We start from the raw sequence: 229851 nt of genomic DNA on the forward strand, positions 1-229851 counted from the left end.
GCCGATCGCGTCCGGCCGGCGGATCCGCGCGGTCCTCGCCGAGCTGGGCCGCCCGCACCGCGGCACCGCGGTCCTCGCGCTCGCCGTGCTGGTGGCCGGGGCCGCGGCGAGCCTGCTGGCCGCACCGCTGCTGGGCGAGATCGTCGACCGGGTCGCCGACGCCGGCGGGTCCGGCGGCGCGGCCACGATCCTGCCGCCGGTCCTCGGACTGGCCGCGATCGCCGTCGTCCAGGGTGTGCTGGCCGCGCTCGGGGTGGCGCTGGCCGCCCGGTTCTGCGAGACGCTGCTCGCCGGTCTGCGCGAACGGTTCGTCGACCGCGCCCTGCACCTGCCGCAGGCCCGGGTGGAGGCGGCCGGTTCGGGCGACCTGACCTCCCGGGTGACCGACGACGTCCAGGTGGTCGGCGAGGCCGTCCGCGAGGCCGTCCCGGCGCTCGCCCGCGCCGCGCTGCTCGTCGCGCTCACCCTGGTCGCGCTCGCCGTCCTGGACTGGCGGTTCCTGCTCGCCGCGCTGCTCGCCGTCCCGGTGCAGGTGTGGACCGCGCGGTCGTTCCTGGGCCGCTCCACGCCGGTCTACACCGCGCAGCGGATCGCCGGTGGCGCCCAGCAGCAGATGCTGCTCGACACCGCGGCCGGGCTGCCCACGGTGCGCGCGTTCCGGCTGCACGAGCGGCACGCCGGCGCGGTCGCCGAGCGGGCCGCCGAGGTGGCCCGGCTGGTGGTCACCGTCGTCCGGATGCACACCCGGCTGTTCGCCCGGCTCAACCTGGCCGAGTACATCGGGCTGGCCGCGGTGCTGGTCACCGGGTTCTGGCTGGTGTCGACCGGCGGCGCGACGATCGGCACGGCCAGCGCCGCGGCGCTGTACTTCGTCAACCTGTTCACCCCGATCAACATCGTGCTGTTCCAGCTGGACGCGGCGCAGACCGCGATGGCCGGGCTGCGCCGGATCGTCGGCGTCGCCGACCTGGACCGGCCCGCCGACCCTGCGACGCCGGCCGTCCCGCAGGGCGCCGGGCTGCGGGTCCGCGGGCTCACCCACCACTACGTCGACGGTCATCCGGTGCTCGCCGGCGTCGATCTCGACGTCGCGCCCGGCGAGCGGGTGGCGCTGGTCGGGGCCAGCGGTGCCGGCAAGTCGACGCTGGCCGGGATCGTCGCCGGGGTGCACTCCCCCGCCGCGGGCACCGTCGAGATCGGCGGCGTCCGGCTCACCGACATCGCGCCGGACCGGCGGCGGGACGCCGTCGTGCTGGTCACCCAGGAGTCGCACGTGTTCGCCGGGACCCTGGCCGACGACCTGCGCCTGGTCCGGCCGGACGCCGGGGAGGCCGAGCTGCTCGACGCGCTCGACCGGGTCGGCGCCGGCGCCTGGGCCCGCGCGCTGCCGGACGGCCTGGACACCGTCGTCGGCGACGGCGGCCACCGGCTGCCGGTGGTCGCCGCCCAGCAGCTGGCGCTGGCCCGCGTCGTGCTCGCCGGTCCGCGGCTGCTGGTGCTCGACGAGGCCACCGCCGAGGCGGGCAGCGCCGGCGCCCGGGTGCTCGAGGACTCGGCCGAGGCGGCGCTGGCCGGCCGGACCGGGCTGGTCGTCGCGCACCGGCTCAGCCAGGCCGCCGCCGCCGACCGGGTCGTCGTGCTCGACGACGGCCGGGTCGTCGAGCAGGGCCCGCACGACGAGCTGGTCGCCGCGGGCGGCCGCTACGCCCGGCTGTGGGACGCCTGGTCCGGCGCCCGCGGCCGGGACGGCGGCGCCCCGGGCGGCCCCGCACAGACGTGATCCGCACCGGGCGGATCTTCGGAAAGGACCGGTAATGCCCCGTTCACTGCTCCGCACGACCGCTGCCTGTGCGGTCCTGCTGCTCGCCCTCGCGGGCTGCTCGTCGGGCACCGAGGAGCAGCCCGCCGAGGCCGGCGGCACCCCGCCGTCCGGGTCCTTCCCGGTGACGCTGGAGCACGCCTTCGGTTCCACCACCATCGAGGAGCAGCCGCAGCGGGTGGTCACCGTCGGCTTCAACGACGCCGACTTCGCCCTCGCCGTCGGCGTGCAGCCGGTCGGGGTCCGGGAGAACCTCGGCGACTACGACTACGAGCAGCGCCCGTGGGCGCAGGAGGCGCTGTCCCGGGGTCCGGCACCGCAGCTGCTCTCCGGCACCGACATCCCGGTCGAGCAGGTCGCCGCGCTGCAGCCCGATCTGATCCTCGGCGTCTACTCGTTCATGGACCAGGCCACCTACGACGCCCTGTCGCAGATCGCGCCGACCGTCGCGCAGGGCACCGTGGACGGCACGAACCCGGCGACCTGGGACGAGCAGACCCGGATCACCGGGCAGGCCACCGGCCGCACCGCCGAGGCCGAGCAGGTCATCGCCGACACCCGGGCCCGGTTCGACGAGGCGATCCAGGCGAATCCCGAGTTCGCCGGCAAGACCCTCAAGCTGGGCTTCTACATCGAGGGCGCCCCGTACGACATGGGCACCGACGACCTGCGCGCCCAGCTGTTCCAGGGCCTCGGCTTCGACGTCCGGCCCGACTCGCAGACCCTCTCGCTGGAGGAGCAGGGCCTGCTCGACGCCGACGTGCTGACCGTGCTGGGCCGCTCGCGCGCCGAGTCCGAGGCCGACCCGGTGTTCCGGGCGATCCCGGCGGTCGAGCAGGGCCGGATCGTCTACCTCGGCGCGTTCGACACCGAGTTCGCCGCCGCGCTGGGCTACTCCAGCCCGCTGTCGCTGCCGTACGCCATCGACGACGTGTCACCGAAGCTGGCCGAGGCGCTCGCCGGCAACGCCCAGGGCGAGTGACCCGCCGCCGCGCCCGGCCGCACCGAGCGGCCGGGCGCGGCTCACGCATCCGGGCCCGCGATCCGGGTCATCCGGCAGCCGACCGGCGGACCGGCCGGGCCGCCCGGGAGCGCGCCGCCAGCGCCGCGGCCCCACCGGCCACCAGCACCGCCGCCAGCACCCCGCTCAGCGGCAGCAGCCACAGCACCAGCGTCCACGCCGTCGCACTCGGCGGCCCCGCGAGCAGCGACAACGCGGGCAGCAGCAGGATCCCGGCGCCGACCGCGAGCGCGGGCAGCGCCACCACCCGCCGGCGCCCGCCGAGCCGGGCGGCCCGCCGCCGGGCCCGCAGCACCGCTGTGCCCAGCAGTGCCGCGGCCAGGACCGTCAGCCCGAGCAGCGCCAGGTTCAGCGGCCGGTACGGGTCGTCGACCGGCACCCCGGGGGCACCGTCGGCGCGGGCCACGAGGTCCGCGGCCAGCGCGCCCGGGTTCCCGCCCGACGCGTCGGTCAGCACGAACGCCGCGGACCCGGCCGACGACAGCTCGATCGCGCTGGACCAGGTCGCGAGCGCGCCGCCGTGCAGCACCCGGGTGCGGCCGTCGTCGGCGGTCCGGACCGACCAGCCCAGCCCGTAGCGGCCGTCGGTTCCCGGGGACGGTGTGTGCGCCCCGCGCAGTGCCGCGGTGGACAGCAGCCGGGTGCCGTCCGCCGCCGCGCCGTCGCCGAGCTGGAACCGCACCCACCGGGTCAGGTCCGCCGCGGTGCTGACGACGCCGCCGTCCCCGGCGCAGAACGACGGGATCTCGGGCGCCGGGACCTGCACGCCGAGCGCGCCCACGTGCCCGCGGGCCAGTCCAGGGACCGCGGCGTCGCACCGGTCGGTCGCGACGGTCGAGTTCATCCCGAGCGGTGCCAGCACCGCGTCGTGCAGGTGATCGGCGAACGGCCGTCCGGTGACGACCTCGACCAGTCGTGCCGCCACCACGTAGTTGGCGTTCAGGTACTGGTGCACGGTGCCGGGATCGGCGGCCAGCGGGACCCGGGACAGGCGCTCGACCAGCGCGGCGGCCGAGGCGGCCGGGGGCAGCGCGAACTCGTCGACGTCCTGGTTGGACAGCCCGGAGGTGTGCGCGAGCAGGTCCCGCACGGTGACGTCCCCCGCGCGCGGGTCCGCGACGGTGAACCCCGGCAGCGCCGCGGCGACCGGCCCGTCCAGGTCGATCCGGCCCGCCTCGGCCAGCTGCAGCACCGCCACCGCGGTGAACGCCTTGCTCATCGACGCGATCCGGAACGGGGTGTCGGCGGTGACCGGGGCACCTTCCGAGGTCACGCCGTGCGGCACCGTCGTGACGGCACCCTCCCGGTCGACGAGCACGGCGACCGTCGCGGGCACGGCGAACCGCTCCGCGTACGCCTGCACCGCGGCCCGGGGCCCCGGACCGGCCGGCGCAGCAGCGGCCGGCAGCACAGCCACCGGAGACACCGGAGCCGCCGGAGCCGCTGCAGCCGCCGGAGCCAGGGCAACGGCGACGGCGGCGGCGACCAGGACGAGCGGCACGGCAGCGACACCGGCCGGGCGGCGGCCCGGGCGGCCTGCACGGCTCCGGCGGGTCGGGATGGTCATCGGTCTCCTCGGTGGGCGCACGTCGTCGGTGATCCAGTGGTGATCCACCCTCGCCCGGCGCGCGGCGCCCGGGTATCGGGGGCGTCCCCGGACCCGCCCCCGAGAGCACCCCTGAGCGAGCGACCGGGCGCAGACGGTCATGCGTCCGGCCATCGCTTGACGATGCGTCCCATTCGTTACCCGGATCGGATGGCAGACAGCTTTCGACGTGAATAGGGTCGGTCCGTTTGTCCATCCGAGGAGGTTCGACCCGATGAGCGACAGCCCGTCCGTCGAGACGGAGTCCGGATCCGGTGACGCGCGCCCGGACGAGCCGAGCGTCCGGCTCAACAAACCCGTGTTCTACGGTTCCGCGATCGGCGTGCTCGTCGTCGCGCTGTGGGCGATCCTGTTGCCGGACAACGCCGATGCCGTCATCGGCGCGCTGGTCGGGGTGATCGCGACCAGCTTCGGCTGGTTCTACATCCTGGTCGCCTCCGTGGTGCTGCTGTTCGTGCTGTTCCTCGCGCTCTCGCCGTACGGCTCGATCCGGCTCGGGCCGGACCATTCGAAACCGGACTATTCGAACCTCTCCTGGGCGGCGATGCTGTTCGCCGCCGGGATCGGCACCGACCTGATGTTCTTCTCGGTCGCCGAGCCGATCACGCAGTTCACCGCGCCGCCGGTCGGCGATCCCGAGACGATCGCCGCGGCCCGCGAGGCGACCGTGTGGACGCTGTTCCACTACGGCCTCACCGGCTGGGGCATGTACGCACTGATGGGCATCGCGCTGGCCTACTTCGCCTACCGGCGCGAGCTGCCGCTGTCCATTCGCTCGGCGCTCTACCCGCTGATCGGCAAGCGCGTCTTCGGCCGGGTCGGGCACGCGGTGGACCTGGCCGCCGTGCTCGGCACCATCTTCGGGATCGCCACGTCGCTGGGCATCGCCGTGGTGCTGCTCAACGTCGGGCTGAACGTGATGTTCGGCGTGCCGCAGGGGCTCGGCGCGCAGATCGCGCTCGTCGCGGTGGCCGTGGTGATCGCGACGATCTCCGCCGTGTCCGGCGTCGACCGGGGCATCAAGCGGCTCTCCGAGCTGAACGTGGCGGCCACGCTGCTGCTCGCCCTGTTCATCCTGGTCACCGGGAACACCTCGTTCCTGCTCAACGCGCTGGTCACCAACATCGGCGACTACCTGTCCAGCCTCCCGACCCTGACACTGGAGACCTTCGCCTTCGAGCAGGCCAACCCGGACGTCGCCGAGTGGCTCAACCTCTGGACGTTGTTCTTCTGGGCCTGGTGGATCGCCTGGGCGTCATTCGTCGGGCTCTTCCTGGCCCGCATCTCGCGCGGCCGCACGATCCGCCAGTTCGTCGTCGGCACCCTGGTGATCCCGTTCTTCTACATCCTGTTCTGGATCTCGATCTTCGGTAACGCCGCCCTGGAGAGCGTCCGGGGTGGTAACACCGAGCTGGCCGACGCGGCGGTGAACGCCCCCGAGACCGGCTTCTACATGCTGCTCGAGCAGTACCCGTGGTTCCCGTTCCTGGCCGGCCTGGCGACCCTGACCGGGCTGCTGTTCTACGTGACGTCGGCCGACTCCGGCGCGCTGGTCATGGCGAACCTGACCTCGTACCGCAAGACCCCGCGGGACGACGGGACGCCCGCGAACCGGATCTTCTGGGCCGCCGCGACCGGGCTGCTGACGCTCGGCATGCTGTTCGTGGGTGGGATTCCCACGCTGCAGAACGCGACGGTGATCATGGGCCTGCCGTTCGCGTTCGTCATCGTGCTGGTGATGTTCGGTCTGTACAAGGCGCTGCGCCTGGAGCGCTACCGGTCGCAGAGCAGGCAGTCCAGCCTCCCGGCGCTGCTGTCCGGCCGGAGCAGGCCGATCGGAGCGGCCGACACCGACCCCGCTGGCCGGGACTGGCGGGTCCGGCTGCGCCGCACGATGGGGCACGCCGACAGCCAGGGCGCCGACCTGTTCCTGTCCGGGACCGCCACCTCGGTCCTGGAGGAGGTCGCCGCCGAGCTGCGCGGCCAGGGGGTGCCGACCACCGTCCAGCGCTGCTCGGACGAGGACGCCCCGGAGATCGAGCCGGGTGAGGACCGCCCGGACGGCATGCAGCCCCTCGAGCTCGTCGCCGACCTGCACGAGAGCCTGCCGTTCGTCTACCGGCTGGTCCCGCGGATCACCGGCCTGCCCCGCTACGAGCTCGATCCCGGCGCCGCGGACGGGGCCGATCCGGCCGAGCGGGCGGCCTGGACCGACCACCACCGGGTCGAGGTACACCTGCACGGCGGCGGCCAGGGCTACAACGTCATGGGCTACAGCTACGGGCAGCTCGTCGACGACCTGCTCGACCAGTACGAGCAGCACCTGGAGCTGCTGCGGCTGGAGCGGGAGTCCGCTCCGTAACCGTGCTGGCCGCCGCCCCCGTGCCGGTCAGGCCGGGGGCGGCGGCGTCCCGTCCGGGTACGCGGTGAACGACCGCTCGCCGTGCACGGCCAGCTCGGCGAGCACCGCCGCCGGGTCACCGGCCTCGATCAGCTCCACCAGGTACCGGTGCCGGGCGGCGTGCTCGACCAGCGTCTCGAAGTAGCGCTCCCGGGCGATCAGGTTGCGGGACATGCAGAGCAGGATCTGCTCCTGGACGGACCGGTAGATCGCGCTCAACCGCCGGTGCTCGGCGATGTCGACGATGGAGGCGTGCAGCGCGTAGGCGTGCTGCACCAGCGAGGCCCGGTCCTCGGTGCGCGCGTCGTGCTCCATCCCCGCCAGCGCCGCGTGCACGGGTTCGAGCACCCGCGGGTTGCGGACCGGCACCCCCTGCTCGATCGCCATCCGCTCCAGGCCGGAGCGCAGCGTCATGACCTCGTGCACGTCGCGCTCGTCCATCGTGGCGACGACCGCGCCGCGCCGGGGCCGGATCTCGATCAGGCCGTCGCCCTCCAGCAGGCGCAGCGCCTCGCGCAGCGGCGGGCGGCTGATCCCGAGCCGCTCGGTCAGCCGCTCCTCGATCAGCCGGGAGCCGGGCGCCAGCTCACCGGCCAGGATGTCGCGCCGGATCGCGTCCCTGGCGAGCGCCACCAGGCTCCGCTGCTCGACCCGCCCGGTCCCGGCGCCCCGGTCCGGCGCCGCCCCGGCGACGTCCTGATCCTGCACGACTGCCTCCTCCGCGGCGCGGATCCCGCGCCACAACTGTTGCCGCCTCGCTGAAGACTGTAGACAATAGTCGCTCCAGGCGCCGCGCGAGACTTGCCCCACATTACGGAATACTGTAGACAATAGTTCAGATCCGGTCACCGCACCGGCACGTTCCGGCCCCTCCGGCGGGCCGGCTCCGGCAGGCCACAGCGGCCGCCGCAGGGCCGTTCCGCCCGTCCCTCGCCCCCGAACCGACCGCACCGGACCGGACCCGCACCGGACCCGCACCGGACCGCGCGGCCGTCCCGCCCGCCGGGCACCCCTGCACGTCGACGAGGAACCGTCTCAACGAGGAGAGAGTTCATGAACCGACCGTGGAGATCCACCCGCCGATCCGCGCTGCTCACCGCAGCCGTCGGCGCGTCCGCCCTGCTCCTCACCGCCTGCGCGGGCGGCGGTGGCGGGACCGACGAGAACGGCGTCTACTCCCCCGGCGACTCGGTGACGATGCTCGTCCCGTTCGCCGCGGGCGGCGGGTCCGACCTGGCCGGCCGGGCGATCGCCGGCGGCCTCGAACCCATCACCGGCGCCACCATCACCGTCGACAACCTGGTCGGCGGGTCGGGCGCCGTCGGCTACGCCCAGCTGGTCGGCAGCCGGGGCGACGCCACCACACTGCTCGCCGCCGAGACCTCGCTGGTGACCCTGCCGATCGTGCAGGACGTCCCGTTCAGCTACCAGGACTTCACGCCGATCATGAAGGTCGGCGAGGACTACAACGTCATCACCGTGCGCGCCGACTCGCCGCACCAGACCTGCACCGACGTCGTCGAGGCCGCCGACGAGACCTCGATCGGCGTCGCCGGCACCTCCGGCCCCGAGTTCATCACCTGGCGGATGGTCGAGATGGAGACCGGCGCGAGCTTCGACCGGGTCAACTTCGAGTCCGGCGGCGAGGTGACCGCCGCGCTGCTCGGTGGGCACATCGACGCCGCCGGGATGAACCCCGGCGAGATCCTCGGCCAGCTGGAGTCCGGCGACGCGAGGGCGCTGTGCGTGCTCGCCCCGCAGCGCTACGAGTACGAGGCGCTCGCCGACATCCCGACCGGCGCCGAGCAGGGCATCCCGGTGGAGTTCGCGCAGTGGCGCGGCATCGTCGCGCCGGGCGACATCCCCGCCGAGGCGCGCGACTACTGGATCGACGCCGGCCGCGAGTTCGCCGAATCCGACGCCTACTCGACCTACGTCGCCGACAACCTGCTCCAGGCCTCGGCGTCCTACGGCGACGAGTTCGGCGCCTACCTCGACGAGTACCACGCCGACGTCGCGTCGGTCCTGGACAATGGCTGAGCAGGCGGTACAGCCGCGCCGCACCCGGCCGGCCCGCTCCGACGTCGTCGGGACGGCGCTGCTGGCCGCGATCGGTGCCGCCGCCACCGTGCTCGGTTACGGCTACGGCATGTTCGACGACGACGGGCACGTCGGAGCCGGCTTCCTGCCGACGGTGACCGGCGCCTTCATCCTCGTCGCCGCGCTCGCCGAGATCGCCCGGATGTACCTCGCGGCACCACCCGCAGGCACCGGGTCGCTGCTCGAGGGCGTCGACCGGATCGAGGAGCGGGCCGCACGGGCCACCGCCGCCGCGCACGAGGAGCAGCGGGACACCTTCGGCCGGACCGCGCGGCAGCGCGGCCGGGCGATCGTCACGGTGTTCGCGATCCTGCTCGGCGCGCTGCTGCTGGTACCGGTGATCGGCCTGCTGCTCGCGCTCGGCGCGATGGTCCTCGCCATCACGCTCGGCGTGGAGCGCAAGCCGGTCCTCCCGGCCGCGCTGACCACCGTCGGCGTCGTCGCGGCCGCCTACGTGATCTTCGTCGTGGCACTCGGCGTGCCCACCCCGACCGGCCTGCTCGGCCTGGTCTGAGGCCGCCGTGATCGAGAACCTGCAGTTGGGGCTGGAGACGGCGCTCTCCCCCACCAATCTGCTCTGGTGTTTCGTCGGCGTCCTCCTCGGCACCGTGATCGGGCTGCTGCCCGGTCTGGGGTCAGCGACCGGGGTCGCGATCCTGCTGCCGGTGACCCTGGCGATGGAGCCGATCACCGCGCTCACCATGCTCGCCGGGATCTACTACGGATCGCAGTACGGCGCGTCCACCAGCTCGATCCTGCTGGCCACGCCGGGCGACTCGTCGTCGGTGGTGCTCACCCTCGACGGCTACCGGATGGCCCGCAACGGGCGGGCCGGTGCGGCGCTGGCCATCTCCGCGATCTCCTCGTTCGTCGCCTCGATCATCACCCTGGTCGGGCTGCTCCTGCTCGCCCAGCCGATCGCGGCGTTCGCCCTCAACTTCGGGCCGCCGGAGAACCTCGCGATCATCGTGCTCGGGCTCGCGACGATCGTGACCTTCGCCGGGGACAAGGTGCTGCGCGGCATCATCATGGCCGCCGTCGGGCTGCTGATCTCGATGGTCGGCATCGCCGCCGGGTTCCCGGTCGCCCGGTTCACCTTCGGCAGCGTCAACCTGCTGAGCGGCTTCGAGTTCGTCGCCGTCATGATCGGCCTGTTCGCGATCGGCGAGGTGCTGCACCAGATCCACCGCGGCGGTGAGGCGCCCATCCGGGCCCGCTTCCGCGACCTGCTGCTCACCCGCTCGGAGCTGCGCCGCTCGGTCGCGCCGACGCTGCGCGGCACCGCGACCGGCTTCGGTCTCGGCGTGCTGCCCGGGGCGGGCGCGACCCTGGCCAGCTTCATGGCCTACGGCCTGGAGGGCCGGGTCGGGCCGAACCGCCACAAGCTGGGCAGCGGCACGGTCGAGGGCGTCGCCGGCCCGGAGGCGTCGAACAACGCCGCCACCAACGCGAGCTTCATCCCCACCCTGTCCCTGGGCATCCCGGGCTCCGGGACGACCGCGATCCTGCTCGGCGCGTTCGTCATCTTCGGGCTGCAGCCGGGGCCACTGCTGTTCGAGCAGCATCCGGCGCTGGTGTGGGGCCTGCTGGTGTCGTTCTTCTTCGGCAACCTGCTGCTGCTGGTGCTCAACCTGCCGCTCGCCCCGGTGTTCGCGCAGGTGTTGCGGCTGCCCTACAGCTACCTCTACCCGCTGATCCTGTTCCTCGGGTTCGTCGGTGCGTTCGCGGTCGGCAACAACACCTTCACGCTGTGGGTGGTGCTCGTCGCCGGGATGCTCGGCTACCTGATGAAGCGGTTCGGGTTCCCGGTCGCGCCGCTGGTGCTCGGCCTGGTCCTCGGGCCGCTGCTGGAACGTGCACTGGACCAGACGTCGTCGATGAGCGACGGGAACCTGCTGGTCGTGTTCCAGCGGCCGATCTCGGCCGTCTTCGCGGTCGCGGCGATCCTCGCGTTCGTCGGACCGCCGCTGCTCAAGGAGATCTCCCGCCGCCGGGCCGCGGCGGCGAACCGCACCCCGGAGAGCGAGGACCTGAATGCCTGACCCGTCCGCCACGACCATCCGCGGTGCGGTGCTCGAACGGATCGGCGACACCGCCCCGTACGACCGCAGCCGGCCGGTGTCGATCGCCGAGCTGGAGCTCGCCCCGCCCGGCCCCGGGGAGCTCCTGGTCAGGATGGAGGCCGCCGGCCTGTGTCACTCCGATCTCTCCGTCGTCAACGGCAGCCGGGCCCGGCCGGTCCCGATGCTGCTCGGCCACGAGGCCGCGGGACGGATCGAGGCCGTCGGGCCCGGACCCGGCGACCTGGAGCCGGGGACCCGGGTGGTGATGACCTTCCTCCCGCGCTGCGGTGACTGCGCGGGCTGCCGGACCGGTGGCCGGTTGCCGTGCTCACCGGGCAGCGCCTCGAACACCGACGGCACCCTGCTCGGCGGCGGACGGCGGCTGCGCCGCGGCGGGGAGCCGGTGCACCACCACATGGGCGTCTCCGCCTTCGCCACGCACGCGGTGGTGGACCGCCGCTCCGTCGTCCCGGTCGACGACGACGTCCCCCCGCAGGTCGCCGCGCTGTTCGGCTGCGCGGTGCTGACCGGCGGCGGCGCCGTGGTCAACGCGGCCCGGCCCGGCCCCGGCGACGACGTCGTGGTGGTCGGGCTCGGCGGGGTCGGCCTGGCCGCCGTCCTGACCGCACTGGCGCTGGAGCACGGCCGGGTGATCGGGGTCGATCCGGTCCCCGGCAAGCGGGAGCTCGCCCGCTCGCTGGGGGCGGACGCGCTGTCCCCCGAGGAGGCGCTGGAGCGCGGCCTGACCGCACCCGTCGTCGTCGAGGCCGCCGGTTCGGCACCGGCCTTCGAGACCGCGGTCCGCCTCACCGGGCCCGGCGGCAGCACCGTGACGGTCGGGCTGCCCGCCCCGGACGCCGTCGCCACCATCGCCCCGCTCGGCCTGACTGCCCAGGCGCGCAGCATCGTCGGCTCCTACCTGGGGTCCGCCGTCCCCGCCCGCGACATCCCCCGGTTCGTCGAGCTGTGGCGCAGCGGCCGGCTGCCGGTGGAACGGCTGGTCTCGGACACGATCGGGCTCGACGACCTGAACCGGGCGATGGACAACCTGGCCGGCGGCACCGCGGTCCGCCAGATGATCGGTTTCGACGGGTGAGCACCCCCGGACACCCATCCGCAGACGACAACCCAGGAGGCACCGTGACCGCACGGGCAGAAGCCGAGGGCGCGCCGCAGGCGCGGGCGCTCGCCGACATGACCATCCTCGACCTCACCCAGGTGATGGCCGGGCCCTACTGCACGATGGTGCTCGCCGATCTCGGCGCGGACGTCATCAAGGTGGAGAACCCGGACTCCGGCGACCAGACCCGGCAGTCGTGGGGACGGCCGGAGGCCGGCCGGGACAGCCGCGGGTTCATGGCGCTCAACCGGAACAAGCGCAGCGTGACCGTCGATCTCAAGAGCCCGGAGGGGCTGGCCCGGCTGCACCGGCTCGTCCGGGACGCCGACGTCGTCGTGGAGAACTTCCGGCCGGGCGTCACCGCCCGGCTCGGCGTGGACTATCCGACGCTGTCCGCACTGAACCCGCAGCTGATCTACGCCAGCATCTCCGGCTTCGGGCAGGACGGTCCCTACTCGACCCGGCCCGGCTACGACCTGATCGCCCAGGCGATGGGCGGCGTCATGAGCATCACCGGCGAGCCCGGCGGACGGCCGGTCAAGTGCGGTCTCCCGCTCGGCGATCTGGGCGCCGGCCTGTTCACCGCGATCGGCATCCTCTCCGCCTGGAACTGGCGCCGGCGCACCGGCGAGGGCCAGTACCTGGAGACCTCGCTGTTCGAGTCGGTGCTCGCGCTGTCGGTGTGGGAGTCCGTCGAGTACTGGAGCACCGGGAAGGTGCCGGAGCCGCTCGGGTCGGCGCACCGGATGTCGGCGCCCTACCAGGCGCTCGCCACCCGGGACGGGCACATCACGGTCGGCGCCAACAACGAGCGGCTGTGGCGGCGGATGTGCAGCGCGCTCGGGATGGACGGGCTCGCCGACGATCCCCGCTTCGCCTCCAACATGGACCGGCTCGACCACATCCCGGAGCTGGTCGCGGTGCTCGAGGAGCGGCTCGCCGACGCCGACACCGACACCTGGGTCGAGACCCTGCTGGACGCGGGCGTGCCGGCCGGCCCGATCCAGGACTACCGGCAGATCCTGGACTCCGACCCGCACGTCCGGGCCCGCGGCATGGTCACCTCGTTCGAGCACCCGCTGGACGGCACGGTGCCGGTGATCGCCTCGCCGATCCGGCTGACGACGACACCGGCCACCGTGCACCGGCATCCCCCGATGCTCGGCGAGCACACCGATGAGGTGTTCGGATCATGAGCGAGGACCGGGTGACCCACCGCCGGGACGGCTCCGTGCTGTGGGTGGAGCTGTCCCACCCCGGCCGCCGCAACGCCCTGACCTGGCGGATGTACGACGAGCTGCAGCGGCTGAGCACCGCCGCGAACGACGATCCCGATCTGCGGGTCGTGGTGGTCCGCGGCGCGGGCGGGTCGTTCGCCGCGGGCACCGACATCGGGCAGTTCGCCGACTTCCGCGACGGCGACGACGGCATCGCCTACGAGCGCCGGATCGGTGCGGTGATCGACGCGCTGCTCGCCGTCCGGGTACCGGTCGTCGGCGTCGTCGAGGGCCCGGCGATCGGCGGCGGCCTGGCCATCGCCGCGAGCTGCGACGTCCTGGTCGCCACCGAGGACGCCCGGTTCGGCGTCCCGATCGCCCGCACCCTCGGCAACGTGATCACCCCGGCCACGGTGCACCGGCTGCGCGACCGGCTCGGCGCCGGCCGGACCACGGCGATGCTGCTGACCGCGACCCTGCTCTCCGCCGCGGACGCGGCCGCCGCCGGGTTCGTGCACGCCGTCGTCACCGCCGACGAGCTGGAGGAGAAGGTCGCCGACGTCGTCGGCCGGATCGCCGCGGGCGCCCCGCTGACCCTGGCCGCGCTCAAGGAGCTGGACCGGCGGGTCGGCGGCGCGGCCGGACTCGACCCGGCCGAGGACCTGCTGGCCCGGGTGTACGGCAGCGCGGACTTCCGGGAGGGGGTCACCGCGTTCGGCGAGCGCCGCAGCCCGCAGTGGCGCAACCGCTGATGCCGGTGGCCGGATCCGCCGATCCCGTGACGGCGCCCCGGGCGGGATCATCCCGGGGCGACGACCACCCCCTTACGGAGTGCCCCGTTCGGGCCAATCGGCTGCGTCGAGGGTCGGATCCGGCCACCCAGGGTCACAACTTGACGAACACATAAGGCGCCCGTCGCCCGGACGGCACCGTTCACCGTGCGAACCGACCACCGGAACGATCATCGCGGAGCGGCCCGGTACCCGGCGGTAGCCTCTCCCCCGATCGGCCACGGACGGACGGGCGGGTGAGTGGACCACGTGAGTTCCCACCAGGCGGCACCGCGGCACGCGGCCCGCCGCCGCTTCCCGTTCCGCTCCTGGCAGCTCGGCGCGCTGCCGGCGGCCGCGCTGGTCTTCGTGCTCGCGGTCGACGTGCTCGCCGCCGGCCTGCTCGTCGCCTCCGCGCTGCGGGCGTCCCTGCCGACCGGCGATCAGCTGCTGCTGGCCGCGCTGCTGACCCTGGTCCCGGTCGCGCACACCGAGCTCTCGCTGCACTCCGAACGGATCCGGCGCCGGGTCGCGCACAACCACCACGTCAACATGACCTCGGTCTGGACGTTCTCCGGCGCGCTGCTCCTGCCGCCGGTGCTCGCCACCGCCGTGGTCGTCGCCGTCCACACCCACCTTTACCTGCGGGTCGCCCGCGCCGCGGGCACACCGGCGCACCGGCACCTGTTCCAGGCCGCGACCGTGGTGCTGGCCGTGCTCGCGGTCGCCGCGGTGCGGTTCGCCGCCGGGGTCCTGCCGCCGCCCGGCGACGGACCGGGCGACGCGACCGTCGTCCTCGCCTCGCTGCTCGCCTACTCCGCGGTGACCACGCTGCTGCTCGCCTGCGCGGTCCGGCTGACCCGGCCGGGCACCCGGTTCCTGTCCGTGCTGCTCGGCGCGGAGTTCCTGCTCGAGTTCGCGACGCTGTCGCTCGGCGGGCTGGTCGCGGTGATCATCGCCAACACCTCGCCGTGGCTGGTGCTGCTCGCCGTGCTCCCGCTGCTCGTCCTGCAGCAGACCACCCTGGTCCGCCAGCTGGAGAACCAGGTCGACACCGACACCAAGACCGGGCTGCTCAATCCCGCCGCCTGGCGCTGGCGCGCCGAGCAGATGATCGAACGCTGCGCGCGCACCGACCGCGAGACCGCGGTCCTGCTGCTCGATCTCGACCACTTCAAGGCGGTCAACGACCGGCACGGCCATCTCGCCGGCGACGACGTGCTGCAGGCGGTCGCCGCCGTGCTCACCGCCGAGGTCCGCGACAACGACCTGGCGGGCCGGTTCGGCGGCGAGGAGTTCGTGGTCGCGCTCGGCGGCCTGCGGCCCGACGACGTCGTGTTCGGCCGGGCCCGCGAGGTCGCCGAGCGGATCCGGCGCAGCGTCCGGGCCCTGGAGGTCGACACCGCCACCGCGGGCCGGATCGGCGGGCTGTCGGTGTCGATCGGCGTCGCGACCTCCAGCGAGCACGGCGGCAAGCTCGACGCGCTGCTCGCCGCCGCCGACGCCGCCCTCTACGACGCCAAGCGCGGCGGCCGGGACCAGGTGCGGGTCCGGCATCCCGAGCCGGCCGGCCGGACCGGCACCGCGACGCCGCCGTTCGGCCTGCACTTCGGCACCGGCGGGGCCTGAGCCCGGCCGGCGGTCACGCCGCCAGGAGCAGCCGGGCCAGGTCCTTCCACTGGTCGAGCATCGCGTCCTCGCGCGGATCCCGCCGGTCGAAGGTGTAGGTCATCGACGTCCCGCGCATCGAGGTGAGCAGCAGGTCGCGCAGCTGCTTGAAGCGCGGCCGGGACGCCAGCTCGTCGCCGAACATCCGGGCCATCGACGCCCGGATCGCCGCCCCGAGCCGCTTCTCCTCCGGGCGCAGCACGTCGGCGATCTCGGAGTTCACCCGGGCCGCCGTCCACAGCTCGATCGACGCCCAGAAGTGCGGCTCGGAGAAGCTCTCCCAGAGCAGCTCGATCACCCGGTCGGCACGCTCGAACACGTCCGCCGGCGGGCTCTGCTCGACCACCCGGCGGACGCGTTCCTCGGTGTCGGCGACCCGCTTCACCGCGAGGTGCTGCGCCGCGGCGACCAGCAGCCGGTCCCGGGACGGGAAGTGGTGCAGCAGCCTCCCCCGGGACACCGCCGCCTCGGACTGGATGACCAGCGTCGTCGAGCCCGAGTAACCACCCTCGATCAGGCAGGCCACCGCGGCGTCCAGGATCCGGGCGCGGCTGTCCTGCGACCGCTGCGCCCGGGTCCTGGTGGTGGTGCTCCGTTCGGAGGTCATGGTGCAGCCTAGAGTCCCAGACCCCGGCCGATGACCTCCTTCATGATCTCGGTGGTGCCGCCGTAGATCCGGGTGATCCGCGCGTCGGCGTAGGCCTTCGCGATCGGGTACTCGGTCATGTAGCCATAGCCGCCGTGCAGCTGCAGGCACCGGTCGACGACCTTGCCCTGCAGCTCGGTGCACCAGTACTTCGCCTTGGACGCGTCGACCGCGGTCAGCTCGCCCGCGTTCAGCGCGCGCACGCAGTCGTCGACGTAGTGCTCGGCGATGTCGATCTCGGTGTCCAGCTCGGCGAGCACGAACTTCGAGTTCTGGAACGACCCGATCGGCGAGCCGAACGCCTTGCGCTCCTTGACGTAGCCGAGCGTCTGGGTCAGCGCCGTGCGGGCCGCGGCGACCGCCGCGATCGCGATCGACAGCCGCTCCTGGGGCAGGTTGCTGACCAGCTGGGTGAACCCCTGGCCCTCCTGGGGCCCGAGCAGGTTCGCCACCGGCACCCGCACGTCGGTGAACGACAGCTCGGCCGTGTCCTGCGCGTGCTGGCCCAGCTTGTCCAGGTTCCGGCCGCGCTCGAAGCCGGCCATGCCCCGCTCCAGCACGAGCAGGCTCATGCCCTTGTGCTTCTGCGACGGGTCGGTCTTCACCGCGACGACCATCAGATCGGCGTTGATCCCGTTCGTGATGAACGTCTTGGCCCCGTTGACGACGTAGTGGTCGCCGTCCCGGATCGCGGTCGTCGACATCGACGCCAGGTCCGAGCCGATGCCCGGCTCGGTCATCGCGATGCCGAGGATCTGCTCCCCGCTCACCACGCCCGGCAGCCAGCGCTGCTTCTGCTCCTCGGTGCAGTAGGCGAGCAGGTAGGGCAGCACGATGTCGTTGTGCAGGGTCAGGCCCAGCCCGGCCGCCGCGGCACCCGAGCGCATGAGCTCCTCGGCGATGACGGCGTTGAACCGGAAGTCCGGCACGCCGCCCCCGCCGTAGGTCTCGGGCACGTCGATGCCCAGGAAGCCGTTCGCCCCGGCCGTGGTGAACAGCTCGCGCGAGACGATGCCCTCGCGCTCCCAGCGCGTCTCGTGCGGGACGATCTCCTTCTCGACGAACGACCGGAACGCCTCCCGGAAGTCCTCGTGGTCGGACTCGTAGAGCGTGCGCCTCATCGCGCCTCCTAGCGGGGCTGCATCCGGATCGCGCCGTCGAGGCGGATCGTCTCACCGTTCAGCATCGGGTTCTCGACGATGTGCGCGGCCAGCTTGGCGTACTCGGCGGGCTGTCCCAGCCGGGACGGGTGCGGCACCTGCCTGCCCAGCGAGGTCTTGACGTCCTCGGGCAGCCCGGCGAGCAGCGGGGTCTCGAACAGGCCCGGCGCGATCGTGCACACCCGGATGCCGAGATCGGCGAGGTCCCGGGCGATCGGCAGGGTCATGCCGACGATGCCGCCCTTGGACGCCGAGTACGCGGCCTGCCCGATCTGCCCCTCGAACGCCGCCACCGAGGCGGTGTTGATCACGACGCCGCGGTCGCCGTCGACCGGCTCGGCCTTCGCGATCCGCTCGACGGCCAGCCGGATCACGTTGAAGGTGCCGATCAGGTTGACGTTGACGACCTTCGTGAACGCCGCGAGCGGGAACGCGCCCTTCTTGCCGAAGGTCTTCGCCGCGTCGCCGATCCCGGCGCAGTTGACGGCGATCCGCAGGGTGCCGAGCTCCTCCGCCACGTCCAGCGCGGCGCCGACCTGCTCCTCGCTGGTGACGTCCGCGGCGACGAACCGGACGGCGTCGCCCAGCTTGTCCGCGACCGCCTCGCCCTGCGACGACGGGAGGTCGATGATCACGACCTTGGCGCCGGCCTCCACGAACCGCTCCGTGGTGGCCAGGCCGAGCCCGGACGCGCCGCCGGTGACGACGGCCACCGCTCCGTTGATCTCCATGTGTGTCCTTCCGGTGTTGCTCTCGGGAGCGTTTCTACAGCAGCTCGAGGATGGTGGCGTTGGCCTGCCCGCCGCCCTCGCACATGGTCTGCAGTCCGTAGCGGATGCCGTTGTCCCGCATGTGGTGCACCAGGGTCGTCATGATCCGGGCACCGGACCCGCCGAGCGGGTGGCCGAGCGCGATCGCGCCGCCGAGCGGATTGGTGCGCCCGGCGACGCCCGCGTCGTCGGCGGCGATGTCGGCGAGCCAGGCCAGCGGGACCGGCGCGAACGCCTCGTTGATCTCGAAGGCGCCGATGTCGGACAGCGACAGCCCGGAGCGCTTCAGCGCCTTCTCGGTGGCCGGGATCGGCGCGGTCAGCATGATCACCGGATCGGCGCCGGCGAGCACGGCGGTGTGCACCCGGGCGATCGGGGTGAGGCCCAGCTCCTTCGCCTTCTCGCCGGTCGTCATCAGCAGGGCGGCGGAGCCGTCGGAGATCTGCGAGGAGTTGCCGGCGTGGATGACGCCGCCCTGGTCGGCGTCCTTGAAAACGGTCTTGAGCTGGCCCAGGCTCTCCAGCGTGCCGCCCCGGCGGATGCCCTCGTCGGCGGCCACCCCGGCGAGCGGGGCGATCTGGCCCTCGAACCGGCCCGCGTCCTGCGCCTCCGCGGCGCGGGCGTGCGAGAGCAGCGCGAACTCGTCGAGCCGGGTGCGGGAGAAGCCCCACTTCTCGGCGATCATCTCGGCGCCGACGCCCTGGTTCGGGAAGGCGCCGTAGCGCTCCATGAACGCCTCGCCGAACGGGTTCTGCTCCATCATGGCCGCGCCCATCGGGACCCGGGACATCGACTCGACGCCACCGGCGACGGCGACGTCGTACTGGCCCGCGATCAGCCCGGCCGCGGCGAAGTGCACCGCCTGCTGGCTGGACCCGCACTGCCGGTCGACGGTCACCCCGGTGACCGACTCGGGGAACCCGGCCGCCAGCGCGGCGCTGCGGCCGATGTCGAAGGTCTGCTCGCCGACCTGGGACACGCAGCCCCAGACGACGTCGTCGATCTGCGCCGGGTCGATCCCGGCCCGCTCGACCAGGCTGCGCAGGACGTGGGCGGAGAGATCGGTCGGGTGCACCCCGGCCAGCCCGCCCTTGCGCCGGCCCACCGGGCTCCGCACCGCTTCGACGATGACTGCATCTCGCACGTCCCACGCTCCTTCGGGTGGTGGATCCGGCGCCTCCCGGCGCCCCGGCCAGGACGCTAGCAGAAAACAGTCAGAGTTGACTGTGACGCTCGGTGCGACCCGCGTCACCCGCCGCCGGGCCTACGATCATCGTCGTGACCAGCACGTCCTCCGTCCTGACGACGGTCCTCGCGGACACCCCCGGGACCGCGCCGTACTGGCCGGTCCGGGTGGGGAGCCCCGGTGAGCGGCCCGGGCCCAGCCTGGCCGACCTGGCCGGCGCCGACCTGCTCGGCGAGGCGATCGCCGCGATGGACGCCGAGCTCGACGGCGGCGCCGCACTCGCCGCGCAGACCCTGCTGGCCCGGCTGGCCGGCCCGGCCGCCGGCGTCCCCGCGGAGCTGCTGTTCCGGTACGGCCGGGTCCCGGTGCCCGATCCGGCCCGGATGTGGTTCGTGACCGGAACCGGCGGCGCCCGGACGGCGCCGCAGCTGGTCCTGGATCCGGGCACCGTCGTGCTGGTGCTGCCCGATGATCCGCTGGCCGGCGCGGCCGGCACCGAGACGGTGCCGGACCGCGACCGGCTCCGCGCTCGGCTGGTGGAGTGGACCCACCACGCGTTCGGCCCGGTCGTCGAGACCGCGGTGGTGCTGTCCCGGCGCGGGCGGCGGGCGCTGTGGCAGGTGGTCGCCGACCGGCTGGGGAACGGCTTCCTGATGTCCGGGCGGGCGAGCGGGCAGCTCCCGGCGGCCCGCGCCGAGATCGAGACGACCCTCGGCGACACCGGGATCCGGCCGCTGCGGCTGCGGCCGGACTGGCTGGAGATCGAGCACGAGGGCACCGTCGAGCTGTTCCGCCGGCGTGCCGTGTGCTGCCTCTACTACAAGTCCCGGGTGCACGGCGAGGTGTACTGCGCGACCTGCCCGCTGCTGTCCCGGGAGGAGTCGATCGACCGGTTGCGGACCGCCGTCGCGGCCCGCGACCGGTGATCAGCCCAGCGCCGCGCTCAGCTCGCGCAGCAGCAGCTCGGCCCCGAGGTAGGTGCCGCCGTTGTAGACGGCGTTGGGCAGCGGGAGCACCCGGTTCGCCCGCACCGCGGGCAGCCGCTCCCAGAGCGGGTTCGCCATCAGGTTCTCGACGCTGCTGGGGCCGCCGGCCCGGTCCGGTACGACCAGCAGGTCACCGTCGGCGACCGGCAGTTCCTCGACGCCGAAGCTGATGTAGCCGTGCTCGGACGGCTCGCCGCGGCCGGCGCCGTCGCGCACGGTCAGTCCGGCCTCCGCGGCCACGCTCCCGCCGAAGGCACCGGAGCCGTCGATCCGGAACGCACCGTCGCCCTGCCCGCGCAGGAACGTCACCGACCGTCCGCGGGCGGCGTCCGGCACCGCGGCCAGCGCCGACCGGTACCGCTCCCGGACCTGCTCGGCCTCGGCCGCCCGATCGGCCGCGTCGACGGTCGCGTCGAAGGCCGCCTTCCAGGCCGCGTTCGACGCCCGCTCGACGACGACCGTCGGCGCGATCGCCGACAGCTCCCGCAGGTGCTCGGCGGCGGACCGCTCGACCAGGACGAGATCCGGGGCGAGCCCGACGATCGTCTCCAGGTTCGGGGCGTCGGCCAGCCCGACCGAGGTGATCCCGTCGATGTCGGTGCCGTCGGGGAGCTCGCCCGCGTAGGCGCCGAGCCACTCCTCGTGCCCCTCGTGCGCACCCACCGGGACCAGCCCGACCGAGGCGAGGTGCCCGGCCAGTGCCACCCCGAGGGTGACCAACCGCTGCGGGCGCACCGGCACCGTGACCGGCCCCTCCGCCGTCTCGACGACCCGGTCGGCGCCCGGGCCGCCCTGGTCGGTGCCGGTGCCGCAGGCGGACAGCAGCCCGGCGCCGGCGAGCACGGCGAGGAACTCCCGGCGGGTCGCCGCGGTCACCGGGGCGGGGGCAAGCGCACTGATCATGCCCGCAGCACATCAACCGGGCCGGGGCCCGGGCAAGGTAAGCCTCATCTCCCCCGCCCGGGCGGCGGGGTTCAGCGCAGCACGGCCCCGTGCCGGGCGCCGGCCTCGGCGACCGCGGCGTCCCGGGCCGCGTTGGCCTCCTCGCCGGTCAGCGTCCGGTCGTCGGCGCGCAGCCGCAGCGAGAACGCCAGCGACCGCTTGCCCTCGCCGACCTGGTCGCCGGTGTAGACGTCGAACAGCCGCACCGACTCCAGCAGCTCCCCCGCCCCGGCGGTGAGCGCCTCGGCGAGGTCCGCGGCCGGGACCGCCCGGTCGGCGACGAGCGCGACGTCCACCGCCACCGGCGGGAACGCCGACACCCGCGGCACCGGCAGGTCCTCCCGCAGCTCGATCGCGTCCAGGTCGATCTCGGCGGCCGCGGTGCGGGCCGGCAGCCCGAACGCCTCGACGACCTTCGGGTGCAGCTCGCCAGCGTACCCGACGACGGTCCCGGTGCCCGCGACGACCAGCTCCGCGCAGCGCCCGGGATGCCACGGCGCCCGCTCGGCGCGGCGCGGGCGCAGCTCCACCCCGGCGGCGGCGACGGTCAGCCGGGCCGCCTCGACGGCGTCCTCCCAGGTCGCCGGCCGGCCCGGGCCCCACCAGCCGCGCGGCTCCCGGTTCCCGGCGAGCACCACGCCGACGTGCACCGGCTGGGCGGGCAGCGCCGCCCGGATCGCCGCGTACTCCTCGTCCGAGGGGCGCCCGGTGACAGCCGGGTCCGGCATCGGGGGCGGGTTCTCCTGCGGCTGCACGACCTGCGCGATCGTGTACAGCGCCAGATCCTCGCTGCCGCGGGACCGGTTGCGCACCAGCATGTCCAGCAGCCCCGGCAGCAGCGTGGTGGCCAGCCGGGAGCGCTCGGCGTCGAGCGGGTTGGTCACCGCGACGGTGCGCCGGCGGTCGTCGTCCACGGGCAGCCCGAGATCGTTCCAGACGGTGTCGGAGACGAACGGGAACGGCAGCACCTCGACGTGGCCGGCCTCGGCCAGCGCCCGGGACACCGCGCGGCGCCGCAGCTGGGCGGGGGTGAGGCCGCGTCCGGCCGGTGCGGTGGGCAGCACCGAGGGGATCGTGTCGTAGCCCTCCAGCCGCAGCACCTCCTCGACCAGGTCGGCGGCCATCCGCAGGTCCGGACGCCAGGTCGGCGGGGTCGCCACGACCACACCCTGGCCGTCGTCGCCGGTGTCCAGCTCGACGGTGCAGCCGACCTGGGTCAGCCGCCGCACCGTCGCACCCCGCGGGTAGGCGACGCCGGCGACCCGGTCGGGGAGCGACAGCGGCATCCGGACCGACGGCACCGGCGGGATCCGGCCCTCGTCGGTGCGGCCCCCGGCGATCGTGCCGCCACCCAGCTCGACCAGCAGCTGCGCGGCCCGCTCGGCGGCGACCGGCGGCAGCGCCGGATCGACGACCCGTTCGAACCGCCGGGACGCCTCGCTGGGCAGCTTGTGCCGCCGCGCGGCGCGGGCGATCACCGGCGACGAGAAGTGCGCGGCCTCGATCAGCACGTCCACCCGGGGCGCGCTGCCGTCGGCGGCCGGCGGGAGGTCACCGGGCGCCGGGATCTCGGTCGACGCACCGCCCATCACCCCGGCCAGCCCGATCGGGCCGGAGTCGTCGGTGATCAGCAGGTCGTCGGGATCGAGGCTGCGGGTCTGCCCGTCGAGGGTCTCCAGCTTCTCCCCCGCCGCGGCCCGCCGGACCTCGATCGGGCCGGACATTCGGGACGCGTCGTAGCCGTGCAGCGGCTGGCCGAGATCGAGCATCACGTAGTTGGTGACGTCGACGATCAGCGAGATCGGCCGCATCCCGGCGGACAGCAGCGCCCGCTGCATCCACCAGGGGCTGGGCGCGGCCGGGTCGACGCCGTCCACCCGGCGCACGACGAACCGCGCGCAGCCCTCGGTGTCGGTGATCCGGACCGGCCAGGCGTCGCCGTCGGCGTCCGCGACGGTGACCCGGGTGGCCGGGTCGGTGTAGTCGAGGTCCAGCGAGGTGGCGAGCTCGCGGGCGAGCCCGCGCACGGCGAAGCAGTACCCGCGGTCCGGGGTGACGGCCAGCTCGACGACCGGCTCGGTCAGGCCGAGCACCTCGAGCGCGTCGGCGCCGGGCTCGGCGGTGCCGGGCGGCAGCACCAGGATGCCGGTGTGGTCGGCGCCGAGGCCGAGCTCCTTCGCCGAGGCGATCATGCCGTCGGAGGTGCGGCCGTAGGTCTCCCGCCGGGAGATCGCGAAGCCGCCGGGCAGCACCGCGCCCGGCTCGGTGACGACGACCAGGTCGCCGACCGCGAAGTTCTGCGCGCCGCAGATGACGTGGCGGTGCCGCGGCGTGCCGTCACCCTGGTCCTCGAAGTCGACCCGGCAGTACCGGATCGGCTTCTTGAACCCGGTGAGCTCCTCGATCCCGGCGACCCGCGCGACGGTCAGCGGGCCGGTGATCTCGGGCGCCGGGTGGATCTCCTCGACCTCCAGCCCGACCCGGACGAACGCCTCGCCGATGTCCTCGGGGCGCGCCGGAAGCGCCGCCGGGTCGATGTGCCGGGCGAGCCAGGACGCGGACACTCGCACTGCTCAGAACTCCTCGGTCGGAAGGATCGGTTTCAGATGCCGAACGCGGCCGAGAAGCGGACGTCGCCCTCGACCATGTCCCGCATGTCCGGGATCCCGTTGCGGAACATCAGGGTCCGCTCGATGCCCATGCCGAAGGCGAAGCCGGAGTACTCCTCCGGGTCGACGCCGCTCGCGCGCAGGACGTTCGGGTTCACCATCCCGCAGCCGCCCCACTCGACCCAGCCGGGCCCGCCCTTCTTCTGCGGGAACCACAGGTCCACCTCGGCGGACGGCTCGGTGAAGGGGAAGTACGAGGGACGCATCCGGGTGCCCGCCTCCGGGCCGAACATGGCCCGGGCGAACGCGTCCAGGGTGCCCCGCAGGTGCGCCATGGTCAGCCCGCGGTCCACGGCCAGGCCCTCGACCTGGTGGAACACCGGGGTGTGCGTGGCGTCCAGCTCGTCGGTGCGGAAGGTCCGGCCGGGGCAGGCGACGTACACCGGCAGCTCGCGGTCCAGCAGCGAGCGGACCTGCACCGGCGAGGTGTGCGTGCGCAGCACCATCCCGGAGTCCTGGCCGCGCTCGGCGTCGCCCAGGTAGAAGGTGTCCTGCATGGTGCGGGCCGGGTGGTCCTTGCCGAAGTTGAGCGCGTCGAAGTTCAGCCAGGACGCCTCGACCTCGGGGCCCTCGGCGATCTCCCAGCCCATCGCGACGAAGATGTCGGCAATCCGCTCGGACAGCTGGGTGATCGGGTGCCGGGCGCCGCGCGGGCGGCGGTCGGTGGGCAGCGTGACGTCGACGGTCTCCTCGCGCAGCACCCGGGCGTCGCGCTCGTCGAGCAGGGCGGCGCGGCGCTCGTCGAACGCGGCCTGGGCCTCCTGGCGGGCGGCGTTCACCCGCTTCCCGGCGTCGGCGCGCTCCGGGCCGGGCAGCTGCCCGAGCGACCGGCGGGCCATCGGGATCGGTGCCCGGTCCCCGAGGTGGGCCGGCTTGACGGCGGCCAGCGCCTCCAGGTCGGCGGCGGCGTCGAACGCGGTGCGCGCGGCCTCGACGGCGGCCTTCAGCACGTCCGGGTCCAGCGGGCTCTCGTTCACGGCGTCGTCACTCATGGTGTCCCGATCGTAGAGGGCGGCCACCACCCGGTTTCCCGCAGGTCGACGGGTCGCCGGGGGCTCGGGCCCGGACCGGCTCAGCCCCCGGCGACGCCGGTCGGCCGGTCCAGGGCGGGCGCGACACCGGCCCGGGCGCCGACCGTCGCGTACAGGCAGATCGCCGCGGCGGTGGCGAGATTCAGCGACTCGGCGCGGCCGTGGATCGGCACCCGGACGCGGTGGTCGGCGGCGGCCAACAGCTCGGGCCCGGCACCGTGCGCCTCGTTGCCGAGCACCCAGGCGACCGGGCCGGCGAGCAGCGGCGTCGTGGCCGGGTCGTGCAGGTCCAGCTCGCCGCGGCCGTCGGCCACCAGCGTGCTCAGGCCGGCGGCCCGGCAGGCGGCCAGCACCCCGGCGGCGTCCCGGTCACGGGCCAGCGGCAGGTGGAAGACGCTGCCGGTGGACGCCCGCACGGCCTTGCCGTTGTGCGGGTCGACGGTGTCGCCGGCCAGCAGCACGGCGTCGCAGCCGGCCGCGTCGGCGACCCGGATCACGGTGCCGACGTTGCCGGGATCGGAGATGCCCGCGCACACCGTGACGAATCCGGGGACGCCGGCGAGCGCCTCGGCGACCCCGACGTCGAGCAGGTCGCAGACCGCGACCAGGCCCTGCGGGGTGACCGTCTCGGACAGTCCGGCGGCGGCCCGGTCGGTGACCGGCAGGATGCGGACGCCGGCGTCCCGGGCGGCCGCGACCAGCTCCGGATGGCGCTCGGCGGCCCCGGCGGTGACGAACAGCTCGTGCACCGGACCGGCGGCCAGCGCCTCCCGGACGGACTGCACCCCTTCGACGAGGAAACGCCCGGCCCGGTCGCGCCCGGCGCGGCGCAGCAGCTTGCGGGCGGCTGCGACGCGCGGGGTGCGCTCGGTACCGGGCGTCGGGCCCTCACCGGAGCCGCTGTCGGTCACCTCAGGCCGCGGAGCCCTGCTCGGTGCCCGACGGCAGGTTCTCCTTGGCGATCTTGACCAGCGCGGCGAACGCGGCCGGGTCGCTCACGGCGATCTCGGCCAGGTTCTTGCGGTCGACCTCCACCCCGGCGGCCTTGAGGCCCTGCACGAAGCGGTTGTAGGTCATGTCGTTGGCGCGGGCCGCGGCGTTGATCCGGGTGATCCACAGCTGCCGGAAGTCGCCCTTGCGCGCGCGACGGTCCCGGTAGGCGTAGTTCATGGAGTGGAGCATCTGCTCCTTGGCCTTGCGGTACAGCCGCGACCGCTGCCCGCGGTAGCCGGCGGCCGACTCCAGCGTGGTGCGGCGCTTCTTCTGGGCGTTCACCGCGCGCTTCACGCGTGCCATGGGTATCTCCTGGGGTGGTGCGGCGACGTCCTGCGCGGGGCGCGGGTCGCCGGATTGAAGAAAGGGGGGCGGAAAGTCAGCGGCCGAGGAGCTTCTTGATGCGCTTCACGTCCGGCTTGGCGACGTCGACCACGCCCGACAGGTCACGCTTCTCCTTGCGGGACTTGACCTCCAGGCGGTGCCGCAGGCCGGCCTGCTGACGCTGCAGCTTGCCGGAGCCGGTGGTGCGGATCCGCTTCGCGGTCCCCTTGTGCGTCTTGTTCTTGGGCATGACGTATCCGTTCGGTGTCGGCCCCCGGCGGACCGGGGGTCGTTGCGGGTACTGCGTGTCCTCCCCGCCCGCGCACCGGGCGGGGAGACCCTCACGCCTCGGCCTCGGCCGGGGCGTCGGTGGTGGCGGTCGCCGCGGTCTTGCGCGGCGCCGGCTTCTTGGTCGGCGCCAGCACCATCGTCATGTTGCGGCCGTCCTGCTTCGGCGCGGCCTCGACGACGGCGATGTCGCCGATGTCCTCCGCCAGGCGCTGCAGCAGCCGGTAGCCCAGCTCGGGCCGGGACTGCTCGCGACCACGGAACATGATCGTGACCTTGACCTTGTTGCCGCCCTCGAGGAAGCGGCGGACGTGGCCACGCTTCGTCTCGTAGTCGTGCTTGTCGATCTTCGGCCGGAGCTTCTGCTCCTTGATCACGGTGAGCTGCTGGTTGCGCCGGGACTCCCGGGCCTTCTGCGCGCTCTCGTACTTGAACTTGCCGTAGTCCATGAGCTTGCAGACCGGCGGGCGGGCCTGACCGGCCACCTCGACCAGGTCGAGGTCGGCGTCCTGCGCCAGCCGGAGGGCGTCCTCGATGCGCACGATCCCGACCTGCTCACCGTTCGGGCCGACGAGACGGACCTCGGGCACGCGGATGCGGTCGTTGATGCGGGGCTCTGTGCTGATGGGGTCTCCTGAGTAACTCGCTGTGTCGCTACTACCTGCTGTTGCGCCGGCGACGACAAGCGAAGACCCGTTGATCGGCCGATGACACACACCTGTGCCACGAGGCCAGACCATGGACCCGGACACCGCTACGATCACGGCGTGGGTGGGAGCGGGGCTCCACTTGACGCCCGGAACACACGAATCAACGCGATCCCGGGTGGTCGCATTCCCGAGAGTAGCAGCCCGGTCCGGATCCGGTCGGGCGGGGCCCGCCGACGGGGAGGCGGTGACCGCACGGACGGTACCGCCGACCGTGTCGCGTCCGGGCCTGCCCGGTTCTTCCGCGGTCGTCTCGTACGGTCCGTCGTGGCCGGTCACGGCCGTCGACGGAGCTGCTGGAGGGAGGTGCGCGGTGCCCAGCCGACCCGCGCTGTCGGTGTGTGTCCCGGTCCACCAGGGCGCCCGGTACCTGGAACGGACCCTGCGCAGCGTGCTCGACCAGGACGCCGATCTCGAGGTGGTGGTCCGGGACAACGGCAGCACCGACGGGTCGGCGGAGATCGTGCGCGGTCTCGACGATCCGCGGATCCGGCTGGTCCGGGTCGAGGAGACGGTGCCGATGGCCGAGAACTGGGCCCGTACCGTGCAGCTGGCCCGGGCGGACCTGGTGAAGATCCTCTGCGCGGACGACCTGGTCGCCCCCGGCGCGCTGCGGGCGCAGATCGACGCGCTGGCCGCGGACCCGTCGCTGGCGCTGGTCGTCGGGCGCACCGACATGATCGACGCCGACGGCCGGACGCTGTTCCCGAACCGGCACGTCCCCCGGTCGCTGCTCGGCACCCGTCCGGCGGCGGAGGTGCTGCGGGCGGTCGTGCGGCACGGCGGCAACCCGATCGGCCCGTCCGCCGCGGTGACGTTCCGGCGGGCGCACTACGACGCCGTCGGCGGGGTGGACGGCCGCCTGCTGTTCACGATGGATCTCGACCTGTGGGTCCGGCTGCTGCGGCACGGCGGCCTGCACGGCTCCGCCGGCACCGCCGCATCGTTCCGGATCCACCCCGGCTCGGCGTCCGCGGCCGCGACCCGCGCGGAGTTCGCGGTGCAGCGGGCCTTCACCCGGCAGCTGATCCGGGAGGCCGAGCCGGTGATCCGCCGCCGGGACCGGGTGATCGGGGTGGCCGGCTGTTATGCGGCGCTCGTCCGCCGGTACGGGCTGTTCGTGCTGGGCAACCTGCGCCGCCGCGTCCCGGCCCGCGCCCGCCAGCACGCCTGACGAGCGGCGCGGGATGCGCCGGCACCCCGATCGGCACCGCCCGCATCCCCGCTCGGCACCGCCCGCATCCCCGCTCGGCACCGCCCGCATCCCCGCTCGGCACCGCCCGCATCCCCGCTCGGCACCGCCGGCAGCCCCGCTCGGCAACCCGGTTCGGCGACCCGGCCGGCAGGACCGGCTCAGCAGGCCCGGCTCGGAACCTCCGGCCGGGGCCGCTCAGCTCGCCGCGGAGGCCGCCCGTCGCCGGGACACCGCCGGCGCGGAGGACGCCGCGCCCTTGGTGCCCTTCGCGGCGGCCGCGGTGCGCCTGCGGGCCGGCTTGGCCGGCGTGGCGTCCGGGGTCACGAGATCGCGCAGGAACCGGCCGGTGTGGCTGTCCGGATGGGCCGCGACCTGCTCGGGCGTGCCCTGGGCGACCACCGTGCCACCGCCGGACCCGCCCTCCGGGCCCATGTCGATGATCCAGTCCGAGGTCTTGATGACGTCGAGGTTGTGCTCGATGACGATCACCGTGTTGCCCTTGTCGACCAGGCCCTGGATCACCGCGAGGAGCTTGCGGATGTCCTCGAAGTGCAGGCCGGTGGTCGGCTCGTCGAGGATGTAGACGGTCCGGCCGTTGCTGCGCTTCTGCAGCTCGCTGGCCAGCTTCACGCGCTGCGCCTCGCCGCCGGACAGGGTCGGGGCGGGCTGCCCGAGCCGGACGTAGCCGAGGCCGACGTCGACCAGGGTCCGCAGGTAGCGGGCGATCGAGGTGATCGGCTCGAAGAACTCGGCGGCCTCCTCGATCGGCATGTCGAGCACGTCGGCGACGGTCTTGCCCTTGTAGTGGACCTCGAGGGTCTCCCGGTTGTACCGGGCGCCCTTGCAGACCTCGCAGGGGACGTAGACGTCGGGCAGGAAGTTCATCTCGATCTTGATCGTGCCGTCGCCGGTGCACGCCTCGCAGCGGCCGCCCTTGACGTTGAACGAGAACCGGCCCTCGGCGTAGCCGCGGACCTTCGCCTCGGTGGTCGCGGCGAACAGCTTGCGGACCTTGTCCCACACGCCGGTGTAGGTGGCGGGATTGGAGCGCGGGGTCCGCCCGATCGGCGACTGGTCGACCCGCACCAGCTTGTCGAGCTCGTCGATCCCGTTGATCCGGGTGTGCCGGCCCGGGACCTGACGGGCGCCGTTCAGCCGGTTCGCCAGGACCGTCGCGAGGATGTCGTTGATCAGGGTGGACTTGCCGGAGCCGGACACCCCGGTGATCGACACCAGCCCGCCGAGCGGGATGTCGACGTCGATCCCGCGCAGGTTGTGCTCGCGCGCCCCGATGATCGACAGCTTGCGGGAGTGGTCGAGCTCGCGCCGCTGCGGCAGCGGGATCGACCGCCGGCCGGACAGGTAGGCGCCGGTCAGCGAGGTGTCGTGCGACTCGAGATCGGCGACCGGGCCGGAGTGCACGATGTACCCGCCGTGCTCGCCGGCGCCGGGGCCGATGTCGACCGCCCAGTCGCAGGCCCGGATGGTGTCCTCGTCGTGCTCGACGACGATCAGCGTGTTGCCCAGGTCGCGCAGCCGGGTCAGGGTGTCGATCAGCCGGCGGTTGTCCCGCTGGTGCAGCCCGATCGACGGCTCGTCGAGCACGTAGAGCACCCCGACCAGCCCGGACCCGATCTGGGTGGCCAGCCGGATCCGCTGCGCCTCCCCGCCGGAGAGCGTCCCGGCGGCGCGGTCCAGCGACAGGTACTCCAGACCGACGTCGAGCAGGAACCCGAGCCGGGCCTGAATCTCCTTGAGCACCGCGCCGGCGATCATCGCCTGGCGGTCGTCGAGAACCATGCCGTTGAGGAAGTCGGCGCACTCGGCGACCGACATGTTCGAGACCTGGGCGATGGACCGCTCCCCCAGGTCGCGGTGCGGCATCGTGACCGACAGGACCTCGGGCCGCAGCCGGGAGCCGCCGCAGGCCGGGCACGGGATGTCGCGCATGTAGCCCTCGTAGCGCTCGCGCTGCGACTCCGACTCGGTCTGCTCCAGACGCCGCTCCAGGAACGGCATGACGCCCTCGAAGTTGGCGTAGTACGAGCGCTCCCGGCCGTACCGGTTCCGGTACCGCACGTGCACCTGGTCGTCGCTGCCCTGCAGCACCGCCTTCTGCGCGGCGGCCGGCAGCTTGCGCCACGGCGTGTCCATCCGGAACCCGATCGCGGTCGACAGCCCGGACAGCAGCCGGCCGAAGTACTCGGCGTTGTGCCCGGCCGACCAGGGTGCGATCGCCCCGTCCTGCAGGGAACGGTCCGGATCCGGCACGACGAGCTCCGGATCGACCTCCTTCTTGATGCCGAGACCGGTGCAGGCCGGGCAGGCGCCGTAGGGCGAGTTGAAGGAGAAGGTGCGCGGCTCCAGGTCGTCGACCGCGATGGTGTGCCCGTTCGGGCAGGCCATCCGCTCGGAGAAGCGCCGCTCGCGGACCGGGTCGTCGGCCGGGAGATCGACGAAGTCGAGCACGACCAGGCCGTCGGCGAGGCGCAGCGCGGTCTCGACCGAGTCGGTGAGCCGCTGCTTGGCCGTCGCCTTGACCGAGAGCCGGTCGACGACCACCGAGATGTCGTGCTTCTCCTGCTTCTTCAGCTTCGGCGGGTCGGACAGCTGGTGCACCGTGCCGTCGACCAGCACCCGCGAGTAGCCCTGCGACTGCAGGGTGGAGAACAGGTCGACGAACTCGCCCTTGCGGGTCCGCACGACCGGCGCGAGCACCTGGAACCGGCTACCCTGCTCCATCTCCAGCACCTGGTCGACGATCTGCTGCGGGGTCTGCTTCTCGATCCGCTCGCCGCACTGCGGGCAGTGCGGGATGCCGGCACGGGCGTAGAGCAGACGCAGGTAGTCGTGGATCTCGGTGATCGTGCCGACGGTCGACCGCGGGTTGCGGTTGGTCGACTTCTGGTCGATCGACACCGCGGGCGAGAGCCCCTCGATGAAGTCGACATCGGGCTTGTCCATCTGGCCGAGGAACTGCCGCGCGTAGGCCGAGAGCGACTCGACGTACCGGCGCTGCCCCTCGGCGAAGATCGTGTCGAACGCCAGGCTGGACTTGCCGGAGCCGGACAGCCCGGTGAACACGATCATGCTGTCCCGGGGCAGGTCGATGTCGACGCCCTGCAGGTTGTGCTCGCGGGCGCCGCGGACGACCAGCCGTGGACCGCCGGGGACCGGCGACGCACCCGGGGACAGGGTGCCGCCGACGTCCGGGCGGTCGGTGCTGTGGTCGCTCACGATGCGCGCCTCCTGGCTGGCGAGGGTCGTCCCAGTTCCGGATCCGATGCTAGGCCGCACCCCTGACAGGAACGCGACGAGCGGGCCTCGCAGCGGCCGTCCCTCGGTGGATGCACGCCGCCACGCGCCGGTCGGTACACCGTGCACGATACTCGTACGCATGTTCGACCGGACGGGCGGGGGACGGCCCCCGGACGGCGTCGGGCGGGCCGCAGCAGGCACCGGCGGGTTCGCCCCACCGCGGCGGGCGGTACAGGCCGCTACCCTCGCGCCGTGGACGTCCTGGAGAACTACACCGGTCACACCGATCCCGGCGGCGCCGCGATCCGCCGCGACCTGGACCGGCTCAGCATCAGCAAGATCTCGGTCGGCGAGATGGACAACAACGCCTACCTGCTCGTCTGCAAGTCCTCGGGCGAGGCGCTGCTGGTCGACGCGGCGGCCGAGCCGAGCCGGATCGCCGACCTGATCGGCGCCACCGACGAGCGCCCCGACCTGCGGCACCTGGTGACCACGCACCGGCACCACGACCACTGGCAGGCACTCGGCGCGATCGCCGGCATGTTCGAGCCCCGGCTGATCGCACACCCGGAGGACGCGCCCGAGCTCCCCGCGCCGATGGACGAGCTGGTCGGACACGGCGACCGGATCGCCTTCGGCGAGATCGAGCTGGAGGTCATTCACCTGCGCGGGCACACCCCCGGCTCGATCGCGCTGCTCTACCGCGGCGACGACCGGCCGCACCTGTTCACCGGGGACAGCCTGTTCCCCGGCGGGCCGGGCAAGACCTGGTCGGCGGAGGACAACGTGCAGCTGCTCGCCGACCTGGAGGAGCGGGTCTTCGACGTGCTGCCCGACGAGACGTGGTTCTACCCGGGGCACGGGGACGACTCGACGATCGGCGAGCAGCGCCCGGGGCTGCCGGAGTGGAAGGCGCGCGGCTGGTAGCCGGCTCCCAGCACCGTCCGCGTTTCGGGGCCGCCTATGCCGTGTAGGCGGCCCCGAAGGCTGTCGTGAGCAGCACACCGGGGCCTTGACCAAAGGGAGGCCCGGCCCGTGCACCATCCTGCCCGCCATCCCCGCGCCCGCAGCACCGCGGCCACCTGGCCGAGCAACCGCGCCCGGCGCAACCGGCTCGCGCTCGCCGCCGCCGCGCCGAGTCCGGCCTGGTCTGCGCGGAGTGCCTGGCCGAGATCGACGGACCGAGGCGCGGCTGGCGGGTCTGCGAGGCTGCCTGGCCCGCCGCCGCACCGACGTCCTGTTCGCGATGCTCCGCGACCACGCGCTCTACGCCCCACCGACGGCCACCGAACCCGATCCGGCCCTCGCCGCGGCTTGACAACCACATAGAGACATCCCCCGGTCAGGTAACCCTCGAACGGGTGTGTTCGCGCCGGAATCGCAACTATGTTGTTCGCTCGTCGCTCCGGTGCGACCACCCGGCGCGCGGAGGATGCATTGCGTGCAGCAGAACTGTGCTGCAAATCACACTCAGCCGACCGTGTCGCCCCGCTGATGATCCTGGCGGCGACCGGGAGCCCACGGCCGCGGTATCACGACGTGTGCTGCGCTGGCCGTCCGATCGCGGACTCCAGGGCCTGCTCCTCGCTCGTCACAACCTCGACGCCGACAGCCAGCAGCCCCAGCTCCAGCCCCTCCCCGACGGTCGTCTCCGTCGTCCCGTCTCCTACTGCGCATTAGTCAGGTTGCGTGTATCCATCCCGGCACTATGCCGCTCCGTCCGATTGACCCCACACGGGCGACAGCATCCGCAGCGCAGGCGGGTCGTTCGGTTTACGGCGCGACCTGCAGCCTGGACAGGGGGCCCAGCGTCCGGCGTGACCATCTCGCCGTGGTTGACGTTCCTGATCATGGTCGCGGCCGTCGTACCCTTCGCCTGGTTCACGGTGCGGCCCTGGTCAACGTGTCCGTGCTTCCGGGGCGAGCGCACCCATCGGCACCCGCAGAACCGCCGCTTCGTCTGTCGCGGCACCGCCTGTGCCGACTGGGGAACCCTCGAACGGCCCGGCCGGCGGACGCTCCGCCGGCTCACCGGCGGCCGGGTGTTCCGCGAGCCGTTGGCCCGGCCGATCGAGGCCAGTCCTCCGCCGGGGACGCACCGCTGTCCGGCGGTGATCGTTGGCCACGCACCGGCCACGGTTCCGGCCGGCCGGAACGCCCGATCACCCAGCGGCGACGTACGGGGCGGGGATGAGCACCGCCCCGCCCAGGCCGACCGACGGAGTGATCGATATGCAGCCCGGACCGCCCCGCAGCAGCCGGCTCACTGGGTGAACCCACCCCCGCCCAGACCTCGCTCGGTGTGGTCGTGGGTGCTGCTGAGTGCGGCGATCGCGGTCGTCGTGACCGCCGTCGTCACGACGCTGACGATGATGCTCGTGCGGCCCGCGACCCCGGAGAACCCGGACCCGATGCAGGTCGCAGCTTTCACCCAGCACGTCGGCACTGACCTCTACGGGCGTGGCATCTGGACCGACGACGCCCTGCTGGAGATCGGCCTGACCGTGTGCGACATGAGCACCGAGGGGCTACCCGAGGCCCAGCAGATCGACCGGCTCCAGTCCCGATGGGGCGGCCTCGACGACTTCGAAACGATCACGCTCATGCACCACGCCAACCCTCGGCTCTGCCCCGGCACTGTGCCGTGACCACGCCGACGGACCGCTGTGCTGGACGGCCTGCGCCCGGTGCGCCGCCGGCGGGGTGCACCGGCGGATCACCCGGGACGCCGGGCTCCGGCTCGCCCGCAAGCACGCCGGAGCGGGCCAGGCGTAGCCACGTCAGCCGACGGCGCGCGCCGCCCGGTTCGCCCTGACCATGACGAGGACTCGGACGACGAGAACGACCAGGGTGAAGCCGGCGCCCACACCCGCCGTCACGATGCCGGTCGGCCACCCCGCCGGCGGCGCCGAGATCGGTAATGCGATGCACACTCCCACCAGCACGTAGCCAGGTCTGCCAGCAGTAATACCTGCCCCGCGCTGGATGCGCTCCGGCCGGCGGTCCGCACGGCCGCGCCCCGGCCACCGATGTCGGCCGTGGACCCGGGCGGCACGACCGGCCCGATGGCCCCGCAGATCGGCACACTCACCGATCCCGGTCACCCCCCCGGCCCCTGCATGGCGGTGCGCGCCTGCTCCACGGCGTCGACGATCCCCTGATAGCCGGTGCACCGGCAGATGTTCCCCGACATCTCGGCCCGGATGGTCTCCCGATCGGCGTCGGGCCGGGTGTCGAGGAGATGGCAGGCCGACATCAGCATGCCCGGGGTGCAGAACCCGCACTGCAGCCCATGGCAGGCGACGAACGCCTCCTGCACCGGGTGCAGCCCGCCGTCCGGGCCCTCCAGTCCCTCCACCGTGCTGACCGAGGCGCCGTCGACCTGCACGGCGAACATCAGGCAGGCGCGCACCGGCTCCCCGTCGACCAGGACGGTGCACGCGCCGCAGACACCGTGCTCGCACCCGAGATGGGTGCCGGTCAGACCGCACTGGTCGCGGAGGGTGTCGGCGAGCGTGCGCCGGGTCTCGACGTCGAGCTCGAACCGCTCGCCGTTCACGCTGACAGAGATCCTCATCGATGCTGCTCCCGGTCGGAGTCGAACTGTTCGAGGGCGCGGCGGGTCGTCTCCGCGGCGATCGCGCGGCGGAACTCGGCCGAGCCGTGCAGGTCGGCGGTCGGTTCGAGCTCGGCGGCCGCGATCCGCGCCACCTCGTCCGCGGGCCGCCGCTCGGCGAGCGCCCGTTCGGCGGTCGTGGCCCGCCGCGGGACCGACGCGACACCGCCGAAGGTGATCCGGGGCCCGCCCTCCACCTCGGTGACCACCGCGGTCACCAGGGCGAAGTCGCCGTGCCGGCGGGCGAACTCGGCGAAGCCCCATCGCCGCGGCCGCGGGAAGCGGACCGCGGTGATCATCTCGTCGTCGTCGAGCGAGGTCACCAGAGCACCGACGAACAACTCCTCGGCGTCGATCTCCCGTACCCCGCGCGATCCGGCGACGGTCACCGACGCACCGGTCGCGACGGCGACGACGGGCAGCTCGGCGGACGGGTCGGCGTGCGCGATGCTGCCCCCGGTCGTACCGCGGGACCGGATCGCCGTGTGCCCGATCCAGCGGGCGGCCTCGGCGAGCAGCGGGTGCTCGGTCTGCTCCAGCAGCCGGCTGTGCCGTACGACGGCACCGACCTCGACGGCGTCGCCGACCCGGCGGATCGAGGACAGACCGGGGACCCGGTTGACGTCGACGAGCACTGCCGGGCGGGCCAGTCGCAGTGCCAGCACCGGGACCAGGCTCTGCCCGCCGGCGAGGATCTTGCCGTCCCCCGCGGCCGCCCCGAGGACCTGCACGGTCTCCTCGACGCTGCTCGCACGGACGTAGTCGAACGCGGCGCACTTCATGTGCTCATCTCCCTCGGAACACCGGCGAGCGCTTCTCCGCGCGGGACAGCCGTCCCTCGGCGAAGTCCTCGCTGGCCCAGCAGGCCTCGAAGGCGGCGTCGAGCCCGGCGGCGGGCTCGCCGTCGAGCCCCGGCTCGAACACCTCGTTGAGCACCCGTTTCGAGTACCCGACGGTCAGCGGCGCCAGCTCGGCCATCCCGGCCGCCCAGCCGAGTGCGTCGTCGAGTCCCCCGGCGCGGTCGGCCAGGCCGCAGCCCAGCGCGGCATCGGCGTCGATCGTGTCGCAGGCCACCAGCATCCGGCGTGCGACCGGGTTGCCGGCGAGCAGCGCGAGCCGCCGGATCGTCCAGGGATCGACGGCGAGCCCGAGCCGGGCGGTGGGCAGCGCGAACCGCGCCGCGGGCCCGGCGACCCGGAGGTCGGCCGCGATCGCCAGCTGGGTGCCGGCCCCGATCGCCGCACCGTGCACGACCGCCACGACCGGTACCGGCGCGTCGGCCACCGCCCGCAGCATGCGCCGCAGCGCGGTGCGGAACGCCTCGGTGTGCACCTCGTCGAGGTCCGCGCCGGAGCAGAAGCTGCGGCCGTTGCCGGCCAGCACCACCGCCCGGGCGTCCCGCGCCGGGACCACGGCCTCGCGGATGCGGTCGCAGAGCTCGGCGGTCAGGGCGTTGTGCCGGTCCGGCCGGTCGAGCGTGAGCACCACCACCCGGTCGTGGTGGACGACCTCGATCATCGCTGGAGCTCCTTCCAGACCCGGGCCGGGCTGACCGGCAGCTCGTCGACGTCGATGCCGAGCGCGTCGCGCAGCGCCCCGGCCAGGACCGCGTTCGGGCCGAGCGTCCCGCCCTCCCCCACCCCGCGGACCCCCAGCGGGTTGGCCGCCGGCCGCGAGACGTGCCCGATGACCATGTCCGGCACCTCGGCGCTGGTCGGCATGAGGTAGTCGAGCAGGGTGCCGGTCGAGAGGTTCCCGGCGTCGTCGTAGACGAGGTGCTCGTAGAGCGCCCCGCCGATGCCCTGGGCGATCGAGCCGGCGATCTGCCCGTCGACGATCTGCGGGTGCATGGCGCGCCCGGCGTCCTCCACGCAGACGTAGGACAGGATCCGCAGCTCGCCGGTGGCCCGGTCGACCTCGATCGCGGCGAGCTGCGCCCCGGCCGCGAAGGCGCCGCGGATCGGGTCGTAGAAGGTCGTCGCGTCGAGCCCCGGCTCGATCCCCTCCGGCAGCCGGTTCGACTCCAGGTAGGCGACCCGCGCGACCTCGGCGATCGTGATCTGCGGCTTCGGGTCGCCGACGACGAAGATCTCGCCGTTCTCGATCCGCAGGTCCGCCTCGGCGGCCTCGATCAGCCCGGCGGCCAGCGCGAGGACCTTGCCGCGCAGCTCGGTCGCCGTGTTGTGCGCGGCTCCCCCGCCGATCACCGCCTGCCGTGAGGAGAACGCGCCGAACCCCCACAGCGACTCGTCGGTGTCGCCCATCCGGACGTCGACGTCGTCGTAGCGGACCCCGACGGCGTCGGCGACGATCTGCGCGATCGTGGTCTCCAGGCCCTGGCCCTGCGAGGTGACCCCGGACAGCACGGTGACCCGGCCGTCCGGGGCGACCCGCACGGTGCAGGCGTCGTGGCCGGTCCGGAACGGCATCCGGGGACCCGCGCTGGCGGCCCGGCCCAGCCCGGTGAGCTCGTTGTAGACGGCGACGCCGATCCCGATCGGGTGCCCGCCCTCGGTCCGCCGCCGGCGCTGCTCGGCCCGGACGGCGTCGTAGTCCAGCGCCTCGAGGGCGGAGTCCAGGCACTCGCCGTAGTGGCCGGAGTCGTCCACCAGCCGCGACGGCATCCGGTACGGGACGTCGTCGGGGGTGATCACGTTGCGCCGCCGGATCTCGATCGCGTCGATGCCCAGCTGCGCCGCGGCGGCGTCGAACATGGTCTCCATCGCGAACACGCTGGCCGGGCGCGCCACCCCCCGGTACGGCCCGGAGGGCGCGGTGTTCGTGGCCACCCCGCGCACCGTGGCGCGGTAGTTCTGCAGCTTGTACGGCCCGCTGAGCAGCCCGCCGGCCATCAGCGGCTCGATGCCGGCGGTCCACGGGTAGACCGAGTAGGCGCCGACGTTGCAGGTGACGTCCGCGTCGACGGCCAGCAGCGTGCCCTCGGCGTCGAACCCGGCCCGCATCCGGTAGCGGTGATCGCGGGCGTGGGTGGCGGCGAGCAGGTGCTCGGCCCGGTCCTCGACCCACTTGAGCGGGACGCCCGGCATCTCGCGCGCCATCAGGCACAGCGCGACGTCCTCCGGGTAGAGCACCGCCTTCACCCCGAACCCGCCCCCGACGTCGGGGGCGATCACCCGCACCCTGCCCTCGGGCAGCCCCATCAGCTCCGCGATCATGTTGCGGACGATGTGCGGGACCTGGGTGCCGTTCCAGAAGGTCAGCCTGCCGTCCCCGGCGTCCCAGACCGCGACCCCGGCCCGGCACTCCATCGGGTTGCCGGCGTGCCGGTTGGTGATCAGATCCCGTTCGACGACGTGCGCGGCACCGGCCAGCGCGTCGTCGACGTCGCCGGCGGCGAAGCTCCGTTCGAGCAGCACGTTGTCCGGCGCCTCGGTGTGCACCGGATCGGCCGGCGCCGCCCAGGCGCACACCGTCGGCGCCAGCGGCTCGTAGTCGACGGCGACCAGTTCCAGGCCGTCCTCGGCGAGGTACCGGTCGCCGGCGACGACGGCCGCCACCGCCTCGCCGGCGAACCGGACCTTCTCGTGCGCCAGCACCGGCTGGACGGTCTCGACGTAGGAGGGCAGCGCCGATCTCGCCCGCAGCCCGACGTGCGCGAAGTCGGCCCCGGTGAAGACGCGGTACCCGGCGTCGCGGGCGGCCGCGGTGTCGGATCCGGTGATCCGGGCGTGGCCGTAGGGGCTGCGCAGGAACGCCACGTGCCGCATCCGCGGCAGCTCGACGTCGGTCACGAACCGGCCGCGGCCGGTGATCAGCCGCTGGTCCTCCTTGCGCCGGACGTTGCGCCCCAGTGCGCCCGTCCCGCTGTCCTCACTCATCCGACACTCATCCGTCCTCCTCGCTGCAGCCTGCCGGAACCGGCTGGTCAGGGCATCGCGTAGCCGCCGTTGACGGACACCACCTGCCCGGTCGTCCAGGACGACAGCGGCGAGGCGAGCAGCAGCACCATCGGGGTGATGTCGTCCGGGTGGCCGAACCGGCGCAGCGGGTAGGCGGAGAGGATCTTCTTCATCGTCTCCGCCTCCGGGGTGCCGGCGTGCGCGTCGAAGTTGTCAGTGCGCACCAGCGCCAGCGACACCGCGTTCGCGCGGATCCGGTAGCGCGCCAGCTCCTTGGCCAGCGACCGGGTCAGGCCGACGGTGGTGGACCGCGCGGTGGCGGTCACCAGCAGCCCGGACTCGCCGACCCGGCCGGAGTCGCCCATCAGGTTCACGATCGACCCGCTCTCGCGCTCGGCCATCCGGGTGGCCACGGCGTGCGTGAGCTGCAGGGTGCCGGTGACCGTCACGTCGACCTGCGGCGCCCAGTCCTGCGGTGTCGACTCCAGGAAGCGCTGCTTGCGGGTCACCGCGGAGTTGTTGACCAGCACGCCGATCGGGCCGAGCTCGTCCTCGGTGCGCGCCACGATGGTCGCGACCGCGTCGGCGTCACGCAGGTCCCCGCCGACGGCGATCGCCCGGACACCGAGCCCGGCCGCCTCGGCCGCCGCCTTCTCCGCGCCCTCGCCCGAGGAGTTGTAGTGGAAGGCGACGTTCGCGCCCTCCCGTGCGAACCCAAGGCCCAGTGCCCGCCCGAGGCCCTGGCCCGCTCCGGTGACCAGGACGTTGGTCCCGGTGAGCTGAAGATCCATGACGTTCTCCTAGACGATCTGCTGGAAGGTGCGGTTGCCGAAGGCGGTGACGACCCGGCCGAACCGCAGCCCGGGGAAGTGGGCCCCGACGACGAGATCGGTGGAGTCCGCGACCTCGTCGGCGATGGCGTTGCGGACCGCGCCGGCGGCGACCGGGTCGACGTCGAAGACGGCCTCCCAGTCGCGTTCGTGCAGCTCGACCACCGAGTGCACGACGTCGCCGAGCAGCAGTGCGCGCTCGTCGCCGTCGGCCACGACGAACACGGTGGAGCCGGGGGTGTGCCCCGGGGCGTGCCGCGTACTGAACCCGGGCGCGAGCACGGTGTCGGCGTCGAAGGTCTCCAGCCGCCCGGTCAGCGGGGTCAGCTTGCGGACCGCTCCCGGCTCGGCGTCCGGGGAGTCGACGAAGTGCGCCCAGTCCGCAGCGTGCACCCGGTAGGTCGCGTTCGGGAAGACGACCTCGCCCTTCTTCGTCGCCCAGCCCACGTGGTCGAAGTGCAGGTGGGTGAACACGACGTCGGTGACGTCGGCGGGCGCGACGCCGTGGCCGCGCAGCGAGTCGAGGAAACCGCCACCGGCGTACCGGCCGTTGTCGATCGTGCCGACGCCGGCGTCGACCAGGATCGTCCGGTCGCCGGTGCGGACGAGGAACCCGCCGAGGTCGAGATGCAGGGTGCCGTGCTCGTCGAGCTGGTCGCCGTGGCAGGCCCAGGCGTCCGGGACACCGGGCCGGGTCAGCACCTCGTCGGCCCGCTCCCGCCCGGTCCCGTCGAACACCGGCAGGACGTCGATCGTGCCGACCCTCATGCCCGGTCACCACCCGGGTCGAGCAGGGTGCGGACCCCGCGACCGGCCGCGAGCTCGGCGAGGGCGTCGTCGACCGACTCCAGCGGGCCGTGCCCGGTGACCAGGCCGCGCAGGTCGAGCCGGCCGGTGCGGACCCAGTCGAAGAACGCCGGCATCTCGGTCGTCGCGTCGACCGAACCGGCGACGCAGCCGCGCAGGGTGCGGGCGAAGTGGAACAGCTCCAGAGCCGAGAACGAGACCATGTCGTCCTTCGCGCCGATCCCGACGACCGTGGCGCTCCCGCCCCGGCGGGTGAGCGACCACATGTCGCGGATCGTGCGGGAGGACCCCACGCAGTCGAAGGCGTGATCGGCGCCGCGGCCCCCGGTCAGCGCCCGGACCGCCTTCTTGGTCCCCTCGTCGGCGGCGACGAAGTGGGTCGCCCCGGCAGCGGTGGCGAGCTCGGCCTTGCCGGGATTGCGGTCCACGGCGACCACCGTCCCGGCACCGGCGAGCCGCGCACCCTGCAGCACCGACAATCCGACCCCGCCGAGGCCGATGACCAGCACCGACTCCCCCTGCCCGACGCGCGCGGTGTGGGTGACCGCGCCGACGCCGGTGGTGACCGCGCATCCGAGCAGGGCGGCGTCGACGGTGTCGATGTCGTCCGGCACCGGGACGACCGCGGCGCGGGGCAGCACGGTCTGCTCGGCGAACGAGCCGACCGTCAGGCCCGGATGGACCGGCAGGTCGTCCTCGGTCAGCGCGTAGGGCTCCGCGGCCCGCGACGAGCCGTTCTCGCACAGGTGCGGCTGGGCGTGGGTGCAGGCGAAACACTCCCGGCACGGGGTGATCCACAGCAGGATGACCCGCTGTCCCTGCGCCAGGTCGGTCACCGCGGAGCCGGTCTCGACGACGGTGCCGCAGGCCTCGTGCCCGAGCACGGCCGGCAACGGCTGGGCGAGCGTGCCGTTGGCCAGGGAGAGATCGGAGTGGCAGACGCCGGTCCGGTCGATCCGCACCCGAACATCGCCGCTGCCGACCGCGCGCAGCCGGATCGTATCGATCGACATCGGCGCGCCGATCTCGCGCAGCACCGCGGCGCGGGTGCGGTGCGGGAACCCGCTCCCGGCCCGGCCGGCCGCGACCTCGGGGGCGCTCATCGCTGCACCGCCTTGGTCTCGCAGACGTCGGCGATGCCGTGCTCACCGATCTCCCGCCCGATGCCGGACTGCTTGTAGCCGCCGAACGGGGCGGCCGGGTTGAACGCGCCGCCGTTGACGTCGACCTGACCGGTGCGCAGCCGGCCGGCGACCGCGAGCGCGGTGTCGTCGCCGCCCCAAACCGCGCCGCCGAGTCCGTAGATGCTGTTGTTGGCGATCGCGACGGCGTCGTCGTCGGAGTCGGCCGCGAGGACCGACAGGACCGGGCCGAAGACCTCCTCCTGCGCGAGACGCGATCCCGGATCGACCCGGGACACGACGGTCGGCACGACCCAGTGCCCCCGGTCCGGCAGATCAACGGCTCCGGTCACGGTGACCGCCCGGTCGCCGCCCACACCCGGTGCCAGGAACGACTCGACCTCCTTGCGCTGCCCGGCGGAGATCAGCGGCCCGAGGCGGGCGCCCGGGAGGTACTTCGCCGCCGCCGCGGCCGCCAGCTCCTCCACCTCGGCGAGCCGGTCCCGGGGCACGACCAGGCGCGAGAGCGCCGTGCAGGTCTGGCCCCCGTTCAGGAAGCAGTTCGCGACGGTCACCTTCACCGCCGTCGCGAGCTGCTGGTCGGTGGCGTCGGCCAGGACGACCGATGCGGACTTCCCACCGAGCTCCAGGGTCACGCGCTTGACCGTCTCCGCGGCGGCTGCGGCGATCGTCCGGCCGACCGGGGTCGACCCGGTGAACGACACCTGGTCCACGTCCGGGTGCCGGGTGAGGAGATCACCGACGACCCGGCCGCTCCCCGGGACCAGATTGAACACCCCCGGCGGCAGCCCGGCGTCGTCGAACGCCCTGGCCAGTGCGAATGTCGACAGCGGGGTGAGCCCGGCCGGCTTGAGCACCACGGTCGCACCGGCGGCGAGCGCCGGTACGACCTTCACCACGACCTGGTGCAGGGGCAGGTTCCACGGCGTGATCGCGCCGAGGACACCGACCGGCTCGCGCAGCACGAGGGAGTTGCCGATCTCGGTGCGGAAGGGGAACGTCCCGAGCGCCTCGACGGTGGCGTCGACGACCGCGATCGGGGTGTCGACGTGCAGCGCCCGGGCGAGCTTCGGCGGCGAACCCTGCTCCCGGTTGACGATCGACGCGAGCTCGTCGGCCCGCTCGGCGAGGATGTCGCGGGTGCGGCGCAGCACGGCGGCCCGCTCGGTCACCGGTGTCGCGGCCCATCCCGCGGCCGCGGCGCGGGCGGCGGCGATCGCCGTCCCGACGTCGTCGGGCGAGGCCTGGGTGACCACGCCGGTGGTCTCCTCCGTGGCGGGGTTCTCGACCTCGAGATCGGCGCCGCCGCCGGCGGTCCACCGGCCGTCGATGTAGAGGTGAGGCTCGCGCAGCAGGTCCTGCGGTGCGGTGTCGGTCATCGGTGGGTCTCCCGGGAGGTGGTGTGGAGCTCGGGCAGGACGAGCTGGACGAGTGGTGCCATCGCGTGTGCGGAACCGGCCGTCGGGACGGCGAGGGTCCCGGCGGGAGATCCCCGTCGGGCGCGCCCGACGAGGATCCCGAGCGCGAGTCCGAGCAGGGCCGCGCCGGCCGGCAGCGCGTACCGCCCGGCCAGCGCGCCGACGACGCCGCCACCGGTGGCGAGGAGATCGAGCGGCTCGGCCTCCTGCGGGGCACGCCGCTGCGGTCCGGTCCCCGCCGGCACCGGGACGCCCGGCGCTGCTGCGGCCCCGCCACCGGCTCGACCAACGGCGGCCCGGTCGGCGGCACGTCCAGCAGCACTGCCGGCAGCACTGCCAGCAGCACTGCCGGTGGCGCTGCCATCGGTGCCGTCGCCCGCCATCTCCGCTTCGAGCCGGCGGGCGAACTGGCCGATCAGCTTGCTGCTGACGTCGGAGATCACGCCCCGGCCGAACTGGGCGACCCGCCCGGCCAGGTCGAGCTCGGTCACGACGGCGACCTCGGTGCCGGAGCCCTGCTCACGCAGCCGGATGTCGATGGTCGCCGCGGCGTTGCCCTGGCCGCGGACGTCACGTCCCTCGGCCCGGATGACGGCGTGGTGTGCCGCGTCGTCGCGTTCGGTGAACCGGGCGATCCCCTCGTAGCGGGCGGTCACCGGCCCGACCTTCACCGCGACGGCACCGCGGTACTCCTCGCCCTCGACGCCCAGCATCGTCGCCCCGGGCAGGCACGGGGCCACCCGTTCGAGATCGGTGATCACCGTCCAGGCCCGGTCCACGGGCTCGGAGACGGTGAACGTGTGCGTCAGGTCCATCGTGCACACTCCTTACTAACTAACGCTCTTTAGTCAGTGTAGGGCAGGGTGGTCCCCGGGCCAACCCGGACCGGGTCACCGTGCCGGGACTCAGCCGCCGAGCTGCTGCCGGAGCTGGAAACGCAGGATCTTGCCCGATCCGGTGCGCGGGATGGCGCTGCACTCGATCAGCCGGTCGGGCACCTTGAACGCCGAGAGCCGGGCACGCGCCGAGGCCAGCACCGACGCGTGGTCGAGCGGCCCCGGGCCGGCCGGGACCACGAACGCGACCGGCACCTCGCCGAGATGCCGGTGCTCGATCCCGACCACCGCGACGTCGCGCACCCCCGCGGCGGCCGCCAGCGCCTCCTCCACCTCGGCCGGGTAGATGTTCTCCCCGCCCCGGATGATCAGCTCCTTGGTCCGGCCGCTGATCCTCAGGTAGCCGTTGGCATCGCGCCGGCCCAGGTCACCGGTGCGGTACCAGCCGTCGACGAGCACGGCCGCGCTCGCCTCCGGCAGGTCGTGGTAGCCGGGGGTGACGTTCGGTCCCTGCACCCACAGCTCCCCCTCCTCCCCCTGACCGACGTCCGCGCCGGTGCCCGGATCCACGAGTCGCACGGTGAGCCCCGGCAGCGGCAACCCGCACGAGCCCATCACCCGGGTACCCGTCGGCCAGTTCATCGTGACCATGGTCGAGGTCTCGGTGATCCCGTAGCCGTCGAGCAGCGGAACCCCGAAGGACGCCTCGAACCGCTCGTTGACCGAGGCGGCGAGGATGGCGCCCGCGGACAGGCAGATCCGCAGCGCCGGGGCGTCGAGACCGGCACTCCCGGCCCGGTCGAGCAGGTAGTGGAACATCGTCGGGATGCCGGGGAAGACGGTCACGTCACCCTCCGGCCCACCGGTGAACCGCTCGGCGACCTCGGAGACCGAGAACCTCGGCAGGATCCGCTCGCTCGCACCGACGGCGAACACCCCGAGCACGCACAGCACGAGCGCGTAGGAGTGGAACAGCGGCAGCGCGCTCAGCACGACGTCGTCCGGCCCGAGGCCGGCGATCGGCGCCCAGCAGGCGGCGACCACCCAGAAGCAGCCGCGCTGGGTCAGGTGCACGCCCTTGGGCCGGCCGGTGGTTCCCGAGGTGTAGAGCATCCAGGCGACGTCGTCGAGACCGAGGCAGTCCCGGGGCGCCTGCGGCGCGTCGGCCGCGACGAGATCGGCGTAGCCGATCTCCCCCGCTCCGGGCTGCCCGCCGACCACGATCACCGCGAGGAGATCGGCCCCGGCCGCCAGCTCGCGCACCAGGGGCAGCCGCCCGGGATCGGTGACGACGACCCGTGCACCGCTGTCGGACAGGACGTGGGCGACCTCGGCCGGGGCGGCCTGCGGGTTCGCGCAGACGGCGACCGCGCCGGCGCGCGGGATCGCGAGATAGGACTCGGCGACCTCGACCCGGTTGTCCAGGTGGAGCAGGACCCGGTCGCCGGGCTCGATCCCGAGCTCCTGCAGGTGACCTGCCAACCGGGCCGTCGTGCGGGCCAGCGCACCGTAGGTGACCGTGCGGTCGTCGTCGACGAAGGCGATCCGGTCCGGCCGGGCCGCCTCGTGGACGGCCATCAGCTCCGCCACGGTGGCGATGTACTCGGTTCTCAGCATCGCTGCACTCCTTCCGGCCGGCTCGCGGTCACCGGGACCGGGCCGGGGCGCCCTCGTGACCGCGCTCTTGCCGCTGACTAGCTAACGCTCATAAGTTACTGATCGACAAGCTAGACCCCCGGTCCTGCTCGGGCAATCCCTCCGACCCGGCGACCCCATCACGTGCCGGGCACGGTCGCGGCGGGGGCGAACTAGCCGGCGTTAGCATGAGCCCCGAGATCGAGCCGACGCGCAACGACGAAGCCGACGGACGACGGCCAGAGGGCCCCGGAGACAGTGGACCCCACGGCCGGCGGCCCACACGGACAGCGGCCCCACGGACAGCAACGGTCAGCGGCGAGCGGACCACGGAGCGGAGGTGATGGACATGGCACCGGCACAGGTGCACAAGGACGGACCCCGGGCCAGGCGCAGCGCCGTCACCACCGAGTCCGTCCTGGACGCGGCACTGACCCTGTTCGCCGAGCGCGGCTACCACGGGACCGCGGTCAGCCAGATCGCCGCCGCGCTCGAGGTGCGCACCCCGAGCCTGTACAACCACATGTCGTCCAAGCAGGAGCTGCTGGAGACCCTCGTCGGCCGGACCCTCGACGAGGTGCACGCCGAGTTCGACCGGGCCGTGCGCGATCTCGACACCCCGGCCGCCCAGCTGCGGGCCGCCGTGCGCGTCTACGCCCTGCGGCACGCCACGCACCGGCGCGAGGCGCTCGTCGTCAACCGGGACACCACCAGCCTGCCCGAGCCGGCACTGAGCCGGATGCGCCGGCGGCGCCGGGACCACGAGACGGCGATCCGCGCGATCATCTCCCGGGGTCTGGCCGACGGCTCGTTCGCCGTCGGCAACGCCGCGCTCGCCTCGTTCGCGATCCTGGAGATGAGCGTCAGCATCGCCAGATGGTTCCGGGAGGACGGCCCGCGGACCGCCGAGCAGGTCGCCGACGAGTACGCCGAGTTCGCCCTGCGGGTCGTCAGGTACCGGCCGTGACCGCCGCACGGGAGAGCGCCAGCAGCGCGGCCGTCGTCGACGCCGCACTGACCCTGTTCGCCGAGCGCGGCTACCACGGGACCGCGCTGAGCCAGATCGCCGAGGCGCTCGCGGTCCGCACACCGAGCCTCTACAACCACATGCGCTCCAAGCACGAGCTGCTCGAGACCATCGTCGGCGACACCGTCCGCGGCGTGCTCGACGACTTCCGGCGCGCCACCGAGGGCCGGACGGACCCGCTGGACCGGCTCCATCACGCCGTACTGGTCTACTCCCACCGGCACGCGACGCACCGGCGGGAGGCGATCGTGGTCAACCGGGACACCTCCAGCCTCGCCGAGCCGGCCCGCTCGGCCATGCAGGAACTGCGCCGGGAGCACGAGCACGCGATCCGGTCGATCATCGCCGAGGGCGTCGCCGCCGGACGGTTCTCCACCGAGTCCCCCGCCCTGGCCTCGTTCGCCATCCGCGAGATGTGCGTCAGCATCGCCCGCTGGTACACCGACGACGGCCCGATCACCCCCGAGCAGGTCGCCCGCGAGTACACCGAGTTCGCACTGAACATCGTCGGCGCGCGGCCGGGCTGAGACGGCGGGCCGCCGCCCGGATCGCCGCTCAGCCGAACGGCGAGTGCCCCGGGGACTGCTTGACCACCTTCATAACGAACTGCGACGTGGTCGTGGCGACGCCCGGCAGCGCGGCCAGTCGTTCCATGTACAGCTGCTCGTAGGCCTCGAAGCCGCTGACCGCGACGTCGATCAGGTAGTCCGGGTTCCCGAACATCCGCCGGCAGCCGACGATCTCGTCCACCTGGGCCACCGCCGCCTCGAAGGCCTCGACGGTGCCGCGCCGCTGGTCGGCCATGTTGACGTGCAGCAGCAGGCGCAGGCCGCGGCCGAGCGCCGCCTGGTTCACCGCGGCGTGGTAGCCGGTGACGACGCCGGAGTCCTCCAACGCCCGGACCCGGCGCAGACACGGCGACGGGGAGAGCCCGACGCGGGCGGCGAGCTCGGCGTTGGAGATCCGGCCGTCCTCGACGAGCTGATCGATGATTGCGCGATCTATCCGATCCATGGCCGATGATGCTAACCGTGCGGGGCGTCAGAGCAGAAGTTGGCACCATTCGTCGCGGTCGCGCATCTAGCATCGAGAGCGGGAGAACTCCGAGCCGCACTGGGAGCGAAGATGAGCCTGGTTCTCGACGACACCGAACGCCGGCTGGCGAACGACCTGCTCGGCCGGTTCCTGGACAGCTACGAGCAGAACCTCGACGACACCCCGATCGTCCCCGACGTCGACCGGGACACCCTGCGCGAGCTGATGCACGAGGGGTTCCCGGCAACCGGCACCGGCGTGCAGGGCTTCTTCCGGGATCTCGACGAGCGGATCGTCCCCAACTCGACCGCGGTGTCGCACCCCCGGTTCCTCGCCTACGTCCTCGGGCCACCCACCGGGATCTCCGCCCACGCCGAGGCCGTCGCGGCCACCCTGAACCAGAACTGCAACTTCTGGCAGCTCTCCCCCGCGGCCAGCGTGATCGAGCGGACCGTGATCGGCTGGCTGGCGAGCAGGTTCGGGCTCGACGCCGATCTGGCCGGCGGGATCCTCACCGGCGGCGGCTCGATCGCCACCCTCAACGCCCTGACCGTCGCGCTGCACCACCGCCGGCCGGACTTCCGGGCGACCGGGCTGCAGGCCGGCCGGCCGCCCCTGGTGCTCTACACCTCCGCCGAGGCGCACCGCTGCGTCGACAAGGCCGCCGGGATCCTCGGTATCGGGCTGGACTTCGTGCGGCACATCCCGACCGACGAGCACCTGCGGATGCGGAGCGACCTGCTGGCCGAGGCCGTGCGCGCGGACCGGGCGGCCGGACGCGAGCCGTTCTGCGTCGTCGCCACCGCCGGGACGGTGACCACCGGCTCGATCGACCCGCTCGGCGAGATCGCCGATCTCGCCGAGGCCGAGGACCTCTGGCTGCACGTCGACGGCGCCTACGGTGCGTTGTTCGTGCTCGCCGAGCCGGTCGCGGAGCACTTCGCCCCGATCCGCCGCGCCGACTCGGTCGCGCTGGACCCGCACAAGCTGCTCTTCGCCCCGCTGGAGGCCGGTTGCCTGCTGGTCCGGGACGCGGCGCGGCTGCGCGCGGCGTACGCCTACTCGTCGTCGTACCTGACCGTCGCCGAGGACCCGTTGATGCTCGACTACATGGACCGCGGCCCGCAGCTGTCCCGCGGCTTCAAGGCGCTCAAGATCTGGGCGGCGCTGCGCACCTTCGGCACGGACGCGTTCGCCTCGGCGCTGACCGGGATGCTGGAGCTCGCCGGGCACCTGGGCCGGCGGGTGGCGGCCGAGCCGGGCCTGGAGCTGATGGCGCCGGTGACCCTGACCGCGGTCTGCATCCGCATCCCGGGCCGGACGGATGCCGAGCACACCGCCCTGCTCGCCCGGCTCGCCGAGGAGGGCACCGCGCTGCTGGGTCCCGCCGTCGTCGGCGGACGGCACGGCATCCGGGCCTGCATCGCCAACCACCGCACCACCCGGGCCGACATCGACGCCGTCGTCGACCGGCTCGTCGAGCTGTCCCGCGACTGAGGGCCCCGGTCACCGGGCCGCAGGGGCTCGCCCTGACTAATGAGCGCTAGTACGATGGTGGCTCCGTCGACGACGCCGGGGGCACTCATGACACAGCAGCACGACCAGCACCTCCGCACCGCGGTGGTGCGGCCAGCGGCCGTGTCGACCACCTCGCCGTTCCTGCTGACCGAGGAGCCATCGGTCGCCCAGCAGATCGCCGCGCTCGGCGAGGCACGCCGCTACCGGCCGGGCGAGTTCGTCTACCGCCAGGGATCGCTGTCCGACTACTTCTACCAGGTGATCGAGGGCAGGCTGCGGATCTACCTGACCCGGGCCGACGGCTCCGAACGCGTCCTGTCCTACGCCGAGCCGGGCGCCGGGATCGGCGAGTCGACCTGCTTCGACGGGCTCCCCCGCTATGCCTCGTGCGTGGCGACCGTGGACAGCCGGCTGGTGGCCGTGAGCCGGCGGGCGGTACTCGACGCCGGCCGGCGCGAGCCGGAGATCCTGATGGAGATCACCCGGCGGATCTCGCGCAAGGCCCGGTTGTTCGCCATGCACATCGCCGCCGACGGGCTGCCGGCCCGCGGCCGGGTCGCCCTCATCCTCGACCACCTGGTCGAGGCCTACGGGGTGCGCTGCGCCGAGGGCGTGCGGCTGCACACCCGCTACTCCCTCGACGAGCTCGCCCTGATCCTCGGCGTCACCCGGGTGACCCTGAGCAGGGAGCTCGCCCGCCTGATCGGCGAGGGGCTCGTGGTCCGGCACGGCCGGGAGACCGTCGTGCCGGACCTGAGCGCACTGCGCGCGGTCGCCGGCGGCTACCGGCCCTGACGCCGGTCCGGCCGGAAAACCGGCCGATCGGTATCACGCGTTACCGATCGGAGCGGCCGGAGTTGCCAGTCTTCGCTCGTCCCCACCGACGACGACGTGGAGCACTCATGACGACAGTCGACGCCGGACGCGTCGAGACGCCGCTGCGGGCGGGCACCGTCTCGCTCGACGACCGGTTCCGGCTCGAGAGCGGCCGGACCTTCCTCACCGGGGTCCAGGCGCTCGTCCGCGCACCACTGGACCAGGCGCGCCGCGACCGGCGGGCCGGCCTGCGCACCGGAGGGTTCATCACCGGCTTCCCCGGTTCCCCGCTCGGCGGCTACGACCTGGCACTGCAGCAGAACCGCAAGCTACTCGACGAGCACCACATCGTCCACCGGATGGGCCAGAACGAGGAGCTCGCCGCCGCGGCCCTGATGGGCACGCAGCTGCTGGAGCGCTACCCGCACAGCCGCTACGACGGCGTCACCGGGTTCTGGTACGGCAAGGGCCCCGGGCTCGACCGCTCCGGTGACTCGCTGCGGCACGGCAACTTCGCCGGGACCACCCGGCACGGCGCGGTGGTTGTGCTGTCCGGCGAGGACCACGAGGCGAAGAGCTCGTCGCTGCCCTACGAACAGGAGTACGCCTTCGCGCACGCCGGGATCCCGGTGCTCTACCCGTCCTCGGTCGAGGAGTTCCTGACCTACTCCGCGCATGCCGTCGGCATGTCGCGCTACTCGGGCTGCTGGGTCGCGATGAAGCTCGTCGGCCAGCTCTGCGACGGCGGCCAGACCGTCGATCTCGCCCCCGACGAGCCGTCGATCGTGGTCCCGGAGTTCGAGATCGACGGGCGCCCGTTCCGCAAGTGGCAGGACCACGCGTTCTTCCCCGGCCAGGTCGTGGAGACCGAGCGGCACGTGTTCACCGAGCGCCATCCGGCGGCCGTGGCCTATGCCCGGGCCAACGGGCTCGACCGCACGACGGTGCGCGGGGAGCACGACATGCTCGGCCTGGTGACCGCGGGCAAGAGCTACGCCGACACCCTGCAGGCACTGCGTGATCTCGGGCTCGGCACCGAGGACCTGCGTGCGGCCGGCATCCGGCTGATCAAGATCGGTGCGCTGTACCCGCTGGACGCCGGTTTCGTCCGCGAGGCCACCGAGGGCCTCGACGAGGTCGTGGTGATCGAGGAGAAGCGCCCGATCCTGGAGGACGCGATCAAGGTCGCGCTGTGCAACGTGACCTCGGCGCCCCGGGTGCACGGCAAGCGCGACCTGGCGGGCGGGGTGCGCTTCGCCGAGTACGGCAGCCTCGACGCCGACGCCGTCGCCCGCGGACTCGCCCCGCTGCTGCGCCCCCGCGTGCGCGAGCGGATCGTGCTCGACCGGCGCGCCGAGGAGCTCGCCACCGTGGCGGAGCGCGACTACACCGCCACCGCGCGGCGCGCGCCCAACTACTGCTCGGGCTGCCCGCACAACGTGTCCACCGTCTCCGGTGAGGGCCAGGTCGCCTGGGGCGCACCGGGCTGCCACATCTTCGCGGCGGTCATGGACCAGCCGGAACGCCGGATCGACGCCACCTTCCCGCTCGGCGGCGAGGGGGTCGGCTGGATCGGGCTCAGCCCGTTCACCGACATGAAGCACGTGATCCAGAACCAGGGCGACGGCAGCCTGTTCCACTCCAGTTACCTGAGCATCCGGTGGTCGATCGCCGCGGGCGTGTCGATGACCTACCGGATCCTCTACAACGGCGCGGTCGCCAACACCGGCGCCCAGGAGGCGATCGGCCGCTCCGACGTCCCGAAGCTGGCCCACCTGCTGGCCCTGGAGGGCGTCACGAAGATCGCCGTCGTGGCCGAGGACCCGGCCGTCTACCGCAAGGCCGATCTGCCCGCCATCGCCTCGGTGCACGTCGCCGGGGAGGTGCAGGACGTGCTCGCCGACCTGGAGCGGACCGAGGGCGTCACGATCTTCCTCTACGACGGCGAGTGCGCCAACGAGCGCCGCCGCCGCCGCAAGCGCGGCACCGCGCCGCGGGCCTCGACGTTCGTGATGATCGACGAGGACGTCTGCGAGAACTGCGGCGACTGCGGTGAGGTCACGAACTGCATGTCGTTGCACAAGAACGACACCGAGTTCGGGCCGAAGACGACCGTCCACCAGTCGTCCTGCAACCAGGACCACTCCTGTCTCAAGGGCGACTGCCCGTCCTTCCTCACCGTGCACAGCGAGCAGGGCCTCGCGGCACCGGCCTACACCCCGCTCGGGTCCGACGCGGTGCCCGAGCCGGATCGGCCCGTCCTGGGCCGACCCTTCCACGTGTTCGTGCCCGGCGTCGGCGGCACCGGCGTGCTCACCCTGAACTCGATGCTGGCCTGGGCCGCGCTCGTCGACGGGGCCGAGGCGGTCAGCTACGACCAGACCGGCGCCGCGCAGAAGTGGGGCGCCGTGCTGAGCAGCCTGGTGCTGTGCCCGCCCGGGCAGCGGTCGGAGTCGAACAAGGTCGGCATCGGCCGGGCCGATCTCTACCTGGCCGTCGACGCGATGGCCGCCGCGGACCCGGTCAACCTGGACCGCTGCTCACCCGAGCACACCGCGGCGCTGGTGAACTCCGGGCTGCTGCCCAGCGGCGAGATGATCCGCAACAGCCGGCTCGACGTGCCCGTCGATCCGATGGTCGACACGATCACCCGGTTCGCCGCCCGCACCGTCGCCGTGGACGCCCGCGCCGTCGCCGAGACCGTCTTCGGCGACTACATGGCCACGAACATGGTGGCCCTCGGTGCGGCCTACCAGGCCGGGCTGCTGCCGATCTCGTCGGAGGCGATCGAGGAGGCGATCCGCCTCAACGGCACGGCCCGGGAGCAGAACCGGCAGGCGTTCCGGTACGGCCGGCTCGCGGTGGCCGACCCGGAGCGGGTGGCCGCGCTCGTCTCGCCGCCGCCCCGCGACGCCGAGCAGGAGCGCGCGCACGCACGCGACCGGCTGCCGGTCCGCGAGCGCAGCGGCTACGACGCGCTCCTCGCCCGGGTCGCGGACCTCGCCGAGGAGGACCGGCGGCTGCTGGCGGTGCGCGTCGGTGAGCTCGTCGCCTACCAGGACACCGCGTACGCCCGGCGCTACGTCGACGTCGTGTGCGACGTCGCCCGGCGCGAACGCGAGCGCCTGGGCACCGCCGCCGGCCTGCCGATCACCCGCGCGGTGATCCGCAACCTGTACAAGCTCATGGCCTACAAGGACGAGTACGAGGTCGCCCGCCTGCACCTGCGGGCGAGCCGGGAGAACCGGGCGACGAGCCGGTTCGCCGGACCGGTGAAGGTCTCCTACCACCTGCACCCGCCGATCCTGCGGGCGATGGGCCGCACCGACAAGATCGCGGTGCCGGCCCGGCTGGCCGATCCGGTGTTCGCCGTGCTGAGCCGGCTCAAGCGGGTGCGCGGCACCAGCTGGGACCTGTTCGGCCGGGACCGGGTCCGCGTCGAGGAGCGCAGCCTCATCGACTGGTACACCGATCTCGTCCGCACCGCCATGGACGCGCTGAAGCTGCAGAACAAGGCGGCCGTGCTGGACATCGTCGGGCTGCCGGACGGGATCCGCGGCTACGAGGACATCAAGCTGCGCTCGGCCACCGAGGCCCGCCAGCGCGCGGAGATCCTGCGCGGCCGCCTGAACGACACCCTGTCCCTTCCCCTGCTGACGACGACGGAGCGCTGACATGGCCGACGCACCCTCCAGCCCGGTCCGGCCGACCGGTGATCTCGACAAGGACTCCGCGCTGGTGTCCGAGCTGTTCGCCGACCTGGACCGGGAGCTCGCCGCACTGCCCGCCAGGCCGGACCGCACCGAGGAGCAGCAGGAGACCGCATCGGCGATCCTGGAGCGCGGGCGCGCCGCCCGCGAGGACTTCCTCGCGGTGCACGTCGCGGCGCTCTACGACACGCTCACCGAGGGCCGCACCCGGCTGCTGCGGGTCGCCGAGCTGGCCTACGCCGCCGCCGATCTCGTCCCCGGCCTGGTGCCCACCCGGGAGCGGATCGCGCAGGAGCGGCGGCACCCGCAGAAGCACAAGGAGGGCTGGGAGCAGGACCAGGGGATCCTGATCTCCCACGTGCTCGACGACCCGGTCGCCGGCCACCACCTCATGCACGCCATGGCCCAGCCGCTGCCGGAGGCGCTCGACCTGCTCGACGAGCTGCGCCGTACGGACCGGGTGGACCTGGGCACCAGCCTGGTGGAGCGGCACGGCAACGTCGGGCACCTGACGATCCAGCACCACAAGTACCTCAACGCCGAGGACGACGAGTCCACCCGCGCCATGGAGATCGCGACCGACCTGATCCTGCTCGACGACCGGATCGACGTCGGCCTGCTCCGCGGGGCCGAGTCCCGGCACCCGAAGTACCTGGGCCGGCGGGTGTTCGACGCCGGGGTCAACCTCACCCGGCTCTACCACGGCGAGGTCTCGCTCATCGAGTTCTTCGTCGAGCGCGAGCTGGGCCTGATCACCAAGTGGTTCCGGGGGCACTCGCTCGGCGACGGCGGGGTGTCGGTCGTCGAACGCCGGCACGAGAAGCCGTGGATCGCCGCGGTCGACACCTTCGCCATCGGAGGCGGATGCCAGTTCCTGCTGGTCATGGACCGGGTCATCGCCCGTTCCGGCGCCTTCGTCAACCTGCCCGCGCGGCGCGAGGGTTTCCTGCCCGGCTGCGGCAACATGCGGCTGCCGCGCTTCGTCGGTGAGAAGGTCGCCCGCCAGGGGATCTTCTTCAACCGCGACATCTACGTCGACTCCCCCGAGGGCCGGCAGATCGTGGACGACCTGGTGGTCGACGAGGAGGGCATGCAGGCGGCCATCGCCGACGCCGTGGACGCGCTGACCGCCACGGGCAGTGTCGGCATCAACGCCAACCGCACCCAGTTCCGGGTCGCCGCCGAGCCGCTGGAGACCTTCCGCCACTACATGGCGAACCTGGCCATCGGCCAGGCGCGGTGCATGTACTCGCCGGCGATCATCCGCAATCTCGAACTGGCGTGGGACCCGAAGCGCCGGGGCGGGGTGAAGTGATGGCAGCCGACGACGACGCGCCCGCCGGTCTCCCGCCCGGCACCGTGGAGCACCGGGTGGTGGAGGCGGACTGTGTCCGGCGCGCCGGGCACCACGTGCTGGCGACGCCGTCGGTGGTGCGGCTGGTCGAGGAGGCCGCCGCGGCCGCGGTGACCCCGCTGCTGGGGCCCGGGCAGGACTCGGTCGGGTCCACGGTGGACATCGTGCACCTGCGCCCGACCCTGCTCGGGCAGACGGTGACCGCGACGGCCGTCGTCGTCGCGGTCGACGGCGGACGTGTCACGACGACCGTCGAGGCGTTCGACGACGTCGAGCGGATCGCGCACGGCCGGCACGAACGCGTCGTCGTCGACGACGGACCGTTCGGCGACCGCCTGGCGCGCAAGGCCGCCCGGGCCGGGGAGGTGACGCGATGAGCGTCCCGTCCTACGCACACGGGAGCACCGACCTGCCGCTGCTCGGCGAGACCATCGGGGCGAACCTGCGCCGCACGGTGGAGCGTCGCGGCGACCGCACCGCACTGGTCGACGTCGCGCTCGGGACCCGCGCGTCCTACCGGCAGCTGTGGGAGAGCACCGGCCGCGTCGCCGGCGGGCTGCTGGCCCGCGGCATCGGCCACGGTGACCGGGTCGGGGTGTGGGCGGCGAACCGGCACGAGTGGATCGTGCTGCAGTACGCGGCGGCACGGATCGGCGCGGTGCTCGTCGCGCTGAACCCGACCTACGAGCGGGCCGAGCTCGGCCGGGCGTTGCAGCACTCGGGGACCCGGCTGCTCTTCCACGCCGACCGGAACCGCGGCACCGACTGCGCCGCGGTCGTCGCCGACGTCGCCGCGGACTGCCCGGAGCTGCTCGGCGCGGTGGCCTTCGAGCAGGGCTGGGCGGAGTTCGAGGGCGCGGACCCCGCCGGGGTGGCGGACGCGGAGCTGCTGGTCGACCCGGACGACCCGGTGGCGATCCAGTTCACCTCGGGTACGACCGGCAACCCGAAGGGCGCCACCCTCACCCATCACAACCTGCTCAACAACGGCCATCTGGTCGCTGCCCGGGCCGGTTTCACCGAGCAGGACCGGATCTGCGTACCGGTGCCGCTGTTCCACTGTTTCGGGATGGTCCTCGGGACGCTGGGCGCCGGCTCGCACGGGGCGACGCTGGTCCTGCCCGGCGGGCACTTCGATCCCCGGCGGACCCTGGCGAGCATCGTCGCCGAGCGGTGCACGGCGGTGTACGGCGTGCCGACGATGTTCCGCGCCATGCTGGAGCATCCGGACCTGGACGGCTCGGACATCGGCTCGCTGCGCGGCGGCCTGATCGGGGGCGCCCCGTGCCCGCCGGAGCTGCTCGCCGCGATCCGCGACCGGCTGCACGTCCCGGAGCTGTCCACGGTGTGCGGCATGACCGAGACCTCACCGATCTCGACCCAGACGCTCCCCGGCGATCCACCGGAGGTGCGGGACCACTCCGTCGGACGGCCGACCCCGCACGTCGAGGTCAAGATCGTCGATCCCGGCACCGGGCGGATCGCCCCCGCCGGGACGCCGGGCGAGCAGTACACCCGCGGCTACGGCGTCATGCGCGGCTACTGGTCCGACGCCACGGCAACCGCCGAGGCGATCGATCCGGCGGGCTGGATGCGCACCGGAGACCTGGCCGTCATGGACGAGCGCGGGGTCGTGACCGTGGTGGGCCGGATCAAGGACGTCATCATCCGCGGCGGGGAGAACATCCACCCCGGCGAGGTCGAGGAGGCCCTCCGCAGCCACCCGGACGTCAGCGACGCCCAGGTGGTCGGCGTCCCGGACGAGTACTACGGGGAGCAGGTGATGGCCTGGGTCCGGCCCGTACCGGGGGCCGAGCCCGGGATCGGCGAGCTCGCGGGATTCTGCTCCGGCCGCATCAGCCGCTCCAAGATCCCCACGCTGTGGCGGCTGACCGACTCCTTCCCCACCACGGCGAGCGGGAAGATCCAGAAGTTCCGGATGCGCCGGATCGCGATCGACGAGCTCGGCGCCGGGCAGCCGCTCCCCTCCGGCGGGGTCCCCTCCGGTAGCCCGTCGTCGAGCGGCCCGTCCTGAGGCGGCTCCGCCGTTGCGGTCCGCACTGCCGCAGTCCGCACGTCCCGGTTCCTCCTGCAACCCTCTTCCCTACGGAGACCTGACCATGACCTCCACCGGCGCAGCGCAGCGCAACCCGATGGGCCGTGTCGCCTTCGCGAGCATGACCGGCACCGTGATCGAGTTCTACGACTTCTTCATCTACGGCACCGCCGCGGCGCTGGTGTTCAACAAGGTCTTCTTCCCCGAGCTGGGGGCGGCCGAGGGCACCCTGCTGGCGCTGGCGACGTTCGGCGTCGCGTTCGTCGCGCGGCCGTTCGGGTCGGTCCTGTTCGGGCACTTCGGCGACCGGATCGGCCGCAAACGGACCCTGGTCACCACCCTGCTGCTGATGGGCCTGTCGACCGTGACGATCGGGCTCCTGCCCTCCACCGACGCAATCGGGGCGCTCGCACCGATCCTGCTGGTGATCCTGCGGATCCTGCAGGGTCTCGCCGTCGGCGGGGAGTGGGCGGGCGCGACGCTGCTCACCGCGGAGAACGCCCCGAAGGCCAAGCGCGGCAAGTACGCGCTGTACCCACAGCTGGGCCCGTCGGTCGCGTTCTCCCTCGCCAGCGCGACCTTCCTGATCACCGCGCTGACCATGTCGGACGAGGCGTTCCTCGCCTGGGGCTGGCGGCTGCCCTTCATCGGCAGCATCCTGCTGATCGGCGTCGGACTGTTCGTGCGGCTGCGGATCGAGGAGTCCGACGCGTTCGAGGCGACGAAGGCCTCCGGCTCGGTCGCCAAGCTGCCGGTGTTCGAGGCGGTGACCCGCCAGCCGCGCGAGGTGTTCCTCGGTGCGTTCGTCACCACGACCGTCTTCGCCTTCTTCTACATCGGCGTGACCTACCTGACCACCTACGGGACCGCGGTGCTGGGGCACCCGCGGACGACGGTGCTCGCGCTGGGCATCATCGGCGGCATCGCGTTCGCCGTCACCACCATCATCGGCGCGGTGGTCTCGGACCGGCTGGGGCGCAGACGGCTGGTCCTGACCGGGAACCTGGCCTCCGTGGCGGTCGGGATCATCGCCTTCCCGATTCTCGACATCGGCACGGCCTGGTCGTTCGGCCTCGGTCTGTGTCTGGTCCTGGGCGTGGTCGGCATCGCCTACGGACCGGTCGGCGCGATGCTCCCGGAGCTGTTCAGTGCGCAGTACCGCTACACCGGTGCCGGGCTGGCCTACAACCTCGCCGGAGTGCTGGGCGGTGCCGTGACGCCGCTCGTCGCCACCGCGCTCGTCGCCTCGTTCGGGAGCACGGCCATCGGCCTCTACCTGGCGTTCCTGGCACTGGTCAGTGCGGTCTGCACGCTGGGGCTGCGCGACACCCGGGACGTCGAGATGGTCACGGCCGTCGCCGGACCCCCGGAGCCGGGTCGTCAGGGCGCGAACCGCTGACGGCGGTACAGTAGCTATTAATTAACCACCAACTTGCCTCTGGGGGTACGTCATGACCGCAACCGCGGCCCAGCACGCCGTCGCCGAGCACCTGCGCCTGCTCTCGTCGGGCCGGCTGGAGGAATGGGTGGGCCTGTTCACCACCGACGGCGTCATCGAGTTCCCCTACGCGCCCGACGGCGTCCCGGCCCGGGTCCAGGGCCGGGACGCGCTGCTCGACCACATGTCCGGCTTCCCGGCCACCTTCGACGTCGAGTTCGTGGATCTGACCTTCCACGACACCGTCGATCCGCACCGCGCGGTCGCCGAGTTCCGCTCGACCGGCCGGGCGCTACCGACCGGGAAGCCCTACGAGCAGACCTGCATCTCCGTGGTGCACACCGACGAGGACGGCCGCATCACCCGCTACGTCGACTACTGGAACCCGCTGGTCGCGGTCGAGGCACTCACCCCCGGTACCGGCACGGACCGGCCGGGGGTGGACTTCGGCGGGTGAGGGCCCGGCGGGACGTACCACCCGGCCCTCCCCCGCCGACCTGCTTGACTGGGCCCATGCCCGCAGCCGGTAGCACCGCGAAGAGGGACGAGCGGCGCCGAGCGGTCCTCGAGGCCGCAGTCACCTGCTTCGCCCGCAAGGGCTACTACGGGACCTCCACCCAGGAGATCGCCGAGCAGGCCGGGATCTCCCAGCCCTACGTCTACCGCCTGTTCAGCACCAAGCAGGCACTGTTCGCCGGCGCCGTGGCGCTGGTCTCGGACATCATGGCGAACACGCTCGCCGATCACGAGTCCGCCGGGACGCAGTCACCCGCGCAGGCCGTGCGGGAGGCCCGCGCCGCCTACGGGGCGCTGATCGCCGACCGCGACGTTCCCATGTTCCTGATGCACGCCAACTGCGCCGCCGACGAGCCACTGGTCGGCGACGCGGTGCGGGCCTGCTACGCCCGGCAAGTCGAACTGGTCCATGAGCTGATCGGTCCGGACGACGCTGCCGTGCGCCAGTGGTTCGGGGCCGGGATGCTCGACAACGTCGTCGTCGCGCTGGAGCTCGCCGGCATCGACGAACCGTGGGCCCGCACGCTCAGCGGACCGGGCTCCCCCGGCCCGGACGCCGCCGGTCCGGACGCCCTCGGCCCGGCCTCCTCCAGTCCGGCCGGCGCCGGGCCGGACCCGGCCGGCTGACCGCCCGCTCGTCCCGTCTCACCCCGAACCGGACCGCCCGGACCGCCCGCTCCGGATCCCCGGCCCCCGTGGGCGGCCCCGACGGCCGGCTGTCCCCCAGCCGATCGGCGTCGTTCACCCGCCGCTCGGGCCGGGCCGGTCCTCCGTCGCGAGCGCCGCAGTCGGGCACCCGCGGCGCTCAGCCACCAACATCGACCCGGAACTGCACCCAGCGCGCTGTCGCCTCGTCCGGGACACCGACGGTTGCCGCCGCACCGTCCTGCGCGACGGCCTCCAGGTCAGCCGCGATCTGGTGCACGGCGAAGACGAAGTTCCCGAACCAGAGGTCCCCGTCGACCTGCAGGACCCGCCATCGCTAACGGCGGGCAGCGACCGGAAGACCGGCTGCGCCCGTACCGCGTCGGCGTTGTAGTACTCCCCGTCGAGGACGATCACCAGGTCCGCGTCGTGCGCCCCGAGTTGCTCCGGCGAGATCGGCAGCACCGACAACTCGCCGTAAGCGGTCGACGTCCTGCGCGGCGGGACGGGTGAACCCCGCCGCCTGCAGGATGGTCGAGAGCGGAGTGCCGCGGGCAGCGGAGAAACAGCAGTCGCCGTAGGTCTCGGCGACCACCGACAATGAGGTCGCCCCAGGCTCCGACGCGGCCTGGACCGCACCGATCCGGCCCTCCAACGTGCTGGTCATCAACTCCGCCCGGTCGGTGCGCGCGACCGCCGCGCCCGCCGCGGTCAGCGACTCCTGCCAGGTCGTGTCGTAGCACGGAACGGCCACCACCGGCGCTACCGGGGACAGGGCGTCGTAGGTCTCCTGCATCTCCGCACCACCGGTCATCACGATCATGTCCGGGGCGTGCCCGATGATCTCCTCGATCGGCGGGCTCTCGGAGAGAACGTCGCGCCCGGGGTGACGGTGATCCCGGCGTCCTCGAGGACAGCCCGGCCCACCTCCGACCCGGAGCCGTACACCACCGCGGGCTCCACCCCCAGCGCCAGCAGGTTCAGTGCGGCGTACTCGTCGGTCGCGAGGATCGACGTCGGCTCCCCCGGGACCTGCACCTGGCCTGACGGGGCAGGACCTCGCCGAGGACGACCGTCCGCCGGCGCCTCGGAGGACCCGGCACCGCACCCGACCGGCCGGCTGATCCGGATTCCGGAACCGAAACGCACGGTGAGCGACCGCCGCGGTTCCCGATCCGTGATCTTGTGGATCCGGGTAGGTTCGCGACCTCCGGACACGGCGAGGTGCGGAGGCGGCATCGTGACCAGCTACGAGCGGCTCTACCGGTTCGGGATCACGCCCTGGGAGCGCTCCGGGCGCGCCACCATCGCCGCCACCCGGGCCCACCTGGACCGCGAGCTCGCCGAACGCGACGGCCGGCCCGGCCGGGCCCTCGACCTCGGATGCGGCCGCGGTCTGTTCACCCCGGAGCTGGCGAGTCGCGGCTGGGAGGCCGTCGGGATCGACAACGTGCCGAGCGCCGTCGATGCGGCCCGCCGGGGCGCCGTACACACGGCCCGCCGCAGTACCGACGACACGGCCCGCCGCAGTACCGACGACACGGCCCGCCGCAGTACCGACGACACGGCCCGCCGTGGTGCCGACGACGACACGGCTCGCCGTGGTGCCCGGCCCGGCGCCACCTATGTCGTCGGCGACGTCACCGACCTGGCCACGGCCGGGCTGGGCACCTTCGATCTCTTCCTCGACATCGGCTGCTTCCAGTGCCTCGACCGCGACCAGCGGCTCGCCGAGGGCCGCGGGGTGACCGCGCTCGCCGATCCCGGGGCAACCGTGCTGCTGCTCGCCTTCGGACCGAACCGGCTGCGGTCGGTGATCGGCGGCGTCTCCCGGGCCGAGGTCGAGGAGGCGTTCGCGGGGTGGGACCTCGTCGCGGTCGAGCCGGCGGACACGACGGGCCTGGGCTGGCCGATCAACCGGACCTCGCCGTGCTGGTACCGGTTCCGGCTGCGCGACTGACCGCAGCCGCAGGTCAGGCCGCGGGAACGACGAGCGCTGCGAGGGCGGTCGGCGGCGGCACCGGATCGCCGTCCGCACGCAGCCCGGCCAGGTGCAGATCGATGGCCTCGGTCATCAGCCGCACGCACCCGTCGTACCCGGCCGCCGCGGCGACACAACCCGGGAGGTCGGGGCTCCACGTGCTGTAGCCGCCGGAGTCGTCGCGCTCCACCACCACGTACCCGCTCACGCTTGCCTCTGCCCGAGGGACGCCCGCTCGGTTCTCGGGTGCAGTGAGCCGCTCGGTCGCCCCGCGACGGTCGTACGACCCGGCGTCGTCGCGTGCCGGTAGCGCTCGGCCCGGCGGTCCCGCGGACCGCCGCCGGCTCACCCCGGCAGCTCCCGCCCGATCCCGGCGAACAGCTCCCGCCACCGCTCCACCGGCAACCGTTCCCACGGCCGGTCGGCGCCCGCCCACGCCTCGGGCACCGCGCGGGCCAGCAGCTCCGGCCCGACCAACCCGGCGTCGTCCAGCTCGTCGAGCAGCTGCGGCACTCGGTTCCCGCCGACCCGGGCGACGGCGGCGTCCCACTCCGCGGCGGTGAGCGGGCGGTCCCGGTCCAGCAGCGCGTTCACGGTGATCTCGTAGAGGGCCTGGCTCACGCGGGCCAGGATGCACCACCGGCCGCCGACCGCTGCCGGCCCTCCGGCGATCCGATCGGCCGCTCGGCGCCCGAGGCGGGCGGTCGCCGTAACGGGTCGACCGGCCGTCGCTACTGCTCCGATCGGCCGCTGCGCCGGACCACGACCCCGACCTACGGTCCTGCTCCGATGAGCGCTCCCCACGCCGACGACCGATCCTCCGTCCCACCCGACACCGCACGCAACGGGCACCCCACTGCGACCGTGCTGGACGGGCCGTCCGTACCGCAGCCTCGCCCGCCACGGGCGACGGGACCGGAGCCCACCGTCCGGGCCGCACAGGGACCGGCCACCGCAGAACCCGGCCGTGCAGCACCGGGCACTCCAGGACCGGGCTCTGCAACACCAGTCACCGCAGGACCGGGCTCTGCAGGACCGGGCTCTGCAGGACCGGGCACCCCGGCCCCGGGTAGTGCAGCACCGGCGACCGCGGGGCCCGGCAAGGTCGAGCTGACCGGCCCCGTGCACGACCTCGGCCCACGCACCCCGCCGATGCCGTGGCAGGCCGTCCCGCCACCGGTCCCGCCCCCGGGCCGGGCCCCGGTGCCGTCGGTGTTCCCGACCGCACCGTCCGCACGCCCGGCGTGGCGTCGCGCCCTCGACACCATCGGCGCCCTCGGCACCGTCGACACCGGCCGGATCGCCGCGGTCGCCGGTTCGGTCCGGGAGCGGGTGCCGCACCGGGTCGCGGCGGTCGCGGTCGTCGTGGCCCTGGTGCTCGCGGTCGTCGGTGCGCTCACCACCGGCGCCGGCGGTCCGGACGAGACCGGAACCACCCGGTCCGCGCAGGTGGCGGCCCCGGCGGCGGTGCCGGCCGATCTCGTCGCGGACAGCACACCCGCCGATCCGGCCGGGGTCGGCGATCCGGCCGCGTTCAGCTCGCCGTCGGGCAACATCGCCTGCTCGATCGGCGCCGGCGAGGCCCGCTGCGACGTCACCAGCCGGGACTGGACGGCCGAGGGCTGCACCTCCGACGCCGGGCTGGTCGTCGGCGGGGCGGCGGGCGCCCGCACGAGCTGCGACCCGGCACCCGGCGCGACCGGCGACGCCGTGCTCGACTACGGCACCCACCTGACCCGCGGCGACCTCACCTGCGTCAGCCGCCGCACCGGCGTCGAGTGCCGGGACGCCGGCACCGGGCACGGGTTCACGGTCGCCCGCGCGTCGTACCGGCTCTACTGAGGAGATCACCGAGGGGATAACGTCGCGGCCCGTGACGGTGATCGTGGAGATCTTCACCGACGGTGCCTGTGTCCCCAACCCGGGTCCGGGCGGCTGGGGCGCGGTGCTCCGCTACGGCACCCACGAGCGGGACCTCTACGGCGGCGAGCCCGGCACCACCACGAACAACCGGATGGAGCTGACCGCGCCGATCCGGGCACTGGCCGTGCTGACCCGGCGCAGCGTCGTGCACCTGCACACCGACAGCACCTACGTCCGCAACGGCATCACCCAGTGGCTGCCGCGGTGGAAGACCCGCGGCTGGCGGACCGCCGCCGGCGAGCCCGTCAAGAACGACGACCTGTGGCGCGAGCTGGACGCCGCCGTCCGCGGGCACGACGTCACCTGGTTCTGGGTGAAGGGCCACTCCGGCCACCCGGAGAACGAACGCGCCGACCGGCTCGCCGCGCAGGGCTGCGCGGAGGCCGCCGGCCGGCGCCCACGCGAAGTGCACACCCCGGAGAGGACCCCGTGACCGACTCGTTCCCCCGCCTGCACGCCCGCACCCGGCGGTTCACGCTCGGCGTCCCGCGCGGCTTCACCGTCGCCCCGGACGGCTCGCGGGCGGTGTTCCAGCGCAGCCGTTCCGGCACCGACCCGGTGACCTGCCTGTGGTCGGTCGACGCCGCCACCGGTGCGGAGCGGCTGCTCGTCGACCCGGCCGACGTCCCGGGCCTGCCCGGCGAGGAGGACCTGCCCGCCGCGGAGCGGGCGCGCCGGGAACGGGTGCGCGAGCAGGCCGGCGGCGTGGTCGGCTACACCTGCGACGACGCCGTCGAACGGGCCGTGTTCGCCCTCTCCGGGCGCCCCTTCACCGTCTCGCTGACCGGCGCCCCGGACGTCGCGCCGCTCGACGTCGGCGGGATCGAGGCCGTCGTCGACCCGCGGATCGACCCGACCGGCCGGCGGATCGCGTTCGTCGCCGACCGGGCGCTGTACCTGCACGATCTCGCCGCCGGGAGCACCATCGCGCTGCTCACCCCGGAGAGCGACGACGTCGCCTACGGACTCCCCGACTTCGCCGCCGCCGAGGAGATGGGCCGCACCCGCGGCTTCTGGTGGTCCCCCGACGGCGGGTCGCTGCTGGTCGCCCGGGTCGACGAGTCGCCGGTCGCGCGCTGGTACATCGCCGACCCGGCGCATCCCGACCGGGTCCCCACCGAGGTGCGGTATCCCGCGGCCGGCACCCCGAACGCCGTCGTCGGCCTGGAGATCGTCACCGTCGACGGCGCCCGCACGCCGGTCACCCGGGACACCGCGGGCTACGAGTACCTGGCGACCGCCCGGTGGGACGCGCACGGCCCGCTGCTCTCGGTGCAGCCGCGCGACCAGCGCGAGGTGCTCGTCCTCGCCGTCGACCCGCGGACCGGGGCGACGACGGCGCTGCACTCGCAGACCGACCCGGTGTGGGTGGAGAACGTGCCGGGCGTCCCGGCCCGGACCGCGTCCGGCGCGCTGGTCCGGGCGGTGGACACCGGCGGGGCCCGCCGGCTCGTCGTCGGCGACACCGAGCTCACCGGCCCGGAGCTGCAGGTCCGCGAGGTCCTCGGGATCGACGGCGAGACGGTCCTGTTCCGGGCGTCCCCGGAGCCGACCTCGACGGCGCTGTACTCGGCCGCGCCGGGCACCGCCCCGGTCGCCCTGTCCCCCACCACCGGCCTGCACTCCGGGACCGTCGCCGGCGGCACCCTGGTCCGCGTCTCGCAGGACCTGGACGTCGCGCCGCACGCCGAGCTGGTCACCGCGGACGGCACCGTGCACCCGGTCGCCGGGCACGCCGCCGATCCCGGGCTGGTTCCCGCCGTCGCCCTGCACGCGTTCGGCGGGCGGGAGCTGCGGACGGCGGTGCTGCTGCCCACCGGGCACGTCCCGGGCACCCCGCTCCCGGTGCTGCTCGACCCCTACGGCGGGCCGCACTCGCAGCGCGTCGTCCGGTCCCGCAACGCCCACCTGACCAGCCGCTGGTTCGCCGACCAGGGGTTCGCGGTGCTGGTCACCGACGGGCGCGGCTCCCCCGGCCGCGGCCCCGAGTTCGAGCGGGCGATCCACGGCGACCTGGCCGGGCCGGTGCTCACCGACCAGGTCGATGCGCTGCACGCGGCGGCGCAGGAGTACCCCGACCTGGACCTGACCCGGGTCGCGATCCGCGGCTGGTCGTTCGGCGGGTACCTGGCCGCGCTCGCGGTGCTGCGCCGCCCGGACGTCTTCCACGCCGGGATCGCGGGCGCCCCGGTGACCGACTGGGCGCTCTACGACACCCACTACACCGAGCGCTACCTGGGACTGCCGGGCGGCGAGCCGTACCGGCGCTCCTCGGTGATCGACGACGCCGCGACCCCGCCGACCGAGCAGGCGCCGCACCGGCCACTGATGATCGTGCACGGGCTGGCCGACGACAACGTCGTCGCGGCGCACACCCTGCGGCTGTCCTCGGCGCTGCTCGCCGCCGGACGCCCGCACCAGGTGCTGCCGCTGTCCGGGGTCACCCACATGACGCCGCAGGAGGTCGTCGCGGAGAACCTGCTGCTGCTCCAGGTCCGTTTCCTGCAGGAGGCGCTGGGCACCGCGGGCTAGTCTCACGATCGTGACGCCCCCGCCCGGACCGGACGATCCACCCACGGTGGGCCGGTACCGGATCACCGGGGTGCTCGGCTCCGGCGGGATGGGCCGGGTGCTGCTCGGCGAGGCCCCCGACGGCCGCCGGGCGGCGATCAAGCTGGTGCATCCCGAGCTGGTCGAGACCGACGGGTTCCGGGCCCGGTTCCGCCGGGAGGTCACGCTCGCGGCGCAGGCGCCTCCCGGCTGGACGGCGGCGTTCCTGGACGCCGACCCGGACGCCCCGCGGCCGTGGCTGGCGACCGCCTTCCTGGACGCGCCGACCCTGCACGAGGAGATCGCCCGCGCCGGCACCCTGTCCCCGGGCCGGGCCGCCGACCTGGGCGTGGGGCTGGCGTCGGCGCTGGCCGCCCTGCACGCCCGGGGCCTGGTGCACCGCGACCTCAAACCGTCGAACGTGCTGCTCACCGGCGGCGGCCCGCGGCTGATCGACTTCGGGATCTCGCGGGCGGTCGACGGGACCGCGCTCACCGCGACCGGGCAGGTGATCGGCACCCCGGAGTACCTGTCGCCGGAGCAGATCACCGGTACCCCGCGGGCCGGGACGGCCGCGGACCTGTTCGCGCTCGGGTCGCTGCTGGTGTTCGTGACGAGCGGGCGGACACCGTTCGGCGGCGGAGGGACGGCCGCGGTGCTGTCCCGGGTGGTGCACGCCGAGCCGGACCTGCCGCCCGGCCTGGGCCGGATCGAGCCGGTGCTGCGGGCGCTGCTGGACAAGGACCCGGCGGCCCGGCCGACCGCGGAACGGGCGGCCGAGCTGCTGGCCGGCGGCACCGCCACCGGCCCGCCCGGCGAGGACCGGACCGTGCTGCTGCACCGCCCGCCGGACGCGGTGCCACCCGGCCCGGGCGGCACCGCCGGACCGGCGCCGGGCCCCGGTCCCCGATCCGGTGCCGCGGGCACCGGACCGGGCGGCACCCGGGTCGCCGGCGGGCCGCCCCGGACCGTCGTCCCGCGCGACGGCGCGGCGGCGGGCGCCGCAGCAGGTCCGCCCCCGCCGCCGACCCTGCTCGGCGCACCACCGGCCGCCGCGGAACCGTGGCGGCGGCGCCGGTGGCCGCTGGTGGCGGGCGGGACCGCCGTCGCGCTCGCGCTGCTCGTCGTCCTGGTGCCGCTGCTGCTGTGGGGCTCCGGTGAACCGGCCGCCGAGGGCGACGCGTCCGGACCGGCACCCGGCACGACCGCACCCGCGCCGACCACCGGGCCGACCACCGGGCCGCCGCCGACCACCCCGGCCGGGGACACCTCCGACCTGCTCGCCGGTGCGACCGTCGTCGACACCGCGCAGGACGTCCGCTACGTCGACCCGTCGGGTGCGCTGCGGTTCCGCTCCCCCAGCGGGAACATCGCCTGCGCGCTGGAGCCCTTCGAGGTGCGCTGCGACGTGCTCGAACGGACCTGGGAGGTGCCGCCGGTCCCGGCGTCCTGCCGGCAGGCGTACGGCACCGGGACCCGGCTCGCCGGCGCCGCCCCCGGCGAGCTGACCTGCGTCGGCGACACGATCGCCGATCCGTCGCTCCCGGTGCTGGAGTTCGACCGGGTGCTGCGCAGCGACGAGATCACCTGCGTGAGCCGGACGACCGGGGTGGAGTGCCGCAACACCACCACCGGCCACGGCATGGCGGTGGCCAGGGCGTCCTACCGGGTCTACTGAGCCGTGACGATCCGCAGCGTCCGCCCCGCCGTCAGGTAGAGCGCCCGCCCGTCCGGTGCGACGGCGAGATCGGCGGCGGCACCGGCGCCCGGGATCTCGGCGACCGTCGCGAGGGTGCCCGCGTCCAGCACCGTCACCGTGCCGGTCGAGGCGTCCAGCGCGTACACCAGTCCCGGTGCCGCGGCCAGCCGTGACGCCGGTACGTCGGCGCGGGTCGCCCGGACCGTGCCGTCCGGCCCGAGCAACCGCAGCCCGGGCACCCCGTCCGCGGTCCCGGCGACGGCCGGCACGACGGCACCGCCGGGCAGCGCCACCAGGTCCAGGACGTCGTCCGGCCCCGGCACGACGGTCGCGGCGGCCGTCCACGGCGGGCGCACCGTCTCGATCCGGCTGCCGCCCCCGGGATCCGGCCCGGCGACCACGATCGCGTCGCCCGCGGCGTCCGCCGCGACCGGGCGGGTGGCCGGCTCGGTCGTGCCGAGCGGGCGGAGCGTCGCCGGATCGAGCGCGGTCACCGTGGACGACCGCGGATCGGTGACGACCACCGCGTCCGCCCCGGCGACGACGTCCGGCGACCACACGATCTCCGCGCCGGTGCCGGTGCCGATCTCGGCGCTCGCGGTGACCGTCAGGCTCTGCGTGTCGACCGCGACGACCCGGGTCGGCGTGCTGCTCAGTGCGACGTAGAGGCGGCGGCCGTCCGGGGCCACGGCGAGCGCCGCCGGGAACCCGCCCACGTCGGCCCGGCCCAGCACCGCACCCGCCGGGTCGAGCACCGTCACCGCACGCCCGTCGGGATCGGCGACGTGGATCCGTCCCGCGGCGGCCACCACCCGGTCCGCCCGGTGCCCCAGGTCCACCACCGGCCCCGCGGTGGTCGGCGGCGGGACCGGTGCGGTGGCGGCCGGCCCGGCCCCGGGGACGTCCGCCCGCTCCGCGGCCGGGACCGGATCCGGAGCCGTGGCGGGACCGTCCGGGCGCAGCAGCACGACCACCGGGACACCCACCACGACGGCCACGGCGACCGCCACCGCGACGGCCTGCCCGCGGCGCCGGACCCGCGCGAGCAACGCCGCCGCGGACGGCCGCTCGGCCGGATCGCGGCGCAGGCACGCCGCCGCGACCGCACGCAGCGGCTCCGGCGTCGCCCCCAGGTCTGGGGTGCCGTGCAGCAGCCGGTAGAGCACCGCCGGGACCGTGTCACCGGGGTAGGGCGGGGCGCCGGTCGCGGCGAACACGAGGACCGCGCCGAACGCGTGGACGTCGGCGGCCGGGCCCGGCTCCGGCACCGTGCCGTCCACCTGCTCCGGCGCCAGGTACGCCGGCGTGCCGAGGGTGCCCCCGGTCCGGGTCATCCGGGTGTCGCCCGGCGTGTGCGCGATGCCGAAGTCGACGACCCTCGGCCCGCGCGGGGTGAGCACGACGTTCGCCGGTTTCAGGTCGCGGTGCACCAGCCCGGTCCGGTGCATCGCGGCCAGCGCCCGGAGCAGCCCGGTCGCGAGCCGGGTCAGCTCGCGGCCGCGCAGCGGGCCGCCGTCCCGGATCCGCCGGTCCAGGGTCGGCCCGCGCAGCAGTGCGGTCGCCACCCAGGGCGGGTCGCCGTCCGGATCGGCGTCGACGACGGGGGCGGTGTAGCGGGCGGGCATCCGGCGGGTCGCCCCGATCTCGCGGCGGAACCGGGTGCGGAACCCCGGCTCGGTCGCGCGCTCCCGGCGGACGATCTTCACCGCGACCTCGCGCCCCCGGCCGTCGACGGCGGCGTGCACCCGCCCCGAGGCACCGGAGCCGAGCAGCCGCCCGAGCCGGTACGGCCCGACCGTCACCGGTGCCGGGGCGTCCGCGCCGGGTGGGACGGGATCGGCCATGGTCACGAGCCTCGCACGCGGCCGGGCCCGAAGTGGGCGAAACACGTGTTTCGGCTTCCCCTTGCGATCGGACCGCGGGGTATGGCTCCCTGGGAAAGGCGACGACCCCTTCCTTGTGCGACGGGTCGTGCGCGTCCGCGACGAGGCGATGGAGCCGTGGGAGTCATATGACGACGCTCGAGGATGCCGCCGTGCACCCGCCACCACCCGTCCCCGGCCACCGGGCGAGACCCCGGCCGGGCGAGACCCGGGATCCGGCGGCGACGGCATGAGCGTCGGCGCGGCGGAGGCCGCTGCGGAGACCCGGCAGTGGGTCTGCGAGCCCTGCGGGTTCATCTACGACCCGGACGAGGGCGACCCGGACAGCGGCATCCCGCCGGGCACCGCGTTCGAGGACATCCCGGACGACTGGATGTGCCCGATCTGCGGTGCCACCAAGGCGGACTTCCGGCTGCTGGAACCGGGCGAGGACTTCTAGGGGAGCGAGGACGCAGCCTCATGATCACCGGATACCAACACTTCGTGACCCTCGCCGACTCGATCCAGTGGGACGAGACGGCGATCGACTACACGACCGACCGGGCGGCCTGGCCGCAGCTCACCGACGACGAGCGCACCCGGGTGCTCGGCCTGCTCGCCGGATTCTGCATCGCCGAGTTCGCCGTCGCCGGCCAGCTCGGCTCCTACCAGGCCGCGGCGCTGGACGACTCGATGGAGGCCTGTTTCCGGGCCCAGGCCCGGGACGAGGCCCGGCACGCCCGCTTCTTCGACCTGGTGGCCGCCGACGTGGCCGGGATCCCCGGGGACACCCCCGCGCAGCGGCTGGACGCGCTGCGCGACCGGGCGGCGCCCGAGCTCGTCGACCTGTTCGAGGTGCGGCTGCCGGAGACCGCGCGGCAGCTCGCCGAGGAGCAGCGGGACCTGACCTCCGCGGTCGGCCTCTACCACATGGTGATCGAGGGGGTGGTGCTGCTGGCCGGCCAGCACGCGATGCTCGCGACGCTGGACGGCCTCTCGGTCGGGCTCCCCGGCGTCCACAAGGGGATGGAGCTCGTGCTGCGCGACGAGCGCTGGCACATCGGGTTCGGCTCGCGCATCGTGCAGAGCGCCGACATCTGCAACGAGCAGGCGGCCGCCATGCTCGAGCAGGGCGAGACCGCCGCGAAGGTCTGGGGCGATCTCATCACCGCCGATGCGATCGAGACGGCGATGCGCCAGCACCGGCGGCGACTCAAGGCCGCGGGGATCAAGTTCTGGTGATCGGCCACCGCCACCTGCGGCGCCGGCCCGGACCGGCCCGCACGCACCGGTCCCGCACGGCCCCGGTACCTCACCCGAAGGTCAGGTGGCCGCGCGCCGGCCTGCCGGCGACCGCCCGCGACGCGCACCGGCGGCCCGCCCGGGCGTGCGGCGCGACCGCCGCCGGGGCACCCGGCCGCTCCCGAATGGGTCACCCGCTCACCTCCCGCCGAGCACGCCGGACACCTTCGGGAAACATGTGTTTCATTCCCCGGGTCCGATCGGTGGCGCGACCGGAATGCCGGCGCGCGGTGATCGCGGCGGCGGCGACCGGCGCCCCCGGCCCGCTATCCACACCGGACACCACCGGTTCCGGAACGATCACGAATCGGGCGAAGACCGCACGTCACAGCCTCACGGCGACCCCGCCGGAGCACCGCGCGACCGGACCCCGGCCCACCACCCGCGCATCCGCCGGACACCGGCGGACCATTCCCGCGGCCCGGCGGAATGGCCGCGTGATCGCCATTCCGGGCGACCTCGCGGGGCCCGCCGAGAATTGCGCCGATAATTGTCGGAATACGTCGCGCAAGGCGCCGGAACGGGGCCCCGCCGGACACCCGGGCGGCAGGTACGGCCGCGCTCGAATCAGGACGCCGACACACCGGCGGACCGGCCGGAGATCCACCCGCGGGCGCCCCGGCCGCACCGCGCCGCAGCCGCCGCCGGCACCAGCACGATCGTCCTCATCATCGCGCTGACCTCGACGATCACCGGTACCCTCGGCGCGGTGGAGAGGCAGCGCAGCGGCAGCAGCAGCCGCCCCGGCACGGCCCGCCACCGGCCCGTGCGGACCGCTTCACAACGGCCCGTCACGCAATCCGCCGGGCCCGGGCGAGGATCGGGATTGACCATTCGGAGCCACCCCCGGAGGGTCCGCGATCTTTCTCCTGAATGAGCGCGCGCCCGGGGTTGACGCCCGCCTCGACGCAGTGTGAAAGTGATCACGGCACCGCCGACAATTTCGCTCGGGAGGATATGTCAATGACGACGACCGAAGATCGATCGGCCGAACTGGCCGCGGCCGGTCTGGACGGCCAGAACAGGACGGCGCTCGGCCGGCTGATCAACACCGGCAGCATCGGGTACGCCGAGGAGGGGACCGACGGCGTGCTGCGGGCGACCATCCGGATCCCGGAGGACGAGCTGCGCTACGAGCCCGCGATCCTCATCCTCCCCCGCGGCGGCGACATCGAGCTGACCCTGATCAACGACGACAAGAACACCCACTGCGCCGTCCTGCCGAGCAACGGTGATCCCAAGTTCATCTGGCTGGTGAACCACGCCAAGGGGATCGCCCGGCTCAACCTCGACGGACCGGGCACCTACTACTACGGATCCCACAGCGGCAACGACGAGGGCCGCGGCCTGACCGGCGCCATCGTCATCGGCGGTGAGGTACCCGACCACGCGAAGCTCGACCGTCCCCCGCAGCCGCGCCCGTAGAACAGGAGCACCAGATGACCGACTACGTCGACGCGGGCGAGGCGATCCCGCACACCCAGCTCAGCGCGGTGAAGGGCATCGCCCCCGCCACCACCAACGTGGACTACGACCGCATCCAGGGCGCCACCTCCGAGCCGCAGAACTGGCTCACCTACTACGGCACCTACGACGGCAAGCGGTACAGCACGCTGGACCAGATCAACAAGGAGAACGTCCGGCGGCTGAGCCCCGCCTGGGTGTTCCAGGCCGGTGCGACGGGCATGCAGTCCGGCGCGTCCACCTACTCGTTCGAGGCGTCCCCGCTGGTCGTCGAGGGCGTCATGTACGTCTCCGGCCCGGACGGCAAGGCCTGGGCGATCGACGCGACGACCGGCGAGGAGCTGTGGCGCTACAAGCACGCCTCGCCGTACGACGTGTCGCTGTGCTGCGGCAACGTCAACCGGGGCCTCGCCGTCGGGCACGGCAAGGTCTACATGTACACCCTCAACGCGCACATCATCGCGCTCGACGCGACCACCGGTGAGAAGGTCTGGGACGTCACCAACGGTGACGTGCGGGCCGGCGAGAGCGGCTCGGTCGCGCCGCTGGTCGTGAAGGACCTGGTGATCGTCGGCAGCGCCGGCGGCGAGTTCGGCGTCCGCGGCCACCTGGACGCCTTCGACGCGCACACCGGCGAGCGGCGCTGGCGCTGCTACACCGTCCCGAAGCCCGGCGAGCCCGGCTCGGAGACCTGGCCGGACGACGGCGAGGCGTGGCAGCGCGGCGGTGCGAACTGCTGGGTCACCCCCACCTACGACCCCGAGCTGGAGCTGCTCTACCAGGGCACCGGCAACCCGGCACCGGACTTCGACGGCGGTGTCCGCCCGGGCGACAACCTCTACACCGACAGCGTCGTCGCGGTGGACGTGAACACCGGCGAGATCCGGTGGCACTACCAGTTCACCCCGCACGACCTGTGGGACTACGACTCCACGATGGAGAACCTGCTCTTCGACGCACCCGACGGGCGCAAGCTGCTCGCGCACGCGGACAAGAACGGGTACTTCTTCGTCCTCGACCGCACCGACGGCGAGCTGGTGCGGGTCTTCCCGTTCGTCGACCGGATCACCTGGGGTGAGATCACCCCGGACGGCAAGGTGACGCCGAAGATCTATCCGGACGAGGAGGGCGTCCCGGTGCACTTCTGGCCGGGACCGGCCGGGGGCAAGGAATGGACGCACATGTCCTACAACCCCCAGACCGGGCTGATCTACGTACCGGTCCAGGAGGTCGGTGCGACCGCCACCCGCCGCCGCCGCGAGTTCAAGGAGTCCATCCCGTACTGGGGCGCCGGCGTCGCGGTGGACATCGAGGACTTCTACGGCTTCGTCGCCGCCATCGATCCGCTCACCGGCGAGGAGAAGTGGCGCTGGAACAACGAGTACCCGATGTGCGCGTCCACCCTCACCACCGCCGGCGGGCTGGTCTTCCAGGGCACGCCGACCGGCGAGTTCGTCGCGCTGGACGCCGACACCGGCGAGAAGCTGTGGTCCTTCCAGTGCGGCAGCGGCCACCACTCGAGCCCCACCCCGTTCAGCGTCGACGGCCGCCAGTACATCGCGGTGCCGACCGGCTGGGGCGGCTGGATCGAGGGGTTCCTGCCGGGTCTGCTCGGCGCCGCGGCGGGCGACGCGCTGTTCTGCTTCGCCCTGCCGGAGGACTGAGCCGGCCGCACACTGGTTCCCGCAGACCGCACGAGAGGAGGTGAACATGGAGTCCACCACCGAGTGGGAGGCGCCCGAGTTCGAGGAGATCGGCTGCGCACCCGAGGTCACGATGTACATCGCCCGCACCGAGGCGTGACGAGATGACGCCCAGGGGCGCCGGACGAACGGGTCCGGCGCCCCTGCGGTGTCCGCAGGACCGAGGAGGACAGCGATGCGACTGCGGGTTCTCGGAGCCGCGGCCGGTGGCGGCTTCCCACAGTGGAACTGTGGGTGCCCGGGCTGCCGCGCGGTCCGCGACGGCTCGCGGCCCGCGACGCCGCGCACCCAGTCGTCGATCGCGATCAGCCCCGACGGCGACCGCTGGTGGCTGGCCAACGCCTCCCCCGACGTCCGTACCCAGCTGGCCGACACGCCGGCGCTGCATCCCGTCGGAGACCGCGGCACACCCCTGCAGGGGGTGCTCCTCACCGACGCCGAGATCGACCACACGCTGGGCCTGGTGCTGCTCCGCGAGGGCGGCGGCGTGCACCTGCACGCGACCGCCGCCACCCACCGCACGCTGCGCGAGGGCACCGGCCTGCTCCCCACCCTGGAACGCTTCTGCCCGGTCACCTGGACCGAGGTCGTCCCCGGCGCGGCCCACGACCTGGGCGGCCTGAGCTACCGCGCGTTCGACGCCCCCACCGGCAAGCACGACCGGTTCGCGCAGTCCGGAGCCGCCGGCACGACGGGCGCCGGGCGCGTCGTCGGGTACCGGTTCACCGACACCGGCAGCGGCCGGGTCGCGGTGTACCTGCCCGGCGTCCAGGCGCTGACCCCCGAGGTGCTCGACGAGATCGCCGGCGCCGATCTGCTGCTCGTCGACGGCACCACCTGGCACGACGACGAGCTGGTCCGGCTCGGGCTGGCCGCGAAGACCGCGCACGACATGGGGCACCTGCACGTCGGCGGGCCCGGCGGCAGCCTGGACGTGCTCGCCGCACTGGACCTGCCCCGGATCGTCTACGTGCACATCAACAACACCAACCCGATCCTGCTCGAGGACTCCGACGAGCGCGCCGAGGTCGAGAAGGCCGGCGTCACGGTGGGCCACGACGGACTGGAACTGGAGGTCTGAGTGACCGCACCCGCTGCATCCGCTGCATCCCCTGCGCTGGTGGACCGCCTGCGCGCGCACGCCCGCAGCTACCACAGCGCGCACCCGTTCCACGTGCGGATGAACGAGGGCACCCTGTCCCCCGAGCAGATCCGCGGCTGGGTCGCGAACCGGTTCGCCTACCAGGAGGCCATCCCGGTCAAGGACGCGGCGATCCTGTCGAACTGCCCGGACGTCGCCGTCCGGCGGCGCTGGATCCGGCGGATCACCGACCACGACGGCACCGAGGCCGACGGCCCCACCTCGGGCGGCATCGAGGCGTGGCTGCGGCTCGGCGAGGCGTGCGGCCTGACCCGCGAGGAGATCCTCGACCACCGGCACCTGCAGCCCGGCGTGCGGTTCGCCGTCGACGCCTACGTCGACTTCGCGCGCCGGAAGCCGTGGGTGGAGGCGGTCGCGTCGTCGCTGACCGAGCTGTTCGCCCCGGACCTGATGGCCGAGCGGCTCGCCGCGTTCGAGAAGTACTACACCTGGATCGAGCCGGACGGCCTGGAGTACTTCCGCAACCGGCTGTTCCAGGCGCCGCGCGACTCCGAGCACGCCCTCGAGATCGTGGTGGCGCACTGCCGGACCGCGGCCGAGCAGGACGCCGCCGAGGCCGCGCTGTCCTTCAAGTGCGACGTCCTGTGGGCCATCATGGACGGGATCGACCATGCCTACGCATGACGGGGTCGCCACGGTTCCCGTCCCCCGGCACGGCGAGGGAGGTGCGGCCGAGGTGATCAGCGGGCAGACCCGTCCCCGGCTCGGCCGTTACGTCCGGATGCGGCCGGACCGGCCGACCGGCGGCTGGGTGCTGCTCGGGCCGGAGACCGTCGTCGTGCTGAACCGGACCGGGCACGCGGTGCTGCGGCTGTGCGACGGCGAGCGCACCGTCGACCAGATCGTCGCCGCGCTGGTGGAGGGGCACGACGACGCCGACGAGCTCACCGTCGGCGAGCAGGTGCGCGACTACCTGGGCCGCCTCGCCGACCGGAACCTGGTGGCCTGGGCATGAGCACCGACCGGAGCGCGGCCGCCCCCCGCCCGTTCGGGCTGCTCGCCGAGCTGACCTACCGCTGCCCGCTGGCCTGCGCGTACTGCTCCAACCCGATCGAGCTCGCCCGCTACGACGACGAGCTGGGCACCGCGGACTGGCAGCGGGTGTTCACCGAGGCCGCCGATCTCGGCGTCCTGCAGTGCCACCTGTCCGGCGGCGAGCCGCTGCTGCGCCGCGACCTGCCCGAGCTGGTGCGCACCGCGGCCGGGCTCGGGATGTACACGAACCTGGTGACCAGCGCGATGGGGCTGTCCCGGCGGCGGGCCGAGGAACTGCGCGCCGCCGGGCTGGACCACGTTCAGGTCAGCGTGCAGGCCGACGAGCCGACCACCTCGGACCGGATCGCCGGCATCCCGTCGTTCGAGCGCAAGCTGGAGGCGTGCCGGCTGGTCCGCGAGCTGGGCTGGCCGCTGACCGTGAACGTGGTGCTGCACCGGCAGAACATCGACCGGGTGGGGGCGATCCTCGACCTGGTCGAGGGCCTGCAGGCCGACCGGGTGGAGCTGGCGAACACCCAGTACTACGGCTGGGCGTGGAAGAACCGGACGGCGCTGCTGCCCAGCCACGAGCAGCTCGACCGGGCCGAGGAGATCGTCGGCGCGGCCCGCGAGCGGCTGGCCGGCCGGATGGAGGTCGTGCACGTGCTGCCCGACTACTACAGCCGGTATCCCAAGCCGTGCATGGGCGGCTGGGCGCAGCGCCAGCTCACCGTCGCCCCGGACGGCGACGCGCTGCCCTGCCCGGCCGCGCAGACCCTGCCGCTGCCCCGGGCGTCGGTCCGGGACGCCTCGCTGTCCGAGATCTGGCACTCGGCGCCGCTGTTCACCGCCTACCGCGGGGAGAGCTGGATGCAGGACCCGTGCCGGACCTGCGACCGGCGCGAGCTCGACCACGGCGGCTGCCGCTGCCAGGCGTTCCAGCTGACCGGCGATCCGGCTGCCACCGACCCGGTCTGCCACCTCTCCCCCGACCACCACCTGGTCACCGAGGCGGTCGAGGAGGCGAACCGGCCGCTCCCGGTGGACCTGGAGCTGGTGCCCCGCCCGCACCGGTGAGCGGGAATCAGTCGTCGTCGGCCGGGACGACGCCGAACACGACGAAGCTGACGATCCAGTACACGACGTAGGCGAGCAGCAGCACCACGCCGTGCCAGCGGCGCAGGCGCCCGGTCCACAGCGCGTAGGTGGAGAACCCGATCAGCAGCGCCAGCGCCGGTAGGTGCCAGACGAACACGTCGTCGGTCACCTCGATCGCGCCACCGGCCAGCACGATGATCCCGAGCTTGGCGGTCACCGAGAACACCACCGAGCCGATCACGTTGCCGATGCCGATCAGCGGTGCGCCGCGGCGGGCCGGTTCGACGGTGAGGAAGATGTCCTCGAGGGTCAGCACCAGGGTCGCGATGGTCGCGCCGAACACGGTTCCGGCGATGCCGAACTCGTCCAGGATCCCCTCGGTGCCCTCGGTCATCACCCAGGCACCGATGATCAGGCCGACCAGGGACAGGAACGCCAGCCCGAGCAGCGCCCAGCCGGGCAGGTGCCGCTTGGAGGTGATCGGGATGTCGCCGGTGTGCGAGAGGTCGTCGGAGGCGGTGCCGCCGCGGACGTGGCCGGCCCGCTCCATGACCTCGCTGTCCCGGAAGACCGGCACCGCCCGGGTCCGTTCGCGCACCGCGACGTAGGCGACGAAGGCCACGAACAACGCGATCAGCAGGATCGCCAGCCCGGCGCCGACCTCCCCGACGAACGCCAGCCCCACCAGCACCAGCGGGGACAGCGCGAAGATCACGAGATAGTCCTTGGGCACCTCGACCCGGCAGGGCACCAGCAGTGCGGCCAGCGCGAGCACGACGCCGACCATCGAGACGACGGTGCCGAAGACGACGCCGAGCGCGACCTCCTCCATTCCCTCCAGATTGAGCGCGACACCGAACACCAGATCGTCGAACTCGATTCCGGTGAAGATGACGGCGAGCAGGAAGACCGAGATCGCGAGGCCGCGCGCGGCCCCGACCAGATAGGTGATCAGCTTCTCGGCACTGTAGATCAACAGCGCCGCGCCGGCGGCGAAAATCAGAATCGACATCATCGGCGATCGGGCCCTTTCACGATGCCGGACGCCACCGAACAGCGCGAACGCGCCGGCGGTCACGATCGGCAGTCACTGCACACGAATTGTTCTCTGGGCAGCACGAATCCGGAGTAGCCCGTCCGGGACCCGCGACGCAGTAGATGCTCGCAAACATATGTTGCAGAGAACAGTGTTGATTTTCGCGGCGCATCGGAGCGCGATGCCGGGTTGCCCGAAACGTCCCCGGCGGCCGATTGGCCGCGGTCAGCGCAGGCTGCGGACGTCCCAGAACAGGAACGGATCGCCCGGCCGCGGCGCCGGCGGCACGGGCAGCGGGGACGCGGCGAGGCGCCGCAGGTAGTCCGCCACGCCGGTGCCGACGAGGCGGCGCTCGTCCTCGTCCGGACCGGCGACGACCAGCTGGCCGACCGTGCCGCCGGGCTCCGGGACCGTGTCGACGGCGATCGAGTTGCCGCCGCCGTCGGTCGCGAGCGGCCACCAGCCCGGGTCCCAGTAGCGGGCGCGCACCGGATCGCCCGCCCGGACGGTGATCACGTCGTCGACGTCCGGGTCCGACTCCCCCGGCCCGACGATCTGCACCCAGTTCCGGTACTCGCGCAGCGCCTGGCCGAGCGGGAGCAGCGCGTACGTGCCGGGGAAGATCGTCGTCGTCACCGGGAGCGGTCCGGCGTCCGGCTGCTGGCCGTCGGACAGCGCGTAGAGCGCGCGCAGGCCGGGCGGGAACGGCCGGCCGAACTCCCGCTCCGCGGCGTCCACCGCGCCGGGCCCGGCGGGCGGCGCGGCCATCGCCGAACCGGGGTAGCCGGCCCGGTCCAGGGTGCCCAGCCAGGTCAGCCAGGCGTCCCGGACGTCACCGTCGGAATCGCGCACCCGCGCAGCCTGCCACGCCGTGCCCCGCCGCGGCCCGGTGGCGCGGCTCTGGCAGGGTCGCCCCGGACAGCCGACCGACGTCGGAACAGCACCGCACCGCGCCCAGGGAGCAGCCGTGACCGCACCGCAGAAGCCCGCCGTCGAGATCGTCGACGGCCCCCTGCCCACCGACCTGCTCGCCGAGGACATCAGCCTCGGCGACGGCACCGAGGCGAAGCCCGGCGACGCCGTCGCCGTGCACTACGTCGGCGTGTCGCAGTCCACCGGCCGCGAGTTCGACAACTCCTACGACCGCGGCCAGCCGCTGCGCTTCGGCCTCGGCGCCGGCCAGGTCATCTCCGGCTGGGACACCGGCGTCACCGGCATGAAGGTCGGCGGCCGCCGCCGGCTCGTCATCCCGCCGCACCTGGGCTACGGCGAGCGCGGCGCCGGCGGCGTCATCGCGCCCAACGAGACCCTGGTGTTCGTGGTGGACCTGGTGGGCGTGAACTGAGCTCGCTGCTGCTGATCTCCGACACCCACCTCCCGGCCCGGGCGAAGGACCTGCCCGGGCCGGTGTGGGCGGCGGTGGACGCCGCCGACGTCGTCGTGCACGCCGGTGACTGGTGCACGGTCGACCTGCTCGACCGGCTCGAGGAGCGGGCCGCCCGGCTGGTGGCGTGCTGGGGCAACAACGACGGCGACGAGCTGCGTGCCCGGCTGCCGGAGACCGCCCGGGTCACGATCGACGGCGTCCGTGTCGCCGTCACCCACGAGACCGGCGCCCGGCAGGGCCGGGAACGCCGCGCGCTCGCCGCGCACCCGGACACCGATCTGCTCGTGTTCGGGCACTCGCACATCCCGTGGGACTCCACGACCGAGGGTCTGCGCCTGCTGAACCCGGGCTCCCCCACCGACCGGCGGCGGATGCCCACGCACACCTGGATGACGCTGACCCTGGCCGGCGGCCGGATCGGCGACGTGGCGCTGCACCACCGGGAACCGGACCGCCGGCCGGGCTGACACCGGCCGGGCTCAGCCGGACGGGACGGCCCCGATCTCGTTGATCGGGTACACCGGGCGTTCCCCGCGCAGCACGCGGGCGACGTCGAGCACCGCCTTCTGCTTGGCCTCGTCGAACGACTCCACGCTGTAGTGCGCGGAGTGCGGCGTGAGCACGACGTTCGGCAGGCCCAGCAGCGGGTGCCCGGCCGCCCGCGGGGCCGGCCCCCCCGTGGGTGTCGATCCCGGCGCCGGCCAGGTGCCCGGACCGCACCGCGGCGGCGAGCGCCGTGTCGTCGACGAGCCCGCCCCGGGAGACGTTCAGGAGCACCGCGTGCCGCGGCATGCGGTCGATGACCCCGGCGTCGACCAGGTGCCGGGTCGAGTCGGTGAGCGGGACGTGCAGCGAGAGCACGTCGGAGCGCCGGACGAGCTCGTCGAACCCGACCGGCTCCGCACCGGCCGCGGCGATCGCCTCGGCCGGGACCACCGGATCGGTGGCGAGCACCCGGTGGCCGACCGCCGCGGCGAGCTCGGCGACCCGGCGCTCGATGCGCCCCATGCCGACGATCCCGAACGTCTGCACGTCGGGCCGCCGGGTCCCGGCCGCGAGGGCGAGCGGTGCGGCGCCGTCGGCGTGCATCGCCCGGTCCAGCACCGGCAGCCTGCGGGTCACCGACAGCGCGAGCGCCAGCGCGTGCACCGCGACCTCGCGATGGTTCGCGTCCGGGATGTTGGTCACCCAGATACCGCGTTCGGTCGCCGCGACCACGTCGACGCTGTCCACCCCGATGCCGAACCGGGTGATCGAGCGGCACCGGTCGAGCCGGCCGATCACAGCCGCGTCGAACGGTTCGGCGAGGCTGATCACCGCGTCGGCGTCCCGGGTGGCCGCCACCAGTCCGTCGGCGGTCCGCACGTCCACGGTCTCGAACCGGACGTCCAGCCCGGCGAAGGCCCGCGCCGCCTCCTCGCCCAGCGGGATCCGGGTGGCGAAGTTGCGGGGGTTCGCCCGGAAGGCGGCGGCCATCGCGGCGAGCGGGTTGGTCCGGGCGCACTCGATCCGGCCGGCCCGGCGCTCGGCCTCGACCCGCTCGAACTCCGGCGACTCGCCGAGCCTGCGTCGCAGCAGCAGGCCGATCACGGTCAACACCGCCCCGGGCAGGAACGGCACCCGCCAGCCCAGGCGAGGAACGCCTGCTCGCTGAGCGACGCGCTGATCACGGCGAACAGGACGACGGCGAGGATCGATCCCGTCAGCGTTCCGGCCACCATGTACGACGAGGTCAGGCCCTTGCGCTGCTTCCTCGTGGACTCGTTGACGAAGATCGTCCAGCACCGGGGAGACGTCGCTCGCAACGAGCATGAGCCGGATCTGGTCGGTGAGGTCGGCATAGCGGGCGTCGCGCCGCGGCATCCGCACCGTGGCTACGACGGGGCTGACTCCCGTCGCCCGGGCGATCACCGAGTCCCGCAACGGCGCACCGCCCGGAGGTCACCGCCGAGGATCTGCCCCCTGATCTGGCGATGGCACTCGTCGACGAGCGAGAGCATCGAGATCGTGCGGAACTCCCCGGCGGCCATGGCGGCATGGTAAGGGTTGCCGGCCGTCCGGCCCGCGGAGCTACTCGCTGCGCGGCGCCGTGACGTGGTGGTCGGCCTGCTCGTCCTCGGCGACCATCCGGTCCGCCTCCTCGCGGGTGCGGGCCAGCGGCGGCGCGGTGATCGCGCTGCCCCGCTCGGCCAGCTCGGGCCGGATCCGGACCGCGACCAGGCTGCTGATCGTGGTGACGGCCAGCACCCCGACGATGACGGCCAGCGACACGCCGATCCCGATGTCGGGCACCGGCAGCGGCTCGCCGCCGTTGAGGAACGGCAGCTCGTTCTCGTGCAGCGCGTGCAGGGCGAGCTTGGCGCCGATGAAGGCGAGCAGCACCGCCAGCCCGTAGGACAGGAAGACCAGCTTGTTCAGCAGGCCGCCCAGCAGGAAGTACAGCTGGCGCAGCCCCATCAGCGCGAACGCGTTCGCGGTGAACACCAGGTAGGGCTCCTGGGTCAGGCCGAAGATCGCCGGGATGGAGTCCAGCGCGAACATGATGTCGGTGACGCCGATCGCGATCATCACGACGAGCATCGGGGTCAGCCAGAGCTTGCCGTCGATCCGCACGGTGGTCCGCGCGCCGTGGTAGTCCTCGGTGACCGGGAAGACGCGGCGGACCAGGCGCAGCACCCGGCCCTCCTGCCACTCCTCCTCGTCGCTGCCGGCGGCCTGCCTGACCAGCGAGAACGCCGTGTAGATCAGGAACGCGGCGAACAGGTAGAACACCCAGCTGAAGCGGTCGATGACCGCGGCGCCCGCGGCGATGAAGATGCTCCGCATGACCAGCGCGATCACGATGCCGACCAGCAGCACCCGGTGCTGGTGGATCACCGGCACCTTGAACGCCGACATGATGATCAGGAAGACGAACAGGTTGTCGACCGAGAGCGAGTACTCGGTCAGGTAGCCGGCGAAGAACTCCCCGGCGTAGCCGCCACCGGCGACCAGCCACACGCCGACGCCGAACGCGACGGCCAGCGCGACGTAGAAGACCACCCAGCGGGTCACCTCGCCGAGGGTCACCGCGTGCGGCTTGTGGTCGTTCACGAACAGGTCGAAGCCGATCACCAGCACGAAGCCGGCGATCGTGACCAGCCAGACCCACAGCGGGACGTTCACGTAGTGCCTCCAGGACCAGGGCGTCGTCGAGTGGCCCGAGGTCTCTCCCGCCACGACGCCGCTGTCGGCGTCCGGCGTGGCCGGTGGTGCCGGGGAACGTGCGGGACGCTGCCCGCCGTCACCGTGCTGACGACACCACCGCGAACGGGATACTCCCCTGCGGATCGGATCGAGTCTGCTCCCCGGTGCGTTGCGTGGCGAGACGGGGTGACCGACGGCACCCCGATGTACCCGATGGATGTCCCCGTCCGTCCGGTTCGTCGGTGTTGTGCCTGCTCCGGCGCGGTCCGGTGTGGTCCGGGCGGTGCGCCGGGGTGCCCCCGTGGATCGGGTCGTGGTCGTGCCGCCCGCGCGGGTCCTCGCCGGCGTCCGGCACCCCGCACCCCACCCGCCGAAGTGATCATGCGGACACCGGTGGGGCCGCGACGGCGGGCCCGACGCGATCTGCGTAGTTTCGAAGAGGTGCACGTGCGCCCCCTCCTCCGCCGGGCCGCCCCCGGCCCGCTGATCGCCCTGCTCGCCGCCGGCCTGCTGGTCTCGGTCGCGCCGGTCGCCGCAGCGGCGACCGGTGACGACGGCGGGAGCGTCGCCGTCACCGAGGAGCGGGTGGCGGTGCCGGCCGGCCCCGGCGAGCCCGGGACGGTGGAGATCGACACCTCCCTCTACCTGCCGGCCTCGGCGTCGGCGGACGCCCCGGCGCCGGCGGTGCTGGTGGCGCACGGCTTCGGCGGCAGCAAGGCCGGTGTCGATCGCGACGCCCGCGAGCTCGCCGACCGCGGTTACGTCGTCCAGACCTGGACGGCGCGCGGCTTCGGCGCATCGGGCGGTGTCATCGGGCTGAACGACCCGGACCGTGAGGTGGCCGACGCGTCCCGGCTGATCGACCGGCTCGCCGAGCGGCCCGAGGTGCAGCGCGACGGCGACGGCGATCCGCGGGTGGGCGTCACCGGCGGCTCCTACGGCGGCGGGCTGGCGTTGCTGCTCGCCGGGTACGACGACCGGGTCGACGCGATCGCCCCGTCGATCACCTGGAACGACCTCGGGCAGTCGCTGTTCCCGAACAACGCGGCACCGGCCGGCGGGCCGCTGCCGGGCACCCCGGCCGCCGCCGCGGACGCGCCGGACGGGGTGTTCAAGAGCGGCTGGGCCGGGGTGTTCTTCGGCTCCGGCGGCCAGGTCCCCGGCGGTGGTGCCGGGGCGGACGGCGCGGGTGACGCCGGTGCGGGCTCGTTCGGCGGCGGCACCGAGGGCCCGGACGGTACAGACGGCACAGCCGGCGCAGGCGGCCCGGACGGCACAGCCGGCGCCGGCAGCACCGACGGCACCGGCGGCACCGGCAGCACCGACGGCACCGGCGGCACCGGCCCGGCCGGCGGCGGCGGACTCGGCGCGGGGACACCCGACGGTGCCGGCACGCCCGCCGGCGCCGGGGACGCCACGGGATCACCCGGGGGCGCGGGCGCGGCCGGCCCCGCGGACGCAGGCGCGGCAGGCCCGGGCGAGAGCGCACCGACCGGCGGCACCGGGACCGTCCCGGCGCCCGGGGCCGTCGCGCAGCTCCAGCCCGGTCCCACCCCCGGAGCCCAGCTGACCTGCGGCCGTTTCGCGCCGGAGCTGTGCGCCGCCTACTCCGAGGCGGCCCGGACCGGCCGGATCTCCCCCGAGCTGGCCGCGCTGATGGACCGGTCCTCGCCGGCGACCGTCCTCGACCGGATCACCGCCCCGACGCTACTGGTGCAGGGCGAGCAGGACACCCTGTTCGGCCTCGACCAGGCCGACGCCAACGCCCGCGGGATCGCCGCGAACGGCACCCCGGTGTCCGTGCTGTGGTTCGCCGGCGGGCACGACGGCGGCGCCGCCGACTCCGAGGTCCGCGGCCGGATCGGCGACTGGTTCGACGAGCACCTGCGCGGGCTCCCGGCCGCCGAGGGCACCGCCGGGTCGCTGGCCGAGGCGCCGTTCGCCTACCAGGTGCGCAGCAACGTCCGGACCAGCGGTGACACGCCCACCGGACGCACCGTCCTCGCCGACGCCTATCCCGGCCTGACCGGCGGCGAGACCCCCACGACCGGGGTGCCGCTGTCCGGCGACGAGCAGCTCGTCGTGCACCCGCCCGGCGGCAACCCGGCCACGATCACCTCGCTGCCGGGCCTCGGATCGGCGCTCGGGTCGCTCGGCTCGGTGGGCTCGCTGTCCGGGCTCGCCACGCCGGGCCAGGCCGCGCGGTTCGTGTCCGAGCCGGTCGCCGAGCCGATGCAGCCGTCCGGTTCCGCCCGGGTCACCGTGCAGGTCGCCCGGGTCCCCGGCCAGCCCGCGCCGGAGACCGCGGTGCTGTTCGGCTCGGTCACCGCGCTGTCCCCGGACGGTCGCAGCACGCTGCTCGGCAACGCGGTCGCCCCGATCCGGGTCGCCGTCCCCGCCGACGGCTCCCCCGTCGAGACGACGGTGACCCTCCCCGGCGTCGTCGTCCCGGTCACCGCGGGCAGCAGGCTGATGGTCCAGCTGTCGACGACCGACCAGGGCTTCGCCTCCGGGACCGATCCGGCCGTCTGGCAGGTCGGGCTGGCCGGCGCCCCGGTGCTGTCCGTACCGGAGGTGCCCGGCCGCACCGAGAGCGCCGGCACCGTCCCGCTGTGGCCGGTGCTCGGGACCGCCGGCGTGCTCGCCGCCGCGTTCGTGCTGTGGCTGCTCGCCCGGCGCCGGTCCCGGCACGCCGACCCGGACGCCGCGGCGCCGGCCGGCTCGGACCCGCCGCCGCTGAAGGTCCGCGCGCTCGCCAAGACCTACCGCAACGGCTTCCGGGCAGTCTCCGACGTGTCCTTCACCGTCCGGCGCGGCGCCGTGCTCGGCCTGCTCGGGCCGAACGGCGCCGGGAAGACCACCGTGCTGCGGATGCTGATGGGGCTGATCGCGCCGACGTCCGGTGAGATGCGCGCGTTCGGCAGGCCGATCCGGCCCGGCGCCGCGGTGCTGTCCCGGATCGGCGCCTTCGTCGAGGGCCCCGGCTTCCTGCCGCACCTGTCCGGCGCCGACAACCTGCGGCTCTACTGGGAGGCCACCGGCCGCCCGATCGAGCAGGCCCGGATGGCCGAGACGCTGGAGATCGCCGGGCTCGGCGACTCGGTGCACCGCAAGGTCGGCACCTACTCGCAGGGGATGCGGCAGCGGCTGGCGATCGCCCAGGCCATGCTCGGGCTGCCGGAGCTGCTGATCCTCGACGAACCCACCAACGGGCTCGATCCGCCGCAGATCCACGCGATGCGCGAGCTGCTGCGCCGCTACGCCTCCGGCGGGCGGACGGTGCTGGTGTCCAGCCACCTGCTGGGCGAGGTCGAGCAGACCTGCACCGACGTCGTCGTCATGCACCGGGGCACGGTCGTCGCCTCCGGCACGGTCGCCGAGCTGACCGCGGCCGGCGGCGGATCGACGTTCACCGTCGAGCCGGCCGGGCGGGCCACCGAGGTGCTGTCCGGGATGGACGGGGTCAGCGACGTCGTCCCGGGTGAGCAGCCGGACGTGGTGCACGCCCACCTGGCCGACGTGGGCCGGGCCGAGGTGGTGACGGCGCTGGTAGCCGCGGGTGTCGCGGTGAGCGCGGCCGGGCCGCGCGGACGGCTGGAGGACGCGTTCCTCGACCTGGTGGGCCCGGAGGGGCGCGACGTGAGCGGGGGCATGCAGTGACGGACCGGGCAGCGACGGACGACGAGCGCCAGCTCTCCACCCGGCGGGGGCACGTCGGTGACCTGGTCGCCGGCGAGGCGGCACCGCCCGCCGTCCCCGGCCGGACGCTGCCGTTGCGCACCGAGCTGGCCCGCCAGCTGGGCCGTCGGCGCACCCAGGTGGTGTTCGGCCTGGTCCTGGCGATGCCGCTAATCCTGCTGGCCGCGTTCTCCCTCGGTGACGACGACGGCCGGGCGTCCGGCCCGAACCTGGTCGACCTGGCGTCGGGCAGCGCCGCGAACTTCGCCGTGTTCACGCTGTTCGCGTCGGCGAGCTTCCTGCTCGTGGTGCTGGTCGCGCTGTTCTTCGGCGACACCGTCGCCTCGGAGGCGTCCTGGTCGTCGCTGCGCTACCTGCTCGCGGTGCCGGTCCCCCGGGCCCGGCTGCTGCGGCAGAAGGCGATCGTCGCCGGGCTGCTGTCGGTGGCGGCGTTGCTGCTGCTGCCGGTGGCGGCGCTGGTGGTCGGCGCGGTCGCCTACGGCACCGGGGACCTGGTGTCCCCGATCGGCGAGTCGCTGCCGTTCTGGACGGCGGTCGGCCGGGTCATGCTCGGCGCGGTGTTCCTGATGATCCAGCTCAGCTGGGTGGCCGGGCTGGCGCTGCTGCTGTCGGTGAGCACCGACGCCCCGCTGGGCGCGGTCGGCGGGGCGGTGATGGCGTCGATCGTGTCGCAGATCATCGACCAGATCGAGGACCTCGGGGTGATCCGGAACTTCCTGCCGACGCACTACGGCGACGCCTGGTCGGCGCTGCTCGCGACCGACGTCGACTGGGCCGACATGACCTACGGCGCGTTCTCCGCGGTCTGCTACGCGACGGTGTTCATGGCCGCCGCGGCCTGGCGGTTCACCCGCAAGGACATCACCAGCTGAGACGACGCCGCGCCGGCCGCCGAGATGCGTCCCAGCGCGAATTGTCGATCTCCGAGGCCCGCTCCGCTGCATCTCGGCGGGGCGGGCCGGTCAGCCGCGCGCCAGCGCGGCGACCCCCGGGGCGGTCGACCCGCGGACGACGCGGCTGTGCGCCAGCCCGGCCAGGTCCAGCTCGACGCCGGGGGCGATCCGGTAGGGCCGGGCCAGCAGGATCCCGCCGAGCCCGCGGCGCAGCCGGGACATCTCGGCGCGCACCGTGACCAGGTGGGCGCGGTCGCCGTAGAGCCGTTCGGACAGCGCCGCGGCGTCCAGCCCGGTCGAGCCGGCCAGCGCGAGCAGGACCAGCACCTCGGCGTGCCGGGTGGACAGCGGATGCACCCAGCGGCCGGTGCCCTCGACGACGGCGCTCGGCGGGCGGCCGTCCAGGTCCAGGCTCAGCCGCATCCGCTGGGCGCCGCCGCCGGACGCCGGGCGCAGCAGCCAGCCGCCGGGCACCGGCTCGGGCAGGCAGGGCCCGAGCCCGTGCACCGCGAGGAGCCGGTCCGCGGTGGGCGCGGTGACCCGCTCCACCGCGGGCAGGCCGGTCGCGGCGGCCACCCAGCCGTGGTCGTCGACGACCAGACCGGGGCCGGAGGTGCGGGCCAGCATCGGTGCGCCGATGGTGCGCAGCGCGTCGAGCCGCGCCTCGTGCCGCTGCCAGAGTCCGGCCTCGGCGAGCCGCACGGCGGTGTTCACCAGCGCGACCGTCGTCGGGTGAATGGTCTCGGCCGGGCCGGAGATGTCGACGACGCCGAGCAGCTCGCCGCTGCGCGGGTCGTGCACCGGCGCCGCGGTGCAGGTCCAGCCGTGGTGGCTGCGGACGAAGTGCTCGGCGGAGAAGATCTGCACCGGCCCGTCCTCGGCGAGCGCGGTGCCGATGGCGTTGGTGCCGACCGAGAACTCCGACCAGTCCGCCCCCTCGGTGAAGCCGAGCGAGTCGGCGCGGCGGCGGACCGCGGAGGAGCCCTCCCGCCACAGCAGGACCCCGTCGGCGTCGGTGACGACCATGACGTGCCGGGCGTCCTCGGCGACCGAGGTCAGCGCGGACCGCAGCGCGGGCAGGACCGGCACCAGCGGGGACTCCGACCGCCGCCGCTCGACGACGCCGGCGTCGAGCGGGCCGGGCGGGTCGCCGGCATCGGGGTTCACACCCTGCGCGCGCACCCGGTCCCAGGACCGCGCGACCAGGCTGCGGGCCCGGCCGGGGGCGGCGTCGCCGGACAGCACGGCGTCGTGCAGGCGGGACAGCATCCGGGCGTGCCGGCCCAGGTCGGTGCCCGGCCGGACCGCGCAGATGCTCGCCTGGTCCCGGGCGTCACCGCCGGCAGGGTCCACATCCACCTCCACCGCACCCAGGTTAGGTCCGCGGTGTGGCCCGCGCCATAGCAGGACGGGCGGGCCGGCCGGGGCGGCGGACCGGCCGGCCCGGGGATCGGCCGGCCGGGCCGGCGCACCGCGGTCAGCGGGGTTCGCCGACCCGCAGCCGCTCCGGTGCAGGCGCCTGCGGCCCGCCGGGGCGGCCCGGTCCGCGCGTGACGTACCAGCAGCCCAGCCCGAGCGCGATCGCCGAGGGGATGACGTAGCTCGCGCCGAGCACCTGCTCCCAGAGGCTCCACTTCATCTCGACGCCCCACACGTTCGGCATCCACCGGAACGGTGCGATGTAGAAGATCGCGGCGATCACCGCGCCCAGCGCCGCCCAGGCGACCGAGCGGTGCCGGATGGCGTGCGCGCCGATCGCGATCAGCCCGGGCACCACCCAGACCCAGTGGTGCGACCAGGCGGTCGGGGTCGCCATCAGCACGACCGCCGCCGTGGCGGCCAGTGCGAGCACCGGCTCCGAGCGGCGGATCACCGGGACCGCCAGTGCCAGCAGCACCGCGACGATGGCCAGCCACAGCACGGTGAACCAGGGCTCGGGGACCTCCTGGCGGGCGAGCACCGCCTGCACGGTCTCGTTGGAGAAGAACGTCGATCCGCTGACCCCGGCGGCGGGGCCGCCGACGAACCAGTACCGGTAGGATGACGCCGGATCGACCACGAACCCGACCAGGGTGGCGACGATCCCGGTGACGGCGGCGACGGCGCACGCCTTCCAGTCCCGGCGGACCAGCAGGAACAGCACGAACCCGGCGGGTGTCAGCTTGATCGCGGCGGCGAGGCCGAGCAGCATCCCGCGCGGCCACAGCGTGCGCGGGGCGAGGCAGTCGACCAGCACGAGCACCATCAGCACGAGGTTGATCTGGCCGAACGCGAACGTCTGGGCGACCGGTTCGGTCAGCAGCGCCGCCGCCAGCACCGGGACGCCGAGGACCACGCCGGCGCGCCAGCCGCCGGCCGGCCAGGCGATCCGGATCGCCAGCACGACGCAGATCGCCAGCGACACCACCGAGACGACGAACTGGGTGGTGAAGGCGACCGCGTAGGGGACGACGGCGAGCGGGATCATCGTGATCGCCGCGAACACCGGGTAGATGAACGGCAGCACCGGGCCGTGCAGCGGCGGCGGCAGCTCGCCGTACATGTCCCCGCCGGCCAGCCAGACCTGCACCCCGATCCGGTAGATGTCCAGGTCGAGCGCGTAGTTGCGGAGCCGGATCCAGGACCAGTAGAGCGACGCGACGAGCAGCGGCACGGTCAGCAGCAGCGTCACCCACGCGGTCGCCGCGGACCGCAGCCACGACACGACGCCGAGGTGCCCGTCGGAGCCGGCGCCGGGCGGGACGTCCGGGTCGGGCGTGGTGCGGGTGACGGTCACGCGGGCTCCTCCGCTGCGCGGCGGGGCGGCACCGGACGACGCGGGGAGCGTGCCGGGGCGGCCGGGTGTGCGGGAACGGGGGTCCACGGTAGCGGGGCGCCCCGCCGTGATCCGCGCGGACCCGGCCTACTGCACCCCCGCCGCGTCCATCCCGCGGAGCTCCTTCTTCAGATCGGCGATCTCGTCGCGGAGCCGGGCCGCCAGCTCGAACTGGAGATCGCGGGCGGCGGCGAGCATCTGGTCGTTCATCTGCTGGATCAGGTCGGCGAGCTCGGCCCGCGGCATCCCCGCGGTGTCCTTGGCACCGGCCACCCCGGAGCTCTGCGCCGCCGCACCGGAGCGCCCGGCCTCGCCGGCGGCCCGCTTGCCGCGCGAGGCGTTCCGGCCGGATCCGCCGACCGGGACCGACTCGGTGTCCTCGGCCTCCCGGTAGACCTGGTCGAGGATGTCGGCGATCCGCTTCCGCAGCGGCTGCGGGTCGATCCCGCGCTCGGTGTTGTAGGCGACCTGCTTGGCGCGGCGCCGGTCGGTCTCGTCGATCGCGTAGCGCATCGAGTCGGTGATCGTGTCCGCGTACATGTGCACCTGGCCGGACACGTTCCGGGCGGCGCGGCCGATCGTCTGGATCAGCGAGGTCCCGGACCGCAGGAAGCCCTCCTTGTCCGCGTCGAGGATCGCTACCAGCGACACCTCGGGCAGGTCGAGGCCCTCGCGGAGCAGGTTGATGCCGACCAGCACGTCGTACTCGCCGGAGCGGAGCTGCCGGAGCAGCTCGACCCGGCGCAGCGTGTCGACCTCGGAGTGCAGGTACCGGACCTTGATCCCCAGCTCCAGCAGGTAGTCGGTGAGGTCCTCGGCCATCTTCTTGGTGAGCGTGGTGACCAGCACCCGCTCGTCGCGCTCGGTGCGGTCCCGGATCTCGGCGACCAGGTCGTCGATCTGGCCCTTGGTCGGCTTCACGACGACCTCCGGGTCGACCAGGCCGGTCGGCCGGATCACCTGCTCGACGAACTCGCCACCGGTCCGGTTCAGCTCGTAGGGGCCCGGGGTCGCCGACAGGTAGACCGTCTGCCCGATCCGGTCCGCGAACTCCTCCCAGGTCAGCGGGCGGTTGTCGACCGCGGAGGGCAGCCGGAACCCGTACTCGACGAGATTGCGCTTGCGGGACATGTCGCCCTCGTACATGCCGCCGATCTGCGGCACCGTGACGTGCGACTCGTCGATGACGAGCAGGAAGTCGTCCGGGAAGTAGTCGATCAGCGTGGCCGGTGCGGTGCCGGCGCCGCGGCCGTCGATGTGCCGCGAGTAGTTCTCGATGCCGGAGCAGAAGCCGACCTGGCGGATCATCTCGATGTCGTACTGGGTGCGCATCCGCAGCCGCTGGGCCTCCAGCAGCTTGCCCTGGTTCTCCAGGGTGGCGAGCCGCTGCTCCAGCTCGGCCTCGATGTCGCGGACGGCCCGCTCCATCCGGTCCGGGCCGGCCACGTAGTGCGTCGCGGGGAAGATCCGGATCTCGTCGACCTGCTCCACGACGTCGCCGGTCAGCGGGTTGAGGTGGTAGAGCGCCTCGATCTCGTCGCCGAAGAACTCGATCCGCAGCGCCAGCTCCTCGTACGCCGGGATGATCTCCACGGTGTCCCCGCGGACCCGGAAGGTGCCGCGGGTGAACGACATGTCGTTGCGCGTGTACTGCACGTCGACCAGCAGCCGCAGCAGCCGGTCCCGCTCGATCTCGTCGCCCGCCTTCAACGGCACCGACCGGTCCAGGTACGACTGCGGCGTGCCCAGGCCGTAGATGCACGACACCGAGGCGACCACGACGACGTCGCGCCGGGACAGCAGGTTCATCGTCGCCGAGTGGCGGAGCCGCTCGACGTCGTCGTTGATGGAGCTGTCCTTCTCGATGTAGGTATCGGTCTGCGCGATGTACGCCTCGGGCTGGTAATAGTCGTAGTACGAGACGAAGTACTCCACCGCGTTGTGCGGGAGCATTTCGCGCAGCTCGTTCGCCAGCTGCGCGGCCAGGGTCTTGTTCGGGGCCATCACCAGGGTCGGCCGCTGCTGCTTCTCGATCAGCCAGGCCGTGGTCGCCGACTTGCCGGTGCCGGTGGCGCCGAGCAGCACGACATCCTCCTCGCCGGCGAGCAGCCGCCGGTCGAGCTCGGCGATGGCGGTCGGCTGGTCGCCTGCCGGCTGCAGGTCGCTGACGACGCGGAACCGCCCGTCCTTCCGCTCGATGTCGCCGACCGGCCGGTGCTCGGAGTGCGCGAGCGGCAGCCCGGCGGCGGCCTCGGGGTGTCCGTGCTGGTCCGCCGCGCTGCCCGGGACCTCGGTCGCGAATGCCATGACACCAGGGTACGAGCGACCCCCGACAGTTTCCCGTCGCACGCCCTGACAGCCCGGCCCGGCACCGGCAGGATGCGTGCCGTGCACCCGCCCAAGACCCAGGTCGTCGATCCCGGCGACCGCGCCCAGTACGACACCAAGGGCACCCGCCGCGAGATCGAGACGCTGCGCGAGGAGGACTGGGGGATCTACCTGTCCCGCCCGGTCGTGGCCCGGCCGAACGCCTGGTGGATCGAGTCCTGGCTGGTCCCCGATCTGGGGATCTGCCTGTCCGACTGGCGCTGGCGGCCCGGGCACGAGCGCGACCAGGACATCTACATCGACATCGCCCGGATCACCCGGGACGGCCGGCGGCTGCGGATGACCGACCTGTACCTGGACCTGGTGGTGCGCCGGGGCCGCGGGACCGAGCTGCTCGACGCCGACGAGTTCGTCGCCGCCGTCGCGCAGGGCCTGCTGGACCCGGCGACCGCGGAGTACGCGCTGGAGCGCTCGCACACCGTGCTCGCCGGGCTGGCCGGGCACGGCCACGACCACGAGGCGTGGCTGGCCGGGCACGGGATCGCGCTCGGCCCGCGGGCAGAGCCCGCGCCGCCCGCCGACCTGGCGGGCTGAGTGCCGCTCAGAGCGCCGGGTGCTGGGCCGGGCCCTGCCCCACCGCGCTGGTGGACGACTCCGACGTGCTGGTCGGCGCCGGGCCGTCCGACGTGCTGGTCGGCGCCGCCGAGTTCGACGTCGACGGGTCCGGCGTGCCCTCGCTGCCGGACGTCGAGGTCGGCGGGGTCGACGGCGGGGTCGACGGGTCCGGCGTCTCCGAGTCGTCCGGCGGCGTGCTCGGCGGCGTGCTCGGGTCCGGCGTGCCCTCCGGCGGCTTCGGGGTGCTGGGACGCGGCGTGGTCGGCCGGGTCGACGGGGGCGGCGGGGCCGGCGGCGGCGCCACTCCCCCGCCGGGCGGCGGGGCCACCCCGCCACCGGGCGGCGGGGCCGGGACGACCGGTGCGGCGCCGCCGGCCGGCGGCTGCGTGCCCGGAGCCGGTGCGCCGGCACCCTCGTCCGCGGCCGTCGCCGGGTCGAACGCGGGCGGCACGGCGTCCTCCGCCGGCGCCTCGGCCGGCGGCTCACCGGTGACGATCCGCTCCGGCATCGGCGCGGTGCTGCCCGGCGAGGCGATCGCGAACGGCGAGCCGACGAAGCTGCCCTCCGGTGCCGCGGCCGTCGCGACCGCGGTGATCCCGCCCAGCGAGCCCACGGTCAGCACGGCCGCCGCGGCGGCCGAGGTCGCCCGGCGCGCCCCCGCGGCGCGGGCGATCACGTCGTCGACCGCGGGCAGCGGCACCGCCGCCGACAGCACGTCGTCGAGCCGGTGGAACTCGTGGTCGATGTCCTGGTAGCCGTTCATCCCCGTCCCCCCTCGGCGGCGCGCAGGTCGTACCCGCCGTGGCCGCCGTACGCGGGGCGCGCCACGTACGGCGCCGGCGCCCCCACGATCTCCTCCAGCACCTCTGCCATCCCCTCGGTGACGACCTCGCGCCCCCTGGCGAGCCGCCTGCCGATCTCCCGCTCGTCGGTCGCCTCCAGCTCGGCGACCGCACCGGGCGACAGGCCGGCCATGTGGTGCAGCACCACCGCCCGCCGGTCCGGCGGGGCCAGCCGGCCCAGTGCCTCCAGCAGCGCCCCGGTCCGCGGGTCGGTCTCCTCCGCGGCCGGCCTGCGGCGCCTGCCGAAGCGCAGGAACCGGCCGCGCATCGAGGTCCGGATGGCGACCCGCCGGACCCAGCCGACCGCCGCGTCCTCGTGCTCGACCGCACCCCGGTTGCGCAGCGCCGACCAGCGGCGCCAGGCCCGGGAGTAGGCGTCCTGGACGGCGTCGTGCGCGTCCTGCGGGTTCAGCGTGATCGCGTACAGCTGGGCGACCAGCCGCGGGTAGTAGGTCTCCAGGTGCGCGCCGAAGTCCGCGCGCAGCTCGCCGTGCGGCAGCGTGCGGTGCTGCTGCACCATCGCGCCGCTGATCGACGGGGGCTCGGCGCCGCCGGTCCACGCGTCGTGGTCGATCTGCTCGGTCCCGCCGTCGCCCGGCCACGGGTCGGGCTCGCCGTACTCGGCCGGACGGGTGAGGTCCGGGGCGCGACCGGGCTCGGCGCCTCCGCCGTCCGCCCCGTATCGATGCACCACCGTGCTCAACCCCGTGTCCTCTCGTCGCCGCATCCCGGCCTCCCGCGATCGCACCGGGGACCGGTCCGATCGGCGGAAACCCGCCCGTACTCCGGCGGGACACCGAGCGCCGACGCTCCCTGCCCGCCTGAATCGACCAACGAGCGGACGTCGTTACAGAAACGGGTGGATCTTCACGCGTCCGTCACGAACCGTGTGATCCGGACCGGACGGACCACTCGTCCGGGTCATCCCGCCAGGCGGCCGTGTGCGCGGTGTAGCGGCGGGCGTCCGGATCCGCCCCGTACAGGGCGGCCGCCCGCCGCCGGCGCTCGGTGTAGCCGTCCCGGGCGCGCGGGTCGGCCCGCAGCCGGTCCCGGGTCCCGAGGGCGTGCTGCCAGGCCGGCGAGCCGTGCACCCGCACGACGATGACCGCGGGCCGCCCCGGGTCCGCGGACCGGTGCACGCGCAGCGTCCCCGCCCCGTCCCCGTCGGCCTCCGGGTCGGCCGGGAACCCGGCGGCGGCCAGCCGGTCGCCGAGCGCTCCGGCGTCCGACCGGGCCTCCACCGCGAGCTGCAGGTCCAGCACGTCGCGGGCGGGCAGGCCGGGCACCGCGGTGGCGCCGACGTGTTCCACGCCCCGGCCGCGGTCGCCCGCCGCGTGCCCGATCCGCTCGGCGAGCCGGCGGGCCTGCTCCGCCCAGTCCGGGTCGGCGTCGACCAGCCGGGGCGGGCCGTCCGGCACCGGGCGGCCGAGCCGCAGGTTCTCCTCGAACCCGACCAGCCGTCCGTCCCACAGCGCGTCCACCCGGCGCCGTGTGTCCTCCTCGGCGCCGGAGTTGTCCAGCCAGACGTCCGCGGCGGCCCGGCGGCGCTCGTCGCTCGCCTGGGCGGCGACCCGGGCGCGGGCGTCCTGCTCGGCCATCCCGCGGGCGGACACCAGCCGCCTGATCCGCTCCTCGGCGTCCACCCCGACCACGACGACCAGCGGGAACGCCGCCGCCATCCCGCCCTCGACGAGCAGCGGCACGTCCTGCACGACGATCGCGTCCGGCGCGGCGGCGGCGACCAGCTCGTCGGACCGGGCCCGCACCAGCGGGTGCACGATGCCGTCGAGCTCGCGGCGGGCGTCGGCGTCGGCGAAGACGATCGAGGCCAGCGCGGGCCGGTCCAGCTCGCCGTCCGCCCGCAGCACCCGGTCGCCGAAGGCCGTCACGATCGCGGCGAGCCCCTCGGAACCGGCGGAGACGACCTCGCGGGCCAGCAGGTCGGAGTCGACCAGCACCGCCCCGCGTTCGACGAGACGACGGGCGACCGTCGACTTGCCGGCCCCGATTCCCCCGGTCAGCCCTGTCCGCAGCACCGGCCCACCGTAATCAGGTGGTGCCGGGCACGTCCCCGGCGGGCGCCCGGTTCGCCTGCGGCGCCGGTCCCCCGGCCGGCGGGGTCGCCGACGGGGTGGCCGGCGGCGGTTCCGCAGTGGGCGGCTGGGTCGGGGTCAGCGCGGGGATGATCCGCTGCGCCAGGTCCGGCAGGGTCTCGGCGGCCGGTCGGTTCTGCCCGGGCGCGGCGACCGGCAGCACGAAGGTGAGCGTGTCGACGCCGTAGACCAGGGCCAGCGTCGTCTGGTCCGCCCGCTCGATCAGCACTCCCGGCACGGTCCCGACGGTGATGTCCCGGGAGGCGTTGGCGTCGGACCGCTCGGCGTTGGTGTTGAGCTGCCACTGCCGGGTCGCCGAGGCGGCGTCGCCGTAGCGGCCGATGTTGAGCTGGTAGAGCACCGGCCCGCGGTTGCCCGGCCCGTCGAACGCCTGGCCGCCGGCCCGGTAGGTGCACGCGGTGCGCTCGGTGCGGTTCACCGCCGGCTCGGCGACGCCGCGCACCGACTGGACCGAGACCGAGCCGAGCACCTGACCGAACAGCGCGCCCGCCTGCTCCGGGTCCATCAGCCGCGCGCAGTCGGTGGGCAGCGCGATCGGCAGCGGGCCGCCGTCCGCTCCGGCGACGGTGCTCTCCTCCGCGGCGAACGTCGGCACCGCGATCCCCGGGTCCCCCGAGGCGATCCCGCAGCCGCTGATCACCCCGGTGAGCAGCACGGCGCCGGCGAGCAGGGCGACCCGCCCGCGCCGCAGGCGGGTCGCGGGAGAGAGCAGGGGCGTGCCGGATCGCGTCCGGCGGACGGAGCAGCCGGCCATGCGCACAATCTAGGCCTGACCCCGAGATCGACTCCGGGAACGCCCCCGGAGCGTCATGGACCGGTGCCGAACCGTGACCTCTCCCCGGCGCGTATCGAGCGACACGCCGTGCAACGCAACCGGACCGCGGCGGCCCGTCCACCTGCCCGATCCATCACTGCCGACATGGTCCCGCATACGCACCGAGCCCCGGTGACCACGTGGGTCACCGGGGCTCGGTGTGGATCGTGATCCGGCCCGGAGCGGGACCGGACCGGTGGATCAGGCTCCGCCGGAGAGCTTCTCCCGCAGGGCGGCGAGCTGCTCGTCGCTGGCGAGCGAGCCACCGCTGCTGCTGCTGCTGGTCTCGGCCGGGCCGGACGAGCGCTCCTCGGTGTCACCGCCCGACGAGTAGTTCGCCGGAGCGACGTCGTCGCCACCGGCCGCCTCGGCCTCGGCGGCCTTGCGGAGCTGGGCGATGTGCTGCTCGTAGCGGGTGTGCGCCTCGGCGTACTGCTTCTCCCACGCGGCGCGGGCCTCGTCGAAGCCCTCCTTCCAGTCGCCGGTGTCGACGTCGAAGCCCTCGGGGTAGATGTAGTTCCCCTGGTCGTCGTACTCGGCGGCCATGCCGTAGCGGGTCGGGTCGAACTCGGTGTCGACCGTCATGCCCTCGTTGGCCTGCTTCAGCGACAGCGAGATGCGGCGCCGGTCGAGGTCGATGTCGATGACCTTGACCATGGCGTCGTCGCCGACCTGGACGACCTGCTCCGGGATCTCGACGTGGCGCTCGGCCAGCTCGGAGATGTGCACCAGGCCCTCGATGCCCTCCTCGACGCGGACGAACGCGCCGAACGGGACGAGCTTGGTGACCTTGCCCGGGACGATCTGGCCGATCGCGTGGGTCCGGGCGTAGAGCCGCCACGGGTCCTCCTGGGTCGCCTTCAGCGACAGGGAGACGCGCTCGCGGTCCAGGTCGACGTCGAGGACCTCGACGGTGACCTCCTGGCCGACCTCGACGACCTCGCTCGGGTGGTCGATGTGCTTCCAGGACAGCTCGGAGACGTGCACCAGGCCGTCGACACCGCCCAGGTCGACGAAGGCACCGAAGTTGACCACCGAGGAGACGACGCCCTTGCGGACCTGACCGCGCTGCAACTGGTTGAGGAACTCGCTGCGGACCTCGGACTGGGTCTGCTCCAGCCAGGCGCGGCGGGACAGGACCACGTTGTTGCGGTTCTTGTCCAGCTCGATGATCTTGGCCTCGATCTTGCGGCCGACGTAGGGCTGGAGGTCGCGCACCCGGCGCATCTCCACCAGCGACGCCGGCAGGAAGCCCCGGAGCCCGATGTCCAGGATCAGGCCGCCCTTGACGACCTCGATGACGGTGCCCTCGACCGGCTCGTCGGCCTCCTTGAGGGCCTCGATCGTGCCCCAGGCGCGCTCGTACTGAGCGCGCTTCTTGGACAGGATCAGGCGGCCCTCCTTGTCCTCCTTCTGGAGAACCAGGGCCTCGACGAACTCGCCGACCTCGACCACCTCTGCGGGGTCGACGTCGTGCTTGATCGACAGCTCACGCGAGGGGATGACGCCCTCGGTCTTGTAGCCGATGTCGAGCAGGACCTCGTCGCGGTCGACCTTGACGATCGTGCCCTCGACGATGTCGCCATCGTTGAAGTACTTGATCGTCAGGTCGATGGCGGCGAGGAAGTCCTCCTCCGACCCGATGTCGTTGATAGCGACCTGCGGCGTGGTCGGGGCGGCGGTGGTGTCGGTGGACATGTAGTGGGGTGCTCCGATGGATTTCTCTGGCGGTCTCGGTGCGGTGACTGCTGCAGCAGCTCCGCTTCTGGTGTGTGTAGCTGTGACTGTGTGGTCTCCCTACTGCAACAGTCACCCTCTGGCGTCGATTCCCGTGGTCGGTAACCGGGTGCGGCGGAACGGTCGGGCGGGCGAGCCCGGCGTCGACGGTCCTCCGCCACGTTGACCACAGTGCGCACAACATGCTACGCGGGCCGTGATGACTGGGGCAATGCGGGTCCGGGTGAACGGGTGAGCGGCAACGACCGGCCCGGGCTCTGCGACGATCGGGTGATGACGATCGGGTGGTCATGAGCAGCCGGGACGAGTACGGCACCGCCGAGTCGGTCGTCGGCACCGCCGGTCTCGCCCGCCGCCGGGTGGGCAGCGCCGAGTCCGAGAGCGCGGGACGGCGGTGGTGGGACGCCGACGCCGACGACTACCTCGCCGAGCACGGCTCGGACATCGGCGACGCCGAGTTCGTCTGGTGCCCGGAGAACCTGCACGAGGCCGACGCCCGGCTGCTCGGCCCGGCGGCGGCGCTGCCGGGCGCCCGGGTGCTCGAGGTCGGCGCCGGCTCCGCGCCGTGCAGCCGATGGCTGGCCGGGCAGGGCGCGCTGCCGGTCGCGCTCGACGTCTCCGGCGGGATGCTCCGGCACGCCGCCCGGCTCAACCGCGAGCTCGGCACGCACGTCCCGCTGGTGCAGGCCGGCGCCGAGCACCTGCCGTTCGCCGACGCCACCTTCGACCTGGCGTGCTCGGCGTTCGGGGCGATCCCGTTCGTCGCCGACCCGGCCCGGGTGATGCGCGAGGTGCACCGGGTGCTCCGCCCCGGCGGCCGCTGGGTGTTCGCGGTGAACCACCCGATGCGCTGGGCGTTCCCGGACGATCCCGGCCCGGACGGGCTCACCGTCACCCAGTCCTACTTCGACCGCACCCCGTACCTGGAGGTGGACGCCACCGGCCGGGCCACCTACGTCGAGCACCACCGCACGCTCGGCGACCGGGTCCGGGACGTGGTCGCCGCCGGGCTCGTCCTGGAGGACCTGGTCGAGCCGGAGTGGCCGGAGGGGCACGACCGGGTGTGGGGGCAGTGGTCGCCGCTGCGCGGGGAGCTGTTCCCCGGCACGGCGATCTTCGTGACCCGCAGGCCCGGCGGGGCTCAGACCTCGAGCACCGCGCCGGTCGGCAGGTCGTAGCGGGCCCCGACGATCGTCAGCCGGTTGTTGCAGACCGCCCCGGACAGCGACGGGTCCGCGGTCAGCTGGGCGACCACCCGGCGGACGTTGGCGTCCACCGCCGAGGCGATCCCCTCGTCCCCGGCCGCCGCGCCCGCGCACACCGGGACGATGTCCTGGACCAGCGCACCGAGCGTCGCCGGCGCGGGCGACGGCGCCCCGCCCGCCACATCCACCGCGGCCTTCACCGCACCGCACTGCGAGTGGCCGAGCACGACCAGCAGCGGGATGCCGAGCGCACCGGCGCCGAACGCCAGCGTGCCGCGGACCGCGTCGTCGACGACCTGGCCCGCCGTCCGGACCACGAACAGGTCCCCCAGCCCCAGGTCGAACACCAGCTCGGCGGGCACCCGCGAGTCCGAACAGGACAGGATCATCGCGGCCGGCTTCTGCTCGGCGAGCACCGCGGCCCGCTCCTCCGCCGACCGGCGCGGCTCCTGACGCTCGTCGCGCTGCCAGCGCAGGTTGCCCTCGAGCATCATCGACCACGCCTCGGTCGCCGTCGGCCTGGTGTCGTTGACCATGCGCTCTCTCGTTCCTCTCCCGGTGCTGCGGCTTTCTCGGTCAAGATCGCCGACCCGGACCGCGACGGCAAGTGCGCACGCCGTGATGTGTCCGGAACCGCTCCACCGGGCACGCCGGGTGGGTCTAGGGTGCCCCGGTGCCGATCGATCCCGCCCAGCTCCCCCAGATCCCGCCGGAACACGCCGGTGGCCAGCTCAACGACCGGATGGGGATCGAGATCGTCTCCCTGAGCCTGGAGGAGGTCGTCGGCCGGATGCCGGTCGCGGGCAACCTGCAGCCGTTCGGCCTGTTGCACGGCGGCGCGAGCGGCGTGCTGGCCGAGACCCTCGGCTCCACGCTGTCGGCGCTGCACGCCCTCCCGGAGCGCTTCCCGGTCGGGCTGGAGCTGGCCTGCACCCACCACCGCTCGGCCACCACCGGGCACGTCACCGGGACGGCCCGGCCGATCCACGTCGGACGATCCACCTCGACCTCGGAGATCGTGCTCGTCGACGACGAGGGACGGCGCATCTGCACCGCGCGGCTGACCTGTCTGCACCGCGACACACGACCGCTCGTGTCCTGACCATCGCAATCCGCTAGTCACGGGTTACGTCTCGGCTACGGCCCGGTTCGAGACGTTCGTACCAGTCCTCTCCTCGGCTACGTTCCCCCAGATCACCCACCCGGGTGTCCGCACGACGCCCCACGAGGACGGACGAACGTTGTCACCACCCCGCACTCCGCGCCGCGAGCGCGCCGACAGCGCGGGGACCGTCCGCGCGGGCGCCGTCCCGCGACGGACATCGGTCCCCGCCGCAGCACGCTGGCTGATCGGCCTGCTCGTCGTACTCGTCGGCGGGCTCGCCCTGTCCGGCACCGCGCTCGCCGCCACCGCCGCTCCCCCGGCCGCCCCGCAGGCGGCCGTCTCACCCGCCCAGCAGACCGACGGCATCGACGTCAGCGGCACCCTGCGCGACCAGGACGGCGAGCCGCTGGACGGCGTGACGATCGTCGCCGAGCAGAACGGTGCCCCGGCCGCCGAGGCGGTCTCCGACGAGAACGGCCGCTGGGAGCTGACCGTCCCCACCGCCGGCAGCTACACCTTCCGGCTGGACGACTCCACGCTGCCCGCCGGCACCGAGGTGCTGCAGGGCGAGACGACCCGTGAGGTCAGCGACGGCTCGCTGAACACCGTCGTCTTCCGGTTCGGCGAGGAGGTCGCCGGGGCGGCGGGCGGCGGTTTCGCCACGTTCCTGCGCCTGCTCGTCGACGGCATCCGGTTCGGCCTGGTCATCGGCATCGCCGCGGTCGGCCTGTCGCTGATCTTCGGCACCACCGGGCTGACCAACTTCGCGCACGGCGAGATGGTCACCATCGGCGCGGTCGTCGCCTGGTTCATCAACGTCGGCGGCGGGGTCCAGCTGATCCCGGCGACGATCATCGCGATGCTCGTCGGCGCACTCCTGGGCGCGGCCAACGAGCTAGGCATATGGCGGCGGCTGAGACGCCGGGGGGCGGGCCTGATCGCCCAGCTCGTCGTGTCGATCGGCCTCGGCATCGCGCTGCGGTACCTGGTGCTGATCTTCTTCGGCGGCCGCTCCGAGTCGTTCGCGGACTACACCGCGCAGACCGTCCGCAACTACGGGCCGATCGCGCTCACCGACAAGGACCTGTCGGCGATCATCGTGTCGGTCGTGGTGCTGCTCGCGGTCGCGCTGCTGCTGCAGAAGACCCGCATCGGCAAGGCGATGCGCGCCGTCTCCGACAACCGGGACCTCGCCGCGTCGTCCGGCATCAACGTCGACCGGGTGATCCTGTTCGTCTGGATGCTCGGCGGGGCGCTCGCCACCCTCGGCGGCGTGCTGTTCGCGCTCTCCGAGCTCTCCAGCACGGTCCAGTACGAGATGGGCTTCCGGCTGCTGCTGCTGATGTTCGCCGGGGTCATCCTCGGTGGCCTCGGCACCGCCTACGGCGCGCTGCTGGGCTGCCTGATCGTCGGGATCCTGGTCCAGCTGTCCACGCTGGTGCTGCCGCTGGACCTCAAGTACCTCGGCGGACTGGCGGTGCTGATCGTGATCCTCGTGTTCCGACCGCAGGGCCTGCTCGGGTCCAAGGCCCGGATCGGCTGAGGAGGACATCATGATCGACTTCGGACAGCTCCTCACCGTCGGGTTCTCGCAGCTCATCGGGCCGTCGGCCATCTTCTTCGCGCTGCTCGCACTCGGCCTCAACATCCACTTCGGGTACACCGGCCTGCTCAACTTCGGTCAGATCGGCTTCGCGCTGGTCGGCGCCTACGGCATGGGCATCTCGGTGGCGAACTACGGCGCCCCGCTCTGGCTCGGCGTCCTGATCGGCATGGCCTGCGGTGTCGTGCTCGCGCTGGTGCTGGGCATCCCGACGCTCCGGCTGCGCGCTGACTACCTGGCGATCGTCACGATCGCCGCGTCCGAGATCCTGCGCCTGATCACCCGGTCGACGTCGCAGACCGGCTTCACCGGCGGCACCCAGGGCCTCACCGGCTTCGGCGACGCCTTCGCCGCCGCGAACCCGTTCACCCAGCCCACTTACAACATCCTCGGGCTCACCGTCCGCGGGCCCGACCTGTGGTCGATCGTCGTCGGCTGGACCGTGGTCGGCCTGTGCGTGCTGCTCACCTGGCTGCTCGTGCGCAGCCCGTGGGGCCGCGTGCTCAAGGCGATCCGGGAGGACGAGGACGCCGCCCGCGCGCTCGGCAAGAACGTGTTCGCCTACAAGATGCAGGCGCTCGCGCTCGGCGGTGTGTTCGGCGCACTCGGCGGCATCGTGTTCGCGCTGGCGACCCAGTCGCTGACCCCGGACTTCTACTCGCCGCCGCAGACCTTCTTCGCCTACGCGGCGCTCATCCTCGGCGGCGCCGGCCGGGTCTTCGGACCGGTCGTCGGCGCCATGCTGTTCTGGTTCCTGCTGTCGGTGTCGGACGCGTTCCTCCGCCAGGCCACCGCCGGTGAGAACCCGCTGCTGCCCTTCATCTCGTCCCAGGACGTCGGCGCGATCCGGTTCGTGCTCGTCGGCGTCTTCCTGGGCCTCATGATGGTGTTCCGACCACAGGGCATCTTCGGACGCCGGAGGGAGGTGCTCGGCGATGGCCGCTGACCACACCAACGACCACAGCACCGACGACGAGACGGCCGTCATCCCGGTCGTCCCGGCCGGCGGGCCGGACCCCGCACACGCGCTCGCCGGCGTCGCCCCGGAACCGGGCGTCGCCAAGCCCGATCCGGTGCTGACCGTGGACGGCGTGACCCGCACGTTCGGCGGCCTCACCGCCGTCGACGTCGCGCACCTGGAGTTCCAGCGCGGCGCCATCACCGGCCTGATCGGGCCGAACGGCGCCGGCAAGACGACCCTGTTCAACCTGCTCACCGGGTTCGACCGGGCCGACACCGGATCCTGGGTGTACGAGGGCACGCCGCTGGACAAGCTGCCGCCGCACCGGGTCGCCCGGCGCGGCGTCGTCCGCACCTTCCAGCTGACCAAGGCGCTCGCCGGCATGACCGTCATGGAGAACATGAAGCTGGGCGCCACCGGCCAGCGCGGCGAGAGCTTCCTCGGCGCGCTGTTCACCGGCTGGGGCGCGCAGGAGCGACAGATCACCGAGCAGGCCCGCGAGCTGCTGGCCCGGTTCAAGCTCGACGCCAAGTCCGAGGACCTGGCCGGGTCGCTCTCCGGCGGGCAGCGCAAGCTGCTGGAGATGGCCCGGGCGCTGATGATGAAGCCCAAGGTCGTGATGCTCGACGAGCCGATGGCCGGCGTGAACCCGGCGCTCACCCAGAGCCTGCTCGGGCACGTCAAGTCGCTGCGCGACGAGGGCATGAGCGTGGTGTTCGTCGAGCACGACATGGACGTCATCCGCGACATCAGCGACTGGGTCGTCGTCATGGCACAGGGGCAGGTGATCGCGGAGGGGCCGCCGTCGGCGCTGTCGTCCAACCAGGCCGTCGTCGACGCCTACCTCGGCTCGCACCACGACCAGGTCCTGGAGTTCGACGCCGACGGCAACCCGGTCGGCGAGACCGCGGAGATCGTGGCCGAGATGGAGGCTGCCGAGGCCGAGGGTGGGCTCGAGGGGCCCCCGCCCGAGGCCGGCGGCGCGGAGGGGAAGCGCACATGAGCGACAACAGCGACGCCACACCCGTGATGACCCCGGAGGAGGCCGCCACCTCCGAGGTGCACAACCGGCTCGCCGAGGGCGCGCTGCTGCGGATCGACTCGCTCGTCGCCGGGTACGTCCCCGGCGTCGACATCCTGACCGGCAGCGACTTCTTCCTCCGCGACGGCGAGATCGTCGGGATCATCGGCCCGAACGGCGCGGGCAAGTCCACGCTGCTCAAGGCGATGTTCGGGCTCATCCCGGTCCGGACGGGCACCGTCCGGCTGCGGGACACCGAGATCACCGGGGCGAAGGCGCACGTACTGGTCACCAAGGGCGTCGGCTACGTCCCGCAGCGGGACAACGTGTTCCCCTCGCTCTCCATCGAGGAGAACATGCAGATGGGGGTGTTCCTGCGGCCGCGCTCGTTCAGCAAGCGGTTCGACGAGGTCGCGGACCTGTTCCCGATGCTCGGGCAGCGCCGCAGGACCAAGGCCGGGTCGCTGTCCGGCGGTGAGCGCCAGATGGTGGCGATGGGCCGCGCCCTGATGATGGAACCGTCGGTGCTGCTGCTCGACGAGCCATCGGCCGGGCTCTCGCCGATGCTGCAGGACGAGGTGTTCGTGCGCTGCAAGCGGATCAACGCGGCCGGCGTCTCGGTCATCATGGTCGAGCAGAACGCCCGCCGGTGCCTGCAGATCTGCGACCGCGGGTACGTGCTGGACCAGGGCCGCGCCGCCTACACCGCCGGTGGGGCGGAGCTGCTGAACGACCCGAAGGTGATCGAGCTGTACCTGGGCACGCTGGCCGGGAGCAGCGAGAAGAAGGACTGAGCCGCGACGACGACGGCCCCGCACCCCTCCCCGGGGTGCGGGGCCGCTCGTCGCACCGGGTCCGGTCCGGGTCCGGGTGCCGGTGCGGGTGGGGTCGGAGCGGGCGCCGCGGGCTCCGCGGTCTCCGCGGGCGCCGCGGTCTCCGGCGCGGCTCGTCGCACACCCAACACGACCGCGCACCCCCACTACACGGTGCGAGATCCCGCTGGAGGTGCGACGCCGGACCGGGGGTGCGACGCCGGACCGGGGGTGCGAGGTCGCACCGGCCCGGTCAGATCGCGCGCCCCGGCGCGGGCGCGCGGAGGTCAGAGCGCGCGCCGCCGCACCCGACGCAGCTCGCCGCACCCTCAGCACGACGCCGCACCCGAACTACACGGTGCGACATCGCACTGGCGGTGCGACGTCGCGCTGGGGGTGCGACGTCGCGAGATCGCCGTGGGGCAGACCGCGGCTGCTCCGAGCGGCCCGGCAGCGGCACGAACCACCCGGCAGGGCACCGAACCTTGGCAGGGCACCGAACCGCCCGGAGGGTCGGAGCCGGCCCCGGGACGTGCCGCCGGGGCCGCGGGTGCGATCCGTGGGGCGTGCGCACGGCCCACGGCTCCCGGGCCGGCGCACGACGAAAGGGGGCGGACCCGCGGGCCCGCCCCCTCGTCGTCGTGCGTCGGGACTCAGCCCTGAGCACCCACCCGGATGAAGGTGGGGTCGTCGGCCAGCGTGTTCTCGCCCGTGAAGGTGAGCACGCCGTACGAGCCGGAACCGGGCTCACCGGCGTCGGTGAAGTCCAGGGTGCCGGTCACGCCGTCGTAGTCGACGTCGCCGCCCTGGTCGAGGATCGCCTTGCAGTCGGCGAAGGTGGTGCACTTCTCGCCGTCCTTGGTGATCCCGTTGATCTCCGACGCGATGTCGGCACCGTTCGTCGACTGCGCCGCCTCGGCCGCCAGCGCCGAGATGATCACGGCGTCGTACGACTCACCGGCGTAGTTGACGTCGGTCAGGCTCGGGTCCTCGGCCCGCAGCCGCTGCTCGAAGTCCCCGGAGAGCTCGGTCAGCGGCGTGGTGCCCTTCATACCCTCCAGCAGCCCGGGCGGCAGTCCCTCGCCGAGGGCGTTGCCCATGTTGCCGTCGGTGCCGTAGACGCCCTTCTGGGCCGGCCCGATCTGGACCTCGCTCATCCGGGTGATGATGCGCTTCGACTCGTCGAAACCGATCACCGCGATCGAGTCCGGATCGAACTGTGCGATCTGGTCGATCTCCGGGTTGAACGACGCCGCGTTCGGGTCGTAGATGATCTTCTGGATCTGGTCCTGCGGGATGCCCGCGGAGACCAGGTTCTGCTCGGTGTTGTCGGCCAGCCCGGCGCCGTACGGGTCGTTACGGGCCAGGATGCTCACCCGCTGACCACCGTCGGAGGTGATCAGCTGCGCGAGCGCCTGCGCCTGCAGGACGTCCGGCGGAGCGGTCCGGAAGTACAGACCGGCGTCCTCCCAGCAGGTGAACTCGTCCGAGGTGTTCGCCGGCGAGAACTGCACCACACCCGCACCGGTGATCTTGTCGATCACCAGCTTGGACACGCCGGACGCCGCGGCGCCGACGATGACCTGGGTCCCGGAGGCCAGGTGCCGGTCGACCGTCTGGTTGGCGATGTCGGTCGTGTCGTCACCGGAGTCGCCGCGCAGGTGCTCGACCGGGCTGCTGAGAACGCCACCCGCCTCGTTGATCTCCGCGAGCGCCACCTCGACACCGGCGAACTCCGGCGGGCCGAGGAAGGCCAGGCTGCCGGTCTCGGGCAGCAGCGTGCCGATCTTCAGCGGCTCGGTGCTGGGGTTACCGGTGGGCTGCGCCTGCGGCGGTGTGCACTCCTGACCGGCGGCGGCCGGAGCCTCGCTCCCCGCCGTGTCCTCTCCACCGGCGCCGGCGTCCCCACCGCCGCCACAGCCGGCAAGTACCAGCGTCGTCACCCCGGCCAGGGCGGCGAATCGCCACGTTGATCGCGTCATACAGGTTCCCCTTCGACCGCCCCCCGCCGTCGAAGTCGCGCGGGAGGATGGCGGAAAACTAGTACGCCCGAACCAGGAAATGGGAGCCGATCACCGCTCGTGACACGAATGTGATGATTCGACTCACGACCGTCACGTAATGATCTTTCCGGGTGTGCGCCTTGCCACGCGCAGTGACCGGTCAGTTTCTCGGTGAACCGGATCGGCAGAATCGGAATCGTTCTGAAACTGTCGGCGCTGTAACGCCGGGCCGGGTGCGCACGATGTGATCCGGCCCCGGAACGCACCGCAGCCCCCGCGGCCGGGTGGCTGCGGGGGCTGCGGTGAGAGCCGGTGCGGGCGGTCCGTCAGGAGGACGACTTGGCGGGCGCCAGCCCGTCGACGACGGCCTCGGCGACCGCCTTCATCGTCGTCCGGCGGTCCATCGCGGTGCGCTGGATCCAGCGGAACGCCTCGGGCTCGGACATCTTCTGGTGGGTCATCAGCAGGCCCTTGGCCCGGTCGACGACCTTGCGGGTCTCGAACCGCTCGTTGAGCGAGGCCACCTCGTCCTCGAGCGCCTTCTTCTCGGCGAACCGGGAGACGGCGAGCTCGATCGCCGGCACCAGCTCGTGCCGGGCGAACGGCTTGACCAGGTAGGCCATGGCGCCGGCGTCGCGGGCGCGCTCGATCAGGTCACGCTGGCTGAACGCGGTCAGCATGACGACCGGGGCGATCTTCTCCTCGACGATCGTCGCGGCCGCCTCGATGCCGTCCTTCTTGGGCATCTTGACGTCCATGATCACCAGATCCGGGGACAGCTCGCGGGCCTGGCTGATGGCCGCCTCGCCGTCGCCCGCCTCGCCGGCGATCTGGTAGCCCTCCTCGGAGAGCATCTCGGCGAGGTCCATCCGGATCAGGGCCTCGTCCTCGACGACCAGCACCCGCCACCCGGGCTGCGGGCCGCCATCGGCCGGCGTCTCTGCGGGAACGTTGTCGGTCACCGGGGAACTCCTTCGGGGTACGTACGGGGCACGGGCACTCGGGGCACTGACACACGGGGCCACTGGAGTACAGGGCCACTGGGACCGGACCCCGAGGCTACTCGCGGACCCCCGTCCGGGTCGTCTCACTTCGGCCTTTCGTGTGCGGAAACACGCCACCGTGGACGCGTTACCCGTCCGATCGGCCAGGGGCGCACCGTCCGTCATGTCCCGGTTCACGCCGTCGGACCCGGCGCGGGCGCACCCCAAGTGCCCTGGCCCGGCCGGCCGCGGGTGCCGATCGTCGGCCGGACAGGCACGAGAAGGGACGGCACCATGATCGAGACCCTGGACGGGCTCCCGGACGGCGTGGACGGCTTCCGCCCGGTCGGGCGGATCTCCGTCGCCGACTACGAACAGGTGGTGGTGCCGGTGCTCGACCGGGCCGACGCCGAGCAGCGACGGCTGCGGCTGCTCTGCGTCGTCGATCCGGCGTTCACCGGGCTGGAACCGGACGCGCTGTGGGAGGACCTGCGGGTCGGCCTGCGGGCGATGCCGATGATGGACGGCTGCGCGGTGGTCAGCGACATCGGCTGGATCCGGGACGCCGTCCGGATCGCCGCCGTCCTGGTCCCGTACCCGGTGCGGCTGTTCGGCGCGGCCGAGCGGGCCGCGGCGGCGGACTGATTGCGGGAGCTGCCCGGCGGCAGCGGGTTCTCGGTGCAGCTGCTCGACGACGGCGCGGTCGCGGTCGTGCGGGTCCGGCGGCCGCTGCGGGTGGCCGACATCGCCGCGCTCACCGCGACCGTCGACGACTGGTTGCGCACGCACGACGAGCTCGGCGGGCTGGTCCTCTCGGCGCCGTCGCTGCCCGGCTGGCAGAACCTGAGCAGCCTGCTGCGGCACGTCCGGTTCGTGGCCGGGCACCACCGGAGGGTCCTGCGGGTGGCGCCGGCCGTGGACGGCACGATCGGCGCGTGGGCGCCGACCGTCGCGGACCTGGCGCTGCATCCGGAGGTCCGGCACTTCCGGCACGCCGACGAGGCGCTCGCGATCGGCTGGGCGGCGGCCGGGGTGCCGGCCGGCAGCGCGGCCGGCCCGGCGGAGCCGTGACCGGCGCCGGGTCCCGGCGGGGCGCACCCCGGGACCCGGCCGTGACCGGCGGGCCCCGGCCGGGCCGCCGGCCCGGAACGGGATCGTGAGCGGGCCTCAGGCCGGTGCGGAGTCGTTGCGCGCGACCAGCACCGGGCAGTGCGCGTGGTGCAGCAGCGCCCGGCTGACCGAGCCGAGCAGCAGCCCGGCGATGCCGCCGCGGCCGCGGGACCCGACCAGGACCAGCCTGGCGCCGGCGGAGGCCGCGACGAGTGCCCGGGCGGCGCCGTCGCGCACCATCTCCGGCCGGACCTCGACGTCGGGGAACTCGCCGGTCCAGCGGGCCAGTGCCGCGTCGAGCAGCCGGCGCTCCGCCGCGAGGGTGGCCTCGGAGTCCACCAGCAGTCCGACGTAGGGGTCCGCGACGTCGTCGGACCAGGCGTGCAGGGCGACCAGCGGGGCACCGCGCAGCCGCGCCTCGGCGAACGCGACGCCGAGCGCCGCGTCGGCGAGCCCGGACCCGTCGACGCCGACGACCACCGGACCGCCGGGGGTGTGCATCCCGCGCAGCACGACGACCGGGCAGCGGGCGGTCGCCGCCGTGCCGACCGCGACCGAGCCGGCGAGCAGCTCGGCGAAGCCACCGCGGCCGCGGTCGCCCAGCACCAGCAGGCGGGCGTGCGCCGACTCGTGGTGCAGCGCGGTGACCGCGGCGTCCTCCGCGACCGCGGTGCAGATCCGGTGCGCGGGCAGCACCTCCCGGGCCACGACGACCGCGTCCTCCAGGTTGCGGGCCGCGGTCTCCCTGGCCCGGCGGGCCCGGTCCGCGGCGCCGATCGGGGCGAGCCCGCCGTCGTCGTCGAGCCGCCCGGTCGCGGCGACGAGCCGCAGCGGGAGGTCCCGGGCGAGCGCGTCCTGCGCGGCCCAGCGGACCGCGGCCAGCGCCTGCCCGGAGCCGTCCACCCCGCACACCACCGGGGCCACCGTCGGGTCGTCCATCTGCCGGTCCCTCTCCGTCGTCGGTGACACCGACGATGGCCTGCGGCGGGCGGGTGCGCCGCGGGCCGCGGTCCCCGTACGTGCGGGACGAAGGACCCGGGCGGGCGGGGCGGAACCGTGCCGGAACGGCCGGTGGATCTGCTGGACCGTGCCCCCGGTGGGATTCGAACCCACACTGTACGGTGTTTGAGACCGCTTTCTCTGCCAATTGGAATACGAGGGCGTGAAACGTTCGGCGTATTCGCTTCCGTTCCCAGCCTAGCGGGCCGCCGGACGGCCGCGGAATCCGGGCGCGGCCCGCGCCGGGCCCCCGGCGACCGGTCAGCCGAGCCGTTCGAGCAGCACGGCGGCCTCCAGGTGATGGGTCATCGGGAACGCGTCGAACCCGCGCAGCGCGGCCACCCGGTAGCCGGCCCGGGCGAACAGCGCGAGGTCCCGGCCGAGCGCGGCCGGGTCGCAGGCGACGTGCACCACCCGGCGCGGGCCGCGGTCGGCGAGCGCGCGCACGGTGGCGGCGCCGAGCCCGGCCCGCGGCGGGTCGGTGACGACGACGTCCGGGGACGGGCCGAGCCGGGCGATCTCCCGCTCGGCCCGGCCGGGCACGAACCGGACCTGCGGCAGGTCGGCGAGCGCGGCCCGGCCGTCCTGCACCGCGGACCGCGAGGACTCCACCACGAGCACCGTGCCGTCCGGCCCGACCTGCCCGGCCAGCACCGACCCGAGCAGCCCGACGCCGCCGTAGAGGTCCCAGGCGACGCCGCCGGCCGGGGCGTCCGCCCAGTCCCCGACGACGCCGGCGAGGGTGTCCGCCAGCGCCGGGTGCACCTGCCAGAACGTCCCCGGCGAGAGCTCCCAGGTCCGGCCGGCGGCGCGCACCGTGGTGCCGGCACCGACCCGGGCGGCGCCGTCGTCGCCGACCGTCACCTCCAGCTCGGTCCCCGGGGCGAACCGCTGCTCCAGCACCGGCCCGAGCGCGCCGGCGGGGACCAGCGAGCAGTCCGCGATCTCGCACACGTCGTGGCTGCGGTGCGCGCGCAGGCCGGGCACGCCCGCGTCGTCGACGGCGAGCCGGGCCCGGGTCCGCCAGCCGAACGGGCCACCGGGCAGCTCCTCGACGACGACCTCGTGCAGCGGCACCGACGACAGCCCGGCGGCCGGCCCGGCGAGCCGGTCCAGCTGTTCGCGCAGCACCGCGGTCTTCAGGTCGCGCTGGGCCGGCGGTGCCGCGTGCTGGAAGTCGCAGCCGCCGCAGCCGCCGGGACCGGCCCACGGGCACGCTGGTTCCACCCGGTCCGGGGAGGGATCCAGCACGGCGACCGTGTCGGCCCGGCAGAACGCACCGCCCGGGTCCTCGGTCACCACCGCGCGGACCCGCTCCCCCGGCAGCGCGTGCCGGACGAACACGACCCGGCCGTCGCCGTCGACACCCGGGGTGCCGTCCTCGGCGGCCCTGGCCACGAAGTGCCCGCCGTGCGCGACCGGGCCGACCAGCAGCTCCAGCATCCGGTCGGTCCAGTCGGTCACCGGCGTGTCTCCTTCGTGCGGGCGCTGCCCGTCGTCGTACGTGTGTCCTCGCCCGGTCCGGCGGTGCCGTCCGGGTAGCCGCGCCGGGACGCGCCCGGCGCCTGCAGCGGCGACAGCGCCCTGGCCCGCGACGACGACGGCAGCTGCCACGGCACGCTCGTCACCATCACCCCCGGCTGGAACAGCAGCCGCGTCTTGAGCCGCAGTGCGCTCTGATTGTGCAGCACCTGCTCCCACCAGTGCCCGACGACGTACTCCGGGATGTAGACGGTGACGACGTTGCGCGGCGAGTCGGTGCGGATCCGCTTCACGTAGTCCAGCACGGGCCGGGTGATCTCCCGGTAGGGGGACTCCACCACCTTGAGCGGGACCGGGACCCCGCGCCGGTGCCACTGGTCGACCAGCTTCTTGGTCTCGGCGTCGTCGACGTTGACGGTGACGGCCTCCAGGATGTCCGGCCGGGTGGCGCGGGCGTAGGCGAGCGCCCGCAGCGTCGGCTTGTGCAGGGTGGACACCAGGACGACGGCGTGGTTGCGCGACGGCAGCACGTCGTCGGTCTCGTCGGCCACCAGCGCGGCGGAAACCCGGTCGTAGTGCAGCTGGATGCCGCGCATGAGCACGAAGAAGCCGGCCATGGCGACGATCGCGATCCAGGCGCCGAGGGTGAACTTGGTGAGCAGTACGGTGATCAGGACCAGGCCGGTCATGCAGGCCCCGAACCCGTTGATCGCCTGGCTGCGCCGGATCCGGCGGCGCCGCGCCTGCTCGGGGCCCAGCTCCAGCTCCCGGTTCCAGTGCCGGACCATCCCGGCCTGGGACAGCGTGAAGGACACGAACACGCCGACGGTGTAGAGCGGGATCAGCCGGGTCACCTCGGCCTGGAAGCCGACCACCAGCAGGATCGCGAACAGCGCCAGCACGACGATGCCGTTGGAGAACGCCAGCCGGTCGCCCCGGGTGTGCAGCTGGCGGGGCAGGTAGCGGTCCTGGGACAGGATCGAGCCGAGCACCGGGAAGCCGTTGAAGGCGGTGTTCGCGGCCAGCACCAGGATCAGCGCGGTCATCACGATCACGAACAGGTAGCCCGGCGGGAAGTTGTCGAACACGGCGTCGGCCAGCTGTGCGATCAGCGTCTGCTGGCGGTAGCCCTCCGGGGCGTCCGGGAACTGCCGCGCCGGGTCCTCCGCGATCTGCACGTGGGTCAGCTGGGCGAGTGCGATCAGGCCCATGAACAGCGACACCGACATCACGCCGAGCAGCAGCAGCGTGGTCGCCGCATTGCGCGACTTGGGCTTGCGGAACGCGGGCACCCCGTTGGAGATGGCCTCGACACCGGTCAGCGCGGCCGCGCCCTGGGTGAACGACCGCAGCACCAGCAGCACCAGCGCCAGACCGGTGAAGGCGTCGCCCTCGGCGACCAGGTCGAGATCGGCGCTCGCGGCCCGGACGTCGTCGCCGAGGATCAGGATCCGGGTCAGCCCCCAGATGATCATCGTGCCGACGCCGAACACGAACGCGTACACCGGCACCGAGAACGCGGCCCCGGACTCCCGGATCCCGCGCAGGTTGATCGCGGTGAGCACGGCGATCGCGGACACCGCGAACAGCACCTTGTGCTCGGCGACGTAGGGCACCAGCGCGCCGATGTTCGCCGCCGCCGCGGAGATCGACACCGCGACGGTGAGCGTGTAGTCGACCAGCAGCGCGCTGGCGACGGTGAGCCCGGCGTTGCGGCCCAGGTTGACCGTGGCGACCTCGTAGTCGCCGCCGCCGGACGGGTAGGCGTGCACGTTCTGCCGGTAGCTAGCCACCACTGTCAGCAGGACGACGACGACCGCCAGCCCGATCCACGGCGACATCACGTACGACGCGACGCCGGCCACCGACAGCGTCAGGAAGATCTCCTCGGGGGCGTAGGCCACCGACGACGTCGCGTCCGAGGCGAACACCGGGAGCGCGATCCGCTTGGGGAGGAGAGTGCTGGTCAGACGGTCGCTGCGCTGCGGTCGGCCGACGACGAGCCGTTTCAGGGCGACGACGAGCGTGGACACGAGCGCAGCCTATGCCTCGTGCACCACGGCGACGCGATAACGTGCGCCCCGTCGTGACCCGGTGCTGCACAGACGGAACGAATCGCACATCCCGGGCTGTTGCCCGCCGGAAGGACCCAGCTCGCCATGCACGTCGTGATCATGGGATGCGGACGCGTCGGCTCGTCCCTCGCCTCCGGGCTGGAGCGGCTCGGACACGAGGTCGCGGTGATCGACCGGGACCCGCAGGCGTTCCGCAGGCTCGGCCCGGACTTCCGGGGCCGGCAGGTGGTCGGGTTCGGCTTCCACCGCAGCGTGCTCGACGAGGCCGGGCTGGACTCGGCGGATGCCTTCGCCGCCGTCTCCTCCGGGGACAACTCGAACATCATCGCGGCCCGGGTGGCCCGGGAGAGCTACGGCGTGGAGAAGGTCGTCGCCCGGATCTACGACGCGAAGCGGGCCGCGGTGTACGAGCGCCTCGGCATCCCGACCGTCGCCACCGTGCCGTGGACGACCGACCGGCTGCTGCGGATGCTGCTGCCCGACGGCGTCGCCACCGCCTGGCGGGAGCCGACCGGCACGGTCGCGGTGCTGCCGCTGCCGCTGCACGAGGACTGGGTCGGCCGGTCGGTGCGCGACCTGGAGGAGACGACCGCGTCGCGGGTGGCGTTCATCGTCCGGTTCGGCAGCGGGGTGCTCCCGACCGCGACGACCATCGTGCAGGCCGAGGACACGGTGTACGTGGCCGCGGTGTCGGGCACGGTCAGCGACGTGACGGCGGCCGCCTCGGCGCCGCCGGAGGAGGACTGATGCGGGTCGCGGTCGCCGGGGCGGGCGCCGTCGGGCGTTCCATCGCGCTGGAGCTCGTCGAGTCCGGGCACCGGGTGATGCTGATCGAGCGCGAGCTCACCCAGATCGACCCGGCCGCCGTCCCGGACGCCGAGTGGGTGCACGCCGACGCCTGCGAGCTGGCCTCGCTGGAGGACGCCGGCGTCGAGGGGTGCGACGTGGTCATCGCGGCGACCGGCGACGACAAGGTCAATCTCGTGGTGTCGCTGCTGGCGAAGACCGAGTTCGGCGTGCGCCGGGTCGTGGCCCGGGTGAACGACCCGCGCAACGAGTGGCTGTTCGGCGAGAACTGGGGGGTCGACGTCGCCGTGTCCACCCCGCGGCTGCTGGCGGCGCTGGTCGAGGAGGCCGTCGCCGTCGGCGACCTGGTGCGGCTGCTGACGTTGCGCCAGGGCCAGGCGAACCTGGTCGAGGTGACGCTGCCCGAGGACACGCCGCTGGCCGGCCGCCCGGTGCGCTCGGTGACGCTGCCGCCGGACTCGGCGCTGGTGACGATCCTGCGTGGCGGCCGGGTGATCGTGCCGCAGCCCGACGACGCCCTGGAGCCGGGTGACGAGCTGCTGTTCGTCGCGACGACCGCGGTCGAGGACGACATCCGGGAGGCCCTGGCCCGGCCGTGAACCCCGGTCGTGGGCCCAGCCGTCAGACGCGGGTGGCGCTCTCCGCCCGCCGCACGATCAGCACGGTCGCCAGCAGCGCGAGGCCCAGCAGCGGATAGCCCATCGCGAGCCGGGCGATGCCCAGCCAGGTCTCGGAGTTGGCGTCGTAGAGCAGTCCCTGCACGACCACCCGGGAGACGAAGACGACCGCGAGCAACCCGGTGGCGATCGTGTACGCGCGTAGCAGGACCGGGTTCTCCCGCCATTCCATGCCGCGCGAGTTGATGCCGTTCCAGATCACCCCGGCGATCGGCCAGCGCACGATCATCGACACGATCGCGGTGAGCGCGAAGAACGAGCTGATGAGCAGGCCGGGCAGGTAGAAGCCACGGGCCTCGCCGGTCTGCCGCGCGACCAGCGCGCAGATGCCGACGCCGAGCAGGCCGGAGACGGCCGGCTGGATCGGGTCGCGGCGGACCAGCCGCCACACCATCACCGCGACGCCGACGGCGAGCGCCGCGTACAGCCCCGGCTGCAGCCCGGCGATCAGGTTGACCAGCACGAACACCGCGACCGGCACCGAGGAGGCGACGATCCCGGAGAGGCCGCCCATCTGTTCCATCAGGGTCGGCCCGGCCCGCGGGTCCCGCCCGCCGCCGGGCACCGGCGGCCCGACGGGGCCGGTCTGCTCGTCGCCTGCCGGCGGCGGGTCGACCCGCGGGAGCCGGGTGGTCGGGGCCTCGTGGTGGTCGCTCACGGATTCCGATCGTTCGTCGCGGCCCGGTGGGAACCGGGCCGGGGCGGGCTACTGCTGGGGCTGGCAGATCTCGTAGTACGGGTTGTACAGCACCTTCTGCCCGTCACGGACGGAGATCCGCCCGCGCACGCGCATCGTGCGGCCCGCCTCGATGCCGGGGATGCGCCGGCGGCCCATCCAGACCAGGGTGACGCCGTCGGTGCCGTCGAACAGCTCGGCCTTCAGCGTGGCGTCGGCGCTCTGCGGGCAGAGCTCGACGCTGCGGATCCGGCCGAGCATCGTGACCTCCTCGCCGCAGGTGCAGTCGCGGGCCGGCCGTGCACCGGTCTCCTCGACGTCCTCGGCCAGGTCCCGGGCGTCGAGCTCGTCGACGTCGCTGGTGAGTGTGCGGAGCATCCGGCGGAACGCCCCGCCGTCCGTGCTGCCCATGTCTCTCCTCGCCCCGCGTGGCCCGTGTTCCGCACATCGTGTGGCGACCCGCCGGGCCGTGGTGTCGCGCATCAAGGGTAACGCGCGCGGGCCCCGGTTTGTGCCCGCGCAACGGCAGCTCACAGCGGGTGGCCGGGCGCGACCACCGGTCGCCCGCCGGCGCCCGGTGGTCGCTGCCGGGCGGACCGGCGGACCGGGCCGGTGGTGCGCCCGCCGTTCAGTCCCGCCGGTGCTTCCCGAGGTCGCGGGGATCGGTGCCGTTGCTGCGCCGACCGGACGACCACTGCCCGGTCACACCGGAGACGCCCGCCGCGCGGCCGGCCTCTCCGACCGGTTCGTCCGGGTCGTCCCCCGGGTCGCCCGCGGTGCCGCGGGAGGACGCCACGGCGCGGCTCGCACGGTAGTCGGCGAGGCCGGTGACGCCGTTCGGGCGCCGGACCGGCTCGTCCTCGTACGGGGCGGGCCCGGCACCGTCCGGGCGCCCGGCCGACGCACTGCGCAGCAGGTCCTGCAGGGCGCTGCGGGCCTCGTCGGCCGAGGTCGGGCCGCCGTCGCGGTAGCGGTCGGCGGCCGACGGTGCCCGGAACAGGTCGTCTCCCCCGGGCCCGGGATCCACGGTGGGTCGGTCGGCGGACTCGCCGGGGTGGATGCCGTTGACCCGGCCGTCCCGGTCGTAGCCGCCGGGCCGGGCGCCGTGCTCGGCTGCGTAGCCGCCGGACTCGGCGCCGTAGTGGCCGCCGGACTCGGCTCCGTAGCCGTCGGACCCGTAGCCGCCGGACCCGTAGCCGCCGGACCCGTAGCCGCCGGACCCGCGGCTGCCGGGCTCGGCCCCGCCTGACTCGTGACCGCCGGACCCGGCACTCCCGCCCGGATAGCCGCCGGTGTCGTAGCCGCCGGTCCGGTGGTCCCCGTTCACCCGGCCACCGGACCGCCGCTCCGTGGACCGGGCAGCTTCGTCCCGGTGCGGCGCGTTCCCGTTCGATCGCGCCCGGGCGGTGGTCCCGTACCGGGTCTCCCCCGGCTCTCTCAGACCAGATCCGGACCGCTCGTCCCCGGACGTCGCGCTGGGCGCGGTCCCGGACCGGCGGCGACCGGTCCCGGCGTCCAGCGCGGCCGAGGCCAGGATGTCGGCGACCGACATCCCGCCGCCGGTGCCCTCGCCGTGTCGCCCGGAGCGGCGGGTCGCGGCGATCTCCGCCGACATCCAGCCCTCGTCGGCGCCACCTGCCGGATCGCCGTCCCGGCGACGGCCGGTCGTGCGTTCCGGCCGGTCCGCGGCATCCGGACGTTCGTGTCGTTCGCGGCGCGGCAGCGCGGGCGGCGGTTCGGGGGTCCGGTCGAGCGTCGCCTCCATCAGCGGGACGTCGGACAGGGGGATGTCCTCGATCGCCAGCGCGGGACGCGGGCCGTTCCCGGGCCGGCCGTTCCCGGGCCGGCCGTTCCCGGCCCGGTCGGTCCCCGGCCGTTCGGTCCCGGCCCGGTCGTCGGGCTCGGTGCCGTCGCGACCGGCGAGCAGCTCGGCTGCCTCGACCCGGTCCCCAGGGTCGCGGTCCTCGGACCGGCGACGCCGGGTTCGCCGACCGGCGTCCGGGTCGGCGGCCGGTGGGATGTCCGACGCACCCGCGCCGAAGGGCGGTGTGTCGTCCCCCGACCGGCCGGGGCGACCGGCGCCGTCACCGAGGTCGGCGTGCTCGGCCCGGTCGCTCCGGTCGGCCAGATCGCCCCGGTCGGCCCAGTCGCTCCGATCGGCGCGTTCGCTCCGGTCGGCCCAGTCGCTCCGATCGGCCCAGTCGCTCCGATCGGCGCGTTCGCTCCGGTCGGCCCGGTCACTCCGGTCGGCGCGTTCGCTCCGCTCGGCCCGGTCACTCCGGTCGGCCCGGTCAGCGCGGTCGCTCCGGTCCGCGCGCCGGTTGCGGTCGGCGCGCTCGCTGCGGGCCTGCTCCTCCCGGGCGGCCTCCGCCTCGGCCAGCAGGTCCGCCACCGACAGCGAGGTCACCGCCGGGTCGCGGCGGACCGGAGGCTCCGGCGCCGGCTCCGGCGCCCGGTCACGCAGTGACGGCTCCGGGGTGCGAACCGGCTCCGCAGCACGCGCGGGCTCACGAACCGGCTCCGCGACGCGAGCGGACTCCCGGGCCGATTCCGCGGCGCGAACCGGCTCACGGGCCGATTCCGCGGCGCGAGCGGACTCCCGGGCCGGTTCCGGGGCGTGCGCCGGGCGCGGCGCGTGGATCGGCCCCCGGGGGGCCTCGGCCGCGGAGGCGGGCACCCGGCCGGCCCCGGTCGCCGGACCGGTCCGCCGGCGCGGCGGGGCGGCCTGCTCGCGGTCGTCGCGCACCGGGGCGCCGCGGGCCGGCTCCGCCGACCGGGTGCGCCGGTCGGGCCTGCCGTAGCGGCCGGTCGCCGGCTGGGCGAGGGCGTCCGGCTCGTCGAGGTCCTGGGGACCTGCGGCGATCGTGGTGCGCTCGGCGGGTGCCTCCGGCGGGATCGGCCGGGCGAGGGCCGTCCGCTCGGCGGCGGTCTCGTCGGGGACCGCCGAGGCCGCGGCGGGACGCCGGCCCACCATCGGCAGGGCCCGGGTCTCCGACTCCGGTGCGGGACCGTCGGGGCGCCGCAGCGGCGCGGACACCGGCCCGCCGGCCGGGCCGCGACGGGCCGCGGCGGGCGCGGGGCGCGCGTCCTCGCGCTGCGGGGCGGCGCCCGGCCGCGGCGTCGCACCGGTGTCCGGGCGCGGCGTCGCACCGGTCGCGGGTGCCTTCGTGGCCCCCGACTCCCCGGCGGGCCGGGGCACCGACACCGTGATGCTCGGCTTCTGCGGCGCGACGTCGGGCTGCTCCTCGCGCATGTGCTCGGGCAGCTCGAGCGGCAGCACCGTCCGCGGCGGGTACGGCGACTTCCCGCGCACGACGATGATCCCGCGCAGCACCCGGCGGAGCTCGACGTCCAGCGCCTCGACGGTCTCCAGCGCCGCCGTCGCGACGCCGTAGACCATCCAGCGCGGCCCGTCGCAGCCGACGAACACCGACGCGGCGTTCTCGGTGCGGGCGTGCAGCTCGCGACCCCAGTCGCCGCGCGTGGTGCGGATCCGCGCGCCGCCGTTGCGCAGCGACTGCTCGATCTCGGCCGACAGGTCGGCCCACAACCCCGACGAGCGGGGTGCGGCGAGCGCGCTGACCGCGATCCGGCCCTCGGGCAGCAGCAGGTGGACGGCCTGCGGGCGCTCGGCGCCCGCCGGTTCGAGCTTCAGCTCGGCGCCGTAGGGCACCGGGACGTGGATCGCCCCGAGATCGACGCGGGCGAGCGCGTCGGTCATCGACGGGTCGAGCTCCTCGACGTCGGCCGGGCCGAGCGGGCGGCCGCCGCTGCCGGGCGGCGGCACCGACAGCGGGGCGTCGCCGACGCCGTACTCGTCGTCGTCGTACTGGTCGTCGCCGTACTGATCGTCGTCGTACTGGTCGTCGCCGTACTGGTCGTCGCCGTACTGGTCGGCCTCGTCCCGCTCGTCGTACCCGTCGTCACCGTCGTCGCGGTACGCCGCGGCGCCGGATCCGGCGCGGCCCCACCCGGGATCGTCGGGGTCGCCGCCGTCGAAGCCCTGCGGGGTGCGGTCGCGGGCGTAGGCCGGCTCGTCGCCCTCGCTGCGGTGGCTGAGCAGCGGGGGCTCGGACCGGTCCCAGCGGCCGTCCGGAGCGACCCGCTCGTCGCGCTCCTCGGGGGTGGCGCTGCGGAACCGGCCGGAGGCGTCGCGGCGGACCTGCGGGACCGCCGCGGTGGCCGAGGCGCCGTCCGGCGCCGGGGGCCTGCGCCCCGTGCCGTTGCGGTCCGTGCCGTTGCGGCCCCCGCCGTTGCGGCCGGCGCCGTCGGTCGCCCGGGGCTGCCCGCCGGGACCGGCGGCCCCGCGCGGGCCGCCGGGGCCCCGCCCGGGGACGTCACCCGGCGCACCGTTCCGACCGGCCGGCCCACCGGCACCGTCGGCCGGCCCGGCTGCACGTCCGGACGGCCGCGCGGCACGGCCGTCCGGCCCAGCTGCACGCCCGTCCGGCCCAGCTGCACGCCCGTTGGGCCCGCCGACCGGCCCGCCCGCCCGGCCGGCCGGCCCGGCCGGACGACCGGTGCGGGCGGCGTCGGCTCCCGCGTAGTGGTCGGCGTAGTCGTCGTAGGGCGCGACGTCGGAGTCGTCGCCGTAGCCCGGGTAGCCGGGGTAGGTCCCGGTCCCGGTGTCCTCGACCCCGTGCTCGGGCTGGATGTCGAACATCCGCCCCCGTGTACGTCCGGGCATCAGTGGGTGCCTCCAGCGGGTCCGAGCGCGGCAGTGCCTCCGGTGGAGCCGTGGCCCGCGACGCCACGCGCGGACTCCGGCAGGGCCGGGACCTCGACGAACCGTGCGGTCTCGATCCGCTGCACGACGAGCTGCGCGATCCGGTCGCCCCGGCGCAGCGTGACCGGCTCGGCCGGGTCGAGGTTGACCAGGCAGACCTTGATCTCGCCGCGGTAGCCGGCGTCGACGGTGCCGGGCGCGTTGACGATCGACAGCCCGCACCGGGCCGCCAGCCCGGACCGGGGGTGCACGAACCCGGCGAAGCCCGCGGGCAGTGCGATCGCGACGCCGGTGCCGACCAGCGCGCGTTCGCCGGGCGCGAGCACCAGGTCCTCGGTGGTCACCAGGTCGGCCCCGGCGTCCCCCGGCCGCGCATAGGCGGGTGGCGGGACGTCGGGGTCGAGCCGGGTCAGCAACACGTCGACAGACGGTGCGACCAGCGGCTCGTCCGGGGGAGCGGGCGCGGAACCGGGCACGGCGGGCGACGCTACCCTGGGAACCGTGAGCGATCGGCTTCCGGAGAGCGACTCTGCGACGTCCGGCCCCACTGCGTTCGACGAGCGGTTGTCCGTCCCGGTGTGGTGGTACCTGCTGGCGTTGGGTCTCGGCAGCCTCATGGGCGCCCAGATCCACATGGGCTATCCGGGCCTGCGGGCCTGGATCGGCTACGCCACGATGATCCCGCTGTGCATCGGCGTCCTGTGGTGGATGGGGCGCAGCCGCACCACGGTGCGTGACGGCAGGCTCGTGTCGAACGGGCGGGAGCTGCTGCTGTCGCAGGTCGGCGTCACCGACACGGTGCAACCGAAGGACAAGCAGCAGGCGATGGGTCCGGACCTCGATCCGACGGCCTACGTCCTGCACCGGGCCTGGGTCGGCCCGCTGGTGCGGGTGGAGGTCACCGATCCGGCCGTCGACGAGCCGTACTGGGTGCTGAGCACCCGCCGCCCGGAGGAGCTGCGGTCGGCGATCGCGGCGCAGGCACCGCATCCGCAGGCCCCCTGACGGATCCCGGTACCGGCCCCGCAGACGCGGACGGGCCCCGGCGGAGTTCCGCCGGGGCCCGTCCGATGTCGGTGGAAGGTCAGGCCGCGCAGTCGCGGCAGAGGAACTGCCCGCCCGAGGAGCTGGCCAGCCGGCTGCGGTGGTGCACCAGGAAGCAGCTGGCACAGGTGAACTCGTCCGCCTGCTTGGGCAGCACGTTCACCGTCAGCTCCTCGCCGGACAGATCCGCGCCCGGGAGCTCGTAGCTCTCCGCGGTGTCGGTCTCCTCGACGTCGACGACCGCGGACTGCGCCTCGTTGCGGCGCTGCTTGAGCTCGTCGAGCGAGTCCTCGGCCATCTCATCGGCCTCGTTGCGACGCGGAGCGTCGTAGTCGGTCGCCATGGGTCTCACCCTTGCCATTCACGTCGTGCTGCCCACTCCGGCCCGGTGAGCAGCAGGTCCTTCGCCTTGGTTCAGTCGTCGCGTGCCGCAGGGGAACGTCGCGGCGAGCAGGTTTGTGCCCGGCAGCGGTAGTGACGCCGGTCTCACTCCGCCGACGGTTCGGCAGTGATCGACTCGAGTCCGTCCGGAGGAACCGGTCCGCCACCGGCGGGCGGCAGGGTAGCCCAGCGCCCGGCGGGCGTCGCGAGGGGTGTCCCACCGGCGACCGCGAGAGTACGCCGCCGGCCACGCCAGGGTGTCGTGGCGGCCGCCCCGCCGTCGTCGCGACTAGGGTCGGTCGGCGTGACGACGAGTGCCCGCACGCCCACCCCCGGTGCCGATCCCGCCGCGGTCGGCGGGTGGCTCGCCACCGTCCTCGACGACGAGCGGTGGACCACCGCGCGGCTGGCGCCGATCGGTGCGGGCCGCTCGAACCTCACCTACCGGGTCGACTCCCCCGCCGGGTCCGTGGTGCTGCGCCGCCCGCCGGTCGGCGACGTCGCCGCCACGGCCCACGACATGGGCCGCGAGCAGCGGGTCATCGCCGCGCTCGCCGGCACCGCGGTGCCGGTGCCCGCGGTGCTCGCCACCTACCCCGGCCCGGACGACGCGGCCGGGCACGACGGCCCGGCCGGGCCGACCGACGCGCCGTGCTTCGTGATGGAGCTCGTCGACGGCGTCGTGCCGCTGGCCGACCTGCCGGACGGCTGGGCGACGACCGGGGACGACCGGCGGCGGATCGGGGAGACCCTGGTCGACGTCTTGGCCGCCCTGCACGCCGTCGACCCGGCGGAGGTCGGGCTGGCCGACTTCGGCCGCCCCGAGGGCTTCATGGAGCGCCAGATCCGGCGTTGGGGCAAGCAGTGGGCGGCCGCCCGTGACGGCGCCGACCCGATCCCGGTCGACGAGGCGGTGGAGACCGATCTCACCCGGCTCGCCGAGCGGCTCGCCGCCGACGTCCCCGCCACCCAGCGGCACACGATCGTGCACGGCGACTACCGGCTGGACAACTGCGTGTTCGACGCCGCCGATCCGGGCCGGATCCGGGCCGTCCTGGACTGGGAGATGTCGACCCTCGGCGATCCGCTCGCCGACGTGGGCCTGCTGCTCGTCTACTGGAAGCAGGCCGGCGACACCGGGATCTGGGCGGACGCCCAGCCGCTGCCCGGGCCGACCACCCTGCCCGGCTTCCCGACCCGCCGGGAGCTGGTCGACGGCTACGCCGCCCGGACCGGCCTCGATCCCGCGCCGCTGCCCTGGTACGTCGCGTTCGGCGCGTTCAAGCTGGCCGTGGTGCTCGCCGGGATCCTGGCCCGGGTCCGCGCCGGGTCGGTGCCCGCGCAGATGGCCGACGGGCTGGACGGCTCGGTCGGGCCGCTCGTCGCGCTCGGCCATCACGTGCTGGACGGGGGCGGGTTCTGATGTTCCCGGACACGTCCCGCCACGAGCGGCCCTACGAGCGCCGGCGCAGCAGGCCGATCATCCTCACCGCCGCGGCGCTGGCCGTGCTCGCCGTCGCCACCTGGACGGTGGTGCTCGGCACCGCGTCGGACGGGCCGTCGTCGACCGACTGCCCGGCCCCCGCCGCCGGCGCGCTGCCCGGCACCGAGCTGGACCGCAGCGAGCTGGCCGGGGTCTCCCCCGCCGCCCCGCGCGACGTCCGGTTCCAGGTGCTCAACGCCGGCGGACAGCGCGGCCAGGCGAACCTGGTCTCCGCGCAGCTCAAGGACCTGGAGTTCGGCGAGGCGACCGCGCCGGGCAACGACCCGGCGTTCCCGGACGGCGACCTGGGCTGCATCGGGCAGATGCGGTTCGGCGCGGACGGCGAGCCGGCCGCGGCCACCCTGGCGCTCGCCCTGCCGTGCGTCGAGCTGATCCGCGACGACCGCCCGGGCGCCGTCGTCGACGTCGTGGTCGGCACCGCCTTCACCGACGTCGCACCCGGCCGCGCCGCCCGCGACGTGCTGGACCAGCTGTCGTCGCCGGGGGTCGAGGGCGGCCCGCGGGCCGACGAGGGGCTGCTGGCCCAGGCCCGCGACGGGGTCTGCTGACCGCCGGGACTCAGACCTGCGCGGCGCCGCTGCGGCGGGCCAGCCCGGCCAGCTCGTGGGCGATCCCCGGGGCGGCGGCCAGGGTGACGTCGTCGCCCAGTCCCCCGATCGTCCCGCCCGCGTCGGCCGGGTCGGACATGCCCGGCGGGACGGCGATGTGCAGCACCGCGCCCGCCTCGCGGGCGATCAGCGCGCCGGCCGCCCAGTCCCACCAGTTGCAGCCGTGCTCGAGGTAGCCGTCCAGCCAGCCGGCCGCGACCGCGCACAGGTCGAGCGCCGCCGCGCCGGCCCGGCGCACGTCGCGCACCTCGGGCAGCATCGCGGCGACCATCCGCGCCTGGCGGGCGCGGCGCTCGGCCCGGTAGGCGAAGCCGGTGCCGATCAGCGCCTGGCCGATCTCGGTGGTCGCCGCCACCGCCAGCGGCCGCCCGTCGCAGGTCGCGCCGAGCCCCCGGCCGGCCGACCAGAGCCGTCCCGCGGCGGGCTCGGCGACCGCGCCCGCGACGGTCGCACCGCCGTCGACCGCGGCGATCGAGATCGCGTACCAGGGCAATCCGTACAGGTAGTTGACGGTGCCGTCGATCGGGTCGACCACCCAGCGGGCGGTGGCCGCGTCACCCGCGCCCTCCTCCCCGTACACCGGCTCGCCCGGGCGCAGCTGCGCCAGCCGGTCCCGGACGAACCGCTCCACCGAGGCGTCGGACGCGGTCACGACGTCGGTCGGGGACGACTTGGTGGACACCGCACCGGCTGCCCCGGCACCGCTCGCGTCCCGCGGGGCGGGCAGGCCGCGCAGGTGCTCAGCGGCCTCCGCCGCGACCTGCTCGGCGACGGCGCGGAGGGTGGCGGGATCGCTGGTCTCGTGCGGGCTCACGGCCCCATCCGACCACGCGCGGGACCACCCGGACGCGCGGGGCGGCGTGAGGTGCGTCCCGTCCCGCGGTGCGCAGTTACAATGGAACGCGCACCCCGTCTCCGGGACGCGCGGCGACCACCATCGACGCCGGCGACCGAGGCGGTGCCAGGACAGAACATTCCGACCGATCCGTGATCCCGCCGCCCGGCGGACATCCCGGCGATCCGGTCGCGTAACGACTCCAGCGCACGTAGCGAGAGGGCCCAGGTGGCAGCCGCAGACTCCGCAGCACGCAGCGACTCGACCGTCGAACCGACGTCGGGTCCCGCATCCCGCAGCCGCCGTACGTCCGGTGCGGCCGCGTCCACCACCACGGCGAACAGCACCGTCAAGAAGGCGGCCACGCGTACCCGCAAGACCGCGGCTCCGAAGACCGGTCCGAAGAAGGCGGCCCCGAAGAAGGGGACCGACCCGGCGACGGACGGCGAGGGCGTCGAGCTCGACGAGGCCGCGGTCGACCTCGAGGACGGCGAGATCGAGGCCGAGGACATCGAGGCCGACATCGCCGAGGCGGCGGCCGACGAGACCGACACCGCCGACGAGCCGGACGAGGACGACGACTCCGACGACGAGACCAACACCGGCAAGAACCGGGTGGCGCCGACCACCCGGGCGTCGCAGCAGAAGTCGGCCGACTTCGTCTGGGACGAGGAGGAGTCCGAGGCGCTGCGCCAGGCGCGCAAGGACGCGGAGCTCACCGCCTCCGCCGACTCCGTCCGGGCCTACCTCAAGCAGATCGGCAAGGTGGCGCTGCTCAACGCCGAGGAGGAGGTCGAGCTCGCCAAGCGGATCGAGGCCGGCCTCTACGGCGCGGAGCGGATCCGCAAGCTGTTCGAGTCGAACGAGAAGCTCTCCCCGCAGATGCGGCGCGACCTGCGCTGGATCGTCCGGGACGGCGAGCGCGCCAAGAACCACCTGCTCGAGGCCAACCTGCGACTGGTGGTGTCGCTGGCCAAGCGCTACACCGGCCGCGGCATGGCGTTCCTGGACCTGATCCAGGAGGGCAACCTGGGCCTGATCCGTGCGGTCGAGAAGTTCGACTACACCAAGGGCTACAAGTTCTCGACGTACGCGACGTGGTGGATCCGGCAGGCCATCACCCGCGCGATGGCCGACCAGGCCCGCACCATCCGCATCCCGGTGCACATGGTGGAGGTCATCAACAAGCTCGGCCGCATACAGCGTGAGCTGCTCCAGGATCTCGGGCGCGAGCCCACTCCCGAGGAGCTCGCCAAGGAGATGGACATCACCCCGGAGAAGGTGCTGGAGATCCAGCAGTACGCCCGGGAGCCCATCTCGCTGGACCAGACCATCGGTGACGAGGGCGACTCGCAGCTCGGTGACTTCATCGAGGACTCCGAGGCCGTGGTGGCCGTGGACGCGGTCTCCTTCACCCTGCTGCAGGACCAGCTCCAGTCGGTGCTCGCGACGCTGTCCGAGCGCGAGGCGGGTGTGGTCCGGCTGCGGTTCGGCCTGACCGACGGTCAGCCGCGCACGCTCGACGAGATCGGCCAGGTCTACGGCGTGACCCGCGAGCGGATCCGCCAGATCGAGTCGAAGACGATGTCGAAGCTGCGCCACCCGTCGCGGTCCCAGGTGCTGCGGGACTACCTGGACTGATCCGACGACTCCGGTCGACGAGTGCCCCGGTCGCGATGCGACCGGGGCACTCGTGTGTGTCGGGTCCTCGGGGCACAGTGCTGACTAGGCTGCGGGCAGGCAGCTACGGCGGGAGAGGGGTCGGGACGGCTCGTGCGGATCTTGCATCTGACGTTGCGCAACTGGCGGACGTTCAAGAATCTCGACATCCCGGTCGGCCCGCGGCTGATCGTGATCGGGTCCAACGCCTCCGGCAAGTCCAACCTCCTCGACTCGATCCGGTTCCTGCGTGATCTGGCCGCCCCCGGCGGGGGGCTGCAGGACGCCGTCCGGACACGTGGTGGGCTCAGCCGGCTGCGCTGCCTGTTCGCCCGCAACAATCACCACGGCTGGGTCGGCGTGAGCGCCGTCATCGGCGGCGACGACGACGGCGAACCCTGGACGTACTCGGTGTCCTTCCGGAGCGAGCCGCGTGGGCTGCACCGTGCCGTCGTCGCGCAGGAGATCGTCAAGCACGGCGACCGTGTGGTCCTGAACAGGCCGGACACCGAGGACGACGCCGATCCCGAACGTCTGACGCAGACCGCGCTGGAGCAGATCTCGGCGAACAAGGAGTTCCGGACGGTCGCGGACTTCTTCGCCGAGACCCGCTACCTCCATCTCGTGCCACAGGTCATCCGCGACGCCAGTCGCTCCGGCGACGCGAACGACGATCCGTTCGGGGGCGACTTCATCGCACGGATGAACAAGGTCGCCCCGAGGACCCGCGACGCGTGGCTCCGCCAGATCACGGCCGCTCTCCAGCTGGCGGTACCCCAGTTCTCGTCGTTGGAGGTCACGGTCGACTCCACCGGCCGGCCACATCTGGAGACCCGCTACACGAACTGGCGCACGACCGGTGCGCGTCAGGACGAACGCGATCTCAGCGACGGCACCCTCCGACTCATCGGTGTGTTGTGGTCGCTGGTCGAGGTCGGCCGCAAGGGCGCCCCGATCCTGCTGGAGGAGCCGGAGCTGTCGCTGCACCCTGCGGTCATCCGGATGCTCCCGACCGTGCTGGCGCGGGCCCAGCGGAGCACCTCGGCCCAGATCCTGCTCACCACGCACAGCCCGGAGTTGTTGCAGGACGAGGGGATCCGTCCGGACGAGGTGCTGATCCTGACGCCCACCGCCGACGGGACCGAGGGACTCGTCCTCTCCGACGACGAACGGTCCGTCACGCTGGTCGACGAGGGGATGTCGGTCGCTGAGGTGGCGCTCCCGCTGACCGAGCCGCCCGGTGTCGCCGGGCTCGCGCAGGTTTCCCTGGGCCGGCGGTGATCGGGCTGGTCGTCGAGGGTGTCACCGACCTGGCGGTCGCGGAGACGATCCTGCGTTCCCGTGATCTCGACGTCGACCCCCGGCGAGTGGTCGTGACCGGCGGCAAGGGCCGTTTCGACGCACGCATCCAGGTCTACAACCGGGCAGCCCTACACGGAGCGTGGTTCGCACTGCGCGATCTGGACCGCGAGGCAGGCGGCTGCCCGGTCAGGCTCCGTGAGCGTCTACTCGCGCGCGAGCGCCAGTCGGGCAGCCTCGCGTTCCGCATTGTGGTCCGGAGCGTGGACGCGTAGCTGCTCGCCGACCGCGAGGCGTTCGCCGCCTACTACGCGGTGTCCCTCGCACGCGTTCCACCGGATCCGGAAGCACTCGAGCATCCGAAGGATGCGCTCACGACGTGCTGCCGGGCGTCGCGGAGCCGCACCGTGCGGTCCGGAATGGTGCCGCCGCCCGGTGTGGCGTCCGGACCCGGACCGGAGTACGCCTCCCTCGTGGCGGAGTACTGCCGCACCGCATGGCGGCCCGAGGTCGCGGCGGAGCGGGCCCCCAGCCTCCGGCGCACGCTGGACGAGATCGACCGGCTCGTCCGGGCCGGAACCTGGTAGCGCACCCCTGATGTCCGTCCACATCGGACCCCGAAAACCGGCGGCGCCGGCCGCTCCGCAGGGCTAGCGTCGATCACGGACCGGCGCCGGAGATCCCGCGCCCACACGGTCCGGTCCCCGGGGGGTGTCTGGTGCGCGCGCTGACGTGGCGTCGGCTCGGTGGGCCCGCCTCCGCCGTCGCGGTGGGCACCGCCGTGGTCGCGGCGGCGGCGGAGGCGATCGCCGCGACCGTCGTCGGACGGGTCGCCGCGGGCCCGACCGGCACCCTGGTCATGCTGCTCGCCGCGCTGCTGCTGGGTGCGGCCGTGCTGGACACGATCGGGCGCGTGCTGTTCGCCGGGGTCGTCGGCCGCGCCGAGGGCCGGCTGCGGGCCGACCTGCTGGACTCCGCGTTCGCCCAGACCCTCCCCCGGCTCGAGGACCAGGCGGTCGGCGAGCTGCTCGACCGGGTCGACGACGACGCCCGCCAGCTCGCCCAGCTGATCCGCGGGATCGGCTGGGAGACCGGGCGGGCGCTGATCCGCTCGGTGCTGGCCTGGATCGCCGCCGGGCTCGTGTTCTGGCCGGCCTGGATCGCGTTCCCGCTGGTCGCGGCGCTGGTCGTGCTGGTGGTCCGGCCGCTGACACCTCGGCTGGCGCGCTGCAAGGTCGCCGAGGAGACCGCCTGGTCCGATCACTCGGCGCAGCTGGAGGAGGCGATCGCCGGGCAGGACGACGTCCGCACCTCACTCGGGCAGCCGCACGTCGTGCGCGGTTACGCGGCGCGGGCCGCCGCGGTGATCGCGCGGGTGCACGCCACCTGTGTCGCCGCCACCCAGGTCGGGCTGCGCGCCGGGTTCGTCGCGCACGCCCTGCTCGGCGCGGTCGCGCTCGGCGGGGTGTGGCTCGTCGCGGGCGATCCGGGCGGGATCGCCGCGCTGGTCACGTTGTGGATCCTGGTGACCGCCTTCGTCTCCCAGGTGGACGCGGTCGTCGACCGGATGCCCGACATCCAGGCCGGCATCGGCGCGCTGACCCGGGTCCGCTCGCTGCTGCTCGCCGAGCGGGAGCCGGACGGCGGCCTGCCGCTCCCCGACGGCCCGGTCGGCGTGCAGCTGCGCGGCCTCACCGCCGGGTACGACGGCGGGTTCCGGCTCGCCGGGATCGACCTGGACGTCCCCGCCGGGACGACCTGCGCGCTCGTCGGGCGCACCGGATCCGGGAAGTCGACGGTGGCCAAGGTGCTGTCCCGGGCGATCGAGCCGCCGCCCGGGCAGGTCCTGATCGGCGGGCGGGACGTCCGCACGATCGCCCTCGACGACCTGCGCCGCGGGATCGGCGTCGTCACCCAGCGCACCGAGATCCTGGCGACGACGCTGGCCGGGAACATCGCGCTGCTCGATCCCGCGGTGTCCCGGGACGCGGTGCGGGCCGCGGTGTCGGCGCTCGGCCTGGACGGCTGGGTGGACGCGCTGCCCGACGGGCTGGACACCCGGCTGGGCAGCGGCGGGATCACGCTGTCCGCGGGTGAGCAGCAGCTCGTGGCGTTCGCCCGGCTGCTGGTGCGCGACGTCGCCGTCGTCGTGCTGGACGAGGCGACCGCCCGGATGGACCCGCGGACCGAGGAGCGGGTGACCGGCGCGGCGCAGGCGCTGCTGGCCGACCGGACCGGGATCGTCGTCGCGCACCGGCTCTCGACGATCCGGCGGGCCGACACGGTCGCCGTGCTGGATGACGGCCGGCTGGTCGAGCACGGCGACCGGGCGCAGCTGGCCGCCGGGACCGGGCACTACGCCGAGCTGCTCGCCTCCACCGGCGACCTCGACGGGCCGCAGGCCGGCCCGGCCGAACGGTCCGGGCCGGCGGGGGACGGCCTGCCGCACCGGTCGGCCCGCCGCCCGGTGCCCGCAGCCGCGCCGTTCCCGGCCCCGAAGCTGTGGCGGACGACGCTGCGGCTGGCGTTCGTGCACCCGCGCTGGGGGCTCCTCGGCGGGCTCATGTTCACCATCGCCACACTGGCCGGCGCGACAGGCGTCGTCACCGGCTGGTTGTGGGGGCAGGTCGCCGCCGCCCTGCAGGGCGGCGGGACGCCGTGGGGCCCGGCGGTCGTCCTCACCGGGGTGCTGCTGCTGTTCCCGGTGTGGATCGCGGTCGCGTTCCGCACCTACCCGCGCTGGTGGACGGCGACCACCCTGCGGCTGCGGCTGGCGGTGCTGCGCGGCCAGACCATGCAGCACCGCGGCGGCCGCGCGCCGGCCGGCGAGGTGGTGGCGCGCGCCCTCGACTCGGACCGGATGGTGCTCTACGTCGACCGCTGGGTGGACGTCGTGAACTCGGTGATCGTCGTGGTGGTGGCCGGGCTGGTCGCCGGCGACGTCCGGGTGGCCGCGGTGATCGGGGCGTTCCTGCTGCTGTGTGCCGGGATCGCCGCGGTCGGTGCGCCGTTCGCCGGGCGGGCCGGGCGGGCCGCGGCGGACGCCCGCGCGCGGTTCGGCACCTCGCTCGGCTCGGCGCTCGACGCGGCCCGCACCGTGAAGCTGGCCGCCGCCACCGGCGTGGTGGCGCGTCACCTCGGGGAGGTCGACGCCCACCGCGTGCAGGCGACCGTGCGGGAGTACCGGGTCCGGGTGCTGCTGGAGGGCGTCCCGGGTGTGCTGATGCAGTCGGCCGTCGTGCTGACCTGGGCCATGTACCTGACCGGGCGCTGGGACCTCGCGATCGCGCTGCTGGTGTCCACGACGCTGAACGGCGCCGGGTTCCTCGGCCAGGTCTGCGCGGCCGCGGTCACCGAGGCACCGATCGCCCGGCGCTGGCTGCGCGCGATCGCGCCGTTCACCGGGCCCACCGACCCGACCCGGCTCCCGGCAGGCGTCGACATCGTCGCCGGGACGGCGCCGGAGCCGCCGCCGGTGCCGCGCGAGCCGCTGCACCGGCTGACCCTGGAGAAGGTCACCGCGGTGCACGACGACGGCACCGTCGGGGTGGAGGGCGTCGATCTCGACGTCGACGCGGGCGAGCTGGTGCTGGTCACCGGCCAGGTCGGGTCCGGGAAGTCCAGCCTGCTCGCGGGCCTGGCCGGGCTGGTCGGGCACGAGGGCGTCATCCGGTGGAACGGGAACGCGATCGACGATCCGCAGCGGTTCCTGCGGCCCGGTCAGGTCGCGTTCGTGGGCCAGGTGCCGCGGGTGCTGTCCGGCACCTTCGACGACAACATCGCGCTCTCCCACCGGCGGCCGGTCGCCACCGCCGTGGACGACGCCCGGCTGGCCCGCGACGTCACGGCGGCGGGCGGCCCGGACGCCGTCGTCGGGCATCGGGGCATCCGGCTCTCCGGTGGCCAGGTGCAGCGGATCGCGATGGCCAGGGCGCTGGCCACCGGGGCCGAGCTGATCGTCGCCGACGACGTGTCGTCGGCGCTGGACGTCCGCACCGAGATCGAGCTGTGGGCGGCGCTGCGCCGGCGGGGCAGCACCGTCGTCGGGGCCAGCACCAAGCGGGCCGCACTGGCCCGGGCCGATCGGGTGGTCGTGCTGGACCGGGGCCGGGTCGCCGACGAGGGACCGTGGGACGAGCTGTCGGCGCGCTGGTCGCACCTGGCCGGCTGAGGTCCGGGCGTCAGCCGAAGCCGATCCGGGTGCCGTCGGGCGCGACCGCCCACCGGCCGGTCGGGCCCGGGACGGACGGTGCGGTGGTCACGGCGCACACCGTAACCACCGCACCGGGAGCGGCTCAGGCCGAGCGGAGGTGCTGGTCGGCGGCCACCGGCGCGCCGGAGGCGGGCCAGCCGACGCTCGGGTCGTGGCCGCGGAAGTTCGACAGCCACCAGCCCCAGTCCTCGGGGACCAGCGAGAACGGGTCCGGGTGGCCGAGCTCGCGGGCCGCCCAGACCGGCCAGTGCGCGTTGGCGAGCGCGGGTCGGCCCAGCATCACCAGGTCGATCTTCTCGTCCCGGACGGCGCGGTCGGCGTTCTCCGGGATGCCGAGGTTCCAGCTGACCGTCACCGGGATGTCCACCTCGCGGCGGACGCGGGCGCCGCGCTCCACCCAGGCAGAGACGTTCGGGAAGAACGGATCGGTCATGTCGTCGGTGTTGCCGCCGAACGACAGGTCGGCCAGGTCCAGGCCGTGCTCCTTGAGCCAGCCCACCACCTGCACCGACTCGTCGAACGTGACGCCGTCGGGGTGGTAGTCGTCCGAGCCGAGCCGGGCGGTGAGCGGGTACTCCTCCGGCCACACCTCGCGGACCGCGTCCATCGCCTCGAGCAGGAACCGGGCCCGGTTCTCCAGCGATCCGCCGTACCGGTCCTCGCGCCGGTTCGCCAGCGGCGAGTAGAAGCTCGCGGCCAGGTAGCCGTGCGCGAAGTGCATCTCCAGCCACTGGTAGCCGGCGTCGAGCGCACGCCGGGCGGCGTCGGCGTACTGCCGGTGCAGTGTGGCGATCTCGTCGGTGCTGAGCGCGTGCACCGGGAACGGCCGCTTGCCGAAGCCGTACGGCACGTCGGACGGGCCGACGCACTGCCAGCCCTCCGGGTGGTCCGGCGGCAGCTGGCGGCCCAGCTCGTTCGCCACCCACGGCTTGAGCTCGCTGCCGTTGCGGCCGGTGTGCCCGAGCTGGATGCCCGCGACGCCGCCCATGTTCCGGATCATCGCGGTGACCCGGGCGTGGCCCTCGATCTGGTCGTCGTCGTAGATCCCGGCGCAGTGCACCGTCGTGCGGCCCTCCGGCGCGATCGCCACCTGCTCGGGGAACACCAGGCCGAACCCGCCGGCCGCCCGGGCGCCCAGGTACATCAGGTGGAAGTCGTCCATCCGGCCGTCGACCGAGCGGTACATCGTCATCGGCGACATCGCGATGCGATTGCGCAGGGTCACGCCCTTGAGCGTGTAGGGGGTGAACAGGTCGGGCACGGTGGGCTCCTCGCGGTCGGGGGTGCGACCACGATGGCGCCGGTGCGTCACCGGTGGATGTCGCGGCGGATCGATCCCGTGAACAGGACCTCACGATGTGGGCCGGGCCACCGTGAGGTCGATCTTGGCCGGGATCTCAGCCGCAGTGGTTCTCGTGGGCGACGTGCGCGTCGTGCTCCACCTGCAGCGTCGAGTGCTCCAGCCCGAAGCGCTCCCGCAGTGCGTGCGAGGCCCGGTCCAGCACCGATCCGGTACCGCAGTGCAGCTCGATCTCCTCGTCCACCACCAGGTGCGCCGACATCGCCGGGGTCCGGTCGTTGATCGCCCACAGGTGCAGGTCGTGCACGTCCCGGACGCCGGAGACGGCGAGCAGCTCGGTGCGCACCGCGGCCACGTCGATCCCCTTCGGTGCGCCCTCCAGCAGCACGTGCGACGCCTCGCGCAGCAGCCCCACCGCCCGCGGCAGGATCAGCGCGACGATGAACAGCGACGCGACCGTGTCCGCGTACGGCCATCCGGTGGTCATCAGCAGGACCGCGGCGGCGAGCACGCCGACCGAGCCCAGCGCGTCGCCCAGGACGTGCAGCATGGCGCCGCGCATGTTCATGTTGCCGCGGTCGCCGCCGGACAGGACGACCAGCGCCGCGATGTTGCCGAGCAGGCCGAGCGCGCCGATCACCAGCAGCGGCAGGCCCGGGATCTCCACCGGCTCGAAGATCCGCTGGACGCCCTCGACCGCCACCCAGACGACGACCGCGACCAGGGTCAGCGCGTTCAGCGCCGCGACCAGCACCTCGGCCCGGCCCATGCCGTAGGTGCGCCGGTCGGTCGCCGGCCGGGCGGCCAGGACGGACGCGACCAGGGCCGCGAACAGCGCACCGGCGTCGGTGAGCAGGTGGCCGAGATCGGCGAGCAGCGCGAGCGAGCCGGTGAGCACGGCACCGACGGCGCCGAGCACCGCGGTGCACAGCGTGATGGCGAGTGCGATCCCGAGCCGCCGCCGGTCCGCGCCGCCGTGCCCGTGGCCTCCGTGTCCGTGCCCCATGCCCGCAGCTTACTCATGCATGTATTCGCATGTCTAAACGGATGGAGCTCCGGCCGGGGGCCGGCTCCGGGGTGCGCCTCGACCCCCGGCGCTCCTCTCGCACCCCCAGCACCTCGGCGCACCGGGTGGAACGGGTGCGGGCCGGTGCAGGGGGTGCGACGACGCGGCCCGCCGCCGGACGCCGCGGTGAGCGAGGAGTCTGTCCACAGTCTCGTTCCGAAGTGGACGCCGGCGGCGGGTTGTCCACAGTCGGACGGAGTAGTCCCTGGTCAGCAGGGGTGTCGCAGCGCATGGTGGCGGTCATGAGCATCTCACTCCCCGGTCCCAATCCGGTGTGCTGCGGCGCAGCGAGCTCCTCGCCGACGGTCTGAGCTCCGGCGAGATCGAGCGGCTGCGGCGCGCGGGCCGGATCCTGCGACTCCGCCGGGGCCGGTACCGGGATCCCGCCGACGGCCCTGTCACCCCCGAGGCGGCGCACGCGCTCGCCGCACGGACGGCCGTCGGCGACATGGCGGCGGACGCGGTCTTCGGTCACGTCACCGCGGCCGTGCTGCTCGGCCTGCCGGTGTGGTCGGTCCCGCTCCGGCGCGTGCACATCATCCGGGCGCGCGGCGGTGGCGGCCGGATCCGGCCCGCGCTGCACGTCCACCCGGCACGGCTGCCCGCGGAGGACGTCGTGGAACTCGGCGCCCTCCGGCTGACCTCGCCCGCGCGGACCGTCGCCGACCTGGCGCGGACCCTCCCGGAGGACCGGGCACTAGTGATCGCCGACGGCGCGCTGGGCCTCGCCGGGAGCTCCGCCGACGACGGGGTCCCTCGGCCGGGAGCGACCACCCGCAGCGAGATCGCCGCCGTGCTGGACCGGCAGCCCCGGTCCCGGGGGCGATCGGCGGCGGCCCGGGTGGTGGACTTCGCCGACGGCCGCTCGGGCAGCCCCGGCGAGTCGCTCAGCAGGCTCGGGATGCGCCGGGCCGGGCTTCCGGCCCCGATCCTGCAGTATCCGGTCCCCGGCACGTCCTACCGCTGCGATTTCGGCTGGCCGGATCACGGGATCGTGGGCGAGTTCGACGGCCGGGGGAAGTACGGGCGTCTCGTCGGACCGGACGCCGACCCGGAGACCGCCGGCCGACTCGTCTGGCGGGAGAAGCGCCGGGAGGACCGGATCCGCGCGACCGGGCTGATCGTCGTCCGGTGGACGTGGCCCGACATCGGGGCGCCGGGACAACACGGCATGGTGGGCCTCCTGCACGAGGCACTCCGATGACATCGCACCGCCCGCGCGACGCCGCACCGCTCTGCACGGGTGCGGCGCCGGAGTGGGGGTGCGGCAACGGTGGGGAGGGGTGCGACGGCAGGCCGGGGTGCGGCAGGACTGCCGGGTGCGGCCGGCATGCCGCCTCACGGCACCGCGGGCTCCCCCGCCTCGATGACCAGCTCGCCGTCCTCGGCGCCGACCCGGACGGTCCGGCCGGGCCCGATCCGGCCGTCGAGCAGCATCGCCGACAGCGGGTTGTCCAGCTCGCGGCGGATCGTCCGGCGCAGCGGCCGGGCACCGAAGTCGGGCTGATAGCCGTGCTCGGTGAGCAGGCGGACCGCGTCGTCCCCGACCTCCAGGCCGATCTCCTTGCGGGCCAGCCGGTCCCGGGTGTCGTCGAGGAGCAGCCGGGTGATGTGCGCCAGCTGCTCGGTGTCCAGCCGCCGGAACACGACGGTCTCGTCGATCCGGTTCAGGAACTCCGGCCGGAACACCTCGCGCAGCCGCGGCATCAACCGGTCGGCGAGCACCGCGTCCTCCCGCTCGGCCGGTGTGGCCTCCTGGGCCGCCGCGGAGCCGAAGCCGAGTGTCATGCCGTGCCCGGTGATCAGCTCGGAGCCGACGTTCGACGTCATGACGACGACGGTGTGCCGGAAGTCGACGGTCCGGCCCTGGCCGTCGGTGAGCCTGCCGTCGTCGAGCACCTGGAGCAGGGTGTTGAAGACGTCCGGGTGCGCCTTCTCGATCTCGTCGAGCAGCAGCACCGAGTACGGGCGCCTGCGGACGGCCTCGGTCAGCTCGCCGGACTCCCCGTACCCCACGTAACCGGGTGGGGACCCGACCATCCGGGCCACGGTGTGCTTCTCGCCGTACTCGCTCATGTCGAGCCGGACCATCCGGTCCTCGTCGCCGAACAGGGCCTCGGCGAGCGCACGCGCCAGCTCGGTCTTCCCGACCCCGGTCGGGCCGAGGAACAGGAAGCTGCCGACCGGGCGGTCCTCGTCCCCGAGCCCGGAGCGCGACCGGCGGATCGCCTCGGCGACCGCGGTCACCGCCGGATCCTGCCCGACGACGCGCCGGTGCAGCTCGTGCTCCAGCCTCAGCAGCCGGTCCCGCTCGGCCTCGGTCAGCTGGGTGACCGGGATCCCGGTCGACCGCGACACCACCTCGGCGATCTCGTCGACGCCGACGGTCGGCGCCTTCCCACCCGGATCCGCCGGATCGGCGGCGAGCCGGGCCCGGGCCTCGGTGATCTCGTCGCGCAGCTGGGAGGCCCGCTCGTAGTCCTCGTGCGCGACGGCCTGGTCCTTGTCCCGGGTCAGCTGCTCGATCCGCTGTTCGATCTCCCGGTGGTCGACGGTCGGGGTGCGGGTGCGCAGCCGCACCCGGGCCCCCGCCTGGTCGAGCAGATCGATCGCCTTGTCCGGCAGGAACCGCTCGGTGACGTAGCGGTCGGACAGCTCGACCGCTGCCCGCAGCGCATCCGGGGTGTACCGGACCTGGTGGTGTGCCTCGTAGCGGTCGGCCAGGCCACGCAGGATCGACACGGTGTCCTCGACCGACGGCTCCGGCACCAGGACGGGCTGGAACCGCCGGGCCAGCGCGGAGTCGGACTCGATGTGGCTGCGGTACTCGTCGAGCGTCGTCGCGCCGATCACGTGCAGCTCGCCGCGGGCCAGCGCGGGCTTGAGGAGGTTGCCGGCGTCCATCGCGCCGCCCTCGCCGCCACCGGTGCCGGCGCCGACCATCGTGTGCAGCTCGTCGATGAACACGATCAGGTCGTGCGAGTGCTCGCGGATCTCCTCGATCAGCGTGCGCATCCGCTCCTCGAAGTCGCCGCGGTACTTGGTCCCCGCGACGACGCCCGCCAGGTCGAGCTGCACGACGCGGCGGGCGCGCAGGGTGTCGGGCACCTCGCCGTCGGCGATCCGCTGCGCGATGCCCTCGACGACGGCGGTCTTGCCGACGCCCGCCTCGCCGATCAGCACCGGATTGTTCTTGGTGCGGCGGGAGAGCACCTCGACGGTCTGCTCGATCTCGTCGTCCCGCCCGACGACCGGGTCCAGCCGGCCGCCGCGGGCGGCGACCGTCAGGTCCTGGCCGTACCGGTCGAGCGTCGGGGTGGCGGAGTCCGGCTGCTCGGGGACCGGTCCGGCCTGCGGGGTCCGGCCGTCGGTCATCGAGCCCGGCGCGAACCGGGAGCGGGCGAGCAGCCGCCCCGCGGCGGACTCCTCGTTGGCCGCCAGTGCGAGCAGCAGGTGCTCCGGGCCGATGTAGGTCGACCCGAGCGAGCGGGAGATCTGGTGCGCGTCGAGCAGGGCCCGCTTCGCCGACGGGGTGAGCGACGGCGGACGCGGATCGGTGCCGTCACCGCGCGGCAGCCGCTCGTCGAGCGTCCGCGCGATCACGTCGGGATCGCCACCGGCCCGGGTGATCCACTGCCGGGTCGTCTCGGTGCGTGCGCAGGCCAGCAGGATGTGGGTGGCGTCCAGGTCGGCGTCGCCACGCCCGGACCGCTGCACGGCCTCCTGTGCCGCGTGGGCCATGATCTCCCTGGCACCGGCGCTCATCAGCCGGTTCAGGTCGATCCGGTGCACCGGTCCACGGGGGTCGCCGGGACCGAAGAAGCCGGTCATCAGTCACCTCTCGTCGGGTTTCGCCGCTGGGAGGCGTTCCCGCCGGTCCGGCGGGTGAAACCCGCGCGGTGCGGCTCAACCGTTGCCGGTGAGGGTGTCTGGGGCCGCGGTTCCGTCGTCCGCGGCGAGCACGTCCGGGGCGACGGTGACACCGTCCGCGGCGAGCACGTCGGAGGCGACGTCGCGGCAGGCCGCCCAGCCGAACTCGACGTCCCGCTCGGCCGGGTAGGTCGTGAGCACCGCGAGTGCACGGTTCTCCCAGGCGAGCACGCAGTTGACGTTCCAGTATCCGGCGCCGTGCCGGGTCCAGCCGTTCTTCTCCGCGACGGCGCCGGGGAGCATGCCGTGGATCCCGGAGCGCCCGTCGGGGGTGATCGAGGCCAGGTCGGTGAGCAGCTCGGACCCGCCCGGCCACTCCTCGGCGCGGTCCCGGACGCAGGCCAGGATCGCGGCCGCGTCCAGGGCGCTGAGCTGGGTGAACGACCACCAGCCGGGTCGCGACGTGGTCACCGACACCCCGCACTCGGCCGCGAGCCGGTCGGTGGTGGCCTCCCGGCCGCCCCGCCGGTAGAGCCGTTCCGCGGCGGAGTTGCTGCTCGCCCGCACGGACGCCGAGATGTCGGCCCGCTCGGCCTCGGTGACCGGGCGCCCTGCCTCGGCCGCGGCGCGCAGGGTGTCCGCGGCCAGCCACGCCTTGATCGTCGACTCGGCCTCGGTGCGGGTGCTGTCGGCGTCGGCGGAGCCGGTCCAGCGGCCGGTGGCGGTGTCGAGCAGCGCCCAGGACAGCTGCAGGCCCTCCTCGTCCTCCCGGGCGACCGGGATCGTGCCCGGCGGAAGGGTGACGGCCTCGCGCGGGGCGATCCCGGCGTCGGCTCCCGGTTCGATCATCGCGAGGAGCAGGTCCCGGGTCGTCCCGTAGAGCAGCGACGCGGCCGACTCCGGCTGCGCGTCCGGTGGCCCGGCGGGCGGCACCGCCGGATCCGCCGCGGCGGTGTCGCCGGCCGGCTCTCCGCCGTCGGCGGCCGGCTCACCGCCCCCGGCGGCCGGGGCGCCGTCCGGCACCGGTGCGACGTCGGCCTGCGGTTCGGGCAGGTACGGCCCGGCCGGGCCGGGTCCGGTCACCGCCGGTCCGGTGCCGGGCGCGCCGGACGACGGTCGCGGCGCGATCGCGACGGCCGACGGGACGGGACCCGGCACGTCGGCCGCGCGGCCCGGGCCGGAGGCGGGGGCCGGGGCGGGCACGGCCGCCTGCGCGGGAGCGGGCGCCGGGCCGGGCGCCGGCTGTTCCGGGTCCGGCGATGCGGCGGCGACCGCGGACGGTCCGGCCGGCGCAGGTCCGGCCGGGGCCGTCCCGGCGCCGAGCGCGGCGGGCGCGGTCACGGCGACGACCGCAACGAGCGCACCGGCCCAGCGGTACAGGCGTCGTCCGGGCACCGCTCCCCCGTCCAGGACCGGCGGGCGACCGACGTCGCGACGGGAACCGGCCCGACCCGATCTTCACCGACCGCGGGCCGTTCCGGACAGGCGCCGTTGAACGTTCACACAGGATTATCAGGATTCACCGGCAGATCCCGGCGAACCGTGACACCCCGGACACGGACCGTCCTCACGGGCGGCGCCGGGCGGCCCGGGGCCGGCCGGGCGGGCGCTCAGGGACGCTCAGGGACAGCCGGTGAGCGTGGACACCGGGCTGACCTCGCCCCGGCGCAGCGCGCGGCGCAGCCGGCGGGCGAAGGTCAGCTGCCGGCGGACCTGCCGCACCGGCTCGATCTGGGTGGCCTCGTGCAGCCGCCGGTGCAGCGGCCCCTGGTCGCCACGCCGGTCGAGCAGCGACCAGGAGAACTCGATCGCGTCGACGCCGTCGAGACGCTGCGGCACGGTCTCGAACCACTGCATGCTGCGCCGGGCCATGTCCTGCACCGGTGCCATCGCGGCGCGGCGGCGCGCGTCGTAGGCGGCCAGCGCGGCCTCGACGTCGGTGACCGGCTCGACCGCGCCGTCCGGGCCGTGCGCCGGGTAGAGCTCCTCGGCGAGCGCGATCGCATCGGCGACGGCGAGCACGGTGCCGGACCCGATCGCGAAGTGCGTGGTGTGCGCGGCGTCGCCGGCGAGGACCACGTTCCCGGAGCGCCACGAGGTGTTGCGGACCTCCCGGAACTCGAGCCAGGGCGAGTCCCCGGCACCGGGCGGCGCGATCAGCGACTCACCGTCCAGCGAGCGGTGGAAGATCCCCTCCAGCATCCGCATGGCCTCGTCGGCGGGCATGGTGTCGAGCCCCAGCCCGCGCCAGGTGTCCGGGGTGCACTCGACGATGCAGGTGCTGACGCAGTCCGCGGCCGGGTAGGCGTGGAACCAGATCCAGCCGGCCCGGGTGTACTCGAAGGTGAAGGTGAACGCGCGGAACGGCTTGGACGTCCCGAACCAGACGTAGCGGTTGGCGCCGTGCGCGATCCGGGTGCCGAAGTCGTGCTCCCGCTCGGTGCGGATCGCGCTGCCGATCCCGTCGGCCGCGACGACGACGTCCGCGTCGGCGGTGAGCGGATCGGCCGCGAGATCGCCGTCGGGCGCGACGGCCGTCTCGAACCGCAGGTCGACGCCGACCTGCCGGGCGCGGGCGGTCAGCACCTCGAGCAGCCGGGCCCGCCCGATCGAGTAGCCGTACCGGCCGCCGAGGTGGACGGTCTCGTCCCCGACCTCGACGACCTGGTCACCCCAGACGTGCGCGGCGGCGCGGACGCCCTCGGCGCCGACCGGGTCGGTCCGGTACAGCTCGTCCAGGATGTCCTCACCGAGGGTCACCGCGAATCCGGACGCGGTACCCGGCGCGGTGCGTTCGGCGACGACGACCTCGTCCCGGCCACCGGAGCGCAGCCGCGCCAGGATGCCGGTGTAGAGGCCGGCCGGGCCACCACCCACGCAGACGATCTTCACGCCAGGTCCCTTCCGTGCCCGCCGGGGAACGGGCTCGGCGTCAGGGTAGGGCAGGAACCGGACACCGGCGCTACGAGGGGTAGCCGGTTCCGGTCCGGACCGTGACGGATCAGGTGACGCGCGGTGTGCTCAGCCGATCGCCCCCCGCTCGCCGCGCTGGGCGGCGCGCCGGACCCGGCGCGCGCTGGTCAGGGTGCGGCGGACCTGGCGGACCGGACCGATCTGGGTCGCCCGGTGCAGCCGGTAGTGCAGGCGGCCCATGTCGCCGCGCCGGTCCAGCAGCGCCCAGGAGAACTCGACCGGGTCCTCGCCGCGCTCCAGCCGCTCCCCGGCCCGCTCGAACCACTGCATGTTGCGGCGGGCCATGTCCTGGATCGGGCCGAGCCGGGCGCGGCGCCGGGCGTCGTAGGCGGACAGCGCGGCGATCCGGCCCTGCGCGGTGGCCCGGCTCTCGGGCGTCGCGTACAGGGCGTCGGCCAGCGCCACCCCGTCCTGGACGGCGAGCACGGTGCCGGACCCGATCCCGAAGTGCGTGGTGTGCGCGGCGTCCCCGGCGAGCACCAGGTCGTCGTCGCGCCAGGTGCGGTTGCGGGCCTCGCGGAACCGCAGCCAGGGCAGCTCGCCCGACCCGTCGCCGCCGGCGGGGGCCAGCAGCCGGTGCCCGCCGAGCGCGTCGGCGAAGATCGACTCCAGCATTCGGAGCCCGTCGGCCGCCGGCACGGAGTCCAGGCCGAGCCCGGTCCAGGTGTCCGGCGCGCACTCCACGATGCAGGTGCTGGCGCCGTCGGCGGACGGGTAGGCGTAGAACCAGATCCAGCCGGCGTCGGTGCGCTCGAAGGCGAAGGTGAACACGTCGACGCAGCGATCGGTGCCGAGCCAGACGTAGCGGTTCTCCCCCGGCTCGACGGTGGTGCCGAAGTGCCCGGCGCGGGCCGTGCGCAACCGGCTGCCGACCCCGTCGGTGGCCACGACGACGTCGGCGTCGATCTCGTCCCGGCCGGTGACGTTGCTGCCGAACCGCAGATCGACGCCCAGCTGCTCGGCGCGCTCGGTCAGCACCTCCAGCATGGTGACCCGGGCCATCGAGTAGCCGTACTTCCCGCCGAGGTGCACCGGCTTGAGATCGCCGATGCGCACCATCTGGTCGCTCCACAGCCGCGACGCCCGGCGCAGCGCGGGGGCGCCGGCGGGGTCGGTGCGGAAGAAGTCGTCGAGCAGGTCCTCGCCGAACGTCACACCGAAACCGTGCGTCCAGCCGCGCCGGTTGCGCTCGTGAACGACCACCTCGTCTCGGCCCCCGGACCGTAGACGGGCGAGAATCGCCAGGTAGAGGCCGGTGGGCCCGCCTCCGACGCACGCTATACGCAACCGAAGCCCCCTCGGTTCAGGTGTTCACCCCAATGGAGTGGCACCGTAGCGCAACGTTTGCGAACCCCGATCGGGTGTGCGGCCGCCGGTGCCACCCGGACCATCGTCGACGGCGGGTCATCGTTAGCGTGGGCGGCGTGTTCGCTGCGAGCGCCGCCGGGTGCGGCACCGCCCCGCTGACCACGCGCCGTGCGGGCGCCCGGTGAGCGTCGGCGGCATGCTCGCCGGACGGGTCCGTTCGGTGCGCCGGGAGATGGGCAACCCGCTCTACCGCAACGCCTACGCCCTCATGCTGAACACGGTCGTCAACTCCGGGTTCGGCCTGCTCTACTGGATCTTCGCGGCGCGCACCTACAGCCCCGAGGAGGTGGGGCGCGGCTCGGCGCTGGTCAACCTGATGATGCTCATCTCGGTGCTGACCACGCTGAACTTCGGGCAGGCGCTGATCCGGTTCCTGCCGACCGCGGGGAACGACTCGGCCCGGCTGGTGCGGCTGGCCTACGCGGTGTCGGCCGGTCTGGGCACCGTCGCCGCCGCCGGGGTGATGATCTACCTGAACCTGGTCCACTCCCCCGGTGACCCGCTGTGGGTCTCGCCGGGATTCGCGATCTGGTTCGTGGTCTCGACGGCCGCCTGGTCGATCTTCAACCTGCAGGACCAGGTGTTCACCGGCCTGCGCTCGGCGATGTGGGTGGCGCTGGAGAACGGCGTCTACGGCGTCGTCAAGCTGGTGCTGCTGGTCGCGGTGTCGTTCACCTCGGTCTCCGACGGCGTGTTCACGTCCTGGTCCGCCCCGGTGCTGGCGCTGCTGGTGCCGTTCACCCTGCTGATCGCGCGCCGGCTGGTCCCCCGGCACGCGGCCGCCTCCGCCGCCGAACCGGGTGCCGGCGCGCCCGCCCCGGCGACCCTGCGCCGCTACATGGCGGGCGACTACGTCGGCCAGGTGTTCAACCAGGCGACGTCGTCGTTCCTGCCGGTCCTGATCATCCAGCTACTGGGCCCGCAGCAGAGCGCCTACCTGCTGCCCGCGCAGACCGTGTTCATCGCGATGAACATGCTGTCGGTGGCGATCACCTCGTCGCTGGTCGTCGAGGGATCGCGGGACCCGGCGCGGGCGCACCTGCTGGCCCGCTCGATCCTGCGCCGGATCGCGGTCATCGTGCTCCCGGCGGCGCTGCTGGTGGCGCTGGCCGCCCCGCTGCTGCTCCTGCTCTACGGCCGCGAGTACGCCGAGAACGCCTCGCTGCTCCTGCAGCTGCTGATGATCTCGATGCTCCCGCGGGTCGTCGTCACGCTCTGGATGACCCGCTCCCGGCTGGCGAACCGGACCGGCCCGCTGGCCGTGCAGCAGCTCGTGCACGCCGTCGTCGTGCTGGGCGGGACGATGCTGCTCTCGCCCTCGCTGGGACTCGACGCGGTCGGCTGGTCCTGGCTGGCCGCCGAGCTGCTGCTCGCGGTGTTCCTGGCGCCGATCGTCGTGCGCTGGCTGCGCGGCACCCGTCCGGTGCCCGCCCGCGGGCCGGCCCCCACCGATCCGGGCGCCGGCGAGGTCACCGAGGTGATCGGCCGGATCGACGACGGCGGCGACGGCAACGACGACGGCGGCGGCCCGGCCGGGCCCGCCGACGACGGCCCGACCCGGCGGATCCCGCGCGTGCGGGAGTGACCCCGGGAGTGCCCCCTGAGTGACCCTCAGCCCCGGTCGATGAACCGCTCGGGGATCGGGGTTCCGTTGCGCCACAAGTTGCCCAGCGCCCGGTCGAACGCCCGCGGGCGGAGCCGGACCAGCCCGCCGCCCGGGTTGTGCGTGATCTCGCCGAAGTAGACGTGCCCGTCGACGTCGTAGAGGTCGATCCGGGCGAACGTGAAGTCCTTGCCCAGCGCACGGGCGATCTCGAGCATCCGCTCGTAGCCCGCCGGCTTCTCCGGCAGCGACCGGGCCTGGGAGAACCGCCCGGAGATCCGGAACGGCACCCAGTCCGGGTGCATCATCGTGGAGGTGTGCGCGACGAACCGGTCCTGGTCGACGACGACCATGGCGGGCTCGCCGTGGAAGACGAAGAACTTGTAGTCGTTCGGCGCCCCCTGCCCGTCGCCGATCATCTCCTCGACCACCGCCCGCGGGGTCAGGCCCTGGTAGGGGCGCTCCCGCCAGCCGTGCCGGAAGAAGTCGGTGCGCAGCCAGCGCGCGACCGTCGCCCGGATCCGGGCGTGGTCGGCGGCGGCCGGGTGCGGGACCAGGATGGTCATGTCGCAGCCGTGCGTCCCCTTCACCACGTAGGGCCGCTGCGGGCCCTCCAGGTCGAGGTCCTCGGCCCGCTCCACCACCTGGATCAGCGGGATCAGGTGCTCGGCCCCGATCCGGTCCGCGACGTGCGCGCGCACCCGGTACTTGTCCGCGGTGACGTGCACGAGTTCGGTCTGTTCGCCGAGATTTTTCTTCGCCAGCAACTGTGCGTAGGTCTTCGGCTTCCGGAACGTCGTGATCTCGCCCTGGAACAAAGTGTGGTGCATGATCGCGAATGCGCGGTGCGGCAGGAATCGGAGCCGCCGGGACAGCATCACCCGAGCGTCGAACGACATTCTCGGGAGGATAGAGGAGCCCCTCTCGCCACCCGTCCCCGGGCACGTCGTGCCAGCAGGTGGTTACGCCGGGGCACCGGCGGACGACTACCCCTTCGAATCCGGAGCCCTTCCGGTTCGACGACAATGATCACACTGTCGGAGCAACGCCCTTGTGGTGCAAGGTCGGCGATAACCCCTCCGGACGAATGTCGGTGGGTGCGTGATGCGCCGCGCACACCCGGAAGGAGCCTTGATAACGTGCCGTTCGTGCAGAACAACAGCGTTCTGGTGACAGTGATCACCCCGGCCTACAACGTCGGTCCGTGGATCGCGGAGGCCATCGACTCGGTCCTCGCACAGACCGAGTCCCGCTTCGAGTACCTGATCGTCGACGACGGCTCGACCGACGACACCGCCGACGTGGTCCGTGCCCGGGCCGCGGCCGACCCGCGGATCCGGCTCATCCAGGTGGAGAACGGCGGCTCCGGCGCCGCGCGCAACCGGGCGCTCGCCGAGAGCGCCGCGCCGTTCGTCGCGTTCCTCGACGGGGACGACCGCTGGCACCCGCAGTTCCTGCGGCACATGCTGGAGACCCTGCACACGGCCCCGCCCGGGGTGGGCATGGCCTACTGCCACAGCCGGGTGATGCTGGAGAGCGGTCAGGTGGTCGCGCTGCGCTGGCAGCCGGCCGGCCGGATCGACGTGGACCGCCAGCTCGTCGAGAACAACCCGCCGCACAACGGCAGCTCGCTGATGGTCCGGCGGGCCTGCTTCGACCAGGTCGGCGGGTTCGACTCGTCGCTGCCCTCGGCCGTCGACTTCGAGATGTGGCTGCGGATCGCGACCGGCTCGAACTACCCGCTGATGTGGGGCACCCGCCGGTACCTGCTCGACATGCGGCTGATGCGCACCGGGTCGATCAGCTCGAACCGGCAGCGCCGCTTCGAGTGCCTGGACAAGGTGATCTCCGACTACGCGCCCGGCATGCAGCGGATGCACCCGGGGATGGCCTACATCCGGCCCGCCGTGTTCGCCTACCGGGACGGGCTGGACGACTTCGGCGACCGCTGGTCGCTGCTCGCCCGCGAGGCGGGCACCGCGGCGCTGGCCCGCGACCCGTGGGGCCGCTCGCTGCTGGCCTGGAACGGCGCCGGCCGGGAGCGCCGCGCCCGGCTGCGCACCCTGCGCGACGGCGCCCGCAAGGGCGCCTACCGCGGCATGTCCGGTGCGCTGCGGACCGCCGGGAAGCTGAACGCCCTGCGGGGCTGACACCCGTCCGGCGGCGCCGGCCGGACCGTCGGGGCCGTCATGCATGCTCGCCGGGTGGTGGAGCGGACGACGGCGGCACGGCCGCGCCGGATCGAGCGGCGGGCCCGGGCCGGGGTGGCCCTGGTCTTCGCGACCAACGGCCTGGTCTACGCGAACCTGCTCCCCCGCTTCCCGCAGCTCAAGGACGATCTCGGGCTGACCAACGCCCAGCTCGGCCTGGCCGTGGCGGCGATGCCGTTCGGCGCGCTGCTCGCCGGGCTGACCGCCGGCGCGCTGATCGCGCGGTTCCGGTCGTCGCGGGTGGCGTCGTTCGGGATGGCGGTGATCGCGGCCGGCGTGGTGCTGGTCGGGTTCGCCCCGGGCTGGGGCCTGTTCGCGGCCGCGATGTTCCTGGTCGGCGCCGCGGACGCGGTGGTCGACGTCGCGCAGAACGCGCACGGCCTGCGGGTGCAGCGCCGCTACGGCCGTTCCATCCTCAACTCGTTCCACGCGCTGTGGTCGGTCGGCGCGGTGGCCGGCGGGCTGATGGGATCGGCCGCGGCCGGGATCGCGATGGCGCTCCCGCTGCACCTGGGCCTGTCCTCGGCGCTGTCGGTGCTGATCGCGGTCGCGGTGTACCCGCTGCTGCTGCGCGGGCCGGAGGACGCCGAACGCCGCGATCCCGGCGGCACCGGCGGGCAGGCGCCCGCCGGGCGGCGCCCGTGGGCCGGGCTCGGGCTCCGGACGGTCCTGCTGCTGCTGGTGTTCGGGCTGGTCGCGAACTCGGGAACGGTCGTCGAGGACGCGGGTGCCACCTGGGCCGCGGTGTACCTGGACGGGCTGGGGGCGGGCGCCGCGATCGCCGGGCTCGGGTTCGTCGCGCTGCAGGGCTGCCAGTTCGTCGGCAGGCTGCTCGGCGACCGGATGGTGGACCGGTTCGGCCAGCGGGCGGTGACCCGGGCCGGGGGCGCCCTGGTGCTCGCCGGGATGGGGGCGGCGCTCGCGTTCCCGACGGTGCCCGGCAGCGTCGCCGGGTTCGGGATCGCCGGCTTCGGGGTGGCCACCCTGGTCCCGGCCGCGATGACCGCCGCCGACCGGATCCCCGGTCTCGCGCCGGGCGCCGGGTTGACCGTGGTGACCTGGCTGATGCGGGTCGGCTTCCTGCTCTCCCCGCCGGTGATCGGGGTGATCGCGGACGCCGCCGGGCTGCGGACCGGGCTGCTCGTCGTCCCGCTGGCCGGGCTGGTCGTGCTGTTCCTCGCCGCGGCGCTCCCGGGCCGCCGGGCGCCCGCCGGCTGATCCCGGGCCGGCCGCCGAGCCGGACATCCGGCACGTTCCGTCGGTCAACGCTGCGTCTCGACACGAACCGATCGGTCGTTTAGCGTCGGCGGCCATGTCGTCATCCGTCCCGTCGGCGTCGCCGGGGGGAACCGTGGCACCCACGCTCCGGTCGTCCCGCAAGGTCGCCACCGCCAGTCTCATCGGCACCACCATCGAGTGGTACGACTTCTTCATCTTCGGCACCGCCGCGGCCCTGGTGTTCGGCCAGGTGTTCTTCCCGTCGGTGGATCCGCTGGCCGGCACGCTGGCCTCGTTCGGCGCGTTCGCCGTCGGGTTCATCGCCCGCCCGGTCGGCAGCGCGGTCTTCGCGCACTTCGGCGACCGGATCGGCCGCAAGCCGATGCTCGTCTACTCGCTGCTGCTGATGGGGGCCGCGACCGTCGGGATGGGGCTGCTCCCCGGCTACGACACGATCGGCATCTGGGCCCCGGTGCTGCTGGTGACGCTGCGGTTCCTGCAGGGCTTCGGGGTCGGCGGCGAGTGGGGCGGGGCCGCGCTGATGGCCGTCGAGCACGCACCGGCGCACCGGCGCGGGTTCTACGGCAGCTGGCCGCAGGTCGGCGTTCCGCTCGGCCTGGTCATGGGCACGGCGACGTTCGCGGTGCTGTCCGCGGTGCTCACCGACGAGCAGTTCCTGGCCTGGGGCTGGCGGGTGCCGTTCCTGGCCAGCATCGCGCTGATCGGCGTCGGCATGTGGATCCGGCTCGGCGTGCACGAGTCGCCGGTGTTCCAGCAGACGATGGACGAGAAGACGGCGAACCGGATGCCGGTGCTCGAGGCGCTGCGCACCTACCCGAAGGAGATCGCGCTGGCCGCCGGGTCCTTCCTGGCGACCAACTCGACGTTCTACGTGGGCTCGGTCTGGCTGGTCACCTACGCCACCCAGGAGCTCGCCTACGACCGGACGACGATCCTGACCGCGAACGCCTTCCTGTCGCTGTCCGACATCCCGATGATCCTCGCCTTCGGCCTGCTCTCCGACCGGCTCGGGCGACGGCCGATGTTCCTGGCCGGGATGGGGGTGCTCGCGCTGTTCGCGGTGCCCTACTTCTGGCTCGTCTCGACCGGCAGCGTGTGGCTGTTCGTGCTGGGCGGGCTGGTCGTGCAGGCCTGCCGGTCGGCGGTCTACGGGCCGCAGTCGGCGTTCTTCGCCGAGCAGTTCTCCACCCGGATGCGCTACTCCGGGGCGTCGCTGGCCTACCAGATCGCCTCGATCCTGGGCGGCGTCGCGCCACTGCTGTGCACCGCGCTGGTCGCCTGGACCGGGTCGCTGTACGCGGTCGCCGGCTACGTCGCGTTCATCGCGCTGGTCTCGATGGGCTGCTCGTACCTGATGACCGAGACGCTGCGCTCCGGCCTGCGCGACGACACCCGGGTGGCCGCCGCCCGCGGGTGACCGGCGCCGCTCACCCGCCGCCGGTGGGCCCGCCCAGGTGGGTCGGCCGGTGACCGGCCGGGGTGGCCGTCCGGCGGCGGGTGAGCACGACGTCGACGATCCCGAGCACCAGCGCCAGCGCGACCAGCCCGACCGTCACGACCAGACCGCGGGAGACCGCGGACGCCCAGTCGCCGGTCGCGGCGAGCCGGGTGAAGAAGACCGCGCCCACCGCCGACAGCCCGACCGCCGTCCCGATCCGCTGCCCGGTCTGCAGCACGCCGGCCGCGGTGCCGCCCGCGGCGGGCGGGATCTCGGACAGCGCGATCGTCTGGTTCGGGGCGACGACCAGCCCGCCGCCCGCGCCGGCGACCAGCAGGGTCGCCGCGACCGCCCAGCCGGTCAGCGGGCTCCCCGCGGTCAGGGCCAGTGCCACGTCGGTCGCCACCAGCCCGGTCAGCACGACGGCGAGCCCGGCCACGACCACCAGCTGCCCGTACCGGGCCACCAGCCGCCCGCTCCACGCGGAGGTCAGCGCCGAGCTGAGCGCGAACGGCGTCATCGCCAGCCCGGTCTGCAGCGGGGTGTAGCCCAGCCCGTTCTGCAGGTACAGGGTGAGCACGAAGAAGATCGAGGTGAACCCGGCGAAGTAGGTCGCGCCGAGCGTCGCGCCGACCGCGTAGCTGCGGATCCGCAGCAGCCCGAGATCGACCAGCGGATGGCCGTGCGTGCGCCCGGCCCGCCGCTCCCAGCCGACGAACGCCACCAGCGCCGCGACCGCGACGGGCAGCAGCCACCAGGGCGACGACGCCGGGTCCCGCTCGGCGAGCACCAGCGGCAGCATCAGGCACACCACCCCGGTGCCGAGCAGCGCGACACCGGGCACGTCCAGCGGGCGGCGCGGCCCGCGCGCCGGGGCGTCCCGGGGCAGCACCCGGGCCGCGAACACCAGCGCGCCCAGCCCGATCGGGATGTTCACGAAGAACACCCAGCGCCAGCCGTCGGCGTCCCCGGCGAGCGCCAGCAGCAGTCCGCCGAGCAGCGGGCCGACCGCCGTCGAGATCCCGACGACGGCGCCGAACATGCCGAACGCCGTCCCCCGCTCCGGGCCGCGGAACAGGTCCTGGATGAGGCCGACGACCTGCGGGGAGAGCAGCCCGGCCGCGGCGCCCTGCAGCAGCCGGACCGCGACCAGCACCTCCGGTGTCGGGGCGAGCCCGGCGACCGCGCTGGTGAGGGTGAACAGCGCGAGCCCGGCCAGGAACATCCGGCGCCGGCCGCGGTCGTCGCCGAGCCGCCCGGCCGCGACCAGCACCAGCCCGAAGGTGAGGGCGTAACCGGACACCACCCACGACACCTGGGCGGCGGACGCGTCCAGGTCGGCCTGCATCGACGGCAGCGCCACGTTGACGATGCTGACGTCGAGCAGGCTCATGAAGCCGGCGACCAGGCAGACGGACAGCGCCCACCAGCGGCGGGGATCGGGATCGTGCACCCCACCATTCGCGGGTGCCGGGGTGCGCGGCGCAACCCGGACCCCGGGTTCTCCGGACAGGGTCACACCGTGTGCACTGGGAGCATGACGACGTCGTTGCGCATCGCGCTGATCCCCGGCGACGGGATCGGCAAGGAGGTCCTCCCGCCCGCCACCACCGTGCTGGACGCCGTCGGCCGCCGGCACGGCCTGAGCTTCGGCTACGACGAGTTCGACTGGTCCTGCGAGCGCTACGCGCACACCGGCGCGATGATGCCCGACGACGGCCTGGACCGGATCCGGCAGCACGACGCGATCCTGCTCGGCGCCGTCGGCTGGCCGGGGGTGCCCGATCACGTGTCGCTGTGGGGGCTGCTCATCCCGATCCGCCGCGCGTTCGCCCAGTACGTGAACCTGCGCCCGATCACGGTGTTCGACGGCGTGCGCTCGCCGCTGTCCGCGGCCCGGCCCGGCGACACCGAGGGCGGCGTCGACCTGGTGATCGTCCGGGAGAACTCGGAGGGCGAGTACTCCGAGATGGGCGGCCGGTTCGGGCGCGGCACGGACGGCGAGTTCGCGGTGCAGGAGGCGGTGTTCACCCGGCGCGGCGTCGGCCGGATCGCGGACTTCGCGTTCGACCTGGCGTCGCGGCGGCGGAACCGGCTGGTGTCGGCGACGAAGTCGAACGGCATCGTGCACACCATGCCGTTCTGGGACGAGGTGGTGAACGAGCGGGCCGCCGGGTTCGCGGGCGTGCAGTGGCGGTCCGAGCACATCGACGCGCTCGCCGCGAAGCTGGTGCTGGACCCGGCGTCGTTCGACGTGGTGCTGGCGTCCAACCTGTTCGGCGACGTGCTGTCCGACCTGGCCGCGGCCGTCGCCGGGTCGATCGGGATCGCGCCGTCGGGGAACCTCGACCCGACCCGCAGCCACCCGTCGATGTTCGAGCCGGTGCACGGCTCCGCCCCGGACATCGCCGGCCGCGGCATCGCGAACCCGCTCGGCGCGATCTGGTCGGCCGGGCTGCTGCTCGAGCACCTCGGGTACCCCGACGCGGGCGCCGAGGTGCTCGCCGCGATCCGCTCCGCGCTGCTGGAGGTGCGCACCGGCGACCTGGGCGGGACGGCCGGGACCGACGAGATGACCGCCGCCGTGCTGAAGCGGATCGACGCGTGAGGGGCGCGGATGCGCTCGTCGGGTCGCTGGCCGGGGCCGGCGTCGAGGTCTGCTTCATGAACCCGGGCACCTCGGAGATGCACTTCGTGCAGGCGCTCGACGCGGTGCCGGAGATGCGCGGCGTGCTCGCCCTGTTCGAGGGCGTCGCCACCGGCGCCGCCGACGGGTACGCCCGGATCGCCGGGAAGCCGGCCGCGGTGCTGCTGCACCTGGGGCCGGGACTGGGCAACGGGCTGGCGAACCTGCACAACGCGCGCCGGGCGGGCACCCCGCTGCTGTGCGTGGTGGGCGCGCACGCCACCGACCACGTCCGGCACGACGCGCCGCTGGAGTCCGACATCACCGCGGTCGCGCGGACCGTGTCGGGCTGGGTGCACACCTCGGGCGACGCCCGGGACGTCGCCGCCGACGCGATGCGGGCGCTGGCCGCCACCTCGGAGCGCGGCGGGCAGATCGCGACGCTGGTGCTGCCCGCGGACGTGTCCTGGTCCGAGGGCGCGGCGCCCGCTCCCGCGCTGCCGGCGGCGGCGCCGTACCCGCCCGATCCCGGGCGGGTCGCCGCCGCGGCGGCCGCGGTCGCCGAGCCGGGCGCCGTGCTGCTGCTCGGCGGGCCCGCGCTGGGCGAGCGGGCGATGGACGCGGCCGGCCGGATCGCCGCCGCGACCGGCACCCGGTTGCTGGTCGAGACGTTCCCGCGCTGCTGGGACACCGGCGCCGGACGGCCGCGGGTGGACAAGCTCGGCTACTTCGCCGAGCAGGCGCTCGCCCAGCTCGACGGCGCGTCGTCGCTGGTGCTCGCCGGTGCCCGCTCGCCGGTGTCGTTCTTCGGGTATCCGGGCGTGCCCGGCGACCTGGTCCCGGACGGCTGCCCGGTGCTCGGCCTCGCCGACACCGCGACCGACGCCTGCGCCGCGCTGGAGGAGCTCGCCGCGGCGGTCGCCCCGGACGCCGTCGCCGAGCCGGCCCCGCGGTCCGCGCCGCAACCGCCGCCGGGACCGCTGGACGTCCGCTCGATGAGCGCGGCGATCGCGGCGGAGCTGCCGGACGGCGCGATCGTCGTCGACGAGTCACTCACCGCCGGTGCGGCGCTCGCCCCGGCGCTGCAGACCGCGGCCCCGCACACCCAGCTGGCGCTGACCGGCGGGGCGATCGGCCAGGGGCCGCCGACCGCGGTCGGTGCCGCGGTCGCCGCGCCGGGCCGGCCGGTGGTGGCGGTGCAGGCCGACGGCAGCGCGCTGTACACCTTCCAGGCACTGTGGACCCAGGCCCGCGAGCAACTCGACGTCACCACGGTGCTGATCAACAACTCGGCGTACGCGATCCTGCGGGTCGAGCTGGCCCGCACCGGGGCGGGCGAGGCCGCCCGGTCGGGGCGGGCCGGCCGGATGCTGGACCTGTCCGACCCGACGCCGGACTTCGTGTCCCTGGCGACCGGCCTCGGAGTCCCGGCCCGGCGGGTGGAGACGACCGAGGCGCTGCTCGACGCCCTGCGGTGGGCCCGGGACGAGCCCGGGCCGCACCTGATCGAGGCGATCGTGCCCGCGGTGGGCTGAGGTCTCCCGGGGTTGCTCGTGTCGCGGCGTTCATGATCCCTGTTTCGGGAGTCCTGGTGCGCCTGCGGCGCTCCGGCGCTCCCGAAACAGGGATCATGGTCGTTCGCTCAGGTGCTACAGCGACAGCAGTCGGTCGAAGAACTCCCGGTAGCGGCCGAGGGCCTGGCGTAGGTCCTCGGTCGAGGCGTCCTGGCGGGAGAACTGCTGCTCCAGGTCGTCACGCTGGTTGCGGAACAGGCTCTCCAGCTCGTCGAGCACCTCGCCGACCAGCTCGTTCGCGCCGTGCACGGCGCGGCGGGGCTCGTCGACGAACTCGCCCTTCAGGACGTTCCAGCGCTCCTGGTAACGGCCGGCCCGGTCCGGCGGGATCAGCGACGAGCCGCCGGGCGCCGGATCGGCGGTACCCGGTCGCGCGCCGGGATCCCCGGCGGACGCCCTGCCCGGTGCTGCAGCGGGCGCCCCGCCCGGTGCCGCGGCCCGAGCGGCGCCCGAGTCGTCCGGGTGGCCGGCGGGACCGACCGGATCGGCGGGGCCGGCGGCGCCCCGCGGTGGTCCGCCGGCCGGTCGGCCGGGCTGCGCCGCGCCGGTGTCGTACGGCGCGCCGCCCGGGCCGGGCGTCACGGCGGGTCCGGGGTCCCCCGGGGCCGGGGGTGCGCCCTGCGGGGCCGGCGGGCCGGCACCGCGGACCGGGGCGCCGGCGGGGGCATCGGCCGCGGGGCCGGCCGCGGCCGGGGCGGCGCCGTCCGGGCCCACGGTGTGCGGGGGTGCCCCGGCGCCGCCGCCCGGCGGGGCCGGGTGCTCGGCGTGCCGTCCGCGCGGCGCCTCGCCCGGCCACGGATCCGTCCCGGGTGGGAGATCCGCACCGCCCGAGCGCGGCTCCGCGCCCGGCGGGAGGTCCGCACCCCGGCTGCGCGGGTCGATGCCGGCTGGCGGGCCGACGCCGGGGCCCCGGGGGTCCGTGCCCGGCGGCGGGGGCGCCTGGGCCGGGTCGCCCGCTGGGGGCCCGCCGGGTTCGCCGGGGACCGGCTCGCGCAGTGGGTCGCCCGGACCGGCCGCGCCCGCGTCGCGCTGCGCGGTGACGGCGGCGTCGGTGCCGTCCCAGTCGGCGTCGCGCTCGGCGTCGCTGCGGCCGACGATCCGCTCCTTGATCTCCCCGGCCAGCCTGGCCGCGCGGCTCTCGGGCCGGTGTGCGGAACGGTCGCTCATGCGCGCGTCTCCCGTCGTGTGTCGTGTCCGGTCTGCGGCTGCTGCGGCGGGGGTCCGGCGGGGTCGTGCTGCGGGGCACGCGGGTCGCCCGGGATGCCCTGCGGGCCGGTCCGGCCGGTGCGCGGATCGGCCTGGGCCGTGCGGGGGTCGATCCGACCGTTGCGGAGATCGGGTCCGGCGGCGCGGGGATCGGGCTGCGCTGCCCCTGGCCCCGCCGGCGCGGCGGTCCCCCGGGCGGCGTCGCCGGGCCCCCGGGCGGTGTCCCCGGCCCCCCGGGCATCCCGGTCGCGCTCGTCGCCGGTGTCGTCGAGCAGCGCGTCGACCAGCGCCCGGTAGCTTGTCACGGCCTGCCGCAGGTCCTCGGTACCGGCCCGCCCCGCGGCGTGCTCACGGGAGATCCCGCGCGCCTCCCGGTAACGCTGGGTCAGCACCGGGTACGCGACGGACAGGTCCTCGGCCTGCTGGTCGAAGTCCTCGACCGGATAGCCACGGGCGGACATCACCTCGGCGACCAGGCGGTCGGCCTCCCGGACCGCGCTCGCCGGGTCGTCGACGAAGCCCTGCTGCACCTGGGTCCAGCGGCCGCGGTAGCCCGCGCGCTCCTGCGGGTCGAGATCGCGCAGCCGCAGCGAGCGGTGCCGTCTGCGCCGCTCCGCGAGGTCCTTCTCGGCGTCCCGCGGGTCGTCGGCGCCGCGCACCGCGCGGTCGTACTCGGGACCGAACTGCTCGCGCAGCGCGGCCGATCGGCGTCGGCGCGCCGCCGCGAGCGCGGCGGCCACGATCGCCACGAGGACGATCACCACCACGGCCACGACGATGATCGTTGTGATGTCGGTCATATCGGTCTGTACCCGTTCGTGCGGCACGAAAACACGACTGGCCTGCCCTGATCACGGATCGTGAACACGGAACCCGCTTGACCTGCACCGGGGTGCAGGTCGCAGGCTTGACGCGTGGTGGAGACCGTCCCGGGACGTGGCGCAGGGAACGAGCCGGGTGTCTGGTCATCCGGGCGGGCCCCGACCACCGTCGGCATCCTGCTGCTGATCAGCCTCACCGCCTTCGAGGCGATGGGGGTCGGCACCGCGATGCCGGCCATCGTGGACGACCTCGGCGGGCTCGCGCTCTACGCGTGGCCGTTCGTCGCGTTCCTGGCCGCGGCGGTCTTCGGGACGGCCTTCGGCGGTCGCTGGTGCGACGCCCGCGGGCCGCGGGCCCCGCTCGTCGTCGCACCGACGGTGTTCGGGATCGGCCTGCTCGTCGCCGGCTCGGCAACGACGGCCGCCGAGCTGCTCACCGGCCGGGTGCTGCAGGGCCTCGGCGCCGGCGTGCAGGGTGTCGCGGTGTACGTGCTGGTCGCCGCGGTCTACCCGAGCCGGCAGCGGCCCGCGGTGTTCGGGCTCATCTCGTCGGCGTGGGTGCTGCCCTCGCTCGCCGGCCCGCCGCTGGCGGCGGTCGTCACCGAACGGATCTCCTGGCACTGGGTGTTCCTCGGGCTGCTCCCGGTCGTCGGCCTCGCCCTCGTCCTGATCATGCCCGCCGTGCGGGGGCTCGGTCCGCCGCGCGAGCGCACGACCGGCGGCGGCACCGGGCTGGTGATCGCTGCGCTCGGCGCCGCACTCGGGGTGGCCGGGCTCAGCTGGGCGCTGGAGAACCTCGACGCCCGCGGCGCGGTGGTCGGCGCGGTCGCGGTGCTCGCGCTCGTCCCCTCGCTGCGCAGGCTGCTGCCCGGCGGGGTCGTCGCGGCACGGCCGGGCATCGCCTCGGTGGTCGCGGCCCGCGGCCTGGTGGCGGGGGCGTTCTTCACGGTGGTGTCGTTCCTGCCGCTGATCCTCACCGCGACGCACGGATGGTCGCTGACCGCGGCCGGCGTCCCGCTGATCGTCGCGTCACTGGGGTGGTCGGCGGCCGCCGCCTGGCAGGCCCGCCATCCCGACAGGGACCGATCGGTGATGTTGCGCGCCGGCTTCGCGACGATCGCCGTCGGCCAGCTCGGGCTGCTGCCGGTCGCCGCGGGATGGCTGCCCGGCTGGCTCGCGATCGGGTTCTGGGGGCTGGCCGGGCTCGGGATGGGCGTCGCGTTCTCCGGGATCGCGTTCCTGACCCTCGCCCACTCGACGGCGACCGACGTCGGATCGCACTCGTCGGCGGCGCAGTTGCTGGACCAGCTGGCGACGGCGGCGTTCGTCGGGCTCGGCGGGGCGCTGCTGGCGATGCTCACCTCGCCCGCCGTCGCGATGCCGGTGCTGCTCGGGGTGGTGGCGGTGCTGGCGCTGACCGGCGCGGCGACGGCGCCGCGCACCCGGCTGCCGGCCTGACCGGCCGAGGTGGGCGAGCCGGTCCGACCGGTCCGCGGGCGGGCCCCGGCGGCCGGTCAGCGCAGCAGCGCCCGCAGGACCCGCGCGTTGCGCTCCGGATCGGGCTCGCCGCCGGTGATCGCCGGCGTGTGCACGAACGACTCGGCGATCCGCACGGTGGCGTAGGCGAGTTCGGCCGGTTCGAGGTCGATGGTCACCCGGCCGGTCTCGACGTCGTGGGTCAGCATCGTGGTGACGAGCCCGATCAGCCTGCTCTGGAACTCGCTCGCCTCCCGGGTGAGCAATCGGGCGAGCAGCTCGCCCTCGTCGGCCTGCATCCGCCGGAACCCCGGGTGCAGCAGCACGTCGGCCGCCCACCGGCTGAGCGTCTCGGCGGTCAGGCTGTGCGCGGGCCCCTCGTCGCGCACGGTGTCCCACACGGCGGCGAGCGCGCGGTCGGCGGTGAGCCACAGCACCTCGACCAGCAGCTGGTCCCGCGTCCCGACCCAGCGGTGCAGCGTCACCCGGCTGATCCCGAGCTCCTTGGCGAGCGCCTGGATGTCGATCCGGCGGCCCGCGCGGAACCACCGGAGCGCGACCGTCAGCGCGTCCAGCGGGGTCGCCCTGGTGCGCACCGGGACGGCACGCAGCTGCCGCTGCAGCGGGGTCACCGCCGCGGAGCCCGCGCGGGCCGCCGCGCCCCGGTCACCGGTCACCGCTCCTCCGCTCCCCGCCCGGGACGTACCCACGCACCCGACATCGGATGCAACGCGATACCCCGACTGTATCGGACAGGTTTCGCCCGGCTCCGTTCTGCCACGCAGGATATTCGCAGTTCAGGAGCGCTGCATGCGCGAGTCGCGTTCGCCCGAACGGCATTCTTGTGTGACACACGTCGTGCTCTGTAGCTTTTCGGGGGTGCACGTCAGAGGTGCGCGACCGCGCTCAACGAGGAGCAGGACATGACCGACACGACGACCCACCGGCCGGTCGGCCGGCTGGGGGACCCCGCACTCAGCCTGGCGGACGATCCGCGCGCCGATCCCCGGATGATCGCCGTCCTCGGCGCCTTCGGCGTGACCGGGCACGCCGACGACGCGCCGATGGACCGCACCGCGGGCCGCGAGGCACTGCTCGCGTTCGTCGCGGCCGTCGAGGAGGGCTTCGAGGGCTTCTTCACCGCGCTGGCCGAGCCGTGGGCGCCGGTGCCGGGGATCGTGCGGGAGACCCGCGAGCCGGCCCCCGGCGTCACCCTGCACGTGCACCGCCCGGAGGGCGCCGACGGCCCGCTGCCGGTGGTGTACCAGATCCACGGCGGCGGGATGGTCATGCTCGGCGCGACCGGGCAGGCGTACGTGCACTGGCGCGACGAGCTCGCGGCGGCCGGGGCGGTCGTCGTCGGCGTCGAGTACCGCAACGGCGGCGGCCGGCTCGGCGCGCATCCCTTCCCGGCCGGGCTCGACGACTGCGCCACCGGGCTCCGCTGGGTGCTCGACCACCTCGACGAGCTGGGCGGGACGCACGTCGTGGTCACCGGGGACTCCGGCGGGGCGAACCTCGCGCTCGCGGTCGCGATCCGGGCCCGGCGGGAGGGCTGGAGCGACCGGATCGCCGGCATCCACGCGCTGTGCCCGTACGTGCTCGGCACCTGGGACCGGGCCCCCGAGCACCTGCACTCGCTGCGCGAGAACGACCGGTACTGGCTCAACCGGCAGCTCTTCCCGCTGCTCGCCGAGGTCTACGACCCGGGAGCGGGCAACGTCGACGATCCCACCTGCTGGCCGGCCCGGGCAGCCGTCGACGACCTGCGCGGCCTGCCGCCGCACCTCATCTCGTGTGCGGAGCTCGATCCGCTGCGCGACGAGGGCATCGCCTACCACCGGCTGCTCCTGCAGGCCGGTGTGCCGTCGGTCGGGAAGGTCGACCTGGGGCTCTGCCACGTCGGGCAGATCCTGTTCCGGGACGCGATGCCCGACGTGTACGCCGCCACGGTGCGCGAGGTGGTCGGGTTCGCGGAGTCGGTGCGCCCCTGACGCCGGGCCCGTCCCTGCACGGGCGGTGCGCTCGTGCAGGGACGGGACGGGATCAGATGCCGGCCGGGCTCGCCGGGGGCTCGGCGGCGGCACCGAGCGCGGCGGGCGTCACCGTCGCCCAGCGGCGTCCCGGCCGAACGGGGTCACGAGGACACCGCGCAGCTGCCCCGGTCCTTCCACACCGGTCCGGACGCGGACGGGCGGATGTCGTCGTCGAAGATCGCGGTGGGCAGGTAGAGCGAGCAGCAGGCGTTCGGGATGTCGACGACGCCCGAGACCCGGCCCTCGATCGGTGCCGACCCGAGCAGCAGGTAGGCCTGCGGACCCGAGTAGCCGAACTTCTCCAGGTAGGTGACGGCGTTGAGGCAGGCGTTGCGGTAGGCGACGGTGGCGTCGTTGTAGAGGTTGGTGTCGGTGGTGTGGTCGACGCCGATCCCGATGAAGGTGACGAACTCGGAGTAGCGCGGTTCGACGTTGCCGGGCATCAGGATCGGGTTGGTGGTGACGCCGTAGGTCTCCATCCCGCCCTTGATCAGGTCGACGTGGAAGTCGATGAACCCGCCCATCTCGATCGCGCCGCAGAAGGTGATCTCGCCGTCGCCCTGGGAGAAGTGCAGGTCACCGCCGGAGAACAGGGCGCCCGGCACGTGCACCGGGTAGAAGACGCGGCTGCCGCGGGTGAAGTTCTTGATGTCGTGGTTGCCGCCGTTCTCCCGGGGCGGCACGGTGCGGGCTCCGTCCCGGCCGACCCCGGCGAGCGCGTCGCCGGTCGCGGTGCCGCCGAGCACCTCCTCGTCCAGCGGCGGGAGGGCGAGCGCGGGCACCCGGTCCGGGTCGGTGGCGATCAGCGCGCGTTCCCGGGCGTTCCAGCGGGCCAGCAGCTCGGGCGACGGCGCGGTGCCGAACAGCCCGGGATGGGTGATCCCGGTGTAGGAGACGCCGGGGATGTGCCGGGAGGTGGCCTTCTGGCCGGAGAAGTCCCAGATCGCCTTGTACGCGTCGGGGAAGGTGTCGGTGAGGAACCCGCCGCCGTTCTGCTTGGCGAAGATGCCGGTGTAGCCCCAGCCCTGACCGGGTGCGGGACCGGTCTCCTGCGGCACCGGGCCGAGATCGAGGATGTCGACCACGAGCAGGTCGCCCGGCTCGGCGCCCTCCACCGCGATCGGGCCGGAGAGCATGTGGGCGCCGCGCAGGTCGACGTCGCGGACGTCGTTCGCGGAGTCGTTGTTCCCGATCTGGCCGTCGGTCCACTCCCGGCACTCGACGCGGATCGAGATGTCCGGGCGGACGGTGACGGCCGGCGGGATGTCGGGATGCCAGCGGTTGTGGCCGGGGACCGCCTGGTCGCGCATGGACCTGGCCTGGTCGACGGTGAACACGACGTCGGGCACGGTGACCTCCTGGAGCTCGGTGGGGTGCGGGGATCAGGGCCGGGGCAGCCGGGCGTGCCGCGGGTCCCGGGTGACGGGCGTGGCGCGCCGGGAGCGGCCCGGCACCGACGAGACGACCTGCGGCGCGTCGGCGCTGGCGCCCGAGGCGTCCAGCGCGCGGCGCACGCCGGGATCGACGCCGCGCAGCGCGGGCGCCCCGAAGATCCGCGACGAGCGCGATCCGCAGTCCGGGCACTGCGCCTCCCGGCCGGCCGCGGACATCGGCCGGACCTGGTCGAACTCGCCGCAGACGGGGCAGCGATGGGTGTAGGTGGGCACGGACACCTCCAAAGTACTGTCATATGAAAATATCTCCACTGACAGTATGGGTGTCAAGCCAGGCGGGCCAGAACGTCGAACGACAGGCCGTCGGCCCGGGCCAGGTAGACGTCCTGCCGCAGGTGCCCGCCGCGCAGCGAGACCGCACCCCGGGGACCGTCGAAGCCGGTGTCCTCGGCGACCGCGAGCAGCGCCGCGGGCTCCACCGATCCCGCCCGGCCGGCCAGCCTGCCGAGCAGCGTGATCGCCTCGAAGCAGGACTCGGCGAGCGCGCCCGGCACCGGGGCGTGCACGCCGAACCGGGCCGCGTAGCGGGCCGAGAAGTCCAGCGACGACGCGGTCGCCAGCGTCTCGAAGTAGCCGGCCGCCGCGTACAGCTCGCGGGTGGCCTCGGCGCCGGTCGCGAGCAGCATGTTCTCCTCCATCAACGGGGAGAGCCGGACCCGGTGGCGGTCGGCGCCGGACGCCGCGAAGGCACGGTTGAACCGGACCGCGTCCGAGCCGACCAGGAACATCAGCACGCCCTGCGCGCCGGAGCGCTGCACCCGGGTGACGACGGGGCCGAAGTCGTCGGTGCCGAGCGGGACGAACACCTCGTCGAGCACCCGGACGTCCGGGCTGGTCCGCACGAAGCGGCGCACCGCGCGGGCCGAGCCGCGCGGCCACACGTAGTCGTTGCCGACCACGCACCAGGTCCGCACGCCCAGCTCCGCCGACATCCAGCGCAGCGCGGGCAGCACCTGGGTCTCCGGTGTCTCACCGGTCAGGAACACCCCCGGCGTCGTCTCGCCGCCCTCGTAGAGCGGGGCGTAGACGTAGGGCACCCGGCCGGCCACGGCCGGGGCGAGTGCCTGCCGGACCGCGGAGATGTGCCAGCCGCTGACCGCGGCCACCCGGCCCGCGTCGAGCAGGTCCCGGACGGCCGCGGCGACCTCGGACGGCGGCCGGCCGCCGTCCACCGGCAGCAGCCGGACCTCGCGGCCGAGGACCCCGCCCGCGTCGTTCAGCTCGGCGGCGGCCAGGTCACCGCACGCCTCGCAGGCCGGGCCGAGGATCCCGGCCGGGCCGCTGCGGGGCACGACGAAGGCGACGTCGAGCACTGCGGGGGCCGTGGACACGTCACCTCCCGGTCGGTTGAAGGTGACAGTGTTTACGATGACAGCGATCTCGTCACTACCCCGAACGCGCCAGCCCGGAGGATGCCCGTGCCCGCCGCCGAACCCCGCACCCGCGCCCCGGCCGCCGCGGCCGTGCTCGGCCGCGCCGCGCACCGGGTCGAGCGGCGGATCGAGGAGGCCGTCCGGCCGCCGGACGGGCCGGGCCTGGACGGCTGGCGGGTGCTCGATCTGCTCGCCGACGGCGCGGGGCACCCGATGTCGGACATCGCGGTCCACGCGATGGTCCCGGCGCCGACCCTGACGAAGATCATCGACCGGATGGTGGACCGGGCACTGGTGTACCGCCGGCCGGACGACGCCGACCGCCGGCGGGTGCTGGTGTTCGGCACCGACCGCGGCCGGGAGCTGCACGCGGCGTTGCAGCCGGGCGTCGCGCGGGTGGAACGGGAGATCCTGGACGCGTTCGGCGCCGACGCCGGGACGGTGCTGGCGGCACTGTCCCGGCTCGGCTGAGCTACTCGCCCTCCAGGTCCCCCTCCGACTCCAGGTACGCCTGCCGCAGCGCGTCCAGCGTGGACGCCTCCGGCGACTCCCACAGCCCCCGGTCGACGGCCTCCAGCAGCCGCTCCGCCATCCCGTGCAGCGCCCACGGGTTGGACTCGGTCAGGAACTTGCGGTTGTCCGGGTCCAGCACGTACTCCGCAGTCAGCGTCTCGTACTGCCAGTCGGCGACGACGCCGGTGGTGGCGTCCCAGCCGAACAGGTAGTCGACCGTCGCCGCCATCTCGAACGCGCCCTTGTACCCGTGCCTGCGCATCGCGGCGATCCAGCGCGGATTGACCACCCGGGCCCGGAACACCCGGGCGGTCTCCTCGTGCAGGGTGCGGGTGCGGACGGCCTCGGGGCGGGTCGAGTCGCCGACGTAGGCCTCCGGCGAGCTGCCGGTCAGCGCGCGGACGGTGGCGACCATGCCGCCATGGTACTGGTAGTAGTCGTCGGAGTCGGCGATGTCGTGCTCGCGGGTGTCGATGTTCTTCGCCGCCACCGCGATCCGCCGGTAGGCGTTCTCCATGTCGTCCCGGGCGGGCACGCCGTCCAGGCCGCGGCCGTAGGCGTAGCCGCCCCAGGTGGAGTAGACCTCGGCGAGATCGGCGTCGCCGCGCCAGTCGCGCGAGTCGACCAGCTGCAGCAGCCCGGCGCCGTAGGTGCCCGGCTTGGACCCGAAGATCCGGGTGCGGGCCCGGCGGTCGTCGCCGTGCCGCTCGCGGTCGACGAGCACGTGCGCGCGGACGAAGTTCTGCTCCGGCGTCTCGTCCAGCTCGGCGACCAGCTTCACCGCGTCGTCGAGCAGGGCCAGGACGTGCGGGAACGCGTCCCGGAAGAACCCGGAGATGCGCACGGTGACGTCGACCCGGGGGCGGCCCAGCTCGTCGAGCCCGATCACCTCGAGATCGCGGACCCGGCGGCTCGCGTCGTCCCACACCGGGCGGACGCCGAGCAGCGCGAACACCTCGGCGACGTCGTCGCCGGAGGTCCGCATCGCGCTGGTCCCCCACACCGACAGGCCGACCGAGCGCGGGTACTCGCCGTGGTCGCTGCGGTAGCGCTCGACCAGGGACTCGGCCATCGCCTGCCCGGTCTCCCAGGCCAGCTTGGACGGGACGGCCTTCGGGTCGACCGAGTAGAAGTTCCGGCCGGTCGGCAGCACGTTCACCAGGCCGCGCAGCGGCGAGCCGGACGGACCGGCCGGGATGAAGCCGCCGTCCAGGGCGTGCAGCACCCGGTCCAGCTCGTGCGCGGTGGCGTCCAGCCGTGGCACCACCTCGACGGCGGCGAAGCGCAGCACCGCACGCACCGCGCCGACGTCGACGCCGGGGAGCGCCGCCGCCGCAGCGGGCCGGACGGCCGTACCGGCAGTACCGGCGGTACCGCCAGTACCGCAGTGCTCGGCGGCGACGTCGTCGACCGCTGCCGGATCCCAGTCCCGGGCCTCCATCCCGGCGACCAGGGCGCGGGCGACGGTCTCGACGGCGTCGGTGCGGGCCCCGGTCTCGGAGCCGTCCTCGACCAGCCCGAGCGCCTGCCGCAGCCCGGGCACGGACTGCTCGCCGCCCCACATCTGCCGGGCCCGCAGCACGGCGAGCACCAGGTCGATCCGCTGCTCACCGGCCGGGGCGAGGGCGAGCACGTGCAGGCCGTCCCGGATCTGCACGTCCTTGATCTCGCAGAGCCAGCCGTCGACGTGCATCAGCATGTCGTCGAAGACGTCCTCGTCCGGGCGCTCCTCCAGGCCCAGGTCGTGGTGCATCTTCGCGGCCGTCATCAGGGTCCAGATCTGCTGGCGGATCGCGGGCAGCTTCGCCGGGTCGAGCGCGGAGATGTTGGCGTGCTCGTCGAGCAACTGCTCCAGCCGGGCGATGTCGCCGTAGCTCTCGGCCCGGGCCATCGGCGGGATGAGGTGGTCGACCAGGGTGGCGTGCGCCCGGCGCTTGGCCTGGGTGCCCTCCCCCGGGTCGTTCACCAGGAACGGGTAGATCAGCGGCAGGTCGCCGAGCACGGCGTCGGTGCCGCAGGACGCCGACATGCCCAGCGTCTTGCCCGGCAGCCACTCCAGGTTCCCGTGCTTGCCGATGTGCACGATCGCGTGCGCGCCGAACCCGCCGTCGGACTCCGGCGCCGCCAGCCAGCGGTAGGCGGCCAGGTAGTGGTGCGACGGCGGCAGGTCCGGATCGTGGTAGATCGCGACCGGGTTCTCCCCGAACCCGCGCGGCGGCTGCACGATCAGCGTGACGTTCCCGCTGCGCAGCGCGGCGACGACGATGTGGTCGTCGTGCACGTACAGCTCGCCCGGCGGCTCGCCCCAGTGCTCGACGACGCCGTCGCGGAGGTCCTGCGGAAGCGTGTCGAACCAGCTGCGGTAGGTCGAGGCGGAGATCCGGATCGGGTTCCCGGCGAGCTTCTCCTCGGTGAGCCAGTCCGGGTCCTGCCCGCCGGCCTCGATCAGCGCGTGCATCAGCGCGTCGCCGTCGCCTGCCTCGACGCCCGGGAACCCGCCGGTCTCGTACCCGGCGGCGGCCATCGTGCGCAGCAGCGCGACCGTCGAGGCCGGGGTGTCCAGACCCACCGCGTTCCCGATCCGGGCGTGCTTGGTCGGGTACGCCGACAGCATCAGCACGATCTTCTTCTCGGCGTTCGGGATGCGGCCGAGGTTGGCGTGGTTCACCGCGATCCCGGCGACCCGGGCGGCGCGCTCGTGGTCCGGGACGTAGACGGACAGGCCGTCGTCGTCGGTCTCCTTGAACGAGAACGGGACGGTGATCAGCCGGCCGTCGAACTCGGGGACGGCGACCTGGGTGGCGACGTCGAGCGGGGACAGGCCGTCGTCGTTGGACTCCCAGGTCTCCCGGGACGAGGTCAGGCACAGGCCCTGCAGGATCGGCACGTCGAGCGCGGCGAGCTCGGTGACGTCCCACTCCTCGTCCTCGCCGCCGGCCTGCGCGGACGCCGGCTTGGTGCCGCCCGCGGCGAGCACGGTGACGACCATCGCGTCGGCGCCGCGCAGCGTGTCCAGCAGGCCGGCCGGGGCCTGGCGCAGCGAGGCGCACCAGATCGGCAGCGGTGTCGCGCCCTTCGCGGTGATCGCGTCGCAGAGCGCCTCGACGTAGGCGGTGTTCCCGGCCAGGAACTGCGCCCGGTAGAAGAGCACCGCCACGGTGGGTCCGGTCCCGGTGCCGGGGCCGTCCAGCACGCCCCACTCGGGCAGCTCCACCGGCGGCGCGAAGCCCTCACCGGTCAGCAGCACCGTGTCGGACAGGAACGCGTGCAGCTGCCGCAGGTTCTCGGTGCCGCCCTGTGCGAGGTAGGTGTGCGCCTCCGCGGCGACGCCGGCGGGCACGGTGGAGAGCTCCATCATCTCCGCGTCCGGCGCCATCTCACCGCCCAGGCAGACCAGCGGCGTGGACCGGGCTCGCAGCAGGTCCAGACCCTCCTCGAAGTAGCGGTAGCCGCCGAGCACCCGGACGACGACGACGTCGGCCGCGTCGGCCATCGCGGCCAGCTCGTCGAGCAGCACCCGGTTCGGGTTGGCGAGGCGGTAGTCCGCCCCGCCGGCACGGGCGGAGAGCAGGTCGGTGTCCGAGGTGGACAGGAGCAGGATCACCGGGCGGTCCCGGTGCGGGGCGTGCGGGCGCGCGTCATCGGCGTACCTTCCTCGGGATCCTCGTCCCGGACGGAGGTGGCGCGGCGGATGGGGCCAGTGTCTGGCTGCCCCGGCGGTCCACGAGGGTCCGCCGGGATCACAGTGGCGGGACCGCGCCGGACTCGCACCGGCTTCCTGATCCCACCCGCCGTCTTCGGTTGTCCGATCACCTTCCGCAACGGGCCGGTCCCCCGTCAAGGAACCGTGCACCGCCGTGGCGCTCGGCACCCGGTGCCGTCGGTCACCCGGCACCCTCGGTCCGGTCCCCCCGGCCCGGCCCGCCGACGGCCCGGCCGAGGTCGCGGGCGCGCAGCGCCAGCCACAGCTCGTGCCGGTCCTGCGCGGTGTCCAGCCGCCGCCCGGTGACCTGCTCGGCGGCCGCGATCCGGTTCCGGACGGTGTGCCGGTGCACGCCGAGCGCGGACGCGGCGGCCGCCCAGTGCCCGTTGCGTTCCAGGTGCGCGGCGATCGCCCGCAGCAGCTCCGGGCCGCGCGGGTCGGCGTCCAGCGGCCCGAGCACGGCGTCGGCGAAGGCCCGCAACCGGTCGTGGTCGAGCAGGGCGAGCAGCATCCGGCTGGACGCCACGTCGTCGGCGTGCGCGGGCCGCCCGGTCAGCCGGGCCACCGGGAGCGCGGAGCGGGCCTGCCGCAGCGACACCGCGAGCGCCCCCGGCCGGACGGCGATGCCGATCCCGGCCGGCCGGCGGGCGGCGAGCGCGGCCAGCACCGCCACCAGGTCGACCGACTCGGCGACCGCCAGCTCGACGGTGCCGTCGGCCTCCCCCGGCTCCGGCGCGGTCGTGCGGACCAGCGCGTCGGGCAGCACCGCGGCCAGATCGGCGGCCAGCTCCTCGGGGCGCGGCGCCGCGACCACGGCGGCGCGCAGCCGGGTCTCCGGCAGGCCGGCGGCGGCGAGCCTGCGGCCAGCGCCGTCGTCGTCGACGACGCCGCGGTCCAGCGCGGCCAGCAGCCGGGCCCGGCCGCGGCGGGCGGCGGCGTCCAGGCCGAGCCGGCGTTCCAGCTCCAGCGACAGCAGCGACACCAGGTCGCCGGTGACCTGGTTGGAGTGCGGCCCGGCGGCCGGCCCGTCGATCAGCAGCAACGCCCGGATCCGCCGCGAACCCAGCGGATGGACCTCCCGGCGGCGGCCGTCGGCGACCTCGACGGCGGCGCCCAGCAGACCCTGCCCGCGCACCTCCCCGATCGTCGTCGCGAGCCCGGCGGCCAGCTCCGCGGCCCCCTCGACGGGTGCCGCGGCCAGCACCCGGCCGAGCAGATCCACCACCACGCCGGTGCGCCCGGTCGCACCGGCGTGCGCGGCCAGCACCGCCTCGATGCCGCCCGGGGAGACCGCCGCGGCGGTCAGCGCGCGCTGGGTGCGCAGCGCCCACTGCAGCCGGGCCCGCTCGGCCGCGTCCCGGTGCGCGAACACCGCCTTGGTGACGGCGATGAACGGCACCCCCTCGGGCACCGAGAGCAGCGGCAGCCCGGCCCGGCGGGCCGCGGTGATGAGCGCCGGCGGGGTGCTGCGGTGCGGCAGGTCGGAGCCCAGGCCGACGCCGAGCGCGACCACGCCGTGCGCGCGCAGGTGCCGGGCGTAGCGGGTGAGGCCGTCGACGTCGGCGGGCAGCAGGAACCCGACGGTCAGCAGCAGCTCGCCGCCCTGCAGCCAGCCGCCCGGCTCGGCCAGCTCGGACACCGCGGCGGCGACCACGATCCGATCGAGATCGCCGTCGTCGATCGCCACCCGGCCCAGCCGCAGCTCCGGGTCGCCGAGCAGCTCACGCAGCGGCACCCCACCGGGCGGGATCGACACCATGGCGAACATGATCTCCGACGATTCGACGTTCTGTCACTTCTGTCGTCGTCGGGGGAACGAGCACGGTGGGCGGGACCCGGGTCGCGCCCAGAGGAGGAACCCATGCCGATCGGATCGGTCGACGCCGGCACCGTCCCCCGCTTCGCGGGCCCGCCCACGTTCGCCCGGCTGCCCCGGCTGGACGAGGTGGAGCACGCCGACGTGGCCGTGCTGGGGCTCCCGTTCGACGGCGGGGTGTCCTACCGGCCGGGTGCCCGGTTCGGCCCGGCGCACGTGCGGGCGTCGTCGAAGCTGCTGCGGCCCTACCACCCGCCGCTGGGGGTCTTCCCGTTCGGTGACCAGCAGGTGGCCGACGCCGGGGACCTGGGGATCGACCCGTTCGACATCGACCACGCGGTGCGCACCGTCGAACAGGCCGCGGACCGGTTGCGGGCCGGCGGGACGACGCTGCTCGCGCTCGGCGGCGACCACACGCTCGCGCTGCCGCTGCTGCGCTCGGTGGCGCGCACCCACGGGCCGGTCGCCGTCGTGCACTTCGACGCGCACCTCGACACCTGGGGCCCGTACTTCGGCGCGGACGTCACGCACGGCACCCCGTTCCGCAACGCCGCCGAGGAGGGCCTGCTCGATCCGCGGCGCTGCCTGCACGTCGGCATCCGGGGCCCGCTCTACTCCGAGCAGGACCTGACGAACGACGAGGTCCTCGGCTTCCAGGTGATCCACACCGACGCCTACCAGACCGAGGGCGTGGCCGCCGTCGTCGAGCGGATGCGGCGGCGGCTGGGCACCGGGCCGGTGTACGTGTCGGTCGACATCGACGTGCTGGACCCGGCGCACGCGCCCGGCACCGGCACCCCGGAGGCGGGCGGGCTGACCAGCCGCGAGCTGCTGCACACACTGCGCGCGCTGGCCGGCACCGACGTCGTCGGCGCCGACGTCGTCGAGGTCGCCCCGGCCTACGACCACGCCGAGATCACCGGCATCGCCGCCGCCCACGTCGCCTACGAGCTGCTGTCCGTGCTCGCGGCCAACCGGACCTGAGGAGCACCCCGTGGATCTCGCCGTCGTCGTCGTCTACCTGGTCGCGATGATCGCCTTCGGTTTCTGGGGGCGGCACCGCACCCGGGACCGCAGCGACTTCCTGGTCGCCGGGCGCCGCCTCGGTCCGTGGCTGTACTCGGGCACGATGGCCGCCGTCGTGCTCGGCGGGGCGTCCACGATCGGCGGGGTCGGGCTCGGCTACGAGTACGGCATCTCCGGGATGTGGCTGGTCGTCGCGATCGGCACCGGCATCCTGGCGCTGTCGCTGCTGTTCGCCGGCCGGATCCAGCGGCTCGGGGTGTACACCGTCGGGCAGATGCTGGAGCTGCGCTACGGCACCGGGCTCGGCGCGCCGTCCGGCATCGTCATGTGGGCCTACACCCTGATGCTCGCGGTCACCTCGACGATCGCCTACGCGACGATCTTCGGGGTGCTGCTCGACATCGGCCGGGTCCCGGCGATCGTGCTCGGCGGCGCGGTGGTCGTCGTCTACTCGACGCTCGGCGGGATGTGGTCGGTGACGCTCACCGACTTCGTCCAGTTCCTGATCAAGACGATCGGGATCTTCCTGGTGCTGCTCCCGATCGTGCTGTGGCGGGCGGGCGGCTGGGACGGGCTAACCGCGGCCGTCCCGGCGGACGCGCTGTCGCTGACCTCGATCGGCGGCGGCACGATCCTCACCTACTTCGTCACCTACGGCTTCGGCCTGCTGATCGGGCAGGACATCTGGCAGCGGGTGTTCACCGCCCGCTCCCCCGGCGTCGCCCGCTGGGCCGGAATCGGCGCCGGGCTGTACTGCCTGGCCTACGGTGTCGCCGGCGCGCTGATCGGGACCGCCGCCCAGGTGATCGTGCCCGGCCTCGCCGAGCGGGACGACGCGTTCGCCGCGATCGTGTCCGAGGCGATGCCGCCGGTCGCCGCCGGGCTCGTCCTCGCCTCCGCGCTGGCCGCGGTGATGTCGACCTCCAGCGGCGCGCTGCTGGCGACCGCGACGGTGTTCAACCAGGACCTGATGTCCCGGTTCCGGCGGGCCGCCGCCGCCGAGGACGAGCTGTCCGGGAACCGGTGGGCGGTCGCCGGGTTCGGCGTCATCATGATCGTGATCTCGTCGCTGCTGCAGGACGTCGTCGCCGCGCTGACCCTGGCCTACGGCATCCTGGTGGGCGGGCTGCTGGTGCCCATCCTGGGCGGTCTGTTCTGGCGGCGCGCCACCCGGGCCGGGGCGCTCGCCGCGATGGGCGTCGGCACCGTCGCCACCCTCGGCACCATGCTCGTGCTCGGCGACCTCTACGCGAACGAACCGGTGTTCGCCGGGATCGGCTCCGGGCTAGTGGTGTTCGTGGTGGTGTCGCTGCTGACCACCCCGACCGGTGACGACGTCCGCGCCGAGTGGGACCGGCGCAGCGGCCGGGCGGGCTCCGCCGCCCGCTGACCCCGGACGGGGGACGGCCCCGGTGCGCCTGCTTGCCCGGACCCGTCCCCCGGTCGACGCTCTCCCGGCACGACCCACCTCCACCGGCGGGAGAGCCACCGTGACCCGACGCATCCTCACCGTGCTGCTCGGCACGGTGCTGGTCACGGCGCTCACCCTGCCCGCGGCGCACGCGACGGCGGTGCAGGACCCGCTCGCCGAGCGGGCGTACGTCGGCGTCTCGGTCGCCACCGTGTGGACCTCCCCCACCAGCCCGCGCGCGCTGGACCGCTCCGCCGTCGCCGCGCCCGCCGATCCGGCGGGCTGGCTCGGTGCGATGACGGCGGCCGACCGGCGCGAGCTGACCACCGCGTCCCGCACCCAGACCCAGGTCCTCTACGGCGCCCCGGTGCAGGTGCTGGAGCGCCGGGACGAGTGGACCCGGGTCGCGGTCCCCGGCCAGCCCAGCGCGAAGGACGACCGCGGTTATCCGGGCTGGATCCCGTCCGCCCAGCTGACCCCCGGTGTCGCGTTCGCCGGGCTCACCGCGGCGCTGCCCGCGGGCACCGTCGACGGGGTCGCCACCACCTGGCTCTACGCCAAGGAGACGCGCACCGAGCGGCTCCGCGAGATCAGCGCGGGCACCCGGCTGCCGGTGCTCTCCGGCGACTCCGGCGGCGTGCAGGTGTCGCTGACCGACGGCGGCACCGCCTGGATCGACGCGGCGCACCTGCGGATCGGCGGGCCGGAACCGGCGACCGGGGAGGACCTGGTCGGCACCGCCCGGCTGTTCCTGGACCGGCCCTACCTGTGGGGCGGCCGCTCCGGGTTCGCGCCGGACTGCTCCGGGCTGACCGGGCTGGTGCACGAGCTGCACGGGATCACGATCGGCCGGGACGCGTCCGACCAGGCGACCGGCGGCCGGGCCGTCGCGAAGGACGACCTGCGGCCCGGCGACCTGCTGTTCTGGAACTCGCCCGCCACGCACGTCGCGATCTACGTCGGCGACGGGCAGATGATCGAGGCGTTCGACGCGTCCACCCCGGTGCGGGTCACCCCGGTCCGGTTCGACGACAGCTACTCCGGGGCGCGCCGGCACCTGCCCGACCCGGCCTGACCTGGTCCGCGCCCGGCGTGTGACCGATGCCGCCGCCCCGCGCGGGCGCCCCGCGGGTCCCGGTGTGCCTACAGTGACCGGCGTGCCGACGACCGCCCGTACCCGCGCCGACGCCTGTCCGGGCGTCGTGTCGCCGCACCTCGCGGCGGACGGTGCGCTGGCCAGGATCCGGCTCCCCGGCGGCGTGATCGCCGCGGCCGCACTGCGTGCCGTCGCGGCGCTCGCCCGCGACGCAGGCGACGGGTCGGTGCACCTCACCTCGCGCGGGAACCTGCAGCTGCGCGGCCTCGATCCGGCCGATCCGCGGCCGGTCGCGCGGCTCTCCGAGGCCGGGCTGCTGCCCTCGACCACCCACGAGCGGGTCCGGAACATCCTGGCCTCCCCGCTGTCCGGGATCACCGGCGGACTCGCCGACGTGCGCGGGCTGGCCGCCGCGCTGGACCGCGGGCTGTGCGCCCGGCCGGGGCTCGCCCGGCTGTCCGGCCGGTTCCTGTTCGCCCTCGACGACGGCCGCGGCGACGTCGCCGGGGAGCGTCCCGACCTGTGCTGGCGGGCGATCTCCCCGGACGACGGCGAGCTCGTCGTCGCCGGGACCGGGACCGGCCTGGCCAGCCCCCGGGCCGGCGCCCCCGCACTGCTGCTCGACGCCGCGCAGGCGTTCCTGACCCTGGACACCGGCACCTGGCGCACCGCCGAGCTCGACGACGCCCCCGACCGGATCGCCGCGCTGCTGGGAACCGGCGGCCGAGCGTTGCGAGATGGCTCCGGCGACGACCATCTCGCAACGCTCGACGGCGCGCCGCCCGGCGTCGGGGACCTCGGCGGCGGCGCGGTGGGGGCGGCCCCGGTGCTCGGGGAGCTGTCCGCCGGGCACCTGGAGGTGCTCGCCGACACCGCACCGGAGCTGGTGGTGACGCCGTGGCGGACGCTGGTCCTCCCCCGCCCGGTGCCCGGCGCCGCCGCCCGGCTGGGCGCGGCCGGGCTGGTGACCGATCCGGACCATCCCGCGCTGCGGGTCAGCGCCTGCGCCGGCACCCCCGGCTGCGCGAAGTCGCTCGCCGACGTCCGGGGCGACGCCCGGGCGCTGATCCGGCGCGGCCCCGGGCGGCCGGTGCACGTCGTCGGCTGCGCCCGGCGCTGCGGCGCCCCGCACACCCCGCACGCCGACGCCGTCGCCACCGGGCCCGGCACCTACCTGATCGACGGCGCGCCCGGCGCGCTCACCGCCCCACCGCACGACCGACCGAGGAGCACCCGCTGAGCGGCCACGACTACATCACCGACGGCGCCGAGATCTACCGGCGCTCGTTCGCGACGATCCGCGCCGAGGCGGACCTGACCGGCCTGCCACCGGGGATGGCCGACGTCGCGGTGCGGATGATCCACGCCTGCGGCCAGGTCGACCTGACCACCGACATCGCCGCCTCGGACGGCCTGGTCGACGCCGCCCGGCGGGCGCTGAAGGGCGGCGCGCCGATCCTGTGCGACGCGATGATGGTCGCCTCCGGGGTGACCGCGGCCCGGCTCCCGGCCGGCAACGAGGTGCTCTGCCTGCTCCGCGACCCGCGCGTGCCGGAGCTGGCGCAGCGGATCGGCAACACCCGCTCGGCGGCCGCGCTGGAGCTGCTCGCCGACCGGTTCGACGGTGCCGTGGTCGCCGTCGGCAACGCCCCGACCGCGCTGTTCCACCTGCTCGACCTGATCGACCGGGGCGCGCCGCGACCGGCCGCCGTGCTCGGCATCCCGGTCGGGTTCATCGGCGCCGCCGAGTCCAAGCAGGCCCTCGCCGCCCGCACCGACCTGGAGCACCTGGTGGTGCACGGCCGCCGCGGCGGCTCGGCGATCACCGCCGCCGCGCTGAACGCGCTGGCCCACGAGCAGGAGATCATCGCGTGAGCAGCGCCCTCCCCGCCGGGACCCTCTACGGCGTCGGCCTCGGCCCCGGCGATCCCCAGCTGACCACGATCAAGGCGGCCCGCCTGGTCCGCGACGCCGACGTGATCGCCTACCACTCCGCCCGGCACGGCCGGTCCATCGCGCGCCGGATCGCCGAGCCGCACCTGTCCGGCACCGCGATCGAGGAGGCGCTGGTCTACCCGGTCACCACCGAGACCACCGACCATCCCGGCGGCTACCAGGGCGCCATCGACGAGTTCTACACCGAGGCCGCCGCCCGGCTCGCCGCGCACCTCGACGCCGGGCGCGACGTCGTCCTGCTCGCCGAGGGCGATCCGCTCTTCTACGGCTCCTACATGCACATGCACAAGCGGCTCGCCGGCCGCTACCGCACCGAGGTGGTGCCCGGCGTCACCTCGATCAGCGGGGCCGCCGCTGCGCTCGGCCGCCCGCTCGTCGAGCGGGACGAGGTGCTCACCGTGCTGCCCGGCACGCTGCCCCGCGACGAGCTGGCCCGCCGGCTCGCCGACACCGACTCGGCCGCCGTGATGAAGCTCGGCCGGACCTTCGGCACCGTGCGCGATGCGCTCGCCGACGCCGGGAAGCTGGACCGCGCGCACTACGTGGAGCGGGCCACCATGGAGGGCCAGCGCACCGGCGCCGTCGGCGACGTCGACGCCGGCGGGGTGCCCTACTTCGCCATCGCGCTGGTGCCCGGCGACATCGCCTCGTCGGTGCCCGACCAGGAGAACGACGACCACCGGGTCGGCCCCGATCCGGCCGATCCGGCGTCGGTGCGCGGGCCGGGCGAGGTCGTCGTCGTCGGCACCGGGCCCGCCGGGCGGGACTGGCTGACCCCGCAGGTCGCAGCCGCGCTGTCGGTCGCCGACGATCTCGTCGGGTACGGGCCCTACCTGGACCGGGTGCCGCCCAACCCGCGGCAGAATCGGTACCCGTCGGACAACCGGGTGGAGTCCGAGCGGGCCGCGCACGCCCTGGACCTGGCCGCGTCCGGGCGGCGGGTCGCGGTCGTCTCGGCCGGCGACCCGGGCGTGTTCGCGATGGCCGCCGCGGTGCTGGAGGTCGCGTCCGGGCCGAAGTACCGCGACGTGCCGGTCCGGGTGCTGCCCGGGCTGTCCGCGGCGCAGGCGGTGTCCGCGGCGGTCGGCGCCCCGCTCGGGCACGACCACGCGATGATCTCGCTGTCCGACCGGCTCAAGCCGTGGGACGTGGTCGCCGCCCGGCTGCGCGCCGCGGCCTCCGCGGACCTGGCGATCGCGATCTACAACCCGCGGTCGAAGGCCCGGCCGTGGCAGGTCGGCGCGGCCCGCGAGGTGCTGCTGGAGCACCGCTCCCCGGACACCCCGGTGGTGCTCGGCCGCGACGTCGGCGGCGCCGGGCAGCGGATCACCGTCACCACGCTCGGGGAGCTGGACCCGGAGCTGGTGGACATGCGCACGCTGGTGATCGTCGGCTCGTCGACCACCCGGGTCGTCGACCGCGACGGCGGCCCGGTCGTCTTCACCCCCCGGCACTACGCGACCGGGACGACCACCGGCTGAGCCGCTACCGTCACCGCCGACGGCAGGCGGGGAGGGCTCGGGCGATGACGACGACGGTGCACCGCCTGTGCCCCGACGACTGGGCGCTGGCCCGGGAGGTCCGGCTCGCCTCGGTCCGGGAGTCGTTCGGACCCGACAGCGACTTCCTGCACGAGCAGGCCGGCCTGGACGAGGCCGCCTGGCGGGGCGTGCTCGCCCGGCACGCGCGGTTCGTCGCGCACCGGGACGGGCGGCCCGCCGGGACGGCCTGCTGGCGCCCCTCCGCCGCCGACGACGAGGGATACCTCTACGGCATGTGGGTCGCCGCGGAGGCCCGCGGGACCGGGGTGGCCGGTGCGCTGGTCGACGCCGTGGTGACGGTCTCCCTCGAGCAGGGGCGGTCCCGGCTGACCCTGAAGGTGGAGCCGGGCAACGCCCGCGCGCTGGCCTTCTACGCGAAGACCGGCTTCCGGACGGTCCCCGGCGACGACGGCCCGGCCGCGCTGATGCTGATGACCCGGGACCTGCGCCCGGGGTGAGCCGCCCGATGCGACGATCACCGCGATGCGCACCGAGGATCTCGACACCCCGTTCCTCGCCGTCGACGCCGGCGTGCTGGAACGCAACCTGACCGACGGCGCGGACCGGGCCCGCCGGCGCGGCCTCGTCTGGCGGCCGCACGCCAAGACGCACAAGAGCGTCGCGGTGGCCCGCCGCCAGCTCGCGCACGGCGCGGCCGGCCTGACCCTGGCGACGGTCGCCGAGGCCGAGGTGTTCGCCGCCGCCGGCGTCGACGACCTGTTCCTCGCCTACCCGGTGTGGGCGGCGGGCGGCCGGGCGGACCGGTTGCGTGCGCTGGCCGGGCGGGTCCGGCTGCGGATCGGCGTCGACTCGGTCGCCGGCGCGGACCGGCTGGCCGCGGCCCTGCGCGGGGCGCCGGCGCAGGTGCTGGTGGAGGTCGACTCCGGGCACCACCGGACCGGGGTCGACCCCGGCGACGCGGGCGGCCTCGCCGCGCGGGCCCGGGCCGCCGGGCTGGCGGTGGCCGGGGTGTTCACCTTCCCCGGGCACGCCTACGCCCCCGGCGCCCGCGCCGCCGCGGCCGCCGACGAGGTCGCCGCGCTGTCCGCGGCCGCCGCCGAGCTGGCCGCCGCCGGGATCGAACCGCTGGTCCGCAGCGGCGGGTCCAGCCCGACCGAGGACCTCTCCCCCGGGCCGCCCGACCGGTGGGCGCCGACCGAGACCCGGCCCGGGGTGTCGGTGTTCGGCGACGCCCAGCAGGTCGAGCTGGACGCGGCCGGGTTCGACCGGTGCGCGCTGACCGCCGTCGCCACCGTGGTGCACGCCCGCCCCGGGCACGCCGTGCTGGACGCGGGCAGCAAGACCCTCGGCGCCGACCGGGCACCGTGGGCCTCCGGGTACGGGCGGCTGCCCGGGCACCCGGACGCCCGGGTCACCGCGCTGTCCGAGCACCACGCCACCGTCGCGTTCGGCGACGAGCCGGTCCCGGAACCGGGCAGCCGGGTGCGGGTGGTCCCCAACCACGTGTGCTCGGCGGTGAACCTGGCCGATCATCTGGTCGTGATCAGCAGCGGCGGGGCGGGCGGGGACACCGTCGTCGACCGCTGGCCGGTCGACGCGCGCGGGGCGAACACCTGATGCGGGCGGTCCGGGTCACCGCCTTCGGCGCCACGCCGGAGCTCGTCGAGCTGCCCGATCCGGTGCCCGCCCCGGACGGTGCCGTCGTCCGGGTGGAGGCGACCGGGCTGTGCGCCAGCGACCGGTTCGCCTGGCTCGGCCACGACGACGGTGTCCCGCTGCCGTTCGTGCCCGGCCACGAGCTCGCCGGCCGGGTGGTGGCGACCGGGCGGGACGTGCGCCGGGTGCGGATCGGCGACCGGGTCACGACCCCGTTCGTGTGCGGCTGCGGGACCTGCGCGCAGTGCCGGGCCGGTCGGTCCCAGGTCTGCCCGCACCAGAAGCAGCCCGGCTTCACCCACGACGGCGCGTTCGCCGAGCTGGTCGCGCTGCGGCACGCCGACCACAATCTGGTGCCGCTGCCGGACGGGACCGACGCCGCCGGAGCCGCGCTCCTCGGCTGCCGGGTCGCCACCGCCTACCGGGCGCTCACCGGCCGCGGCGGGATCGTCCCCGGCGACACGGTGCTGGTGATCGGCGCGGGCGGGGTCGGGCTGGCCGCGGTGCTGGTGGCCGGGACGCTGGGCGCCGACGTGGTGGTCGCCGATCCGTCACCGGCGGCGCGGGCCAGGGCGGAACGGCTGGGCGCGGTCGCGACGCTCGATCCGGCGGCCGGCCCGGACCGGGTGCGCGAGCTGATCGGCGACGGCGGCGCCCGGGTCGCCGTGGAGGCCGCCGGGCGGGCCGAGGCGCTGGCCCTCGGGATCCGGGCGCTGCGCCCGCAGGGTGTGCTGGTGCAGGTCGGGCTGCTGAGCGGGGACCCGGCCGTCCCGGTCCCGGAGATGATCGCCAAGGAGCTGGTGCTGACCGGCAGCCACGGGATGGCCGCCGCCGACTACCCGGCGCTGATGGAGCTGGTCGCCACCGGGCGGCTCGATCCGGCCCGGCTGGTCACCCACCGGATCCCGCTGGCCGCCGCCCCGGCGGCGCTGGCCGCGCAGCCGGAGCCGGGCTCGCTCACCGTCGTCGTGGCGTGATCACCGGTTGTGGAGCGCGGCGGCCGCCGGGTGGGTGCGGCGCTCCACAATCGGTGATCAGCAGGGTCGATCAGCAGGGGAGCCGGGCGAGGGCCGCGGCGACCGTGTCCGCCACCGGCACCCCGGGCGGCACCCCGGGCCGGTCCACCACGACGACGCCGATCCCTCGCTCCCGCGCGGCCACCAGCTTCGCCGCGGTGGCGTCCCCACCGGAGTCCTTGGTCACCAGCACGTGCGGGCGCACCCGGTCCAGCAGCGCCCGCTCGGCGTCGAGGGTGAACGGGCCGCGGTCGAGCAGCAGCGTGTGCCGCTCGGGGAGCGGCCCGTCCGGTGGGTCGACGGCCCGGATCCAGATCTCGGCGTCGACGCGGGCGAACTCGGCCAGCCCGCCGCGCCCGGTGGTGAGCAGCACCCGCCCGCGCTGCCCAGGCGGCAGGGCGGGCAGCGCTGGCAGGACCGCGGCGGCGGCCGCGGCGACCGAGCCGACCCGGTGCCAGCGGTCCCCCGGGACCGGCGTCCAGCCGGGCCGGCGCAGCACCACCAGCGGGGTCCCGGTGGCGGTGCAGGCGGCGGCGGCGTTGGCGGTCATCGTCGCGGCGAACGGGTGCGTGGCGTCGAGCACCGCGGACACCCGCTCGGCGTGCAGGAAGCGGGCGAGCCCGCCGGGTCCGCCGAAGCCGCCGATCCGCACCTCGCCGTCGGGCAGCCGAGGGCTGCGCACCGCCCCGGCCAGCGAGGAGATCACCCGGACGCCGCCCCGGGCGGCCAGCTCCGCCGCGGCCGCCCGGCCCTCGGTGGTGCCGCCGAGGACGAGCACCGTGCGCGGACCGGTCACGGCGCCCAGGCTAGGCGGCGGGGCGCTCAGGAGTGCAGGACGTCCAGCAGCTCGGCCTCCACGGCGGCGATCCGCGGATCGGTGAGCATCGCGCGGGTGCGCGGGCGGGGCAGGTCCACCGGCACCACCCGGCGGACGGCGGACGGGCGCGGCGAGAACACCACGACCCGGTCGGAGAGGAAGGCGGCCTCCCGCACGTCGTGCGTGATCAGCAGGGTGGTCCAGCCGTAGCGCCCGCGCATCGCGTCCAGCCACTCCTGCATGCCGGTGCGGGTGAGCGCGTCCAGCGCGCCGAACGGCTCGTCGAGCAGCAGCACCTCGCGCCCGCCGACGACGGTGCGCAGCAGCGCCGCGCGCTGCCGCATCCCGCCGGAGAGCTCGCCCGGCCGGGACTGCTCGAACCCGGCCAGGCCGAACGGCTCGAACAGCTCCCCGGCGCGCGCCCTGGCCTCGCGGCGGGACACCCCGGCGACCTCCAGGCCGAGGGTGGTGTTGTCGAGCACGGTCCGCCACGGGAACAGCAGGTCCTGCTGCGGCATGTAGCCGAACGGCGCCCCGCGCACCGGGCCGCCGTCCACCGTGACCGTGCCGGTCGTCGTCGCGCCGTCCAGGATCCCGGTCAGCGCCCCGAACAGGGTGGACTTGCCGCAGCCGGACGGGCCGACCACCGAGACGAACTCGCCGGCCGCGACGTCCAGCGAGACGCCGGACAGCACCGGGCGATCGCCGTAGGACACCGACAGGTCCCGCACCGACACCTTCACCGGTGGTCCCCCCGGTACCACGGCGTGACCAGGCGCTGCACCAGGTAGGTCAGGCCGAACAGGGTCACCGACAGCGCGGCCGTCACGGCGACCGCGGCCAGCACCAGGTCGGTGCGGAACTGGTTGCGCTGCAGCTGCATGAAGATCCCCAGCCCGGCCCGGGCGCCGACGTACTCGGCGAAGATCGCGCCGGTCACGGCGTAGGTGATGGCGATCCGCAGCGAGGTGAAGAACGACGGCATCGCCCCGGGCAGCCGGACGTACCGGAACCGCTGCCAGCGGCCCGCGCCCATGCTGCGCAGCAGCGCCGTCGCCGACCGGTCGGTGGCCGCGAAGCCCTCGATCAGGCCGACCGCCACCGGGAAGAACGTCACCAGCGCGATGACCAGCACCTTCGGCAGCAGCCCGAAACCGAACCAGATGATCAGCAACGGGGCGATCGCGATCACCGGCAGGGTCTGCGAGGCGACCAGCAGCGGGGTCAGCGCACGGCGCAGCCACGGCGAGAAGTCCACCGCCACCGCGACCGACCAGGCCACCACCAGCGACACCGCGAAGCCGATCGCCGTCACCTGGACCGTCGGCAGGGTGTTCGCCCACAGCGCGTCGCGGAACGCCCAGCCCTGTTCGAGCACCCGGGCCGGCGAGGGCAGCACCTGTGGGGCGACGCCGGACACGGTCACCGCGACCTGCCAGGCCGCCAGCAGCAGCCCGACGACCAGCAGGGCCGGCCCGAGCCTGCGGATCACGGCGTCAGGTAGTCGTTGGTGAACCAGGTGGCGAAGTCCGGCAGCTCGGTGACCGGTGCGCCGACCGGGCCGGTGACCGAGCCGGTGGAGTACAGGAAGCCGGAGAACCCGGACCAGCGCTCGGCCGTCTGGAAGCCGACCCGGCCCTGCTCGTCGCGCAGGAAGCGCTCGGCGAGCATCGCGGCGCCGCGGTCGACCAGCTCGTCGGAGGTGAAGGCACCCGGGTTGGCCTCCTTCAGCATCCGGGCCGCCCCGGCCGGGTCGTCGGCGGCGAGCCGGTAGCCGCGCTGCACCGCGCCGACGAACGCGCGGGCCCGCTCCGGGTCCTCCGCGAGCCGGGTGGAGTTGCCGATGAGCAGCACGTTGTAGGCGTCCGGGAAGCCGTAGTCGGTGTAGCGGAACGTCCGGATCGGCTCGCCGCGCAGCTCGGCCTCGATGCCCTCGACGTTGACGAACGGCTCGGTGAAGTCGGCCCGCCCGGCGTAGAGCGCCTCGTAGGCGGCGGTGTTGAGCACCTCGGTGGTGAACTCGCCGCGGCCGCCGTCGGCCCGGATGACGGCCTGCATCTTCGGGATCTCGCCCGGCCCGCCGAACCCGGCGTAGACCTTGCCGTCGAGGTCGCGCGGGGAGCGGATGTCGTCGCGGTCGGCGCGCACCGCGACCTCGGTGGCCCAGTGCTGCAGGATCGCCATCACCGAGGTGATGTCGGCGCCGGCGGCCCTGGAGAAGGTGAACGAGTCCTGGAAGCTGATGCCGAAGTCGGCGGCGCCGGTGCCGACCAGGGTGTCCGGCGAGGTGGCGTTCCAGGGCAGGAACTCCACGTCCAGGCCGGCCTCGTCGAAGTAGCCCGCCTGCTGGGCGACGAACAGCCCGAGGTGGTTGGTGTTGGGTGTCCAGTCCAGCGCCACCCGCACCGGCCCGGACGCCGGGGCGCCGCCGGAGCAGCCGGTGAGGACGAGCAGCAGCAGTGCCCCGAACAGGGACAGCACACGAGCGCGCACGGGGGCGGCCTCCCTACGCCGGTGTCAACCGGATCAGGTTCGAACGGTCGGCGGCCGGTCCTGCCGCCCTCTCAGCCTCGGTGCGCGGGCTCCCGCGGTACGTCCGGACGATATCCCAGCCGCGCCACCGCCCGGCGCCGTCACCCGGTCGATATCCTCGGGCCGACCACGGCGGTACACGGAAGGACGAGATGGCGGCCTCGCTCTGGCCCCCGGGCGCTCCCGGGCGGCCCGCACCCGATCCTGGCCCGGCGCTCGTGCGGGTGGCGCTGCAGGCCGGTGCGACCTCCGTCGCACACGTCGACGTCGCGGCGATGCTGTCCGGGATCTGCGTGGCGCTGGTGCCCGCGGCCGGGGTCGCCGGCGCGGTGCTGGTCCTGCACGAGCCGGCCGACCCGCGCGATCCGGAGCGGCGGCGGGTGTTCGGCTCGGACACCGCGGCCACCCGGATCGGCCAGCTGCAGGCCCGCTCCGGCGCCGGTCCCGCGCTGCGCACCGCGCACGACGTCCGGGTGCTGGTCACGCCCGACCTCGCCCGGGCCGATCCGCCGGGCCTGGCCGCGGTCGCGGCCGGCTGCGGGCTGGTGCGGTCGCTGACCGTGCCGGTGCTCGTCGGCGCGCACGCCGCGGGTGCGCTGCAGCTGCTCGACCGCCGGGACTCCGCGGCCCGGCCGGCCGATCGGCTCGCCGGCGCGCTGCAGGTGGTGACGACGGCACTCGCCGCCCGGATCCGCGACGTCCGCGAGCTGGCCCGGCTGGAGCAGCGCGCCGCCGCCCCGCGCGGCACCGGCCCCCGGCCGTCGTCCGGTGAGCGACCCCCGGACCGCACGGCGCTGATTCCGGCCGCCCGCCGCCCCGGGGTACCGCCCGCCGGGCCGCGGGTCCCCGCCCAGCGGCGGGCCCGGCACCGGCGCGACGACGCCTGAGCGCCGGCCGGCTCAGCGCTCCGAGGGCGCGTGGTCGGCCTCGGCGGCGGCGCGCAGCGCCTGCAGCTGGACGTGCTCCTGCAGCTGGACGTGCTCCTGCAGGTAGGCCGACACCCGCTGCCTGCTGACCCCGAACAACCGGCCGATGCCGGCGATCGTCTCCCCCTCGGCGTGCAGGGCGACCGCCTCCTCACGACGGAAGCGTCCCCCTATCGCGCCGAGACCGTCCAACGCTCGGGTGACGGTCTCGACGATCAACGGCCGCTCCTCGCGCGGTACGATCTCCCTCCAACCGAGGCCTCGGGCACGCAGTTCCTGCAGTTCGCGGACCCGTCGTCGGGCGAACTCCAGATCGGCGACGGAGGCGTCGAGTTGGGCGCCCAGCGCGGCCAGCGCCCTGTCCGCGTCGTCGGCGCTCTCAGCGTTGCCGGCACTGCCGGCGCCGCCAGGGTCGTCAGCGTTGTCCCCCGCCGTGGTCACACGAGTGAGGGTACGGGCCGGTGAGCCCGGCCCGGGGGCACGGCGTACCGTGAGAGCCCGCAAGGGGGGTTGCTCACTCGAATGGGTCAATCCGTGCAGGTGAGTGCCAACAGTGCCAACTTCGGAAGCGGGAGATTCGGTATGGCGCGGTACGACGTCGTCATCGTCGGCGGTGGGTCGGCCGGTGCCGTGCTCGCCCACCGCCTGAGCGAGGATCCGTCGCGCACGGTGCTGATGCTGGAGGCCGGTCAGCCCGACCACCGCTGGGACCCGGTCATCCGGATGCCCGCGGCGCTCTCCCACGCCTGGGGCAACCCGCGGTACGACTGGTGCTACACCTCCGAGCCGGAGCCCGGCCTCGCCGGGCGGCGGGTCGCCGTCCCCCGGGGCAAGGTGCTCGGCGGGAGCAGCAGCATCAACGGGATGGTCTACCAGCGCGGCAACCCGGGCGACTACGACCGCTGGGCGACCGGTCCGGGCCTGCAGGAGTGGAGCTCGGCGCACTGCCTGCCCTACTACCGGCGGCTGGAGCGCAGGCTCTCCGAGTACCGCATCGCACTCGACGCCGACGGGTCGGGTCCGCAGATCCTGGAGCGCGCCCCCGCCGCGGGCCCGCTGAACGACGCGTTCCTGATCGCCGCGGGCCAGGCCGGGCACGCGGTCGTCGACAACGTCAACGGGCCGCGCCAGGAGGGCTTCTCCCGGACCGAGCGGACCATCTTCCGCGGCCGCCGGTACTCCGCGACCGACGCCTACCTGCACCCGGTGTCGGCGTCCCGGCCGAACCTGCAGGTCCGGACCGGGGTGAACGTCCGCCAGCTGCGGTTCGACCACACCGGCACCCGGGTGATCGGGGTCCGGTACCGGGCCGGCGACGGCACCTTCCGCGACGTCGACGCCGGGGACACGATCCTCGCCGCCGGCGCGATCGCGACTCCGCAGCTGCTGCAGGTGTCCGGCGTCGGCGACCCGGAGCACCTCGCGTCGATCGGGGTGGACGTGCGCACCGAGCTGCCCGGTGTCGGCGCCGACCTGCAGGACCATCTCGCGATCCACCTGCAGCACGCCTGCGTCCGCCCGGTCTCGCTGGCGACCCACCGGCGGGTGCACAAGCTCCCCGGTGCCGCGGCCCGCTGGCTCGTCTCCGGCACCGGCATCGGCGCGAGCAACCACTTCGAGATCGGCGGCTTCGCCTCGACCTCGCTGGCCGGCGGCATCCCGGACGTGATGATCCTGTTCGCGCCGGTCGCGATGCGGTTCGCGCCGGACGTGCGGCCCGCGGGGCACGGCTACGAGATGCACGTGAGCGTGATGACGTCGGACGCCCGCGGGACCGTCCGCGCCACCTCCCGCGACATCGGTGTGCCGCCCGAGATCCGGCTCAACTACCTCGGCAGCGAGCGGGACCGCAGGCGCTGGGTGGAGGCCATCCAGATCGCCCGGACGCTGCTGGACCAGCCCGCGTTCGCCGGCCTGGACGGCGGCGAGACGTTCCCCGGGCCGAGCGTCCGCACCCCGGAGCAGGTGCTCGACTGGATCGGCCGCCGGGCCCAGAACGGGCTGCACCCGACCAGTACCTGCCGGATGGGGACCGACCGGGGCGCGGTCGTCGATCCGGCCACGATGCGGGTGCACGGGGTCGACGGGCTGCGGGTGGTCGACGCCTCGGTGTTCCCGGACGTCCCGAACTCCAACACCTACGGGCCGGTCGTGATGGTCGCCGAGCGGGCCGCGGACCTGATCCTCGGCGACACGCCGCTGCCGCCCGACCCGAAGCCGGCCGCGACGGCGTCGCGCAACGGCAACCACGTCGTCACCGGGCGGCTCGTCGAGGCCTGAGCAGCAGCACCGTCCACGACGCCGCCCGGCATCGGGCCCGGGCCCGTCCCCCCTCGGGACCGGCGCCGCGGCCCGCTCAGCGCATCTCAGGCGCCGGAACGGGGCATCGCACACGCGAGCGGGGCGGGGATCCTGGTCGGATCCCCGCCCCGCTCGGTCGAGTCTGATGGGCGCGACGAGTCACGCCCGCGGGCAATCACTCCCCGCCCTGCACCTCTACACCGGACTCACGCAGCTTCTCGGCGTGTGCACGGCCGTGGTGGTTGCAGAAGAGGAGCTCCCCACCGGAGGGAAGGATCGCGCGAACCTTCGCCGCCGCACCGCAACGGTCACAGCGGTCGGTGAGGGTCAGTTCGGGCCGGGTCAGCGTTTCGGGCTGCATGGCGGTCTCCCTCCGTCGCGGCGGTGGGCCTCGGGCGACCCTCCGCCGTATCACTGTGACGACCGCACCAGGCGGGTCGCCCACACTAAAGCAGACGCTCGAAGCCCCTGCACGTGTTCCCGGGGCGAGTCGCGACGCCCGTCACGTCCGAACCGGGTCCGGATCGAGCAGGTGACGCCGCGGTGTACCCGCGGTGACCTATTGCGTATGAAGTTGACTGCGTGTGAATCATGCGGGGACGGGAGCCACCCGTGCAAGCGGGCGTCGGTAAACAGGGTGTGTCGGGGGCTACCGTGCTCCGGTGAGTGCACGACCGTTCGGCGAACGCGTACCCGCCCCGCTGCTGTTCCTCGCCGGCGGCACGTCGATGTACGTCGGCGCGGCGCTCGCAGTCGGGCTGTTCGACCGGCTGGCGCCGTCCGCGGTCGCCGAGCTGCGGCTGATCGGAGCGGCACTGGTCCTGCTGGCCTGGCGGCGCCCCGGGCGCGCCGCCTGGCGGGGCGTCCGGCTGCTGCGCGCCGGGCTGTTCGGCCTGGCCACGGCCCTGATGAACGTCGCGTACTACGAGGCGATCGCCCGGCTCCCGCTGGGCACCACGGTGGCCATCGAGTTCACCGGGCCGGTGCTGGTCGCCGCGCTGGCGTCGCGCCGCCTGCGCGACTTCGGCGCCGTCGGGCTGGCCGCCGCCGGGGTGCTGCTGATCGCCGACGTCCGATGGTCCGGCAGCCCGGCCGGCGTGCTGTGGGCGCTCGCCGCCGCGGCCATGTGGGCCGCCTACATCCTGCTCGGCAAGCGGGTCGCCCGGGCCGGGACCGGGATCGACGACCTCGCCACCGGCTTCACCGTGGCCGCGGTCGTGCTGCTGCCGCTGCTACTGGTCGGCCCCGACGGATCCGCCGGTGTGGCGAATCTCGCACCGCTGCTGGACCCGGGTGTGCTCGCCCTGTCCGTCGGGCTGGGTGTGCTGTCGTCGGTGGTGCCCTACGTCCTGGACCAGGTCGTGCTCCGCCGGGTCGGGCAGGCCCGGTTCGCGGTGCTGCTGGCGCTGCTCCCGGCGACGGCGACCGGGATCGGAGTGGTCATGCTCGGGCAGCTGCCGGGCGGGCTGGAGGCGGTGGGCATCCTGCTGGTGGTGCTCGCCGTCGCGCTCCGGTCCCAGGACGGCGACGAGCCCGCCCCCGGCGACGTCGGCACCGGCGGGGCGCTCCCGGAACGGCCCGGACGCGCTCCCTGATCCGCTCCGCCGCCGGCCGTCAGCGCCAGGAGCGCAGGGTTGCGATCCGCTCCTCGAGCTGCTCGATGGTGGCCATCGCCACCGGCGGCCCGCCGCAGTGCGCCCGCAGCTCGTTGTGGATCTTCCCGTGCGGCTTGCGGGTCTTGTGGTTGTGCAGCGCGACCAGCGTGTTCAGCTCCTTGCGCAGGGTCTGCAGCCGTTCCCGGACGCTCTGCCCGCGCTGAGCCTGCGGGGGCGGCGGCGGCTCGGTCGCCGGGGTCGCCCGGGCCTGGGCGCCGGTGCGCGGCGCCCCCTTCTTGATCCAGTCCGCCTGCCGCTGGGACAGCAGCGTCCGCACCTGGTCGGGCTCCAGCAGCCCGGGCAGACCGAGGTAGTCCTCCTCGTCGGCGGAGTAGGTGGCACCCTCGTAGATCAGCTGGTCCAGCTCGGCGTCCGCACCGAGCGAGGTGAACGCCTTGTCGTCGTCGGGCTCGTCGCGCTGCTTGTTCGCCTCGTTCAGCTCGGCGTCGTTCCAGATCTCCTCCGGACGCTGCGGCTTCCCGATGACGTGGTCGCGCTGCGCCTCCAGCTCGCTGGCCAGGCCGAGCAGCACCGGCACGCTCGGGACGAACACCGACGCCGTCTCCCCCGGCCGCCGCGACCGCACGAAGCGGCCGATCGCCTGGGCGAAGAACAGCGGCGTGGACGCCGAGGTCGCGTAGACCCCGACCGCGAGGCGCGGCACGTCGACGCCCTCGGACACCATCCGGACGGCGACCATCCAGCGTTCCTGCGAGCGGGCGAACTCGGCGATCCGGTCCGAGGCTCCCGCCTCGTCGGACAGCACCACGGCGGGCTGGTCGCCGGTGATCCGGCGCAGCAGCCCGGCGTAGGCGCGCGCCGTCGCCTGGTCGGAGGCGATGACCAGGCCGCCCGCGTCGGGCATGCCGCCGTCGCGGTGGCTCTGCAGCCGCCGGTCGGCGGCGGCGAGCACCGACGGCATCCAGTCGCCCGCCGGGTCCAGCGCGGTCCGCCACGCCATCGCGGTCTGCTCGCGGGTGAGCGGCTCGCCGAGCCGGGCGGAGATCTCCTCGCCGGCGCTGGTGCGCCAGTTCGAGGTGCCCGAGTAGGCGAGGAACACCACCGGCCGGACGACGTTGTCGGCGAGCGCCTCGGCGTAGCCGTACTGGTGGTCGGCCCGGCTGCGGGGCGCGCCGTCGGAGTCGGGCACGTACTCGACGAACGGGATCGGGTTGTCGTCGGAGCGGAACGGGGTACCGGTCAGCGCCAGCCTGCGGGTGGCCGGCTCGAACGCCTCGTAGACGGCGTCGCCCCAGCTGCGGGCGTCGCCGGCGTGGTGGATCTCGTCGAGGATCACCAGCATCCGGCGGTTCTCGGTGCGGTTGCGGTGCAGCATCGGGTGCGCGGCGACGCCGGCGTAGGTGACGGCGATGCCGTGGTAGTCCCGCGAGGTGCCGCCCGCGGAGTTGCGGAACTCCGGGTCGATCGCGATGCCCGCGGCGACCGCCGCCTCGGCCCACTGGAACTTCAGGTGCTCGGTCGGGGTGACGACCGTCACCGCGTCGATCACCCGGTCGCGCAGCAGCTCGGAGGCGACCCGCAGCGCGAACGTCGTCTTGCCGGCGCCGGGCGTCGCGACCGCGAGGAAGTCCTGCGGCGAGGTGGCGAGGTAGCGGGCGAGCGCGCTGCGTTGCCATGCCCGCAGCGGGCGGGTCTCCGGCGACACGAGCTGGGTCTCCGACACACGTCTCCCCTGGTCCGTGGGTCGTTCCCGGGCGGGAACCTGCGAGCTCCCGCGGGCGTCTCGGTCGGCGGCGACCCGGCCGCGGGGCGCCGATCAGGGTAGCCCGGCGCCCGCCCGCCGATCCGGGGTGGGCGCTGCCCGCCGTCGGTCCAGGTCAGGGGTGGCGGGGCAGGCGGGCGGTCAGGACGAAGGCGGGCGGCAGGTTCGCCCACACCGTCGGGCCGCAGGTGACGTCGGCGAACGCGGCGGCCAGCTGGCGGCGCAGCCGGCGGGCCGGCGGCAGCGAGCGGGTGCAGGTGTAACCGAACTGGGTGAGCACGCCGTGCGGATGCAGCGAGCCGGCGAGCACCGCGGACAGCGTCCGGCCGGTCGCCGGGTGGGCGGCCCAGGGCAGCCCGGAGACGACGACGTCGGCCCGGCCGAGCCCGCGCTCGGCCAGCAGTGCGGGCAGCGCGAGCGCGTCGGCGACGGCGACGTCGAGCCCGGGATGGGCGCGCTCCAGGAGCCCGGCCAGCCGCGGGTTCAGCTCGACCGCCAGGTGGTGCCCGCGCCCGCCGAGCCTCTCGGCGATCGCCCCGGTGAAGGCGCCGGTGCCGGGCCCCAGCTCGACGACGACCGGTTCGCCGGTGCCGGGCACCGGTCCGCTCGCCGCGGCGGCCAGCGGGCGGGAGCTGGGCAGCAGCGACGCGGTGTGCAGCGGGTCGCGCAGGAACTCCCGCAGGAACGCGCCGGGCCGGGCGGTACGCGGACCGGTCGGCGGCGCGGGCGCCGGGGACGGTGTCGGCATCGGGGCTCCCGGGTGCGGGTCGGGGTGGGCCGGGTTGGGGCTCGGGCGGGGTGGGCCGGTTACGGCTCGGGCGGGGTGGGCCGGTTACCGGGCGGGCGGGCCGGGTTACGGGGCGGGCGGGGCGGGGCGGGTTGCGGGCCCACCCTGCCCGGCCGGCCTGACCGGGCGACGGACGCGGGGTGAACGCGCCCCGACGGCCGGTAGTGGGGATGATGGAGCCGATGACGACGGGTGAGGGACGCGCGGACGGTGCCGGCGGGCCGGCAGCGGGTGGACCGCTGGCGCTGCCCGCCGCCGGGCTGCGGCTGGCGGCGGCGCTGACCGCGCGGCCGTCGCTGCTGCTGCGCCGCGGCGCCGGCTGGGTGATCGAGCTCGGCCGGGTCGGGATCGGGATGTCCGGCTCCCCGCCCGGCGACGGTGTGCCCGGTGACCGGGCCGGTGATCCGGTCCGCCGCCGGCTGGCGCAGCTGCAGCAGGTCACCGCCGACGCGCTGTCCGGGCTCCTCGACGACGCCGCCGCCGACGGGTCCCCGCTGCCCGCCGCGGACGCGGCCCGGCTGCGCGCACTGCTACTCGGCACCGGGACCCCGGCGGGCAGTACCGATCCCAAGGCCGATCACGAGGCCGATCCCGATCACGAGTCCGACACCGGCCCCGGGCCCGACGCCACCGAGCCCGACGATTCACGGTCCGACGCCTCAGGGCCCGACGATTCAGGGCCCGACGCCTCCGGGCCCGACCCGGACGCTCCCGGCCCCGACGCGGCCGGGCGGGTGTTCACCGCCCCCGCCCCCGGCGGCCCGGACGTGCCGTTCGACACCGGCGCCCGGGACGCCCGCGGCGGCCCGGTCGTCGGCCGGGACGTCGCCGCCACCCCCGGCGCCGTCGTGCTGCGCACCCCGGTGTTCGAGCTCCTGCAGTACCTGCCGGTCACCGAACGGGTGCACGGCGCGCCGGTGCTGGTCGTGCCGCCGCTCGTCCACCGGTACTGGCTGGCCGATCTCGCCCCCGGCTTCTCGCTCGTCGAGCACCTGGTCGGGCGCGGGCTGCAGGTGTTCGCGCTGTCCTGGCGCCCGGCCGGACCCGCCGACGCGGGCCGGGACCTCGACGCGCACGCCGCCGCCGTCCTGGACGCCCTGGAGGCGTGCACCCGGATCGCCCGCGCACCCCGGGTCTCGCTGCTCGGCGTCCGCACCGGCGGGCTGCTGGCCGCGGCCGTGCAGGCGCACCAGGCCGCGATCGGCCTGGACGACCGGGTCGCCGGCGTCGGCTACCTGGCGACCGTGCTCGACCAGTCGGACGCGCTGCCCGGATTCCGGCCGGATCCCGCGGTCACCCGGGCCGCAGCCGAGCGGGCCGCCCGGGACGGGGTGCTGGACGGCCCCACCGCCGTCGCCGCCTGGGCGTGGCGGCGCGGGCCGGACCGGGTGCTGCCGTGGGCGGTCCCGGACGCGACCGGCGGGGCGGCCCCCGGCCGCGCGGCCCGCGCGATGCGGGCCTGGGCCGCCGATCTGCTGCCGCTGCCCGCGGCCCTGCACACCGATCTCGCGGCGCTCGCCGACTCCGCCTTCGACGCGGAGGACGACGGCAGTGGCGGTGGCGGTGGCGGCGGTGTCAGGGTGCTGGGCACCCCGGTCCGTCCCGCCGAGCTCCGCCGCGACGGCTACCTGGTGGCTGCCGCCGACGATCCGGTCCAGCCGTGGACCGGCGGCCACCGCACGGCCCGCATGCTGGGCGGGTCCTGCCGCCTGGTGCTCGCGCCCGGCGACCAGGCGGGCGCGCTGATCGCCCCGCCCCGGCCCGGCGCCTCGTTCCGGGCGGCGAGCTGCGGGACCGGCGACGGCGACCCGCAGTCCTGGCTGGCCGCCGCGAGCCGGATCGAGGGCTCCTGGTGGGACGACCTGGCCGGCTGGCTCGCCGAGCGGTCCGGCGCGCTGCGGGACGCGCCGCCCGAGCTGGGCGGGCGCAGGCTCCGGCCGCTGTTCCCGGCGCCGGGCACCTATCTGACGGATCACTCTCACACCGTCGGTGGCGCCGCCAAGGCTTACGCTCCCCCGTGATGTCCGGATCAGCTCCCCGCCCCGCGCCGCTCGAGGAACACGACGTCCTCGTCGGCGGTCGTTCACTGCGCGTCGTCCGCCGGCCCGCGTCCGGCCCCGGGGCGCGGCGCACCCCGCTGCTGCTGTGCAACGGGATCGGCGCTGCCACCGACGTCCTCGATCCGCTTGTCGCCGCGCTGCCCGCGGACCTGGACGTCATCCGGTTCGATCCGCCCGGGATCGGCGGCTCGCCCGCCCCCCGGATGCCGTACCACCTGTCCTGGATGGCGCACCGGGTCGGCCAGGTGCTGACGAAGCTGGGCATCGGCGAGGCCGACGTGCTCGGCTTCTCCTGGGGCGGGATGCTCGCCCAGCAGCTCGCGATCAGCCGCCGCCGGCGGGTCCGGAAGCTCGTGCTGGTCGCGACCGGCCCCGGCGCGCTGATGGTGCCCGCGTCACCCCGGGTGATGGCGGTGCTGACCTCGCCGAAACGCCACCAGGACCCGTCCTACGTCGACGCGGTGGCCTCGAAGATCTACGGCGGGTCGCTGCGGCACCATCCGGAACGCGCCGCCGAGGCGCTCGGGTCGGGCTCCCGGCGGGGCCCGCTGCGCGGGTACTACTACCAGCTGCTCGCGCTGTCCGGCTGGACCAGCCTGCCGCTGCTGCCCGCGATCACCGCGGACACCCTGATCATCGCCGGCGACGACGACCCGATCGTGCCGCGCGGCAACGCCACGATGCTCAACCGCGGGATCCGCCGGGCCCGGGTGCACCGCTATCCCGGCGGTCACCTGGAGATGCTGCTGGACCCGGAGCCGTTCGCCGCGGAGATCGACCGCTTCCTGTCGTCCTGACCGCGCGGCCCGAGCGCGACGACGAGCAGGCCGAGCACCAGGAAGCCGACGCCCAGCCCGATGACGTTCAGGACCAGCCCGGTCGAGCCGAGCACGCGGACGTCGAGGAAGTAGTAGGGGGCGCCGTCCAGCACCAGCTGCACCAGCGCCAGGTACCCGGCCGGGTACAGCAGCCACGGCAGCGGATGCCACCAGCGCGCCCCGGGCCGGTCCCGGCCGGTCAGCAGCCAGTCGGCGAGCGCCAGCGCCGGGACGACCAGGTGCAGCAGCACGTTCGCCGGGGTGAACCCCGTGCTCCGGTCGATGAGGAACACCAGCCACACCAGCCCGGCGCCGAGCAGGTACAGCACGACGGCGCCGCGCAGCCCGGGGCGGGCGTCGAGCCTGCGGGTCAGCAGCGTGCCGGCGTAGAACACGGCGGCGAGCACGTTGGCCTGGTAGGTGAACGTCGTCAGCCGCCAGCCGACGCCCGAGCGGGAGGTCAGCTCGACCGCGACCAGCGCGGCCACGACACACAGCCCGATCGCGGCGCGCAGCAGCACCGCGAGCGCCGGACGGGGTGGGACGGTCACCCCCGGTCAACTCCCGGGACCAGCCGGCGGGTTCCCGGCGCGGGGTGGCTGCGGCGGTGATCACGGATCGGGCACCGGAACGCCCGGCGGGCGACCGTCCGGGTTCCCGATCCGTGATCACTGGGTGATCCCGGTCCGGACGAGGCCGGCGACGATCTCGCCGACCGCGGGCGCACGCTTGAAGCCCTGCCCGGAGAAGCCGCCGAGCACGACGACCCGGGGGCCGGTGTCGGACAGCTCGACCGTCCCGCGCCGGTCCACCGTGTACCCCTCCACGTAGGACTCGATCCGCACCGGGTGTTCCCGCATGCCGGCGATCCGGTCCGCCACCGCCGCGGCCCAGGGCAGCGCGTACCCGGGCTCCACGTAGGGATGGTGGTCGTCGGGATCGAACACCCGGGGCTGCGGCCTTGTCCGGGTTCACCCGCACGGGCGGCCCGCACCGGCGCGTGCACCGGGACGGCGGCGGGCCCGCCGCACATGATGGGCGGGCCCCACCGATCCGAGGAGATGACGTGCCCGGCCCGACCCGCCGCACCGTGCTCACCGGCATCGTCGGGACCGCGCTGGGCGGCCTCCTCCCGGAGCTCCCGGCGGCCCCCGCGCCGTCGCGGCGGACCGGGGACCCGTTCACCCTCGGCGTCGCGTCCGGCGATCCCGCACCGGACGGGATGGTGCTCTGGACCCGGCTCGCGCCGCGCCCGGACGCCGGGGACGGGCTCGGCGGGATGGCCGGACGGCCCGCCGTCGTCGAGTGGGAGATCGCCGAGGACGAGCGGTTCACCCGGGTCGTCGGCCGCGGCAGCGAGACCGCGGTGCCCGAGCTCGCCTACAGCGTGCACGCCGAGCCGGCCGGGCTGCTGCCGGGCCGCGACTACTTCTACCGGTTCCGCTCCGACGGGCACCTGTCCCCCGCGGCCCGCACCCGCACCACCCCGGCCGCCGGGGCCGCGGTGCCCGCGCTGACGGTGGCCGCCGCGTCGTGCGCGAAGTTCGGCGCCGGGCACTTCACCGCCTACCGGGCGCTGGCCGCCGACGAGCCCGAGCTCGTGCTGCACCTGGGCGACTACATCTACGAGACCGACGAGGGCGAGGTCCGCGATCCCGGCGGGCCCGAGCCGACCGACCTCGCCGGCTACCGGCGCACGCACGCCCACCAGAAGACCGACGCCGACCTGCAGGCCGCGCACGCCGTCGCCCCCTGGCTGGTGGTCTGGGACGACCACGAGCTGGTCAACAACTGGGCGGGCGGCGACCGCGGGCGCGCACCGGACCGGCGGCGCGCCGCGTTCCAGGCGTACTACGAGCACATGCCGCTGCGCCGGGCGTCGCTGCCGCGCGGCCTGGACCTGCAGCTCTACCGCCGGATCGGCTGGGGCTCGCTGGCGACGTTCCACATGCTCGACACCCGCCAGTACCGCGGCGACGGCTCGATCACCGGCGCCGGGCAGGAGCGCTGGCTGCTCGACGGGTTCCGCAGCTCCACCGCCGGCTGGGACGTGCTGGGCCAGCAGGTCTTCTTCGCCCGGCGCAGCGGCGGGCGCAAGTCCCGGGACACCTGGGAGGCGTTCCCGGAGTCCCGGGACCGGATCGTCCGCGGCTGGACGGACGCCGGCGTCCGGAACGCGGTCGTGCTGACCGGGGACGAGCACGTCCACCACGCCAACGAGATCCTCCCCGGCGGCGACCGGGACGCGCGCCCGGTCGGCACCGAGCTGGTCACCACCTCGGTCACCTCCGGCGGCGACGGCGGTGACGGCGGTGACGGCGACGGCGACGGCGACGGTGGCTCCGAGAACCCGCACATCCGCTACCGGGAGGACCGGCGCGGCTACCTGCTGACCCGGTTCGAGCCGGCGCAGCTGCGCGCCGACTTCCGGGTGGTCGAGCAGGTCAGCCGCCCCGGCGCGCCGGTCAGCACCGCGGCGACGTTCACCGTGCCCGACCGTGAGCCGGGCCTGCACCGCGGCTGAGACCGCCGGTCGCGGGCCCGGGCGTCGTCGATTCGGATGACCGGCGCTAACACCGGCTGCTCCGTCCGCGACATCCCGTTCGTCCGAGCGGTGGTGTTCCACCGCCTCCCACCACGGTCGACGGAGACCCGCCATGACCCTGCTGCACCGCCCGCATCCCGCGGTCCTCGACGACCGCGGCGTCCCGACCTGGGTGGTCCTGCTCATCACCGCGCTGCTGGCGCTCGCCGTCGGGGCGCTGCTGGTGCTGCCGTTCGTCGGGATCGGCTGAACAGGTCCCGAGGAGCAGGTCCCGGGGAGGAGATACTGGGGGCGATGGTTCCCCCGCCGGTCCGCCCGCTGCCCGATCTCCCGGTCACCGCCGTCCTCGACGACCTGCGACGGGCGCTCGACCGGCACGGCTCCGGCGTGCTCGTCGCGCCGCCCGGCACCGGCAAGACCACCCTGGTGCCGCTCGCCCTGGCCGGGCTGCCCGTCGGCGACGACGTCCGGGCCGCCCCGGCCGGCCGGGTGCTGGTCGCCGAGCCGCGCCGGGTCGCCGCCCGGGCCGCGGCCGCCCGGATGTCGTCGCTGCTGGGCACCCCGGTCGGCGGGACCGTCGGCTACCGGGTCCGCGGCGACGCCCGCACCGGGCCGGACACCCGGGTCGAGGTGGTGACCTCCGGGCTGCTGCTGCGCAGGCTGGCCGCCGATCCGGAGCTGGCCGGGGTGTCCACGGTGGTGCTCGACGAGGTGCACGAGCGGCATCTGGACGCCGACCTGCTGCTCACTCTGCTGCTCGACGCCCGCGACGGGCTGCGGCCCGATCTGCGGCTGCTCGCCACCTCCGCGACCCTCGACGCGGCCCGCCCGGCCGCGCTGCTCGGCGGCACCGGCGGGCCCGCCCCGGTGCTGGAGGTCGCCGCCCGGACCCACGACGTCGCCGTCACGCACGTGCCGCCGGCCCGCGGCGAGCGGATCGAGGCCGTCGTCGCGCGGACCGCGGTGCGCGCGCTGGAGCACGGCAGCGTGCTCGCGTTCCTGCCCGGCGTCGCCGAGATCGGCCGGGTCGCCGCCGCGCTGCGCGGGCGCGAACTCGACGCCGACGTGCTGCCGCTGCACGGCAGGCTGCCCGCGGCCGAGCAGGACGCCGCGCTGCGGGAGGGCCCGCGACCGCGGATCGTGCTGTCGACGGCGGTCGCCGAGTCCAGCCTGACCGTGCCCGGGGTGCGGGCGGTCGTCGACTCCGGACTGGCCCGGGTGCCGCACGTCGACCACCGGCGCGGGCTGTCCGGGCTGGTCACCCGGCGGGTGTCCCGGGCGGTCGCGACGCAGCGGGCCGGGCGCGCCGGGCGCGAGGCACCGGGCGTCGCCTACCGGTGCTGGCCGGAGGGCGAGGGCCTCGCCGACGCGCCGGAACCCGAGATCCGCACCGCCGACCTGACCGGGCCGGCGCTGGACCTCGCCGTCTGGGGCACCCCGGACGGTGCCGGCCTGCGCTGGTGGGACGAGCCGCCGGCGGGCCCGCTGGCCGCCGGGCGCGCGGTGCTCACCGCGCTCGGCGCGCTGGACGCCGCGGGGGCGGTCACCGCCCGCGGCCGCCGGATCGCCGCGCTCGGGCTGCATCCGCGGCTGGCCAGGGCGCTGCTCGATGGCGCCGACGCCGGTGCCCCGGCCGACGTCGCCGGGATCGTGGCCGTGCTCGACGACGACACCCTCGCCGGCCCGGCCGACGACCTGGTCGCGGCGCTCGCCCGGCTGCGCTCCGGGGAGGCGCCGGGGGCGCGGCGCTGGCGGGGTGAGCGGGACCGGCTGGCCCGGACGCTGCGGCGCACCGGCCCCGGCAGCGGCAGCGACCCCGGCAGCGGTCCCGGCAGCGGCACCGACCCCGACCCCGGCAGCGGCTCCGGCTCCGGCTCCGGTCCCGGCACTGGCTCTGACTCCGGCACCGGCTCCGGCAGCGGCTCCGGTGGCGGGGGGCAGCGCAGCCGGATGTCCGGGCCCGAGCTCGCCGCGCTGGTCACCGGGCTCGCGCACCCGGAACGGCTCGCCCGGCGCCGGGACACCGGATCCGGGGTGTACCTGCTGGCGGGCGGGACCGCCGTCGAGGTGCCGCCGGGACCGCTGCGCGACGCCGAGTGGCTCGCCGTCGCGGTCGCCGACCGGCGCCCCGGTGAGGTGCACGGCCGGGTCCGGCTGGCCGCCGCCACCGACCGGGAGACCGCGGAGCGGGCCGGTGCGGCGCTGCTCGTCAGCGGCGCCGAGGTGGTCTGGGCGGACGGCGACGTGCGCGCGCGCACCGTGCACCGGCTCGGCGCGATCGTGCTCGCCGAGCGGCCCGATCCGCGTCCCGCACGGGACGCCGTGCGCTCGGCGCTGGTCGCCGGGCTGCGCGCGGAGGGCACCGGGCTGCTGCGCTGGACGGCGGCCGCGTCGTCGCTGCGGGAGCGGCTCGGGTTCCTGCACCGGGTGCTCGGCGAGCCGTGGCCGGACGTCGGCGAGGAGGCGCTGCTGGCCTCGGCGGAGGACCCGGCCGGCTGGCTCGCCGGGCCGCTGGCCACCGCCCGGCGGCGCGCCGATCTCGCCCGGGTGGACGCCGGGCAGGCGCTGCGGGCCCACCTGGCCGCGCACGTCGGCGGGCTCGCCGGGCGGATCGACGAGCTCGCCCCGGAACGGCTCGCCGTGCCGTCCGGGTCGCGGATCGCGCTCGACTACTCGGGGGACGCGCCGGCGCTGCCGGTCCGGGTGCAGGAGGTGTTCGGCTGGACCGGCTCACCGGCCGTCGCGGGCGGGCGGGTGCCGGTGGTGCTGCACCTGCTGTCCCCGGCCGGGCGGCCGGCGGCGGTGACCGCGGACCTGCCGTCGTTCTGGGAGACCGGGTACCCGCAGGTCCGGGCGGAGCTGCGCGGCCGCTACCCGAAGCACGCGTGGCCGGAGGACCCGCGGACCGCCGTCCCGGCGCGGGGCACCGGGCGCCGCCGGTGACCGGTCAGCCGATCCGCTCGGCGAACACCACGACGTTGTCGGTGTAGCTGTCCGCGGACCGGTCGAAGGCGCCGCCGCAGGTGATCAGCCGCAGTCCGGCGTGGTCGAGGTCCCCGTACACCTCGGCGGTCGGGAACTCCGCCTTCGGGTACTGGCCGGTCCGGGTCACCACGAACGCCACGGTGCCGCCGTCGGCGCGGTCGACGACCATCCGGTCGCCGGGGACGAGCGTCGCCAGCTCGGCGAACGCGCCCGGGCGGCCCTTCCAGTCGACGTGCGCGGCGAGCACCGCGGGCCCCAGCTCGCCCGGGGTGGGCGCGCCGGTGAACCAGCCGACGGTGCCCGCCGAGTCGGGGACCTCCATCGTGCCGTCCGGGTGCAGGCCGAGCGGCACCGGTCCGGTGTCCAGGCCGAGCCGGTCCACCCGCAGCCGGACGGGCTCGGAGCGCAACAGGGTGCCCGGGCCGTCCGGCAGCAGCGCCGAGCCGGCCCGGGCGCCGTCGTGCACCCCGGTCGCGGCGACCGGGGTGGTCGCCGGCCCGGCGGGCGGGGCGCCGGCCGGGGCGGCGAGTGCGACCAGTGCCGACGCCGCCAGCACCGGAACGGCGACCCGCAGCACCCGCCGCGCCCGGCCGGCCCGCCGCCGCGCGCCGCGATCCGCCGTTCCCCGCCCGGCCCGGTCGCGCACCGGCCGGGTGGGGAACGGCGGGACGGTCACGGTCGCCGGACTCAGCCGCGCCGGGCGCCGACCATCCGGCGGGCCGCGAACGCCCCGACCCCGCCGGCGGCCAGCGCACCCAGCGCGACCGGGAGCATCTCGGCCGGTCCGCCGCCGGCCTCCACGCCGCCGACCGGGGTCGCGCTGACCTGGGTGGCGCCGTCGCCGGAGTCGCTCGATCCGGTGCCGGTCGAGGCGGTGCCGGCGTAGGCGTGGTTCTCGCAGGCCACGCCGTCGCCGTCGGCGTCGAGCCGCTCCGGGTCGCCGGGGAGCAGCGCGGCCTGCGCCTCCTCCTGGGTGGCGAAGTCGGCACAGTCGCGGTCCTGCGCGAACGCGGCTCCGGCGAGCGGCACGGTGGCCGCTACGGCGAGCAGCGCAGCGGCGGGGAGGGTACGCAGACGCATCGGGGTGGTCCTTCCGGGGGAACGGGTCGATCAGGTTGGGGAGCCCATCTCCTTAACGACTCGGCTGTGGCATGCGTTACACCCGATCGTGAACCGGGTTGAACCCGGCGACGCCCCCGGCGGAGGGTGGCGCCGTGACGCCCACCCCGGCACCGGCCGACCTCCCCACCCCCGACGACGTCCTGGCCGCCGCGCAGGTGCTGCGCGGGACCGCCCACCGGACCCCGGTGCTGACCTCCCGGCTGACCGACGCCGAGCTCGGCGCCACCGTGCTGGTCAAGGCGGAGAACCTGCAGCGCACCGGGAGCTTCAAGTTCCGCGGCGCGTTCCACACCCTGTCCCGGCTCGACGACGCCCGGCGCCGCGCCGGGGTGGTCACCTTCTCCTCCGGCAACCACGCCCAGGCGCTCGCGCTGGCCGCACGGCTGCTGACGATCCCGGCGACGATCGTCATGCCGCAGGACGCGCCCGCGTCGAAGGTCGCCGCCACCCGCGGCTACGGCGCCCGGATCGTGCACTACGACCGCTACACCGAGGACCGGGCCGCGATCGCCGCCGATCTCGCCGCCCGCGACGGGCTCACCCTGGTGCCGCCCTACGACCATCCGCACGTGATCGCCGGGCAGGGCACCTCGGTGCTGGAGCTGCTGGAGGACCACGGCCCGCTGGACGCGCTGTTCGTCTGCCTGGGCGGCGGCGGGCTGCTGTCCGGCTCGCTGCTGGCGGTGCAGGCGCTCTCCCCCGGCTGCGCCGTGTTCGGCGTCGAGCCCGAGGCCGGCGACGACGGCAGGCAGTCACTGCGAGCGGGCCGGATCGTCACCATCGCGCAGCCGCGCACGCTGGCCGACGGCGCCGCGACCACGCACCTGGGCGAGCTGACCTTCCCGATCATCGCCGGGCACGCCGCGGACGTGCTGACCGTGCCGGACGACGCGCTGGTCGGGGCCATGGCGCTGTTCGCGTCCCGGTACAAGGTGGTCGTCGAGCCGACCGGGGCGCTGGCGTTCTGCGGGATGCGGGCGGCCGTCGCCGCCGATCCGGAGCGGTTCGCCGGGCGGCGGATCGGGGTGACGGTGTCCGGCGGGAACGTCGACCTGGACCGGTTCGCGGCCCTGGTCAGCCCGGTCAGGCGCGGCGTGAGCCCGGTCGCCCCGGCGGTGAGCCCGGACGGCCCGGCGTGAGCCCGGTCAGGCGGCGCCGGCGGCCGCCGCGCGGCGGCTGCGCCGGTGGTGCAGCACCCCGGCGCCGACGGCGAAGGCGAGCAGCACCCCGGCGGTGCCCCGGGCCGCGGCCGAGCCGGAACCGCCGTCCCCGGCGTCCGGCTCGGAACCGGCGGTGACGACCGCCGGGATCAGGTTCCAGACGGTGTGGAAGGCGCAGGACACCCACAGCCCGCCCCGGCCCAGCGCGAGGAAGCCGAGCAGCAGCCCGAGCGCACCGGTGCTCACCACGTAGGCGACCGTGACCCCGGGGTTCAGGCTGTGGCACAGGCCGAAGACGACCGCACTGAACAGGACGGCGCCGTAGCTGCCCAGGTCGCGCCGGACGGCCTGCATCAGGTAGCCGCGGAACAGGATCTCCTCGGTCGACGCCTGCACCGCGACGGTCACCAGCAGCACCAGCACGACGAGCAGGCCCGGCGACACCGGATCGGGCCCGGCGTCGGCGCCCCCGCCCGCCGGTGGGGCGAGCACCGCGACCAGCACCTGCAGCGCGGCGAACAGGACGATCGCGGTCAGCGCCCCGACGAGCACGCCGACCGCCGGGCGCGGCACCCGGAAGCCGAGATCGGCGATGCCGCGTCCCTCGCGGAACCGCAGCCACAGCACGAGCACGATCAGCGGCGGCAGGAAGGCGATCAGATTGCCGATCGCCAACCCCTGCCAGCCGTCCTCCGGCAGCCCGGTGAGCCGGCTGACCGCGAGCAACAGGTAACCGCCGGCGAGGACCAACGCGACGACCCCGGCGGTGGGCAGCAGCACCCGGCGGATCCGGGTGCCGGCCGTGCTGCTCGCGGTGGAGGACGCCATCCGCCGAATCTAGGCCGGACTCCCCCGATCTCCTTTCCCCACAACGCATTCACACCCGACCGAGTGACCTCACCCGATCCGCAGCACCGGTTTCCCCGGCGCCCGGTCCGGCGACTCCAGGTAGTCGTGCGCGGCGGCGACGTCGTCGAGATCGAAGATCCGGTCGACCAGCGGGGTGAGGGTCCCCGCCGCCAGCCCGGCCCGCGCGAACGCCACCGCCCGGGCCAGCACCGCCGGATCGCCCACCACCTCGCGGACGTGGAACCGGCGCAGCCACACCGGCGCGTACCCGGCGGCGGGCAGCGGCGTCGGCTCCCCGGACAGGCCGCCGTGCACGATCACCGCACCGCCCGGCGCGCAGGCCCGGACCAGCCGTTCCACGCCGGGCCCGCCCTCGGCGTCGAGCACCAGATCGGCACCGCCGCCGAGGGCCTCGCGCAGCCGCTCGGCGTCCGGGGTGCCGGTGAGGACCTCGTCCGCGCCGGCCGCACGCAGCGCGTCGCCGTGCCGGCCGTCCGGCACCACCGCCACCGCCCGCGCGCCGATGTGCCGGGCGATCTGCAGCGCCGCGGCGCCGATGCTGTTCGACGCCGCGGTGACCAGCAGCCGGTCCCCTTCGCGCAGCCGGACCGCGTGCCGGGTCATCCCCCACACCGTCAGCAGCGGCATCCAGAGCGCGGCCGCGCCGGCGTCGTCGAGACCGGACGGGCGGGCCAGCAGCGCACCGGCCGGGACGATCGCCTCCTCGGCGTACACCGGGTGCGTGTTCTGCGACGACGCCGGCAGCACGCACACCTCGTCGCCGGGGCGCCACGGCCCGGCGTCCGGCCCGGTGGCGAGCACCGTCCCGGTGCACTCGCTGCCCAGACCGGCCGGCAGCACCGGGGCCTCCAGGTAGGTGCCGCGCCGGAAGTTCACCTCGGACCGGTTGAGCCCGACCGCGCGCACCCGGATCCGGACCTCGCCGGCGCCGGGGTCGCGCAGCTCGACGTCCTCGATCCGCAGCACCTCCGGGCCACCCGTCTCGTGGAAGCGGACCGCGCGCACCGTGGAGCCGGTCACCGGACACCGTCCCGGCGCTGCGGCACCCCGGGATCGTCGTCGCGCAGCTCCGGTGGCAGCAGCTCCTGCGGGAAACCCTGCCAGGCGACCGGGCGCAGGAAGCGGGACACCGCGCCGGCCCCGACGGAGGTGGTCGACGGCGCCGTCGTCGCCGGGTAGGGGCCGCCGTGCTGCTGCGCCCAGCTCACCGTCACCCCGGTCGGCCAGCCGTTCCAGACCAGCCGCCCGGCCAGCCCGGCGAGCAGCGGGAGGAGCTCGGGGAGCTCCGGGTCGCCCGGGTTGCCGTGCACGGTCGCGGTGAGCGCGCCGCCGAGCGCGCGCAGCGCCGCGTGCAGCTCCCCGGTGCCGGACCAGGTGACCAGCAGGGTGCTCGGGCCGAAGCACTCGGCGCCGAGTGCGTCCGGATCGGCGGCGAGCGCGGCGGCCGTGGTCACGTGCGCGGACGGCCGCGGGGCGAGCCCGTCCCCGGTGTCACCCGCCGCGGTGGACGAGTGGACGCCGGGGTGCGCGGCCAGTGCGGCGCGCCGCTGCGCGAACGCCTGCGCGCCGGCCGCGGTGAGCATCGGCTGCGGCTCGACCGCGGCGATCGCCTCCTGCACCCGGCCCTCCAGCCCGGACCCGGCCGGCACGAACACGACACCGGGCTGGGTGCAGAACTGCCCCGCGCCCAGCGTCGCCGAGCCGACCAGCCCGGACACGATCTCGTCCGGCCGGCCGGCGGCCGCCGACGGGGTGACGACGACCGGGTTCACGCTGCCCAGCTCGCCGAAGAACGGGATCGGCACCGGGCGGGCGGCGGCGATGTCGTGCAGGGCGCGGCCGCCGTGCACCGACCCGGTGAAGGCGGCCGCGGCGGTCCGCGGGTCGCGCAGCGCGTCGACGCCGGTCTCGACCCCCTCGACGAGCGCGAACGCCCCGTCCGGCGCGCCGGCCGCGCGCAGCGCGTCGCGGACGATCGCCGCGGTGCGGCGGGACAGCTCCGGATGCCCCGGATGGGCCTTCACCACCACCGGGCAGCCGGCGGCGAGCGCGGCGGCGGTGTCCCCGCCGGCCACCGAGAACGCGAACGGGAAGTTCCCGGCGGCGAAGACCAGCACCGGACCGAGCGGCACCTGATGGCGGCGCAGGTCCGGGCGGGGCCCCATCGGCCAGTCCGGGTCGGCGGTGTCGACGACCGCGTCGTGCACCGAGCCCTCGGCGATCACGTCGCCGAGGAAGCGCAGCTGGAACGCGGTGCGCACCAGCTCGCCGGCCAGCCGGGGGTGCTCCGGCAGGTGGGTCTCGGCGTGCGCGAGCGGCAGCAGCTCGCCGGACGCGCCCTCCAGGGCGTCGGCGACGGCACACAGCCAGGCCCGCCGCCCGGTGGTCCCGGCCGCGGCCACCGGGGCCGCGGCGGCGGCGGCCTCGGCGAGCACCGTCTCCAGCTCGTCGTGCATGGTCCTCCTCCGGTCGTCGGGATCGTGTCGTCGGCTGTGGGTCAGAACAGGCTCTGCCGACCCGGTACCCGCAACCGGGCCCGGTCACCGGCCGCGAACGCCGCGTCGAACCGGTGGTAGGCGTCGACGAGGTGCCGGCGCATCGCCTCCTCGGCGGCGTCCGGGTCACAGCCGGCGATCGCGTCCAGCACCGCGCGGTGCTCGCGCACGGTCGCGGTGCCGTCGATGTCGGGCGAGTAGAGGCGGAACGCGTGCAGGTGCCCGTGCGTCCCCGTGTAGGCGCGGCGCGCGACGTCGTTGCCGCAGGCGGCCAGGATCTCGCCGTGGAAGGTGGCGTCGTGGGTGACGAGCAGCCGGCGCACGTCGGCGACGCCGACCGCGGCACGCTCGAACCGGTCGACCTCCCGGGCGAGCCGGCCCGCCGGGTTGGACAGCCGGTTCACCGCGACCGCGCGCACCGCCCACAGGTCGACGAGCAGCCGGAACTCGAACAGCTCGCGCAGGCCGGCGCGGTCGAGCAGCGCGGTCGTCCGGTAGCCCCGGCCCTCCCCGGTGCGGACGACGAGATGGTCACCCTCCAGGTGCCGGACCGCCTCCCGGACCGGGGTCTGGGACACGCCCAGGTCCCGGGCGAGCGCGTCGAGGTTGATCCGCTCCCCCGGCTCGATCCGGCTCTCCAGGATCATCGTCCGGATCTCCTCGTAGACCTCGGCGGTGCTCCTGCGGCCCGCAACCGGCAGCTCCCCGGTCACCGGCGCCTCCTCTCGACACGTCCACCCGGGACGGACGGTAGCGGGTCACCGCGATCTCATCCCGATCCCGCCGCCTGCCGGTGCAGGTACCCGAGCAGCGCCCCGATGCCGAACTCCCACGGCGGCAGCTCCTCGGTCCGGCCGACCTCGTTGACCAGCGCGCCCAGCCGCGGGCTGGAGATCGTCACCCGGTCGCCGACGACGTGGGTGAAGCCGTGCCCCGCGGCGCCGCGGTCGCGGGTCGGCGCGAACAGCGTCCCGGTGTAGAGGACGAAGCCGTCCGGGTACTGGTGGTGGGCGCCGTACGCGGCGGCGACGAGCTGTTCGAGGCTGCGGCTGAGCCGGCCGACGTCGTTGTGGTCGTCGAGCACGAAGCCGTCCGGGCCGTCGATCCGCAGTGCGATCCGCTCGGTGCGGACCGAGTCGAGGGTGAAGCCGTCGTGGAAGAGCCGGACGAACGGGCCGAGCGCGCTGGAGGCGTTGTTGTCCTTCGCCATGCCGAGCAGCAGCGCGCTGCGGCCCTCGACGTCGCGCAGGTTGACGTCGTTGCCCAGCGTCGCGCCGCGCGGGACACCCCGCGCGTCGACCACCAGCACCAGTTCGGGCTCCGGGTTGTTCCAGTCGGAGAACGCCGGGATGCCGACCCGGGCGCCGGGGCCGACCGAGGACAGCACCGGGGCCTTGGTGAACACCTCCGGATCCGGCCCGATGCCGACCTCCAGGTACGGCGACCACAGCCCGCGCCCGCGCAGCACGGTGCGGACCCGGGCGGCCTGCGCCGATCCGGGGACGATCGTGGACAGGTCGGCCGCCGGGCTGCCGCCGAGCGCGGCGGTGACCTCCGCCCGCACGCCGGCGGCCAGCGCCGGGTCACCCGCGCAGCGCTCCTCGATCACCCGTTCCAGCAGACTGCCGGCGAACGTCACCCCGCACGCCTTCACCACCTGCAGGTCGACCGGCGCGAGCAGCTGCGGCCCGGCGCCGCCGGTCACCGCGTCCAGGCTCCACAGGACGGGCGCGGTGGCGGCGGCCCGCGCGACGTCGGCGGCCGGCAGCTCCAGCAGCCCGGACACGGTCGCGGCGGTCGGAAACAGGTCGGCGAGCCCGTCGCCGCGCACCGCGACCGGGCGCGGCCCGCCGGTGCCCGGATCCCACACCCGGCCGATCAGCAGCGCGTCGGCGGCGTCGGCGGGGAGCAGACCGGCCGGCGCGCTCACCGGGCCGTCCCGAGATCGCGCCAGCCCGCCCCGTCCGGGAACTCCCAGTGCCGCAGCGACGCCTCGTGCATCGCGGCCCCGGTGCCGGGGGCCGACGGTGCGGCGTAGCGGCCGTCGCGGACCACGACCGGATCGACGAAGTGCTCGTGCAGGTGGTCCACGAACTCGACGACCCGCTCGCCGATCCGACCGCTGACCGCGGCGTGGTCGAAGAACGACAGGTGCACGACCAGCTCGCACAGCCCGACGCCGCCGGCGTGCGGGCAGACCGGGACGCCGAACCGGGCGGCGAGCAGCAGGTTCGCGACGTTCTCGTTCACCCCGGCGACCCGGGTGGCGTCGATCTGCATGACGTCGATTGCGCCGGCCTGCAGCAGCTGCTTGAACACGATCCGGTTCGCGACGGCCTCCCCGGTCGCGACCCGCACCGGGTGCACGCCGGCCCGGATGTCAGCGTGCCCGAGGACGTCGTCGGTGCTGGTCGGCTCCTCGATCCAGTACGGCTCGTGCGCGGCGAGCGCCCTCACCCGCTCGATCGCCTCGCCGACCTCCCAGCGCTGGTTGGCGTCGATCGCGATCCGCACGCCGTCGCCGACCGCCGTACGGGCCAGCGCCAGCCTGCGGTCGTCGTCGGCCGGTTCGCCGCCGACCTTCAGCTTGATCATGTCGAACCCGTCCCGCACGGCCTCCCGGCACAGCCGGACCAACTTCTCGTCGCTGTAGCCGAGCCAGCCCGGCGTCGTCGTGTAGGCGGGGTAGCCGGACCGCTCCAGCTCGGCGATCCGCTCGGCGCGGCCGGGTTCGGCGTCGCGCAGCAGACCGAGCGCGTCGTCCGGGGTGAGCGCGTTGCGGATGTGCGTGAAGTCGACGACGCCGACCAGCTCGGCGGGCGGCATCCCGGCCAGCAACCGCCACAGCGGCACCCCATCGCGGCGGGCCCGCATGTCCCACAGCGCGTTCACCAGGCCGCCGCAGGCCATGTGCGCGACGCCCTTCTCGGGCCCGAGCCAGCGCAGCTGCGAGTCGTGCACCAGCCGCCGCGACGCCGATCCGAGGTCGGCCAGCAGCTCGTCGGCGTCCCGGCCGAGGAGCAGCGCCCCGTAGGACTCCATCGCGTGCACGACCAGCTCGTTGCCGCGGCCTGCGGTGAAGACCAGGCCGTACCCGGTCTCCCCGGCGTCGGTGGTCACGGTGACGTGGGCCGCCGAGTAGTCGGGATCGACGTTGACGGCGTCGGACCCGTCGAGCTCCAGCGACGTCGGAAATCGGACGTCGCGGGTGCGCACGGAGGTGATGACCGGCATGGGACTCCTTCGGTGCGGGGATCTGTCAGGCAAAGCCGAGCGCCGTGGGCAGCCACGTCGTCAGCAGCGGGAAGTAGGTGATGACGATCAGCACCGCGACCAGTGCGACGTAGAACGGCAGCAGTCCGCGGATCACCGTCGGCACCGGCGTGCGGGTGACGCTGGCCAGCACGAACACGACCAACCCGACCGGCGGGGTGAGCAGCCCGACCATCAGGTTGAAGATCACGATCGCGGCGAAGTGCAGCGGGTCGATCCCGAACACCTCGGCCACCGGCGCGAGCACCGGGACCAGGATCAGGATCGCCGCGGTCGGCTCCAGGATGGCGCCGACCACGAACAACAGCAGGTTGACCAGGATCAGGAAGACGATCGGGTACACGGTGAGGCCGAAGATCAGCTCGGCGGCCAGCTGCGGGGCCCGCTCGCGGGCCAGCACCCAGCCGAACAGCGCCGCGGAGGCGACGATGAAGAGCACCGAGCCGGAGGTCTCGACGGTCTGCAGCAGGGTCCGGTAGAGACGGCGCAGGTCCAGCGCCCGGTAGGTCAGCGCGAGCACCAGCAGGTAGACCACGCCGAGCGCGGACGCCTCGGTCGGGGTGAAGACGCCGGACAGGATCCCGCCCAGGATGATCACTGCGGCGCCGAGCGCCGGCAGCGAGCCGAGCACGGCGCGGAGCCGCTGCGCTGCGGGCAGGCTCTCTTCCCGCAGGTCCGAGCGCTTGCGCATCAGCCACCACGACGTCGCGCACAGGGTGAGCACCAGCAGCAGGGCGGGCACGATCCCGGTCATGAACAGCGCGCCGACCGACAGCCCGGCGGTGACCGCGTAGATGATCGCCGGGATGCTCGGCGGGATCAGCGGCGCGATCAGCGAGGACGCGCCGGTGATCCCCACGCTGAAGGTCAGCGGGTAGCCGCGCTTGACCATCGCCGGGACCTGCACCCGGCCCATCGCCGCAGCGTCGGCGATCGCGGCGCCGCTCATCCAGGAGAAGCCGAAGCTGGTGCCGACGTTGACGTAGCCCAGGCCACCGCGGACCCGCCCGACGACCGCGGTGGCCGCGTCGAAGAGCTTGTCGGTGACCCCGGAGACGTTCGCCAGGTTGCCCAGCAGGATGAACATCGGGACGGCGAGGATCGGGAAACTGTTCACCCCGGACACGGTCTGCTGGGCCGCGATGCCCAGCGACGCCGTCGGATCGACGACCACGTAGACCAGCGACGGGACCAGCAGCGCGATCGCCACCGGTACCCGCAGCAGCAGCAGGGCGATCAGCGCGCCCACCATCAGTGCGAGCGTCACGGGATGCTCCTCGGGGCTCCGGCGGTGAGCGCCTCGACGGCGCCGGGCATCTCCTCGGGATGCCGCAGCGCGACGTAGAGGTTCAGCGCGCCGTGCAGCGCGACCAGCGCGAACCCGACGACGGCCGCGGCGTAGACGACGGTCAGCGGGAGTCCGGTGGCCGGCGCCAGCAGCGAGGAGCTGCCGGCCGCGAACACCGCCCCGGCGACGGACAGGGTCGCCGACGCGGTCAGCACCACGATCCCGGCGAACGCGTCGACCAGCCGGGACGCGCGCCGCCCCAGCCGGTCGACCAGCAGGTCGACGACGATGTGCAGCCGCCGGGACATCACGTAGCCCGCGGCGACGAAGGTCAGCCACACCAGCAGGAACCGGGCGATCTCCTCGGTCCAGCTGAGCGGGCTGTCGAAGACGTAGCGGGTCAGCACCTGCAGCAGCACCGCCACCAGCACCCCGGCGAGCAGCAGGCAGGACACGACGCGTTCGACGTCGACCAGGAACCGGTAGCCGCGGCTGCGGCGCTCCAGCAGGTCGGGGGCCTCCGGGGCCTCCTCGGGCAGGTCCGCACCGGCCGGGGCGCTCATCGGACCGACTCCCGGATCTCCTCGTAGACCGCGCCCCAGGACACCCGGCCGGGCAGCTCGGCCCGGACCCGGTCGGCGAACGGGGCGATGTCGACGTCGTGGACGGTGAGTGTGCCCTCGGCCCGCCACTGCTCGACGATCCCGGTCTCCTCGGCGAGGATGCACTCCCGGATCGCCTCGCCGGCCGCCGCGGCGGCCGCGTCCAGCCGGTCCCGCTGCTCCGGTTCCAGGGCCGAGTTCAGCTCGTCGTTGGTGATCAGGTGGACGCCCTGCACGATGTGCCCGGTCAGGTTCAGGTGGTCCTGCACCTCGTGGAACCCGGACGACGAGATGGTCGGGACCGGGTTCTCCTGGGCGTCCAGGGTGCCCTGCTGCAGCGCGAGGTAGACCTCGCCGAGCGCCATCGGCGTCGCGGCGCCGCCCATGATCCCGAAGTTGGTGAGGTACAGCGGAGCGTCCGGGGTGCGGATCTTGACCCCGGCCAGGTCCTCGGGCCGCTCGACCGGCCGGTCGGCGGTGATGTGCCGGGTGCCGTAGTACCAGCTGGACAGCACCCGCATCCCGCTGCGCTCGCGGAACTCCTCGTGCACCCGGGCGACCACCGGCCCCTCGACGGCGGCGACGAACTCGCCGACGTCGTCGAACAGGTAGGCGCCGTCGAGCACCGCGGCGGGCTCGTACCAGACCCCCAGGAACGACGGCCCGGCCACGGTCAGGTCGAGCCCGCCGGCGGCGACCTGCTCCAGCGACTCGGCCTCGGTGCCGAGCTGCGCCGAGGGGTAGCTCTCCACGGTGATCCCGCTGCCGAGCAGCTCCTGCTGGATCAGCGGCGTGCCGCACTGCTCGACCGGGTGGCTGACGTCGTAGGCGTGCGCCAGCCGCAGCACGGTGTCGCCCGGTTCGCCCGGCGCCACCGGGATGTCGCTCGCGTCGATCGGGCCGCCCAGGCCGCAGCCGGACAGCAGCAGGGCCACGACGGCCGCTCCCGCCCCGGCCCGGCGCAGGCGCCCTCGTCGGTCAGCCGTCATCGCGCTCCCTCGAACGTCGTCGTCCGGTGCTCCCGCTGCTACGTGTCCCCGCCGAGGCCCTCGATCCCCAGCTCGGCGGCCATCCGGTCGAGCTGGTCGACGGTCGGTGCGGCGAGCGGGACCCGGTCGCCGGTCCGCCGCTGGTGCGCCCGCTCCGGATCGCCCGGGGCGTGCACGGCCCCGCCGGGCGGGCCGGCGGAGCGCACCCGTTCCTGCATGTCGGCCGCCCGCGCCTCGGTGTGCGCGCGGCCGGTGAAGGCGGCGGTGTCGACGGCGAGCAGGAGGTGCCCGGCATTCATCCGGGAGCCCGGGTCGATCCACATGTCGACGGTCTGGTCGGCGTAGTTCGCCCCGGTCAGACCGGCGGCGAGCACCTCCAGCAGCACCGACAGGCCGGAGCCCTTCGGCCCGCCGAAGGGCAGCAGCGCACCGCCGAGTGCGGCGGCCGGGTCGGTGGTCGGGCTGCCGTCGGCGGCGACCGCCCAGCCCTGCGGGATCTCCCGGCCCTCGTCGCGGGCGGCGACCACCTTGCCGTAGGCGCCGGTGCTGGTCGCCATGTCCACGGCGAGCGGGCCGTCCCCCGAGCTCGGCACCGCGACGGTCAGCGGGTTGGTCCCGAGCACCGGCCGGGCGCCGCCGAACGGGGTCACCGAGGCGCCGGTGGTGGAGGTCAGCAGACCGGCCATGCCCCGGTCGGTGAGCCGGTCGGTCCAGTAGCCGCCTGCCCCGTAGTGCGAGCTGCCCTGCACGGCGACGACCGCGGCGCCGTGCGTGCCGGCCAGCGCGGCGGCCCGGTCGACCGCGACCGCCATCGCGACCTGCCCCAATCCGCCGTCGGCGTCGAGCAGGGCGGTGGCGCCGTGCTCGCGCAGCCAGCGCGGCCGGGCCCGCGCGGTGACCCCGCCGGCCCGGATGGTGCGCACGTACAGCGGGAGGCGCAGCAGGCCGTGCGAGCCGATGCCGCGGCGGTCGGCCGCCACCAGCGAGTCGCCGACGAGCTCGGCGTCGTCGGCCGGGACATCGACCGCGGTCAGTGCCCGCCCCGCGAACGCGACCAGTTCCGGCACCGGGAATCGACGCACCGTTGCACCTCATCCTATAGGAATCGACTCGAAGGTATAGGTATCGGCCGTCGCGGGACAACCCTCCCGTATGCACATCTCGTGGTCGCCCGGCCTCCGGGGGTGCACTCGTCGAACACCTGTTCTGACCGCACCCTTGGGCCTGCCACAGTGGAACTGTCGAGGGGAAGCGGGGACGCACGTGGACGAGACCCAGGACGCCGACACCGGCGACGACACACAGGTGACCGGCGACGAGGCACCCAAGCGCAGGCGCGGACGCCCGAAGGGCTCCTCCACCGCCCGCACCACCCGGGTGGTGACGATGACGCTGACCGTCAGCGGCTCCGCCGACGGCGAGTGGCAGGCCGAGCTGAAGCAGGGCTCCAGCTGGGTCGCCCGCGGCCTGCCGGTGAGCGCGTCGGCGGTGTCCGCGGCCGCCGCCACCCTGCACGCCGACCTGGCCGGGCCGGTCGACGAGGTGATCGAGAGCGCGAAGTCGGCCAAGGCGGCCCGGGTCGCCGAGCTGGAGGCCGAGCTGGAGCAGGCCCGCAAGGCGCTCGCCGCGCTGGAGGAGTGAGCGGATCAGCCCAGCAGCGGGCCGAGTGACCCGGCGTGCTCGCGCAGCAGTGCGACCAGCTCGGGATCCGGATCGGCCACCCGGGCGGCCGGGCCGGACAGCGCCAGCCCGGCCACCAGGCGGCCGTCCGCCGGCGAGCGGACGGCCGCCGCCAGGCACCCCCGGTCCGGGCGCAGCTCGCCGGTCTGGCCGGCCAGGCCCTGCTCGGCGACCTCGTCGAGCAGCCTGGACAGCCGGTCCGGATCGGTCACCGTGTGCTCGGTGACCGGGCGCAGCTCGCGCACCAGTGCCCGCCAGTCCGGTTGGTCGGCCAGCAGCAATCTGCCCAGCGCCGAGGCCTGCGGCAGCCGGGCCAGCAGGTCCGGATCGCTGGGCGGGTGATCCGGATCGGGATCGAGCAGGTGCAGCCGTCCGCCGTCGAACACGGCCAGGTGCACGCCCCAGCGGACCCGGCTGCGCAGGTGGTCGACCACCCCGCGGGCCGCCGTCGGCAGCCGCGGGACACCGACCGGTGCCAGCCGTGCCGCACGCCGGCCGAGCGCGAACCCGCGCAGGTCCGGCAGCCGCACCAGGTACTCCTCGCCGACCAGCAGGTTCAGCACCCGGTAGGTGGTCGCCGGCGGCAGCCGCAGCGCCGCGGAGATCTCCTTCGCGGTCACCCCCGGCCCGGCGGCGACGACCTCCTCCAGCACGGCCAGCGCGGTCCGCACGGCGCGTGGCTGGCGGCCGCTGATCGGGGGCGGGTCGCTCACCGGACGCGGTGCCAGACGTCGGAGGCGACGGTCTCGTCGTACACGCCGAGCGCGGGCAGATCGCCCCGGCGGCGCTGCAGCACCGACCAGCCGGCGCCGGCCGGCAGCGCCACCGCCAGCACCAGCCCGGACAGCGGGGCCGCCAGCACGAACGCCACCAGCGCCGCGAACAACGCCGGCACCGCGAGCGCGGCCGTCGCCACCGCCGCCGGGGTGAGCTCCCCGATCCGGCGCAGGAACAGCGGCGCGGCCAGGCAGACCAGCAGATAGGTGACCAGGAACCCGACGGTCGCCGCCCCGAGCAGCCCGACCAGCAGCACCTCCGGCGGGACACCGGCGGCCAGCGGCACGGCCACCGCCGCCGCGGCCGCCGGGACGGCCGCCAGCACCGCCACGTGCGGCGTGCGGAACCGGCGGTGGGTACGGCCGAGCACGCCGGGCACGGCGCCGTCGCGGGCCAGCGAGAACAGCACCCGCGACAGTGCCGTCGCGGTCGCGACCGCACAGGCCAGGAAGGAGAGCACCAGCGCGGCGTGCAGTACCGGCGGGATCCACCACCAGCCGCGGGTGGTCGCCAGCACCTGGACCGGCTGGACCTGGCCGCCCAGCCCACCGGGCACCGCCGCGAACCCGCTCGTCTGCACCGCGGCCGCGAAGACGTAGAGGACGCCGGTCACCGCCGCCGTCGCGAACACCGCCCGCGGCACCGTCCGGAACGGGCGCCGGGTCTCCGCGCCCAGCGAGGTCGCCACCTCGAACCCGATGAACGCGGCCAGCGCGGGCACCACCCCCGCGACCAGGCCCGCCGCCCCGATCGCCGGCTGCGGCCCGGCGCCCGGCCCGGGCAGCGGCCCCCCGGCGAGCAGCAGCGCGAACACCCCGACCAGCGCCCCCACCGCGATCGCCTCCACGAGCAGCACCACCCGCGCGGCCGGCCGCACCCCGCGGGCCACCAGCGCCGTCACGATCAGCCCGCACAGCACCGCCGCCGCCGTCGCGCCCCACCGGGTCTGTGCCGGGCCCGCCCCCAGCAGCGGCCGCAGGTACAGCACCGCCCCGCCCAGTGCCGCTGCGCAGAGCAGCAGGTAGCCGAGCACCGCCGCGACGCCCCCGGCGAAGGCGGGCCCGGATCCGAGGCCCTGCGCGGTCAGCGGGTACAGCCCGCCCGGCGCGGCCATCCTGGTGGTGAACCGGCCGATCGACGCGGCGACCAGCAGCGCGATCACGGCCGCGGCGACGAACGACCACACCGTCCACGGTCCGGCCAGCCCGGCGACGATCACCGGGGTCGCCGCCATCGCCGCCGACGGGGCCGAACCCGCGATGGACTGCGCCACGACGTCGGCCGGGCCGAGCCTGCGGCGTTCCAGCCCGTGCACGGGCGAGCGGTCGCGCAGCGTCGCCACCTCGGCACCTCTCCCCTCCGGATCATCGGCGGTCGCCGGGCCGCCCGGTCGCACGATTGTCCGCTGCGGACCCTAACCTCCGGTCACAGTGCCGTGACCAGCAGCGATGACCCGAACGAGAAAATCGACACAGCGGTTCCCACGCGGCGGGAACGGATGGCAGGGTGATTCGCACCACTCGGGACGGGCAGTTGTGCCGGTCGGTCGGGCACGTGACCCTCCGGTCCCGTTCGTACCCACGCCGACGGCCGGCCGATGACGTCGCGGCCCCGGCACCGCCCGACACGAGGAGATCCGATGACCGCCGTCCAGCCACGGACCGCGACCGGGCACCCGCTGGGGATGACCACCGAGACCGAGGTGTCCGCCGTCCGGGAGGTGCTCGACGCGGCCGGACTGCTCACCGAGCACGTCCGGTACGCGTTCTTCGCGCCCGAGGAGCCCCCGAAGGACGAGGTGCTCGCCGGCGGTCCGGCCGACCGCCGGTTCCGCGCGGTGCTGCTGGACCTGTCCACCGGCCGGTCCTGGGACACCGTGGTGTCGGTGACCGCGGGCGAGCTGGTCTCCTCGCGCGAGCTGGAGCCCGCGCGGGACGGCCAGCCGCCGATCATCGACTCGGAGTTCGAGTTCATCGAGGACGTCCTCAACGCCTCCCCGGACTGGCTCGCCGCGCTGGAGAAGCGCGGGATCAAGCCGGCCACGGTGCGCGCGGTGCCGCTGTCCGCCGGCGTCTACGACTACCCGGAGGAGACCGGCCGGCGGATGGCCAGGGCGTTCGGCTTCCGGCAGGACCACGAGGCCGACCACGCCTGGGCACATCCGGTCGACGGGCTCGTCGCCTACATCGACCTCACCGCCCGCACGGTCGACCGGGTGATCGACACCGGCGTGGTGCCGGTGCCCGCGACCAGCGGGAACTTCGACGACCCGGCCGTCCAGGGCCCGCCGCTGGACTCGCTGCGGCCGATCGAGATCACCCAGCCGGAGGGCCGGTCGTTCACCGTCGACCACGGCCGGGTGCGCTGGGGCAAGTGGGACCTGCGGATCGGGTTCAACGAGCGCGAGGGCCTGACCCTGCACCAGATCGCCTTCGACGACCGCCCGATCTGCTATCGCGCGTCGGTCGCCGAGATGGTGGTGCCCTACGCCGATCCGGCGCCGGTCCGGTTCTGGCAGAACTACTTCGACTGCGGCGAGTACATGTTCGCCCGCTACGCCGACTCGCTGCAGCTGGGCTGCGACTGCCTCGGCGACATCCACTACGTCGACGCCACCATCGCCGACGACCTGGGCAACCCGAAGACCATCCGGAACGCGATCTGCATGCACGAGGAGGACTACGGCGTCCTCTGGAAGCACACCGACATCTTCACCGGCTCCCGCGAGGTGCGCCGCCAGCGCCGGCTGGTCATCTCGTTCTTCACCCCGATCGGCAACTACGACTACGGCTTCTACTGGTACCTCTACCTCGACGGTACGATCGAGCTGGAGTGCAAGGCGACCGGCATCGTGTTCACCTCCGGCACGCCCGGCGAGTACGCCACCGAGGTCGCGCCCGGCCTCGGCGCCCCCTACCACCAGCACCTGTTCTCGGCCCGCCTCGACATGACCGTCGACGGGCTCGCGAACGCGGTCGAGGAGGTGGAGGCGGTGCGGGTCCCGATGGGCGAGGGCAATCCCCACGGCAACGCGTTCGGCCGCTCGGCGACCCGGCTGACCCGGGAGTCGACGGCCGCCCGGGACGCCTCGCCGGGCACCGGGCGGGTCTGGCACGTCGTCAACACCGAGAAGACGAACGGGCTCGGCCGGCCCGTCGGGTACGTGCTGCACCCGCTCGGGCAGCCGACCCTGCTGGCCGACGAGGCGTCGTCGATCCATGCGCGGGCGACGTTCGCGTCCAAGGCGCTGTGGGTGACCCGCTACGACCCGGCGGAGCGCTACTCGGCGGGCGACTTCGTCAACCAGAACCCGGGCGGGGCCGGGCTGCCCGCCTACGTGGCGGCCGATCGCGAGATCGACGGGCAGGACGTCGTGCTGTGGCACACCTTCGGGCTGACCCACTTCCCGCGGCCGGAGGACTGGCCGGTGATGCCGGTCGACTACACCGGGTTCACCCTCAAGCCGGCCGGGTTCTTCGACCGCAATCCGGCGCTGGACGTGCCCGCGGCGGAGACCAAGGGCTGCCACTGACCGGTGCGCCCGCCGGGACGCCCATCCGCGGGCGTCCCGGCGGGCCCCCGGCACGGTCGTCCCGGGCAACGTCCGGGCGTCCCGGCCTGCCGGGCCCCGGCAACGAGATCGGCGTCCGGTGCCGCTCGTGGTAGGTCTCCCTGCGGGGGGTCCGGCACATCGCCGCACCCCGGCGTACGAGGAGCGGACGATGAGCGTGACCCGGGTCTGGCTGACCGAGCGGAGCCACCAGGAGCTGCGTGCCGAGCTGCAGTCGTTGCTGCAGCAGCGGGAGGCGGTGGCCCCGGCCGAGGGCCGCGAGCACGACGGTCCGGACGGACCGGGTGCCGGGGAGCGCGACCGCGAGCAGCGGATCCGGCGGCTGCAGGAGCTGCTGCGCGATCCGGTGGTCGGCGACCGGCCGCCCGACGACGGCGTCGCCGAGCCCGGCATGGCCGTCACCGTGCGCTACGACGACGGCGAGACCGAGACCTTCCTGCTCTCGCACGACGAGAACCGGATCCGGCCCGACGGGACCATGATCTGCTCGCCGGACTCCCCGCTCGGTCGCGCGCTGCACGGCGCGCAGCAGGGCGACGCCGTCCGGTACCGGCTCCCCGACGGCGGGCGGGCCGGGTGCACGCTACTCCGCGCCGTGCCCTTCGAGCACTGAACCGACGCACCGTGTACGACAGCGGACGGGCCGAGAGTCGCAACGGTGTCCGGCGGCCGGACGCACCGGTGCCGGAGGGGTGGCTGCGCCGGGTCGCCGACGATGCCGGGCGCGGGGCGGGCGGTGTCCCGCCCGAGCTGCTCGGCGACTTCCTGCGGGTGCTGGCCGACGCCGCGGCGTCCGGCAGGCTGCCCTCGGACCCCGAGCTCGACGCGGTGCGACGCAACGGGGCCCGGGCCGCCGAACTGGGGGTCAGCGCGGGGAACGCGGTGCAGCTGTACCTGTCGGCCGCCTGGCGGTTGTGGCGGGAGCTCCCGCCGACCGCGCACTTCCGGGACGCCGGGACCACGGCGAACGCCGCGGAGGCGGTCATGCGGGCGGTGGACCTGGCGGTGGCCGGGCTCGCCGACGGCTACACCGCTGCCCGCCGGGACCTGGTGCGCCACGAGGAGACGCTGCGCCGGGAGCTGATCGAGGACCTGCTGCGTGGCGACGGCGACGCCGGCGGGCTGGTCGGACGGGCCGAGCCGTTCGGGATGGACCTGGGCCGGCCGCACCAGGTCGCGCTGGCCGCGCCGGACGGCCGCCCGGCCCGGGTGGAGTCCGTACCGGCCGCCCTGGAACGCGCCGTCGTGCGCGGGGTCGGCGACCGGGACGTGCTGGTCGCCACCAAGGACGGACGGATCGTCGTCATCGCCCCGGCCGGCACCGGCGCCGGTGAGCTCGGCGGACTGCTGCACGGCGAGCTGACCCGCACCGGGCGCGGTGCCGGGTGGCGGGTGGCGGTGGGCCGCGCGCACCCCGGGTCCTACGGGATCGCCCGCTCCTACGAGGAGGCCAGGGAGGCACTGACCACGGCGGGCCGGCTGCGGCTGCCGGCGCCGGTGCTACGGGCCGAGGACATGCTGGTCTACCGGGTGCTGCTGCGTGACCAGCCGGCCATCACCGACCTCGTGCAGACCGTCGCCGTGCCGCTGGCGCGGGCCCGCGGCGGCGCCGCGCCGCTGCTGGACACCCTGGAGACCTGGTTCGGCACCGGCTGTGTGGTCGCCGAGACGGCCCGCCGGCTGCACCTGTCGGTGCGCGCCGTCTCCTACCGGCTGGAGCGGATCGCGGAGCTGACCGGCCACGACCCGACCGATCCCGGACACCGGTTCACCCTGCACGCCGCCGTGCTCGGGGCCCGGCTGCTCGGCTGGCCGGACCGTGAGCTCCGGCCCGGCGATGCGGGCTGAGCCCGATCTGGAGCTGGTGGCCTCGATCGTCCGGCGCGCCGGGCTGGACTGTGTCGTCGAGGGCACCGGCCCGCAGCGCCGGCTGCGGGCCCGGCGGCCGGGCGGGCGGGGCGCCGGGGTCTCCGCCGGCTGGACCGGGCGCACCGGCTGGGTCGGCCCGGACGGCGCCCGGCACCGGGTGCCGGACCCGGACCCGCGCGGGCTGGCCGCGGTCGTCGTCGCGCAGGCGCTCCACCCGGACCCCGCCCGCCCGCTCACCCACGCCGAGGCCGGGGCCTGCGGCCTGGCCGGGGCACTGCTCTGGTGCGGGCCCGGGCACTAGTGTCGGTACCGATCCGATCGCCGATCCACAGGAGGATCCGTGGCACTCGCCGCAGGGGACACCGTCCCCGACGTCCAGCTCATGACCCCGACCGCCGACGGCCCGAAGCCGGTGCAGAGCGCCAGCGTCCTGGGCAGCGGCACCGTCGTGCTGTTCGGCGTACCCGGGGCGTTCACCCCGGCCTGCTCCGACACCCACCTGCCCGGCTTCGTGCTGCGCGCCGACGAGCTGAAGCAGAAGGGCGTCGACACCGTCGCCTGTACCGCGGCCAACGACGCGTTCGTGCTCGGCGCGTGGGCCGAGTCCCGCAACGTCGGCGACGCCGTGCTCATGCTCGCCGACGGCAACGCCGAGTTCGCCGCCGCCGCCGGCCTGGACATGGACGGCTCGAAGTTCGGCCTCGGCACCCGCTCGAAGCGCTACGCCGCGATCCTCAAGGACGGCGTGGTGCAGTGGATCGGCGTCGAGGACGTCCCGTCCTCGGTCGACGTGTCCGGCGTCGAGTCGGTGCTCAAGCAGCTCTGAATCTCCTCCGGCCGCACCCGGTCCCCGGCACGCGGGCCTAGACTGGCCCGCGTGCCGAAGGTGATCGGGGGTTCGCTCGCGACGCATCGCGAGCAGGTCCGCGAGCGCGTGTTCGGCGCGCTGCGCGAGCAGCTCTACGGTCGCGGCTTCGAGTCGGTGACGCTGTCCGGCGTCGCCGCCGCGGCCGGCGTCGGCCGGTCGGCGATGTACAACCACTTCCCGGACCGGCAGGCCCTGCTCGTCGCGTTCGTCGAGGCCGAGGCCGCCCGCTACGTCGCCGACCTGGACGCCGCGCTGGCCGGCGCCCGCTCCCCCGCGGACCGGCTCGCCGTCTTCGCCCGGATGCAGCTGCGCCGGCTCGCCGAGTTCCACCTGCCGCCCGGCCAGGCGCTGGCCGGCGCGCTGGACCCGCAGGCGTACCGCCGGATCGCCGCGCACGCCGACCCGATCGGCGACCGGCTGACCGCCATCCTCACCGACGGCGCGCTCGACGGCTCGATGTCCGGCGACGACCCGGTCGTGCTGGCCGGGCTGGTCTCGGCCGCCCTGTCCAGCCGGAAGATCGTCGAGGTGCCCGCCGCCGAGCTGGACGACACCGTCGAGACGGCGGTGCGCGCGGTGCTGCGGATGGTCACCCCCTCGACGACGGCATCCGACTGAGGCTAGCCTTACCGCCGCCGAGCCCTTAGCATCATGATCTGACACGGTGTCAGATCCGGCGCCGTGACGCCCCGCTGTCCGGGAGGGCCGATGAGCGCCACGACACCGATCTCCGGTACGCCGGTGGGCGGGACGCTGTCCGCCGAGCTGCGGCAGGCCACGTCCGAGGTCCACGAGCAGGCCCACCGCTCCACCTACATGGCCGCGCTGCTCGACGGCGCGCTCCCGCTCGACGCCTACACCCTGCTCGCCGAGCAGTACGGCGCGATCTACACCGCCCTGGAGGCGGCGTCCGACGCGATGGCCGGGCACCCGGTCGCCGGCCCGTTCGTGATCGACGACCTGCGCCGGCTGCCCGCCCTGCACGACGACCTGGACGCGCTGGGCAGCGGCGTCCCGCGGATCCTGCCCGCCACCACCCGCTACGTGGACCGGCTGCGCACCGCGGCGACCGATCCGGAGCGGTTCGTCGCCCACCATTACATCCGCTACCTGGGCGACCTGTCCGGCGGCCAGGTGATCGGGAAGCTGCTGCAGCGGACCTACGGGCTGTCCGGCGACGGCGTGCGCTTCTACGACTTCACCGCGCTCGGCGCGCCGCCGCGGTTCCGGGCCCGCTACCGCGAGCTGCTCGACGCGACCGGCTGGGACGCCGCGGCCCGCTCCCGGGTGGCCGCCGAGGCGGTGTTCGGGTTCGAGCTGAACATCGCGGTGCTGTCCGAGATGGCCGAGGAGGTCGGGCTGGAACAGCCGCTCGCGTCGTGACTCCTAGACTGGGGTCGTGAGCAGCGGCATCGACCCCGGCGAACTCGCGACGGCGTTGAAGGTCCTCGCCCAGGTCGACGAGCTGCCGCCCGAGCACCCGGACGCGGTCCGGGTCCGCCGGGCGACCGCCGGGATCTGGAAGTCGGTGCGGATGCGCCGGCGGGCCGAGAAGCGGGAGCGCGAGCGGGCGTCCGACGCCGCGGTCACCGCGGCGACCGCGACCGGTGCCGACGGCCGGACCGACGACGAGACGGCGGGCATCCCGCTGGTCTCCACCGCCCGCGGCGCGACCGCGGGCGTGCTGCACCGGGCCCGCGGCTGCTACGCCTGCAAGACCCGGTTCACCGTGGTCGACGCCTTCTACCACCAGCTCTGCCCGGACTGCGCGGCCGCGCACCACGCACACCGGGACGCCCGCACCGACCTGACCGGCCGCCGGGCGCTGCTCACCGGCGGCCGCGCCAAGATCGGCATGTACATCGCGCTGCGGTTGCTCCGCGACGGCGCGCACCTCACGATCACCACCCGGTTCCCGCGGGACGCGGCCCGCCGGTTCGCCGCCCTCGCCGACAGCCCGGAGTGGCTGCACCGGCTCCGCGTGGTCGGCGTGGACCTGCGCGATCCCGGGCAGGTCGTCGCACTGGCCGACGAGGTAGCCGCGGCCGGGCCGCTGGACATCCTGATCAACAACGCGGCGCAGACGGTGCGCCGCTCCCCCGGCTCCTACGCCGCGATCGAGGCCGCCGAGTCCGAGCCGCTGCCGGCCGGCGAGCTGCCGGAGATCCTGTCGTTCACCAGCGCGGCGCGCGAGCACCCGGCGCTGCTCGCCGGGGCGGTGCCCGGCGCGGACCTGGCGGCGCTGGCCGTCACCGCCCGGTCGGCGTCGCCGGAACGGATCGCGGCCGGCACCGCGGTGGACGCGGGCGGGCTGCTGCCCGACACCGCCGCCGTCAACAGCTGGGTCGACCACGTCCAGCACGTCGACCCGGTCGAGCTGCTCGAGGTGCAGCTGTGCAACCAGACGGCGCCGTTCGTGCTGGTGTCCCGGCTGCGGCCGGCGATGGCCGCGGCCGGCCCGCACCGCAAGTACGTGGTGAACGTGTCCGCGATGGAGGGTGTGTTCGGGCGCGGCTACAAGGGGCCCGGCCATCCGCACACGAACATGGCGAAGGCCGCGCTGAACATGCTGACCCGGACCAGCGCCGGGGAGATGTTCACGACCGACCGGATCCTGATGACCTCGGTGGACACCGGCTGGATCACCGACGAGCGCCCGCACCCGATGCGGATGCGGCTGGCCGAGGAGGGCTTCCACGCACCGCTGGACCTGTCCGACGGCGCCGCCCGGGTGTACCACCCGATCGTCGCCGGTGAGCGCGGCGAGGACCTCTACGGCGTGTTCCTGAAGGACTACGGCGTGTCCCGCTGGTGAGGTAGGCCGCGCGTTCGCTGTCGGTGCTCGCCGATACCGTGCCGGGCGTGCTGGAGCTGCATCGGTCCGAACGCGCGGACACCCTCGTCGAGGCGCTCGCCGGGCTGCTCGCGGACCCGGCACCGGGCGGTGCCGACCCGTTCGCACCGGAGATCGTCGCGGTCCCCGAGCGCGGGGTGGAGCGGTGGCTGGCGCAGCGGCTCTCGCACCGGCTCGGCGCCCGCGGCAGTGCCGGCGGCGGTGGTGGTGGCGGTGGTGGTGGCGGTGACGGGGTGTGCGCCAACGTGCGGTTCCCGTCCCCGGCCGCCCTGCTCGGCGATGTCGTCTCCCGGGTCACCGGCACCGATCCGGAGACCGACCCGTGGGCCCCGGGGCGTGCGGTGTGGCCGCTGCTCGAGCTGATCGACGATGCCGTCACCTCCGGCGACGGGCGGTTCGCCGGGCTGGCCGCACACCTGGAGCGGGGCGGGCACGGCCGCCGCTACGCGCTGGCCCGCGCGCTCGCCGGGCTGTTCGGCTCCTACGCCACGCACCGGCCCGTGCTGCTGCGCTCGTGGGCCCTCGGCGAGGACGCGGTGCCGCCCGACCTGGCCTGGCAGCCCGAGCTGTGGCGGCGGCTGCGGTCCGGCCTCGATGCGCCCGGCCCGGCCGAGCGGCTCGCCGACGCGGTCACCGCGCTGCGCGCCGGGGCCGATCCCGGCGAGCTGCCGGGGCGGATCTCGCTGTTCGGGCCGACCCGGCTCGCCGCCGAGCACCTCGCCGTGCTGGAGGCGCTGTCCGCGCACCGCGACGTGCACCTGTGGCTGCCGCACCCGTCCCCGGCGATGTGGGAGGCGGTCCGCGCCGCCCGCCCCGCCGATCCGCCAGCCCGCGCCGCCGACGGCAGCGCCACGCTGGTCCGCAACCCGCTGCTGCGCTCGCTGGGCCGCGACGTCCGGGAGCTGGCGCTGCGGCTGCCCGCGGCCGGGCCGGGCGTCACCGACACCCACCATCCGGCCGCCGGACCGGACGGACCGCCGACCCTGCTGCAGCGGGTGCAGCGCGCGCTGCGCGACGACACGCCGCCGCCGCGGCCCGCCGACCGCCCGCCGCTCGATCCCGCTGACCGCAGCATCGTGCTGCACTCCTGTCACGGCCCGGACCGGCAGGTCGAGGTGCTGCGCGAGGTGCTGCTGGGGCTGCTGGCCGCCGATCCGGGGCTGGAACCGCGCGACATCATCGTGATGTGCCCGGACATCGAGGTGTTCGCGCCGCTGATCACGGCGTCGTTCGGGCTGGCCCCGGAGCCCGGCGCCGCGGGCGAGGGGGCCGGGCCGTCGTGCGACGAGCTGCATCCCGGGCACCTGCTGCGGGTCCGGCTGGCCGACCGGGCGCTACGCCAGGCCAATCCGCTGCTGGGCACGGTGTCCACCCTGCTGGAGCTCGCCGGGTCCCGGCTGACCGCGTCCCAGGTGCTCGACCTGATCGCGTCCGGCCCGGTCCGCCGCCGGTTCCGGCTCGACGACGACGCGCTGGAGCGGATCTCCGAGCTGGTCACCGCCGCCGGCGTGCGCTGGGGGCTGGACGCCGCGCACCGCGCCCCCTACCGGCTCGACGGGATCGAGCAGAACACCTGGCGGGCCGGGCTGGACCGGCTGCTGGTCGGCGTCGCGATGGCCGAGACGCCGGGCGCGCCGGCCTGGCTGGGCAGCGCGCTCCCGCTCGACGAGGTCGACTCCTCCGACGTCGACCTGGTCGGCAGGCTGGCCGAGATCGTGGACCGGCTGGCGACCGCGCTCGCCGCGCTGCGCGAGCCGCAGCCGCTGTCGGCCTGGGTCGCCGCACTCACCGAGGCCCTGTCCGCGCTCACCGACACCGCACCGGCCGACGCCTGGCAGGCCGGGCAGGCCCGCGCGGAGCTGGCCGACGTGCTGCACTCGGCCGGACCGCAGGCCGACACCGTCGACCTCGACCTGCCCGACGTGCGCGGTCTGCTCGCGGAGCGGTTGCGTGGCAGGCCGAGCCGGGCGAACTTCCGGACCGGCACGCTCACCGTCGCCACCCTGGTCCCGATGCGCGCCGTCCCGCACAAGGTGGTCTGCCTGCTCGGCTGCGACGACGGCGTGTTCCCCCGGGCCGGCGCCCCGGACGGCGACGACGTGCTCGCCCGCGATCCGGTGGTCGGCGAGCGGGACCCGCGTGGCGAGGACCGCCAGCTGCTGCTCGACGCGATCTGCTCGGCCACCTCGGCCCTGGTCGTGGTGAGCTCCGGGGCCGACGAGCGGACCGGCGCGCAGCGGCCGCCGTCGGTGCCGGTCGGCGAGCTGTGCGACGCGATCGACGCCTGCGTACAGGTCCCCGGCGACCCGCCGGTGGCCGCGTCCGGCGCGCTGCGTGCCCGGCATCCGCTGCAGCCGTTCGACCGGCGGAACTTCCGGCCCGGCGCGCTGCTCGCCGACGGGCCGTTCAGCTTCGACCGGGCCGCGCTGGGCGGCGCCGAGATGGCCGCCGGTCCGCGGGCCGCGGTGCCGCTGTTCCCGCCCGGACCGCTGCCCGCCCCGGAGGACACCGGGAACCCGGTGGAGCTCGACGACCTGGTCGCGTTCGTCGAGCACCCGGTGCGGGCGTTCCTGCGGCAGCGGGTGCGGGTGCTGCCACCGCAGGAGAACGCCGAGCCCGACGACGCGCTGCCGGTCGAGCTCGACGGTCTCGGCAGCTGGCGGATCGGGGAACGGCTGCTCACCGACCGGCTCGCCGGGGCGCCGCCGCAGGCCGTCGCCCGGGCCGAGACGCTGCGCGGCGACCTGCCGCCGGGCGGCATCGGGCGGCGGGTGCTGACCGACGTCGGCGGCCGGGTGGAGCCGCTGGTCGCGCTGGCCGCCGCGGTCCGCACCGGGGAGGCGACCTCCCAGGACCTGGTGGCCGAGCTGGACGGGGCCACGGTGACCGGCACCGTCCCCGGGCTGCACGGCGACGTCGTCGTGCGGGTGGGGTACTCGCGGCTCAAGGCCCGGCAGCGGCTCCGCGCCTGGGTGCAGCTGCTGGCGCTGACCGCCGCGCACCCGGACCGCCGCTGGACGGCGGTGACCATCGGCCGGGGTGGCGGCGGCCCGGCCCGGTCCACGCTCGGGCCGGTCGATCCGGAGCTGGCCCGCCGCGTGCTGGCCGATCTGGTGGCGCTGCGCCGGGAGGGGCTGCGCGAACCACTGCCGCTGCCGACCGACGCGGCCGCCGTCTACGCCCGCAACCGGTCCCGCGGGGTCACCCCGGCGAACGCGCTGGCCGCGGCGGACGCCGAGTGGTCCCGGTTCGAGCGCGACGAGGCCGCACACACCTTCGTCCGCGGACCGGCCGCCCCGCTGCTGCTGCGCGACGAGCCCGGTGCCGGTGCCGAGCCCACCCGGTTCGGCGCGCTCGCGACCCGGGTGTGGGCCCCGCTGCTCGACCACGAGAGGCAGGACGCGCCGTGACCGCGGTTCTCTCCGCCCCGACCTTCGCCGTCGACGGGCCGCTGCCCGAGGGCACCGTCGTGCTGGAGGCCAGCGCCGGCACCGGCAAGACGTACACGATCGCCGCGCTCGCCACCCGCTACGTGGCCGAGGGCGTCGCCGGGCTGGACCGGCTGATGCTGGTCACCTTCGGCCGGGACGCCACCCAGGAGCTGCGCGAGCGGGTCCGGGAGCGGCTGGTCGGCACCGAGCGGGCACTGGCCGCGGTGCTCGACGGCGGGGCCGCACCCGCCGGGGACCCGGTGGTCGCGCTGCTCGCCGCGGGCGACCCGGCCGTCGTCGAGCGGCGGCGGGCCCGGCTGGCGGAGGCGTCGGCGTCGTTCGACGCGGCCACCATCGCCACCACCCACCAGTTCTGCATGCAGATGCTGGCCGGGCTCGGGGTGGCCGGCGACAACGACCCGGAGGCCGAGTTCGTCGAACACGTCGACGACGTCGTCACCGAGGTCGTCGACGACTTCTACGTCCGCAAGTACGCGAACCCCGACGCCGGACGGCCCGCCTTCACCCGCGCCGAGGCGCTCACCCTGGCCCGCCGCGCGGTCGCCGACCCGCAGGCCGAGCTGGAACCCCGGGACGCCGATCCGCGCTCGGACGCGGCCGTCCGGCACGGCTTCGCCACCGCCGTCCGGCGCGAGGTCGACGCCCGCAAGCGGCGGCTGCGGATCTACAGCTACGACGACATGCTGACCCGGCTGGCCCAGGCGCTGCGCGACCCGCTGCGCGGCCCGGCCGCCCGGGAGCGGCTGCGGTCCCGGTTCTCGGTGGTGCTGGTCGACGAGTTCCAGGACACCGACCCGCTGCAGTGGGAGATCCTCTCGCTGGCCTTCCACTCCGCGCCCGGCACCACACTGGTCCTGATCGGCGACCCCAAACAGGCGATCTACGCGTTCCGCGGGGCCGACGTGCACAGCTACCTGCAGGCCGCGGCCGCCGCCACCGACCGGCGCACGCTGGCCACCAACCGGCGCAGCGACCGCGCCCTGCTCGGCGCGCTGGAGAAGGTGTTCGGGGAGGCGACGCTGGGCGACCCAGAGATCGTCGTGCACCCGGTCGACGCGCACCACACCGCGGGCAGGCTGGGCGCGCCGCGGGACGCGCCGCTGCGGCTGCGGCTGGTCGACCGGGACCGGCTCGACCTGACCGGGCGGCAGCTGGGCCGGGCGCCGGGCGCCCGGAAGGTCGTCGCCCGGGACGTCGCCGTCGACCTGTCGGAGCTGCTGGCCGGCCCCGCGACCTACGACGGGGCGCCGCTGCGGCCCGGCCAGGTCGCCGTCCTGGTCCGGACGAACGCGCAGGGCGTCCTGGTCCGCGACGCCTGCGCCGAGGCCGGTGTCCCCGCCGTGCTCACCGGCAGCACCAGCGTGTTCACCACCCCGGCGGCCGCCGACTGGCTGACCCTGCTGGAGGCCGTCGAGCAGCCGCAGCGCACGCTGCGGCTGCGGGCGGCGGCCCTCACCCGGTTCGTCGGGCACACCGTCGCCGACCTGTGCGGGGCCGACGCCGACCGGCTGGTCGACGCGCTCGGCGCCGACCTGCGCAGCTGGCACGCGGTGCTCGCCGAGCGCGGGGTCGCCGCGCTCGCCGAGGCGGTGTTCGCCCGGTACGCCCCGGCCCGCAGGCTGCTGTCCCGGCCGGACGGCGAGCGCGACCTCACCGACCTGCGGCACGTCGGCCAGGTGCTGCACTCGGCCGCGCTGGAGCGCCATCTCGGCCCGACCGCGCTCACCGAGTGGCTGCGGCACCGGATCGGCGAGGCCGCCCGGGACACCTCCGCCGAGCGCAGCCGGCGCCTCGAGTCCGACGCCGACGCCGTCCAGATCGTCACCGTGCACCGGTCGAAGGGGCTCGAGTTCCCGGTCGTCTACCTGCCGTTCGCCTGGGACCGGTGGGTCAACGACAGCCCCGATCCGCTGCTCTACCACGACACCGGCCCCGGCGGCGGGCCGCGCCGGCTGCTCGACGTCGGCGGGTCGACCGGCCCGGACCGGCCCGGCCGCACCGCGCTGCACCAGGCTGAGGAGGCCGGCGAGGACCTGCGGCTGCTCTACGTCGCGCTGACCCGGGCGTGCAGCCAGGTCGTCGCCTGGTGGGTGCCCGCGACCACCACCGCCGCGTCGTCGCTGCACCGGATCCTGTTCGGGCACGGCGGGCCCGGCGCCGAACCGGCCGGCACCGCGAAGGTCCCCGGCGACGCGGTGGCGCTGCAGTACCTGCGGGAGCGGCTCGACGGCGGCGGCGCGGCCGTGGAGACCCTGCACGACCGCGAGCCGGTGCGCCGGCCCGCCGACCCGGACGACGAGCGGCCCGCGGCCGCCGAGTTCCGCCGCGGCCTGGACACCGCGTGGCGGCGCACCTCCTACACCGCGCTCACCGCGGCCGCGCACGCCGCGCACCGGATCCCGCTCGGCGACGAGCCGGACGAGGAGCCCGCGGTCACGCCCGGGGTGCTCAGCGAGCCCGAGACCGAGGGGATCCGCGACGAGCCGGACCCGGCCGGGTCGCCGGTGCGCCCGGCAGCCGTGCCCGACGCCGCCGCACCGGGGATCGGCGCCGCGCCCGGCGCCACGGTGCCGGCGAGCGCCGCCGCGCCCGGTGCCACAGTGCCGGCGAGCGCCGCCGCGCCCGATGCCGCTGCGCCGCAGATCGGCGGCGTGCCCGATGCCGCGGTTCCGGGGCCCGCCGCCGGGCCCGATGCCGCTGCGCCGGCGGCCGGCGCGGCGCCGTCGTCCGGGCCCGATCCGGCCGGCGTGCCGTCGCCGATGGCGGACCTCCCGATGGGTGCCGGCTTCGGCACCCTGGTGCACGCCGTCCTGGAGCACCTGGACACGACCGTCGCCGCGGACGGCGACGAGGCGCTGCGCGCCGAGCTGGTCGCGCACGTCACCGCCGAGCTGGCCCGCCAGCCCGCCGACGTCGATCCCGAGGCGCTGGCCGACGCCCTGGTCCCGGTGCTGCGCACCCCGCTCGGCCCGCTCGCGTCCGGCCGGGCACTCGCCGACGTCGCCCCGGCCGACCGGCTCTCCGAGCTCGACTTCGAGCTTCCGTTGTGCGGTGGCGACACCCCGACCGGCCGGCTGACCCTGGCCGGGCTGGCGTCGGCGATCCGGCGCCGGATCGGGCCGGGCGACCCGCTGCACGGCTACGCCGACCGGCTGGACGGCCCCGACCTGGCCGGGCAGGCGCTGCGCGGCTACCTGACCGGCAGCATCGACTCGGTGCTGCGGGTCGACGGCCGCTACCTGGTCGTCGACTACAAGACGAACTGGCTCGGCCCGATCGGCGCGGCCGGCCGGGAGCCGCTCACCGCGGCGCACTACACCGCGGGCCGGCTGGCCGAGGCGATGAGCGACGCGCACTACCCGCTGCAGGCGCTGCTCTACGCGGTCGCGCTGCACCGGTTCCTGCGCTGGCGGCTGCCCGACTACGACCCGGAGACTCACCTGGGCGGCGTCGGCTACCTGTTCCTGCGCGGCATGTGCGGGCCGGCGACCCCGGTCACCGGCGACGGCCCGCTGGCCGCGCCGTGCGGAGTGTTCGCCTGGCGGCCACCGGCCGCGCTGGTCGAGGACCTGTCCGAGCTGCTGGACGGAGGCGGCGCATGACGACCGGGCTGACCGCGGCACCCGAGCGCGACCCGTACGGCCCGCGGGCCGCGCGGACCGCGGCCGGGGTGCTCGCCACGTTCAACGAGGCAGACGTGCTCGCCCCCGGCGACGTGCACGTCGCACGCCGGCTGGCCCGGCTCGGCGGCCGCGGCGACCCGGTCGGCGCCCCCGACCCGGCGGCCGCGGAACCCGAGCCGGTGGTGCTCGCCGCCGCGCTGGCGGTGCGCGCGATCCGCAACGGGTCGGTCTGCGTCGATCTCGGGAAGGTCGCGACGACCACCGCCGGCGAGGGCGAGATCGCGGTCGACGTGTCCGGGCTGCCGTGGCCCGAGCCGGGCGCGTGGCGGGCGGCCTGCGCGGCCAGCCCGCTGGTCGCCGACGGCGAGGCCGGCCCGGCCGGGCGGCCGCTGCGGCTGCTCGGCGACCTGCTCTACCTGGAGCGGTACTGGCAGGAGGAGGAGCTGGTGCGCCGCGAGTTCGCCGCCCGCTCCGGCCCGGTCGCCGACGTGCCCCCGCCGCGGCTGCGCGCCGCGCTGGACCGGCTGCTCGACGATCCCGGCGCCGAACGCCAGCGGCTCGCCGCCGCCGTCGCCGCACTGCGCCCGGTCAGCGTCATCGCCGGTGGTCCGGGCACCGGCAAGACGACGACCGTCGCCCGGCTGCTCGCCGTCCTGCACGACCTGCACGCCGACCGCCCCGGCCGGCCGACGCTGCGGGTCGCGCTGGCCGCCCCCACCGGGAAGGCCGCGGCCCGGCTCACCCAGTCGGTCGCCGACGCGGTCGTCCGGATGCCGCCCGGCGACCGGATCGCGGTCGAGGGCACGACGGCCTCCACGCTGCACCGGCTGCTCGGCTCGCGGGGCGCGTCCGGCCGGTTCCGGCACCATCGCGGCAACCGGCTCCCGCACGACGTGGTTGTCGTCGACGAGACGTCGATGGTGTCGCTGACGATGATGGCGCGGCTGCTGGAGGCGGTCCGCCCGGACGCCCGGCTGGTGCTGGTGGGCGATCCCGAGCAGCTCGCGTCGGTGGAGGCCGGCGCCGTGCTCGGGGATCTCGCCGAGGCACCCGGCCGGGTCGAGCCGGAGCTGCAGGAGGCGCTGGAACGCTGCGGCGCGTTCCGGGCCGAGCGCCCGGTCCGCCGCACGGACACCGACACCACAGCCGACGCCGGCGCCACAGCCACCGACGCCACAGCCGACACCGGCGCCACAGCAGCCGACGCCACAGCCGACACCGATGCCGCTGCTGCCGACACCGGCGCGGGCGCCGCGAGCAGGCCCGGCTCCGACGAGCCCGACGCCCCCGGCCGACCGGCCGCCGGCGCACCCGGCGAGCCCGGCACCCGCGCTCCCGGCGAGCCCGGCAGGCCGGCCGCCGGCGCACCCGGCGAGCCCGGCACCCGCGCTCCCGGCGAGCCCGGCAGGCCGGCCGCCGGCGCAACCGGGGAACCCGGCACCCGCGCGCCCGCCGCCACCGGTGAGCCCGGTTCCGGTGTGGCCGGCGAGCCCGTCGTGGTGCGCAACGGCGTCGTCCGGCTGCAGCGGAACTGGCGGTTCAGCGGCGCGATCGCCGCGTTCGCGGCCGCCGTCCAGGCCGGCGACGGCGACCGGGCGATGGCACTGCTCGCCGGGACACCGGCGGAGCTGTCGTTCGTCGCGGCGGACCCGGCCGAGATCGCCCCCGAGCGGCTGGCCCCGCTGCGCTCGCAGGTCGTCCAGGCGGCC

General features: G+C 74.7%; 198 protein-coding genes, 1 tRNA gene, 1 pseudogene and 1 riboswitch (2 of these 201 cut by a window edge). Of the genes and pseudogenes, 103 read left to right on the top strand and 97 right to left on the bottom strand.

The annotated features are described in order from the left end of the window. Both ACVJO7_RS03875 and ACVJO7_RS03880 read left to right on the top strand, forming a co-directional pair. Positions 1 to 1780, top strand: the 3' portion of a protein-coding gene (locus ACVJO7_RS03875) for an ABC transporter ATP-binding protein (protein WP_491671744.1). It extends 17 nt beyond the left edge of the window; the window shows 1780 of its 1797 coding nt (coding positions 18-1797); the start codon falls outside the window, past its left edge; the stop codon is at positions 1778 to 1780. Positions 1781 to 1814: 34 nt separating this feature from the next. Further along, positions 1815 to 2801, top strand: coding sequence for an iron-siderophore ABC transporter substrate-binding protein (locus ACVJO7_RS03880; RefSeq protein ID WP_491671745.1), 987 nt, complete (start codon positions 1815 to 1817; stop codon positions 2799 to 2801). Positions 2802 to 2868: 67 nt separating this feature from the next. Here ACVJO7_RS03880 and ACVJO7_RS03885 read toward each other — a convergent pair whose 3' ends face one another. Further along, positions 2869 to 4257, bottom strand: a complete 1389-nt coding sequence (locus tag ACVJO7_RS03885) for a serine hydrolase domain-containing protein (RefSeq protein ID WP_491671746.1) — start codon at positions 4255 to 4257, stop codon at positions 2869 to 2871. A 403-nt stretch (positions 4258 to 4660) separates the two neighbouring features. On the opposite strand from ACVJO7_RS03885, the gene betT reads away from it, so the two are divergent. Further along, complete coding sequence (gene betT / locus ACVJO7_RS03890; RefSeq protein ID WP_491671747.1) at positions 4661 to 6808, top strand: choline BCCT transporter BetT; 2148 nt, start codon at positions 4661 to 4663, stop codon at positions 6806 to 6808. 27 nt (positions 6809 to 6835) lie between these two features. Here the strand turns inward: betT and ACVJO7_RS03895 are convergent, their stop codons facing one another. Further along, positions 6836 to 7555, bottom strand: a complete 720-nt coding sequence (locus tag ACVJO7_RS03895) for a GntR family transcriptional regulator (RefSeq protein ID WP_491671748.1) — start codon at positions 7553 to 7555, stop codon at positions 6836 to 6838. Positions 7556 to 7900: 345 nt separating this feature from the next. Between ACVJO7_RS03895 and ACVJO7_RS03900 the strand changes: the two genes are divergently transcribed. The 7 genes from ACVJO7_RS03900 to ACVJO7_RS03930 all read left to right on the top strand — a co-directional run bounded on the left by ACVJO7_RS03900 (position 7901) and on the right by ACVJO7_RS03930 (position 15746). Then, the gene (locus tag ACVJO7_RS03900; protein ID WP_344026167.1) at positions 7901 to 8887 is read left to right on the top strand and encodes a tripartite tricarboxylate transporter substrate binding protein; all 987 of its coding nucleotides are present in this window, start codon (positions 7901 to 7903) and stop codon (positions 8885 to 8887) included. Next, complete coding sequence (locus ACVJO7_RS03905) at positions 8880 to 9461, top strand: tripartite tricarboxylate transporter TctB family protein (RefSeq protein WP_491671749.1); 582 nt, start codon at positions 8880 to 8882, stop codon at positions 9459 to 9461. Before ACVJO7_RS03900 ends, ACVJO7_RS03905 begins: the two co-directional genes overlap by 8 nt. Positions 9462 to 9468: 7 nt before the next feature. Further along, a complete protein-coding gene (locus ACVJO7_RS03910; protein WP_491671750.1) occupies positions 9469 to 10989 on the top strand; it encodes a tripartite tricarboxylate transporter permease in 1521 nt (506 codons plus the stop codon). Further along, positions 10982 to 12106: an alcohol dehydrogenase catalytic domain-containing protein gene (locus tag ACVJO7_RS03915; protein WP_491671751.1), complete on the top strand. Its 1125-nt coding sequence runs from the start codon at positions 10982 to 10984 to the stop codon at positions 12104 to 12106. The genes ACVJO7_RS03910 and ACVJO7_RS03915 overlap by 8 nt, the downstream gene beginning before the upstream one ends. Positions 12107 to 12150: 44 nt before the next feature. Beyond that, complete coding sequence (locus tag ACVJO7_RS03920; RefSeq protein WP_491671752.1) at positions 12151 to 13326, top strand: CaiB/BaiF CoA transferase family protein; 1176 nt, start codon at positions 12151 to 12153, stop codon at positions 13324 to 13326. After that, a complete protein-coding gene (locus ACVJO7_RS03925; RefSeq protein WP_344026177.1) occupies positions 13323 to 14099 on the top strand; it encodes an enoyl-CoA hydratase in 777 nt (258 codons plus the stop codon). Before ACVJO7_RS03920 ends, ACVJO7_RS03925 begins: the two co-directional genes overlap by 4 nt. A 288-nt stretch (positions 14100 to 14387) precedes the next feature. After that, complete coding sequence (locus ACVJO7_RS03930) at positions 14388 to 15746, top strand: GGDEF domain-containing protein (protein ID WP_344026179.1); 1359 nt, start codon at positions 14388 to 14390, stop codon at positions 15744 to 15746. A 13-nt stretch (positions 15747 to 15759) separates the two neighbouring features. Here the strand turns inward: ACVJO7_RS03930 and ACVJO7_RS03935 are convergent, their stop codons facing one another. From ACVJO7_RS03935 to ACVJO7_RS03950, 4 genes are read right to left on the bottom strand one after another with little or no spacing between them, the layout of a single operon-like run. Further along, on the bottom strand, positions 15760 to 16392 hold the full coding sequence (locus ACVJO7_RS03935; protein ID WP_344026181.1) for a TetR/AcrR family transcriptional regulator: 633 nt from the start codon (positions 16390 to 16392) through the stop codon (positions 15760 to 15762). Positions 16393 to 16400: 8 nt separating this feature from the next. After that, the gene (locus ACVJO7_RS03940; RefSeq protein WP_491671753.1) at positions 16401 to 17552 is read right to left on the bottom strand and encodes an acyl-CoA dehydrogenase family protein; all 1152 of its coding nucleotides are present in this window, start codon (positions 17550 to 17552) and stop codon (positions 16401 to 16403) included. A gap of 8 nt (positions 17553 to 17560) precedes the next feature. Next, positions 17561 to 18322, bottom strand: coding sequence for a 3-hydroxyacyl-CoA dehydrogenase (locus ACVJO7_RS03945; RefSeq protein WP_344026185.1), 762 nt, complete (start codon positions 18320 to 18322; stop codon positions 17561 to 17563). Between the two features lie 34 nt (positions 18323 to 18356). Then, a complete protein-coding gene (locus ACVJO7_RS03950; protein WP_491671754.1) occupies positions 18357 to 19505 on the bottom strand; it encodes a thiolase family protein in 1149 nt (382 codons plus the stop codon). A 134-nt stretch (positions 19506 to 19639) separates the two neighbouring features. Between ACVJO7_RS03950 and ACVJO7_RS03955 the strand changes: the two genes are divergently transcribed. Further along, positions 19640 to 20473: a (2Fe-2S)-binding protein gene (locus ACVJO7_RS03955; RefSeq protein ID WP_491671755.1), complete on the top strand. Its 834-nt coding sequence runs from the start codon at positions 19640 to 19642 to the stop codon at positions 20471 to 20473. Here the strand turns inward: ACVJO7_RS03955 and ACVJO7_RS03960 are convergent, their stop codons facing one another. From ACVJO7_RS03960 to infC, 7 genes are all read right to left on the bottom strand, one after another. After that, entirely contained in the window at positions 20474 to 21436 is a 963-nt protein-coding gene (locus ACVJO7_RS03960) for an ABC transporter substrate-binding protein (protein WP_491671756.1), read from the bottom strand. Between the two features lie 71 nt (positions 21437 to 21507). Further along, positions 21508 to 24045: a phenylalanine--tRNA ligase subunit beta gene (gene pheT / locus ACVJO7_RS03965; RefSeq protein WP_491671757.1), complete on the bottom strand. Its 2538-nt coding sequence runs from the start codon at positions 24043 to 24045 to the stop codon at positions 21508 to 21510. A gap of 32 nt (positions 24046 to 24077) precedes the next feature. Continuing rightward, on the bottom strand, positions 24078 to 25136 hold the full coding sequence (gene pheS, locus ACVJO7_RS03970) for a phenylalanine--tRNA ligase subunit alpha (RefSeq protein WP_344026193.1): 1059 nt from the start codon (positions 25134 to 25136) through the stop codon (positions 24078 to 24080). An 80-nt stretch (positions 25137 to 25216) separates the two neighbouring features. Next, entirely contained in the window at positions 25217 to 26086 is an 870-nt protein-coding gene (locus ACVJO7_RS03975) for a TrmH family RNA methyltransferase (protein WP_491671758.1), read from the bottom strand. Between the two features lies 1 nt (position 26087). Next, positions 26088 to 26471 (bottom strand): 50S ribosomal protein L20, encoded by a 384-nt coding sequence (gene rplT, locus ACVJO7_RS03980; protein ID WP_085912172.1) that lies wholly within the window; start codon positions 26469 to 26471, stop codon positions 26088 to 26090. A gap of 76 nt (positions 26472 to 26547) precedes the next feature. Beyond that, entirely contained in the window at positions 26548 to 26742 is a 195-nt protein-coding gene (gene rpmI, locus ACVJO7_RS03985) for a 50S ribosomal protein L35 (RefSeq protein WP_344026198.1), read from the bottom strand. A 91-nt stretch (positions 26743 to 26833) separates the two neighbouring features. After that, positions 26834 to 27406: a translation initiation factor IF-3 gene (gene infC / locus ACVJO7_RS03990; RefSeq protein WP_344026365.1), complete on the bottom strand. Its 573-nt coding sequence runs from the start codon at positions 27404 to 27406 to the stop codon at positions 26834 to 26836. A gap of 394 nt (positions 27407 to 27800) precedes the next feature. On the opposite strand from infC, the gene ACVJO7_RS03995 reads away from it, so the two are divergent. Next, positions 27801 to 28661 carry a glycosyltransferase gene (locus ACVJO7_RS03995; protein WP_491671759.1) on the top strand — a complete coding sequence of 287 codons (861 nt, stop codon included), beginning with the start codon at positions 27801 to 27803 and terminating at the stop codon, positions 28659 to 28661. A gap of 216 nt (positions 28662 to 28877) precedes the next feature. Here ACVJO7_RS03995 and uvrA read toward each other — a convergent pair whose 3' ends face one another. Next, positions 28878 to 31877 carry an excinuclease ABC subunit UvrA gene (uvrA, locus tag ACVJO7_RS04000; protein WP_491671933.1) on the bottom strand — a complete coding sequence of 1000 codons (3000 nt, stop codon included), beginning with the start codon at positions 31875 to 31877 and terminating at the stop codon, positions 28878 to 28880. Between the two features lie 315 nt (positions 31878 to 32192). Here uvrA and ACVJO7_RS04005 point away from each other — a divergent pair, with 315 nt between their 5' ends. The 3 genes from ACVJO7_RS04005 to ACVJO7_RS04015 all read left to right on the top strand — a co-directional run bounded on the left by ACVJO7_RS04005 (position 32193) and on the right by ACVJO7_RS04015 (position 34588). Beyond that, positions 32193 to 32867, top strand: coding sequence for an MBL fold metallo-hydrolase (locus ACVJO7_RS04005; RefSeq protein ID WP_344026202.1), 675 nt, complete (start codon positions 32193 to 32195; stop codon positions 32865 to 32867). 232 nt (positions 32868 to 33099) lie between these two features. Continuing rightward, complete coding sequence (locus ACVJO7_RS04010) at positions 33100 to 33258, top strand: hypothetical protein (RefSeq protein WP_491671760.1); 159 nt, start codon at positions 33100 to 33102, stop codon at positions 33256 to 33258. A gap of 994 nt (positions 33259 to 34252) precedes the next feature. Next, positions 34253 to 34588, top strand: coding sequence for a DUF732 domain-containing protein (locus ACVJO7_RS04015; protein WP_491671761.1), 336 nt, complete (start codon positions 34253 to 34255; stop codon positions 34586 to 34588). Positions 34589 to 35040: 452 nt separating this feature from the next. On the opposite strand, the gene ACVJO7_RS04020 is transcribed toward ACVJO7_RS04015, so the two are convergent. The 10 genes from ACVJO7_RS04020 to ACVJO7_RS04065 all read right to left on the bottom strand — a co-directional run bounded on the left by ACVJO7_RS04020 (position 35041) and on the right by ACVJO7_RS04065 (position 46066). Beyond that, positions 35041 to 35517 carry a (2Fe-2S)-binding protein gene (locus ACVJO7_RS04020; protein ID WP_491671762.1) on the bottom strand — a complete coding sequence of 159 codons (477 nt, stop codon included), beginning with the start codon at positions 35515 to 35517 and terminating at the stop codon, positions 35041 to 35043. After that, positions 35514 to 36338: an FAD binding domain-containing protein gene (locus ACVJO7_RS04025; RefSeq protein WP_491671763.1), complete on the bottom strand. Its 825-nt coding sequence runs from the start codon at positions 36336 to 36338 to the stop codon at positions 35514 to 35516. The genes ACVJO7_RS04020 and ACVJO7_RS04025 overlap by 4 nt, the downstream gene beginning before the upstream one ends. Before the next feature lie 4 nt (positions 36339 to 36342). Continuing rightward, a complete protein-coding gene (locus tag ACVJO7_RS04030) occupies positions 36343 to 37074 on the bottom strand; it encodes an enoyl-CoA hydratase (RefSeq protein WP_491671764.1) in 732 nt (243 codons plus the stop codon). Further along, positions 37071 to 39395 (bottom strand): xanthine dehydrogenase family protein molybdopterin-binding subunit, encoded by a 2325-nt coding sequence (locus ACVJO7_RS04035; protein ID WP_491671765.1) that lies wholly within the window; start codon positions 39393 to 39395, stop codon positions 37071 to 37073. Before ACVJO7_RS04035 ends, ACVJO7_RS04030 begins: the two co-directional genes overlap by 4 nt. Positions 39396 to 39442: 47 nt before the next feature. Then, positions 39443 to 40207 carry an SDR family NAD(P)-dependent oxidoreductase gene (locus ACVJO7_RS04040; RefSeq protein WP_491671766.1) on the bottom strand — a complete coding sequence of 255 codons (765 nt, stop codon included), beginning with the start codon at positions 40205 to 40207 and terminating at the stop codon, positions 39443 to 39445. 9 nt (positions 40208 to 40216) lie between these two features. Then, a complete protein-coding gene (locus ACVJO7_RS04045) occupies positions 40217 to 41014 on the bottom strand; it encodes an MBL fold metallo-hydrolase (protein WP_491671767.1) in 798 nt (265 codons plus the stop codon). Beyond that, the gene (locus tag ACVJO7_RS04050) at positions 41011 to 42156 is read right to left on the bottom strand and encodes a zinc-binding dehydrogenase (protein ID WP_491671768.1); all 1146 of its coding nucleotides are present in this window, start codon (positions 42154 to 42156) and stop codon (positions 41011 to 41013) included. Before ACVJO7_RS04050 ends, ACVJO7_RS04045 begins: the two co-directional genes overlap by 4 nt. Beyond that, on the bottom strand, positions 42153 to 43574 hold the full coding sequence (locus ACVJO7_RS04055) for an aldehyde dehydrogenase family protein (protein ID WP_491671769.1): 1422 nt from the start codon (positions 43572 to 43574) through the stop codon (positions 42153 to 42155). The genes ACVJO7_RS04050 and ACVJO7_RS04055 overlap by 4 nt, the downstream gene beginning before the upstream one ends. Beyond that, entirely contained in the window at positions 43571 to 44428 is an 858-nt protein-coding gene (locus ACVJO7_RS04060; protein ID WP_491671770.1) for an SRPBCC family protein, read from the bottom strand. Before ACVJO7_RS04060 ends, ACVJO7_RS04055 begins: the two co-directional genes overlap by 4 nt. Positions 44429 to 44518: 90 nt before the next feature. Next, positions 44519 to 46066, bottom strand: a complete 1548-nt coding sequence (locus tag ACVJO7_RS04065; RefSeq protein ID WP_491671771.1) for a class I adenylate-forming enzyme family protein — start codon at positions 46064 to 46066, stop codon at positions 44519 to 44521. A 367-nt stretch (positions 46067 to 46433) separates the two neighbouring features. Between ACVJO7_RS04065 and ACVJO7_RS04070 the strand changes: the two genes are divergently transcribed. Both ACVJO7_RS04070 and ACVJO7_RS04075 read left to right on the top strand, forming a co-directional pair. Further along, a complete protein-coding gene (locus ACVJO7_RS04070; RefSeq protein ID WP_491671772.1) occupies positions 46434 to 47051 on the top strand; it encodes a TetR/AcrR family transcriptional regulator in 618 nt (205 codons plus the stop codon). Then, a complete protein-coding gene (locus ACVJO7_RS04075) occupies positions 47048 to 47638 on the top strand; it encodes a TetR/AcrR family transcriptional regulator (RefSeq protein ID WP_491671773.1) in 591 nt (196 codons plus the stop codon). Before ACVJO7_RS04070 ends, ACVJO7_RS04075 begins: the two co-directional genes overlap by 4 nt. Positions 47639 to 47666: 28 nt before the next feature. On the opposite strand, the gene ACVJO7_RS04080 is transcribed toward ACVJO7_RS04075, so the two are convergent. Then, complete coding sequence (locus tag ACVJO7_RS04080) at positions 47667 to 48125, bottom strand: Lrp/AsnC family transcriptional regulator (RefSeq protein ID WP_491671774.1); 459 nt, start codon at positions 48123 to 48125, stop codon at positions 47667 to 47669. A 111-nt stretch (positions 48126 to 48236) separates the two neighbouring features. Here ACVJO7_RS04080 and ACVJO7_RS04085 point away from each other — a divergent pair, with 111 nt between their 5' ends. The 9 genes from ACVJO7_RS04085 (at position 48237) to ACVJO7_RS04125 (ending at position 60181) form a co-directional block, all read left to right on the top strand. Next, positions 48237 to 49643, top strand: coding sequence for a pyridoxal phosphate-dependent decarboxylase family protein (locus tag ACVJO7_RS04085; RefSeq protein WP_491671775.1), 1407 nt, complete (start codon positions 48237 to 48239; stop codon positions 49641 to 49643). Between the two features lie 87 nt (positions 49644 to 49730). Then, positions 49731 to 50459 carry a Crp/Fnr family transcriptional regulator gene (locus ACVJO7_RS04090; protein WP_491671776.1) on the top strand — a complete coding sequence of 243 codons (729 nt, stop codon included), beginning with the start codon at positions 49731 to 49733 and terminating at the stop codon, positions 50457 to 50459. Between the two features lie 107 nt (positions 50460 to 50566). Next, a complete protein-coding gene (locus tag ACVJO7_RS04095) occupies positions 50567 to 54154 on the top strand; it encodes an indolepyruvate ferredoxin oxidoreductase family protein (protein WP_491671777.1) in 3588 nt (1195 codons plus the stop codon). 1 nt (position 54155) lies between these two features. After that, complete coding sequence (locus ACVJO7_RS04100; RefSeq protein ID WP_491671778.1) at positions 54156 to 55505, top strand: enoyl-CoA hydratase/isomerase family protein; 1350 nt, start codon at positions 54156 to 54158, stop codon at positions 55503 to 55505. Next, complete coding sequence (locus tag ACVJO7_RS04105; RefSeq protein WP_491671779.1) at positions 55505 to 55921, top strand: thioesterase family protein; 417 nt, start codon at positions 55505 to 55507, stop codon at positions 55919 to 55921. Before ACVJO7_RS04100 ends, ACVJO7_RS04105 begins: the two co-directional genes overlap by 1 nt. After that, positions 55918 to 57579 carry an AMP-binding protein gene (locus ACVJO7_RS04110; protein WP_491671780.1) on the top strand — a complete coding sequence of 554 codons (1662 nt, stop codon included), beginning with the start codon at positions 55918 to 55920 and terminating at the stop codon, positions 57577 to 57579. The genes ACVJO7_RS04105 and ACVJO7_RS04110 overlap by 4 nt, the downstream gene beginning before the upstream one ends. A gap of 85 nt (positions 57580 to 57664) precedes the next feature. Then, positions 57665 to 58999 (top strand): MFS transporter, encoded by a 1335-nt coding sequence (locus tag ACVJO7_RS04115; RefSeq protein WP_491671781.1) that lies wholly within the window; start codon positions 57665 to 57667, stop codon positions 58997 to 58999. Positions 59000 to 59051: 52 nt separating this feature from the next. Then, positions 59052 to 59495, top strand: coding sequence for a nuclear transport factor 2 family protein (locus ACVJO7_RS04120; protein WP_491671782.1), 444 nt, complete (start codon positions 59052 to 59054; stop codon positions 59493 to 59495). 56 nt (positions 59496 to 59551) lie between these two features. Then, positions 59552 to 60181 (top strand): TetR/AcrR family transcriptional regulator, encoded by a 630-nt coding sequence (locus ACVJO7_RS04125; RefSeq protein ID WP_491671783.1) that lies wholly within the window; start codon positions 59552 to 59554, stop codon positions 60179 to 60181. Positions 60182 to 60536: 355 nt separating this feature from the next. Here ACVJO7_RS04125 and ACVJO7_RS04130 read toward each other — a convergent pair whose 3' ends face one another. After that, complete coding sequence (locus ACVJO7_RS04130) at positions 60537 to 61022, bottom strand: substrate-binding domain-containing protein (protein WP_491671784.1); 486 nt, start codon at positions 61020 to 61022, stop codon at positions 60537 to 60539. Next, a complete protein-coding gene (locus ACVJO7_RS04135) occupies positions 61019 to 61237 on the bottom strand; it encodes a hypothetical protein (protein WP_491671785.1) in 219 nt (72 codons plus the stop codon). The genes ACVJO7_RS04130 and ACVJO7_RS04135 overlap by 4 nt, the downstream gene beginning before the upstream one ends. A 202-nt stretch (positions 61238 to 61439) precedes the next feature. On the opposite strand from ACVJO7_RS04135, the gene ACVJO7_RS04140 reads away from it, so the two are divergent. After that, positions 61440 to 62159, top strand: a complete 720-nt coding sequence (locus tag ACVJO7_RS04140) for a class I SAM-dependent methyltransferase (RefSeq protein WP_491671786.1) — start codon at positions 61440 to 61442, stop codon at positions 62157 to 62159. 13 nt (positions 62160 to 62172) lie between these two features. Here the strand turns inward: ACVJO7_RS04140 and ACVJO7_RS04145 are convergent, their stop codons facing one another. Together ACVJO7_RS04145 and ACVJO7_RS04150 are read right to left on the bottom strand one after the other, a co-directional pair. Continuing rightward, positions 62173 to 62388: a type II toxin-antitoxin system HicB family antitoxin gene (locus tag ACVJO7_RS04145; protein ID WP_491671787.1), complete on the bottom strand. Its 216-nt coding sequence runs from the start codon at positions 62386 to 62388 to the stop codon at positions 62173 to 62175. Positions 62389 to 62525: 137 nt separating this feature from the next. After that, complete coding sequence (locus ACVJO7_RS04150; protein WP_491671788.1) at positions 62526 to 62801, bottom strand: hypothetical protein; 276 nt, start codon at positions 62799 to 62801, stop codon at positions 62526 to 62528. A gap of 501 nt (positions 62802 to 63302) precedes the next feature. Between ACVJO7_RS04150 and ACVJO7_RS04155 the strand changes: the two genes are divergently transcribed. Genes ACVJO7_RS04155 through ACVJO7_RS04170 form a run of 4 tightly spaced genes read left to right on the top strand, consistent with a single transcriptional unit; the run spans position 63303 to position 68331 of the window. Beyond that, positions 63303 to 64022: a hypothetical protein gene (locus ACVJO7_RS04155; protein WP_491671789.1), complete on the top strand. Its 720-nt coding sequence runs from the start codon at positions 63303 to 63305 to the stop codon at positions 64020 to 64022. Positions 64023 to 64059: 37 nt separating this feature from the next. Beyond that, positions 64060 to 64536, top strand: coding sequence for a ribonuclease HI (gene rnhA / locus ACVJO7_RS04160; protein ID WP_491671934.1), 477 nt, complete (start codon positions 64060 to 64062; stop codon positions 64534 to 64536). After that, entirely contained in the window at positions 64533 to 66635 is a 2103-nt protein-coding gene (locus ACVJO7_RS04165) for a S9 family peptidase (protein ID WP_491671790.1), read from the top strand. The genes rnhA and ACVJO7_RS04165 overlap by 4 nt, the downstream gene beginning before the upstream one ends. A 10-nt stretch (positions 66636 to 66645) precedes the next feature. Beyond that, on the top strand, positions 66646 to 68331 hold the full coding sequence (locus ACVJO7_RS04170) for a protein kinase domain-containing protein (RefSeq protein WP_491671791.1): 1686 nt from the start codon (positions 66646 to 66648) through the stop codon (positions 68329 to 68331). Here the strand turns inward: ACVJO7_RS04170 and ACVJO7_RS04175 are convergent. Further along, a complete protein-coding gene (locus ACVJO7_RS04175) occupies positions 68325 to 70196 on the bottom strand; it encodes a serine/threonine-protein kinase (protein WP_491671792.1) in 1872 nt (623 codons plus the stop codon). The genes ACVJO7_RS04170 and ACVJO7_RS04175 overlap by 7 nt on opposite strands. Before the next feature lie 268 nt (positions 70197 to 70464). Between ACVJO7_RS04175 and ACVJO7_RS04180 the strand changes: the two genes are divergently transcribed. Further along, positions 70465 to 70674, top strand: a complete 210-nt coding sequence (locus ACVJO7_RS04180; RefSeq protein ID WP_344026222.1) for a rubredoxin — start codon at positions 70465 to 70467, stop codon at positions 70672 to 70674. Between the two features lie 20 nt (positions 70675 to 70694). Then, positions 70695 to 71456, top strand: coding sequence for a ribonucleotide-diphosphate reductase subunit beta (locus tag ACVJO7_RS04185; RefSeq protein ID WP_491671793.1), 762 nt, complete (start codon positions 70695 to 70697; stop codon positions 71454 to 71456). Between the two features lie 627 nt (positions 71457 to 72083). Here ACVJO7_RS04185 and ACVJO7_RS04190 read toward each other — a convergent pair. Continuing rightward, entirely contained in the window at positions 72084 to 72266 is a 183-nt protein-coding gene (locus tag ACVJO7_RS04190; protein WP_491671794.1) for a hypothetical protein, read from the bottom strand. Positions 72267 to 72479: 213 nt separating this feature from the next. On the opposite strand from ACVJO7_RS04190, the gene ACVJO7_RS04195 reads away from it, so the two are divergent. The 7 genes from ACVJO7_RS04195 (at position 72480) to pqqE (ending at position 77897) form a co-directional block, all read left to right on the top strand. Beyond that, entirely contained in the window at positions 72480 to 72941 is a 462-nt protein-coding gene (locus ACVJO7_RS04195) for an MSMEG_3727 family PQQ-associated protein (RefSeq protein ID WP_491671795.1), read from the top strand. Between the two features lie 14 nt (positions 72942 to 72955). Then, positions 72956 to 74644 carry a pyrroloquinoline quinone-dependent dehydrogenase gene (locus ACVJO7_RS04200; RefSeq protein ID WP_491671796.1) on the top strand — a complete coding sequence of 563 codons (1689 nt, stop codon included), beginning with the start codon at positions 72956 to 72958 and terminating at the stop codon, positions 74642 to 74644. A gap of 46 nt (positions 74645 to 74690) precedes the next feature. Continuing rightward, positions 74691 to 74783 (top strand): pyrroloquinoline quinone precursor peptide PqqA, encoded by a 93-nt coding sequence (gene pqqA, locus ACVJO7_RS04205; protein ID WP_060712366.1) that lies wholly within the window; start codon positions 74691 to 74693, stop codon positions 74781 to 74783. A 75-nt stretch (positions 74784 to 74858) separates the two neighbouring features. Continuing rightward, positions 74859 to 75764 carry a pyrroloquinoline quinone biosynthesis protein PqqB gene (gene pqqB / locus ACVJO7_RS04210; protein ID WP_491671797.1) on the top strand — a complete coding sequence of 302 codons (906 nt, stop codon included), beginning with the start codon at positions 74859 to 74861 and terminating at the stop codon, positions 75762 to 75764. A 39-nt stretch (positions 75765 to 75803) separates the two neighbouring features. Continuing rightward, positions 75804 to 76469 (top strand): pyrroloquinoline-quinone synthase PqqC, encoded by a 666-nt coding sequence (gene pqqC, locus ACVJO7_RS04215; protein WP_344026233.1) that lies wholly within the window; start codon positions 75804 to 75806, stop codon positions 76467 to 76469. Continuing rightward, complete coding sequence (gene pqqD / locus ACVJO7_RS04220; protein WP_491671798.1) at positions 76456 to 76800, top strand: pyrroloquinoline quinone biosynthesis peptide chaperone PqqD; 345 nt, start codon at positions 76456 to 76458, stop codon at positions 76798 to 76800. The genes pqqC and pqqD overlap by 14 nt, the downstream gene beginning before the upstream one ends. Further along, the gene (pqqE, locus tag ACVJO7_RS04225) at positions 76797 to 77897 is read left to right on the top strand and encodes a pyrroloquinoline quinone biosynthesis protein PqqE (protein ID WP_491671799.1); all 1101 of its coding nucleotides are present in this window, start codon (positions 76797 to 76799) and stop codon (positions 77895 to 77897) included. Before pqqD ends, pqqE begins: the two co-directional genes overlap by 4 nt. Positions 77898 to 77904: 7 nt before the next feature. Here pqqE and ACVJO7_RS04230 read toward each other — a convergent pair whose 3' ends face one another. Together ACVJO7_RS04230 and ACVJO7_RS04235 are read right to left on the bottom strand one after the other, a co-directional pair. After that, positions 77905 to 78930, bottom strand: a complete 1026-nt coding sequence (locus ACVJO7_RS04230; protein ID WP_344026239.1) for a sodium:calcium antiporter — start codon at positions 78928 to 78930, stop codon at positions 77905 to 77907. A 249-nt stretch (positions 78931 to 79179) separates the two neighbouring features. Beyond that, positions 79180 to 79806, bottom strand: a complete 627-nt coding sequence (locus ACVJO7_RS04235) for an SMI1/KNR4 family protein (protein ID WP_491671800.1) — start codon at positions 79804 to 79806, stop codon at positions 79180 to 79182. A gap of 115 nt (positions 79807 to 79921) precedes the next feature. On the opposite strand from ACVJO7_RS04235, the gene ACVJO7_RS04240 reads away from it, so the two are divergent. Both ACVJO7_RS04240 and ACVJO7_RS04245 read left to right on the top strand, forming a co-directional pair. Next, positions 79922 to 80299 (top strand): FKBP-type peptidyl-prolyl cis-trans isomerase, encoded by a 378-nt coding sequence (locus ACVJO7_RS04240; protein WP_344026243.1) that lies wholly within the window; start codon positions 79922 to 79924, stop codon positions 80297 to 80299. Further along, positions 80296 to 80808, top strand: a complete 513-nt coding sequence (locus ACVJO7_RS04245) for a metallophosphoesterase family protein (RefSeq protein ID WP_491671935.1) — start codon at positions 80296 to 80298, stop codon at positions 80806 to 80808. Before ACVJO7_RS04240 ends, ACVJO7_RS04245 begins: the two co-directional genes overlap by 4 nt. 12 nt (positions 80809 to 80820) lie before the next feature. Here ACVJO7_RS04245 and ACVJO7_RS04250 read toward each other — a convergent pair whose 3' ends face one another. The 4 genes and pseudogenes from ACVJO7_RS04250 to ACVJO7_RS04265 form a co-directional block, all read right to left on the bottom strand. Further along, positions 80821 to 80964 (bottom strand): hypothetical protein, encoded by a 144-nt coding sequence (locus tag ACVJO7_RS04250; RefSeq protein WP_491671943.1) that lies wholly within the window; start codon positions 80962 to 80964, stop codon positions 80821 to 80823. A gap of 115 nt (positions 80965 to 81079) precedes the next feature. Next, positions 81080 to 82204, bottom strand: a pseudogene (locus tag ACVJO7_RS04255) (NAD(P)-dependent oxidoreductase); the annotation flags it as partial. Positions 82205 to 82248: 44 nt separating this feature from the next. Continuing rightward, positions 82249 to 82371 (bottom strand): hypothetical protein, encoded by a 123-nt coding sequence (locus tag ACVJO7_RS04260; RefSeq protein ID WP_491671801.1) that lies wholly within the window; start codon positions 82369 to 82371, stop codon positions 82249 to 82251. A gap of 40 nt (positions 82372 to 82411) precedes the next feature. Then, positions 82412 to 83506: a TerC family protein gene (locus tag ACVJO7_RS04265; RefSeq protein ID WP_491671802.1), complete on the bottom strand. Its 1095-nt coding sequence runs from the start codon at positions 83504 to 83506 to the stop codon at positions 82412 to 82414. Positions 83507 to 83974: 468 nt separating this feature from the next. Between ACVJO7_RS04265 and ACVJO7_RS04270 the strand changes: the two genes are divergently transcribed. Both ACVJO7_RS04270 and ACVJO7_RS04275 read left to right on the top strand, forming a co-directional pair. Continuing rightward, the gene (locus tag ACVJO7_RS04270) at positions 83975 to 87187 is read left to right on the top strand and encodes an ATP-binding cassette domain-containing protein (protein WP_491671803.1); all 3213 of its coding nucleotides are present in this window, start codon (positions 83975 to 83977) and stop codon (positions 87185 to 87187) included. Continuing rightward, positions 87184 to 88098 (top strand): ABC transporter permease, encoded by a 915-nt coding sequence (locus ACVJO7_RS04275; protein ID WP_491671804.1) that lies wholly within the window; start codon positions 87184 to 87186, stop codon positions 88096 to 88098. Before ACVJO7_RS04270 ends, ACVJO7_RS04275 begins: the two co-directional genes overlap by 4 nt. A 90-nt stretch (positions 88099 to 88188) precedes the next feature. Here ACVJO7_RS04275 and ACVJO7_RS04280 read toward each other — a convergent pair whose 3' ends face one another. The 3 genes from ACVJO7_RS04280 to uvrB form a co-directional block, all read right to left on the bottom strand. Beyond that, a complete protein-coding gene (locus ACVJO7_RS04280; protein WP_491671936.1) occupies positions 88189 to 89388 on the bottom strand; it encodes a GAF domain-containing protein in 1200 nt (399 codons plus the stop codon). Between the two features lie 208 nt (positions 89389 to 89596). Beyond that, complete coding sequence (locus ACVJO7_RS04285) at positions 89597 to 90895, bottom strand: glycosyltransferase family 87 protein (protein ID WP_344026262.1); 1299 nt, start codon at positions 90893 to 90895, stop codon at positions 89597 to 89599. Positions 90896 to 91021: 126 nt separating this feature from the next. After that, entirely contained in the window at positions 91022 to 93241 is a 2220-nt protein-coding gene (uvrB, locus tag ACVJO7_RS04290; protein WP_491671805.1) for an excinuclease ABC subunit UvrB, read from the bottom strand. A gap of 72 nt (positions 93242 to 93313) precedes the next feature. On the opposite strand from uvrB, the gene ACVJO7_RS04295 reads away from it, so the two are divergent. Further along, on the top strand, positions 93314 to 93856 hold the full coding sequence (locus ACVJO7_RS04295) for a ribonuclease FAU-1 family protein (RefSeq protein ID WP_344026265.1): 543 nt from the start codon (positions 93314 to 93316) through the stop codon (positions 93854 to 93856). 50 nt (positions 93857 to 93906) lie between these two features. Next, positions 93907 to 94632: a hypothetical protein gene (locus ACVJO7_RS04300; protein ID WP_491671806.1), complete on the top strand. Its 726-nt coding sequence runs from the start codon at positions 93907 to 93909 to the stop codon at positions 94630 to 94632. Positions 94633 to 94636: 4 nt separating this feature from the next. On the opposite strand, the gene ACVJO7_RS04305 is transcribed toward ACVJO7_RS04300, so the two are convergent. The 4 genes from ACVJO7_RS04305 to rpsA all read right to left on the bottom strand — a co-directional run bounded on the left by ACVJO7_RS04305 (position 94637) and on the right by rpsA (position 99345). Beyond that, on the bottom strand, positions 94637 to 95413 hold the full coding sequence (locus ACVJO7_RS04305; protein ID WP_491671937.1) for an RNA polymerase sigma factor: 777 nt from the start codon (positions 95411 to 95413) through the stop codon (positions 94637 to 94639). 184 nt (positions 95414 to 95597) lie between these two features. Further along, positions 95598 to 96755: a dephospho-CoA kinase gene (gene coaE / locus ACVJO7_RS04310; protein ID WP_491671807.1), complete on the bottom strand. Its 1158-nt coding sequence runs from the start codon at positions 96753 to 96755 to the stop codon at positions 95598 to 95600. A gap of 13 nt (positions 96756 to 96768) precedes the next feature. Then, a complete protein-coding gene (locus ACVJO7_RS04315) occupies positions 96769 to 97587 on the bottom strand; it encodes a hypothetical protein (RefSeq protein ID WP_491671808.1) in 819 nt (272 codons plus the stop codon). A 261-nt stretch (positions 97588 to 97848) separates the two neighbouring features. Beyond that, the gene (gene rpsA / locus ACVJO7_RS04320) at positions 97849 to 99345 is read right to left on the bottom strand and encodes a 30S ribosomal protein S1 (protein WP_491671809.1); all 1497 of its coding nucleotides are present in this window, start codon (positions 99343 to 99345) and stop codon (positions 97849 to 97851) included. Positions 99346 to 99674: 329 nt separating this feature from the next. Between rpsA and ACVJO7_RS04325 the strand changes: the two genes are divergently transcribed. Next, positions 99675 to 100562, top strand: a complete 888-nt coding sequence (locus ACVJO7_RS04325; protein WP_344026276.1) for a class I SAM-dependent methyltransferase — start codon at positions 99675 to 99677, stop codon at positions 100560 to 100562. On the opposite strand, the gene ACVJO7_RS04330 is transcribed toward ACVJO7_RS04325, so the two are convergent. Further along, positions 100526 to 101125 carry a carbonic anhydrase gene (locus ACVJO7_RS04330; RefSeq protein ID WP_344026278.1) on the bottom strand — a complete coding sequence of 200 codons (600 nt, stop codon included), beginning with the start codon at positions 101123 to 101125 and terminating at the stop codon, positions 100526 to 100528. The genes ACVJO7_RS04325 and ACVJO7_RS04330 overlap by 37 nt on opposite strands. A 137-nt stretch (positions 101126 to 101262) precedes the next feature. Here ACVJO7_RS04330 and ACVJO7_RS04335 point away from each other — a divergent pair, with 137 nt between their 5' ends. The 5 genes from ACVJO7_RS04335 (at position 101263) to ACVJO7_RS04355 (ending at position 106073) form a co-directional block, all read left to right on the top strand. Further along, a complete protein-coding gene (locus tag ACVJO7_RS04335; protein ID WP_344026280.1) occupies positions 101263 to 101691 on the top strand; it encodes a PaaI family thioesterase in 429 nt (142 codons plus the stop codon). 139 nt (positions 101692 to 101830) lie between these two features. After that, positions 101831 to 103237: a branched-chain amino acid ABC transporter permease gene (locus ACVJO7_RS04340; RefSeq protein WP_491671810.1), complete on the top strand. Its 1407-nt coding sequence runs from the start codon at positions 101831 to 101833 to the stop codon at positions 103235 to 103237. A gap of 10 nt (positions 103238 to 103247) precedes the next feature. Further along, positions 103248 to 104243 (top strand): branched-chain amino acid ABC transporter permease, encoded by a 996-nt coding sequence (locus ACVJO7_RS04345; protein WP_344026284.1) that lies wholly within the window; start codon positions 103248 to 103250, stop codon positions 104241 to 104243. Then, positions 104233 to 105261 carry an ABC transporter ATP-binding protein gene (locus ACVJO7_RS04350; RefSeq protein WP_491671811.1) on the top strand — a complete coding sequence of 343 codons (1029 nt, stop codon included), beginning with the start codon at positions 104233 to 104235 and terminating at the stop codon, positions 105259 to 105261. Before ACVJO7_RS04345 ends, ACVJO7_RS04350 begins: the two co-directional genes overlap by 11 nt. Then, positions 105258 to 106073 carry an ABC transporter ATP-binding protein gene (locus tag ACVJO7_RS04355; protein WP_344026288.1) on the top strand — a complete coding sequence of 272 codons (816 nt, stop codon included), beginning with the start codon at positions 105258 to 105260 and terminating at the stop codon, positions 106071 to 106073. Before ACVJO7_RS04350 ends, ACVJO7_RS04355 begins: the two co-directional genes overlap by 4 nt. A gap of 671 nt (positions 106074 to 106744) precedes the next feature. On the opposite strand, the gene ACVJO7_RS04360 is transcribed toward ACVJO7_RS04355, so the two are convergent. Together ACVJO7_RS04360 and ACVJO7_RS04365 are read right to left on the bottom strand one after the other, a co-directional pair. Beyond that, the gene (locus ACVJO7_RS04360) at positions 106745 to 108073 is read right to left on the bottom strand and encodes an ABC transporter substrate-binding protein (RefSeq protein WP_491671812.1); all 1329 of its coding nucleotides are present in this window, start codon (positions 108071 to 108073) and stop codon (positions 106745 to 106747) included. A 347-nt stretch (positions 108074 to 108420) separates the two neighbouring features. Continuing rightward, positions 108421 to 109056, bottom strand: coding sequence for an ANTAR domain-containing response regulator (locus ACVJO7_RS04365; RefSeq protein WP_491671813.1), 636 nt, complete (start codon positions 109054 to 109056; stop codon positions 108421 to 108423). A gap of 315 nt (positions 109057 to 109371) precedes the next feature. Between ACVJO7_RS04365 and ACVJO7_RS04370 the strand changes: the two genes are divergently transcribed. Both ACVJO7_RS04370 and ACVJO7_RS04375 read left to right on the top strand, forming a co-directional pair. Further along, positions 109372 to 109722 (top strand): SpoIIAA family protein, encoded by a 351-nt coding sequence (locus tag ACVJO7_RS04370; RefSeq protein ID WP_491671814.1) that lies wholly within the window; start codon positions 109372 to 109374, stop codon positions 109720 to 109722. Then, complete coding sequence (locus ACVJO7_RS04375) at positions 109723 to 110148, top strand: SpoIIAA family protein (protein WP_491671815.1); 426 nt, start codon at positions 109723 to 109725, stop codon at positions 110146 to 110148. 96 nt (positions 110149 to 110244) lie between these two features. Here ACVJO7_RS04375 and ACVJO7_RS04380 read toward each other — a convergent pair whose 3' ends face one another. From ACVJO7_RS04380 to ACVJO7_RS04395, 4 genes are all read right to left on the bottom strand, one after another. Continuing rightward, on the bottom strand, positions 110245 to 111126 hold the full coding sequence (locus ACVJO7_RS04380) for a universal stress protein (protein ID WP_491671816.1): 882 nt from the start codon (positions 111124 to 111126) through the stop codon (positions 110245 to 110247). Between the two features lie 149 nt (positions 111127 to 111275). Next, a tRNA-Leu gene (locus tag ACVJO7_RS04385) sits at positions 111276 to 111349 on the bottom strand. 98 nt (positions 111350 to 111447) lie between these two features. After that, a complete protein-coding gene (locus tag ACVJO7_RS04390) occupies positions 111448 to 112629 on the bottom strand; it encodes a class I SAM-dependent RNA methyltransferase (protein ID WP_344026375.1) in 1182 nt (393 codons plus the stop codon). Between the two features lie 17 nt (positions 112630 to 112646). Further along, positions 112647 to 114701: an APC family permease gene (locus tag ACVJO7_RS04395; RefSeq protein ID WP_491671817.1), complete on the bottom strand. Its 2055-nt coding sequence runs from the start codon at positions 114699 to 114701 to the stop codon at positions 112647 to 112649. 126 nt (positions 114702 to 114827) lie between these two features. Here ACVJO7_RS04395 and ACVJO7_RS04400 point away from each other — a divergent pair, with 126 nt between their 5' ends. Beyond that, positions 114828 to 115490 (top strand): potassium channel family protein, encoded by a 663-nt coding sequence (locus tag ACVJO7_RS04400; protein ID WP_491671818.1) that lies wholly within the window; start codon positions 114828 to 114830, stop codon positions 115488 to 115490. Continuing rightward, positions 115490 to 116149 (top strand): potassium channel family protein, encoded by a 660-nt coding sequence (locus ACVJO7_RS04405; RefSeq protein ID WP_491671819.1) that lies wholly within the window; start codon positions 115490 to 115492, stop codon positions 116147 to 116149. The genes ACVJO7_RS04400 and ACVJO7_RS04405 overlap by 1 nt, the downstream gene beginning before the upstream one ends. 22 nt (positions 116150 to 116171) lie before the next feature. Here the strand turns inward: ACVJO7_RS04405 and ACVJO7_RS04410 are convergent, their stop codons facing one another. The 4 genes from ACVJO7_RS04410 to dut form a co-directional block, all read right to left on the bottom strand. Continuing rightward, positions 116172 to 116885 (bottom strand): DUF3159 domain-containing protein, encoded by a 714-nt coding sequence (locus ACVJO7_RS04410; protein ID WP_491671820.1) that lies wholly within the window; start codon positions 116883 to 116885, stop codon positions 116172 to 116174. 48 nt (positions 116886 to 116933) lie between these two features. After that, the gene (locus ACVJO7_RS04415; protein WP_344026310.1) at positions 116934 to 117314 is read right to left on the bottom strand and encodes an OB-fold nucleic acid binding domain-containing protein; all 381 of its coding nucleotides are present in this window, start codon (positions 117312 to 117314) and stop codon (positions 116934 to 116936) included. Positions 117315 to 117531: 217 nt separating this feature from the next. After that, positions 117532 to 121566, bottom strand: coding sequence for a DUF3710 domain-containing protein (locus tag ACVJO7_RS04420; protein ID WP_491671821.1), 4035 nt, complete (start codon positions 121564 to 121566; stop codon positions 117532 to 117534). Between the two features lie 23 nt (positions 121567 to 121589). Beyond that, positions 121590 to 122105: a dUTP diphosphatase gene (gene dut / locus ACVJO7_RS04425; RefSeq protein ID WP_491671822.1), complete on the bottom strand. Its 516-nt coding sequence runs from the start codon at positions 122103 to 122105 to the stop codon at positions 121590 to 121592. Positions 122106 to 122130: 25 nt separating this feature from the next. On the opposite strand from dut, the gene ACVJO7_RS04430 reads away from it, so the two are divergent. Continuing rightward, a complete protein-coding gene (locus ACVJO7_RS04430; RefSeq protein WP_344026317.1) occupies positions 122131 to 122634 on the top strand; it encodes a DUF3093 domain-containing protein in 504 nt (167 codons plus the stop codon). A 79-nt stretch (positions 122635 to 122713) separates the two neighbouring features. On the opposite strand, the gene ACVJO7_RS04435 is transcribed toward ACVJO7_RS04430, so the two are convergent. Continuing rightward, complete coding sequence (locus tag ACVJO7_RS04435) at positions 122714 to 123016, bottom strand: DUF4193 domain-containing protein (protein ID WP_020626973.1); 303 nt, start codon at positions 123014 to 123016, stop codon at positions 122714 to 122716. Positions 123017 to 123358: 342 nt separating this feature from the next. Between ACVJO7_RS04435 and ACVJO7_RS04440 the strand changes: the two genes are divergently transcribed. Both ACVJO7_RS04440 and cei read left to right on the top strand, forming a co-directional pair. Further along, positions 123359 to 124477, top strand: a complete 1119-nt coding sequence (locus tag ACVJO7_RS04440; protein WP_491671823.1) for a phosphotransferase family protein — start codon at positions 123359 to 123361, stop codon at positions 124475 to 124477. Further along, positions 124477 to 125106: an envelope integrity protein Cei gene (gene cei, locus ACVJO7_RS04445; protein ID WP_344026325.1), complete on the top strand. Its 630-nt coding sequence runs from the start codon at positions 124477 to 124479 to the stop codon at positions 125104 to 125106. The genes ACVJO7_RS04440 and cei overlap by 1 nt, the downstream gene beginning before the upstream one ends. A gap of 10 nt (positions 125107 to 125116) precedes the next feature. Here the strand turns inward: cei and ACVJO7_RS04450 are convergent, their stop codons facing one another. Next, the gene (locus tag ACVJO7_RS04450; protein ID WP_491671824.1) at positions 125117 to 125980 is read right to left on the bottom strand and encodes an inositol monophosphatase family protein; all 864 of its coding nucleotides are present in this window, start codon (positions 125978 to 125980) and stop codon (positions 125117 to 125119) included. 204 nt (positions 125981 to 126184) lie between these two features. Here ACVJO7_RS04450 and ACVJO7_RS04455 point away from each other — a divergent pair, with 204 nt between their 5' ends. The 4 genes from ACVJO7_RS04455 (at position 126185) to ACVJO7_RS04470 (ending at position 133130) form a co-directional block, all read left to right on the top strand. Further along, positions 126185 to 127642, top strand: coding sequence for an RNA polymerase sigma factor (locus ACVJO7_RS04455; protein ID WP_344026377.1), 1458 nt, complete (start codon positions 126185 to 126187; stop codon positions 127640 to 127642). A gap of 132 nt (positions 127643 to 127774) precedes the next feature. Beyond that, positions 127775 to 128941, top strand: coding sequence for an AAA family ATPase (locus tag ACVJO7_RS04460; RefSeq protein WP_491671825.1), 1167 nt, complete (start codon positions 127775 to 127777; stop codon positions 128939 to 128941). Beyond that, positions 128938 to 129234 carry a hypothetical protein gene (locus ACVJO7_RS04465; protein WP_491671826.1) on the top strand — a complete coding sequence of 99 codons (297 nt, stop codon included), beginning with the start codon at positions 128938 to 128940 and terminating at the stop codon, positions 129232 to 129234. Before ACVJO7_RS04460 ends, ACVJO7_RS04465 begins: the two co-directional genes overlap by 4 nt. Positions 129235 to 129677: 443 nt before the next feature. Then, a complete protein-coding gene (locus ACVJO7_RS04470) occupies positions 129678 to 133130 on the top strand; it encodes an ATP-binding cassette domain-containing protein (protein ID WP_491671827.1) in 3453 nt (1150 codons plus the stop codon). A gap of 124 nt (positions 133131 to 133254) precedes the next feature. Here ACVJO7_RS04470 and ACVJO7_RS04475 read toward each other — a convergent pair whose 3' ends face one another. Together ACVJO7_RS04475 and ACVJO7_RS04480 are read right to left on the bottom strand one after the other, a co-directional pair. Then, entirely contained in the window at positions 133255 to 134433 is a 1179-nt protein-coding gene (locus tag ACVJO7_RS04475) for an NADH:flavin oxidoreductase/NADH oxidase (RefSeq protein WP_491671828.1), read from the bottom strand. A 136-nt stretch (positions 134434 to 134569) separates the two neighbouring features. Continuing rightward, the gene (locus tag ACVJO7_RS04480) at positions 134570 to 135478 is read right to left on the bottom strand and encodes a cation diffusion facilitator family transporter (protein ID WP_491671829.1); all 909 of its coding nucleotides are present in this window, start codon (positions 135476 to 135478) and stop codon (positions 134570 to 134572) included. A 334-nt stretch (positions 135479 to 135812) separates the two neighbouring features. Between ACVJO7_RS04480 and ACVJO7_RS04485 the strand changes: the two genes are divergently transcribed. Beyond that, positions 135813 to 136742, top strand: coding sequence for a hypothetical protein (locus ACVJO7_RS04485; RefSeq protein WP_491671830.1), 930 nt, complete (start codon positions 135813 to 135815; stop codon positions 136740 to 136742). Between the two features lie 134 nt (positions 136743 to 136876). On the opposite strand, the gene ACVJO7_RS04490 is transcribed toward ACVJO7_RS04485, so the two are convergent. The 4 genes from ACVJO7_RS04490 to ACVJO7_RS04505 all read right to left on the bottom strand — a co-directional run bounded on the left by ACVJO7_RS04490 (position 136877) and on the right by ACVJO7_RS04505 (position 143536). Beyond that, positions 136877 to 139369: an ATP-dependent Clp protease ATP-binding subunit gene (locus tag ACVJO7_RS04490; RefSeq protein WP_491671831.1), complete on the bottom strand. Its 2493-nt coding sequence runs from the start codon at positions 139367 to 139369 to the stop codon at positions 136877 to 136879. 75 nt (positions 139370 to 139444) lie between these two features. Beyond that, complete coding sequence (locus tag ACVJO7_RS04495; RefSeq protein ID WP_491671832.1) at positions 139445 to 140803, bottom strand: hypothetical protein; 1359 nt, start codon at positions 140801 to 140803, stop codon at positions 139445 to 139447. Between the two features lie 225 nt (positions 140804 to 141028). Then, positions 141029 to 142300 (bottom strand): FAD-dependent monooxygenase, encoded by a 1272-nt coding sequence (locus tag ACVJO7_RS04500; RefSeq protein WP_491671833.1) that lies wholly within the window; start codon positions 142298 to 142300, stop codon positions 141029 to 141031. Positions 142301 to 142429: 129 nt separating this feature from the next. Next, a complete protein-coding gene (locus ACVJO7_RS04505) occupies positions 142430 to 143536 on the bottom strand; it encodes an FAD-dependent monooxygenase (RefSeq protein ID WP_491671834.1) in 1107 nt (368 codons plus the stop codon). A 349-nt stretch (positions 143537 to 143885) separates the two neighbouring features. On the opposite strand from ACVJO7_RS04505, the gene ACVJO7_RS04510 reads away from it, so the two are divergent. Then, positions 143886 to 145334 (top strand): lipopolysaccharide biosynthesis protein, encoded by a 1449-nt coding sequence (locus tag ACVJO7_RS04510; RefSeq protein ID WP_491671835.1) that lies wholly within the window; start codon positions 143886 to 143888, stop codon positions 145332 to 145334. Between the two features lie 26 nt (positions 145335 to 145360). Here ACVJO7_RS04510 and ACVJO7_RS04515 read toward each other — a convergent pair whose 3' ends face one another. Next, complete coding sequence (locus ACVJO7_RS04515; RefSeq protein WP_491671836.1) at positions 145361 to 146251, bottom strand: ATP-grasp fold amidoligase family protein; 891 nt, start codon at positions 146249 to 146251, stop codon at positions 145361 to 145363. 240 nt (positions 146252 to 146491) lie between these two features. Between ACVJO7_RS04515 and ACVJO7_RS04520 the strand changes: the two genes are divergently transcribed. The 3 genes from ACVJO7_RS04520 (at position 146492) to ACVJO7_RS04530 (ending at position 150218) form a co-directional block, all read left to right on the top strand. Continuing rightward, positions 146492 to 147502 (top strand): glycosyltransferase family 2 protein, encoded by a 1011-nt coding sequence (locus tag ACVJO7_RS04520; RefSeq protein ID WP_344026351.1) that lies wholly within the window; start codon positions 146492 to 146494, stop codon positions 147500 to 147502. Between the two features lie 54 nt (positions 147503 to 147556). Then, the gene (locus ACVJO7_RS04525) at positions 147557 to 148780 is read left to right on the top strand and encodes an MFS transporter (protein ID WP_491671837.1); all 1224 of its coding nucleotides are present in this window, start codon (positions 147557 to 147559) and stop codon (positions 148778 to 148780) included. A 133-nt stretch (positions 148781 to 148913) separates the two neighbouring features. After that, positions 148914 to 150218, top strand: a complete 1305-nt coding sequence (locus tag ACVJO7_RS04530; RefSeq protein ID WP_491671838.1) for an MFS transporter — start codon at positions 148914 to 148916, stop codon at positions 150216 to 150218. A gap of 10 nt (positions 150219 to 150228) precedes the next feature. Here ACVJO7_RS04530 and ACVJO7_RS04535 read toward each other — a convergent pair whose 3' ends face one another. Beyond that, on the bottom strand, positions 150229 to 151692 hold the full coding sequence (locus ACVJO7_RS04535; RefSeq protein ID WP_491671839.1) for an MFS transporter: 1464 nt from the start codon (positions 151690 to 151692) through the stop codon (positions 150229 to 150231). A gap of 84 nt (positions 151693 to 151776) precedes the next feature. Between ACVJO7_RS04535 and ACVJO7_RS04540 the strand changes: the two genes are divergently transcribed. Further along, the gene (locus ACVJO7_RS04540) at positions 151777 to 152847 is read left to right on the top strand and encodes a tartrate dehydrogenase (RefSeq protein WP_491671840.1); all 1071 of its coding nucleotides are present in this window, start codon (positions 151777 to 151779) and stop codon (positions 152845 to 152847) included. After that, a complete protein-coding gene (locus tag ACVJO7_RS04545) occupies positions 152844 to 154400 on the top strand; it encodes an acetolactate synthase large subunit (protein WP_491671841.1) in 1557 nt (518 codons plus the stop codon). The genes ACVJO7_RS04540 and ACVJO7_RS04545 overlap by 4 nt, the downstream gene beginning before the upstream one ends. A gap of 114 nt (positions 154401 to 154514) precedes the next feature. Here the strand turns inward: ACVJO7_RS04545 and ACVJO7_RS04550 are convergent, their stop codons facing one another. Both ACVJO7_RS04550 and ACVJO7_RS04555 read right to left on the bottom strand, forming a co-directional pair. Then, positions 154515 to 155606, bottom strand: coding sequence for a hypothetical protein (locus tag ACVJO7_RS04550; protein WP_491671842.1), 1092 nt, complete (start codon positions 155604 to 155606; stop codon positions 154515 to 154517). Then, the gene (locus tag ACVJO7_RS04555; protein WP_491671843.1) at positions 155603 to 156445 is read right to left on the bottom strand and encodes a hypothetical protein; all 843 of its coding nucleotides are present in this window, start codon (positions 156443 to 156445) and stop codon (positions 155603 to 155605) included. The genes ACVJO7_RS04550 and ACVJO7_RS04555 overlap by 4 nt, the downstream gene beginning before the upstream one ends. Before the next feature lie 114 nt (positions 156446 to 156559). Here ACVJO7_RS04555 and ACVJO7_RS04560 point away from each other — a divergent pair, with 114 nt between their 5' ends. Then, a complete protein-coding gene (locus ACVJO7_RS04560) occupies positions 156560 to 157924 on the top strand; it encodes an MFS transporter (protein WP_491671844.1) in 1365 nt (454 codons plus the stop codon). A gap of 56 nt (positions 157925 to 157980) precedes the next feature. Here ACVJO7_RS04560 and ACVJO7_RS04565 read toward each other — a convergent pair whose 3' ends face one another. Next, positions 157981 to 158619 carry a TetR/AcrR family transcriptional regulator gene (locus ACVJO7_RS04565; RefSeq protein ID WP_491671845.1) on the bottom strand — a complete coding sequence of 213 codons (639 nt, stop codon included), beginning with the start codon at positions 158617 to 158619 and terminating at the stop codon, positions 157981 to 157983. Between the two features lie 246 nt (positions 158620 to 158865). On the opposite strand from ACVJO7_RS04565, the gene ACVJO7_RS04570 reads away from it, so the two are divergent. Beyond that, positions 158866 to 159936, top strand: coding sequence for an alpha/beta hydrolase fold domain-containing protein (locus ACVJO7_RS04570; protein ID WP_491671846.1), 1071 nt, complete (start codon positions 158866 to 158868; stop codon positions 159934 to 159936). 143 nt (positions 159937 to 160079) lie between these two features. On the opposite strand, the gene fmdA is transcribed toward ACVJO7_RS04570, so the two are convergent. The 3 genes from fmdA to ACVJO7_RS04585 are packed head-to-tail and all read right to left on the bottom strand — an operon-like array spanning position 160080 to position 162763. Then, the gene (fmdA, locus tag ACVJO7_RS04575) at positions 160080 to 161327 is read right to left on the bottom strand and encodes a formamidase (RefSeq protein ID WP_491671847.1); all 1248 of its coding nucleotides are present in this window, start codon (positions 161325 to 161327) and stop codon (positions 160080 to 160082) included. Between the two features lie 33 nt (positions 161328 to 161360). After that, positions 161361 to 161645 carry an FmdB family zinc ribbon protein gene (locus ACVJO7_RS04580; protein WP_491671848.1) on the bottom strand — a complete coding sequence of 95 codons (285 nt, stop codon included), beginning with the start codon at positions 161643 to 161645 and terminating at the stop codon, positions 161361 to 161363. A gap of 53 nt (positions 161646 to 161698) precedes the next feature. Further along, positions 161699 to 162763: a substrate-binding domain-containing protein gene (locus ACVJO7_RS04585; RefSeq protein WP_344025203.1), complete on the bottom strand. Its 1065-nt coding sequence runs from the start codon at positions 162761 to 162763 to the stop codon at positions 161699 to 161701. A gap of 87 nt (positions 162764 to 162850) precedes the next feature. On the opposite strand from ACVJO7_RS04585, the gene ACVJO7_RS04590 reads away from it, so the two are divergent. Further along, positions 162851 to 163276 (top strand): MarR family transcriptional regulator, encoded by a 426-nt coding sequence (locus tag ACVJO7_RS04590; protein ID WP_491671849.1) that lies wholly within the window; start codon positions 162851 to 162853, stop codon positions 163274 to 163276. 1 nt (position 163277) lies between these two features. Here the strand turns inward: ACVJO7_RS04590 and cobN are convergent, their stop codons facing one another. Together cobN and ACVJO7_RS04600 are read right to left on the bottom strand one after the other, a co-directional pair. Beyond that, positions 163278 to 166922 carry a cobaltochelatase subunit CobN gene (cobN, locus tag ACVJO7_RS04595; protein ID WP_491671850.1) on the bottom strand — a complete coding sequence of 1215 codons (3645 nt, stop codon included), beginning with the start codon at positions 166920 to 166922 and terminating at the stop codon, positions 163278 to 163280. Between the two features lie 74 nt (positions 166923 to 166996). Continuing rightward, a riboswitch (cobalamin riboswitch) is annotated at positions 166997 to 167142 on the bottom strand. Positions 167143 to 167202: 60 nt separating this feature from the next. Further along, the gene (locus tag ACVJO7_RS04600) at positions 167203 to 168789 is read right to left on the bottom strand and encodes a PucR family transcriptional regulator ligand-binding domain-containing protein (RefSeq protein WP_491671851.1); all 1587 of its coding nucleotides are present in this window, start codon (positions 168787 to 168789) and stop codon (positions 167203 to 167205) included. A gap of 93 nt (positions 168790 to 168882) precedes the next feature. Between ACVJO7_RS04600 and speB the strand changes: the two genes are divergently transcribed. The 9 genes from speB (at position 168883) to ACVJO7_RS04645 (ending at position 178461) form a co-directional block, all read left to right on the top strand. Continuing rightward, entirely contained in the window at positions 168883 to 169821 is a 939-nt protein-coding gene (gene speB / locus ACVJO7_RS04605) for an agmatinase (protein ID WP_491671852.1), read from the top strand. Between the two features lie 10 nt (positions 169822 to 169831). Continuing rightward, positions 169832 to 171253 carry a sodium:solute symporter family protein gene (locus tag ACVJO7_RS04610; protein WP_491671853.1) on the top strand — a complete coding sequence of 474 codons (1422 nt, stop codon included), beginning with the start codon at positions 169832 to 169834 and terminating at the stop codon, positions 171251 to 171253. 100 nt (positions 171254 to 171353) lie between these two features. Then, positions 171354 to 172349 carry a C40 family peptidase gene (locus ACVJO7_RS04615; protein ID WP_491671854.1) on the top strand — a complete coding sequence of 332 codons (996 nt, stop codon included), beginning with the start codon at positions 171354 to 171356 and terminating at the stop codon, positions 172347 to 172349. An 82-nt stretch (positions 172350 to 172431) separates the two neighbouring features. Next, on the top strand, positions 172432 to 173610 hold the full coding sequence (locus ACVJO7_RS04620) for a ferredoxin-like domain-containing protein (RefSeq protein WP_491671855.1): 1179 nt from the start codon (positions 172432 to 172434) through the stop codon (positions 173608 to 173610). Next, on the top strand, positions 173607 to 174245 hold the full coding sequence (locus tag ACVJO7_RS04625) for a precorrin-8X methylmutase (protein ID WP_491671938.1): 639 nt from the start codon (positions 173607 to 173609) through the stop codon (positions 174243 to 174245). The genes ACVJO7_RS04620 and ACVJO7_RS04625 overlap by 4 nt, the downstream gene beginning before the upstream one ends. Further along, entirely contained in the window at positions 174242 to 175807 is a 1566-nt protein-coding gene (locus tag ACVJO7_RS04630; protein ID WP_491671856.1) for a precorrin-2 C(20)-methyltransferase, read from the top strand. Before ACVJO7_RS04625 ends, ACVJO7_RS04630 begins: the two co-directional genes overlap by 4 nt. 44 nt (positions 175808 to 175851) lie before the next feature. Then, positions 175852 to 176325, top strand: a complete 474-nt coding sequence (locus ACVJO7_RS04635) for a GNAT family N-acetyltransferase (RefSeq protein WP_491671857.1) — start codon at positions 175852 to 175854, stop codon at positions 176323 to 176325. 25 nt (positions 176326 to 176350) lie between these two features. After that, complete coding sequence (locus ACVJO7_RS04640) at positions 176351 to 177445, top strand: alanine racemase (protein ID WP_491671858.1); 1095 nt, start codon at positions 176351 to 176353, stop codon at positions 177443 to 177445. Next, positions 177445 to 178461: an alcohol dehydrogenase catalytic domain-containing protein gene (locus ACVJO7_RS04645; RefSeq protein WP_491671859.1), complete on the top strand. Its 1017-nt coding sequence runs from the start codon at positions 177445 to 177447 to the stop codon at positions 178459 to 178461. The genes ACVJO7_RS04640 and ACVJO7_RS04645 overlap by 1 nt, the downstream gene beginning before the upstream one ends. A gap of 70 nt (positions 178462 to 178531) precedes the next feature. Here ACVJO7_RS04645 and ACVJO7_RS04650 read toward each other — a convergent pair whose 3' ends face one another. The 4 genes from ACVJO7_RS04650 to ACVJO7_RS04665 are packed head-to-tail and all read right to left on the bottom strand — an operon-like array spanning position 178532 to position 181810. Next, the gene (locus ACVJO7_RS04650; protein WP_491671860.1) at positions 178532 to 179296 is read right to left on the bottom strand and encodes a cobalt-precorrin-6A reductase; all 765 of its coding nucleotides are present in this window, start codon (positions 179294 to 179296) and stop codon (positions 178532 to 178534) included. A gap of 26 nt (positions 179297 to 179322) precedes the next feature. Continuing rightward, on the bottom strand, positions 179323 to 180060 hold the full coding sequence (locus ACVJO7_RS04655; RefSeq protein WP_491671861.1) for an ABC transporter ATP-binding protein: 738 nt from the start codon (positions 180058 to 180060) through the stop codon (positions 179323 to 179325). After that, positions 180057 to 180809 (bottom strand): ABC transporter permease, encoded by a 753-nt coding sequence (locus ACVJO7_RS04660; protein WP_491671862.1) that lies wholly within the window; start codon positions 180807 to 180809, stop codon positions 180057 to 180059. Before ACVJO7_RS04660 ends, ACVJO7_RS04655 begins: the two co-directional genes overlap by 4 nt. Continuing rightward, positions 180806 to 181810, bottom strand: a complete 1005-nt coding sequence (locus ACVJO7_RS04665; protein WP_491671863.1) for an ABC transporter substrate-binding protein — start codon at positions 181808 to 181810, stop codon at positions 180806 to 180808. Before ACVJO7_RS04665 ends, ACVJO7_RS04660 begins: the two co-directional genes overlap by 4 nt. 191 nt (positions 181811 to 182001) lie before the next feature. Between ACVJO7_RS04665 and ACVJO7_RS04670 the strand changes: the two genes are divergently transcribed. Continuing rightward, entirely contained in the window at positions 182002 to 182736 is a 735-nt protein-coding gene (locus ACVJO7_RS04670) for a GAF domain-containing protein (RefSeq protein WP_491671864.1), read from the top strand. 12 nt (positions 182737 to 182748) lie between these two features. Here ACVJO7_RS04670 and ACVJO7_RS04675 read toward each other — a convergent pair whose 3' ends face one another. Beyond that, positions 182749 to 183216, bottom strand: a complete 468-nt coding sequence (locus ACVJO7_RS04675) for a hypothetical protein (protein WP_491671865.1) — start codon at positions 183214 to 183216, stop codon at positions 182749 to 182751. Positions 183217 to 183357: 141 nt separating this feature from the next. Between ACVJO7_RS04675 and ACVJO7_RS04680 the strand changes: the two genes are divergently transcribed. Continuing rightward, positions 183358 to 185055: a choline dehydrogenase gene (locus ACVJO7_RS04680; RefSeq protein ID WP_491671866.1), complete on the top strand. Its 1698-nt coding sequence runs from the start codon at positions 183358 to 183360 to the stop codon at positions 185053 to 185055. A 196-nt stretch (positions 185056 to 185251) separates the two neighbouring features. Here the strand turns inward: ACVJO7_RS04680 and ACVJO7_RS04685 are convergent, their stop codons facing one another. Further along, positions 185252 to 185437, bottom strand: coding sequence for a DUF7455 domain-containing protein (locus tag ACVJO7_RS04685; protein WP_085911435.1), 186 nt, complete (start codon positions 185435 to 185437; stop codon positions 185252 to 185254). Between the two features lie 367 nt (positions 185438 to 185804). Here ACVJO7_RS04685 and ACVJO7_RS04690 point away from each other — a divergent pair, with 367 nt between their 5' ends. Next, the gene (locus ACVJO7_RS04690; protein ID WP_491671939.1) at positions 185805 to 186671 is read left to right on the top strand and encodes an EamA family transporter; all 867 of its coding nucleotides are present in this window, start codon (positions 185805 to 185807) and stop codon (positions 186669 to 186671) included. Positions 186672 to 186690: 19 nt separating this feature from the next. Here the strand turns inward: ACVJO7_RS04690 and ACVJO7_RS04695 are convergent, their stop codons facing one another. Next, positions 186691 to 188415, bottom strand: coding sequence for a DEAD/DEAH box helicase (locus ACVJO7_RS04695; protein WP_491671867.1), 1725 nt, complete (start codon positions 188413 to 188415; stop codon positions 186691 to 186693). 154 nt (positions 188416 to 188569) lie between these two features. Then, a complete protein-coding gene (locus tag ACVJO7_RS04700) occupies positions 188570 to 189202 on the bottom strand; it encodes a class I SAM-dependent methyltransferase (protein ID WP_344025261.1) in 633 nt (210 codons plus the stop codon). Positions 189203 to 189423: 221 nt separating this feature from the next. Here ACVJO7_RS04700 and ACVJO7_RS04705 point away from each other — a divergent pair, with 221 nt between their 5' ends. Together ACVJO7_RS04705 and ACVJO7_RS04710 are read left to right on the top strand one after the other, a co-directional pair. Beyond that, positions 189424 to 191262 (top strand): hypothetical protein, encoded by a 1839-nt coding sequence (locus ACVJO7_RS04705; protein ID WP_491671868.1) that lies wholly within the window; start codon positions 189424 to 189426, stop codon positions 191260 to 191262. Beyond that, a complete protein-coding gene (locus tag ACVJO7_RS04710; RefSeq protein ID WP_491671869.1) occupies positions 191262 to 192098 on the top strand; it encodes an alpha/beta fold hydrolase in 837 nt (278 codons plus the stop codon). Before ACVJO7_RS04705 ends, ACVJO7_RS04710 begins: the two co-directional genes overlap by 1 nt. Here the strand turns inward: ACVJO7_RS04710 and ACVJO7_RS04715 are convergent. Together ACVJO7_RS04715 and ACVJO7_RS04720 are read right to left on the bottom strand one after the other, a co-directional pair. After that, positions 192032 to 192670: a Pr6Pr family membrane protein gene (locus ACVJO7_RS04715; protein WP_491671870.1), complete on the bottom strand. Its 639-nt coding sequence runs from the start codon at positions 192668 to 192670 to the stop codon at positions 192032 to 192034. The two genes, ACVJO7_RS04710 and ACVJO7_RS04715, sit on opposite strands and share 67 nt — an antisense overlap. 117 nt (positions 192671 to 192787) lie before the next feature. Beyond that, complete coding sequence (locus ACVJO7_RS04720; protein ID WP_491671871.1) at positions 192788 to 193066, bottom strand: hypothetical protein; 279 nt, start codon at positions 193064 to 193066, stop codon at positions 192788 to 192790. 119 nt (positions 193067 to 193185) lie between these two features. On the opposite strand from ACVJO7_RS04720, the gene ACVJO7_RS04725 reads away from it, so the two are divergent. The 3 genes from ACVJO7_RS04725 (at position 193186) to ACVJO7_RS04735 (ending at position 197607) form a co-directional block, all read left to right on the top strand. Continuing rightward, positions 193186 to 194643 carry an alkaline phosphatase D family protein gene (locus ACVJO7_RS04725; protein ID WP_491671872.1) on the top strand — a complete coding sequence of 486 codons (1458 nt, stop codon included), beginning with the start codon at positions 193186 to 193188 and terminating at the stop codon, positions 194641 to 194643. Between the two features lie 133 nt (positions 194644 to 194776). Next, positions 194777 to 194914: a hypothetical protein gene (locus ACVJO7_RS04730; protein WP_491671873.1), complete on the top strand. Its 138-nt coding sequence runs from the start codon at positions 194777 to 194779 to the stop codon at positions 194912 to 194914. A gap of 44 nt (positions 194915 to 194958) precedes the next feature. Next, positions 194959 to 197607 (top strand): ATP-dependent RNA helicase, encoded by a 2649-nt coding sequence (locus ACVJO7_RS04735; protein WP_491671874.1) that lies wholly within the window; start codon positions 194959 to 194961, stop codon positions 197605 to 197607. 4 nt (positions 197608 to 197611) lie between these two features. Here the strand turns inward: ACVJO7_RS04735 and ACVJO7_RS04740 are convergent, their stop codons facing one another. Both ACVJO7_RS04740 and ACVJO7_RS04745 read right to left on the bottom strand, forming a co-directional pair. Continuing rightward, positions 197612 to 198325, bottom strand: coding sequence for a class F sortase (locus tag ACVJO7_RS04740; RefSeq protein WP_491671875.1), 714 nt, complete (start codon positions 198323 to 198325; stop codon positions 197612 to 197614). 11 nt (positions 198326 to 198336) lie between these two features. Beyond that, positions 198337 to 198729: an excalibur calcium-binding domain-containing protein gene (locus tag ACVJO7_RS04745; RefSeq protein ID WP_491671876.1), complete on the bottom strand. Its 393-nt coding sequence runs from the start codon at positions 198727 to 198729 to the stop codon at positions 198337 to 198339. A gap of 134 nt (positions 198730 to 198863) precedes the next feature. Between ACVJO7_RS04745 and ACVJO7_RS04750 the strand changes: the two genes are divergently transcribed. After that, the gene (locus ACVJO7_RS04750; protein WP_491671877.1) at positions 198864 to 199910 is read left to right on the top strand and encodes a threo-3-hydroxy-L-aspartate ammonia-lyase; all 1047 of its coding nucleotides are present in this window, start codon (positions 198864 to 198866) and stop codon (positions 199908 to 199910) included. A 6-nt stretch (positions 199911 to 199916) separates the two neighbouring features. Here the strand turns inward: ACVJO7_RS04750 and ACVJO7_RS04755 are convergent, their stop codons facing one another. The 10 genes from ACVJO7_RS04755 to ACVJO7_RS04800 all read right to left on the bottom strand — a co-directional run bounded on the left by ACVJO7_RS04755 (position 199917) and on the right by ACVJO7_RS04800 (position 210530). Beyond that, on the bottom strand, positions 199917 to 200759 hold the full coding sequence (locus tag ACVJO7_RS04755; RefSeq protein WP_491671878.1) for a CPBP family intramembrane glutamic endopeptidase: 843 nt from the start codon (positions 200757 to 200759) through the stop codon (positions 199917 to 199919). A 69-nt stretch (positions 200760 to 200828) separates the two neighbouring features. Then, positions 200829 to 201821, bottom strand: a complete 993-nt coding sequence (locus ACVJO7_RS04760) for a zinc-dependent alcohol dehydrogenase family protein (RefSeq protein WP_491671879.1) — start codon at positions 201819 to 201821, stop codon at positions 200829 to 200831. Then, on the bottom strand, positions 201818 to 203257 hold the full coding sequence (locus ACVJO7_RS04765; protein ID WP_491671880.1) for an aldehyde dehydrogenase family protein: 1440 nt from the start codon (positions 203255 to 203257) through the stop codon (positions 201818 to 201820). Before ACVJO7_RS04765 ends, ACVJO7_RS04760 begins: the two co-directional genes overlap by 4 nt. 41 nt (positions 203258 to 203298) lie before the next feature. Further along, a complete protein-coding gene (locus ACVJO7_RS04770; RefSeq protein ID WP_491671881.1) occupies positions 203299 to 204009 on the bottom strand; it encodes a GntR family transcriptional regulator in 711 nt (236 codons plus the stop codon). Between the two features lie 56 nt (positions 204010 to 204065). Then, positions 204066 to 205226, bottom strand: a complete 1161-nt coding sequence (locus tag ACVJO7_RS04775) for a fumarylacetoacetate hydrolase family protein (protein ID WP_491671882.1) — start codon at positions 205224 to 205226, stop codon at positions 204066 to 204068. Continuing rightward, complete coding sequence (locus ACVJO7_RS04780; RefSeq protein ID WP_491671883.1) at positions 205223 to 206530, bottom strand: enolase C-terminal domain-like protein; 1308 nt, start codon at positions 206528 to 206530, stop codon at positions 205223 to 205225. Before ACVJO7_RS04780 ends, ACVJO7_RS04775 begins: the two co-directional genes overlap by 4 nt. Before the next feature lie 25 nt (positions 206531 to 206555). After that, complete coding sequence (locus tag ACVJO7_RS04785; protein ID WP_491671884.1) at positions 206556 to 207836, bottom strand: TRAP transporter large permease; 1281 nt, start codon at positions 207834 to 207836, stop codon at positions 206556 to 206558. Next, positions 207833 to 208420 (bottom strand): TRAP transporter small permease, encoded by a 588-nt coding sequence (locus ACVJO7_RS04790; RefSeq protein WP_344025305.1) that lies wholly within the window; start codon positions 208418 to 208420, stop codon positions 207833 to 207835. The genes ACVJO7_RS04785 and ACVJO7_RS04790 overlap by 4 nt, the downstream gene beginning before the upstream one ends. Then, the gene (gene dctP, locus ACVJO7_RS04795) at positions 208417 to 209448 is read right to left on the bottom strand and encodes a TRAP transporter substrate-binding protein DctP (protein ID WP_344025307.1); all 1032 of its coding nucleotides are present in this window, start codon (positions 209446 to 209448) and stop codon (positions 208417 to 208419) included. The genes ACVJO7_RS04790 and dctP overlap by 4 nt, the downstream gene beginning before the upstream one ends. 38 nt (positions 209449 to 209486) lie before the next feature. Next, entirely contained in the window at positions 209487 to 210530 is a 1044-nt protein-coding gene (locus tag ACVJO7_RS04800) for an Ldh family oxidoreductase (RefSeq protein WP_344025309.1), read from the bottom strand. A 181-nt stretch (positions 210531 to 210711) separates the two neighbouring features. Between ACVJO7_RS04800 and ACVJO7_RS04805 the strand changes: the two genes are divergently transcribed. After that, positions 210712 to 211089, top strand: coding sequence for a DUF6319 family protein (locus ACVJO7_RS04805; protein WP_344025312.1), 378 nt, complete (start codon positions 210712 to 210714; stop codon positions 211087 to 211089). 5 nt (positions 211090 to 211094) lie between these two features. Here the strand turns inward: ACVJO7_RS04805 and ACVJO7_RS04810 are convergent, their stop codons facing one another. Together ACVJO7_RS04810 and ACVJO7_RS04815 are read right to left on the bottom strand one after the other, a co-directional pair. Further along, the gene (locus tag ACVJO7_RS04810; RefSeq protein WP_491671885.1) at positions 211095 to 211841 is read right to left on the bottom strand and encodes an IclR family transcriptional regulator; all 747 of its coding nucleotides are present in this window, start codon (positions 211839 to 211841) and stop codon (positions 211095 to 211097) included. Continuing rightward, positions 211838 to 213247, bottom strand: coding sequence for an APC family permease (locus ACVJO7_RS04815; RefSeq protein WP_491671886.1), 1410 nt, complete (start codon positions 213245 to 213247; stop codon positions 211838 to 211840). The genes ACVJO7_RS04810 and ACVJO7_RS04815 overlap by 4 nt, the downstream gene beginning before the upstream one ends. A gap of 297 nt (positions 213248 to 213544) precedes the next feature. On the opposite strand from ACVJO7_RS04815, the gene ACVJO7_RS04820 reads away from it, so the two are divergent. The 11 genes from ACVJO7_RS04820 to ACVJO7_RS04870 form a co-directional block, all read left to right on the top strand. Then, positions 213545 to 215437, top strand: a complete 1893-nt coding sequence (locus ACVJO7_RS04820; RefSeq protein ID WP_491671887.1) for a primary-amine oxidase — start codon at positions 213545 to 213547, stop codon at positions 215435 to 215437. A gap of 190 nt (positions 215438 to 215627) precedes the next feature. After that, positions 215628 to 216089 carry a GreA/GreB family elongation factor gene (locus tag ACVJO7_RS04825; RefSeq protein WP_491671888.1) on the top strand — a complete coding sequence of 154 codons (462 nt, stop codon included), beginning with the start codon at positions 215628 to 215630 and terminating at the stop codon, positions 216087 to 216089. 68 nt (positions 216090 to 216157) lie between these two features. Continuing rightward, a complete protein-coding gene (locus ACVJO7_RS04830; RefSeq protein ID WP_491671889.1) occupies positions 216158 to 217324 on the top strand; it encodes a PucR family transcriptional regulator in 1167 nt (388 codons plus the stop codon). Continuing rightward, positions 217314 to 217646 carry a hypothetical protein gene (locus tag ACVJO7_RS04835; RefSeq protein WP_491671890.1) on the top strand — a complete coding sequence of 111 codons (333 nt, stop codon included), beginning with the start codon at positions 217314 to 217316 and terminating at the stop codon, positions 217644 to 217646. Before ACVJO7_RS04830 ends, ACVJO7_RS04835 begins: the two co-directional genes overlap by 11 nt. Before the next feature lie 39 nt (positions 217647 to 217685). Beyond that, positions 217686 to 218171: a peroxiredoxin gene (locus ACVJO7_RS04840; RefSeq protein ID WP_344025328.1), complete on the top strand. Its 486-nt coding sequence runs from the start codon at positions 217686 to 217688 to the stop codon at positions 218169 to 218171. A 51-nt stretch (positions 218172 to 218222) separates the two neighbouring features. Further along, a complete protein-coding gene (locus ACVJO7_RS04845) occupies positions 218223 to 218831 on the top strand; it encodes a TetR/AcrR family transcriptional regulator (RefSeq protein ID WP_344025330.1) in 609 nt (202 codons plus the stop codon). A 90-nt stretch (positions 218832 to 218921) separates the two neighbouring features. Further along, entirely contained in the window at positions 218922 to 219596 is a 675-nt protein-coding gene (locus ACVJO7_RS04850; RefSeq protein ID WP_491671891.1) for a biliverdin-producing heme oxygenase, read from the top strand. Positions 219597 to 219612: 16 nt separating this feature from the next. Next, the gene (locus tag ACVJO7_RS04855) at positions 219613 to 221028 is read left to right on the top strand and encodes an SDR family NAD(P)-dependent oxidoreductase (RefSeq protein WP_344025334.1); all 1416 of its coding nucleotides are present in this window, start codon (positions 219613 to 219615) and stop codon (positions 221026 to 221028) included. Between the two features lie 47 nt (positions 221029 to 221075). Continuing rightward, positions 221076 to 224477: an exodeoxyribonuclease V subunit gamma gene (gene recC / locus ACVJO7_RS04860; protein WP_491671892.1), complete on the top strand. Its 3402-nt coding sequence runs from the start codon at positions 221076 to 221078 to the stop codon at positions 224475 to 224477. Next, entirely contained in the window at positions 224474 to 228121 is a 3648-nt protein-coding gene (locus tag ACVJO7_RS04865) for a UvrD-helicase domain-containing protein (RefSeq protein ID WP_491671893.1), read from the top strand. Before recC ends, ACVJO7_RS04865 begins: the two co-directional genes overlap by 4 nt. Further along, positions 228118 to 229851 carry the 5' portion of an AAA family ATPase gene (locus ACVJO7_RS04870; RefSeq protein WP_491671894.1) on the top strand. The gene runs 570 nt beyond the window's last position, so the window shows 1734 of its 2304 coding nt (coding positions 1-1734); the start codon lies at positions 228118 to 228120; the stop codon falls past the right edge of the window. Before ACVJO7_RS04865 ends, ACVJO7_RS04870 begins: the two co-directional genes overlap by 4 nt.

The sequence above is a fragment of the Pseudonocardia sp. DxW genome (assembly GCF_058448985.1).

Excerpts from the sequence above, each read along its gene's own strand:
- ACVJO7_RS03880 (WP_491671745.1), top strand. The coding sequence starts at position 1,815 with ATGCCCCGTTCACTGCTCCGCACGACCGCTGCCTGTGCGGTCCTGCTG.
- betT (WP_491671747.1), top strand. The coding sequence starts at position 4,661 with ATGAGCGACAGCCCGTCCGTCGAGACGGAGTCCGGATCCGGTGACGCG.
- ACVJO7_RS03900 (WP_344026167.1), top strand. The coding sequence starts at position 7,901 with ATGAACCGACCGTGGAGATCCACCCGCCGATCCGCGCTGCTCACCGCA.
- ACVJO7_RS03905 (WP_491671749.1), top strand. The coding sequence starts at position 8,880 with ATGGCTGAGCAGGCGGTACAGCCGCGCCGCACCCGGCCGGCCCGCTCC.
- ACVJO7_RS03915 (WP_491671751.1), top strand. The coding sequence starts at position 10,982 with ATGCCTGACCCGTCCGCCACGACCATCCGCGGTGCGGTGCTCGAACGG.
- ACVJO7_RS03925 (WP_344026177.1), top strand. The coding sequence starts at position 13,323 with ATGAGCGAGGACCGGGTGACCCACCGCCGGGACGGCTCCGTGCTGTGG.
- ACVJO7_RS03935 (WP_344026181.1), bottom strand. The coding sequence starts at position 16,392 with ATGACCTCCGAACGGAGCACCACCACCAGGACCCGGGCGCAGCGGTCG.
- ACVJO7_RS03940 (WP_491671753.1), bottom strand. The coding sequence starts at position 17,552 with ATGAGGCGCACGCTCTACGAGTCCGACCACGAGGACTTCCGGGAGGCG.
- ACVJO7_RS03945 (WP_344026185.1), bottom strand. The coding sequence starts at position 18,322 with ATGGAGATCAACGGAGCGGTGGCCGTCGTCACCGGCGGCGCGTCCGGG.
- ACVJO7_RS03960 (WP_491671756.1), bottom strand. The coding sequence starts at position 21,436 with ATGATCAGTGCGCTTGCCCCCGCCCCGGTGACCGCGGCGACCCGCCGG.
- pheS (WP_344026193.1), bottom strand. The coding sequence starts at position 25,136 with ATGAGTGACGACGCCGTGAACGAGAGCCCGCTGGACCCGGACGTGCTG.
- rplT (WP_085912172.1), bottom strand. The coding sequence starts at position 26,471 with ATGGCACGCGTGAAGCGCGCGGTGAACGCCCAGAAGAAGCGCCGCACC.
- rpmI (WP_344026198.1), bottom strand. The coding sequence starts at position 26,742 with ATGCCCAAGAACAAGACGCACAAGGGGACCGCGAAGCGGATCCGCACC.
- ACVJO7_RS04020 (WP_491671762.1), bottom strand. The coding sequence starts at position 35,517 with ATGAGGATCTCTGTCAGCGTGAACGGCGAGCGGTTCGAGCTCGACGTC.
- ACVJO7_RS04025 (WP_491671763.1), bottom strand. The coding sequence starts at position 36,338 with ATGAAGTGCGCCGCGTTCGACTACGTCCGTGCGAGCAGCGTCGAGGAG.
- ACVJO7_RS04030 (WP_491671764.1), bottom strand. The coding sequence starts at position 37,074 with ATGATCGAGGTCGTCCACCACGACCGGGTGGTGGTGCTCACGCTCGAC.
- ACVJO7_RS04035 (WP_491671765.1), bottom strand. The coding sequence starts at position 39,395 with ATGAGTGAGGACAGCGGGACGGGCGCACTGGGGCGCAACGTCCGGCGC.
- ACVJO7_RS04040 (WP_491671766.1), bottom strand. The coding sequence starts at position 40,207 with ATGGATCTTCAGCTCACCGGGACCAACGTCCTGGTCACCGGAGCGGGC.
- ACVJO7_RS04045 (WP_491671767.1), bottom strand. The coding sequence starts at position 41,014 with ATGAGGGTCGGCACGATCGACGTCCTGCCGGTGTTCGACGGGACCGGG.
- ACVJO7_RS04050 (WP_491671768.1), bottom strand. The coding sequence starts at position 42,156 with ATGAGCGCCCCCGAGGTCGCGGCCGGCCGGGCCGGGAGCGGGTTCCCG.
- ACVJO7_RS04055 (WP_491671769.1), bottom strand. The coding sequence starts at position 43,574 with ATGACCGACACCGCACCGCAGGACCTGCTGCGCGAGCCTCACCTCTAC.
- ACVJO7_RS04060 (WP_491671770.1), bottom strand. The coding sequence starts at position 44,428 with ATGGACCTGACGCACACGTTCACCGTCTCCGAGCCCGTGGACCGGGCC.
- ACVJO7_RS04065 (WP_491671771.1), bottom strand. The coding sequence starts at position 46,066 with ATGCTGAGAACCGAGTACATCGCCACCGTGGCGGAGCTGATGGCCGTC.
- ACVJO7_RS04070 (WP_491671772.1), top strand. The coding sequence starts at position 46,434 with ATGGCACCGGCACAGGTGCACAAGGACGGACCCCGGGCCAGGCGCAGC.
- ACVJO7_RS04080 (WP_491671774.1), bottom strand. The coding sequence starts at position 48,125 with ATGGATCGGATAGATCGCGCAATCATCGATCAGCTCGTCGAGGACGGC.
- ACVJO7_RS04085 (WP_491671775.1), top strand. The coding sequence starts at position 48,237 with ATGAGCCTGGTTCTCGACGACACCGAACGCCGGCTGGCGAACGACCTG.
- ACVJO7_RS04090 (WP_491671776.1), top strand. The coding sequence starts at position 49,731 with ATGACACAGCAGCACGACCAGCACCTCCGCACCGCGGTGGTGCGGCCA.
- ACVJO7_RS04095 (WP_491671777.1), top strand. The coding sequence starts at position 50,567 with ATGACGACAGTCGACGCCGGACGCGTCGAGACGCCGCTGCGGGCGGGC.
- ACVJO7_RS04100 (WP_491671778.1), top strand. The coding sequence starts at position 54,156 with ATGGCCGACGCACCCTCCAGCCCGGTCCGGCCGACCGGTGATCTCGAC.
- ACVJO7_RS04105 (WP_491671779.1), top strand. The coding sequence starts at position 55,505 with ATGGCAGCCGACGACGACGCGCCCGCCGGTCTCCCGCCCGGCACCGTG.
- ACVJO7_RS04110 (WP_491671780.1), top strand. The coding sequence starts at position 55,918 with ATGAGCGTCCCGTCCTACGCACACGGGAGCACCGACCTGCCGCTGCTC.
- ACVJO7_RS04115 (WP_491671781.1), top strand. The coding sequence starts at position 57,665 with ATGACCTCCACCGGCGCAGCGCAGCGCAACCCGATGGGCCGTGTCGCC.
- ACVJO7_RS04120 (WP_491671782.1), top strand. The coding sequence starts at position 59,052 with ATGACCGCAACCGCGGCCCAGCACGCCGTCGCCGAGCACCTGCGCCTG.
- ACVJO7_RS04125 (WP_491671783.1), top strand. The coding sequence starts at position 59,552 with ATGCCCGCAGCCGGTAGCACCGCGAAGAGGGACGAGCGGCGCCGAGCG.
- ACVJO7_RS04130 (WP_491671784.1), bottom strand. The coding sequence starts at position 61,022 with ATGATCGTGATGACCGGTGGTGCGGAGATGCAGGAGACCTACGACGCC.
- ACVJO7_RS04175 (WP_491671792.1), bottom strand. The coding sequence starts at position 70,196 with ATGGCCGATCCCGTCCCACCCGGCGCGGACGCCCCGGCACCGGTGACG.
- ACVJO7_RS04180 (WP_344026222.1), top strand. The coding sequence starts at position 70,465 with ATGAGCGTCGGCGCGGCGGAGGCCGCTGCGGAGACCCGGCAGTGGGTC.
- ACVJO7_RS04185 (WP_491671793.1), top strand. The coding sequence starts at position 70,695 with ATGATCACCGGATACCAACACTTCGTGACCCTCGCCGACTCGATCCAG.
- ACVJO7_RS04195 (WP_491671795.1), top strand. The coding sequence starts at position 72,480 with ATGACGACGACCGAAGATCGATCGGCCGAACTGGCCGCGGCCGGTCTG.
- ACVJO7_RS04200 (WP_491671796.1), top strand. The coding sequence starts at position 72,956 with ATGACCGACTACGTCGACGCGGGCGAGGCGATCCCGCACACCCAGCTC.
- pqqA (WP_060712366.1), top strand. The coding sequence starts at position 74,691 with ATGGAGTCCACCACCGAGTGGGAGGCGCCCGAGTTCGAGGAGATCGGC.
- pqqB (WP_491671797.1), top strand. The coding sequence starts at position 74,859 with ATGCGACTGCGGGTTCTCGGAGCCGCGGCCGGTGGCGGCTTCCCACAG.
- pqqD (WP_491671798.1), top strand. The coding sequence starts at position 76,456 with ATGCCTACGCATGACGGGGTCGCCACGGTTCCCGTCCCCCGGCACGGC.
- pqqE (WP_491671799.1), top strand. The coding sequence starts at position 76,797 with ATGAGCACCGACCGGAGCGCGGCCGCCCCCCGCCCGTTCGGGCTGCTC.
- ACVJO7_RS04230 (WP_344026239.1), bottom strand. The coding sequence starts at position 78,930 with ATGTCGATTCTGATTTTCGCCGCCGGCGCGGCGCTGTTGATCTACAGT.
- ACVJO7_RS04260 (WP_491671801.1), bottom strand. The coding sequence starts at position 82,371 with ATGGCCGCCGGGGAGTTCCGCACGATCTCGATGCTCTCGCTCGTCGAC.
- ACVJO7_RS04280 (WP_491671936.1), bottom strand. The coding sequence starts at position 89,388 with ATGCTGTCCCGCCTGCACGACGCCGTGCTGTCCGGCGACGCCGCCCCC.
- uvrB (WP_491671805.1), bottom strand. The coding sequence starts at position 93,241 with ATGGCATTCGCGACCGAGGTCCCGGGCAGCGCGGCGGACCAGCACGGA.
- ACVJO7_RS04295 (WP_344026265.1), top strand. The coding sequence starts at position 93,314 with ATGCGTGCCGTGCACCCGCCCAAGACCCAGGTCGTCGATCCCGGCGAC.
- ACVJO7_RS04315 (WP_491671808.1), bottom strand. The coding sequence starts at position 97,587 with ATGGCCGGCTGCTCCGTCCGCCGGACGCGATCCGGCACGCCCCTGCTC.
- rpsA (WP_491671809.1), bottom strand. The coding sequence starts at position 99,345 with ATGTCCACCGACACCACCGCCGCCCCGACCACGCCGCAGGTCGCTATC.
- ACVJO7_RS04325 (WP_344026276.1), top strand. The coding sequence starts at position 99,675 with ATGAGCAGCCGGGACGAGTACGGCACCGCCGAGTCGGTCGTCGGCACC.
- ACVJO7_RS04330 (WP_344026278.1), bottom strand. The coding sequence starts at position 101,125 with ATGGTCAACGACACCAGGCCGACGGCGACCGAGGCGTGGTCGATGATG.
- ACVJO7_RS04345 (WP_344026284.1), top strand. The coding sequence starts at position 103,248 with ATGATCGACTTCGGACAGCTCCTCACCGTCGGGTTCTCGCAGCTCATC.
- ACVJO7_RS04350 (WP_491671811.1), top strand. The coding sequence starts at position 104,233 with ATGGCCGCTGACCACACCAACGACCACAGCACCGACGACGAGACGGCC.
- ACVJO7_RS04355 (WP_344026288.1), top strand. The coding sequence starts at position 105,258 with ATGAGCGACAACAGCGACGCCACACCCGTGATGACCCCGGAGGAGGCC.
- ACVJO7_RS04360 (WP_491671812.1), bottom strand. The coding sequence starts at position 108,073 with ATGACGCGATCAACGTGGCGATTCGCCGCCCTGGCCGGGGTGACGACG.
- ACVJO7_RS04370 (WP_491671814.1), top strand. The coding sequence starts at position 109,372 with ATGATCGAGACCCTGGACGGGCTCCCGGACGGCGTGGACGGCTTCCGC.
- ACVJO7_RS04380 (WP_491671816.1), bottom strand. The coding sequence starts at position 111,126 with ATGGACGACCCGACGGTGGCCCCGGTGGTGTGCGGGGTGGACGGCTCC.
- ACVJO7_RS04390 (WP_344026375.1), bottom strand. The coding sequence starts at position 112,629 with ATGCTGGAGCTGCTGGTCGGCCCGGTCGCGCACGGCGGGCACTTCGTG.
- ACVJO7_RS04400 (WP_491671818.1), top strand. The coding sequence starts at position 114,828 with ATGCACGTCGTGATCATGGGATGCGGACGCGTCGGCTCGTCCCTCGCC.
- ACVJO7_RS04405 (WP_491671819.1), top strand. The coding sequence starts at position 115,490 with ATGCGGGTCGCGGTCGCCGGGGCGGGCGCCGTCGGGCGTTCCATCGCG.
- ACVJO7_RS04415 (WP_344026310.1), bottom strand. The coding sequence starts at position 117,314 with ATGGGCAGCACGGACGGCGGGGCGTTCCGCCGGATGCTCCGCACACTC.
- ACVJO7_RS04420 (WP_491671821.1), bottom strand. The coding sequence starts at position 121,566 with ATGTTCGACATCCAGCCCGAGCACGGGGTCGAGGACACCGGGACCGGG.
- ACVJO7_RS04435 (WP_020626973.1), bottom strand. The coding sequence starts at position 123,016 with ATGGCGACCGACTACGACGCTCCGCGTCGCAACGAGGCCGATGAGATG.
- cei (WP_344026325.1), top strand. The coding sequence starts at position 124,477 with ATGTTCCCGGACACGTCCCGCCACGAGCGGCCCTACGAGCGCCGGCGC.
- ACVJO7_RS04480 (WP_491671829.1), bottom strand. The coding sequence starts at position 135,478 with ATGGGGCACGGACACGGAGGCCACGGGCACGGCGGCGCGGACCGGCGG.
- ACVJO7_RS04490 (WP_491671831.1), bottom strand. The coding sequence starts at position 139,369 with ATGACCGGCTTCTTCGGTCCCGGCGACCCCCGTGGACCGGTGCACCGG.
- ACVJO7_RS04510 (WP_491671835.1), top strand. The coding sequence starts at position 143,886 with ATGCTCGCCGGACGGGTCCGTTCGGTGCGCCGGGAGATGGGCAACCCG.
- ACVJO7_RS04515 (WP_491671836.1), bottom strand. The coding sequence starts at position 146,251 with ATGTCGTTCGACGCTCGGGTGATGCTGTCCCGGCGGCTCCGATTCCTG.
- ACVJO7_RS04540 (WP_491671840.1), top strand. The coding sequence starts at position 151,777 with ATGACGACGTCGTTGCGCATCGCGCTGATCCCCGGCGACGGGATCGGC.
- ACVJO7_RS04550 (WP_491671842.1), bottom strand. The coding sequence starts at position 155,606 with ATGAGCGACCGTTCCGCACACCGGCCCGAGAGCCGCGCGGCCAGGCTG.
- ACVJO7_RS04555 (WP_491671843.1), bottom strand. The coding sequence starts at position 156,445 with ATGACCGACATCACAACGATCATCGTCGTGGCCGTGGTGGTGATCGTC.
- ACVJO7_RS04570 (WP_491671846.1), top strand. The coding sequence starts at position 158,866 with ATGACCGACACGACGACCCACCGGCCGGTCGGCCGGCTGGGGGACCCC.
- ACVJO7_RS04600 (WP_491671851.1), bottom strand. The coding sequence starts at position 168,789 with ATGTTCGCCATGGTGTCGATCCCGCCCGGTGGGGTGCCGCTGCGTGAG.
- speB (WP_491671852.1), top strand. The coding sequence starts at position 168,883 with ATGCCGATCGGATCGGTCGACGCCGGCACCGTCCCCCGCTTCGCGGGC.
- ACVJO7_RS04635 (WP_491671857.1), top strand. The coding sequence starts at position 175,852 with ATGACGACGACGGTGCACCGCCTGTGCCCCGACGACTGGGCGCTGGCC.
- ACVJO7_RS04640 (WP_491671858.1), top strand. The coding sequence starts at position 176,351 with ATGCGCACCGAGGATCTCGACACCCCGTTCCTCGCCGTCGACGCCGGC.
- ACVJO7_RS04645 (WP_491671859.1), top strand. The coding sequence starts at position 177,445 with ATGCGGGCGGTCCGGGTCACCGCCTTCGGCGCCACGCCGGAGCTCGTC.
- ACVJO7_RS04670 (WP_491671864.1), top strand. The coding sequence starts at position 182,002 with ATGGCGGCCTCGCTCTGGCCCCCGGGCGCTCCCGGGCGGCCCGCACCC.
- ACVJO7_RS04680 (WP_491671866.1), top strand. The coding sequence starts at position 183,358 with ATGGCGCGGTACGACGTCGTCATCGTCGGCGGTGGGTCGGCCGGTGCC.
- ACVJO7_RS04685 (WP_085911435.1), bottom strand. The coding sequence starts at position 185,437 with ATGCAGCCCGAAACGCTGACCCGGCCCGAACTGACCCTCACCGACCGC.
- ACVJO7_RS04690 (WP_491671939.1), top strand. The coding sequence starts at position 185,805 with ATGTACGTCGGCGCGGCGCTCGCAGTCGGGCTGTTCGACCGGCTGGCG.
- ACVJO7_RS04700 (WP_344025261.1), bottom strand. The coding sequence starts at position 189,202 with ATGCCGACACCGTCCCCGGCGCCCGCGCCGCCGACCGGTCCGCGTACC.
- ACVJO7_RS04705 (WP_491671868.1), top strand. The coding sequence starts at position 189,424 with ATGACGACGGGTGAGGGACGCGCGGACGGTGCCGGCGGGCCGGCAGCG.
- ACVJO7_RS04710 (WP_491671869.1), top strand. The coding sequence starts at position 191,262 with ATGTCCGGATCAGCTCCCCGCCCCGCGCCGCTCGAGGAACACGACGTC.
- ACVJO7_RS04730 (WP_491671873.1), top strand. The coding sequence starts at position 194,777 with ATGACCCTGCTGCACCGCCCGCATCCCGCGGTCCTCGACGACCGCGGC.
- ACVJO7_RS04735 (WP_491671874.1), top strand. The coding sequence starts at position 194,959 with ATGGTTCCCCCGCCGGTCCGCCCGCTGCCCGATCTCCCGGTCACCGCC.
- ACVJO7_RS04745 (WP_491671876.1), bottom strand. The coding sequence starts at position 198,729 with ATGCGTCTGCGTACCCTCCCCGCCGCTGCGCTGCTCGCCGTAGCGGCC.
- ACVJO7_RS04755 (WP_491671878.1), bottom strand. The coding sequence starts at position 200,759 with ATGGCGTCCTCCACCGCGAGCAGCACGGCCGGCACCCGGATCCGCCGG.
- ACVJO7_RS04765 (WP_491671880.1), bottom strand. The coding sequence starts at position 203,257 with ATGCACGACGAGCTGGAGACGGTGCTCGCCGAGGCCGCCGCCGCCGCG.
- ACVJO7_RS04780 (WP_491671883.1), bottom strand. The coding sequence starts at position 206,530 with ATGCCGGTCATCACCTCCGTGCGCACCCGCGACGTCCGATTTCCGACG.
- ACVJO7_RS04790 (WP_344025305.1), bottom strand. The coding sequence starts at position 208,420 with ATGAGCGCCCCGGCCGGTGCGGACCTGCCCGAGGAGGCCCCGGAGGCC.
- dctP (WP_344025307.1), bottom strand. The coding sequence starts at position 209,448 with ATGACGGCTGACCGACGAGGGCGCCTGCGCCGGGCCGGGGCGGGAGCG.
- ACVJO7_RS04820 (WP_491671887.1), top strand. The coding sequence starts at position 213,545 with ATGACCGCCGTCCAGCCACGGACCGCGACCGGGCACCCGCTGGGGATG.
- ACVJO7_RS04825 (WP_491671888.1), top strand. The coding sequence starts at position 215,628 with ATGAGCGTGACCCGGGTCTGGCTGACCGAGCGGAGCCACCAGGAGCTG.
- ACVJO7_RS04835 (WP_491671890.1), top strand. The coding sequence starts at position 217,314 with ATGCGGGCTGAGCCCGATCTGGAGCTGGTGGCCTCGATCGTCCGGCGC.
- ACVJO7_RS04850 (WP_491671891.1), top strand. The coding sequence starts at position 218,922 with ATGAGCGCCACGACACCGATCTCCGGTACGCCGGTGGGCGGGACGCTG.